Raw genomic sequence first — 230,686 nt, 5'->3', positions numbered from 1 at the left:
GTACCCATACAAGTTCTTCGGGTGAGACGCATGGGGGTTCCAGTGGATCATTTTAATTGACTGGCATGACATATAAAAATCCTGATCTTTTATATTATTTTATGGGATAACCATAAAATGACAGGAAAGATTGGGATTTTATTTTGCGTAAAATTACGGATACCGGTTGCAAGACATCAGAGAATATGATACAGTACAAGGTGGTTTGTTTTGTGTAGAGACAGTTGTCCGGCAAAAAGAAAATAAACTGCGAAGCGGATTGCAAATATCCGCCTGACGATAACAGATTTCTGCACAAAAGAATTATAAAATGAAATAAAAAACAGAAATAATGGAGAGGACATGAAAAAATACGTTGATAATTTTATGCAATACCGGTTTCTTCTGTCAGAACTGGTAAAAAAAGGGATTAAGCTGAAATACAGACGTTCTTATCTGGGAATGATATGGTCTATGCTGGAGCCGCTGCTTACCATGATTGTGCTTACAATTGTATTTGGTACTTTGTATGGAAATACAGACAGGACCTTTCCTGTATATATCCTGACCGGACGACTCCTGTACAGTTTCTTTTCACAGTCCACCAAGGCCGCTTTGAAATCTATACGTCAGAACTCGGCAATGATCAAAAAGGTATATGTACCCAAATATTTGTATCCGCTGTCCAGTGTGCTTTTTAACTATGTGATTTTTCTGATCTCACTGATCGTACTGGCAATGGTGAGTGTAATACTTGGTGTAAAGCCTACGTTCTATCTGCTTCAGGCACCAATCGCACTGATACTGATTCTTGTTATGTCATATGGATGCGGAATGATTCTGGCAACAATAGGTGTATTTTTCAGAGATATGGAATATCTCTGGTCTGTAGCACTTATGCTGGTTATGTATACATGTGCGATTTTCTATTATCCTGAAAAGCTTTTGAAGAGTGGATGGGCATGGATACTGAAATATAACCCATTGTATTGTGTGATTGATATTTTCAGATGTTCAGTATTTGGAAAAGCGATGAATATTCATTATTTTGCATATGCACTTATCTTTTCCGTTGTGGCAATGGTGATTGGATTATTCTGCTTCAAGAAGAAACAGGATGATTTTATTCTTTACATCTGAGAACTGAGACAGAAAGCTGCAGGGCAGCGGAACGAATTATTTTTGAAAAATAAGGAGAAAAAATGAGCAAACAACCAGCGATTATTGTTGATAATGTGAGTATGAAATTTAATCTCAGCAAAGAGAAAGTAGACAGTCTGAAAGATTATATTATCAAGTCAATTAAAAAAGAGATTAAATATAATGAATTCTGGGCTTTGCAGAATGTGAGCTTTACAGTGGAAAAAGGAGACAGGGTAGGAATCCTCGGACTAAATGGTGCAGGAAAGAGTACTCTTCTTAAGGTTATCGCAGGCGTTTTCAAACCAACAGAAGGTTCAGTTACAAAACATGGGAAGATGGTTCCGCTTCTGGAACTGGGTGCAGGATTTGATCAACAGTATACAGGAAAGGAAAATATTTATCTTTACGGAGCAATGCTTGGATATTCCAAAGAATTTATTGATGAGAAGTATGATGAGATCGTGAAATTTTCCGAATTGAAGGATTTTATTGATGTGCCGATCAAGAACTATTCATCAGGTATGAAATCCAGACTTGGATTTTCGATTGCTACAGTGGTTTCTCCCAAAATTCTGATATTGGACGAGGTATTATCTGTAGGTGATGCGAAATTCCGTAAGAAGAGTGAGAAGAAAGTACTCAGCATGTTTGATTCGGGTGTAACAGTGTTGTTTGTCTCTCATTCTCTGGCGCAGGTTCAGAGAATCTGTAATAAGGCGATGATCCTTGAAAAAGGAAAACTGATCGCTTACGGAGATATTGATACGATTTCTGAACAGTATGAGAAAATGACTAACTGACAGGGACAGACAGAGATATCTGTCTGACAGAGAAAAAATTTAAGAAGTCAGAAATATCCGGAGGAGTATATGACAAACGGATTAAAAAAAGAAGATTCAGCAGCTTTAAAAGGTCTTGCAGTGTTACTGCTGATCTTTCACCACTGCTACCGTCTTGCAGACAGAATCGAAAGATATCAGGTGGATCTGTGCGGGCTGACAACAGAACAGCTTGTTGCTATTGCGGAATGCTGTAAAATCTGCGTGGCAATATTTGCATTTGTATCCGGTTACGGGCTGATGTATGGATATTCGGCTAAAATGAAAAATAAAGAAAAGTATGCAGTATCAGAATGGATATCCGGACATCTTCTTTCCACTATGTCCGGATTCTGGTTTACTGCAGCTGTATCCTATCTTATTTACTTTGGACTTGGACTTAAGGATCCGAGCAAGTGGGGAGAAACCTTTTATGAAAGAGGATTCGCCGTATTTGCAGATATACTGGGAATCTCCAGACTTTTGGAGACTGAAAGTCTTAACGGGGCATGGTGGTATATGAGTGCTGCGTTTGTATTTATTATATTGCTTCCTCTGTTAGATGGGACGATTGAGAAATTTGGAGGCATATTCTGTATTGCAGTTATCTTTTTGCTTCCGAGAATTTTAGGTATTGGATTTCAGGGAGGCTCAAAGCCATATTCATTTCTTTTGATATTTGTGGCAGGAATGTTATGCTGTAAATATAATTTCTTTCAAAAATTGCATGAATACAGGCGGAAAAAATTAAAATTCATCTGTTTGTCTGCTTTACTGTGTGCCGGCCTTTTCCTGTACCATAAAATCGACCTGAAAATTTTCTGGGAATTCCGGTATGCACTTGTTCCATTCCTGCTGATTCTCTTTTGCGTTGAATATTTGTTCAGGATTACGCCTGTATCCTTGTTCCTTCAGTATCTGGGCAAGCATTCCATGAACATTTGGCTGGTACATACATTTGTGAGAGATTCTCTGGGAAAATATGTATTTGCATTAAAAAAATTCTGGCTGATTCCTGTTGCAGTTCTTGTGATTTCGCTGGGAATCAGTTACTGCCTGGATTTTCTTAAGAAGATTACAGGATATCAGAAACTGATACGGCTGTTAAAGAAAAAGGTGACGGAACATTATGCGGTACGGGAATGATTTTTCGAGAGAATCGCAATAGGATTCAGAGTGGACAATAGTGACGGATGGGAGAGCGTATCATGAAAATACTGCAGATTGGAATGGGAAATGTTGCCGGAGGTCTGGAAGCATTTGTGATGAATTACTATAGAGTTCTGGTGCATATGGATATACAGTTTGATTTTGTGTGTATGTATGATAAAATTGCATATGAAGAGGAAATCAGGAAACTGGGTGGAAGGATCTACTATATTCCAAATGTAAAAAAGAACTATCAGGGCTATATAAAAGAACTGAAAAAAATATTAAAAGAAACAAAATATGATGCAGTACATGTAAATATGCTTTCAGCTGCAAATATTGTTCCGTTACGTGTGGCTCATACAATGAAAGTGCCAAAGATAATTGCGCACAGCCACAGCTCTTCCTGTCCCGGACTGATCAGAAAAATCATGGACAACTGGAACAGACCAAAGATTGCAAAATATGCTACTGACAGGATTGCATGCGGAGAAATGGCGGGCAGGTGGCTGTTTGGAGATAAAGCTTTCCAAAGCGGTCAGGTTACGTTGATCAATAATGCCATTCAGGCAGAGAAGTTCAGTTTTTCAGAAAAAGACAGAGATTCACTCAGAAAGGAACTGGGATGGGAAAATAAAACAGTGATCGGTCATGTAGGAAGATTTGATATTCCGAAGAATCATGACAGAATGCTTGATATTTTCCAACAGATTGTTTCCGAAAAAAAAGATGTGATGCTGTGTCTGGTAGGTCCAAAGGAAGGTCTGTACAAAGAGATAAAAGAGAAAACAGTGCAGAAAGGACTGGAAGATAAGGTATATTTTGCCGGTAAACAGGAGAATATCCGCAGGTATTTATCTGCTATGGATGTTTTTCTGTTTCCGTCTGTTTTTGAGGGTGTGCCATTTGCGCTTATTGAAGCCCAGGCAAATGGACTTGCCTGCGTAATGTCAGAGGCGGTGTCTGAGGAGGCAGTTGTTTTTCCTGAGAGAGTCAGACGGCTGTCACTTGACAGAGATAATATACAGTGGGCGGCAGCAGTGATGGCAATGAGTTCTATGAACAGAGAAGCGGCTGATCTGATAAAGATGCGGCTGTCAGATGCGCATTTTAACATTGAGACAGAGGCAAAACGTTTGAAAGATTTATATTATCATACGAGGTAAATTACAGATGGACAAGATTGATTTTGTATTGCCATGGGTGGATGGATCAGACTCAGCCTGGATAAAGCAGAGAAATGAGTATCTGGGAATTAAAAATGACCAGACACAGGACAGCAGATTTCGGGACTGGGAAAATCTGCAGTACTGGTTCAGAGGTGTTGAAAAATTTGCTCCATGGGTGAATCATATATATTTTGTGACATGGGGGCATATCCCTTCCTGGCTGAATACAGATCATCCGAAACTGACAGTTGTAAAACACGAGGATTATATTCCGAAGCAGTATCTGCCCACATTCAGCAGTCATCCCATTGAACTGAATATGCATCGGATCCGAGGTTTATCCGAACAGTTTGTATATTTTAATGATGATACCTTCATCATAAATAAAATGGAACCGGAAGACTTTTTCAGAAATGGTCTTCCAAGAGACTATTGTATAGAAACAGCGTTGGTACAGGATGATATCAATAATCCGTTTGCCTGCATTCTTATGAACAATGCGGCACTTGTAAATATGCATTATTCAAAGAGAGAAGTGATTGGCAGAAACTGGAAAAAATGGTTTCATCCTGCATATGGAAAAATGGTATTCAGAAATATGCTGATGCTTCCGTACAGGGAGTTTTCCAGTTTTAAATATTCTCATATCTCAAGCTCTTTTTTGAAGAGTACCTTTGAAGAAGTGTGGAGGGAAGAAGGCGAAGTGCTGGACAGAGTATGCAGGACACGATTCCGTTCTCCGGGGGATGTAAATCAGTATGTGATGAAATACTGGCAGTATATGGAGGGAAAATATGAACCTCAATCACCAAAAATCGGGAAATTTTTTACCATAGGTCTTCACGACCGGCAGATACATGATGTACTCAGAAATCAGAAGTGTAAAATATTGTGTATAAATGATACGGAAAATATAGGAGATTTCAGACAACAGAAAAGAAATATCAAAGATTCTTTTGAGAGTATCCTTCCCGAAAAGTCTGCATTTGAATTATCTTACAAAGATTCCGGAGGCATGTATGACAAAAAGTGCGATTAAAAAATATACGGAAAGGCTGGGCTTTTTCGGAATGATCCTGCACTATATCGGTCGTTTTATGACAAAAACAGAGCAGCAGGTCATTGGAAAGCTGACTGTGCGTTTTGGAAAAGTAAAGAAAAACCGGCTTGTGTTTAAAAATCGGGAAATGATGGACTGCACAGATAATCCGGAAGCTTTTTATGAATATCTTATAAGTTCCGGGTATAATAAAAAATATGAGATCATCTGGCTGGTCTCTGAAAAAAGAAAATTCAGAAATCAGAATACCGGAAATGTAAAATTTGTAACTGCTGAAAATAAATATGGATGGAGCAGTCCGCTGGCATATTATTATGGTGCTACAGCCGGATTTTTCTTTTATTCTCATAACAGTGCAGGACTGAACAGGTATCGGTGTAAAGGACAGACAGTTGTAAATCTGTGGCATGGGTGCGGTTATAAAGATGCAGAGCAGGGAAAGAAAAAACAGAATATAAAGCCTGATTTTGACTATGCACTTGTTCCCGGACCGGTATTTGTGAAAACGAAATCCGGACTATGGAACTGCGAACCGGACAGGCTGTTAATGATGGGATATCCCAGATATGACTGGATGCTGCATCCGTCAATGAGTAAGGATGAAATTCTGGACAGTCTGTTCGGATGGAAAGGGAAAAAAGCTGTTCTGTGGATGCCGACTTTCAGAAAAAGTGATCTGGGAGGGTGTGCGGAAAATGAAATTGAGCTTCCCTGTCAGCTTCCGGCAATACAGGATATGAACGAGCTGAAAGAACTGGACAGTTATCTAAGGGAGCAGGAGATTATTCTGATCATAAAGAAGCATCCGCTTCAGACGGAATGGGATGAGAATGAACAGGAGTTTACCAATATACGTTATGTTGCGGAAGCCCTGTTGGAGAAAAAACAGATAAAACTTTATGAACTGATAGGGATCAGCGACGGTCTGCTCTCTGATTACTCGTCAGTGGCAGTAGATTATCTGCTGTTGGACAGACCGCTTGGATATGTGCTTGCGGATTACAATATATATAAAGAAAAAAGGGGATTTGTATTTGAAGATCCGCTGGAATATATGCCGGGTGAGAAAATCTATAATGCCTGTGATATCAGAAAATTTATGAAACATCTGACTGATGGAACAGACAGTTACCGGCAGGAGAGAGCAAAGAATCTGAAACAGATGCACAATAAAACAGAAAACTATTGCAAAAGGCTTGCAGATTATTTACAATTGTAGCTGTTATATGAATGCGAAGAGAACAGTTATCTATTAATGCAATAAAACAGGGAGAATGTAATGGAGAAAAAAATAGGATATACACAGGGAACCTTTGATATGTTTCATATAGGACATCTGAACCTGATCAGAAATGCAAAAAAACATTGCGATTATCTGATTGTCGGTGTGAATGCGGATGATCTGGTAGAGTCATATAAAAACAAAAGACCGATCGTTCCGCTGGAAGAAAGGGCAGAGATTGTACGGGCCATCAGATATGTTGATGAGGTGATCGTGACGACAACCCTGGACAAAAAGCAGGTATGGGAAAAAGTCCACTTTAATGAAATCTATATTGGAGATGACTGGAAGGGCAATGCACGTTGGGAGAAGACTGGAAAAGAAATGGAAGAACTGGGCGCTAAGCTGGTATTTCTGCCATATACCAAAGATACATCCTCAACGATGCTTCGTGAGAAATTAAAAGAATTCTAGGGAGCCAGATATGAAAAAAAGAATAAAAAAGAAAATAAAAAAACTGAAAAAATCCATTAACAAGATTAACAAGGTCAGAGTTCAAAAGGGAAGAAAAGCCATGTTGCAGGAGACATGGGCAACTGTGACCTATGGATTATATGATAATCGCAAGATCAGACGCCTTAAGAAATTCCCCCCTGCACTTGTAGAGAATAGAATGCTCTTTGAAACAAATGATGATTTTACGGATAATGGTCGTGCTTTGTTTGACTATCTTATTGAGAAAGGATACAACCAAAAGTATGAGATTGTATGGCTGGTCCATGAACCGTCTAAATATAAAGAATATCAGTTTGAAAATGTGAAATTTGTGCAGAACTTTAAGAAAGGTTCCACGATCCGAAGAGCAGAAGCATATAAATATGCACTGACATCAAAATATATTTTTTACACCCAGGCTTTTAACTGGATTGGTATGTCGAGAAGAAATCAGCTCTTTATCGATCTCTGGCATGGCTGTGGTTACAAGGCAAATAAGAACGGGCGTAAGGTTTTCTTTGATTATTGTCTGGTACCGGGGAACATTTTCATTAAGACCAAAATGGAATTTTTTGGATGTACTTCCAAAAAACTGCTCTCGTTTGGATATCCCCGTTATGATATGATGCTTAAGGGCAGTGAACGTGCAGATGAATATAAAAAGAAACTTCTGAAGGAAACAGACAGCGAGAAACTGATCCTGTGGATGCCAACCTACAGACATGCTTCCAGTGAGCGTCTGAACGAGGAAACCTTAAATAATGAATTCAATATTCCTATCATTGATGATGCAGATAAGCTTCTGGAACTGAATAAGTTCTGTAAGGAGAATCATATTCTTATTGTTATCAAGAAGCATTACCTTCAGGTACCTTATGATTTTGGTGAGAATGTCCTTACCAATATTGTTTATCTGGAGAACGGAGATCTTGCGGATAACGGACTGCAGCTTTATGAGTTTATCAACTGTTCGGATGCGCTGGTTTCTGACTATTCTTCTGTTGCGATTGATTATCTGCTGTTAGACAGACCGCTTGGATTCACACTGGATGATTATGAGGCTTATACGGAATCCAGAGGATGGGTGTTTGATGATCCGCTGGAATATATGCCTGGCGAACATATGTATAATATGCAGGATTTTGAGAATTTCATCCTGGATATTAAAAACGGAAAAGATAATTATAAAGAACAGCGTGCCAGTGTAAGAGCAAAAACACATAATGTGTGTGACAATTACTGCCAGCGTGTGTTGGATTATTTTAACATTACAATGTAATGATATTATAGCAATTCCATAAATCACTGCAAACAATCCAGTCCATCATAGCGTGAAGTCCTGCGTCAGATATCTTTGCCGTGCGTCAGCACGCCTGCAGATATCTTCCTTGTCCTTCACACTCTGCTGAACTGTCTTGATTGCATTATTTTATGGAATTGCTATAGGATACAGATATCAGAAAGTCATAACAGGAGAAAAAGATAAATGAAAATATGTATTTGGTGCACCAAGATATTTGATCTTGGCGGAACTAAGCGAGTTGTCACACTTCTTGCGAATGAACTTGTAAAAGAGCATGATGTGACGATCATGGTATATCAGGACAGATTTAAAGAAGACCGGAATATGTATCATATGAGTGAGGATATCAAGGTTGACTTTATTGATAATAATGAGTTTGTCAATCGACATCATACACCGGCTTTCTGCTGGCGTTATCTTGTTCAGAAACTGAATGCCAAATATGGGATTTTTAATAAAGAAAAATATAATGATATTCTGGCAGATGCGATTTTCCCGAAAAAGACCAGAGAAAAATGGGTAAAATATTTAAATGAGCAGAATTATGATATTATTATCACAACTGCAAGTTTAAGCCTTCGTCTGGGTATGCTGGCGCCGGAGCTGAATGCAAAGACAATCGGATGGCAGCATAACTGTTATGCCGGATATCTTGATGTTCCTAATGTCGTATTCTGGAAACAGGAATGTCTGCTCCAGGAATATCTGCCGAAGCTGGACAGATACATTGTTCTCAGTGACTATGATAAGCGCGATTACAAAAAATTTCTGGATATTGATACAGAAGTTAAAATTAATCCCCGAAGCTTCGTGAGTGAGAGAAAATGCGACCCAAAATCCAAGCGTTTCCTTATGGCTACACGATTTGTATATGCCAAGGGTCTTGATCTGATGATGGAATCTTTTGAAGAGTTCTGTAAGCAGGATGATGAATGGCAGCTGGATATTATCGGAGCCGGTGATCTCTGGAATCAGATTGTGGCGGATGCAAAGAGACGTGGTATTGAGGACAGAGTTAATTTTGTCGGTTATACAAATGAGCCGGAGAAGTATTATCTGAATTCTTCTGTTTTCCTTCTTCCGTCCAGGTGGGAAGGATGGCCGATGGTTATCATGGAAGCCTTTGAATTTGGTCTTCCTGTCATCGCATTCCATACAGGAGCGATGGATCTGATCATCGATGATGGAAAAACAGGATACCTGCCGGAAGCTTTTGATACAAAGAAATTTACAGATGCGATGCTGAAGCTGGCACATGATGAAGAACTCCGCAGAGAGATGTCCAGAAATGCAATCTGGAAATCTGAGGACTTTGCCATTGAGAAGGCAGTTAAAGAGTGGAATCGTCTTTTTAATCGTGTAATGGGAATCAAGACCTTTTATATGAAAAATGAAGAACAGATTCTGGAGTGCAGGGAGAAATATCCGCTTAGAACCAGCTATGCCGAGTTTGTAAAGGAATACCAGATAAGAGATAATACAATTCTTTATGAAGCTTTTGGCGGACGTGGTATGATCTGTAATCCTTATGCTCTGTTTTTGTATCTTCTTGAAAAAGAAGAGTATCAGGATTATACCCATATCTGGGTGCTTGAGGACTTCGAGGATAACAGAAAACAGATTGAAAAATACGAACAATACCCGAACGTGCGATTTGTAAAATATAAATCAAAGGAATACTGTAAGGAACTTGCGACAGTGAAATATCTGGTAAATAACGTAAGCTTTCCAAGCTATTTCCTTAAAAGAGAAGGTCAGGTACTGATCGATACCTGGCATGGAACTCCTCTGAAGAATATGGGATTTGATATTCCGGGAGCAAATATTTCTCAGGGAAATACAGCAAGAAATCTGCTCAGTGCAGATTATATAGTTTCCTCCGGACCTTATATGACAAAGACAGCATACAAAGATTCGTATAAAATGCAGAATCTGTATGAAGGCACAGTGCTGGAAGAGGGCTTCCCGCGTAATGATAAGCTTTTTGACAGTGACAGAGCAGAAGTGATACAGGAACTTAAGGATTGCGGAGTGGACGTAAAGGAAGATAAAAAGATTATTCTTTATGCACCGACATGGAGAGGCGAACAATACAGCCGTCCGGATACAGATTTGCAGGATGTCTATAAGCTGATCAATGTAATGGAGAACAGTATAGATACAAATGAATATCAGATATTTGTCAAGCTTCATCAGATCGTATATCACTATATGAAAGAGAATGCCATGGAACCTGGTGATGCGCAGACAAAATTTATTCCTGCAACAATGGATACAAATGAGATTTTGTCAGTGACAGATGTACTGATTTCTGATTATTCCAGTATTTTTTATGATTTCATGCTGACAGGAAAACCGATTCTGTTTTATGTGCCGGATGCGGAGAATTTTGAAGATTACAGAGGTCTGTACTTCGGATTTGACAAACTTCCGGGACCGGCAGTGTCTACCCCTGAGAAGCTTGGTGAACTTCTGAAGGATCTTCCGGGAGTGGCTGCTTCCTGTAAAGAGAAGTATGAAAAAGCAAGAGAACAGATATGTCCGAGAGATGATGGAAAAGCATGCAAACGTATAGCAGAAGTCCTGCTTGATGGAAAAGAACCGGTAAATCCGATATATCTGAATCAGACAGATAAAGTAAAACTTCTGGTATATGCAGGAGATTTCAGTGATACACAGGAGACAAAGGCATTCTATGAATTTCTGAACAAAGTGGATTATGAGCATTTTGATGTGACGTTGATCGGGAATGGTGCAAAAGAAGAGGAGTCTTCTGAGAAACTGGATAGTCTGCCAAAAGAAATCAGGGTTTTATACTGGAAGCGTTCCTACCCGGCTACGGACGAAGAATATGTATGTCATAAAAAGTTTATGAAATCTAAGAAAACAGAAGTGCCGGAGATGCTTCTGGATTTTTACAGGCGTGAGCTTCGCAGGATGATTGGAATGTCAAAGTTCGACTATGCTCTGGTATTTACTGATATGAAGAAGTTCTTTCCTGCAATGTCAGGGGCTCTGGATGTGAAGCAGATATTTAATATAGAAAACTGGCAGAATTTGTTGAAGTGTTAAAGTTTCATTAAAGCTTCACAGACGGATCAGAACCTCATTGGAAAGAGGCGGAAAACGGTATATTTTAAAAGATATGTAAGGCAGTCTGGCAGGTATTGGGCCAGGCTGCTTTTCTGAATACGGATCTTGAATTATCATTTTATGGACGCAGATAATTACGCATGGATTTCAGTGCATTTTTTTCGAGACGACTGACCTGTGCCTGGGAGATGCCGATTTCCTGAGCTACTTCCATCTGCGTCTTTCCTTCGTAGAAGCGCAGTTCTATAATATGCTTTTCGCGGCTATTTAGTCTCTGCATAGCTTCGCGGAGAGCAAGATTTTCAATCCAGCGTTCTTCTTTGTTTTTTTTGTCACTGATCTGATCCATGACATAAAGAGTATCACCGCCTTCTGTATAGACCGGTTCAAAGAGACTCACAGGATTTTGGATAGCATCAAGGGCATATACGATCATTTCTTTTTCGATACCAATTTCCTGTGCAATTTCGGTAACTGTAGGTTCTTTCAGGTGCTGCTTCATATAATTTTCGCGGGTATAGATTGCTTTGTATGCAATATCACGAAGAGAACGGCTGACACGGATACTGTTGTTATCCCTGAGATATCGCCTGATTTCGCCTATGATCATTGGAACTGCATAAGTGGAAAATTTTACCTGTAAAGTGGTATCAAAGTTGTCAATGGCCTTGATCAGACCAATACATCCGATCTGAAAAAGGTCATCGGCATTTTCGCTGCTGTTCTGAAATCGTCGTATTACGCTGAGAACAAGACGTAGATTTCCTTTAATGTACAATTCACGTGCCTGTTCATCGCCGTTTTTGATCCGTCTGAACAGTTCCGCTTTTTCTTCTGCTGTAAGAACAGGAAGTTTCGACGTATTGACTCCGCAGATTTCAACTTTGTTCAGTGCCATCTTATTGAATCCTCCTTATTATCTCTGGATGTAAACCGACTATTCGCAGATATGAGCCAGGATCCTCCGAAATCATTTCAGGAAATAAAAAAAGGACAGTGGCTGCCGAATAGTTGTCATATACTTCAGTAAGAATGATTCTCATATAGCAGTGGATTTATACTTTGACCGGGAAAATATAAAAAATATAGGTCCTTGACAATTCTCTGCGGTGAAATATCAGCCTTTATGGAAACATTTTTCTTCGTCTATTTTCACAAGGATGATATCGTCCCCGATCTGGCTGATACATTCCCAAGGAATGATATATTCATTATCACGTCCGAACAGGCAGCAGAATCTTCCGGGGCCTGGAAGTATAAGGGCAGTGAGTTGACTGCTTTTGCAGTCAAATTCCGCATCAATGGGACATCCGAGACTGCGGCAGGTACAGATATTAATTACTTCTTTTTGCTTTAATTCACAGATTTTCATAAATCAGATACAGTCCTTCCGGTTAAAATCAGACTGTCGTGCCAATGCTTTCAGAATCTGATATGCGTTTGATAACAATTTATGTATTTTTGCAAAAATTTATGCAAGTCCTTTTATTGACACCTTAAATAGAAATACAGTATAATAAAACTATATATAACTGTTTGTATTTGTGTTACTGAGAATGAAGTGAACAGTAACGTATTTGTAGCCGTTTAACCGAATCAAGTATATAGTACATAAGCAGAAAACAGTAATACGAATTAAAGGGGGACGTCATATGAAGTGTCCATTTTGTAATCAGGATAATACGAGAGTAGTTGATTCCAGACCGGTAGAAGATACCAATTCTATCCGTCGCCGTCGTTTGTGTGATGCCTGCGGAAGGAGATTTACCACATATGAAAAGGTGGAAAGTATTCCGCTTACTGTGATCAAAAAAGATCAGAACAGAGAACAGTATAATCGCAGTAAAATTCAGTCGGGAATTCTGAGAGCCTGCTATAAAAGACCAATATCCATAGATAAGATTGAAGAGATGATGGATGCCATAGAGGGAGAAATCTTTAATACCGAAGAGAAAGAGATTTCCAGCACCAGAATTGGTGAGATCGTTATGGAACATTTGAAAGATCTGGATGCAGTTGCTTATGTACGTTTTGCGTCTGTATACAGAGAATTTAAAGATGTCAGTACTTTTATGGACGAGCTGAAGAAGTTTATGAATTAAATAAGAGTTTTGTGTGAACAGTAATGTATGAATGCTCTGTGTGAAAGGATTTACGGGCAAATATAAAGAGCCGACGAGAATAATATCCCGCCGGCTCTTTATGTGTATTTTTATGGGGGTAATTAACTAAAATAAATTAAACAATACCCTGAGCGATCATAGCATCTACAACTTTCTCGAAGCCTGCGATATTAGCGCCTGCAACATAGTTGCCTTCCATATCATAACGCTTGGAAGCATCATCAACTTTATGGAAGATATCAACCATGATCTGATGAAGTTTTGTATCAACCTCTTCTGCTGTCCAGGAAAGTCTTGCAGAGTTCTGGCACATTTCAAGTGCGGAAGTAGCAACACCACCGGCATTAGCTGCTTTACCAGGCATAAATATTACACCGTTTGCCATAAGGTAATCAGTTGCCTCGCGGGTAGTAGGCATATTTGCACCTTCTGCAACATATTTGCATCCGTTTGCAATAAGGATCTTAACAGCATCAAGGTCAAGTTCATTCTGAGTTGCGCATGGAAGATAGATATCACATTTGATGTTCCAGATACCTTTTCCTTCTGTATAAGTAGCGCCTTCTACGCGATCTGCGTATTCTTTGATACGTCCACGTTTTACTTCTTTGATATCTTTAACTATGTCAAGTTTGATTCCTTCCGGATCATAGATATATCCGTTGGAGTCGCACATAGCAACAACTTTACCGCCAAGTTCGGCAGCTTTCTCTACTGCGTAGATGGCAACATTACCGGAACCTGTTACGATGAGAGTTTTACCGGAGATTGTGTCGTTTTTAGCTTTAACCATTTCGTTCAGCATATATACAAGACCATATCCTGTAGCCTGTGTACGGATCAAAGATCCACCGTAGGAAAGACCTTTACCTGTGAGAACACCCTCGTATAATCCGCGGTTTCTCTTGTACTGTCCGTACAGATAACCAATCTCACGTCCGCCTACACCGATATCACCTGCAGGAACGTCCATGTCAGCACCGATATATTTGGAAAGTTCTGTCATAAAGCTCTGGCAGAATGCCATAACTTCTCTGTCAGATTTTCCTTTAGGATCAAAGTTTGAACCACCTTTACCGCCACCGATCGGAAGACCTGTAAGGGAGTTCTTGAAAATCTGTTCGAAACCTAAAAATTTAAGGATTCCCTGGTTTACTGACGGATGGAATCTTAAACCACCTTTGTATGGTCCGATCGCACTGTTGAACTGTACACGATAACCTTTGTTTACCTGTACAACACCTTTATCGTCTACCCACGGAACTCGGAAAGAGATGATTCTTTCAGGCTCAACAAGACGTTCCAGAATGGAAAGCTTGCGGTATTTCTCTTCATTTTTGTCGATTACGACTTTAAGGGAGTCTAAAACTTCCTTTACTGCCTGATGGAATTCAGGCTCATTTGGATTCTGTGCTACGACTCTTTCGTATACTTCTTCAGTATAAGACATTATGATTTCCTCCTCGTCCATCGTATAATTATTTTTTAAATCGACGTTATTATACACTAAAGTGTTACAAATGGAAAGAGCCAAATGAAAATTTTTTTATGAAAATTTTTTGAACAAAATTTGTACTTGCGAAATGGCGCCAAGTATGAGAAAATGTTAAAAATCATCCATACAATTTATAGCAATTTCTAAAAAATACAGTATATTTATAAAAACTGCGTAAATTCGCACTGTACGTTTCGGTTCTTATATTGCCATGTATCCGTAAGAAACTGCAAATGGAAGTTAAAAAACGCTCGCAGGACAGTAGTGCGTGAACAGTAAGCGGTAATCTGATTTTTTCTATTCAGAAACAGAATATATAAGATGTAGACCGAAAGAGAAAAAAATGCTATAATATTTACAGAGATGTGCATCTACAAATTGTTGCGATGACAGAAACGAGGAGGGAATCATTATCGAGAGAATTGTGAAGAAAGGAGATTTATTACATGGCGGGATTTAAAACCAAAGTAACACCTGAAATTGAAAATCTGACGGAGGTTTGCAAGGAACATACAAGTCTGGATCTTTCTCTGTATGCAAAATATGATGTGAAGAGAGGTCTTCGTGATATTAATGGAAAAGGGGTTCTTGCAGGCCTGACTCAGGTTTCTAATGTGAAAGCCACAAAGATTGTTGATGGCAAAGAAGTTCCATGTGCTGGAAGTCTTTCCTACAGAGGATATGATATCAAAGATCTTACCAGGGGATTTATCGAAGATGACAGATATGGATTTGAAGAAGTTACCTATCTTTTATTATTTGGCAGTCTTCCGGATAAGAAACAGCTTGCAGATTTTACACAGCTTCTGGCAAATCAGCGGTCACTTCCTACAAATTTTGTGCGTGATGTTATAATGAAGGCTCCGAGCAAGGATATCATGAACGGGCTTTCCAGAAGTGTGCTTACTTTATATTCTTATGATACCAACCCTGACGATACATCATTGCCGAATGTGCTCAGACAGTGTCTGAATCTGATCAGTGTATTTCCGCTTTTATCTGTTTATGGATATCAGGCTTATAACCATTATATTAAAGATAAAAGTCTCTATATCCATAATCCGAAGAAAGAACTTACCACAGCAGAGAACATTCTGAGAATGCTTCGCCCGGATAAGAAGTATTCACATCTGGAGGCAAAGATCCTGGATATTGCGCTTATCCTTCATATGGAACATGGCGGAGGTAATAACTCTACATTCACAACTCATGTGGTTTCTTCATCAGGAACTGATACATATTCTGCGATTGCCGCAGCACTTGGCTCATTAAAGGGACCAAAGCATGGCGGTGCCAACATTAAAGTTGTCAGGATGTTTGATGATATGAAGAAGGAAGTTAAGGACTGGAAGGATGAAGACGAGGTCCGGACATATCTGAAGAGACTTCTTCATAAAGAGGCATTTGACCGGAAAGGACTGATCTATGGAATGGGACATGCGATTTATTCAGTGTCTGATCCGCGAGCTGAAGTTTTCAAGGCATATGTGGAAACTCTGGCAAGGGAAAAAGGCAGAATGAAAGATTATGCCCTGTATTCTATGGTGGAACGTCTGGCACCTGAAGTAATTGCAGAAGAGCGTCGTATTTATAAAGGTGTAAGCGCCAATGTAGACTTTTACAGCGGTTTTGTGTACAGTATGCTGGATCTGCCACTGGAATTATATACACCGATGTTTGCAGTTGCACGTATCGTAGGATGGAGTGCGCACCGTATGGAAGAGCTCATTAATGCAGATAAGATCATCCGTCCGGCATATAAGAATGTTCTGGAACCGGCAGTATATGTTCCTCTTAATGAACGCTGATCATAATGATTCAGTATTTCGGGGACAGCGTACTGTCAGACACTTATCGCTGATCTTGTTTTCAGAAAAATATAAATAAAGGAAATGACTACGGATGTTTAATTGCTTTTTTCCGGATGAATATCTGGATTCGACCTATGTGATAAACTTCGATGATCTGTATGCGCAGGGATACAGAGGACTTCTGTTTGATATAGATAATACTCTGGTACCTCATGGTGCACCGGCAGATGAGAGAGCATGTGCGCTGTTTGCACATTTGAAGGAACTTGGATTTAAATGCTGTTTTCTGTCAAACAACCAGTACGAGAGAGTTTCTTCTTTTAATGATGCGATAGGAGCGCAGTTTATCGAGAATGCACACAAGCCTTCAACAAAAAATTATATCAGGGCAATGGAACTTCTTGGGACAGACAGAAGTAATACAGTTTTTATAGGAGATCAGCTCTTTACTGATATATATGGTGCGAAACGCACAGGAATCCGGAATATTCTGGTGAAACCACTCAATCCGAAAGAAGAGATTCAGATCGTATTGAAACGATATCTTGAAAGAATTGTACTATATTTTTACCGCAAAGAGGAGGGGAATTCATGAACCATATTGTTATCATAGGATTTATGGGTTCAGGTAAGACAAGAGTAGGAAAACGGCTGGCAAAAGATTTCAATCTTCCTTTTGTAGACGTTGACCGCGTAGTATCAAAGAAGATGAACCTTACAATGAAAGAAATCTTTGACAGATTCGGAGAACCATTTTACAGAGCTCTTGAGACAACTGTGATCAAGGCACTGATCGATGATCCGGAGCAGAAGATCATTTCTCTTGGTTCCGGTCTTCCGATGCAGGAACAGAATGAAAAATATATTAAAAAACTGGGAACTGTAGTATATTTGAAGGGATCTTATGCAACATTGAAGAAGAGACTGGAAAATTCCAGCAGCAATCCTCTGATCGAGGGAGAAGACAGAGAAGATAAGATCAGGAAACTTCTTAAACAGCGTGATCCGGTTTATGCGAAGTTTGCAGATGTTGAGATGATCACAGGAGATAAGCCGTTTGAGGATCTGATTGCTCAGCTTGAAGAAAAATTAAAAACATGTGTAAAAAATAGTTGAAAAAAACAGCAGAATATTATAAAATTAAATAAGAGTGTGTCACAAAACTGAGAAAAGCATGAGAGGGACACACACTTTGAACGGCTGTTGTTGTCAAAAGACACAGCATTGCTGAACTGTACTATTAAGGAGGAAATATAACTATGATTTCAGCAGGTGATTTCAAAAACGGTATCACACTTGAAATTGACGGAAACGTATGTCAGATCGTTGAATTCCAGCACGTAAAACCAGGAAAGGGTGCTGCTTTCGTAAGAACAAAATACAAAAACATTATTACAGGAGCAGTTCTTGAGAAATCTTTCCGTCCAACAGAGAAATTCCCGGCTGCACGTATTGAGCGTGTAGATATGCAGTATCTGTATGATGATGGTGATCTGTACTACTTCATGAACGTAGAGACATACGATCAGGTTGGTCTTACAAAAGATCAGGTTGGAGATTCTCTTAAATTCGTTAAAGAGAACGAGATGGTTAAGATCTGTTCCCACAACGGAAATGTATTTGCTATTGAGCCTCCTCTGTTCGTAGAACTTGAAGTTACTGAGACAGAGCCGGGATTTGCCGGAAATACAGCACAGGGTGCTACAAAACCAGCTACTGTAGAAACAGGTGCACAGGTTCAGGTTCCGCTGTTCGTTAACCAGGGCGACAAACTGAAAATCGATACAAGAACAGGAGAATATCTTTCTCGAGTATAATCAGGATGAAACCAGTTGTTTGTTTTGTCTGATCGACAGATGTAAAGAGATAAAAACTGCCATCGGTAAGATCCGGTGGCAGTTTTTTATCTCTGATTGAAAATAGGAGAAAAAATATGGAATATGTAACGCTTGGAAAAACCGGTCTCAGGGTTTCCAGAATGGGCCTTGGCGGGATACCGATCCAGAAAATTGATGCGGAAGGAACAAAGACACTGCTGCATAAGCTGGCAGACCGGGGAGTAAATTATATTGATACAGCCAGAGGATATACGGTCAGTGAAGAATATCTGGGATATGCACTGGAAGGTATCAGGGACAGATTTATAATTGCCACAAAGTCCATGGCACGTACAAAGGAAGCCATGGCTGAAGATATTGAGAAGAGTCTTCATAATCTTCGTACAGATCATATTGAATTATACCAGGTGCATAATCCGAGTATGGAACAGCTTGATCAGGTGCAGGCGGCCGGTGGTGCCCTTGAAGCACTGCAGGAGGCAAGAGCAGCAGGAAAAATCGGACATATTGGTCTGACCGCTCATTCTGTTGAGGTTTTTGCCCGGGCTCTGGAGCTTGACTGGGTGGAAACTATTATGTTTCCATATAATATTGTAGAGAGTCAGGGGGAAGAGCTGATCTCAAAATGTGAGGAGAAAAACATCGGCTTTATTGATATGAAACCTCTGGCCGGTGGTGCAATTGAAAATGGAACGCTGGCATTGCGTTATGTCTGTTCGAATAAGAACGTTACTATTGTGATCCCGGGAATGGCGGAAGAGAAGGAAATCGAGGAGAATATAAAGGCCTGTCTTGATGATTCCCCGTTAAGCGAGAAAGAACTGGAGGAAGTTCAGACAGTACGGAATCAGCTTGGCACAAATTTCTGCCGCAGATGTAATTACTGTGCTCCATGCAGTGTGGGAATCGATATTTCGGGTGTGTTCCTGTTCGCAGGCTATCTTAACCGTTACGGGCTGGGAGACTGGGCAAGAAACCGTTACAGTTCTCTTGCGGTGAAGGCTTCCGCCTGTATAGAATGCGGCAAATGTGAAACCAGATGTCCGTACCATTTGCCAATCCGCGAAATGCTGAAAGAATGTGCACAACAGTTTGGTGAATAAAAAACATCCACAGGGAATTACCCTGTGGATGTTTTTTATGGACCTGGCGGGAATTGAACCCGCGTCCGAAAGCCTATTCATTAAGGCATCTCCCATCACAGTCGCTGTTTTAACATTCCCTTGGATGTACGCCCACCGACAGGCTTACAACCTTAGTAGCTTCATGATACATCTACCGGGGCAAAGCTTACCCGGCAAGGTTTCTCACATGGTCGACGTCAGATTCCTGAAGTGTGAGTGCATCAGGGCTGACGAGCAGCAATTAGGCTGCTAACGCGTACTGTTCGTCTGCGTTTATATTTAGTTTCCCGGTTGGTACGCAGTCTGGGAGTCTGCGGATGGCTTCCCCAACTTCAAAGCCCCCGTCGAAACCAGTACAAGCCCTGAAAATGAGTCTGCAACGCTGTTTTTTCATAAAACAGCACTGGTGATGAGACGAAAGCACTTTTTAATATTGATATATCATTCATTATATAAGATATATCGACTGATTAACAGTATAGAAATAAAAACAGAATTTGTCAAGAAGATTTTTATATTTGAGGCTATTTGGTGTTGTGAACAGCAATACTTATAATTTTCCTGTCATATGTTCACAAATCTTACATAAATCTCTGCTATAGTAACCATATGCAAGATAAAATCTGTTGCTGAGGGCGATTTTCCCGGATTTTGCGCTGTGGCTGTAAAGGCGCTGAACAGTCGTGGATTTTAACAATACTCGGAAAACAGTATAAATAAAAAGTAAAAACTGTTTCGGAAAATAATGAAGAAAAACGGAGGGGATCAAATGGATACATTAAAAATCCTGGTGGTGGATGATGAGAGCCGCATGAGAAAGCTGGTAAAGGATTTCCTGACAAAGAAGAATTTCCAGGTACTGGAAGCCGGTAATGGTGAAGAAGCCATGGATATCTTTTATGAGGAGAAGGACATCGCACTGATCATTCTAGATGTCATGATGCCGAAGATGGATGGATGGGAAGTTTGCCGTGAGATTCGCAAGAACTCAAAAGTTCCGATCATTATGCTGACTGCAAGAAGTGATGAGAGAGATGAGCTTCTTGGATTTGATCTGGGGGTAGATGAATACATCTCTAAACCATTCAGCCCGAAAATCCTTGTTGCAAGAGTGGAGGCAATTCTGAGACGTACAGGTCAGAATAATCCGGAAGATGTGATTTCAGCAGGCGGCATTGTTATAGATAAAGCAGCACATCTGGCTACTGTGGATGGTAAGCCTATGGAACTGAGCTTTAAGGAATTTGAACTTCTGACATATTTTCTGGAGAATCAGGGAATCGCACTTTCCAGAGAAAAGATCCTGAATTCTGTATGGAATTATGACTACTTTGGAGATGCCCGTACGATTGATACCCATGTTAAGAAGCTCAGAAGTAAAATGGGAGATAAAGGTGAATATATAAAGACTGTATGGGGTATGGGATACAAGTTTGAGGTAGACGAATGACAGGAAACGGAAAAACAGATAAAAAATTTCATACTCTGCAACATCAGATTTCAGTAGTGTTTATATGTCTGTTACTGCTTTCAATCTTTACCATTACTCTGATCAATGGTCTTTTTCTTGAAAAATATTATGTATCCAAAAAAGTAGAAGTGCTGGAGGAAGCAAAAGAAGTGTTGTCTCAGATGAATCTGGATGACATCCTGCAGTATGATACAGATATAGAAGAGGACAAAAAAGGGGCAACAGATGAGATTTCGGATGAGATTGAGAGGAGCAGTTCCAGAAATAACCTTACCTGGATCATAGTAAATGAGGAAAACAGCGGTTATTATTACTGGGGAGAGAATAATATGGCAAAAATGCTCCGCAGTAAGCTGTTTGGGTATATTAATAATCTGGATCAGGATATGCAGCACAGTCGTGTGCTCAAAAAGACAGATACCTGTACCATGTGGCAGGTGCATGATCGCTTTGCAGGCATGGAATATGTGGAATGCTGGGGACAGTTTGATAATGGTTACTATTTCCTGATCCGTTCTCCTCTGGAAAGTATTAAGGAAAGTGCATCTATTTCCAACAGTTTTTACTTCATTGTAGGAATAATCATAATTGTGGTCAGCGGTATTGTGATTCTTGTGATGACAAATCGTATTACCCGCCCGATCAGTGAACTGACCAAATTATCAGAGAAGATGTCTGATCTGGATTTTGATGCCAGATATCAAAGCAGGGCAGGTAATGAGATTGATGTACTTGGCGATAACTTTAACAAAATGTCCAGAAAACTTGAGAGCACGATCTCAGAGTTGAAATCGGCTAATAACAAGCTTCAGAAAGACATAGAAGATAAGATTAAAATTGATGAGATGCGTAAGGAATTTCTTGATAATGTTTCTCATGAGCTGAAAACTCCTATTGCATTGATCCAGGGATATGCAGAGGGGCTGAATGAAAATATTTCCGATGATCCGGAAAGCAGGGAATTTTACTGTGAAGTTATTATGGATGAAGCTTCAAAGATGAACAAGCTGGTCAAAAACCTGCTGACGCTGAATCAGCTGGAGTCCGGTAAAGATGCCCCGGTGATGGAAAGATTTGACATTGTATCTCTGATCAGGGGTGTACTTGGTTCTATGCATATTATGATCGAACAGAAAGAAGCAACTGTGATTTTTGAAGAAACAGAACCTGTATATGTATGGGCGGATGAGTTTAAGATTGAAGAGGTTGTGACCAATTATACAAGCAATGCACTGAACCATCTGGACGGAGAACGAAAAGTAGAAATTAAGGTTCTTCAGGAAGAGGACTGTGTGAAAGTAACCGTATTTAATACAGGTACTCCGATTCCGGAAGAGGATATCCCAAATCTCTGGAATAAATTCTACAAAGTAGATAAGGCCCGGACAAGAGAATATGGCGGAAGTGGTATCGGACTTTCAATTGTTAAGGCAATCATTGAGAGTATGAACCAGAAATATGGGGTATGCAATTATGATAATGGCGTGGAGTTCTGGTTCACTCTGGATTGCAGGCAGTGATAAGATATCCGGGTATTGTGAACGGAGTGAACAGTAACCGGTAGTATGACCGGAATAAAAACAGACAGAAGCAAAGAAAGCACTTTGCAACTGTCTGTTTTTGGGTTATACTGTATTGGAGCGTTTTGATCGGATATTTTATTCCGGTCTGACATGTGATCCGGAAAACCTTTGGATTACCATAATGAGGAAAACAGATAATGACATCAGGAGGATAACATGATTGCAATAATTGACTATGATGCCGGAAATATTAAAAGTGTAGAAAAAGCACTTCATTATCTTGGGGAAGAAACAACAGTAACCCGCGATCCGCAGACTTTGTTAAATGCGGATAAAGTAATCCTGCCGGGCGTGGGAAGCTTTGGACAGGCGATGGAGAATCTTCATACATACGGACTTGTACCTGTGATCCATGAGATTGTAGAGAAGAAGACGCCATTTCTTGGAATCTGTCTGGGACTTCAGCTCCTTTTTGAAAGCAGCGAGGAGACACCGGGTGTGGAAGGCCTTGGAATCCTGAAAGGGAAAATTGCTAAGATTCCGCCTGCGCCCGGGCTTAAGATTCCACATATGGGATGGAATTCCCTGCATTTTCAGAATAATGGCAGACTGTTTCAGGGAATCCCGGAACAGACCTATGTATATTTTGTGCATTCCTATTATCTGCAGGCAGAGGAGCCTGAGATTGTAAAGGCTACTACAGAATACAGCACCTGTATTCATGCTTCCGTAGAAAAGGACAATGTATTTGCCTGCCAGTTCCATCCGGAAAAGAGCAGCAAATGGGGACTGAAGATACTTGAAAATTTTGCTGCTGTGGGAAAAGACGGCAATACTGAGAAGGAGGGAAAATAAGATGTTTACAAAGAGAATTATTCCCTGCCTGGATGTAAATAACGGACGTGTGGTAAAGGGCGTAAATTTTGTGCAGCTTCGCGATGCGGGTGATCCGGTGGAGATTGCCAAAGCCTATGATGCAGCAGGAGCGGATGAACTGGTGTTTCTCGATATTACAGCATCCTGCGAACAGAGAGATACGGTAGTTGACATGGTAAGACGGGTTGCTGCCAATGTATTTATCCCGTTTACAGTAGGCGGCGGTATCCGTACTGTAGATGATTTCAAGAAACTGCTGAGAGAAGGAGCAGATAAGATTTCCGTAAATTCTGCAGCAATTGACAGACCGGAACTGATCAGTGAGGCGGCTGACAAGTTTGGAAGCCAGTGCGTAGTTGTGGCTATTGATGCCAAGCGCAGAGAAGACGGCGGATGGAATATTTACAAACATGGCGGAAGACTGGATACAGGGATTGATGCCATAGAGTGGGCAAAGAAAGTGGAAGCTTTGGGCGCAGGGGAAATTCTTCTCACAAGTATGGACTGTGACGGTACAAAAGCAGGATATGATCTGGCTCTTACCAGAGCAATCGCTGATGCTGTCTCCATTCCTGTGATCGCATCAGGCGGTGCAGGTACACTGGAGCATTTTTATGATGCACTGACCGAAGGGGGAGCAGATGCTGCACTGGCTGCGTCTTTGTTCCATTATAAAGAACTGGAGATTTCTCAGGTGAAGGATTATCTGTCTGACAGGGGAATTTCTGTCAGACGATGACCACGAAAAATATAAGAGGTGAAGGATAAGGTATGTCAGCAATTTCAGGTGACTGGCTGGAAGCCCTGAAGGGGGAGTTTCACCAGCCATATTATGCAAAATTATATAAAACGGTGATGACAGAATATCAGACCAGGAAGATTTTTCCTCCTGCGGATGATCTGTTTAATGCATTTCATTTTACACCGTTAAACGAAGTGAAGGTAGTGATTCTGGGTCAGGATCCCTATCATAATGACGGGCAGGCTCATGGGCTTTGTTTTTCCGTAAAGAGAGGAGTGGAGACGCCGCCGTCCCTGGTGAATATTTATCAGGAGCTTCATGATGACTGTGGATGCTATATCCCCAATAACGGCTATCTGGAGAAGTGGGCGAAGCAGGGGGTGCTTCTTCTGAACACAGTTCTGACTGTACGCGCCCATCAGGCAAATTCACACAGGGGGATTGGCTGGGAGCAGTTTACGGATGCTGCGATCCAGGTTCTGAATGAGCAGGACCGTCCTATTGTATTTCTGCTCTGGGGACGTCCGGCGCAGATGAAAAAATCCATGCTGAATAATCCGAAGCATCTGATTCTGGAGGCACCTCATCCAAGTCCTCTGTCTGCTTACAGGGGATTTTTCGGATGTAAACATTTCAGTAAAACAAACGAATTTCTTGTTGCCAATGGTCTGGAACCAATTGACTGGCAGATAGAAAATATATAAGAAAAGAGGTAATGTGTAGTCAGGTAAAAGACACACAGTGATAACATGAATCAGAAAAACAATTTAGTAAAAAATGCATCCTTTCTGATGATTGCAGCTATGATCTCCAAGGTGATCGGTCTTCTGTACAAGAGTCCCCTTTCCAATATTATCGGAAGCCTTGGAATGGGCTATACAAGTCTTGCACAGAATGCCTATATGATCCTTCTGATGATCGCATCCTTTAGTATTCCACAGGCGGTATCCAAGCTGATCTCCGAGCGTATTGCTCTGAAGGATTACAGAAATGCACATAAGTTCTTTAAGGGTGCCATGATCTATGCCATGGTGATTGGCGGAGTGGTTGGTTTATTCTGTCTCTTTGGAGCAGGGCTGATCATCCCTCAGAATCAGAAGGATGCAATTCCGGCACTTCAGATCCTGGCTCCGACGATTTTTTTGTCCGGTATTCTTGGGGTATTCAGAGGATATTTTCAGGCATACAGAAATATGATGCCAACATCTATCTCCCAGATCATTGAGCAGGTATTTAATGCGGCAGTCAGTCTTCTGGCAGCCTGGGGATTCATCAATGCATTCTCAGATGGAACAGAGAACAGCATTGCAAAATGGGGGGCAGCAGGTTCCACAGTAGGAACCGGAGCCGGAGTGGTGACTGCATTGGCATTCATGCTTCTGGTATATGGTGTAAACCGCAGAAAAATCCTGCACCGGGTAGAGAGAGATCACAGACATCAGGAAGAGTCCTACAAAGAGATTTTTCGTGTGATCATCCTGGTTGTTTCGCCGATCATTCTCAGCGCCTTTGTTTATAATGTAAATGCTTATATCAATGGGTATCTTTTCTCGGATATTCTGGGAAGAAGAGGTGGAGATGCGGCACAAATCGGTATTTTATATGCAGAGTATGCTACTTACTTTATGACAATTATCAATATTCCTCTGACACTGTCCAGTACGGCACCTACTTCCATGATTCCGGAAGTTTCCGCCCTGTATGCCACCGGAGACATTGAAGCGACCAGAGAGTGCATTGACCAGACCGTACAGCTTTCTATGGTAGTTTCCGCCCCATGTGCTATGGGACTGGCAGTGCTTGCACAGCCGATTGTATTTTTACTTTACGGAAATTCCACAGGACTGGCAGCCAACTTGTTGATCCTTGGTTCTTTTTCAATCCTGCTCAATGGAATGTCAAATATTTCCAATGGAGTTCTGCAGGCGATTGGACAACAGAGGATTCCGGTGATTACGGCTGCGATCGCGCTGGTTGTGGATATTGTGGTAGTGGTAGTGCTGCTGTTTACTACAAACCTTGGAGTTTATGCACTGCTGATCGCAATGGTGATCTATTCTGTGGTTGTGTGTGTGTTAAATGACAGAGCCATGAAGAAATATCTGCAGTATAAGAATCCATGGAAAGAAGGATATCTGTATCCTGTTCTTGCATCTGTTCCCATGGGAATTGTTGCAGGCTGTATCTGCTATGGACTGAACATTTTTGTAAAATCCAATTTCATTTGTCTGATCGTTTCCATTCCTGTTGCTGCGGTTGTTTATCTGTTTGCTTACCTGATCATCAGCAAGCCGTCAGAATCACAGCTTAGAAGAATTCCGGGTGGAAGCTATCTGATAAGGATTGCAGAGAAACTTCCGTTCTGGCAGAATAATTAAAAAACAGAAGTTATAAAAAATAAAAGAGTTATATTTCATGGTTTAAATGTATTTCTGAAATAGAAACACATTTAAAATTTCTGAAATATAACTCTTTTTTTGAGCGCGTTTGAAAAATGCTTTTCGCAAAGCAGGATATGTAGATTGCAGAAAGCCTTTTTCAGACACGCTCTAAGGCGGATATATTGCAAGGTAAAATACATTGCAATATATCCATTACGGTATTATTTATGCATTTTTTTCTTCTGCTTTTTTCAGGTTTTTCTGGGCTGTGGAGAGCATCAGTTTGATTCGGTTCAGCTGATTAACTTCACTTGCACCCGGGTCATAGTCGATGGCTACAATATTGGCTGTCGGATATTCTCTGCGGATCTCTTTGATAACACCCTTACCTACAATGTGGTTCGGCAGACATCCGAAAGGCTGGATACAAACAATATTCGGAACATCTCCATGGATCAGTTCCATCATCTCACCTGTCAGGAACCATCCCTCACCTGTCTGGTTTCCGGTGGAAACGATCGGAGATGCCATTTTTGCCAGATCTCTGATATCAGCAGGCGGTGCAAAATGGCGGCTCTGTGCAAGAGCTTCGCTTGCAGGCTTTCTCACCCATTCGATTGCTTTGATTCCCCAGTTTGCCATGGTTGCCTTGGACTTCTTGAATCCAAGATTTTCTACCTTAAAGTTCTGATTATAGAAGCAGTAGCACATGAAATCGATCAGATCCGGTACAACTGCCTCAGCGCCTTCAGATTCCAGAAGCTCTGCCAGATGATTATTTGCAGCAGGCAGGAACTTGACAAGGATCTCACCTACGATGCCGACACGAGGCTTTTTCACATCACTGATCGGAATGGTATCAAATTCGTGAACCATTTCGCGGCACATTTTCTTAAACTGGCTGTGGCTGATACTGCTTCCGCTTAAGAAAGAGATCACACGCTGTTCCCAGATTTTATGTTTCCTGTTTACGATTCCCTCTTCCAGTTCATAAGGACGCATACGATATACGCATTTCATCAGGATATCTCCGAATACGGCACCGTAAGCAACTTTCTTCACTAATGGAAGCGTAAGTTTGAATCCGGGATTGCTTTCCAGACCGCTTAAGTTAACAGAGATAACCGGAATCTGTTCCATACCGGCTTTCTTTAATGCGCGTCGTATAAATGCAATATAGTTGGAAGCACGACATCCGCCACCTGTCTGTGACATGACAACGGCCGTTTTGTTCAGGTCATATTTACCGGAAAGCAGAGCATCCATGATCTGTCCCACAACGATCAGAGACGGATAGCAGGCGTCATTGTTTACATACTTCAGACCAACATCCACTGCATGCTTATTGTCATTCGGAAGCACCTCCAGGTTGTATCCGCAGGAATTGAATGCTGCCTGCAGGAGACTGAAATGGAACGGTGACATCTGCGGGCAGAGGATGGTATAGTTCTTTCTCATTTCCTTTGTAAAGGATACTTTATCAATAGAAGCAGGTTTGACAGTACGTTTCTGTCCCTGTGCTTTCTTCGCACGGATCGCTGCGATCAGGGAACGGATACGGATTCTTGCAGCACCAAGGTTATTTACCTCGTCAATCTTTAAGCAGGTATAGATTTTGTCACTTCCGTCAAGGATTTCATAAACCTCATCTGTAGTAACTGCATCCAGACCACATCCGAAAGAGTTCAGCTGGATCAGATCCAGATCATCGCGTGTCTTTACATAGTTTGCGGCAGCATACAGTCTGGAGTGGTACATCCACTGGTCATTGACGCGGATCGGGCGTTCCACAGGTGCCAGATGAGAGATGGAATCCTCGGTAAGTACGGCAATACCATAGCTGTTGATCAGATCCGGGATACCATGATGGATTTCCGGGTCAATATGGTATGGGCGTCCTGCAAGGACAATACCATGGCGTCCTGTATCTTCCAGATATTTCAGGGTTTCTTCCCCTTTTTTCTGTACATCGCGGCGTGCAGCAGCCATTTCTTCCCAGCCCTTATGCACAGCAGCTTTGACTTCTCCTGCCGGGATATCCTTAAATTCCTCTACCAGACGATTTGCCAGAATTTCCTCAGAAGTAAATGCAAGGAAGGGATTGCGGAAGGTAATGGACGGATCATTTAATTCGTCTACGTTATTTTTGATATTTTCGGCATAAGAGGTAACGATCGGGCAGTTATAGTGATTGACTGCATCCGGGAACTCGTTACGTTCATATGGGATACATGGGTAGAAAATAAATTTCACACCATTGCGGATCAGCCAGGTTACATGGCCATGGGCAAGTTTGGCAGGATAGCATTCAGATTCACTTGGAATGGACTCAATACCCAGCTCATAAATCTTTCTGGTGGAAGTAGGAGAGAGCACAACCTCATACTTCAGTTCTGTAAAGAAAGTATACCAGAAAGGATAATTCTCAAACATGTTCAGAACACGGGGGATACCTACTTTACCTCGCGTTGCCTTATCAGCAGTAAGCGGTGCGTAGGAGAAAATACGCTTATATTTATATTCATAAAGATTCGGAATATGATCTTTGTTCTTTTCCTTACCAATACCACGCTCGCAGCGGTTACCGCTTACATACTGACGGCCTCCGGAGAATTTGTTGATAGTCAGACGGCAGTTATTGGTACATCCACGACAGTTTGCCATAGAAGTTGTATATTTCAGCTCGTTGATCTTATCAATGGAGAGCATAGTCGTTTCTGCGCCTTTCTGATGGCGTTCACGGGCAATCAGTGCGGCACCGAAGGCACCCATGATTCCGGCGATATCCGGACGGATGGCTTCGCAGCCTGCAATCTTTTCGAAGCTTCGAAGAACTGCATCATTGTAGAAAGTACCACCCTGTACAACAATGTGTCTGCCCAGTTCGGAAGCATCAGAAACCTTGATTACCTTATAGAGTGCATTTTTGATAACAGAGTAAGCAAGGCCTGCGGAAATATCAGAAACCTCAGCTCCCTCTTTCTGTGCCTGCTTTACCTTGGAATTCATGAAAACAGTACATCTGGTACCAAGATCAATAGGATGTTGTGCGAAAACAGCAGCTTTTGCGAAATCCTGTACTGTATAATTCAGGGATTTGGCAAAGGTTTCAATAAAGGAACCGCATCCGGAGGAGCATGCTTCATTTAACTGTACGCTGTCAACGGTCTTGTTGCGGATCTTGATACATTTCATATCCTGTCCGCCGATATCCAGGATACAGTCTACCTCTGGGTCAAAGAATGCAGCTGCATAGTAATGGGATACGGTCTCAACCTCGCCCTCATCCAGGAGCAGGGCCGCTTTGATCAGAGCCTCGCCGTAACCTGTAGAACAGGAATAAGCGATCTTTGCGTCTTTGGGAAGCAGTTCATAGATTTCTTTAATAGAACGGATGGTAGTTTTTAACGGGTTTCCGTTGTTACTGCTGTAAAAGGAATAGAGAAGTGTTCCATCTTCGCCTACCAGTGCAGTTTTGGTTGTGGTGGAACCTGCATCAATACCCAGATAGCAGTTTCCTTTATATGTAGCCAGATCTCCTGTTTTTACTTTGTAGGAACTCTGACGTTTTGCAAATGCATCGTATTCTTCCTGAGAAGCGAAAAGTGGTTCCATACGTTCTACTTCAAAATCCAGCTTAATGGAATTGCGGAGTCTGTCTTTCATTTCTGTCAGGGAAATGGAGTTGTCTTCTTTGGCATTTAATGCAGAACCGATGGCTGCAAAAAGATGGGAGTTCTCCGGAATGATGGTGTGTTCCTCATCCAGCTTCAAAGTACGGATAAAGGATTCTCTCAGTTCGGACAGGAAGTGAAGCGGACCACCCAGGAATGCAACATGTCCACGGATGGGTTTTCCACAGGCAAGACCGGAGATGGTCTGGTTTACAACTGCCTGAAAAATAGAAGCTGACAGATCCGGTTTGGTTGCACCGTCATTGATCAGTGGCTGGATATCCGTTTTGGCGAAAACACCGCAGCGGGCAGCAATCGGGTAGAGTGCCTTGTAATCTTTGGCATATTCATTCAGACCTGTGGCATCTGTCTGGAGAAGAGAAGCCATCTGGTCGATGAAAGAACCGGTACCGCCTGCACAGATACCGTTCATACGCTGTTCTACGTTTCCGTTTTCGAAATAAATGATCTTGGCATCCTCACCGCCAAGCTCGATGGCAACATCTGTCTTTGGTGCCAGCTTCTGCAGAGAAGTAGAAACTGCAATAACCTCCTGGGTAAAAGGAACGCCCAGATGGTTGGCAAGGGTCAGACCGCCGGAACCTGTGATCACAGGATGGAGAGTCATCTCGCCATACTGGTCAAAGGCTTCCTGAAGAAGGTCTGCAAGGGTTTCCTGAATGTTGGCGAAATGGCGCTTGTAATCTGCGAAAATAAGATTTTCATTCTCGTCCAGAATCGCGATTTTTACAGTAGTGGAACCAATGTCAATTCCAAGTGTTTTGTAATTCATAAAGTAAATTCAAGCCTCCTCTTTCTGTATAAAAGAAAAAATATTGAAGTAATTCTTTCCTATTAAAATATCTATTTCCAGATATGAATATTCCGTAATATTATACGCTAATGGTCTGGAAAAGACAATATGAAAGTTTACCAATGATTACCTTATTTGCAGTTGAAAATTCAGCTATTTCGGGATATAATAGAAAAAGTGATTTTTATCAAGAGGAGAGAAAAAATGGCAGAATATAAACTTCTTAAAACAGAAGGCCGTGCCAAGCGTGCAGAATTTCATACAGTGCATGGTACGATCCAGACTCCTGTTTTTATGAATGTGGGAACGATCGGTGCGATTAAAGGCGCTGTATCCACCATGGATTTACAGCAGATCGGAACACAGGTAGAATTATCAAATACTTATCATCTTCATGTGCGTCCGGGTGATAAAATAGTAAAGCAGTTAGGTGGCCTTCATAAATTTATGGTATGGGACAAACCAATCCTTACAGACTCAGGCGGATTCCAGGTATTTTCCCTTGCAAAGCTGAGAAAGATCAAAGAAGAGGGGGTTTATTTTAATTCCCATATTGACGGGCATAAGATCTTTATGGGACCGGAAGAGAGTATGCAGATCCAATCCAATCTTGCCTCCACCATTGCCATGGCATTTGATGAATGTCCCAGCAGTGTGGCTGACAGGGATTATGTGCAGAAATCTGTAGACAGGACCACAAGATGGCTTGCCCGCTGTAAAGCGGAAATGGCGAGACTGAACAGTCTGCCGGATACCATTAACAAAGAACAGCTTTTGTTTGGAATCAACCAGGGTGCTGTTTATGAAGATATCCGTATTGAGCATGCCAAAGCGATCTCTGAAATGGATCTGGATGGCTATGCTGTCGGCGGTCTGGCAGTTGGAGAAACCCATGAAGAGATGTACAGGATCCTGGATGCGGTAGTCCCCTATCTTCCTCAGAATAAACCTACTTACCTGATGGGTGTGGGAACACCGGCAAATATTCTGGAAGGTGTTGAACGTGGAATTGATTTCTTTGACTGCGTATATCCAAGCCGTAACGGCCGCCATGGACATGTATATACCAATCATGGAAAGATGAATCTGTTCAATGCAAAATATGAACTGGACACACGTCCTATCGAAGAAGGCTGTCAGTGTCCTGCATGCCAGCATTACAGCAGAGCCTATATCCGTCATCTTCTGAAAGCAAAGGAAATGCTGGGAATGCGTCTCTGTGTACTTCACAATCTGTATTTCTATAATCATATGATGGAAGAGATAAGAGATGCTCTTGATGCAGGAAACTTCGCAGAATATAAGAAAATGCGGCTGGAAGGCTTTGAAGAGGGCAAAATAAACTCGAAAAGATAATCTGTATATAAAATAATTATTAAATATGCCAAAAACTCTTGAAGTAAAGCGTTTTTTTGTGTATGATGTGTAGTGACGCTTTAATCAGATTGTTATGCATGAAAACAAGATTTCATACAGAAGGTAACGGAGATTATAAGTGGATTGCAAAGCAGCTCTTCAGTATGAGCAGCCGTCAGGACGGTCTGTGAATACATGATGGACTGCAAATATGCAGAATAACAGGAAAAGTTACAGGAGGAATCAAAATGAACGCATCAAGCGGAATGGGTATGGTTGGCGCTATTGTCTGGATGGTAGTACTGTTCGGAATTATGTACTTCTTAATGCTTCGCCCTCAGAAAAAAGAGCAGAAGAGACTTCAGGCAATGTTAAATGACATGGAGGTTGGCGACAGCATTGTTACTACCGGCGGCTTTTATGGAGTTGTCATTGATATGACAGAAGAAGACGTGATCGTAGAATTCGGTAATAACAAAAACTGCCGTATTCCTATGAGAAAACAGGCAATCGCTGAAGTTGAGAAAGCCGGAAGCGCTGCCGAATAATGAAAGAGATATGAAAAAAGCGGAACCTATAGTCAGTGATGGCTGTGGTTCTGTTTTTTTTATTTTTACAGTAAAATCTCCGGAAAACAGCACTTTTGTATTTTTTCACTTTAATAGGTTGAAATCTGTCGGAAAGTGCGTTATTATAATAACAATTACGCAATTAGAGTATTTTTGGAGGAAATTATTATGGATTATAAGATTGCATTGATCCCCGGCGACGGAATCGGACCGGAAATCGTAAGAGAAGCAAAGAAAGTACTGGACAAGGTATGCGAGAAATATGGACACAGCTTTTCCTATTCAGAAGTTCTGTTAGGCGGTGCATCCATCGATGTACACGGCGTACCCCTTACTGATGAGGCAATTGCCACTGCCAAATCATCAGACGCCGTACTGATGGGCTCTATTGGCGGAGATGCAAAAACTTCTCCATGGTATAAACTTGAGCCGTCCAAACGCCCGGAAGCAGGACTTCTTGCAATCCGTAAGGCATTAAATCTTTTTGCAAACTTAAGACCGGCTTACCTTTACAATGAGCTGAGAAAAGCCTGCCCTCTCCGCGATGAGATCATCGGAGACGGATTTGACATGATCATTGTACGTGAGCTTACAGGCGGTCTGTATTTCGGAGAACGTCAGACTATTGAAGAGAATGGTGTGAAGAAAGCAATTGATACACTTTCCTATAATGAAAACGAAATCCGCCGTATTGCCATCAAAGCATTTGAGATCGCACGTAAGAGAAGAAATAAAGTAACAAGCGTAGATAAGGCAAATGTTCTGGATTCTTCCAGACTCTGGAGAAAAGTGGTAGAGGAAGTTGCCAAAGACTATCCGGATGTTACCTTAGAGCATATGCTGGTTGACAACTGCGCAATGCAGCTTGTACGTGATCCAAAACAGTTCGATGTTATTCTTACAGAGAACATGTTCGGAGATATCCTTTCAGACGAGGCAAGTATGGTAACAGGCTCCATCGGAATGCTTTCATCTGCAAGCTTAAATGAAACAAAATTCGGTCTCTATGAGCCAAGCCATGGTTCAGCACCTGATATTGCAGGACAGGATAAGGCAAACCCCATCGCAACCATCCTTTCCGCAGCAATGATGCTTCGTTTCTCCCTTGATATGGATAAAGAAGCAGATGCAGTGGAAGCAGCAGTGCAGAAAGTCCTGACAGAGGGATACCGCACAGGTGATATTATGTCAGAGGGATGCAAACTTGTAGGAACAAAAGAGATGGGCGATCTGATCGCAGCAGCTCTGTAAGAATTGATATTAAGAGGATTCAGCCGGCACAGGCAGATTACGGAGTCAGGAATTTCGGTTGAATCATTAAAAATAAATAAAACAGTAAGAAAAGAGGAAATAAAACAATGAGAAGTGATGCAGTAAAAACAGGCACACAGCAGGCACCTCACCGTTCCCTGTTTAATGCTCTTGGAATGACAAAAGAAGAAATGGACAGACCTCTGGTAGGTATCGTAAGTTCTTACAATGAAATCGTACCGGGTCATATGAACCTTGACAAGATCACACAGGCAGTTAAGCTTGGTGTGGCAATGGCAGGGGGTACACCTGTTATGTTCCCGGCAATCGCAGTCTGCGACGGTATTGCAATGGGACACGTTGGAATGAAATATTCTCTGGTTACCAGAGACCTGATCGCAGATTCCACAGAAGCTATGGCAATGGCACATCAGTTTGATGCACTGGTAATGATTCCAAACTGTGACAAGAACGTACCCGGACTTCTGATGGCAGCAGCCAGACTGAATGTTCCTACTGTATTTGTAAGCGGCGGCCCAATGCTTGCCGGACATCTGAACGGACACAAGACAAGCCTTTCCAGTATGTTCGAGGCAGTAGGTGCTTACGCAGCAGGCAAGCTTGATGAAGACGGACTGACAGAATGTGAAATGAAAACATGTCCTACATGCGGATCCTGTTCCGGTATGTACACAGCAAACTCCATGAACTGTCTGACAGAGGTTCTTGGTATGGGTCTGAAAGGAAACGGAACCATCCCTGCTGTATATTCCGAGCGTATCCGTCTTGCAAAACATGCAGGTATGCAGGTTATGGAAATGTACAGAAAGAACATCCGTCCAAGAGATATCATGACAAAGGAAGCAATCCTCAATGCCCTGACAGTAGACATGGCACTCGGATGCTCCACAAACAGTATGCTTCACCTTCCGGCTATCGCTCATGAGATCGGAATGGACTTTGATATCAGCTTTGCAAATGAAATCAGTGCAAAGACTCCAAACCTCTGTCACCTTGCACCTGCAGGCCCTACATACATAGAAGACCTGAACGAAGCAGGCGGTGTATACGCAGTTATGAACGAACTGAATAAGAAGGGACTTCTTCATACTGAGTGCATGACAGTTACAGGCAAGACAGTAGGCGAGAACATCAAAGATTGTGTAAACTTAAATCCTGAAGTTATCAGACCGATTGACAATCCATACAGCCAGACAGGCGGACTTGCAGTTCTCAAGGGTAACCTTGCACCGGACGGTGGTGTTGTAAAACGTTCTGCAGTTGTAGAAGAGATGATGGTCCATGAAGGACCTGCAAGAGTCTTTGACTGCGAGGAAGACGCAATCGCAGCTATCAAAGGTGGCAAGATCGTTGAGGGTGATGTAGTTGTTATCCGTTATGAAGGACCGAAAGGCGGTCCTGGTATGAGAGAAATGCTGAATCCTACATCTGCAATCGCAGGTATGGGACTGGGATCTTCCGTAGCCCTGATCACAGACGGACGTTTCAGCGGTGCATCCAGAGGAGCATCCATCGGACACGTATCACCGGAAGCAGCAGTCGGCGGACCGATCGCACTTGTTGAAGAGGGCGATATCATCAGCATCAACATTCCGGAACTGAAACTGGAGATCAAGGTTTCTGATGAAGAAATGCAGGCAAGAAAAGCAAAATGGCAGCCTCGTGAGCCAAAGGTAACAACAGGATATCTTGCAAGATATGCTGCTATGGTAACTTCCGGAAACAGAGGAGCAATCCTTGAGGTACCAAAAGCAAAATAAAGATGAACAAGTACCCGGCGGGAATTGCAGCATAACCTGTGATTCCTGCCTGAAAAGTTAGGAGGATACGTAAAGATGCAGCTTACAGGTGCTGAAATCATCGTTGAATGTTTAAAAGAACAGGGCGTTGACACTGTATTCGGATATCCGGGCGGTGCCATCCTGAATGTATATGACGCCCTCTATGAATATAAAGACCAGATCACACATGTACTGACTTCTCATGAGCAGGGAGCATCCCATGCAGCAGACGGATACGCAAGAGCAACCGGTAAAGTCGGTGTGTGTCTTGCAACTTCTGGTCCCGGAGCTACCAATCTGGTAACAGGAATCGCTACCGCATACATGGATTCCGTACCAATGGTGGCAATCACATGTAACGTGGGAACACCGCTGCTCGGAAAGGATTCTTTCCAGGAGGTTGATATTACCGGAATTGTAATGCCTATTACAAAGCACAGCTTTATCGTAAAAGACATTACTACTCTGGCAGACACTGTACGCAGAGCATTCTATATTGCAAAGAGTGGACGTCCCGGTCCTGTGCTTGTAGATGTGACCAAGGATGTGACAGGTGCGAAATATGAATATACTGCCTGCGCTCCTGCTGAGATCACACCGAAAACAGACACCATCAAAGACGAAGACATTGCAACTGCAGTACAGATGATCAAAGAAGCGAAGAGACCATTTATTTTTACAGGCGGTGGCACGATTATCTCAGAGGCATCCAGAGAAGTGACAGAACTTGCTCACAGAATCGACGCTCCTGTATGTGACAGTCTTATGGGTAAGGGGGGATTTTCCGGAGAAGATCCTCTGTACACAGGAATGCTTGGAATGCATGGGACCAAAACTTCCAATCTCGGTGTCTCAGGCTGCGATCTCCTGATCGTGCTGGGAGCCAGATTCAGTGACCGTGTCACAGGAAACACGAAGACCTTTGCAAAGAATGCGAAGATTCTCCAGATTGACGTAGATGCTGCAGAAATTAACAAAAATATCGTAGTAGATGCAAGTGTGGTAGGAGATGAGAAAGAAGTTCTCAAACATATTCTGGCAGAGGTTCCGGAAATGAGACATCCGGAATGGACTGCACATATCAGTGAACTGAAGGAAAAATATCCGTTAAGATATGATCATTCCCAGCTTACAGGCCCATACATTATTGAAAAGCTGTACGAACTGACAAAAGGAGATGCCATCATCACAACAGAGGTTGGACAGAACCAGATGTGGGCAGCTCAGTATTTCAAATACAAAGAGCCAAGAACTTTCCTTTCTTCCGGTGGCCTGGGAACTATGGGATATGGACTTGGTGCAGCAATCGGTGCCAAGATGGGAAGACCGGACAAAACTGTAGTAAACATCGCAGGTGACGGATGTTTCCGTATGAATATGAATGAGATCGCAACAGCAGTCCGCTGTGGCAGACCTTTAATAGAAATCGTATTGAACAATCATGTACTGGGAATGGTACGTCAGTGGCAGACCTTGTTCTATGACCACAGATATTCCCATACAATTTTAAATGATGCAGTAGATTTTGTGAAGCTGGCAGAAGCCATGGGAGCAAAAGCAATCCGTATCACAAAGATGGAAGAGGTAGAGCCTGCATTAAAAGAGGCTCTGGCATGTCCGGGACCTATCGTACTTGACTGTATGATCGATCAGGATCTCAGCGTATTCCCGATGGTACCGGCAGGCGCAAGCATTGATGATATTTTTGATGAGGAGGATATGAAAAAATGAGCAGAGTGTATAATTTTTCCGCAGGACCGGCTGTACTGCCGGAAGAGGTACTGAAAGAAGTTGCAGAGGAGATGATGGACTATCAGGGAACTGGTATGTCTGTAATGGAAATGAGCCACAGAAGTGCTGATTTCCAGAAGATCATTGACGAGGCAGAGCAGGATCTCCGTGATCTGATGAAGATTCCGGATAATTATAAGGTATTATTCCTTCAGGGCGGAGCTTCCCAGCAGTTTGCAGCAATCCCTATGAACCTTATGAAGAACAAGGTAGCTGATTACATTGTAACAGGACAGTGGGCAAAGAAAGCATACCAGGAAGCACAGAAATATGGAAAAGCAAACAAGATCGCTTCTTCCGAGGATAAAACTTTCTCCTATATTCCTGACTGCAGCGACCTTCCGATCAGCCCGGATGCAGACTATGTATATATTTGTGAAAACAACACAATCTACGGAACAAAATTCAAGAAACTTCCCAACACAAAAGGAAAAACTCTGGTAGCAGATGTTTCCTCCTGCTTCTTATCTGAGCCTGTTGATGTATCCAAATATGGAATCATCTATGGCGGTGTACAGAAGAATATCGGACCAGCAGGTATGGTAATCTCCATCATCCGCGAAGATCTGATCACAGATGATGTTCTGGAAGGAACACCTACTATGCTGAAATTCAAAACACAGGCAGATGCAGGTTCTCTTTACAATACTCCAAACTGTTACTGCATCTATGTATGCGGTAAGGTCTTCAAATGGCTGAAGAAAATGGGCGGCCTGGAAGAAATGCAGAGACGTAACATTGAGAAAGCGAAAATCCTCTATGATTTCCTTGATCAGAGCAAGCTGTTCAAAGGAACTGTTGTACCGGAAGACCGTTCTCTTATGAATGTACCATTCGTAACGGGTGACAAGGACATGGATGCCAAATTTGTAAAAGAAGCAAAAGAGGCAGGACTTGTAAACTTAAAGGGACACCGTACAGTGGGCGGTATGCGTGCAAGTATCTACAACGCTATGCCAAAAGAAGGTGTGGAAGCACTGGTTGCTTTCATGAAGAAGTTTGAGGAGGAAAATGCATAATGTTTCAGTATCATTGCCTGAATCCCATTGCAGAAAAAGGTCTGGGATTATTTGATGAAGAATATAAGAAAAGCGAAGATCTGCAGGAGTGTGATGCAGTCCTTGTAAGAAGTGCAAAGATGCATGACATGGAGCTTCCTGAGAGCGTAAAAGTAATCGCACGTGCAGGTGCAGGTGTCAACAATATTCCGGTAAAGGACTGTGCAGAGAAAGGTGTGGTAGTATTTAACACACCGGGCGCCAATGCAAACGGTGTGAAGGAGCTTGTACTTGCAGGTATGCTCCTTGCTTCCCGTGATATCGTAGGCGGTATCGAATGGGTTGCCAAAGAGAAAGACCAGGAAGACATCGATAAACTCGCTGAGAAACAGAAGAAACAGTTTGCAGGATGCGAGATCATGGGCAAGAAGCTGGGTATCATCGGTCTTGGTGCCATCGGAGCAATGGTGGCAAACGCTGCTTCTGCACTTGGAATGGAAGTATACGGATATGACCCATACATTTCCATTGATGCTGCATGGAATCTTTCCCGCACCATCAAACATATCAAGAGCCTGGATGAGATTTATTCCCAGTGTAATTACATCACCATCCATGTACCTCTTCTTGACAGCACAAAAGAGATGATCAACAAAGAAGCATTAGACAAGATGAAAGACGGCGTAGTACTTCTGAACTTTGCCCGCGATCTTCTGGTTGATGAGGATGCTCTGATCGAAGCATTAGACAGCGGAAAAGTGAAGAAATATGTGACAGACTTTGCAAACCATACAGTAGCAGGACATAAGGGAATCCTGGTAACTCCACATCTTGGAGCTTCCACAGAGGAATCCGAAGAAAACTGTGCGGTAATGGCAGTAAAAGAAGTAAGAGATTTCCTTGAGAACGGAAATATCAAGAACTCTGTAAACTTCCCCAATTGTGATATGGGAACCTGCGTAGCAGTAGGACGTATTGCCATCTGCCACAAAAACATCCCGAACATGATCAGCCAGTTCACCAAGATCCTTGGTGCAGAAGGTCTGAACATCGCAGATATGACAAACAAGAGCAAAGGCGAATACGCTTATACTCTCATTGATCTGGAAAGCGTAGCATCCAGAGAAGCACTGGATGAACTGAAAGCAATTGAAGGTGTTTCCAGAGTACGTGTAGTAAAATAAGAAACATTGATCTGAAAAAGTAATAAAAAATCTCCTGTGATTCTGGTTGCAATCACAGGAGATTTTTTATTACTTTACTATAAACTATTTTTTGACTTTGAATTTTTTTATATCGGAATATGGACTGTAAACTCTGGATTTATTTTTGGATGTCTTATTCCAGGAACGTACTGTCACATACCAGGTGCCTTTCTTTACATTTGTAAAGGTTACAGTTACGGTATTTTTGCCTTCTGTACGTTTCACATATTTCTTAACCGGATATTTCTCACCTGCGGAGGTCTTGTATTTGTTTCCGAGCAGGATTTCGTAACCTGTGGCATTTTTGCATTTTGTGTAAGTAACAGTCACAGTGTTTCCTTCTACAGTAATATTCCTGATCTTTGGCTGCTGTGGTGTGACAACAGTGATCTTGATCTTCTTGATCTTTGTCCAGGAACCATAGACCTTATTGCCCTGTTCATCCAGAACCCAGCTTCGGGCTGCCACATACCAGGTACCTTTTGCCAGATATCTGAAAGATGCCTGTGGCTTGCCGGTTGAGGAAACTGTTTTGCTGAATTTACAGGTCTGAAGCATGTTTGATTTCTTACTGATCACGAAGTCATAACCCTGAGCACCTGCACATCCTTTGGAAAGTTTGACAGTTAATTTATTTCTGTCAATGGAGTGGCTGGAAATCTTTGTGTTGGCAGGACGCAGGTATGCACCGTTTTCATCTGTGATACTTCCGTCTGTGTGAATGACTCTGCCATTGAGAGATTCTGTACCAAATGCTATGAAATAATCCTGTCCTTTGGAAAGGGTAAAGTCAGCATATGGAATACTGCGCTCAAATGCACCGCCTACAGTTACAGTCTGGATACACTGCAGAACCCCATTCTCAACATCATACCAGAACAGATTTGCCATAAGTCCTGCACAGGAAGCATCTGCCTTTACAGAAAGCACAGCCGGGAAATCGAAAGCTCCGCTTCTTCCAAGATGGAAACCGAAATCATTCTGGTTTGTGGATATCAGGCTGTATAATGCTGCCGGGATATATTCTGCTGTGTTTGTAACAGAAAGATCTATATCCGCAGGTGTTTCTGCTGTAATGGAAGTACCGTTGATCTTCCAGATGAAACCATTCTCCATATCAAGGTTCAGGGAAATATCTTTACCTTTTATTTCGGATAAAACAGAAGCAGGAAGTGTCCTGGAACCGTTCAGGGTAATGGAAATGGTATCTTTTTCTTTGGAAGCCTTAATCAGATCATTGACAGCATCCCAGCCTTTCTTCTGGAAACTTCCCTCAATGTAAGGTTCTCCGTCACCAAGTTTACCGAGGGTTTTTGTATCCTGATGTTTGCACCGCTTACAGGTGTAAGTTATGATTCCGTCAGTTTCTGCAGTTGGTTCTGTAGTGATAACGCCACTGTCATAGTCATGGCCGTATGCGGAAATGGTGTATCCATAGGAAATTGTTTCATTACAGTCTTTACAGTAGGTATCTCCGCTATATCCGCTGGAAGTACAGGATGGAGAGGAGTAGTAACGTCCTGCGGTGTGTTCGTGTGTACATTTACTTCTCGTGATTGTGTAAGTAACAGTTTCTCTTTCATAATTGCCTTTGCCTGCATCAGAACCGTTATAAACTGCGATAACAGAATTACTTCCTAACTGTAAATACTTAGAAGAATCTTGCCAGTTCCAGTTTGTGGGTAAGTTAGTGGTTATATCTGCAACTTTCTTACAAGTCCATGGAACGAATATCTGGGGGTCCAAAGGAAGATTTGCTATCTTTGCTGGAGAGATTGTTGCTTGAATTTCACCAGAAAACCATGGCTCATAATTATCTTTGCTGATACGTATCCATACTTTTGTTTTTTTAGAATCAGATACGTTTTTTACTTTTGGACAGGTTGTATTCCAGTTAGGAGTTCCGGTTTCTGTTGAATATTCGACCTTACTGTCATCTGGATAGACTGAAACGTCATTTATAACTGGGTGCTCACTGCCATCATATGTTCCACTATATGCTGTAATTTTGATGGAATTTTCATTAAATGTTGCTGGTTTAATTGTAAGTTTTCCGGGAGTTGCATTTATAGTATAATTTTTAGTTGTATAATACATCGTGATTGGCCAAGTTGTGTTGGCGGCTGTATCTTTATTTGCCGTAGTTGTAAGCGTTATACCTAAAATGTCGGTAGTATCATTAGCAACTAGAGATGTATTTGGAGATATTAAATAGGTTAATTCAGGATTATTTTCTCCATATTTCCTTTCTATATCATTAATTGAAATATTAAGGTTTCGAGGCTTGATCGTGAAAGTCCAAGACTCATCTGCAAAAATGTTTCCTGCTATATTTGCCGTTACGGTATAAGTTCCTGCATTGATAGCCTCATCTGATTGCTGACCATCATCTTTATTATAATAGGACAGTTTAATTTCATCTTTTATATCTTCAATATTGCATTTTAAAGGGGCTTTTTGCGCTGTTCCATCATATGTTAAATTCGATGGCTTAGTAAATGTAAAGTTCCGATTTGTAATAGGCTTGAATTCATTATTATTATTATTTTTGTCAAAATAATAGGTTTGTGTTGTATTTCCGACAGAAATAGTATGCGTTTCACCGGTTAGCCATGCGTACAGCGGATCGACTGCTTGGTGATTCTTGGGTTCCCATGACGTAGGATTTCTATCAATTATTACAGCCTCAGATTTTGGATTTTCAATAGTACAACAGTAAACGTCGTCCCCTTGGGTGTTTTTGGGGGAGCTGGATACGGAAGAGGCTTTTACCGAGCCGCCATTAATAGTAATCTGGTTACTACTGATGCCTTTTTCCGTCTCATTCGCGGAAGATGCAGTTACCGAGCCGCCATTGATAGTAAGTGAACCACTTTCGATACCAGTTCCGAGTGTGGAAGAGGCTTTTACCGAGCCGTCTTCGATAGTAAGTGACTTACTTTTGATACCAGTTCCGGATGTGGAAGATGCAGTTACCGAGCCGCCCTTGATAGTAAGTGAACCACTTCCGATATCGATACCAGTTCCGGATGAGGAAGATGCAGTTACCGAGCCGCCCTTGATAGTAAGTGAACCACTTCCGATACGGATACCAGTTCCGGATGTGGAAGATACAGTTAAACTGCCACTATTGTTTTGGGAATATATTGTAGGAAGAGAAAATTCCATCTTCAAAGCTGATTCGTAACTATTAGAGTTTTGCGTTTCTAGGAAGTTGTTATTTTCTAAATATATATTGACGATGTTATAAGTTTGTATGTCCAGTGCTGGCACTAAGTCAGCAACAATATATACATTGTTCAGATAAATATTAGTTTCTCTAGACGTTCTAATGCGAATGGGGACTGTGGTTGGAGAATTAATGTTACCACTACCTTTAAATCTGTACGAACCGCCGCCGTTGATTTTGTCTATTTCCAATCTTCCAGTTTCAGCGTCATAATATTCAGAGTTAGTAGGATCAGTTAAATCAATGTCTATTGTAGATTCCGTTACATCAGTAGTAGCTGGTGCAATATTTGTTTCACTACTAAATTCAGGTACACTCTCCGAAGCAAAAACAGATAGTTCTTCTTCTGCTGACTCCTGATTGGTATCAGTAAAGACCTCGGATACTTCTTCCGGATTCCCGGAAGTAAATTCCTGCGCAAATATAGTCTGGGGGGGCATGTTTGTGGAACACAGTGCAAGTGCCATAACCCCGGCTAATAATTTCTTTCTCATAAAGATCGCCTCCCTGTTATAAAATATATGTTTATAGGGATATTATACATCATGGAATGAAATTATATAATGCCCGTTAGAAGGCAAAAAAGTGCCTTTTTGCCATTATTTATTTACAAATGGTTTCAGTTCTTCGCGTTTTTCTATACCCAACAGATGGAAAATGCGGGAAAGATAATGTTTGATCGTATTGGGGGACAGAGACAGTTGTTTTGCGATTTCCTGATTGGTCCAGCCTTTGCTTGCGAGCATGGCTATGGAGTATTCCATAGGCGTCAGTTTATCTGTAACAGAGGACTGAAGCTGTGGATTATGAATAGCCATCCAACCACGACTGAAAGCAATAACTGCCTGGGAAAGCTGTCTGTAACTTTCCGGTTCTGCAGGTTTGATGCAGGCTTCAATCTGTCCAAGCATCAATCCATGATGTTCGATAAACGGTTCCAGAAATCCATCCGGTTTTGCCATGTTCCATGCTTTTATCAGAGCTTCTCTGGCCTCATCCTGCTGCTTCAGGTTGATCAGACACATAATAATCACGCAGTAGAGATATTCCATGGCAACAGGATAACAGCCGTCAAGCATCAGAAAGACAGACTGGCATAATCCCAGCGCCCGTTTATATTCTTTGTGAAGATAAGCGTTATGAGCGAGGATATAAACAGCATAAGCGCGAAGCCCTGAGGGTAAAGATGGCAGAAAATCCTGAAGAGGAGGAAGTCCGTCTGTGGGAAGATGCATCAGTACCATGGCCAGATAGTTGGCAAAAACACAGGAGGCCATGATTCCTTTTGGTGCAGAACTGTCTTTTGCGAGAAGAAGACATTCCTGAATATTTCTGAATCCCATTCTGGAAGCAGATGGATTGCCCAGAGTAAGATTGGAAAAAGAATATAAAAGTGCTGCGGACAGGCGAAGACAGAGATCCTTGTCCTGGAGATAAAGTTCCGCAATACTTCTGCATTCTTCTGCACGTCCGGAGAAATAATATAATTCAGCCTGTGCAATCTGCCGTTGATCCGGATCCTGAAAATTATCCACAGTAGCCTGTGCCTGTCCGGGAGTAAAAGAACTGTTCATCAAGGGCATAAGACGGGAAAGAGCAGAATCCTGAAAATTATCTGATGAATTCATTATAAAAACACATCCTTATATAATAGTAACAAACCGGAACCGGTATCAGCGTAAACAGTCCGGTGTAAATATGAGAATTAAAAGGAAGCCCTGTCTGGCAGTGCAGCGGGCTTCATTATTATTGTCTGTTAAGGAAATAAAATTAACATCCTCTTGATTTCATAAAGTCAAGAACCTCTTCTTTGGTGGACATAACGCGAAGAGCACCCTTGCGTGTGGTGATCAGAGAAGCTGCCGCATTTGCGAATGTGAGCAGTTCTTTTAAGTTTTCTTCTGTCAGATTGTCCAGACCATGTTCCAGAACATAATTTAAGGAACTTGCGCAGAAGGTATCGCCTGCACCTGTTGTTTCGATAGTCTTTTCCTGAAGGAAAGGAGCAGCCTCTACTTTCATGTCTTTGTAGTAAGCGCGGCTTCCGTCTTTTCCAAGTGTGATAAGGATAAGCGGAATGTTATATTTCTCTTTCAGAAGTGCGGCGCCTTTGTCATAGTCTGTAGTTCCGAACAGGAATTCAACTTCGTTATCTGAGATTTTCAGAATATCGCATTTGCCAAGGCCGTATTCGATCTCTGCCTTTGCGTCATCCAGAGATTTCCATAATGGCGGACGAAGGTTCGGGTCGAAGCTGACGATACATCCGGCTTCTTTTGCAACATCGATGGCATAGCGGGTTGCTTCGCGTACTCCTTCGTGAGTGGAAGAAAGAGTTCCGAAGTGGAAGATTCTGGAATCTCTGATCAGGTCTTCCTGGATTTCGTCTTTGGTAAGCATCATATCTGCACCCGGGTTACGGTAGAAGGAGAAATCTCTGTCTCCGTCAGGATAAGTATGTACAAAGGCAAGTGTTGTGTGTACCTCGTTGTCGATCACAAGGTTGCGGGTGTCGATCCCTACTTCCTCTACGGCATTCTTAAGCTGGGTTCCGAACATGTCGTTTCCGACTTTGCCGATGAATGCAGTTTTTTTGCCAAGCTTCTCAAGCATTGCAAGCACGTTGCATGGAGCACCGCCCGGATTGGCTTCCAGCATTGGATTTCCCTGTGCGCTGTTTCCGTTTTCAGTAAAGTCAATCAATAATTCGCCTAATGCGGTTACGTCAAAGGCTTTGTTTCCCATTTTGTATCCTCCTTGTTGTGATGGAAAGAAGCATAGTATCCGGAACAAGATTCTTTCCATAGTTAATAACATAAATTTAGCGCAGGAAAGGGAATTTGTCAAACAATTTTCTTTATTTTTTTGTGCAAAGATGCTAAAATAAACATAACTTGATTTGTTATTGTTTACAGGTGACGTTTAATGTACCATAAATACGCTGCCGGTAAGGGTAACCGATCATCGTATTTCTGACAATCGGGGAGGTAACGCAGCTATGGACGAAAAAGTATACGGCTATATGGACTGGCCGAGGATTGAAGCTATTGTGTATGGAGAGGAAACTGCTCCCAGAGATGTGATGGGACCAAGGATCACACAGGACGGAGTTCTTATTCAGGGATTTTTTCCTGATGCAGAGGAAGTAAGTGTGATCAGCGGAAAGAAAACCTATGTCTGCGAGAAAGAGGATGAGGCCGGATATTTTGCAGTATTGCTTCCTGTACGCAAGGTGCCGGAATACAGATTTCTTATAAAAATGGGAGAGACAGAGACAGAATGTTATGATCCCTATGCTTTTCCATGCCAGATCACAGAGGAAGAGGAGAAGGCTTTCTGCGCAGGTGTTTATTATGAGGCATATAAGAAGCTGGGCGCTCATCCTGTGGAGATTAAAGGAGTGAAAGGTACTCTTTTTGCTGTCTGGGCTCCGAACGCAGTGAGCGTAAATATCGCAGGTGATTTTAATGGATGGATCGGACGTGCGACTATTATGCATCGTATGCCTATGTCCGGTATCTTTGAGCTGTTTGTACCCGGGGTAGAGGCAGGGACACATTATAAATATGAAATTAAAGTCAAAGGCGGCGAAGTTCTGTTAAAGGCTGATCCTTATGGGAACAGTGCAGACCATGATCCTGAGGGAGCATCTGTGGTAGCAGATGTAAGTGCTTTTCAGTGGAATGACGGAGACTGGATGAAAGAGCGTCACAGATTTGATGACAGGAAACAGCCGGTTTCTATATATGAAACATCTCTGGAGGAATGGAAATCCGCTGAGGAGCTGGTGGAATTTCTGGCAGAGGAAGATTTTACCCATGTGGAACTCCATCCTGTGATGGAATACCTGGATGATATTACAGGTGGTTATTCTACATATGCATATTATGCACCTACTTCCAGATTTGGAAGCGTGGCGGATTTTCAGAAGCTGGTAGATGAACTGCATCAGGCAGGAATCGGTGTGATCCTGGACTGGACACCTGCACAGTTCCCGCGTTATGCCTCCGGTCTGGAGAAATTTGACGGAACACCTCTTTATGAGAGACAGAATCCGGCAGAGGCCATTCATCCGTTCTGGGGAACATTGCTCTATAATTACGGAAGCCCGATGGTGAAGGACTTCCTGATTTCCAATGCCTGCTTCTGGGCTGAGGTCTACCATGCTGACGGTCTGCGTATGGACGATGTGGATGCCATGCTGTATCTGGATTATGGCAGAAATCCGGGAGAGTGGACACCTAATATTTACGGAACCAATGAAAATCTGGATGCTCTGGAATTTCTGAAGCATCTGAATTCTGTGATAAAGGAGAGAAATCCCGGATTGCTTTTAGTTGCTCAGGAGAACGGACTCTGGCCGGAGCTGACAGACAGTGTGGAGAATGATCATCTGGGATTTGACTATAAGTGGAGTGGCGGATGGACAAAAGATCTGCTTGAATATCTGAGCAAGGATCCTATTGAGAGAAAGAATTACCATGATCAGCTGACTATGTCCATGCTCTATGCATACTGCGAACATTATATTCTGACGCTTGGCAGCAGGGATGTTGGTACATTGAAGGATTTCGCGGATAAGCTGCCGGGAAGTGAAGAACAGAAGAATGCGCAGATCAGAGAGGCTTATGTTTATATGATGCTTCATCCGGGATGCAAGATGATGGCACCGGATAAAGATATGCCAAAGGAACTGGAAGTATTTGTCAAAGACCTCAATAATATGTATCTTGCTCATCCTGCACTTTATCAGCTGGATGATGAATATGATGGATTTGAATGGGTTCAGCTGATGAAGTATGAGGAGAATGTGCTCGCATTCATGAGAAAGACAGAGAAACCGGAAGAAACTGTTCTGGCTGTCTGCAATTTCGCGGCAATCCCATATGAAAACTACAATGTGGGAGTTCCTTTTGCTGGCAAATATAAAGAAATCTTTAACAGTGATGATAAAAAGTACGGTGGTAATGGTGTAGTAAATACGAGAGTTAAAGCAGCGAAGAAGGCTGAGTGTGATGAGAGAGAGTATTCCATCACATTGAAGCTTCCGGCACTTGGCGTGGCAGTCTTTACCTGCACTCCGGAAGAAACTGAGAAAAAGCCTGCTGCCGAGCACAGCCAGATCAAGAAATCCATCACCAAGACAAGAACTGTACGCAAGGCTGCCGGGAAAACAAAAGCAACTGTAAAAACTGCAGTGAAACCGGTGACGAAAAAGGTGACAAAAGAAGCACCCCAAATAGTGAATAAAACGGAGGAGAAAATACCGGTCAAAAAGGACTTGACAGAGAAGAAATAATATTATAAACTAAATGCTGTGGCTGTCAGAATTATCAATTTCTGCCAGATTACAGCATAAGCTGAAATAGCTCAGTCGGTAGAGCACTTCACTCGTAATGAAGGGGTCGTGAGTTCGAGTCTCATTTTCAGCTTGAAAGATATTGGGCAATTGTAATTTTATAGAAAATCCGCTATACTGAAAAGCAGAGTATAGTGGATTTTTTATGTTTTTATGGAGGTGCGTATGGTGAGTACCTTAAAATTACCGGTAGGAATTGAAATGATTGTAAAGAGAAATTTACGTTACTGTCCACACGCCACTATCCCGCGAGGTGTTTTGGCATGAATATGCAAAAATCCCGAGACATACAAGCCAAAATTCCATTGCCGCAGGCAATCTGGAATGAATTTTGGCTAAGTTACTGTGAACGGAGTGAACAGTAACAAATTTACTTGACAATCTCGGGCCTATCCTTTAATATAACTTTTGGATTATACCAAATAAATAATGACCGGGAATCTATCAAGAAGAATGGTTGATTTCCGGTTTTCTTATGTGGACATCATGGTCAGGAGTGCACGCAGACTGGATGGAACAGGACGGACCGGATATATCTATAATTGGAAAAATGGACATATACAGATGCGAAACCATGCAGAGACTGGCACTGTAACAGGCGTCAGCATTGGCATAAACCGATGTAGGGGCGAGAGCTTTTACGCGTGGTTTCGTATCTTTTTTAGTATAAAGAGGTATCTTTTTTACATGAAAGGAGCTGAGTATAATTGGCAGAGATTTCACTTGAACTGAAGGAGATAAAGAAAAGTTTTACAGAAGGCGAAGCAGTTCTGGATAATATCAGTCTTGAGATCAGTAAAGGGGAGTTTATTACTTTGCTGGGATCTTCGGGATGCGGCAAGACGACAACATTGCGAATCATTGCCGGTCTGGAACAGCCCGATGCAGGAAGTGTCTGGCTGGATGGCAGGGAGGTGACAGGTCTGGAGCCGAACCAGAGGGATGTGAATACGGTATTTCAGAATTATGCCCTCTTTCCGCATATGAATGTTGCGGAGAATATTGGCTATGGTCTGAAACTGAAAAAAGTTCCTAAGAGTGAGATCAGGAAAAAAGTTTCTCAGATGCTGGAACTGGTGCAGCTTGAAGGATATGAAAAAAGAAAGCCTTCCGAACTCTCGGGCGGTCAGAAACAGAGAGTTGCCATTGCGAGAGCACTGGTGAATAATCCCAAGGTACTGCTTCTGGATGAGCCGCTGGGAGCACTGGATCTGCAGCTTCGCCGTGCGATGCAGATAGAACTGAAGCATCTGCAGAAGAAACTGGGAATTACATTTATCTATATCACTCATGATCAGGAAGAAGCTATCAATATGTCTGACAGGATCGCGGTGATGAAGGACGGACGTATAGAGCAGATCGGAACACCGGATGAGATCTATAATCATCCAAAGACCAGTTATGTGGCAACATTTGTAGGAAATGCAAATATCCTGCATGGGGTTGCAGAGAGTATTCAGGGAGAGAATGCAATCGTAAAGATTGGAAATGACAGGGTAATTGTAAAGCTTGAAACAAGTCAGCAGGATACAGGGGATACAAGGGCAAAACAATACCTGGCAGCAGGAGAGAAAGTAACTCTGGCTGTGAGAAGCGAAAATATATTGTTGCAGGAAACTGCTGTAATCGGTGATACCGGTACAGATCACAGAGACACTGTTGATATAAGTGTGTCAGGCGGTGGTTTGGATGCACATAATAAGAATAGTGTATCAGGTTTACAGGCAACTGTTACAGAGAAGAACTTTGCAGGAGGTCAGCTTCGTGTAACTCTGAAGCTGAGTGATGGTACACAGTTGATCGCCAGCAGATACGGAATCGACGCATCCGTCGCAGAAGGCCAGACAGTAAGATGCAGTTTTCTGCCGACAGATGTAGTACTGGTAGACAGGGAGGACATTCATGAAGAAGCGTAGAAACCGTTCTGACAGTTCTGCATGGATGGCACTTCCACTGTACATTTTTACCATTGTGTTTGTGGTATGCCCCCTTATCTATATGGTGGCGCTGAGTTTTGCTACGCCGTCCAGAGGATTTGGGGTGACCTGGAAATTTACGCTGGACAATTACAGAAATATTCTGGAACCTGTATACCTGAATACATTTGTGGAATCACTGAACCTGGCATTTACCAGTACGATAGTGATCGCTTTGATCGGCTATCCGTTCGGGTATTTCATGGCGAGGCTGCCGGAGCACAGAAAGAAAAAGGCACAGCTTCTGTTGTCCACGCCGTTCTGGGTAAATTCCCTGATTCGTCTGTATGGTTGGATCATTATTCTGCAGAAAAAAGGACTTTTGAATTTTGTATTGATAAAACTCGGGATCATTGAGAAACCGCTGTCCATCCTGTACAGCTATCCGGCAATTGTGATCGGTATGATTTATGTGCTTCTCCCGTTTATGATCATGTCTGTATACTCCAGCGCAGAGAAGCTGGACTGGTCTTATGTGGAGGCTGCCAGAGATCTTGGGGCATCCAGACTGCAGGCATTTTTTACTATAACACTGAAGCTTACACTGCCTGGGCTGCTTTCAGGTGTGATCCTGACTTTTGTGCCATCCATGGGACTGTTTTTTATTGCAGATATTCTGGGCGGAAATAAAGTGGTACTTGTGGGAAGTCTGATCCAGGATCAGATGACAAGAGGAAGTAACTGGCCCTTTGCAGCAGCACTTGCTGTGGTGATGATGGTACTTACAACTGTACTGATCATGATTTACAGGAAAGTGACAAATGCCAGAGAACTGGAGGGAATCGGATGAAAAAGAATTCAAGATTTGCCGGATTTTATATGGGGCTGATTTTCTTCCTGATGTATCTCCCTATTGCAGTAGTGATCGTTTTCTCATTTAATGAATCCAAACTGCCAGTGAAATTTACAGGCTTTTCCCTGAAATGGTATCAGGAACTTTTCCATGACAGAGCAATGCTGGAAGCACTGGTGAACAGTCTGATCCTTGGGGTATTAAGCTGTCTGGTTAGTGCAGTGATCGGTACTCTGGGTGCAGTTGGGTTATCAAGGATTCACTGGAAGTCAAAAGGGGCGCTGGAATACATTTCCATATTGCCGTTAATGATACCGGAGATCATCCTTGGTATGGTGCTGATGGCGTTCTTTTATATGCTGAACCTGCCCTTTGGCATGCTGACACTGTTAATAGGTCATACGGTATTCTGTGTGCCTTATATTCTGATGGAAGTGAAGGCAAGACTGGCAGGCATGGATCCGGCGCTGGAAGAGGCAGCCAGAGATCTGGGGGCAGGACCTTTCCGGGCTTTCCGGGATATTACGCTGCCCTTAATTATGCCGGCGGTAATTTCAGGTTCGCTGCTTGCGTTTGCCATGTCTATGGATGATGTGGTAATAAGTATTTTTGTGAACGGACCGCGTTTGTCTACGCTGCCGATCAAGGTGTACACACAGCTGAAAACAGGAGTGACGCCGGAGATCAATGCGTTGTGTACCATTCTGCTGGCAGCTACACTGGTTATTTTTATTGTTTATTCACTGATAACAAAGAAGAAAAAATAAATGCTATAGCAACAAAAATAGAATACATTCAGAGGAAGGAAAAGATGATGAACAAACTGATTGAGTTAAAAAATCTGACCAAGAATTTTGATGATCAGCAGGTTTTGCGCGGCATCAATCTGGATATTTACGAAAAGGAATTCCTGACGCTTTTGGGACCCAGCGGATGTGGAAAGACAACCACTCTTCGAATCATTGCAGGCTTTGAAGAACCAAGTGACGGAGAAGTACTGTTTAACGGGATTGAGATTTCCAAGCTTCCCCCGTACAAGAGAGAGGTTAATACTGTGTTTCAGAAGTATGCTCTTTTTCCTCATTTAAATGTGGCGGAGAACATCGGTTTCGGGCTGAACCTGAAGAAGGTCGATAAAACTGTCATCGCCCAGAAGGTGGAGCGTATGCTGAAGATGGTTGGTCTGGAAGGCTTTGGGAAAAGAGATGTAACTCTGCTCTCCGGTGGACAGCAGCAGCGAGTGGCCATTGCCAGAGCTCTGGTAAATGAGCCGAAGGTTCTGCTTTTAGACGAGCCCCTGGGTGCACTGGATGCAAAGATCCGTAAACAGATGCAGGTAGAATTAAAGAAGATCCAGCAGGAAGTTGGTATCACTTTCATTTATGTTACCCATGACCAGGAAGAAGCCCTGTCCATGTCAGATACGGTTGTTGTTATGAATAACGGTGAGATTCAGCAGATCGGTTCGCCTACAGATATCTACAATGAGCCGGAAAACCGTTTTGTTGCAGGCTTTATCGGTGAATCCAATATTATCGAGGGAACCATGATCCGTGATTATCTGGTTGCTTTTGACGGATTTGAGTTTGAATGTGTGGATAAGGGATTTGAAGATAATGAAGAGATTGAAGTTGTATTAAGACCTGAGGATCTGGATATCGTAGATCCCGGTCAGGCGAAGATCAGGGGAATCGTGCGGAATATTACGTTCAAGGGTGTACATTATGAGATCCTTATTGAAACAAAACTTCGTACTTATATGGTTCATACCACAGATTATGCGGAAGTCGGAAGGGAAGTGGGACTGAAATTTGGGCCTGAAGACATCCATGTTATGTGTAAGATGGGAAGCTACTGATGAAACAGTACAGAAATCTTATCAAACCATATCTTGTGTGGGCATTTGTGGTCATTGTCATCCCGCTGATACTGATCGCATTATATGCATTTACAGAAGATGGAAATGAGGTGCTGACGTTCTCCTTTACCCTGGAGAATTTCCGCAAATTCCTGGAAGCAACGTATATGAGCGTTATTTTCAAGTCCTTTAAGCTTGGAATCCTGACGACGGTCATCTGTCTGGGACTTGGCTATCCGCTGGCATATATTATTTCCAAATGTCCGGAGAAATCCCAGAGTCTTCTGATCCTGCTGGTAACTATTCCGGAATGGATCAATATGCTTCTGCGTACTTATGCATGGATGAACCTGCTGTCGGACAATGGTATCATCAACCATTTGCTTGGATTACTGGGGATTTCCCCGGTGACAATGATGTATACAGACTTTTCCGTAGTGGTTGGTCTGGTCTGTAACTTTATGCCGTTTATGATCATCCCGATCCATACATCCCTGAGCAAAATGGATAAATCCTTTATCGAGGCTGCCTATGACCTGGGGGCAAATAAATTCCAGACCTTCACAAAGGTTATCTGGAAATTGTCCATCCCCGGCGTGCTCAATGGAATCATGATGGTATTCCTGCTGTCTATTTCCACATTCGTTATTCCGAAACTTCTCGGAGGCGGACAGTACATGCTGATCGGTAACCTGATCGAGTCTCAGTTTATCTCAGTTGGTGACTGGAACTTCGGAAGTGCGATTTCTCTGATTCTGGCTGTGCTCATTCTGATCTTTATGAGCCTGATGAAGAAGATGGATAAAGATGAATAAGGGAGGACGGCATGAAACGTAATAATAAATTTTTCTCAATGTTATATGTAGTACTCTGCCTTGCTTTCTTTTACCTGCCGATCCTGGTGACGATGATCTTTTCCTTTAACTCATCCAAGTCACTGACCAGATTTACAGGCTTTTCCCTGCGCTGGTATCAGGAACTTCTCGGTAACGGGGAAGTAATTAAGGCAGTTTATGTATCTGTTACCATTGCGATCATTGCGACCATTGTTTCTACAATACTTGGAACCATTACAGCGATCGGTTTATCCAAATCAAAGAAGGTAATCAAGGAACTGCTTTTGAATATTAATAATATCCCTATCCTGAATCCTGAGATCGTAACTGCCATCAGCCTGATGCTCTTGTTCTCTTCTCTGGGATTTCGAAAAGGGTATCTGACTATGCTGCTGGCACATATTGCATTCTGTACCCCGTATGTAATTACCAGCGTTTATCCGAAGGTAAGGGCTCTGGATCCAAATATGGCAAATGCTGCCATGGACCTTGGGGCAACACCTTTTCAGGCTCTGACAAAGGTTATCGTGCCGATGATCAAAGAGGGTATTTTCGCAGGCGCGCTGCTTGCATTTACCATGTCATTTGATGATTTCGTTATTTCCTATTTCGTATCAGGAAATGGTGTAAAGAATATCTCTATTGTTGTATATAATATGACAAAGCGTATCAATCCGACGATTAATGCTTTGTCAACCATCGTGATCGTAGTCATCATCGTGGTACTGCTTTTGTCCAATCTGCTTCCGAAGTTTAAGAATAAAGCCAGAAAGCTGAACAGGAAAGCAGTAAAAATTGTCTCTGCAGTTCTGGTTGTTGCCGTTACGGCAGGGCTGATCAAATGGGGATTCGTGGCGCAGTCCACTCATGTGCTGAAAGTTTACAATGCAGGAGAGTACATGGATCTTTCCCTGCTGGAGGATTTCGAAAAAGAATATGATTGTACCATCGTATACGAGACTTTTGAGTCAAATGAGATGATGTACACCAAGCTTTCAAGCGGTGAGACTTATGATGTACTGATCCCGTCTGATTACATGATTGAGAGACTGATCAAAGAAGAATATCTGCAGGCACTTGACTGGAAAGAAATTCCGAATAAGAAAAATCTGCTGAATGATGTCATGAACCAGAGCTATGATCCGGGCAACCGTTATTCCTGTCCGTATTTCTGGGGAACAGTAGGAATCCTTTATGATAAGACAGTAGTAGATGAGGCTGATCTGAAAGATGGCTGGAATCTTCTGTGTAATCCGAAATATAAAGGAAATATTTACATGTATGATTCTGAGAGAGATTCCTTTATGATAGCATTAAAAGCACTTGGGTATTCCATGAATACTACAAATGAGTCTGAGATCGAGGAGGCTTATCAGTGGCTGATCGATCAGCGTGACACTATGGATCCGATCTATGCAGGTGATGATGTGATCGACAACATGATTTCAGGAAACAAAGCGCTGGCAGTTGTGTACTCCGGAGATGCATCTTACATTATCAGTGAAAATCCGAATCTGGACTACTTTACACCGGAACAGGGAACCAACAGATGGTATGATGCAATGGTTATCACAAAGGACTGCAGCGAAGTACAGCTTGCCCATGAATTTATTGATTTTATGATCAGTGATAAATCTGCTCTTTCCAATACGGAAGAAGTAGGGTATACTTCTACAGTGAAGAGTGCTTTTGAAACCATGAAGGAGGGGGACTATGCCGGGATCAGTTCTTATATTCCGGATACAACCAACCCGAATAACGAAATCTTTGCTTATCAGCAGCCAAAGATCAAGCAGAAATTTGCGGAACTCTGGACAAAAGTAAAAGCAAAGTAAAAAAGGATAGCCGTTGTCTGCCGATACGGTGGAAGGTGGACAGTGACTGATACAGACAACAATGCAGAGCATAAGAAGGGAGATCATTTATGAAAAAAAGAGTACTTGCAGTAGTGATGTGTGCATTAATGGCAGGAACAGCATTCACCGGATTCAAGGATGCAGGAGATGATAAAGAACTTGTACTTTTTACATGGGAGGGAATGTTCCCGCAGGAAGTTCTGGATGATTTTGAAAAAGAGACAGGAGTTAAGGTTGTTTATTCAAACTTCGATACAGATGAAACCATGCTTGAGAAGCTTTCCATGGCAAAGGGCGGCGACTATGATATTGTAATCGCAGATGATTATATTCTGGAAACTGCGATCCAGGAAGGACTTGCAGAGAAGCTTGACAAGGATTCTCTGGAGAATATCGGAAATATCAACCCATTATATCAGGGACAGTTCTATGATCCAGACGATGAATACACAGTTCCTTACGGAGCAGGCATCCCGCTGATCGTTTATGATCCGGAACAGGTGGATATTGATATCAAAGGATATAAAGACCTCTGGGATCCGTCTCTTGAGGACAGCATTGCACTGACTGCAAACTATCGTGTGATCAATGGTATCACCCAGCTTTCCATGGGCGAGAGCATGAATGAAGAGGACGTTGACGTGATCAAGAAGACAGGAGAGAAGCTTCTGGAACTTGCTCCGAATGTACGTCTGATCCAGGATGACAATACACAGAATGCACTTCTCAACGGAGAAGCAAGTGTTGCATTTCTTTATACCTCTCAGGTAACAGCTGCTCTGGCTGAGAATCCTGATCTGAAGGTGGTATATCCGGAAGAAGGACTTGGATTTGGTATTATGGGTATGTTTATTCCAAGTGAAGCGCCGGATAAAGATGCGGCATATTCTTTCATGGATTACATCATGCAGCCGGAGGTTGCAGCGAAATGCACAGACTATATCGGCTATTACAGCACAAATAAAGCAGCAGATGAGCTGGTAAATCCGGATCTGGTAGTTCCGGATGACGTTACAAAGGGCGAGATCGTCCAGAATGTAAGCCAGGACGCAGACGCACAGTATCAGAAGAACTGGACTGAATTTAAGGCTGCCTGCGACTAAGGGGTTAATCAACTAAGGAGTTAATATGGATGTTTACAAGGGAACCGGTGCCTTTTCCGGAATTGCCATCGGTAAGATACTGTATTATCATAAAAGCGAATATCAGATGCGCCAGTACGAAATCACAGATGTGAAAACAGAGCTGAATATTTTCCGGCAGGCGCGCACCAGAGTCATGGAACAGCTGGAGGATTTATATGAAAAAAACTGCATAATTCAGGGAACCCAGGCAGAGATTTTTCTCAGACAAAAGAATCTGCTGGAGGGAAAAAGCTTTCAACGTGCCATTGAGAGTGTCATACAGAGTGAAAAAGTAAATTCTGCCTATGCGGTAATGACTACAAGGGATGAGATGCTTAAGACTTTCAGAACTCTGGAAGAGCCTGCGATTAAAGAACGGCTGGATAATATGCGGGAGATTTCCGACCGCCTGATCGGTGAACTGGGAGGTATCTCTCCCAGGATAGATCTTGGGGATGAGCCTGTGATCGTTGTGACGGAGAGTATTACGCCAACAGAACTGATGGAGATGGATAAGGATAAACTGATGGCTATTGTTACCCATCATGGTTCCGACATGTCTCATGCTGCCATTATGGCAAAAACAATGAATATACCGGCTCTGCTGGAAATTGACACAGATTCGGAGTGGGACGGACGGCAGGCTATTGTGGACGGATATACCGGAACTTTGTATATTGATCCGGATGAAGAGGTAAAAAAAGAATATGAGATCCGCAGGCAGGCTGATAAAGAAGAAAGAGAAGAGCTTCTGAAATTAAGGAGAGAACCGGATATCACAAAAGATGGCAGAAAAATTGAAATCTATGCCAATATCGGAAATATGGACGACCTGAACAGTGTGCTGTATTACGGAGCTGCCGGGATTGGTCTTCTGCGCAGTGAATTCCAGTATCTTGGAAGAGAAAATTATCCTCGTGAAAATGAGCTGTTTCTTGCATACAAAAAGATTGCGGAGACCATGGGAGAAAAGCTCACTGTGATCCGTACGGCAGATCTCGGAGCAGACAAGCAGGCAGAATATCTGAATATCCCGGACGAGACAAATCCGATCATGGGGAACAGAGGAATCCGTCTCTGCCTTGACAGAAAAAGAATGTTCAAGGCACAGCTTCGGGCAATTTTCAGGGCGAGTGCATATGGAAATCTGGCGCTGATGTATCCGATGATCAGCTCAGAAGAGGAAATGGATGAGATTGAAGAAATTATCCGGGAAGTAAAGATCGGGCTGGATGAAAAAGGAATTCCGTATAAACATATTAAGACAGGAATCATGATCGAGACTCCGGCAGCAGTCATGATTAGCCGGGAGCTTGCCAGAAGAGTGGATTTCCTGAGTCTTGGAACCAATGACCTGAGTCAGTATACACTGGCGATGGACAGACAGAATCCGCTTCTGCGCAAGAAATATAATGACCATCACCCGGCAGTGCTGCGTATGATTCAAATGGTGATCGAAGCGGGACATGCAGAAAACAGACGTGTCTGTATCTGCGGGGAACTTGCAGCAGACACTGCCCTGACAGAAGAATTTCTGAGGATGGGTGTGGACTGTCTCTCTGTAGTGCCGGCATGTATTTTGCCGGTAAGAAAAGCACTGAGACAGGTGGATCTGTCCGGAGATGATAAAGGTGCGTGAATTTGGTGAAAAGTAAAGTGGTATTACTTCCCTGCCGGGAATATGATGAAGAAAAAATCTATATGCTGCTGAAACAGGGGCTGGATTTTCTGGGTGGAGTGGAGACTCTGATTCCAAAGGATGCGAAGATCCTGCTGAAGCCGAATCTGCTGAAAAAAGCAGAGGTAGAGAAAGCAGTGATCACACATCCGGTTGTAGTAGGAGTTTTTGCGGGAATCCTGCGTGAAAGTGGGTATGAGAATATTGTGCTTGCAGATTCCTGCGGTCATGGAACCACTCAGGCAGTGATTCGCGGAACAGGAATGGATACTTATCTGGAGAAATATCATATTCCGGCTGTTGATTATTCTGAGGGCGTGAAAACTGCTTATCCGCAGGGAGTCCAGGCAAAGGAATTTATCCTGCCAAAAGAACTGTTGGAGCAGGACTGTGTGATTTCCCTGAGCAAGATGAAAACACATGCATTAGAACGTATCACCGGTGCGGTTAAGAACAGCTATGGGTTTGTATATGGATTCTATAAAGCGAAGGGGCACACGCAGTACCCGAGTGCAGACAGCTTTGCCAGAATGCTTATTGATCTGAATAAATGTGTGGCACCGAAGCTGTATGTGATGGATGGGATCGTGGCCATGGAGGGCAACGGACCGGGTTCGGGAGATCCGGTTCCTATGAATGTACTGCTGATGTCCACAGATCCGGTTGCACTGGACAGTGTATTCAGCCGTCTGGTTTATCTGAAACCGGAGATGGTTCCGACGAACTATCATGGCGAGAAAATGGGACTTGGTACATGGAAAGAAGAGGAGATTACCCTTCTGACACCAGACGGGGAGATTTCCATGGCAGAGGCAGTGAAAAAATACGGAAATCCGGCTTTTAATGTAGACCGCACAGAAGTGCGAAAGAATATCTGGACAAGAATGGCGGGAGCGTTAAACATTTTTCAGAAAAAACCATATATAGAAGCTGATAAATGTGTCCGCTGCGGGATCTGTGTGCAGAGCTGTCCGGTTCCGGGGAAAGCTGTGGATTTCAGAAAAGGCAAAGGAAAGCCGCCGGTATATGATTACAGAAAGTGTATCCGCTGTTTCTGCTGCCAGGAGATGTGCCCGAAAAAAGCAATCAAAGTGAAGTAGATGAAAAGCAGATAATAAAAAGCGCAACTGTTTATAGAATTGCCATGGTATTTTCGCAGGATCAGGACAGAGGAAAGCCGGACAATTACCAAAAAGCACATAACAGAGGATGAGAATATCTCGGATTGAGACAGATTCTATCCTAAGTTATGTGCTTTTTTGAGTCATATCCCTCTTTAACCGAATCAGGAAAGTTCCCTGCTTTGGCTGCGAATATTCGTTATTCGTCTGACTATGGCTGTCGAAGATACAAAATCTATCTTCCGAGGCTTCTGCTTATCTCGCGGATGAATTCCGGAGTAGTACCACAGCATCCTCCGACAACAGACGCACCATTTTCGATCAGAACCTTCATATGTTCTGCAAAGCTTTTGGCGTCCATACTGTAAATGGCATTTCCCTGATCATCAATCGTCGGCATACCGGCATTAGGTTTGGCGATGACAGGAATGGATACGTTCTCTTTGATATTGCGGACAACGGATACCAGCTGGTCAGGTCCTACAGAACAGTTGATCCCAACTGCCACAGCACCTGCACCCTCAAGGGCGATCGCAGCCTCCACAGCATTTCCTCCGCTGAAAATGCTTCCGTCAGCTTCTACGGTCATTGTACACATTACAGGAAGAGAACTTATGGATGCAGCAGCATCCAGTGCAGCAAGTGTTTCCTCGATATTGATCATGGTTTCCGCAGCGATCAGATCAACACCTGCATCTTCAAGAACCTTAATCTGTTCACAGTATGTTTCATATGCCATCTCATAGGTGAGATCACCGGCAGGCTCCATCATCTTTCCGGTTGTGGTAATATCACCGGCAACATAGACCTTATGTCCTACTGCCTCTCTGGAAATATTTACAAGTGCATGGTTCATTTCCGCAAGCTTATCCTGCAGTCCGTGAAGTCCGAGACTGTAACGGTTTCCGCCGAAAGTAGGTGCGTATACGATCTGGCTTCCTGCTTCAACATAAGCCTTTTGCAGATTCTGCAGAACTTCTTTGTGCTCCATGATCCATGCTTCTGTACAGATTCCTCTTGGCATTCCGGCGGCCATAAGATTGGAACCGGTAGCACCGTCGAGCAGTACAACATCCTGTGTCAGCTTCTGAAATTCTTCTCTAGTCATGGAAATTTCCTCCTGTGTTTTTCTATGAAAGTCCTGAGTGGCTGCCATGAATCAGTCATGTCTGCATGGGTAAATTCGTGGATACCGGACAGGATGACTTTCATATACTGTGACATTATAGCACAGCTTTCAGGATAAATGGAGAAAATTAATAAATTTTTATTTCATATGATGCAGTAAAAATTTCATCCTTGTCCAGAGTGTTGATATATTTCTTTTCCGGAAGCTCGCCCTTAAATCCAAAATCATCACAGCGTCCCATCCATGGTTCAAGACATACAAAAGGAGAACCCGGGACGGACCAGATGCCAAAGCTTGGAAATCCATGACAGATCAGTTCCACATAAGGAGTTCCGTCAGGGAAAGCGATGCCGGCCTTTTCAATCTGGTCATCAAAAATAAGGGCATCTTTGTCAAACATGTGAGCATCGATAAGGCAGGAACCATTCTCAAGCTCCAGTGTATAAGCTTTATCTGCGACCGCGGTGCCTGATGACATGTCAATCAGCAGATAGGAGAGGGAATCCTGGCCGTCAAAAGTAAGATGATATTGCTCCTGGGAGCCAATTCCTCCGGCAGGTACATTGAATGCAGGATGGCCGCCAATTGTAAAATACATGGTTTCATCATTAAGGCTGATCACTTCCCAGCATACACTGACCTGGTTCTTCTCCAGAACATGCTTGATCTTCAGCTCAAAATCATATGGATAATTTTCTCTTGTGGCATCAGAAGATTTCAGCCTATGGGTGATGGAATCAGCAGTCATATCCACGCAGGTAAATTCGCTGTCTCTGGCAAACCCATGCTGACTGGAGGGATATTCGACTCCATTAATACGATAGTGATCCTCAAAATGACGTCCCACATTAGGGAAAAGAACCGGTGCGTGGCGTTTCCAGTAAGCCGGATCTGCCTGCCAGATCACTTCTCTGTTATGTACTTTATCAAAAATGCTGCAAAGCTCAGCACCATGATCATCTACAGATACTCTAAGATAGTCGTTTTCAATTGTATGGATCATAAATGAATCCTCCTTGATCGATAAATATTGTGTAACTGTTCAGCTGGCAGTATTCTGCAAATCACCGAAGGTGATTTGAAATGCATTTTGGTTCGTAACTGCGAAGGTACCGAATAGTCACGGACATTGATGTCCGGCAATTTTCAAAAAGGTTTTGATTGCTATAAGTTGATGCCGGAATCAATCTGTCTATAAGTATAACACATGGGCTGGATTAATTATAGTTATAAATATACAAAAATAGATCTGAAATGTCGTGGTAAATTGAAAAATACACTGATATAGTGACGAAATACAGAAATCATATGTGTAAAAACCACAATAAATGATTGACGAATAAAAAAATATTTGTTACAATTTACCTCAACGAGTCCTGCGGGACCAGAGCGTGTCTGAAAAATTGTGACGCACATCTTGCGTAAAGCACTTTTCAGACACACTCTAAGACATAATGAACAAAACGTGAAAACAAGGAGGTCATTGCTATGGCGAAAAAAAGAAATATCATTGTTGGACAATCAGGAGGACCTACTGCAGTAATCAATTCCAGTCTTGCCGGAGTTTATAAGAATGCCATTGAACGAGGATTTGACAAAGTATACGGAATGCTTCACGGCATTCAGGGACTGTTGGATGAACAGTATATTGATCTGTCAACACAGATTCATTCAGAACTGGATATCGAATTACTCAAGAGAACACCATCTGCATTTTTAGGTTCCTGTCGTTACAAGCTTCCTGAGATTCACGAAGATAAAGCAATTTATGAGAAAATTTTTGAGATCTTAAATAAACTGGATATCTATGCGTTTATCTACATTGGCGGAAATGATTCCATGGATACGATCAAGAAACTGTCTGATTATGCGATTCTCACAGGACAGACTCAGAAGTTCCTTGGTGTTCCGAAAACAATCGACAATGACCTGGCGCTGACAGACCATACACCCGGATTCGGAAGTGCTGCAAAATATATCGGCGCATCCACAAAAGAAGTGATCCGCGATGCATTGGGACTTACTTATAAGAAAAATATGATTACGATCATGGAGATCATGGGACGTAATGCCGGATGGCTTACAGGTGCCACAGCACTGGCAAAATCTGAGGACTGCGACGGACCGGATTTGATCTATCTGCCGGAAGTGCCTTTTGATGTTGAGAAATTCCTTGCAAAAGTAAAAGATCTTCTGAATAAAAAAGCATCTATTGTAATCGCAGTTTCCGAGGGAATCAAGCTGGCAGACGGAAGATATGTATGTGAGCTTGGAAGCGTGGGAGACTATGTGGATGCATTTGGACACAAACAGCTTCAGGGAACAGCCACTTATCTGGCAAACTTCCTGGCAGCGGAGTGCGGATGCAAGACAAGAGCTGTTGAACTTTCCACATTACAGAGAAGTGCTTCCCATATGGCATCCAGAGTGGATATTGATGAAGCATTCATGGTAGGTGGTGCTGCAGTTAAAGCTGCAGATGAAGGTGACACAGGTAAGATGGTTGTTATCGACCGTGTTTCCGATGATCCCTACATGGCAGCTACAGGTATCTACGATGTACACAGAATCGCAAATGAGGAGAAACTTGTTCCGAGAGAATGGATGAATAAAGATGCTACAAACGTAACTAAGGATTTTGTAGACTATATTAAACCTCTGATCCAGGGAGATTATCAGCCTATTATGGTAAATGGTATGCCGAGACATCTGGTACTGAACATGAAAAAAGGCAGAAAGAAATAATTGATAAAAATTATAAACGGGCAGCCGGGCAGATCAACTTATCTGTTTTGCTTCCCGTTTTTTCCTGTTATATATGAGATGTGAGAGAAAAATGTAGATAAAGACCAGAATAAAGGACTGAGAAAACCTTAACAATAATAAGAATAATAAAATAAATCACATTATGCAGAATGTATAAAAATTTTAGCTAATTTTAGCAGAATAACCTTGACGAAATGACACAAATTCTATAAAATAATTATGTGCGTATAAGAAACATATATTTACTTATGTGCGAAAGGTGTGGCTGTTCAGTTACTTCACAACAGAATGCTGAATAGTTACAAAAGAACAATAATTTAGGAGGAAAATGTAAAATGGCAAAATGGGTTTACATGTTTACAGAAGGTAACGCTAATATGAGAAACCTTCTGGGTGGTAAAGGTGCCAACCTTGCTGAAATGACAAACCTTGGTCTTCCTGTACCTCAGGGCTTCACAATCACAACAGAAGCTTGTACTCAGTACTATGAAGACGGAAGACAGATCAATGATGAGATCATGGCTCAGATCATGGAAGCAATCACCAAAATGGAAGGAGTTACCGGAAAGAAATTCGGTGACAAAGAAAATCCTCTGCTTGTTTCCGTTCGTTCTGGTGCGAGAGCTTCTATGCCAGGTATGATGGATACTATCCTGAACCTTGGTTTAAATGAAGACGTTGTTAACGTACTTGCTGAAAAATCCGGCAATGCTCGTTGGGCATGGGACTGCTACAGAAGATTCATCCAGATGTACTCTGATGTAGTTATGGAAGTCGGAAAGAAATATTTCGAAGAACTTATCGATGAGATGAAAGCTAAAAGAGGTGTTAAGCAGGATGTTGAACTTACTGCAGAAGACCTTCATGAATTAGCTGAACAGTTCAAAGCTGAATATAAAGCAAAAATCGGTGCTGATTTCCCAACTGATCCTAAGGAACAGTTAATGGGTGCTATCAAAGCCGTATTCCGTTCCTGGGACAACCCACGTGCGAACGTATATCGTCGTGACAACGATATCCCGTATTCCTGGGGTACAGCAGTTAACGTACAGATGATGGCATTCGGTAACATGGGTGATGACTGTGGTACAGGTGTTGCCTTCACACGTGACCCTGCTACAGGAGCTAACGGTCTGTTTGGTGAATTCCTTACAAATGCTCAGGGTGAAGACGTTGTTGCCGGTGTTCGTACACCTATGCACATCTCCGAAATGGAACAGAAATTCCCGGAAGCATTCGTACAGTTCAAACAGGTTTGCGAAACACTTGAAAAACACTACAGAGACATGCAGGATATGGAGTTTACTGTAGAGCATGGTAAACTGTATATGCTTCAGACACGTAACGGTAAGAGAACAGCTCAGGCTGCTTTAAAGATCGCTTGTGACCTTGTTGATGAGGGAATGAGAACAGAAGAAGAAGCTGTAGCTATGATCGACCCACGTAACCTTGATACTCTTCTTCACCCACAGTTTGATGCTGCTGCTCTGAAAGCTGCTACACCAATGGGTAAAGGCCTTGGCGCTTCTCCTGGAGCTGCTTGCGGTAAGATCGTATTCACAGCTGATGACGCTGTTGAATGGGCTGAAAGAGGAGAGAAAGTTGTACTTGTACGTCTTGAGACATCTCCGGAAGACATCACAGGTATGAAATCTGCTCAGGGTATCCTGACAGTTCGTGGTGGTATGACATCTCACGCAGCAGTTGTTGCCCGTGGTATGGGTGAGTGCTGTGTATCCGGATGCGGTGATATCGCTATGGACGAAGAAAACAAGAAATTCACACTTGCTGGTAAAGAATTCCACGAAGGAGACTTCATCTCCATCGATGGTACAACCGGTAACATCTACGACGGAATCATCCCGACTGTAGACGCTACAATCGCTGGTGAGTTCGGACGCATCATGGCATGGGCTGACAAGTACAGAACAATGAAAGTTCGTACAAACGCAGATACTCCGGCTGATGCTAAGAAAGCTGTAGAGCTTGGTGCAGAAGGTATCGGTCTTTGCCGTACAGAGCATATGTTCTTCGGTGAGGGACGTATCGATGCATTCCGTGAAATGATCTGCTCCGAAACAGCAGAAGAGAGAGAAAAAGCTCTTGCAAAAGTTCTTCCATTCCAGCAGGATGACTTCAAAGGTCTCTTTGAAGCTCTGGAAGGTAACCCTGTTACTATCCGTTTCCTGGATCCGCCTCTTCATGAGTTCGTTCCTACAGATGAAGCTGACATCAAGAAACTTGCAGATGCTCAGGGCAAAACTGTAGAGCAGATCAAGACTATCATCGCTTCTCTTCATGAGTTCAACCCGATGATGGGACATCGTGGATGCCGTCTTGCTGTAACATATCCTGAAATCGCTAAGATGCAGACAACAGCAGTTATCCGCGCAGCAATCGAAGTTAAGAAAGCTCATCCGGACTGGACAATCAAACCGGAAATCATGATTCCACTTGTTGGCGATGTAAAAGAGCTTAAATATGTTAAGAAATTCGTAGTTGAGACAGCTGATGCTGAGATCAAAGCCGCTGGTTCTGACCTTCAGTATGAAGTTGGTACAATGATCGAGATCCCGAGAGCAGCTCTTACAGCTGATGAGATCGCTAAAGAAGCAGACTTCTTCTGCTTCGGTACAAACGACCTTACTCAGATGACATATGGCTTCTCCCGTGATGATGCAGGTAAATTCCTCAACGCATACTATGACGCTAAGATCTTCGAGAACGATCCATTTGCAAAACTGGATCAGGTTGGCGTTGGCAAGCTGATGAAGATGGCTATCGAACTCGGCAAACCAGTTAACCCGAACCTTCACGTAGGTATCTGCGGCGAGCATGGTGGAGATCCGTCTTCTGTAGAATTCTGCCACAAGATCGGTCTTAACTATGTATCCTGCTCACCATTCCGTGTACCGATCGCTCGTCTTGCAGCAGCACAGGCTGCTATTGCAAATAGGTAGGAGTTCTCTTTCCTTTGAATTGCCGCTTAGTTTCGAGCAGGCAGCAGCCTATCGAAAGGCTAACGGACAGTATGTAAGGAAAAATCAGTGGAGAGATACCACTGTAAGGGTATTCATAGACCTTGATTAACAGTTAAATACGATAAGCGTATCATTAGAAATAGTGGTACGCTTATTTTTTGTCCCTTTTTGCAGATTTGTCCTTTCCCCTACTTTCCAATATAATGAAGCTAAAGAAGTGGAGGTGTGCTTATGAGAGAGAAATTTAATCATCTGTATTTGGATAGCCACGAAAGAAAACTTTTGATACATAGCCTTGTAGAGTTAAAAAATCAGCTCATTCAGCAAGGCAGATATACGGATTGTGTTGACGAGCTTATTTTTAAGGTCATAAATGCACCGACCAAGAGAATGAAAATTGAATATGTCTAAGGCAAATTACAAAGCCGCTTATTCTTATTGATTTTAAGAGTAGGCGGCTTTTTTGCGTTCTCTGGTACTGTTTACATAGCCACCTTGACAAAGTGGCTAAATCTATGCGAAAGGAGGACGCATCTATGTCAAATTGCAAAGTGATTGCTCTGACTAACCAGAAAGGCGGTGTCGGAAAAACAACCACAGCGGTCAATCTGGGTGTAAGTCTGGTGCAGCAGGGTAAAAAAGTCCTGCTGATTGATGCCGATGCACAGGCAAATCTCACGATGGCTCTGGGTTATAACAGACCAGACGATATTCCCATAACGCTTTCTACTGTGATGCAGAACATCATAGACGATAAAACGCTTGATGTTTCACAGGGTATTATCCACCATAGCGAGGGCGTCGACCTGCTTCCGTCAAACATTGAGATGTCGGGCTTTGAAGTAAGGCTAATCAATGCAATGAGCCGTGAGCGTGTGCTGAAAACCTATGTCAATGAGGTTAAAAAGAATTACGACTATGTGCTTATTGATTGTATGCCGAGCTTAGGCATGATAACCATCAATGCTCTGGCGGCGGCTGACAGCGTGATTATCCCGACACAGCCCCACTATCTCTCGGCTAAAGGTCTGGAGCTTTTGCTTCGCTCCGTATCAATGGTCAAGCGGCAAATCAACCCAAAGCTGCGGATAGACGGTATCTTAATGACTATGGTAATGCCCCGTACCAACATTTCTAAGGAAATTACGGCAACGGTCAAAAGTGCATACGGTAAGAAAATCAAGGTATTTGATACCGAGATACCTCATTCTATCCGTGCGGTGGAAGCTACCGCAGAAGGCAAAAGTATTTTTGCTTACGACAAAAGCGGCAAGGTTGCCGCAGCCTATGAGCAGTTAGGAAAGGAGGTGGCAGAGATTGGCGAGAAGCAGAGAAACCAAAATCGAGCTGACCGCATACGATGACCTTTTTCAGACGGACGAAAGCCGTGAGGAAGCAAAGCTAAGCAAGATACGGGATATTCCCATATCGGAGATTGACGAGTTTCCAGACCACCCGTTCAAGGTTTTGATGGACGAAGATATGGAACAACTTGTTGAGAGTATCAAGCGAAACGGTGTAATGACCCCTGCGACAGTTCGCTTAAAAGAGGACGGACGGTATGAGCTTATCAGTGGTCACAGGCGAAAAAAGGCTTGTGAACTTGCAGGACTTGAAACGCTGAAATGCGAGGTCAAAGAGCTTACCCGTGATGAAGCCATTATTGTCATGGTGGAAAGTAATCTCCAACGCTCTGTTATTTTGCCGAGTGAGAAAGCGTTTGCGTATAAAATGCGGTTGGAAGCTATGAAACGACAGGCAGGCAGACCCCCAAAAGAAAATGCGTCGCCATTGGCGACTAATTTATCAAAAGGGCGTTCTGATGAGGAATTAGGAGAACTTGTTGGAGAAAGCAAAGACCAGATACGCCGCTATATCCGTCTAACGGAGCTTGTTCCCGAAATCCTGCAAATGGTAGATGAAAGGCAGATTGCTTTTCGTCCTGCGGTTGAAATTTCCTATCTGACCGAGGAACAGCAATACACCCTGCTTGAAGCAATGGAGTACAACGATGCTACCCCGTCATTGGCACAGGCTATCAAAATGAAGAAGTATAACCAAGACGGCAAGCTCACTTCCGAGGTTATCCAGTCCATTATGGAGGAAGAAAAGCCCAACCAGAAGGAAAAACCTGCTTTCCGTGACGAGAGGATAACCAAGCTCATTCCCAAGACTGTTCCCAGAGGGCAGGAAACGGATTTTGTTGTCAAGGCGTTAGAGTTTTATAACCGACACTTGCAGCGGAACAAGGCTCACGAGAGATAGCCACACATCGAGGGCGAGGTCTGCCCATTTGAGTGGATAGCCATTATTTCGGCTTCCCCCTCTCCACACCTCACCCCCTAACTACTGCCAGTAACTATCCGAGAAAAGAAATACTTTAGGCTGTCCATAACGGGCAGCTTTTTTCGGTCAGTAAGGCAAAATATTCAATCCAAATTACAGGAGGTAACTATGAAAATCCCTAAATTATTCAAAAAGGCTGCGGCTTTTGTAATGGCTGCGGTCACGGCATTATCCATAATGCCTGCGACGGCGTTTGCTGCGGGTGACATCGGGACGATTTTCTTTTCCCACACCTATGACAGCAACGGCAATGCGATGAGGTACAATTCCAGTGCGAATATCGGCGGCTATACCGCAGGCGGAACGGGAAATTATAAGTACCGTATGTTTGTGGACGGTGAGAATGCGTTTTGTATTCAGCCGGGAGTACCGCTGAAAACAGGAAACACCTTGAAAAAGGCTTCCTCTGATACTTGGAACGCCCTTTCAGCCAATCAGAAAAAGGCGGTTGGGCTTGCCCTGCTCTATGGGTATCAGGGCAACCGAAATAATCTGTCGGGAAGTGATGATGAAAAATGGCTTGCCACGCAGACCCTCGTATGGGAGTTTGTCACAGGCTGCCGTGAAGCCACAGGCTCATATAACCAGACAAGCACCACCGTTTACAGCCTGCACTTCGGTTCAAATTATGCCAACAGCGGAGCAAGGGCAGTGTATGACCAGATTGTTGCAATGCTGCGTGAGCATAACACCATTCCGAGCTTTATGTCGGGCGGTAAGAATGACATCACAAAGGAGCTTGCCTACAAGGACGGAAAGTACAGCATCACATTGACGGACAGCAACGGCGTCCTTTCCGATTACAGCTTTTCAAGCTCTGACAGCAATGTGAGTGTATCGAAGTCTGGAAATAAGCTGACAATCAGCTCCACCGTAGCTATCAGCGGTTCTGTCCGCATTACGGCAAAGAGGAACAATGTGCCGACTGTCAGCAGCAGTGCAAAGCTCATTGCCTATGGCGACCCGAACTTGCAGGATTTGGTAACAGGTGTGGAGAATGCTGATACCGTGTCTGCATATATCAATATCGAAACGCCGACAGGCACGATTGCCCTCAAAAAGACTTCTGAGGACGGAGTTGTGGAGGGCATCTCTTTTACAATCAAAGGTGATAACTTCAATAAAACAGTTAAGACAGGAAAGGACGGCTCTGTCTCCGTGGAGGGATTATTCCCTGGCACTTATACGGTCACAGAACAGTCTATTGACCGTTATGAGCCGCAGAAAACCCAGACCGTCACACTTATCGGAGGAAAAACCTCTACTGTGACCTTCAGCAATACTTTGAAGCGTGGCAGTCTGGAAATCGTCAAGACTTCCGAGGACAATCTGGTGGAGGGAATGAAATTCCACCTTTATGGCACATCTTTAAGCGGCTTGCCTGTTGACGAGTATGCCGTGACTGATAAAAACGGACTGGCTAAGTTTGAAAATGTCCTTATCAGTGGCGATACCCCGTATGTGGTTGAGGAAGTGGATACCGCAGTCCGCTATGTCGTTCCTGCTTCCCAGACAGCTCCGATTGAATGGAACAAGGTCACAAAACGCAGCTTCGACAATGTGTTGAAGAAATTCCAAGTGACTGTGACAAAGACCGATGCAGAAACAGGTTCTCCGCAGGGCGACGCTTCCCTTGCAGGTGCGGTTTACGGCATCTATAAAGGTGAGGAACTGATTGACACCTACACGACTGATGAAAACGGTCAGTTTACGACCAAGTATTATATCTGTGATAATGATTGGACTGTCCGTGAAATCAGCCCGTCCGAGGGGTATCTTCTGGATACCGCAATCCACAAGGTAGGTGCAGAACCAGAGCTATACACGGTAGAGCTGAACAGTACCGCAAACGATGTGAATGAACAGGTCATCAAAGGCAATATCGCACTCATCAAGCATACGGATAACGGGGAAACCCAGATTGAAACACCCGAAGAAGGTGCGGTATTTGAAGTGTTCCTCAAATCCGCAGGCAGCTATGAAAATGCAAAGGAAACCGAGCGTGATGTGCTGACCTGTGACGAGAACGGTTTTGCCCAGACAAAGGATATGCCGTATGGCATTTATACCGTCCGCCAGACCTTTGGTTGGGAGGGGCGTGAACTGATGAAAGACTTTGATGTGTTTATCAGCAAGGACGGTCAGACCTACCGCTACCTTATCAACAACGCTAACTTTGAGAGCTATATCAAAATCGTAAAGAAAGATGCAGAAACAGGCAATACAATCCCGTATGCAGGTGCAGGCTTCCAGATTTACGACCCGAATGGAAATCTTGTGACTATGACTTTCACTTATCCCGAAGTGACGACCATTGACACCTTCTATACTACGGCAGACGGCGACCTAATCACACCGCAGACATTGGAATACGGCAAAGGCTATTCCCTTGTGGAAGTACAAGCCCCCTATGGGTATGTCTTAAATTCCGAGCCTGTTTATTTTGATGTGGTGCAGGAAAATTCCGAGGAAGAAAGCGGCATTACCGTTATTGAGGTAGTACGCTCCAATATGGCACAGAAAGGTACAATTACAGTAGAAAAGTCTGGCGAGGTATTCAGCTCCGTGGCAGGCGATAAGGGATTGTATCAGCCGATTTTCTCTGTCAGCGGTCTTGAGGGTGCAGTCTATGAGATTACCGCAGCCGAGGATATTGTCACTCTGGACGGGACGGTCAGAGCAAACAAGGGCGAGGTTGTGGATACCGTTACGACAGGAAAAGACGGTACAGTAAAATCCAAAGAACTGTATCTCGGAAAATATGAGGTTAAGGAAATCACAGCTCCGTATGGAATGGTGCTGAACGAGAAAGTCCATTCTGTTGAGCTTGTGTATGCAGGACAGAATGTTGATGTAACGGAAACGGCTACTTCTTTCTATAATGAAAGACAGCGTGTTGAAATCGACCTCATCAAGAGCCTTGCCATTGATGAAGCCTACGGCATTGGCAAGAACGGGGAAATCTTTGATGTGACCTTTGGCTTGTATGCGGCGGAGGAACTCACAGCCGCAGATGGAAAGACCATTCCTGCGGACGGTCTGATTGAGGTCATTTCCCTTGATGAAAGCGGTCACGGGAAAGCAATCAGCGACCTGCCGATGGGCAGCTATTATGTGCAGGAAATCTCGACCAACTCCGCATATATTGTCAGCGATGCAAAATACCCTGTTACTTTTGAATACGCAGGACAGGATACCGAAACTGTCCGCATTACAGCCAACGAGGGCGAAGCTATCACAAATGACATTATTTACGGCTCTGTAAGCGGTAAGAAATCTGATGAGGACGGAAAAACTCTGGGCGGTGCAGTTATCGGTATCTTCAAGACAGGAACTACCGAGTTTACAAAGGAAAATGCGATTGCCGCTACCACATCAAAAGATGATGGTAGTTTTTCTTTTGCCAAAGTGCCGTATGGAACTTGGATAATCCGTGAAATCGAAAGCCCGAAGGGATATGTACTCTCCGAGGAAGAAATCGCCGTGACTATTGGCAAGGTGGACGAAGTTGTGGAAATCGAACTTGTCAACTACTTCATTAAGGGCAATATCGCTTTGACAAAGGTTGATGAGGATTATCCCGACAACAAGCTGTCTGGTGCGGTATTTGAGGTTTACTCCGATACCAATGGCGATGGGAAACTGGATAAAGACGATACGCTGCTTGGCGAAATGAAGGAACTTGACGGCGGCGTTTACCAGATGAGTGAACTCCGCTACGGCAAATATCTGGTAAAGGAAACCAAAGCTCCGACAGGCTTTGTGCTTGATGAAGATGTTTATGCCGTATCCATCGAGGAGAACGGAAAGACCTACACAGTGGAAAACAAGGCGGGTGTTGGCTTTATCAATGCAGCACAGAAAGGCTCTCTTAAAATCGTAAAGACTTCCTCTGACGGCAAGGTGGAGGGCTTCTCTTTCCGTGTGACAGGCGTGGACTATGACCAGACCTTTAAGACAGATAAGAACGGGGAAATCGTGATTGAGGGCTTGCGGATTGGCGACTATACCGTATCCGAAGTAAGCGACAAGGCTTCCGCAGGATATATCCTTCCTGCCGATAAACAGGCAACGGTAAAGGTGAACGCTACGGCTATCGTGCAGATGCACAATGAGTTCAGGGATACCCCGAAAACAGGCGATGACTTCAATCTGGGCTTATGGGTAAGCCTTGCGGCGTTGTCTGTTGTCGGTGCGGGCGTTCTCGGATTTGTCGGTTATAAGAACAGAAAGAAGAAAAAGGAGGACTAATTGATGGACGCTAAAACCATTATCGCAATCGTGCTTGTCGTGTTCATTGTGGGTGCGGCGGTATGGCTGAATATCCGTAACAGAAAGAATAAGTAAGTTGTTTGGGCGGCTGAAAGATGCCGCCCTTTCCTTTATGGAGGTAAAGATGAGAAACCTAAAAACCATTGAAAAGAAAGTCAGGGCTGTTCTGGAAAAGAATGAAGATGCCAGAAATGACGATATGGTACTGTATCTTGCACTTTGTAATGCCTGTTTGAAGGATGCAGGAGCAATGCCGCTTGCGGAGATAATGACGCAGCACAAATATCTCGGTCTGCCGAGCTTTGAGAGCGTCAGCAGGACACGCCGCAAGCTGCAGGCACGGTATCCAGAGCTTGTAGGGAGCCGCCCTGTTCAAAAAATGAGAGCCACGGGCGAGAAAGCCTATCGGCGTTATGCCAAAGAATAGAGAGGTGCTTATGGACGAAGAAAAACGCTCCAATCAGAACTATGAAATCATTGAGAGCTGTACTATCGGGAGTACAGAGCTTGTCATCGGTCACAATCCCAACTCACCCAACCCTTATGTGTGTTGGTACTGCAAGGGAGGCTCAAATTATTTCTGGGGTTATTACACGAATGAGCTTGATGATGCACGGCAAAAGCTGAATGAACGATACCAGTCAGAGTGCCGTATGCCCTATAATCAGCCTGCCCAGAAGCAGAAAAACGGTGATGACCGTGAGCGATAAAATAAAATATGACTGCACGACCTGTCCTTATCCCCGATATAAGGATGGGTCAGTTATTTTCTGCGATGTCTGTATTCGCAAGATTTTAGACGAGCAGAAAGAGAAAAAGGAAAGAAAGGAGCAGCCGAATGAGTAATGAAATAAAGACAAGACCTTTAACCCCGACAGAACAGAAATACACCTATGCCCAAAGTATGCAGCTTGAGGGGCAGACAGGCACTATCGGGCATCTGCGTGGTGACTTTGCCACGACGGGCTATGGCTTTTACACCACTTGGTTTGATACCAGACCACAATGGAAATCTGACGAATTTAAGGCAGACCTTGATACGGTCATCAATGCTTTACGGGAGGATAAAGGGCTTTTGCATAACCGCTATGATATGAGTGCGTTTGCAAGGCATTTTCCCGAAAGTGCTATCAAGGGTAACTATTGTACGGAGTACGGTTTCCGTGTGGATACGGAGAAACACGCTTTTCTGCTTCGGTGCAATCCCACCAAAGGCGACTATAATTTTTACTGCTATTGCTATGTGAAGGAATGGCTTAATAAGCATATCCAGAAAGCAGAACAAGGTATCCGATTTATTGACCCTCAATATAAAGAACTGTTCCGTATCCCCGACGGCGGAAAGGTCATTGTCACGACTTCTTGGGAAGAGAAACGGGAGTATCCCTGCCGCTTCATTGATGAATACCATACCGAAGTCGGCAGCAATCTGTACCACATCTGCGAGTTTGCCGAGCGTATGCAGAAAAACGGGGCGACCTATGAGCCGAAACCTGCGGAACAAACGCCGCAGAAAACACCGAAGCACAAGGATTTAGAACGATAAGGAGGATTTAGAATATGGCTGTTAATCAGAAAGCCGTCAAGGTCTTGAATAAGGTCTTGGAAGCAGGCTTTACCGATGAAAAAGCGATTGCCGCTATGACTATGGACGATATTCTTTCTATGCAGGGCATCACGGTTGGGGATATTACTCTCATCAATGACCTGCAAAAGAGCATTAAATCGAACAAGGTCATTTCTTTTCTTGGCGGTGGTGCTGAGTGAGTAAACAGAAATATTTGAAACAGAAACGATAAGGAGGTGTAGGTTGAATGGCTGCGAAGTATCAGCTAATCACAGAGCTGTATCGGCGTACAGGCATTGCGGTTGCAAAAAATCCGCAGGCGTGGCAGGGCTTTCTGTCCTCTGCCTGCCGCAACTATAAATGCCGTTTTGACGAACAGCTTTTAATATACGCCCAACGCCCCGATGCTGTCGCTGTTGCGAAGCTCGAAACTTGGAACAGGCAGTTCAAGCGTTGGGTCAATAAGGACAGCAAGGGTATTGCCGTATTTGACCCGAAAGGTCGCAGGAATACGCTGAAATACTATTTTGATGTGTCCGACACCCACGAGGGCTATTATGGCAGCCGCCCTGTTCCGATATGGCAGATGGATGAGCGATACGAGCAGGCTGTTATGGAAAGGCTCTCGGACAGGTTTGGAGATGTGGAAAGCACTGACCTTGCTTCTGACTTAATGGAAACGGCAAAGAACGCCGTGGAGGACAATCTGCAAGACTATTTTTCTCAGTTAAAGGACTGCACGAAAGACAGCTTTTTGGAAGAACTGGACGACTTTAATATAGAAGTCATTTACAGGCGGCTGGCAACAAACAGCGTTGCTTTTATGCTGATCAGCCGCTGCGGTCTGGATACGAATGAGTTTTTTGACCGAGAGGATTTTGCGGATATTGTAAATTTCAATACCCCTGCAACGATAAACGCCATCGGCGTTGCCACGAGCGATATTGCGGAAATGGCGTTACGGGAAATCTCACAGTCTATCCGAAATGTGCAAATAGCGGAAAAAGACCAGAATCGCACCTTTGCACAAAAAACGCAGGCTCAGTATGATAAAGGCAGACAACAACCCGAAAGGAGCGAATACAATGAGCGAAATCACTTACAGCAGACAGGGGGATTATCTTATTCCCGACCTAACATTACCGACAGAGCCAGAGCTTCCGCTTGGCAGGTACGCTTTGATGCACAGGGATTATCTGGAGAAGCACAAGCGAGTGACCTATCTCAATCTGCTGACATCGGGCAGGCTGAACGGGCATCTGCACGAGGTAGAGCAGACAGCACTCCAGAGGTTGGAGCTTCTGACGAAGCAGCTCTCAGCCGAGCAGGGCGTGACAGAGGAACTGAAAGAGAAAGCACCGATGCAGTGGGTCGGACTGATGAACAACATCCGCAGCCAAGCGGAGGAAGTGATACTGACCGAACTGATTTACAAGTAAGCGTTGCCAAAGAGGATGAGGTTAGGGTCAATCTTCCAACCGTAGATGAACAAATCGAAATGATAGCAAAAGCAGAGGACGAAAAAGCCTCTGCTTTTGCTATTTCCAAAGAAGATATTGACTCCGTACTTCAGAAAGGCAGCGGTGTTGCGGACGGAAAATACCGCATCTACCGCCAATTCCAAAAGGGCGTGGACAGACAGAAAAATATTGAGTTCCTTAAAAATGAGTATGGAACGGGCGGCGGTACGCACATCTTCCCCGATGGTTTCAGCGGTCATTCTTGGTATGACAGCAAAGGTCTTGCCATTGACCGAAACGGCACTTATACCAATCACGACCTTGTGTTAAAATGGTCACAGGTTGAAAAGCGTCTGCGTGAGCTGATTAAGGATAACCGCTATCTCAATCCGAAAGAAAAAGACCATTATGCCGATTATCTGGAGAGCGTGTCAGCCCCTCAATATGAGATTGACACCCAGAGGAAAATAGCAAGGCAGCGTTTTATCGACGCCCATCGTGACCTGCCGCCTGCCGACAAACGGGATACCCTTGCTTTGCGGCTATCTGACTTTATCCGTGACTTGGACAGGTACGAAAAAGACCTGTTATCTGTTGTGGAACGAAGCGACCTTGCAGATGTTACCGCCGAGCAAATGGAACAGCACTTATCCGACCCCTCAACCGTTCAACAGCTCATAGACTTTCTTGCACAGGTACAATGGAAAACGACCTCGGTTTTCAGCCGCAGTAATGGGTGGAAGTTTACCGAGGAATTAAGGGAGCTGCACCCACTTTGCTACCTCTACAATGAGGGCGATGTGGTGTATATCGGTGCGGATAAATATGAGATTGCAACACTTACCGAGGAAAAGGTCTATCTGCAAAATGCCGAGTTCCCTATCTTGGGGCAGGAATACAGCCGAGCCGACTTTGAAGAAAAGCTAACGGAAAATCCTGCAAATGACCATCTGAAAGTGGTCGTAACCGAGAAACAGAGGACAGAAGCACCGTCCGAGAAAAAGCAGGACGGAATACAGTTTTCTATCGGTTTTTCCGAACACCCTGCCTTTTATGACAGACAGCTTAATGACCGCTATACGGATTTGAGCTTTGCTCTGGGGAATAAGCTGCTTGGTATTTTGGACGAGAAACAGCACCGTGAGCGTGAGGGCGATAAAAATATCGGGTGGTATCACAAGACAGATTTTGTTATCAAGGCTGTTATCGGCGGCGAGGAATTTAACTATGAAGGGCGGTTTGATATTGGCGATGGTGAGGGCGATTTAATTGCCCATATTAAGAATTTTTACGATTATGCCTTATCGCCAAAGGGCGAACAGCTATATGGAGATGACCGAGAAAGCCTGCTCCGTGGCAGAGATGAGTTTATCCCATTCTTGGAACAGCACACCGAGCTGAAACCAGAGGACGAAAAACTGCTTGATGAGATTATGGCTACCGAAAGTGATTGGTACAGGACAGCCGAGGAAGCCGAAGAAAAACCACAGGCGAATGCCGATAAAGTGAATGGCTCAGAAGCTCCTGTCATTGAAATGGAGCAATCCACAGATGACCTCATAGGCAGGGAAATCATCATAGATAACCGTAAATATCTCATTGAGAGCATCGGGAAAATCAGCGGTGATGTGTCCCTGCGTGACATCACATTCCAGAACAATGTGGGCTTTCCGATAAACCGAGTGGAGAAAATCGGCTATATCCAAAAGCTATTGGAACAGGAAAAAACCGAATTACCACCCGAAGAAAAAACGGAAACTCTTGCCACAGACCGTCATAATTTCCGTATTACCGATGATGCCATCGGTATCGGCGGAGCAAAAGAAAAATTCCGTAACAATATGGCGGCAATCAACCTGCTGCACGAGCTTGAAATTGAAAACCGCCTTGCCACACCCGAAGAACAGGAAGTCCTGTCTCGGTATGTCGGTTGGGGCGGTCTTTCTATGGCATTTGATGAACACAATGCGGCGTGGGCGGAGGAGTTTAAGGAGCTATATGCCAGCCTTTCCCCAGAGGAATACCGTGCCGCTATGGAGTCAACGCTGACCGCTTTTTATACGCCGCCTGTTGTTATCAAGGCGATGTATGACGTACTTGACCGCCTGGGCTTTTCACAGGGCAATATCTTGGAGCCGTCCTGCGGCACAGGCAATTTCTTTGGTCTGCTTCCCGAAAGTATGCAAAACAGCAAGCTCCACGGCGTGGAAATCGACTCTCTCACAGGCAGGATTGCAAAGCAGCTCTACCAAAAAGCGAACATTGCCATTGAGGGCTTTGAGAAAACAAATCTCCCAGACGACCATTTTGATGTAGTCCTCGGTAATGTGCCTTTTGGGGAGATAAGGGTCAATGACAGCCGATACAACGCCCAGAAATTTCTCATACACGACTACTTTTTCGCAAAGGCTCTGGATAAAGTCCGTGCCGGCGGCGTTGTGATGTTCATTACCTCAAAGGGTACGATGGATAAAGCAAGTCCAGAGGTACGCAAGTATATTGCCCAGAGAGCCGAGCTTTTAGGTGCTATCCGTCTGCCAGACAACACCTTTAAGGCAAACGCAGGCACGGAGGTCACGAGCGATATTCTTATCCTGCAAAAGCGTGACCGAGTGATGGATATAGAGCCAGACTGGGTACACCTTGATACGGACGAAAACGGTGTTACGATGAACAGATATTTTGTCGAACACCCCGAAATGGTGTTGGGCGAGATAAAGATGGAAAACACACGCTTTGGTACTTTCGAGCCTGTCTGTAAAGCCCGTAAGGATATACCACTTTCCGAGCTTCTGTCCAATGCAGTTCAGAGGATAAACGGCGAAATCCCAGAGCTTGATAATAGGGTTGATGAAATCTCCGATGAGCAGGAGCTTTCCGTTCCTGCTGACCCGAATGTGCGTAACTTCTCTTTTACTCTGGTGGACGGCAGGGTTTACTTCCGAGAGAATGACCGTATGCAACCTGCTTCTGTGTCGATGACCGCAGAAAACCGTATTAAGGGACTTATCCAAATTCGTGACTGTGTGCGTAAGCTCATAGAGTATCAGACCGATGATTACCCAGAGGAAATGATACGCACCGAGCAGGAAAACCTCAACCGTCTGTATGATGTTTATACCGCAAAATACGGTCTAATCAACAGCCGAGGAAACTATCTTGCTTTTGCTTCAGATGAGAGCTACTTCCTTCTATGTTCTCTGGAGGTGCTTGATGATGAGGGCAACTTCAAACGGAAGGCAGATATGTTCACAAAGCGGACTATCAAACCCCACCGAGAAGTAACTTCGGTTGAAACTGCAAGCGAAGCCCTCGCCCTCTCTATCGGGGAGAAAGCCCGTGTTGATTTGCCTTATATGGAGCAGCTCACAGGCAAAACGCAGGCTGAGCTTGTGCAGGATTTACAAGGTGTTATCTTCAAAGTACCGAACTGTGAGCATGTTTCCTATGTAGCCGCAGACGAGTATCTGTCAGGAAATGTCCGAAACAAGCTGACGGTTGCGGATCTTGCTGCGAAGAATGACCCAGAGCTTGCAGTTAATGTGGAAGCCTTGGAAAAGGTCATTCCCAAAGACCTCTCGGCGGCGGAAATCTCTGTCCGTCTGGGTGCAACTTGGATACCGCAGGAAGATATACAGCGGTTTGTGATGGAGCTTTTAACTCCGTCAAGTTATGCCGCAGGCAGATTAAAGGTACGATACACCCCGATAAACGGAGACTGGTTCATAGAGAATAAAAGCTCCGATATGGGGAATGTAAAGGCGGACAGCACCTATGGTACGAAAAGAGCTTCCGCCTATCGTATTATTGAGGACACCTTAAACCTGCGTGACACCCGTATCTTTGATTATGTGTATGACGAACACGGCAATAAAAAAGCGGTGTTCAATGCAAAGGAAACCACGGCGGCACAGGCGAAGCAGGAAGTCATCAAGCAGGCGTTTCAGGATTGGATATGGAAAGACCCAGAACGGCGAAACCGCCTTGTCCGTTATTACAACGACACTTTTAACTCTGTGCGACCCCGTGAATATGACGGAAGCCATATCACTTTCGGAGGTATCAGTCCAGAAATCACACTAAGACCACATCAAGTCAACGCCATCGCCCATATCCTTTATGGCGGCAATACGCTTCTTGCCCATAAGGTGGGAGCAGGAAAAACCTTTGAAATGGTAGCCGCCGCACAGGAAAACAAACGGCTCGGCTTATGCCAGAAATCCATGTTTGTTGTGCCAAATCATCTTGTCGGTCAGTGGGCTTCCGAGTATCTGCGGCTCTATCCGAGTGCAAATATACTTGTGACAACAAAGCGGGATTTTGAAACGGGAAACCGCAAGAAGTTCTGCGGCAGGATTGCCACAGGCGACTATGACGCAGTCATTATCGGGCATTCGCAGTTTGAAAAAATCCCGATGAGCATAGGACGCCAGAGGGAGCAGTTGGAAAAGCAGCTTGATGATATTGAGCATGGCATTGACGATGTGCAGGCTTCCAAAGGCGAGCAGTTCACGGTCAAACAGCTAATGAAAACCCGAAAGGCAATCAAGACGAAGCTCGAAAAACTCAACGACACCAAGCGTAAGGATACGGTTATCGACTTTGAACAGCTCGGCGTTGACAGGCTTTTCATTGATGAGAGCCATTTTTATAAGAATTTGTACCTCTACACCAAGATGCGGAATGTAGGCGGTATCGCCCAGACCGAAGCCCAGAAATCAAGCGACCTCTTTATGAAATGCCGCTATCTGGACGAAATCACGGGCAACCGTGGCACGGTTTTCGCAACGGGTACGCCTGTTAGCAATTCAATGGTTGAGCTGTACTCCGTTCAGAGGTACTTGCAGTATGACACTCTTGCACAGAACGGTTTGCAGCATTTTGACAGTTGGGCTTCTACCTTTGGAGAAACGGTTACAGCTCTGGAATTAGCACCCGAAGGCACGAATTACCGAGCCAAGACAAGGTTTGCCAAGTTCTATAACCTGCCAGAGCTGATGCAGATGTTCCGTGAGGTGGCGGATATACAGACCGCCGATATGCTAAAGCTCCCTGTGCCAACGGTCAATTACCACAATATTAAGACTAAGCCGAGTGAGATACAGACCGAAATGGTAGCTTCCCTTGCGAAGCGGGCTGAGAAAGTCAGGGCAAGGCTTGTCGAGCCGAACATTGACAATATGCTCAAGATAACCAATGATGGAAGAAAACTGGCTCTTGACCAGAGAATGATTGACCCGATGCTGCCAGATGACCCAGAAAGTAAAGTCAATGCCTGCGTGGATAATGTGTACCGTATCTGGGAGGAACACGCCGATACCAAAGCGACACAGCTTGTGTTCTGCGACCTGTCCACCCCGAAAAATGACGGTACTTTCAATGTCTATGACGATATGAGGGAGAAGCTGATAGCCCGTGGTATCCCTGCGGAGCAGATACGCTTTATCCACGAAGCGACCACCGATGCACAGAAAAAAGAGTTGTTCGGCAAGGTAAGAAGCGGCGAAGTCCGTGTGCTGTTCGGCTCTACTCCTAAGATGGGAGCAGGTACGAATGTGCAGGACAGGCTCATAGCAATCCATAACCTTGATTGTCCGTGGCGTCCTTCCGACCTTGAACAAAGGCAGGGGCGTATTGAACGGCAGGGCAATATGTTTCCAGAGGTGGAGGTTTACCGATATGTGACCGAGCAGACTTTTGATGCTTATCTCTATCAGTTGGTGGAGAGCAAGCAGAAATTTATCAGCCAGATAATGACGAGCAAAAGCCCTGTACGCTCTGCCGAAGATGTGGACGAGGTTGCCCTGTCCTTTGCGGAGGTTAAAATGCTTGCCACAGGTGATGCCCGTTTTAAGGAAAAGATGGATTTGGATATACAGGTTTCCAAGCTCCGAGTGTTAAAGCAGAGTTATCTTTCCGAGCATTACGACCTTGAGGACAGAGTGCTGAAATACTATCCCCAGACCATTAAAGAGTATGAGGAACGCATTGCAGGCTATGAAAACGATGCGGCTCTTGTCGAGCAGCACAAGCCGCAGGGCGAGGATAAGTTCTGCCCGATGACCCTAAAAGGTATGACCTACACCGAAAAGGCAGACGCAGGCGAGATGCTCCTTGCAATCTGCAAGGATTATCCGATGTCCGCAGCTACCGAAATCGGCAGCTATCGAGGTTTCCGAATAGAGATTTATTATGATACCGTCAACGCCCATTATTGTATGAACCTTTGTGGAAAGGCAAAGCATAAGGTAGATTTAGGTGCTGATGCCCTCGGAAATCTGACCCGAATTGAAAACGAGCTGTCAAAGCTCCCCGCCAGACTGGAAGCTGCCAAGACCAAAAAGGCGGAAACTATCGCACAGCTTGAAACCGCAAAGGAGGAAATCAAGAAGCCCTTTGCCTTTGAAGATGAGCTGAAAGAAAAAACAGAACGGCTGAACGCTCTTAACATTGAGCTGAATCTGAATGAAAAAGATACTTCCGTTATGGATACCGAGCCAGAGCAGGCAGAAGAACAGCCCGAAAGAAAATGTGCAAGTCGGGAGAGATAATGCGGTTTGCATATTTGTATTGCTGATTTCTGGGAAGTATAATAGGTGTAGATTTATAGAATATCGGAGGTGAAAGGTGTGCTTGATAATTTCAGATTTGAAACCTTTGTTGATGTGCATAGCAACATCTTTGCTGAATATCTAAGCTCCGTTATCGCAAAGCTGCCCAAAGAAAATCCAGAATACCGTTCCACAGAGGAAAGGATAGAGGAACTCTACAAGGAGTATCCCAAAGTGATGGCAGTTTTGGATACGGAAAAGCCGAGTGATTTATCCGAGCAGGAGTGTAAGGCTTTGATAGAAGTTTTGGAGCTTCGGAACAGGCTCAGCGATATGCAGCAGGAAGCAATCTATTTCAGAGGGTGCTATGACAGCGTTGGGTATCTCAAAAAGGCAGGAATTTTATAACCGAGAACGGCGGCATTGGCGTGGAGCTGATGCCGCTTTTACATAGCCGCAGAGGTGGAAAAATTCATAAAAATGTGGTATGATTTTTAAATCAGTAAGGAGGTGACAGTTTGTGAGTGTTATCTTTGGAATAAAAGAAAATAACCGTATAATTATTGCAGGCGATAAGCGAGGGTCAAGTATTGACGGGAAAACTTTGTCAGATGATTTAGACAAAGTCCTTATGATAAATGACCATTTAGCTTTTTCAAGTGCAGGTAACGCAGCTATTGAAAAGGCTATTTCAATAGATTTGAACAAGGCGACAAATAAAGATTGCCTAACTACCGATGATTTACTTGATATTATAAAAGCATTTTATAAGCGAGTAGCCGATACAAATTGTGATGCTATATTAGCCTTGCCGTTCTATTTTCTCATAGCAGGTAAAGGGCGTGACGGTAATGCAAGCCTAATATCGGGAGGTAATATCAAGGGTCGTTTAGATGCAAAAGATGTTCCAATGGCTCTTTTTCCACCTGCCGATGCAAAAATGCAGGAGTGCTGCGATTGCTTTGCAAAAAATTATAAGTTGCATAATTCAGAGTTTGTAGAAAAAACAATTAAGGAAATTGCGAATATTAGTAATTTGGTAAGCCCTACGGGTAACAAATGGATTTATAATATCGCAACAGAAAAAGGGATGCTTTTTTCATTCTAAAAGAACTATATTTTACATAGCCGAGAGGTTTTCATTTAACGAAATCCCCTCGGCTTTTTCTATTTCTGGAGGTGATTTTATCCATTGAGAACTAACCGACCCTACGTGCAGATTGACCCAGATGTGCTTGAACGGGTACGCCAGATTGACCTGTTATCCTATCTGCGTGAGTTTGAGCCGAGCAATCTCGTTAAGGTCAAAGGCACAAGCAATGTGTACTGTACAGCAGAACACGACAGCTTAAAGATTTCCAACGGCAAATGGTATTGGTGGTCGAGAGGTTTCGGCGGCTATTCTGCCCTCGACTATCTCATCAAGGTCAAGGAATATGACTTCGTAGAAGCCGTGGAAATTCTCACGGGACAGACGATGGCGGACTGGAAGCCACCCCCTGCTCCCAAGAAAGATAAACCGAAAGTCCTGCTCCTGCCGCCAAAAAATAAGGATTGTAACCGAGTGATACAGTATCTTTTCGGGCGTGGTATTGACTATCAGCTCATACAGGAGTGTATCTCAGACGGCACGCTTTATGAGAGTGCCGATTATCACAATGCTGTTTTTATCGGCAAAGATGAAAGCGGAACACCGAAATATGCTGCCCTGCGAGGCACTCTCGGCAGCACTTTCAAGCAGGACGCATCGGGCAGCGACAAGCAGTATTCGTTCCGACTTCTGGCAAAGAAGCCTGCGGATACCGTGCATTTATTTGAAGCCGCCATTGATTTACTGTCCTACGCCACCTATCTAAAGTGTGAGGGAAAGGACTATAAATCGGAAAATCTGCTTTCTTTATCGGGCGTGTATCAGCCAAAGAAAGAGATGAAGGACAGCAAAATCCCCATAGCTCTCACAACTTTTTTGAGTGCCAATCCACAAATTAAGACCATAGTTCTGCATCTGGATAATGATAAGGTAGGCAGGCTTTGTACCGCTACTTTGAAGGAACTGTTGCAGAAAGACTACAAAATCGTTGATGATCCTCCGCCTGTCGGCAAGGACTTCAACGATTTTTTGTTGTCCTATCTGAAAATTGCAAGACCAAAGCTTAAGCGTGAAAGGAGTGATGTCCGTTGATTGTGTAGCAGTTTTTGCCCAGAAAGACACCGAAACCAAATCAAAATTTAATGCTGAAAGCGAGGAATGAACTATTGAAAAAGTATGATGTAACCCTTACTGCCCATTACCGAAAGACCGTTTCCGTCTATGCGGAAAGCCCCGAACAGGCAAAGGAAAAGACAAAAATTATCCTGTTCGATACCGACCTTATCAACTTTACCGATGATGGTTTTGTCTGCGGCGAAGCCGATATTACCGAGCAGAGCGAGGACGGTCTTGACGGTGCGGGCGAGAATACACTACAGGAAAATACGGATTGTTCGGACTGTCCGTACTTCTGCCCCGTGTGCGGTGAGTGTATGTATGAGGAGGACTGCGAAGAATGAGATGTCTTACCAAGCACTGAATTTGGTTAGCCAAATTCGCTTGTTAGGGGTCAGCCCCTAATACCCCGTGAGAACAGAAAGGAGTTTAAAAATGAGTGAGTTCTTATTTTTCATTATTGGCACAATGCTCGGCGGTCTGTTCGGTGTTGCGTGTATGTGTTGCTTGCAGATAAGCAGACTTTCCGAGAGAAAGGAAGTGGACAATGCGAAAAAGAAATGTGCAGATACTTTTCCGTCTGACTGAGGAGGAAGCCGAACACCTTAATGAGCTTGTGCGGAAATCGGGTCGCCCAAAAGAAGCCTTTTTAAGAGAAATGGTAAGGGGCTATCAGCTCTGCGAAAAGCCCGACCCAGAGTTCTATAAAATGATGCGTGAGCTGTCCGCCATTGGCAACCGTATCAATCAGCTTGCGGTTAAGGCAAACGCCCTCGGCTTTGTGGATACCCCGATGCTCCGTGAGGAAGCAAGGAAATGGCACGAGTTTCAGATTGACATTCGCAAAAGGTATCTGCTTCCACGCAGGTCATCGTAATGGCGGTCTGCGAGATATGGGATGTGCGTGGCAGGCTCGACCATCCAATCGACTATGCCGAAAATCCCGAAAAGACCGCCAACCCCAAATACACCGAAGACGACCTGCAGGCGATGGTCGATGTAATGGAGTACGCTACTAATAAGGATAAGACCGAGCAGCGTTTCTTTGTCACAGGTGTAAATTGTGACCCGACCACCGCCAGAGATGAAATGATGATTACCAAAGCGGGATGGAGCGACACGAGTGAGATTGTCTGCTATCACGGCTTCCAGAGCTTCAAGCACGGTGAGGTTACGCCAGAGCAGGCTCACGAGGTCGGCGTTAAACTTGCCGAGCGAATGTGGGGCGACAGATTTCAAGTCATCGTTGCCACTCACCTAAATACCGATTGCCTGCATAATCACTTTGTCGTGAACTCTGTTTCTTTTGCGGACGGTATGCACTACCACGACAACAAAGCAAATCTGCGGCTGCTCCGTCAGCGTTCCGATGAGCTTTGCCGTGAGTATGCTCTGTCTGTCATCGAACACCCAAGCGGTAAGAAAAAGCCCTACGCCCTTTACCAAGCCGAAAAGCAGGGGCGACCCACGAGGGATAATGTTGCCAGACAGGCGGTGGATGAAGCTATCAGCAAATCATTTACGCTGAAAGACTTTGACCGCCAGTTGGCAGAAATGGGCTATCGCATAAACTTTGACCCCAACCGCAAGTATTGGACGATTATAGGCAAGGGCTGGCAAAGACCCAAGCGGCTTTATAAGCTCGGAGAGGAATACACCAATGACAGGATTATGGAGCGTATCAGCGAAAATTCCTATGCTGTCAAATTCCAGAGCTTCTCAGAGCCACAGGTCAAGGTCTATCGGGTCAAAGGCTCATTGAAGAATGCCAGGAAAATCGGCGGCTTGCGTGGGCTGTATCTCCATTACTGCTACAAGCTCGGTATCCTGCCAAAAGGCAGAAAACAAAATTATGCACGGCTTCATTATCTCTTAAAGGACGACCTTATGAAGATGGAAGCCATCACACAGGAAACAAGGCTGCTTTGCCGCAATCACATTGATACGGCGGAGCAGCTTTGTTCATATAAAGGCTCTCTGGAAACGGAGATGTCTGCCCTGCTTCAGAAGCGAAAGGAGCTTTACTCCAAATCCCGCAGGACAAGCGGCGAAGAAAAGGAAGCGGTCAAGGCAGAGCTTTCCGATATTTCGGGGCGGCTGAAAATTATCCGAAAGGAGGTCAGACTGTGCGAGGGCATCGCCGCCCGTAGTGATACCCTCAAGGAAAAATTGCAGACGATACGGGCAGACGAACACGAACAGCAAAGAAAGGAGCTGATGAAGAATGAACACAGGCGGCGAAGCGGCAGAACAAATCGTCCGAATGAGCTTGGAGGGCTTTGAGGTCGCTGCCAAAATTACAGGTGCAGGTGCGAAGAACATCGCTATCCTGTTGTATTCCATTCTCAAAGAAGAAAAGAAAACCAAAGGCAAAGCAAGGCTGACGAGTATGCTCCGTTCTGGTAAGGAGCTGAAAGTCTTTACCGTCAAAAACGGCGACTTAAAGAAGTTCACGCAGGAAGCGAAAAAATACGGTGTGCTTTACTGTGTCCTCACGGACAGGAAAAACAAAGACCCCAATGCGGAGGTCGATGTCATCGCCCGTGCCGAGGACGCATCGAAAATCAGTCGTATCGTGGAACGCTTTAATCTTGCTTCGGTGGATACCGCTTCTATTGTGACGGAAGCCGAGAAATCCAAAGATGCAAAGGACGGTCAGCCAGAGCCAGATATTGGTGTGCAGGAAAAGGCGGAGAAAGACAAGCTGCTTGACGAGCTTATGGGCAAGCCTGTCCAGAAGGAGGAAAACGCCCCAAACCCCTCGGTGGCAAAGACAGAAAAATCCCCTCAGTCCGAGCCTACCTTAGAGCAGCCAAAGAAGTCCGCAGAGGGGGCTACTATGACTAAGGAGAAACCTTCTGTCAGAGAGGAACTGCGGAAAATCAAGGAGAGCCGCAAGGAGCAGGAAGCAGAGATTGGCACTTCCGACCTGGACAAAAGCGGTGCTTCCGACAGGGCGAAAAGTGCTAACAGGAAAACGGAGCATAAACAGCCCACAAGAAAGAAAAAGAAACCAAAATCCAAAGAAACGAGGTAAACAGCTATGAGTATTTACGATGTATTCAGCGGCGGCAACAGACCTTTTGATAAAGAGGAATGGGCTGCCGCAAAGCAGGCACAGCGGAAAGAAGCCTATGAGCTGATTGACAATACCTGCTCTGAAATGGTGGCAAGCGGCGACAGCTTCCGTCAGTATCTTGATGTGCAGGGTCGCTTTGACCGTTACTCCGTGGCTAACGCTATTCTGGTATCAGCACAGATGCCCGAAGCAACGCAGCTTAAAGAGTACAGCAAATGGAAAGCGAACCGTGTCTATGTGAACAAGGACGCACAGAAAATCATTATCCTTGAGCCGAGCAAGGAATACACCCGTGAGGACGGGACAAAGGGCGTCTCTTACAATGCCAAAGTGGTTTATGATATTTCCGAAACCTCGGCAAAGGACAGGCAGCAGGAACAGGAGCCGAAATCCATGCGTGAGCTTGTGTCGGCTCTGATTGATGCAAGCCCTGTACCCTGTGTTCCTGTCGGTGAGCTTGAACTGCCTGCCTATTATGACAGCTCTCAGCAGACCATTTTTGTCAAGAAGGGGCTTTCCGAGGAAGTGCTGTTCGTGAGTATGGCAAAAGAAGTGTCGGCGGCGGTCTATGACTTTAAGCACAACGAGAGCCGTGATGCTTCCGATTTCAAATCCTTCTGCGTTGCCTATATGGTAAGCTCCCGTTATGGCGTGGATACCAGAGGTTTTGACTTTTCCAGACTTCCCAGAGAGTATGCGGAAATGGATACACAGGCATTCAAAGGAGAGCTTGGCACGATGCGTGATGTTCTGGGCGAAATCCAGAGCGATATGTATAAGAGTATGGAGAAGAACAAGCCTGCAAAGAACAAAGAGCAGGAACGCTAATCGGAGGTGCAGACTATGAGAGAGAAACGATACCATATCGCACTTGATAAGTACGATAAGAATATCGTCATCAACGCCTTAAACACCCTGCGTACAAGGCAGTTACAGGAGGAACGCCCCACCGAGCCTGTTGACGAGCTGATAAGCAAGGTGGCACACGCTCCGACAAAAAAGGTTAAGGTCGTGCATTGCAGGTGCAATGAGGAACGATGACCAGAAAACGAGCCTAATCCTTTCTGTCTGCGGCATACTTCCTGTCGTATGGCTTGCCCTGCTGACAGCACCCTATGTCAGCGGTGGTCTTGTAGAGATTATCCGAGGTCTGCCTGTGGCGATGGGCAATCCGTTTGAAATAATGGTATGTGAGGACAGCGTAAAGACTGTCCTCATTTTTTTACTTGCCTACGCTATGGGCATCGGCGTTTATTTCTCTACACGCAGGAATTACCGCAGGCGTGAGGAACACGGCTCTGCGAAATGGGGCAACGCAGGTGCTTTGAATAAGAAGTACCGAGATAAAGACCCGTCAGCTAATAAGCTTTTGACCCAGAATGTCCGTATCGGGTTGGACGGGAAAAAGCACCGCAGGAATCTGAATATTTTAGTCTGCGGCGGTTCTGGTGCGGGAAAAACGAGGTTTTTCTGCAAGCCAAATGCTATGCAGTGCAACACATCTTTTGTAATACTCGACCCAAAGGGCGAAATCGTCCGTGACATCGGCGGTCTGTTGGAAAACAAAGGCTATGAGGTGCGTGTGCTTGACCTTATCAATATGCACCGCAGCCATTGTTACAATCCCTTTGTCTATCTGCGGAACGATAACGATGTTCAGAGGTTGGTAACAAACTTGTTTAAGGCGACCACGCCGAAAGGCTCACAGTCGCAAGACCCGTTCTGGGATACGGCGGCGAGTATGCTGCTTCTGGCTCTGGTGTTCTATCTGAAATATGAAGCACCGCCAGACGAACAGAATTTCCCGATGGTTATGGAGCTGCTCCGTGCAGGCGAAGTCCGAGAGGACGATGACAGCTATGTAAGCCCTCTAGACGAGCTGTTTGACCGTCTGGAAATGGTAAACCCAGAGCATATCGCCCTCAAGTATTACAGGGATTACCACTCTGGTAGTGCAAAGACCTTAAAGAGTATCCAGATAACTCTTGCCGCAAGGCTTGAAAAATTCAATCTGGAGAGCCTTGCAGGGCTTACTGCCACCGATGAGCTTAACCTGCCAAGTCTGGGCGAAAAGAAGGTCGCTCTGTTCGCTCTGATACCAGACAACGACACGAGTTTTAACTTCCTTGTCAGTATCCTTTATACCCAACTCTTTCAGCAGCTTTTTTATCTAGCAGACCACAAGTACGGCGGAAGCCTGCCTGTGCATTGCCATTTCATAATGGACGAATTTGCGAATGTTTCATTGCCCGACGACTTTGATAAAATCCTGTCTGTTATGCGTTCCAGAGGGGTATCGGTATCCATTATCCTGCAAAATCTGGCACAGCTCAAAGCCCTTTTTGAAAAGCAATGGGAAAGCATTGTCGGCAACTGCGATGAGTTTCTGTATCTGGGCGGCAACGAGCAAAGCACCCACAAATATGTGTCAGAGCTTTTGGGCAAGGAAACCATTGATACCAACACCTACGGGAAAAGCTCTGGGCGGAGTGGTAACTATTCAACAAATTATCAGATTTCGGGGCGTGAGCTGATGACCCCAGACGAAGTGCGTATGCTTGATAACCGTTACGCACTTCTTTTTGTGCGTGGAGAACGCCCCGTTATGGACTTCAAGTATGACATTTTGAAGCACCCGAATGTGAAGCTGACGGCTGACGGAGGGCAACCGCCGTATATCCACGGAGAGCCTACGCAGGCTGTCGCAACCCTTGTGTTTGACAGTGATATTCCAGATAACGCCGTGAGCGTGAAAGCTGTCAGCACTTCCTATGAGCTTCTGTCCGATGAGGACTTGGAAGAAATATTCAATTTATAAGGAGGATTTACCCTATGAAACTTTTTAAGAAGAACGAGAACAAGAAAACCACGAAGCTGCCGATGACTAAAAAGGTTAAGAAAGGCTTCCGCTATTACTGTATGGCTGTTATGGCAATGACCTTTGTGCTTGGTACTTCCGTAACCGCCTTTGCTGCCAATGACCCCATTCAGGTAGTCAACAATCTGTCCGATTTCATTTTCGGTCTGGTGAGGGCTGTTGGTATGATTATGCTCGGCTTTGGTATCGTGCAGATTGGTCTTTCCCTCAAATCCCATGACCCGTCCCAGAGAGCTAACGGATTTTTGACCCTTGCAGGCGGCGTTGTCATTACCTTCGCAAAAGAAATCTTGACTCTTATCACAGGCTAAGATAACAGACTGACACAAAAAGATAACGGGAGCAGATCCGCCGAGTGCGGAACTGCTCCCGTTATCTAATATCATCAAGGAGGTGGTCAAATGTCTGATAACTGGGTGGTACAGAATTTAGAGAACGCCCTAAACACTTGGAATGAGAAATTAGCCGAGATATGGCAGCTCATTACCCAATCCCCAGAGAACTTTAAGGGAGGCACGATATGGAATGTCATCGTGGATATTCACGGTGCGGTGCAGGCTATTGGACTTGCCCTGCTCGTGCTGTTCTTTGTTGTGGGTGTGATGCGTACCTGCGGAAATTTTGCAGAAGTCAAGCGACCAGAGCAGGCTTTGAAGCTGTTTATCCGCTTTGCCATTGCCAAAGGTGCAGTGACCTACGGATTAGAACTGATGATGGCACTGTTTAAGATTGTGCAGGGTATGATTTCCACGATTATGAATGCCGCAGGATTTGGCTCGGCACAGCAGACGGTGTTGCCGCAGGAAATCGTGACAGCCGTTGAAGATTGCGGATTTTTTGAGAGTATCCCGCTATGGGCGGTCACGCTGATAGGCGGACTGTTTATTACGGTGCTGTCATTCATAATGATTATGTCGGTATATGGCAGGTTTTTCAAGCTGTATATCTATACTGCCATAGCACCCGTACCCCTTTCCGCTTTTGCGGGAGAGCCGAGCCAAAGCGTCGGCAAGAGCTTCATTAAGAGCTATGCCGCTGTATGCCTTGAAGGTGCGGTTATCGTGCTTGCCTGCATTATCTTTTCCCTATTTGCTTCTTCTCCGCCTGTGGTCAATCCCGATGCGGCGGCGGTTACAATGGTATGGAGCTATATCGGGGAACTTGTGTTCAATATGCTCGTCCTTGTCGGTGCGGTCAAAATGGCAGACCGTGTTGTAAGAGAAATGATGGGCTTGTAAGGGAGGTGCTATGATTGGAAGTAAAGATAAATAAGGAAATCCGTAATTATACGGAGAGTATGTTTTTTGGACTGTCACTCAGACAGTTCATTTTTTCTGTCCTTGCCTGCGGCGTGGCGATGGGTTTGTATTTTCTTCTCCGTCCACGGTTTGGAACGGAAACCCTCAGTTGGGTTTGTATCTTAGGTGCATTCCCCTTTGCGGCTATGGGCTTTATCAAATACAACGGTATGACCGCAGAGCAGTTTGTCTGGGCGTGGCTTAAATCAGAATTTCTGATGCCGAAAAAGCTGATGTTCCTGCCAGATAATCTTTATTATGAAACGGTGAAGCCAACCATTGAAGCCTATGAAAAAGGGTTGACGACAGTACGGAAAAAGCAGAAAGGCAGGACACCAAAACCAAAGAAATCGAAAAAGAAAAAAGCGAAATGCAGCAAGGAGGTAAACAATGCTGAGAACTCTTAAAAATCTGTTCAAGCAGGACAGGGAAAAGTTTGTTGTGCCGAAGTCGGTACAAAATGTTATCCCGATTAAGACAATCTGGGAGGACGGCATATTTCTTGTAGGCAGGAACAAGTACGCAAAGACCTTTAAGTTTGAGGATATAAACTATGCCGTGGCAAGCCGTGAGGATAAGGAAGCAATGTTCCTTGAATACTCGGAGCTTCTTAATTCCCTTGACAGCGGTGCGACCACGAAAATCACTATCAACAACCGTCGCTTGAACAAAGCTGATTTTGAACAGACCATTTTAATCCCAATGGCTGATGACGGTCTGGATAAGTACCGCAAGGAATACAACAAAATGCTTTTGGATAAGGCGACAGGGGCTAATTCCATCGTACAGGATAAGTATGTAACCGTATCTGTCTGCAAGAAGAATATCGAGGAAGCCCGAAACTACTTTGCCCGTGTGGGTGCTGACCTTATCGCCCACTTTAACCGTCTGGGGTCGAAGTGTGTGGAACTGGACGCAGGCGACAAGCTGCGTATCTTCCACGACTTCTACCGTACAGGAGAAGAAACAGCGTTCCACTTCGATATTACCCAGACGATGCGGAAAGGTCACGATTTCAAGGATTTTATCTGCCCTGATACCTTTGAATTTGAGAGCGACTGCTTCAGAATGGGGGACAGATATGGGCGTGTGATTTTTCTCAGAGAGTATGCGGCATATATCAAGGACAGTATGGTGGCGGAGCTTTGTGAGTTGAACAGGAATATGATGCTGTCCGTTGACATTATCCCCGTTCCCACAGATGAAGCCGTGCAGGAGGTGGAAAACCGTCTGCTTGGTGTGGAAACTAACATTACGAATTGGCAGAGGAAGCAGAACCAGAACAACAATTTTTCAGCCGTTATCCCCTATGATTTGGAACAGCAGCGAAAGGAAAGTAAGGAATTTCTGGACGATTTGACAACCCGTGACCAGAGAATGATGTTTGCCGTGCTGACGATGGTGCATACGGCTGACACCAAAGAGCAGCTCGACAATGATACAGAAGCTCTCTTGACTACCGCAAGAAAGCACTTGTGCCAGTTTGCGGTGCTGAAATATCAACAGATGGACGGATTAAATACAGCTCTGCCATTTGGTGTACGGAAGATAGATGCCCTGCGTACCCTCACAACAGAGAGCCTTGCAGTGTTTATACCGTTCCGTGTGCAGGAAATTTACCACGAAAACGGTGTGTATTACGGTCAGAATGTCATCAGCAAAAATATGATTATTGCCAACCGCAGGCAGCTCCTTAACGGCAATTCCTTTATTCTCGGTGTGTCAGGTGCAGGAAAATCTTTTACCGCAAAGGAAGAAATGACGAATATCATTCTGACCGACCCTAATGCCGATATAATCATCATTGACCCAGAGCGTGAATATTCCCCGCTTGTTAAAGCAATGCAGGGAGAGGTTATTCATATCTCTGCGACAAGTGAAAATCACATCAATGCTATGGATATGAACTCCGATTACGGTGACGGTGCAAACCCTGTCATTCTGAAATCGGAGTTTATTTTATCCCTTTGCGAACAGCTCATCGGCGGCACGAACTTGGGAGCAAAGCAGAAATCCATTATTGACCGATGTACGGCAAGCGTGTACCGCTACTATCAGCAGGGCAACTATATGGGAACGCCGCCAACCTTGCAGGACTTCCGTGAGGAACTTCTTAAACAGAACGAACCAGAAGCACAGGAAATCGCCCTTGCTATCGAATTATTTACAGATGGCTCTCTCAACACCTTTGCCAAGCATACCAATGTGGATACCCACAGCCGCCTTATCTGCTATGACATTCTGGATTTGGGTAAGCAGTTACAGCCTATCGGTATGCTTGTGGTGCTTGACAGTATCTTAAACCGTATCACGCAGAACAGAGCCAAAGGCAGAAATACCTTTATTTTCATTGATGAAATCTATTTGCTCTTTCAGCACGAATACTCTGCAAACTTCCTCTTTACCCTCTGGAAGCGTGTGCGTAAATACGGTGCGTACTGTACGGGTATTACGCAGAATGTAGACGACCTTTTGCAGAGCCATACGGCAAGGACGATGCTTGCTAACAGCGAATTTATCATTATGCTTAACCAAGCATCTACGGACAGACTTGAGCTTGCCAAGCTCCTTAATATCTCCGACCTTCAGATGAGTTATATCACGAATGTCGGTGCAGGACAGGGATTACTCAAAGTTGGCAGCTCCCTTGTGCCGTTTGTAAACAAGTTCCCACGCAATACCGAGCTTTACAAGTTGATGACGACCAAGTTCGGTGAGGTCTAAGAAAGGAGGTCTTTTATGGCTGATATTAAATTCCGTGATACGGCTCACCGTGATTTCTTTCTGGAAAATATGATGAAATGCAGAGTGAACGACTGTTATCACAGGGCATTTTTCTATGTGATGGGTATCGCTTCGGAAACGAGGGCGAACATCAACCAGATGTTCAATTTCAAGGAGGACTGCATCGAGCCAGAGGGTATGCACGGCGGCTGGCAGACAAGCGGAACAGTCAAGGTCTGCCATCTTGCTTTTAACCTTTGGAACGGGTATGCAGAGGAAGGGCGGGAACGGTATTTCACGCCAGAGGAGTTGTTTTGCTGTGAGTTTGCTCCCTACTTTATGGAGGGTATCAAGGTCAGATACCCCGAATATTGCAGGGAGCTTCCTGCTCCCAGAAAACAGACGGAAATTTCAAGATAAGAAAGGAAAAGCCTATGAAGAATTATAAATCTATTATCTGTGTTGTAGCCGCCGTGTGCCTGTTAGGTACGGCGGCTTTTTGCGGCTTCCGCATTTATCATTACTATGCAGAGGTGGACGAGCAGACGGAAGCCTTTGAGGAGATTGCCGAGATGGTAGAGCAGGCTCCCACGGATGAAACCGTGCCAGACGATGCCCCTGTCAGCGAGGGGGAAGATGTGCTTGCCAAGTATCAGGAATTGTATTTACAGAATGAGGATATGGTCGGTTGGATTTCCATTGCCGGCACGACAATCAATTATCCTGTGATGCAGAGTGGGAACAATCCGAATTTTTATCTGAAGCACAATTTTGAAAAAGAGTACAGCGATTTAGGAACGCCTTATGTGCAGGAGAATTGCGATATTGCTGAAAGTGACAATCTGGTTATCTACGGTCATCACATTAAGGGCGGCAAGATGTTTGGAGCGTTGGAGGATTACAAGTCCAAGAGCTTTTATGAGGAACACAAGAATATTCAGTTTGATACCCTCACAGAGCAGGCAGAGTATGAAATCGTCGCTGTGTTTAAGACTGTGGCGTACAGTTCTGAGGGATTCCGATACTACGACTTTGTTGATGCGGAGAATGAGGAAGATTTTAATTCCTATGTCGGGAAGTGCAAGGAGCTTGCTTTGTATGATACAGGTGTGACCGCTGAATACGGCGACAGGCTCATTACCCTTTCCACCTGCGAATACTCCGCACGGAACGGCAGGCTCGTTGTAGTGGCAAAAATGGTCGGCTGATTTGAACGCAAATTCTCTGGGAAAGGAGGTTTTCTATGGCTGATATAAAAACCAGAGATGCGGTCAAAGGCACAATAAAGACCATAGATAAAGCCGCCATAGCCAGTGAGCGTATGAAGTCTGCCTATGTGGAGATAAAGGAAAGGGCAGAACAGGGATACTACGCTGACGAAAACTCTGCCACAGAATATGCTGCGGATAGGATTTCTTATGCGGCAGACCGTGTAAAGGACGAAGGTATCCACCAGTTCAATAAGCAGGGGCAAAAGGCAGTTAAGACAACGCAGGAGAATATCGGTAAGGCAAAAGATAAAATAAGCGATTTCAAGCAAAGTCGGGCTGTCAAAGCCGCAGAACAGAAAGCAATACAGAATATGTCAGAACAACACGGCTTGCAGATCCGTCACGGGGTTGCAAGCCGTTCCACTGCATCCGATGTTTCCCAGACAGCAAAATCGCAGTTGATAAAGACCCGACAGCAGGGGCGAAAAATGATTAAGACCACAGCCCGAAATGCAGAAAAAGCGGTGAAATCAACTGCTAAGGGAACGGTCAAGACTACCGAAAAGGGAATTAAAACCGCACAGGCAACTTCTAAGGCGGCAATCAAAACGACGGAAACCTCGGTAAAAACGGCACAGGCAGTGGCAAAGGCGTCTGCGAAAACTGCTCAAAAGGCAGCACAGGCGGCAAAAGCCACCGCAAAGGCAACCGCTGAAGCAACAAAAGCTACGGTCAGAGCCACCATAGCTGCGGTCAAGGCGATTATTGCAGGAACAAAAGCTCTGATTTCCGCTTTAATTGCAGGTGGTTGGATTGCAGTTGTGATTATTCTCATTGTTGTCCTGCTCGGCTGTGCTGTTTCCCTGTTTGGTGGCGGAAGCGGGAGCAACGCCTATACGCCTGTCAGTGCGGAGGTGGAAGCCTACACGCCGCTGATACAGAAGTATGCGAAGCAGTACGGCATCCCCGAATATGTGGAGCTTATCAAGGCGGTGATGATGCAGGAAAGCGGCGGGCGTGGGCTTGACCCCATGCAGGCGGCGGAGGGTAGCTTTAACACAAGGTATCCCCACGAGCCGAACGGGATACAAGACCCAGAATATTCGATTGAGTGCGGTGTACAGGAATTAAAGGCTGCCCTTATCTCTGCCGAGGTAGAAAACCCGATTGATATGGAGCATATCAAACTTGCCTTGCAGGGTTACAATTTCGGCAACGGCTATATCTCGTGGGCTAAGACCAACTATGGCGGCTATTCCTATGCCAATGCGGTAGAGTTCTCCACCATGCAGGCGGCACGGTTAGGTTGGGACAGCTATGGCGACACGCAATATCCCGCCCATGTGCTGCTGTATTATCCATACGGGAGGGCGTTCACAAGCGGCGGTAACCAGGCGATTGTGGAGGTCGCTTTGACACAGCTCGGAAATGAGGGCGGTCAGCCTTATTGGAGTTGGTATGGCTTTGATGGGCGTGTGGAATGGTGTGCCTGCTTCGTATCGTGGTGTGCCGACCAGTGTAGTTATATCGAAAGCGGGATTATCCCAAAATTCGCAGGCTGCGTGGACGGTGCAAATTGGTTTAAGGGTAACGGACAATGGAAAGACCGAAGCTATGAGCCGTCGACAGGCGATATTATCTTTTTTGATTGGGAAGGCGACGGAGAAACCGACCATGTAGGCATTGTGGAGAAATGCGAAAACGGTGTCGTTTACACCGTGGAGGGTAACTCTGGCGACGCTTGCAGGCAAAAGCAATATACGGTTGGAAGCAGCTCCATCTATGGCTACGGCGTTCCTGCCTATTAAGAATGGGCAAAAGAAAAACCAGAGGTTTATTCCTCTGGCTCTTTTGCCTTACATAGTCCGATAACAGTTGCTTCTATAACGGACAGTTCTTTATCGTCTAAATTGTCGAGCTGTGCGTCTAAGCGTCTGCGGACGGAACTTTTCTTGACCTCATTATCTGGGAATATGTACTCGTCAACCGACACATCGAACATCGTAATAAGTTGGATAAATAGCTCGATACTTGGATACTGCCCCTCGTTTTCGATAGACTGAATATGTCTGGGAGCATAGCCGATTATTCCAGATAGTTGCTCCCTTGTCATCCCTCTGGCTTCACGGGCTTTTTTGATAGCCTGTCCTATCGGAGTAAAATCGAAGTCAAAATTATTGTTCCTTTCGTCCATTAGCTCACCACCTATTCTCTGAAAATTTTACTCTTATATTTTACAGAGATGCGGCTTCCAGTTAAACGATGTGAAATCTCTTGGTATAGGAAGTTTAATCTCTTGTAACAAGAGATTAAAGCACGCTTGACATACTTGAAACTAATTTTTTATTCGGATAAACTATAGATAAGTTTACAAAAGCGGACATGAAAAGCGAGGAAAATATGCTCGTATTCTTGTATGCTTATATATGAGGAGGTAAGTAAATGGAATGGTTGAAAAGACTTGGAGCAGCCATTGATTACATAGAGGAAAACTTAGACAAGGAAATATCCTATGATGAAGCAGCTCATATAGCTTGTTGTTCAACATATTATTTTCAACGGATTTTTTCTTATGTATCAGGAGTGTCACTATCAGAGTACATACGCCGCCGTAAAATGACACAGGCTGCATTTGAGTTACAAAGAACAGATAATAAGGTTATTGATGTTGCTCACAAATACGGGTATTCATCTCCAACATCCTTTAACCGTGCTTTTCAAAGCGTACACGGGATAGCACCTATAGCGGCAAAAAGTATGGGATGTACCTTGTGTGCATATCCATCAATCCAATTTTCTATAATAGTTTTGGGAGGCAGTGCAATGGCATATCACATTGAAGAAAAGAAAAGTATTCGCATTATAGGAATTAGAATACCTCTTGTTGAAGATGCAGAGGAAAATATGCGGAATGTTCCTGCGTTCTGGAAAAAGGCAGTATTGGATGGCAGTATCTCCAAATTAGCAGAGCTATCAAACAAAAATCCAGACGGCATTTTAGGAGTCAGCGTTTATAATAATCCAGAGGATATATATTATTATATCGCTGTTTCGAGCAACATTCCCGTGCCAGAGGGAATGGTAGAATACATGATACCAGAGGGTATGTGGGTTGTTTTTGAAAACGACGGAGTATTTAAGGAAGATGTGCAGAGTGTTTTTCGCAGATTTTTGACAGAATTTCTACCGTTTTCTGGTTATGAATATGCAGGACTTCCAGATGTTGAAATATATCCAGTCTGCAAAGGACAGCCATCCAAAGGACATTCCGAGGTGTGGATTGCAATCAAAAAAGCAAAGGAGATTTAAGTATGTATCATTTAAGATTAAAAGGCGACCATTATCAGATGGGCGTAAAAAGAGGAAACATATTTCAAAAAGCTCATATTTCCTTTCCACTCCAGTTGGATAATTTTCAATTGGAACACGGGAAACAAAGCGAAGAAATTTTAAGAAAGTTTTTCCCAGAGATATGTGAGGAAGTAAGAGGCGTAAGTGACGCCATTGGCACAGATTATCTACACTTCATTTCTTGGATGTTGTGTATGGGCTGCTGTATGTATAACTTGGAGAACAACATCCCCGTTGAGGTTAGGGGCTGTACTGCTTTTGCATATTCAAGCAATGGCAGAACAATATACGGTAGAAATAATGACTTACCACCTTATCTGCGTGAAGGAAGCAAAAGTGAAATCTATGCACCGAAAAATGGAAACAGGTTCAATATCACTACTTCCTCTTTCATTAACGGCGAAGAAGGAGTGAATGAACACGGATTTGCTGTAGCAATGACTTTTGTAATGACCGACCTTGAAAAGATAAAAGCAGGTTTCAATTCTTGCTTTATTGTAAGATATTTGCTTGAAAAGGCAGATAATACCGAACAGGCGGTTTCCCTTCTTATGGGCTTGCCAGTATCTTCTAACTGCAATATTTTACTTGCAGATAAAAAAGGCAATATGGTAGTGGTTGAATGTACGCCAATTCTCAAAAAAGTTCGGGCGGCAGAAATTTTTGAAAATGGCAGTATTGTTTGTACTGTTAATAGTTTTACATCTGATGAGATGAAACCATATGACGATGCAAAAGGAAATGATTATGACTCGCACAGGCGTTACAGGACAGTATTAGACAGCTTTTCTTCGGAACGCATAAAAGATGAATACATTGAAACTACCGAACATCTCTTAAAAGGTGATTATGGGTTTATGTGCCAATATGATGATGAGCCAGATTTTGAAACAGTTTGGAGTTCAATATTTGATTTAGACAGCTTAGTAATCTATCGTGCAGAGGGTGACCCCAGAAAAAAGAAATTTGTTACAGATAATCGGTTACATGACCTTATAAGGCGAGGATAATATGCTGAGTATAAATTCCCAATGGATTTTATGTCCTCTTTGTGGGAACAAAACCCGAAACAAAATCAGAGAAGACACAGTTTTGAAAAACTATCCTCTTTACTGCCCGAAATGTAGACAGGAAACTTTAATTGAAGTCGAGAATTTACAAGTAACCGTCATCAAAGAGCCAGACGCACAGACGCAGAGCCGATGAACTTGAGAAAGCTTTCACAGTTCATCGGCTCTGTTACTACTTTTATGCTTGATTTTATTGCCTGTCACAGGGGATAGAAGCTGTTATCTTCATTTTCTGTTCGGCAACAGCTAAACTTCTATGCAAAGGGATTGCCATAAATACTGTAATAAGTGCAGAGAGAACATCGGCAATCGGCTGTGCATATAAAATACCGTTTAATCCCCATATAAATGGAAAAATTAAGATAACGGGAATGAAGCAGATACCTTGTCGGCAAGCTCCAAGAATAAACCCTTCTTTTCCTTTTCCAAGAGCAAGGAATAAAGAGGAATATACCGTGTAGTATCCAAACAGCATAAATGTAATACCGTTTACTCTTAAAGAGGAAGCTCCAATGTGAATCATTTCTGTGTTTCCAGTTGTAAACTGTGAAACAATGGTCGTAGAAAACAGACTGAATAATAAACCTACGATCACACAAAAAATAGTTGACCATAAGATGGAAATTTTGATTGCAGTACGCAGACGATCAAATTTTTTCGCCCCATAACTGTAACCTGCAATCGGTTGAAAACCTTTGATAAAACCAAATACTGTTAAGCTGCCCATAGATATAAGACGGGTAACAACGCCCATTCCCGCTATGGCTGAATCGCCGTAATTACCAGCGGCATTGTTTATTAGAGAGATAGAAATACTTGTTAATAATTGAAATACAAGTGTCGGAACGCCAATTTTGAAAATTTCAGATAGAATTTCTTTAGAAAAGGTACAGTCCTTTATTCTAAACTGAAAAGCACTTTTTTGTCTGAAAATATAAAACAGATACACAAGAGTAGATACTACCTGAGAAATTGCTGTGGCAATAGCAGCTCCTGCAACACCAAAATTAAAAGTGTATATAAATAATGGATCTAACCCGATATTGAGGACTGCACCTAACAACAAGGCACACATTGTAGTTTTTGCTGCTCCTTCACTTGTCACGATATTGTTCATTGTGACATTAAAAACATTGAAAATGCAAGAAACAATGTAAATACCGGCATAGGTAGCCGCATAAGGAAGGACACTTTCTGTTGCACCTAAAAGTCTTAGAATGGGGTTCAAAAAGAGGATTGATAAAACAATCATAATTGCACCGACAACAAGACTGCTATATAGTGCAGTGCTTGCCACTTTGTTTGCCTGATCCTTATTTCTTTGTCCTAACAGTCGAGAAATGTAGGATGCTGCCCCATTGCCAAAAAGTAATCCTAAGCCGACGACTACTTGACCGAGAGGATACACAACCGAGATGGCAGCCATTTGACTTTCGCCTAAGCCACCTACAAAATAGGCATCAACAAGATTGTACAAGGCGTTGATGAGCATACCAATCATTGTTGGAATACCCATAGCTAAAAGGGCTTTTGGAATTGGAGCATTGCCCAATAACTCCAATTTTCTGTTTTGATTGTCCATAGTGTTCTTTCTCCTTTCACTTGACAAATAGAATAAAATATACTACTATAAATTATAGCAGTTGAAACGCAAGTGGTATTCTACTATAATTTATAGTAGTTGTCAAGAGAGTAAAGGAGGAAATTGATATGGCGACCATTGACTTAATTGTTTTGGGAATGTTAAAGAAAGAACCTCTGAGTGCGTATGACCTTCAAAAGTTGGTAGAGTACCGCAATATTTCAAAATGGGTAAAAATTAGTACCCCGTCTATTTATAAAAAGGTTATCCAGTTGGAGGAAAAAGGATATATTTCAAGTCATATAGAAAAAGAGGGTAAAATGCCAGAAAAATCAGTGTATTCTTTAACTGAAAAAGGGAAACAGCAGTTTGAAAAATTGATGCTTGAAATATCCTGTAAGCCGATAAACATTTTTTTGGATTTTAATGCTGTCATTGTAAATCTGGACAGTATGTCCAGAGAAAGACAGCAAGAATGTCTGGATAATATTGAGAGCAGTATGGAGGTATTGAAAAAATATCTGGAAGAAAATATTGCTTTGAAAAAGAGTAAAGAAGATATTCCTGTTACGGGTATGGCAGTTTTACGGCAACAATACACATTGGCAGAGGCAATAGAGGAGTGGATTGCTTCATTAAAAAAAGAAATCAATTCGTAAAAGTGCATGGTAGGAACAAAAGAAATGCTGTTATTTTTTAGTTTGGATTGTAATGAGATTGTAAGAAGTGGTTGCTATACTGAATTTACAAAATAAAAACAGAAATTTGGAGGTTTTAATATGGCAATACTTGAAACAAAAGATTTACGAAAGATATACGGAAGCGGAGAAAACGAAGTCCATGCTTTGGATGGGGTATCCATTTCCGTAGAGGAAGGCGAATTTGTTGCTGTTATCGGTACATCGGGCAGCGGTAAATCTACACTACTCAACATGATTGGTGGGTTAGACCGTCCTACTTCTGGTAGTGTTACTATCCGAGGAAAAGAACTGTTGAAAATGAAAGACGAGGAACTGACGATTTTTAGGCGTCGAAACATTGGCTTTGTTTTTCAGAATTATAATCTGCTTCCTGTTCTTAATGTGTATGAGAACATTGTGTACCCTATTGAGATCGATGGTGGCAAGACCGATACAAGATTTGTAAAAGAGATTATCCATACTCTTGGCTTGGAACAAAAGCTTAAGAATATGCCGAATAATCTTTCAGGTGGTCAGCAGCAGAGGGTTGCGATTGCCCGTGCCCTTGCGACAAAGCCTGCCATTATCCTTGCCGATGAGCCGACTGGAAATTTGGACTCAAAAACAAGTATGGATGTTATTTTGCTGATGCAGTCGATTAGCCGTCAGTTCCACCAAACCACCATTATGATCACGCACAATGAGGAAATCGCTCAAATGGCAGACCGCACAATCCGCATTGAGGATGGCAAGGTTGTTTCGGGAGGTGTCAGATATGCACGCTAACCGAAATAAAAAAGCAGTTAAGCGAGTAGAAAAGGGAATGATGAAAGCAAACCGTATTCGTAACCTGTTTGCGGTGTTTGCGATCGTTCTCACTACATTTATGATTACTACCGTGTTTAGTTTGGGCATTAACTATATGGAAAATATGAAGTTAATGCAGGTGCGTACCGCAGGCACGACCGCTAATGCTTCCCTTGCGATGCCGACAGAAAAGCAGGAACAGCAGATTAAGAATTTGGAATATGTTAAAACCGTCGGTACGCAGTATATGGTCGGCTCGGTTGCCGAGAAGAACGATGAGGGGCGTGATCTTTCTATCGCACTTTCGTATTACGACACTACTGAATGGGATAAACACTATAAAGAAACAATCAAAGATATAGAAGGGAAATATCCCTCAAATGAAAATGAAATTATGCTGTCAAAGGATGCTCTTTCACAGCTTGGAATGAAAGAGCCGAAGCTGAATATGGAAATCCCTCTGTCCTATTATGATAAAAACGGTCAGCAGGAAAAAAATTTCACTTTAAGCGGATGGTTTCATTCCTATACAGGCACGGGAATGGGCTTTGTTTCCGAAGCGTATTGCAAAAATGCAGGCTATACAATGGCAGAGGACGGCGTTCTTTCTTTGTCGTTGAATAAAATGCCTGATGATTTTTATCGTATTCAAAAAGATGTGGAGCTTAACGAAAATCAATCTTTCGGCGGTGCGGTTTCCATGAAATCATCAAGCGGTTCAGTGATTGCAATGGTAATCCTATTGGTATTCTTTATTATTGGCAGCGGGTATCTCCTTATTTACAATGTTTTGTATATATCCATTTCAAATGATACCCGTTTTTACGGTTTGATGAAAACGCTTGGAACAACGCAAAAACAGATTAAATCACTGGTAAAAAATCAGGCAGTTAAGTTTGCTTGCATTGGTATCCCGATTGGTATTTTGTTAGCCACCGCTGTTTCCTTTGGAATTGTTCCATTTGTGTTGAACGAGGGTTTTGAACAGGGCAAGTCGATGATGGATGCCGAAGTGTTTTTCCATCCATCTATCTATATTTTGTCCGTAATCTTTTCAGCAGTAACCGTTTGGATTGCCTGCAATGCTCCTGCAAAAGCGGCTGCAAAAATTTCGCCAATAGAAGCATTGAAGTTTCAGAATTTTGCACCGAAGAAAACAAAAAGCAGAAATTCCACCAATGGTGGCAAGCTGCATGTGATGGCATTTCATAATGTATTCCGTGACAAAAAGCGTGCTGCCCTTGTGTTTATGTCCTTGTTTATGGGAATTACTATGATTTTAGGCGTAAATGGGGTTATAAGCAGTATGTCGGCTGAGAACTTTATTAAGGAATATATGGACTATAACTTTGAATACACTGATATTCAGTTTGAGCAGTATGAACAGCTCAATAAAGAAGTACCGCAGTTTGACGAACACTTTGTAGAACAAATCAAGCAGCTTGACGGTATTAAAAATATAGATGTTCAAAAAACAGTCTGGGCAGGTATTGACTTTAATGAAAACGATTTAGAAGGCTTTATGAAAATCAAATATGAGGACAGCAAATATAAAGCAAAGGGGCAGTCCTATGAACAGACGATAGAAACACTGAAAGGGTACGCTGAATCTGGTGACTATGGCTGCTATATTACAACGCTTCCAGACGACAGGGTACTGGAAGAATACAATGCAGAGCATCCTGATACGCCTATTGACATGGAAGCATTTAAGCGTGGCGAAACAGCGATTGCAGGAAAAGATACCGAATATAACGCTCCTAATACCGCTTTAGTGGGTGAAACATTGACACTAACTGCCGACAGTACAGACGGCAAGGCAACTGATTTCAAAATTGGCGGAGCTTTTTACTATGACGATTATGATAATACTCTTTCAGAAGGTATTGGCAGACGCAAAGAAATAAATATGGTGCCAGATGTTATCTTTGTCAGCGAAGCGGGTATGGAACGCCTGACAAAAGAACCAATAATTTCCGCAATCGGCGTTGACATTAAGAATTTCAACGATTTAGAGCGAATTGACAGCGAATTACAGGCGATCAACAGTACCTTGACCACATCGGAGTGGCAGCTGAAATCTTCCGTGAATCAGAAAGAACTATATAACCAGATGAACTACTCTTTGAGCTTGCTGGGAAACGGTGCTGCAATTCTGCTCATTGTCATCGGCTTGATTAACTTTGTAAATGTTATGTTGACGGGTGTGGTGGCAAGGAAAAATGAATTTGCCATTATGGAAAGTATCGGAACAACGAAAAAGCAGATCAGGAAGATATTGACCTTAGAAGGCGGTATTTATGCTCTGATTTCTACTCTGCTGATTATGACTTTTGGTAATGCGTTCCTAATGTTGGTGGCAGATGCAGTTCCGCATATGGCAAACTATGCAGTATTTAAATACCCTGTTGCACTTGTCATCGGTTTGATCGCAGCAATCTTTGTAATTTGCTTAAGCGTTCCTGCCATTGTTTACAAGGCAACTTCTGATGAAACGGTCATTGAAAGACTGCACAATTTTGATAGTTAAATGAGGTTGTGGGACGGACGCAGCATTGCTGCGTCTGTTCCTGCAATTTTGTATATTGAGGAAGGTGGTGCGTTTTGCGGCTATGGCAAATATTTTTCTACTTGAAGATGACAAAATTCTGAGCAAGGGTATTTCTATCGCCCTAAAAAAAGACGAGCATATGGTCACAGCAGTCTATGGGTATTTGGAAGCATTGAAGCAATACCAAAAACAAAAGTATGATTTGTTTCTGCTTGATATTAACCTGCCTGACGGCAATGGTTTGGAATTTTGTGAAAAAATTCGTGAAACATCGGAAACACCCGTATTATTTCTAACTGCTAATGATACGGAAGAAGATATGTTGGAAGGGTTTGGCGTGGGTTGTGATGATTATATATCAAAGCCTTTTTCTATCGAAGTTTTACGGAAAAAAGTATTGGCAGTTCTAAAACGAAGTGGCGTAGGAAAATTTCGTATGAAATACAGAGATTTAGAGTTAGATAAAGAAAAGTGTCTTGTTTTGATGAAGGGACAGGAAATACATTTGACCTCAACAGAATACAAATTGCTCCTTTATCTAATGGAAAACAGGGGAAGGGTTGTTACAAAGGCAATGCTTTTGGAACAGCTTTGGGATATAGATGGAAACTTTGTTGATGATAATACCGTGCGTGTGAATATTAAGCGGCTAAGGCAGAAACTGAATGATGAAAAGCAGGAATACATTGTAACAGTTTTTGGCATGGGCTACTCTTTTGGAGAATGACGATGAAGCATTTTGTGATTTATAGAAAACTGATTTTAATTATAGGTACTGCTACGGCGGTGGTATCTGTTGGTGTGTTCTTTTTTATGGAGGACATCCTTTTCCGTACGCTTTTTATCTCTTTTGCATTTGTATTTTTTGGGGGTCTGTTGTTCCTGCTGGACTTTCTGCACAACCGCTATAATGATAATCTGTTAGAGGAGATTACGCTGCTCATTGAAGCATTGGTAGAACAGCAGGAACGGACGGTCTTTTCAGAAGCTGAGGATACCCTGACCGCACGGCTGCAGCATCAACTTCTAAAACTCCGCAATATTTTAAAGGCACAGAATCAAATGCTGACACAGGAGAAAGAACAGATTAAAACTTTAATCTCCGATATTTCGCATCAAATTAAAACGCCCGTAGCAGCGGCAAACACCTTTGCACAGTTATTAGGTGATACAGGGTTATCCGATGAGGAGAGAAGGGAATATATTGCCACCTTGCAGATGTCCCTTGAAAAGCTGACTTTTTTGACAAACAGTTTGATTAAAATGTCCCGTTTGGAAAGTGGCATTATCCGATTAAAACCTGAACAAAGCAGTTTAAATGATATTGTTATGCAAGCGGTAAAAACGGTTTATGCCAAAGCAAGGGATAAAAATATTACGATTACCTTTGATTGTGGGCAGACCTTTGAAGCCCTGCTTGATTTTAACTGGACGGCAGAAGCTGTTACCAATGTACTTGACAATGCTGTGAAATATACACCAAGCGGAGGAGTTGTGGACTTGAAAATCACCGAATATCCATCGTATTTGCGATTGGATGTATCCGATAACGGAATTGGCATTCCTGAAGAAGAACAGGCAAAAATCTTCGGCAGATTTTACCGTGGAAAGCAGTCAGCAGGAGTTGACGGTGTAGGGATCGGTTTATATCTTACCCGTGATATTGTGAATAAGCAGAACGGGTATATCAAGGTGGCATCCGATGAAAAAGGTACGATATTTTCTTTATTCTTGAAAAAAGTTTAGAGAATAATAGTAATTCCAGATAAGTGTACGATATGAATTTGTCAAGATAGTAAATATAAAATAGAAAGATTAAATAAAACATGATAAATGGAGATGGATAATTTATGATTTCAGAATGGATAATTTGCCCGATTTGTGGCAACAAAACCCGTGATAGAGTTAGAGAAGATACTGTTTTAAAGAATTATCCTCTTTACTGTCCGAAATGTAAGAAAGAAACTTTAATAAATGCAAAGAAATTACATATAACCGTCATCAAAGAGCCAGACGCATAGACGCAGAGCCGATGAACTTGTGAGATAACCTCATAAGTCATCGGCTCTTTTTTTACATGAATATAGAATTTGACAAGTCCGCCAAATAAAAAAAACGGTGTTTTGGTGGGCAATTTTGTCATGCTCAGATGGCTATTTTATCCCTCCAGACCTGTTTCAAGTTTGGAGGGATTTCTTATGTGTTGGTCTGATAACACTGTGCTGCTGATTTTAAGCAGCAGTTATTTACATACCGTTCGATAGAGATGAGAATAATCTGTTAAAAAAATTCTTATCTCCATTTGGGGAAATTATGTTCCAAAAGTAGATGTTAAATATCTATATAATAGAATTGTTATTTCTTATAACCGTAAGGGTTTGACAGCCTTTGCGGTTTTTCTTTTGTCGTTTTTTGTTGAATTAAGTCGTAAGCCTGTTTGTGGCGTAGGGTGTCGTTCACCGCCGATCAATCTGAAATTTCAAAAATTCAGATTGATTGGAGGAACAAAGAATGAATGAAAAACATCCTAACCGAAAAAAGGACAAGCATAACCCTTATACGCTGATGATTGTAGAGGGCAGATATTACCTCTCTTTTAAAGATGGGCGGGGTGTTATGCAAAATATTGAAATAGAGAAAGTGCTGTATGACCTGTTTAACCGTTTTGAGCTTGAGGATATTTCCTATCTTAATCGGGTGAGCAGGCACATTGAACACTCCGAGTTGACAGAAAACTCCTTGAATGACCGAGTTTTTTATAAGGAAGAAAGTCTTGAGGAAACCGTTTCAAGGTGCATCGAATACGAACTGCTACATAAGGCAATATCAAAACTGCCCGAAACACAAAGACGCAGGCTGCTGTTGTACTTTTTCGGAGAGTTGTCCTATGAGCAGATTGCCAAGTTGGAGGGATGCACCAAAATGGCGGTTAAAGGAAGCGTTGACATTGCACTAAAGAAGTTAAAAAAACTTTTTGAAAAATTTTAATTTTAGCCTATACGAAACCGCTTTTAAGTGAGCAAACAGGTGAGAGGGATTAAATTCCTTCCACCTGTTTTGCTTTGTGTGGCGAAAACGGGAGTGATCCTTGACAACCGAATATCCATTCGCCAAATACTTCCTCTTTGTGATTGTGATGAGCATAAGCGTGTGCAGCGGTACGCCAAGACCTGTTAAGAAGCAGCGAGCGATGAAAGGGGGTGATCTCATTCATTACCGACTGAAAATATCGGATTGCTTCCGATTTCGCCATAACCCACAAAGAGAATAATGGTACTCCCGTCCAGTCACAGTCCGAGCGTGATAAAACCGTCGCAGGCAATGAGGGCGGCTCTGGCAGACCGTCAGAGGGGTGGAACTCCCGTGGTGTCAGTTCGCTACTGACCGTTTGGCGACTTCCCATAGCATTTCGGGGTGTCGAGGACAAATTGAAATGCTCCTATCATAAAGCCAGATAAAAGGTAGTCATAGGAACAGAGATTTTGCTTATACTCTCCCGACCTTAAATACTTCCTTTTGTTTGGCTGCCTACATAGGCAGAACATACCTGCCTAAATAAATCTGGGAGGTCAAACATAATGGAAAGAAAAATCAAGCGTGGAGATATTTACTACGCAAATCTAAATCCTGTTATCGGCTCGGAGCAAGGCGGAACAAGACCTGTACTTATCATTTCAAACGATGTCGGCAATAAGCATAGCCCTACGGTCATTGTCGCACCCATCACAAGCCGAATACACACTAAAGCAAAATTGCCGACACACACTTTAATCAATGATTTTGAAGGTTTGGATAAGAACTCAATTATCCTGTTTGAACAAATCCGCACCATAGACAAACAACGCCTGCGTAAATATGTTGGTATGCTATCCACAGTCATAATGGCAAGAGCCGATAAAGCTCTTGCCATTAGTATTTCTTTGAGGGAGGTCAATAATGAATGAAATTAAGGTAGATAAAAATGTAGCGGCTCTGAAACTCATTGAGATACTTCTTGAAAAAGGAATGATAAATCAAGCCACATATACAAATATCGTGAAACACGCAAATTCGCACATTTCACAGGCGGCTTGATAATCAGTACAATATATTCAGAAAAATGAATTGGAGGTATGCTTAATGAACACAGCAGTAAATGAATATAATTACAGATTTAAGCTCACAGATTATTCTCTGTTTGACAGAAACAGAGCCAGAAAAGTTGCTATTTATGGTCGTGTTTCAACAGAACACGAAGCACAGTTATCTGCATTGGAAAATCAGTTACAATGGTATGATGACCAAGTAAAATATCATCCGAACTGGACGGTCTGTGAACGATATATTGATGAAGGTATCACGGGAACACAGGCAAAAAAACGCCCTGCCTTTTTGAAAATGATTGAAGATGCCAAGCAAGGTAAATTTGATTTAATTGTTACCAGAGAGGTATGCCGTTTTGCACGAAATGTTGTGGATACCCTTGTTGTTACAAGAGAGTTAAAAGGCATAGGCGTTGAGGTGTTTTTTATCGACGATAATATTTGGACAATGGACGGAGATGGAGAACTGCGGCTATCTCTTATGGCAACATTGGCACAGGAAGAAAGTCGCAAGACTTCCGAGCGTGTAAAAGCAGGTCAGAAAATCAGCCGTGATAATGGTGTTCTCTATGGAAACGGTAATATTTTAGGTTATGACCGTGTTGGAGATACCTATGTTATCAATGAGGAACAGGCAGAAACGGTCAGAATGATATATGATTTGTATCTGCAAGGTTATGGCTCGATGAAAATCGCAAAGATTTTGACGGAGCGAAAAAGGAAAACAGCTTCTGGACTTATAAAGTGGAGCGTTTCAAATATTATGAGAGCGATTAAAAATGCCACTTACACAGGAACAAAGTGTTACAACAAATCCAGAAGCAATAACTTTTTAGAGCAGAAGCGAATAAACAATCTTGATATGTCCACTTATGAATATGTTGAGGGTGATTTCCCTTCTATTATTTCTCAAGAGATATGGAATAAAGCACAGGCGATAAGGGAAAGTAGAGTAAAACCTGTATGTGTATCGGCAGGGAAAAACACACATAGTAAGCGTGATTCACGAGATATATGGGTCAATAAGCTACGTTGTTCCTGCGGCTCATCATACCGTAAAAATAAATGGCATACGAAATTGGACGGAAAAACCTCTTACGGTTATCAATGCTACAATCAGCTTAACAACGGAATTAAACGGAAAAGAGCTGAAATCGGTTTAGATACTGAGGGATATTGTGACAGCAGAATGATAACCGATTGGAAACTCGATTTTATGGCAAAAGCTTTGTTAGAGCATCTCTGGACGGAGAGAAAAGAGTCTGTACTGATTGCGTTAGACCTTATTAAGTATTATTATAAGGAAGAAAAATCTAACGAAACTCAATCCGATACGGTAACGATACAGGCGAAATTGGATAAGGCAAATAGCAGACTGACTAACTTGATTGCTATGAGAGCTGATGGAGAGATTTCCAAGGACGAGTATCAAGCAATGAGAAGTCCTGTCGATGAAGAAATCAAGAAACTTCAAAAAGCACTTGATGAAATTCCACAGGAAAAAAGCAATCCGAAAGGATTGGATATAGAGGGTATCCGTTCCACTCTGAACAGCTTTATTGATTTTAGTGGTAGCACTATCAGCCACGATGTTGTCAATCAGTTTGTATATCTGATAACACCGACATCGGATACTACATTTGATTGGTATGTTAATCTGAATGGGACAGCAGATGTGAAAGCAACCTTTACAGCGGAAGGCAGAAAGAAAAACTGCATTATCAAATTGGAGGAAATCGAAAAGATTTCCTCGGTACATAGGGAAAAGAATGAGGACAATGCTCATTTCATTAAAAACCCCCATATTTTTACCTATCTGCACAGGCAGCTATCGCTGAGAAGAATGCATAATTAGCATATTGTTATGGGGCAAAGCGAAATATCCTCTAAAGAGGTAAAATAGCCAACCAGCCCTAAAGTGTCCAAACGTAAAATTTGACCTTGGAGAATTGTAGAAATACAGTTCTTCAGGGTCTTTTTTGTTACATTACACAGCGGTATTCTTTTGTTTAACAACCGTAGCAAGAATTCCCTCACCTCTATAGGAAGGCCACTGAAAAAGTCCTTTTTGCGTATAAATTAACACAAAATAAAGTACATCAATCAACTTTGAGACACTGTATATAGTATGAAAAAACAGTTTTTCAGCGGCGTCCTATAGGTGATGGGATGAATTGCACATTCGAGCATGTCTGCTCAAATTTATAAAAAATCACAAAACACTTGTTCTGACACAATAAATATATTATAATAGAGAAAAGAACAATATGCTCTTGGAATTTGGACGGTCGAAATAAGCAATAAGTGAGTGTACATAATGAGTTTAGATAATAATTCTCATTCAGTGTTTTTGTTTGATCATAGTTATGAAATATAGCAGAAAGATGCTGGACGATAAGATGTCAGAGAGAACAAAAGAAATCTTTGAAATATAGCACCTGTTGAAACAATCCATCAGTATATAGAGAGTCAGGGTGAGAAAGATAAACCGGGCAGTAAAAATAAGGATCTATCCAAATAAAGAACAGATAACCCAGATAGAGAAGACGATCGGCTGCAGTCGTTTTCTCTATAACCGGATGCTTGCGGATAAGATCCGCCATTATCAGGAAGAAAAAAGATGCTGAAAAATACGCCGGCCGGATATAAAAAAGAATATCCATGGCTGAAAGAGGTGGATTCTCTTGCGGCGAATGTACAGTTAAATCTGGAAGGGGCTTTCCGGAAATTTTTCCGGGAACCGGGAGTGGGATTTCCGCATTATAAATCAAAAAAACATTCGCGGAAATCCTATACAACGAATATGGTAAATGGGAATATCCGTCTGCAGGACAGGTTCCTGAAACTGCCAAAGATGCAGCCGGTAAAAATAAAACTCCACCGTATGATCCCGGAGGGATGGAAGCTGAAATCAGTGACTGTGAGCAGGGAACCGTCCGGAAAATATTTTGCCAGCCTGCTGTTCGACTGTGAAAACCAAACAGCGGAGAAAAGACAGGCGGAAAAATTTCTGGGGATGGATTTTGCCATGCATGGGATGTGTGTATTTTCTACCGGTGAAAGAGCCGGATATCCCATGTTTTACCGGAATGCAGAGAAAAAACTTGCCCGGGAACAGAGAAAACTTTCCAGATGTGAAAAGGGCAGCCGTAACTATCAGAAACAGAAGAAAAAGGTTGCTTTATATCATGAAAAGATAAAGAACCAGAGGAAGGATTTCCAGCATAAGCTCAGCTACAGCCTTGCAGAAGACTATGACGCAGTATGTGTGGAGGATCTGAACCTGAAGGGGATAGCCGGAGGCCTGCATTTCGGAAAAGGGATACAGGATAACGGATACGGTCAGTTCCTTTCCATGCTTGGATATAAGCTGGAAGAACGTGGAAAATATCTGATAAAAGTAGACAGATATTTTGCATCCAGTAAGATATGCAGCGTATGCGGACATAAAAAGAAAGAGTCACTTGCATTATCAGAACGGATATACCTATGCGAATGTGGAAACCGGATGGACCGGGATGTGAATGCGGCGGTCAATATTCTGAAAGAAGGAAAAAGAATATATAAAAAATGTGCATAATAGCACAGAAAAGATCCGTAACCGGATAAAAAAAGAACCGCGGGACACGCGGGGATAGCCTGTTTTAGCTTTGCCCTGAAGGGCAATTGAGCAGGAAGCTCCCACTTCAAAATCTGTAAGATTTAAGTGGCGAGAGCATGTCACGTATGATATACTGACCATAAAAGAAAAGCTTTTTGGAGAGGATGGAACCATTTTGATGAATAAAAAAGATACAAAGATCAACCGAAATGATATGCTGGAATTAACCCGCAGGATGACATTATCCAGAAACTGCTTTGTGCGTGCAGCAGGAGCATATATAGATGATGAGGGATACATAGATAATACCTTCAATGTAAGCTTCAAAAATATGAGCAAACATGATCAGCAGGTAAATCTGGATCTTGCGAAAACCATTCCTTTTTCCAAAACAAATGAACAGTTAAAATGTTATAAATTCCCTGAAGGGGATATGGCATATGACAGCATCCATAAACTACTGATGGCATTATCACAATACGGATTAAAAGATGATCTTCTGGTTCAGACTCTCTGTGAACAGCTTGCGGAGGGAATCTGCAGTACAAGAGATTCATCAAATAGAACAAACCGTCTGCAGGGACAGGAGTTTGGAATTTATATTTATCATGGAATATATGATATTCCCAAGAAAGGCTCAGACCACAGCGAACAGTGGGAGTCAGAAGAAATATACAGTTTCCTGATCTGTGTGGTGGCTCCGGTAGATAAAGATTACAATGCCGGAACTCCAAAATGCGGCTTTATTTTCCCTGCCTTTGAAGACCGTTCCGCAGAACCTGGAAAAATAGATGTATTCTTTGAAATACCGGAGCATCTGGACGAAGGATTTCTGAAAAGTCTGATTGTATATCAAAAGATTTGAAAAAACGTGGTATGAAGTTCGTGGGGACAACGGTCATCTATGCCTATTTACAGGCAGTAGGAGTTCTCTGTTCTCATGAGCAGGGCTGCTTTTTGGCAAATCAGAAAGCTGAGCATTATAATAGTTATTCATAAGACTGTTATTTCCTGATTTTTATCCATCCTGCATGAAGCAGATATACGCCTGCCGGAATCAGGGAAAGCATGTGTATATTTGTGCAGCTGCCTGTTTCTGCATATGTCGGCAGAATGAGTGTATGAAATGCAAGATAAAGGTATGCACCTGCAGCAATGAGATTACACAGAAAAAAACTCCAGCCGAAGATACCGGAAATAGAAGCTGTAAGAATGATGACCAGCGTCAGGGTATCAGGAACAAAGGGAAGATGAATAAAATCAAATTCAGGTTTCAGGGAGAGAAATGCGAGCACTGCGTAAAGAAAAAGAACTGCATTTAATAAACTTATGATTTTAAACGGTAAACTGTAAAAGGGTGTAACAGGGCAGTTGGGCCATAGTTCAACATCCAGTTTCTGTGCAAGCTGGGTTGCTGACTTTGTAAAGGTTATATTTGTCATTACAACAGCTTTATCGCAGTCGTAGAAGTTTGCACCTGCATAGGCTTCCTGAACGGCTTTATTTCCAACAGGATGGGTGTAATATTTACATTGTATCCCGTATTTTTTTCGATGTTTGAAAGCAATGATATCGATTCCCTGGTCTCCGGAGCTTTGGGTTACTTTTATTTTAGAAAAATGCTTTCGCTTTAGTATCTTTGCACATTGATATTCAAATTCATATCCATCCATGTGTTGAGTCTCCTGTATTATATAAAATTGTATAGCAGTCCTCGTAAATGATACATTTAAGAGGATTGCTATAGATGTAGTGCATATTTGCAATATATTATATCTGCAACATACCATTTATAGAAATTCAGGAAAATACTGTAAGTAATGAAATGGCTGGTGTTACGGTATTTTCCTGAATTACGATAACAGTCTGCAGCAAAATAAGAATACCATGTTTGATGATAAAGAACAAGTGTTTTGCGAAGAAAAGAAGAATGGGTTATTGTTTACTGGCTGGTTTACTGGTTGCGTTACTGAGACGTTACCGAGAATGGAATAAACGTTACTGTTCACACACCACTATCCCGCGAGGTGTTTTGGCATGAATATGCCAAAATCCCGAGACATACAAGCCAAAATTCCATTGCCGCAGGCAATCTGGAATGAATTTTGGCTACGTTACTGTGAACGGAGTGAACAGTAACGAATAAACAGTAACGAGAATGGTTACTCTTTGCGGGAATTGTGTTATAATAGTCTTTGATTTATTGCTGCTGAAAAAAGTGGACAGTTTATAGCGAGCCTATTAAATGCACTATTTACGAGGATTGCTATAGTAATTATACAAAACCGTAAGAGGGGGAGAAACATTTGAAAAATTTTGAAGAAATTATGTCGGAACGAAAAAACCGTATAGAAGCCAGAAAGGACGAGCTGATCCGCAGGAGTCTGCTGTCTGAAGAATTTCTGGAAATGATCCAGAAAAATAAAAGGCCCTTTGATCTGCTGATGTCTTACTATCAGTGTGCTGTCATGGAGATTGAGACAAAATTCAGAGTGCTGAATCAGGAGTATTCCCTGGAATATGATAAAAATCCTATCGAGGGTATTAAAACCAGAATTAAATCTTATGACAGCATTGTGCGGAAAATACGCAGAAAAAATATTCCCATGTCTTTAACTGCTATAGAAGAAAATATCAAGGATATCGCAGGTGTCCGGGTAATCTGTTCTTTTCCGGAGGATATCTATGAGCTGGCAGACAGCTTTCTGCGTCAGGATGATATTGTACTGATCGAGAAAAAAGATTATATAAAAAATCCAAAACCCAGTGGTTACAGAAGCCTGCATCTGATCGTGCAGGTGCCTATCTTTCTGCAGAAAAACAAAAAAATGGTAAATGTGGAAGTCCAGTTTCGAACTATTGCCATGGATTTCTGGGCAAGTCTGGAACATAAGCTTCGCTATAAAAAAGATATCCCGGCAGATCAGGCACAGCAATTGCAGGAGGAGCTTCTGGCGTGTGCCACCCAGAGTGCTCAGTTGGATAACCGGATGCAGGAAATTCGTAATCAACTGGTCAGCAGAGCTGATAAGGGGAATCAATCCTGAGAAAGTTCCTTATTTCAGGAACTTCCTCAATAATTTTTCATAAATTTTTCTATATGGCTGGTATCTCATTGGCAGATCCAGCCATGTTTTTTTGTCTACAATACTCTTATAGTGGGAGAAGGTATGAAAACCGTCTTTGCCATGGTAGGAACCCATTCCGCTTTCACCAAAGCCGCCAAATCCCATTTCACTGGTTGCCAGGTGGATGATGGTGTCATTGACACATCCGCCTCCGAATCCACAGCGGGAAGTAACTTTTTCCGCAGCTTCTTTGTCGGAGGTGAAGATATATAGTGCCAGAGGATGTGCCATGGAGTTGACCTTTTCGATGGCCTCATCCAGGGAATCATAGGTCAGCACAGGAAGCACAGGACCGAAGATTTCCTCCTGCATTATTGCATCCCCGAAGGTTACATTATCCATAACAGTAGGAGCAATCTGAAGAGCTCCCGGATTGTTGTCACCGCCGCAGACTACCTTGCTGGGATCAATCAGATTGCAGATACGAGTAAAGTGCTTTTCATTAATAATTTTCCCATAATTCTTATTATTCAGAGGTGTGGAACCAAACTGTTTCCTGATCTGTTTCTGGATCTGTCGGATCAGTTCATCCTTGATTTCTCTGTCGCAGTAAATATAATCAGGTGCTACACAGGTCTGACCACAGTTGAGATATTTTCCAAATACAATTCTTCTGGCTGCAAGTTTCAGGTTGGCACTTTTCTCTACAATGCAGGGGCTTTTACCGCCCAGCTCCAGGGTAACCGGGGTCAGATGTACAGATGCTTTTGCCATTACTTCCCTGCCAACATGCTGGCTTCCTGTAAAGAAAATATAGTCAAAATGTTCATTGAGAAGAGTGTTATTTTCCGCACGTCCGCCGTTTACCACAGCCACATACTGGGAATCAAAACATTCGGTGATAATGGTTTCAATCACCCGGCTGGTGTGAGGAGAGTAGGCGCTTGGTTTCAGTACAACTGTATTTCCGGCTGCAATCGCATCGATCAGCGGATCAATGGTGAGCAGGAAAGGATAATTCCATGGGCTCATAACCAGGACAACACCATAAGGAGATGGCTTCTTATAGCTTCTGGAAGCGAACTGGGCAAGGGGAGTCAGTACTGTTTTTTCTTTTGCATAGGAAGGTGTATGGCGGATCATGTAGCTGAGTTCTGAGAGCACAAGTCCCACTTCACACATATAGGATTCAAAGTTACTTTTTCCAAGGTCACGTTTCAGTGCTTCATTGATCAGTGGTTCATATTTCTGAATACAGGTCTTTAATTTTTTTAAGGCATCCAGCCTTTTTTCTACCGGTAAAGTGACACCTGTGTAAAAATAGCTGCGTTGTTTCTGAACGATTTCTTTAATTTCTGTTTCTGTCATAATACATTATTTCCTTATATAATATAGATATCAGGTAACTATTGAGAGTCTGCAGGTTCCTGTATTTTGATATTTTTATAAAAAACGCTTTGCAGGATAGAAGAATATTAACAGTTACTTCTCAGCTTCTGAGGTATTTTCCTTGGAAGTCAGAGACATCAGCATGTAATAAAATTTCTCCAGTTCGGAGGCATCCATAAGCTTCGGCACAGGATACAGAGGATTGGCCTCTTTATCTGCATAATGGGCAAGCTTGAGGATATCTGTTTCCTGAATTTCTTTTACAATATTTACGATTCCAAATCGCTCTTTCATCTCTTCAATTGCCCGGATAAAAAGCTCTGCTGCTTCATGGTCCGGCGTATTTTTGTCTGCAAGTCCTGCTGCAATGGCAAGTCTGTGGAGCTTTTTGTCAATGCAGGAGCCATATTCCCGAAGTACCAGCGGCAGCAGAATGGCATTGGCAAGTCCATGGGGAACGTTGTACTGTCCACCCAGAGAGTGAGCGACTGCATGAACATATCCTACATAGGATTTGGTAAAAGCACAGCCTGCGTAGAAGGAGGCGTGGAGCATATTTCGTCTTGCCTGAATATTATCGCCATGCTCATAGGCAATGTCTATATTTTCAAAAATCAGTTTTATCGCTTTTAATGCATCCCTGCGTGTATCAATGGTGGTGGAATTGCCAATGTATGCCTCCACTGCATGAGTCAGGGCATCCATACCTGTAGTTGCGGTGATAAATGGGGGCAGGCTTAAGGTAACCTTGGGATCCAGCACTGCATAGCGGGGAATCAGCGGGAAATCGTTGATGGCGTATTTATATCTGGTGTCTGCATCTGTGATCACAGCGGCGAGAGTGGTCTCACTTCCTGTTCCGGCAGTGGTTGGAACTGCCATGAGAAGGGGAAGTTTCTTATGCACCTTCAGGATTCCTTTCATCTGGGCCAGAGACTGATTGGGTTTAACCGCACAGGCACCGACTGCCTTGGCACAGTCCATGCTGGAACCGCCGCCGAAACCGATGATGGCATCACAGCCCTCTTTATGGTAAAGCTCCAGGGCTTCGCGGACATTGACAGTAGTAGGGTTGGCAACTGTTTTATCATAAATGGTATAGGGGATGCCGGCCTCCTTTAAAGCTTTTTCCAGTCTTCTGGTAAGTCCAAGCTTCATGATACCGCCATCTGTAATGATCAGTACATGAGTACATTTGTGGCGCATGATGATTTCAGGGAGTTCCTTGACGCTTCCTGCGATTTTGGGTTTTCTGTAAGGTAAAAAGGGAATTGCAATGTGAAAAGCTTTCTGAAAAGCCCTGCAATATATTTTTCTGAGAGTGTTCATGGATAATTCCTTTCCTGGGGCAGCCTGCTACTTTGCAGACTGCCGGACAGCAGTTACTTCAGAAAAAATATAACAAGGTAAAAAAGAAAAGTCAATATATTTTGATGTTCAAAATTTATCTTTGGTAAAAGAGCTTATTCCGAGACATACGAGCCAAAATTCCATTGCCGCAGGCAATCTGGAATGAATTTTGGCTACGTTACTGTGAACGGAGTGAACAGTAACGAACATATCCATAAAATTTTACAAAACTACGAAAATCAGTTGACAATGGAGTAAGTTTATACTAACCTGAAGTTAGCGAAGTATAACAATATTGTAAAACAGCAGTGTTATTATATTAAAGAATTAAAGAAATTTGCTCCACAGGAAGTGGATATGAGGGAGGAATGAAAAAATGTTTCTGCAGATACAGGGAATTCAGAAGTCTTTTGGTGCAGGGGACAGCCGGGTGGATGTGCTTAAAGGGCTGGATCTTGACATTGAGAGAGGAGAGTTTTGTGTGCTTCTGGGGCCGTCTGGTTCCGGTAAGTCTACGCTTCTGAATATTATCGGTGGGATTGACAGTGCAGACGAGGGAAATCTGGTCATAGACGGGGAGCGTCTGGCAGATATGTCGGAGAAGAATCTGTCTTTGTACAGGCGTAAGCATCTGGGATATATTTTTCAGATGTATAATCTGATCCCCAATCTTACAGTGCGGGAGAATATAGAGGTGGGAGCCTATCTCAGTGATAAGCCTCTGGATGTAGATGAACTGCTCCATACGCTGGGAATCTATGAGCACCAGAGAAAGCTTCCCAATCAGCTTTCCGGCGGTCAGCAGCAAAGGACTGCCATTGGCAGAGCCATTGTAAAGAATCCGGATATTCTTCTTTGCGATGAGCCTACAGGAGCCCTGGATTATAATACCTCCAAGGAAATCCTGAAGCTGATCGAGACGGTAAACCAGAAATACGGCAACACCATCGTCATGGTAACGCATAACGATGCCATCAAAGATATGGCTGACCGGGTGGTGAAGCTTCGCGATGGGATGATCCGCAAAAATTACCTCAATGAGCATAAGATCCCGGCAGCAGAGCTTGACTGGTAAGGAGGCATATGATGAAAAATCCTTTACGCAAACGTCTGCCCAGAGAACTGAAGGGAGAACTGGGCAAGTATCTGGTTGTATTTATCCTGATGGTTGCATCCATTGGATTTGTGTCAGGCTTTCTAGTTGCAGATAACAGTATGCTTATTGCTTACAATGAAGGTTTTGAGAAGTACAACATAGAAGACGGAAACTTTCGCACAGCAGAGCAAGTCCACAAAACCCAGAGAGAAGAAATAGAGGCGCTGGGTGTGAAGCTGTATGATAATTATTATGTGGAGGAACCTCTGGATAATGGAAGCACCATGCGTTTTTTTAAAAACAGGCAGCAGGTGGACAAGGTCTGCCTGATGAAGGGAGAGCTGCCTGCCGGGACAGGAGAGATTGCCATTGACAGAATGTATGCAGACAACAACAATCTGTCTGTGGGAGATACGCTCCGGAGCGGAAAAAGAACCTGGAAGATTACCGGCCTGGTGGCACTTTCCGACTACAGCTGCCTGTTTCAGAATAACAACGATTCCATGTTTGATGCTGTGAAATTTGGGGTTTCTGTTGTGACCGAGGAGGAGTTTGATTCTTTGGATCAGGAAAAACTGCAATACAATTATTCCTGGATCTATGACGAAAAACCGAAGACAGAAAAGGAAGAGAAAGAAGTTTCCGAGGATCTGATGGAGGATATGGGAAAGATTGTCACACTGGAGGCTTTTGTACCCCGGTATCTGAATCAGGCCATTACTTTTACAGGGGATGATATGGGTGGAGACAAGGCTATGATGATCATGCTTCTTTATATTATTATGGTGATCATGGCCTTTGTATTCGGAATTACCATCAGCAATACGATACGGAAAGAAGCCGGTGTTATCGGTACCTTACGTGCGTCCGGATATACCAGACAGGAACTGATTCTTCACTATATGACACTTCCGGTGCTGGTTACTTTTGTGGGTGCACTGATCGGAAATATCCTTGGATACACTGTATTAAAGGATGTATGTGCAGATATGTATTATGGAAGCTATAGTCTTCCGACTTATGTGACCGTATGGAATGGGGAGGCATTTGGGCTTACAACTCTGGTTCCGGTAGTTATTATGCTGGTGGTAAATTACGGAGTGCTCAGACATAAGCTGAAGCTGTCACCGTTAAAATTCCTGCGCAGGGATCTGTCGGGAAGAAAGCAGAAGAGGGCAATTTATCTGAGTCCGAAGATGAAAATCTTTTCCAGATTCCGGCTTCGGGTGATTTTTCAGAATATGAGTAATTATATGGTTCTGTTTATCGGGATCCTGTTTGCAAATCTGCTGCTGATGTTCGGATTGCTGCTTCCTTCGGCACTGTCCCATTACCAGGTGGAAATCCAGAACAATATGCTGGCAAAATACCAGTATATGCTTCAGGTTCCGGTCAGCGCAGTAAGTGGAAATAAATTTGACGGTCTGATCTCTCTGCTGGAGTTTTATATGGATTCCAGAACAGACAATGAAGATGCAGAGGAATTTTCTGCTTATTCCCTGAATACACTGCCAGGAAAATATAAGAGTGAGGAAGTACTGCTTTACGGGATCGAACCGGACAGCAGGTATGTAACGATAGATTTTAATAATACAAAAGATAAAAAAGATGAAGCGGGGAATAAAGAAAAAGCAGATAACAAGAATACGGCAAATGCAGAAAAAGAAAGCGCAGCAGTTTATATTTCGAGCGCATATGCGGATAAATTCCTGCTTCATGTGGGGGATACCATCACTCTGAAAGAAAAATACGAAAAAGAGAAATATTCGTTTAAAATAGCAGGAGTTTATGATTATACGGCTGCCTTGTGTGTGTTTATGCCCCGCAGTGAACTGAATGATATTTTTGATTTGGGAGAGGATTATTACAGTGGGTATTTCTCAGATACAGAGCTTACAGATATCAAGAGCCAGTATATAGGATCTGTAGTTGACCTTGATGCACTGACAAAGATCTCCAGACAGCTGGATGTATCCATGGGAAGTATGATGGGTATGGTAAACGGATTTGCCATTATGATCTATATGGTACTGGTCTATCTTCTTTCCAAGATCATTATCGAAAAAAATGCCCAGTCTATTTCAATGGTAAAAATCCTGGGCTATACAAATGGCGAGATCAGCAAGCTATATATTATGTCCACGTCTTTGGTGGTGGTGTTCTGTCTGCTTTTGAGTCTGCCGCTAGAAACAGTAATCATGAAAGTTCTGTTCCGGGAGATGATGCTGTCCAGTATTTCCGGATGGATTACGCTCTGGATCGACCCGATGATCTATGTGCAGATGTTTGCAGCAGGAATCATTACATACGGAATCGTGGCCTTGCTGGAATTTCGGAGAGTGAAGAAGGTTCCTATGGATGAAGCCTTAAAAAATGTTGAGTAGGACAAAATTTGATAAAAATTTGACATTATCTGGAATTTGTGATACGGTTACACAGGAAACTGTTAGAGCGACACGCTCTAGACCAATCAGTTGGAATAGGAGATTATTATGAGAAAAAGAACAACTTCAAGAGCAAAGGAAACTATTAAAGAAGCAACAACAAAGGCTACAGAAGCAGTCAAAGAGACAGTTGAGAAAACAACTGTAAAGGCTTCAGAAGTAATTGAAGAAGCAAAAGACGCTGCAGCTGATATTGCGAAGGCTCCGGTTGTAGAAGAAGCAAAAGAAACTGTAAAGAAAGCAGTAAAAGAAGTGGCTAAAAATATCGACATCAAAAAATTCGCAGAAACAACTATCGAATTACCTGGTTTTGCAGTTACAATGAGCTCCATCGAGGAAGCAATCAAAAAAGACATCAAAGACAAAGGCATCGAAGGAAAAGAAATCAGCGTTTATGTAAATGTTGAGCAGAAAGCCGCTTACTACACAGTAGACGGACAGGGCTCTGACGATTACAGAATCGACCTGAATACATTATAATCTGTAAGCATTTTTTATAAACCGAAAATGGATGTCTGCAGGGATCCGGAAAGAAAATCTGCAGACATAAAAACAGCAGGATTGTTCATAGAATGAACAGACCTGCTGTTTTGCTTATTTATGATAGAACCACACTGCGGCGGATATGGATGATATCTCAGGAAGCTTTCTGCTCAAACAGATCCTCCCTTGTAATATTCTGTGCCCATTTCCCCTGGCGGTAATGATGGAATACCCATGGCCATTTCACAAACTCATCTGTACAGAGCAGGAAGTAGACCCACAATACCGGAAGCTTCAGGACAAAGGCCGCAAAAAATCCCAGAGGTACCGCATATACCCACATATCAATGGTATCGCAGATCAGTCCGAACTTCGTATCACCGCCTGCGCGGAATACCCCGGCGATCAAGGCTGTGTTTACCGCAGAACCCATAATATAATAGGTATTGATAAGCAGCATGTACTTCAAATAATGCATTGCCCCGTCACTTAAGGATGCAAATCTCAGGACCAGAGGCGTGATGGCAAATACGATCACACCGCCAATGGCACCGGCTATAATGGTCATCTTCAGCATTCTGGAAGCATACACCTTCGATTTCTCCAGATCCCCTTTTCCCATTACATTTCCAAGAAGAATCGTTCCCGCACTGGCAATTGCAAAGCAGAACACAGAACCGATATTGCGGACAACCGTAACCAGAGAGTTGGCTGCAACGGCATCTGTTCCGAGATGTCCCAGGATCACAGAGTACATGGAGAAAGCAACACTCCAGGAAACGTCATTTCCAAGAGCGGGAAGTGACAGCCGGACGAAGTCGCCAAACAGCACCTTACTGCGGATAAACATAAAGGTCAGGTTCAATTTAACATCTTTGCTCAGGAAAGAAACGATCACGCATGCTGCCAGTTCGATCAGTCTGGAAGCAGCAGTTGCAATGGCAACACCTGTAGCCCCCAGCTTCGGTGCGCCGAAAAGCCCGAAGATAAAAGTGGCATTCAGGATAATATTCAATATAAAAGCCAGCATATTCAATGCCATACTGATCGTTACACGTCCGATGCTGCGCAAAATCGCCAGATAAACCTCTGTAATTCCCCAACAGAGATATGTAATTCCCATAATCCTAAGATAAGAAGAACCGATAGAGATCAGTTTCTGATCAGAAGTAAAAATCTTCATCATAAGCTGAGGAGCAGTAAATGCGATTAGTGCTACGATTCCCGAGATTATGATGGAAAAGCGGAGAGCAATTCCCTCGATCGCATGAATAGCCTGCATATTATTTTTTCCGAAATACTGCGCACACAGAAGAGATGCGCCTGTACCAAGTCCATAATATACCATAAACAGGATATTGGAGTAATTGGCAGCCAGAGACACCGCAGAAATCGCAGACTGTCCCACATAATTAAGCATAATTACATCTGCGGAGTTAACCGCTGCACTGAGCAGATTCTGGATAATGATCGGAATCGTCAGTTTAAGCATCTGCCGGTAAAAATTATCCTTATCGGCCGATAATGTGTTTATCATATTTACCCCCCGTAATAAGTATTTGCCCGATCAGGCAGTTTTATTAGTCTGCTTTCAGCATAATCCTTCCGGCAGAAAAACGCTATCGGTATTTTGACTGATTTCTACGTTATTTTGACTTTTGAGTCCTTAAACAAATCAACTTTGCTTATAATACCTTGCACAAAAGAAGTCGGACTGATATAATTCGTATGTATTTTGAGAGGAATACATACTGTGACTGATAAAAAATATAATGGGAGAAGTTTATGGCGACATTACAGCAATTAGATATGAATATTTTACTGTGGATCCAGGAACATTTAAGGGTGGATGCCCTGACTCCGTTCTGGAGAGCAGTCACCTTCCTCGGAAACGGAGGATGGTTCTGGATCGTATTATGTGTGCTTCTGATCTGTTTCGGGAAAACACGCAAAACAGGAGTGACAGCGGCACTCTCGCTGCTGTCAGGGTTTCTGATCACAAATCTGCTGATAAAAAATGCAGTAGCCCGTCCAAGACCTTTTGATACTTATACACAGATCATTCCGCTGATCACCAGACCGAAAGACTATTCATTTCCATCCGGCCATACCTGCGCTTCCTTTGCCGTTGCACTGGTCTGTCTGCGGATGCTGCCCGGGAAATGGGGGATTTTACCTGTTGTTCTGGCCGGAATGATTGCTTTTTCCAGACTCTATCTGGGCGTACATTATCCGGGGGATGTTCTGGCAGGATTTCTGGTGGCATTGCTCACAAGTACAGTGGCATGCAGGCTGATGCGGAGAACATTTTCACCTCAGAAAAGCTGACCGATTCAGAAGAAAACTTCCGGGGGGGGGAAAATACAAAAAAGATATGCAAAAATCAGCAGAAAAATATTCGAATGTAAAGTGTAAAGGATAATCTTGTAATGAACAAAAATGAAATCTATATAAAGAGCGGAACCAATTACAAAGAAATGACAAAGGAACTGCTGGCACAGTGCGGCCTGGCATCTGTAATTTCAGATAAAAAGATGCAGATTGGTATCAAGCCTAATCTTGTATCACCTTCCGAGGCTTCATGGGGAGCTACCACACATCCGGAAATTGTGGCGGGAATTATTGAGTATCTGCAGGAAAACGGATATGGAAATATTGCCATTCTGGAAGGCTCCTGGGTGGGAGATAAGACCATAGAAGCATACGAAGTGTGCGGATATCGTGAACTAACGGAAAAATATCAGGTGCCTTTTTGGGATATGCAGAAAGACAAGGGGATTGAAAGAGATTGCAGGGGGATGAAACTGAATGTCTGTGAACGTGCGGCAAATATCGATTTTCTGATCAATGTTCCGGTATTGAAAGGCCATTGTCAGACAAAGATCACATGTGCATTGAAAAATATGAAAGGATTGATCCCCAATACAGAGAAGCGTCATTTTCATGCGATGGGACTGCATGAACCGATTGCACATCTGAATGCGGGGCTCCATCAGGATTTTGTCGTGGTTGATAACATTTGCGGAGATCTGGATTTCGAGGATGGCGGAAATCCGGTAGTGATGAACCGTATCTGGGCGGGGACGGATCCGGTACTGATCGATTCTTATGTATGTCAGATCATGCATTATACAACGAAAGATGTACCGTATATTGAACTGGCAGAGAAGCTTGGGGTTGGAAGTACTGATCTGAAAAATTCCCGCATCATATACTGTGAGGAAAATGCCCGCAAAGAACTTCCGAAATCAAGAAAAGTGGTAGAACTTCAGGATGCAGTAGAAGAAGTAGAATCCTGCAGTGCCTGCTATGGTTATCTCATCCCGGCTCTGGAAATGCTTAAAAATGACGGCCTTTTCGAGAAACTGGACACGAAAATCTGCATCGGCCAGGGATACCGCGGAAAAACAGGAAAACTGGGTGTAGGTGCATGCACCTGTAAATTTGAACATAACGTAAAGGGATGTCCTCCAACAGAGAATCAGATTTATGATTTCCTGAAGCAGTATATTCTGGGAGAAAATAAATAATATGATATCAGGGTCCTAGAGCGTGTCTGAAAAAGGCTTTCTGCAGGATGTGCGTCACAATTTGTGGGATATTTTGCCCGGATGAGGGCGCCGTAGTGGGCTACGGCAACTGAATTCGGGTGAAATATCCCGCAAAATGGGGCGTGCAGATTGCGGGAATGATTTTTCAGACACGCTCTAGTACATCGTTTTCGAAATAACTATACCACTCACTTGTCTGCGAATCCGATTGCACAGGTCTAAAAGCCTCAGCGTAGCCCGCTACGCCTGCGTTTTTATACCAGCACACTCGAATCCGCATCCTACACGATTGGTATAGTTATTTACGAAACGATGTACTAGGTTCAAAAAGTCGTTCGTGCCTGCATGATAAGACTTTTGAATCTGGAACCCTGTTTGATTTTACAATGCCATCTTTATCATCTGTATAATTTTATCCTGCTCAAATTTACTGCTGTCAAATGCCAGATGATACTGGGAAATATCTTTCCATTTCTTATCTGTAAAGTACTCATAATAAGTACGCCGTTCTTTATCCACTTTCTTAACCAGCTTCTGTGCACTTTTTTCTTCCCGTCCCGTACGCTCGATGACAGTCTGTACACGATACTCAAATGGTGCATGGATAAATACGCTCAGGCATTTATTGTCGAGGATGTGATTGGCGCATCGGCCAACGATCACACAATCTTCTTTCTCAGCAGCATCCAGAATAATTTTTCGCTGAAGATCAAAGAGCACATCATTCATGGGAACAAAGTGAAAATCGCTGTCCATTTGAAGTTCATGGTCAATGGGAAAACGCCACTGGCTGCCACGTTTCTCATCAACCTTGGCAAGCAAATCAAAAGGAATATTCTCTTTCTGAGCTGCAATATCGATCAGCTCTTTGTCATAAAAAGCAAATCCAAGCTCTTCTGCCAGAGCTTTACCAATCAGGCGGCCATTACTGCCGAGCATCCTGTTTATTGTAATCACGCGTTTACTCATAATCAAACCCTCCTTTATGACATCTCTGTTATTGAACGATATAGATTCAGGCGGATATTCGCAAATTGTACCTGTTATCTGCAATTAACAGTGATAAGTCTTTTATTTGTGAACATTATAACATTGATACTTGAAAAAATCCAGTAAAATATATAAAAAACCAAATATATTACGAAAATATTTAGGTACAGTGCACAAAAACGATTCGCAATGAAACAAATGATACAGTTAATCCGATAATATTTTGAAAAGTGTTTTTTTGGATAGTTTTATCAATAGACACTTTTGGCTGTCATATGCTAGAATTAGAGTAATATTTACAGCAAGCAGCAAAGCGGATGATATTGTCCGCCTGACCAGGATTACTGCCGAGACATACAAGCCAAAATTCCATTGCCGCAGGCAATCTGGAATGAATTTTGGCTACGTTACTGAGAACGGAGTGAACAGTAACAAAAATTTATTTATGAAATAGAGGATATTTATAGATTTTTTCTTTAAGCTATGGTATTATATTAAATTGGCTGTCTGACGACAGATCCGAGTCAAAATATTACAAGAGATATGAAAAGTATGTAAGAAAGGGATACGATACATAATGCTGAAAATCAAAAGCTATGTAAAGGTAAACAGTCTGGCGGAAGCTTATGAACTGAACCAGAAGAAAACAGCCCGTATTCTTGGGGGAATGGTCTGGATGAAAATGGGCAACAGAGCAATATCCACAGCGATTGATCTTTCCGGTCTGGGGATGGATGCGATTTCGGAGAATGATGACGAATTTGTCATCGGATGTATGACTCCGCTTCATGACCTGGAGACAAATGAAGCTCTGAATACCTACACACATGGAGCTATGAAAGAAAGCCTTTGCCACATTGTAGGCGTACAGTTCAGAAACTGTGCCACTGTGGGAGGAAGCATTTATGGAAGATATGGTTTCTCAGATGTTCTGACCATGTTCCTGGGAATGGATACATGGGTAGAATTATATGATGCAGGCCGTATTCCACTGACTGAATTTGTAAATATGAAGAAGGACAATGACATCCTTGTAAATATCATCGTGCGAAAAGAGCCACTTCTTACCTGTTACTTAAGTCAGAGAAACATAAAAACAGATTTCCCGGTGCTGACCTGTGCAGCTTCTGTGATCGGAAATGAGGCAAGGACTGTGATAGGTGCCAGACCTGCACGTGCCATGATCGTGGAAGATAAGAAGCAGATCCTGAAGAATTTCCGGAACATGACAAAAAAGCAGAAGGAAGAGGCGATCGAAGCCTTTGCAGAATATGCGGCAGAGAACGTTCCTACTGCAGGCAATATGCGAGGATCAAAGGAATACAGAACCCTTCTTGTAAAAGTATTGACAAGAAGAGCCTGGGAAGCAGTAGGAGGGATGAAAAATGAATATTAATTTCTGGCTTAACGGAGTGAACCGCCACGCAGAGATCTCCCCGGATACACTGCTGATCGATTTCTTAAGAAAACAGGGCTGTTTCAGCGTGAAAAGAGGCTGCGAAACTGCGAACTGTGGTCTTTGCACAGTTCTTATGGACGGTCGTCCGGTGCTTTCCTGCAGTACACTTGCAGCACGCATTGAGGGAAAGAAAATCGTTACATTGGAAGGAATGCAGAGAGAAGCGCAGGAGTTTGGAAGCTTTCTGGCGAATGAAGGTGCGGAACAGTGCGGTTTCTGCAATCCGGGATTTATCATGAATGTATTTGCGATGCTCAACGAGATCAAAGATCCCACAGAGGAGCAGATCAAAGAATATCTTGCGGGAAATCTGTGCAGATGTTCCGGTTTTGTTTCCCAGACAAGGAGTATCCTGAAGTTCCTGAAATATAAGAAAGCACAGGAGGAAGCATAAAGATGAAATATGTAAATCAACCTGTACGTAAAACAGATGCAATGTCACTGGTAACCGGAAAGCCTGTCTATACAGATGATCTGGCACCAAGGGACTGCCTGATCGTGAAGATACTGAGAAGTCCCCACGCCAACGCCTGGGTGGAAGATATTAAAACAGGTACTGCCGAGAAGGTGGCCGGAATTGCATGTATCCTTACCTATAAAGATGTGCCTCAGAAACGTTTTACCCTTGCCGGCCAGACTGCACCGGAGATGAGTCCGGATGACAGACTGATCCTTGACCGTCATGTACGTTTTGTGGGAGATGCAGTTGCCATTGTTGCGGGTGAGACAGAAGAGGCGGTAGATAAAGCATTGAAGAGAATCCGCGTAGATTACCGCGTGGAGACACCGGTTCTGGATATCCACAAGGCAAAAGATAATCCGATCCTGGTCCATCCGGAGGATGACTGGAAGCTGAAAATTCCTCTTGGCGGAGACAACAAAAGAAACTTATGTGCATCCGCAGTGGAAGAACATGGAAATGTAGATGAAGTTCTGGCAAAGTGTAAATATACTGTAGAGCGCACTTATCATACAAGAGCAAACCAGCAGACTATGATGGAGACTTTCCGCACAGCCTGCTATATGGATCATTTCGGCAGACTGATCGTTCTGTCCTCAACACAGATCCCATTCCATGTGCGAAGGATCGTTGGAAGGGCACTGGACATTCCTGCTTCCAAAGTACGTGTGATCAAGCCAAGGATCGGTGGCGGCTTTGGTGCAAAGCAGACCTCTGTCAGTGAGATCTATCCGGCGATCGTGACCTGGAAAACAGGCCGCCCGTCCAAGATGATCTTCTCCAGATATGAGTCCATGATCTGCTCTTCACCGCGCCATGAGATGGAGATCACAGTACGCGCAGGTGCAGATGAAAATGGTATCATCAAGGCAATTGATCTTTATACTTTGTCCAACACTGGGGCATACGGAGAACACAGTTCTACAACAGTAGGACTCAGCGGTCATAAATCAATCGCTCTTTACAGACATACAGAAGCCTACAGGTTTGCTTTTGATGTTGTCTATACAAATGTGCAGGCTGCAGGTGCCTATCGTGGTTATGGTGCAACCCAGGGTATTTTTGCAGTGGAATCTGCAGTAAATGAGCTGGCACATAAGATGGGAATGGATCCTGTTAAGGTAAAAGAAATGAATATGCCTGTAGAGGGCGGTCCTCTTCCGGGATATCCGGATGTTCCTTATGCACAGAGCTGTTCCATGGACCGCTGTATGGCGCGCGCCAAAGAGATGATGGACTGGGATTCCAAATATCCATGCAGGGATATGGGAAATGGAAAGGTCCGCGGAGTCGGTGTTGCCATGGCTATGCAGGGATCCTCTATTGCAGGAGTTGACGTAGGCGGCGCAGATATTAAGCTGAATGAAGATGGTTCTTATACACTGGCACTTGGATGTACGGATATGGGAACAGGCTGTGATACCGTTATGGCGCAGATTGCGGCTGACTGTCTGAATACGCCTATGGATAACATAGTAGTATTCAGTGTGGATACGGATATTTCTCCTTATGATTCCGGTTCCTATGCTTCCGCCACAACCTATACCACCGGTGTAGCGGTTATGAAGGCCTGTGAGGAGCTGAAGAAAAAAATCTGTAAGCTTGGCGCAGAGATGATGGAAGTAGATGAGGGAAAAGTTGATTTCGACGGATCCTGTGTATTCTATGATGAGACACTTGAGATAAGCGATGGGGCAGACGGAAATGCAGCAGGTCATATGACAGATGCAGAAGAGGGCTATAGTGTTGATATGGATGCCATCAGTTCTGAAAATGCCCAGAAGAAAGTTTCATTGGAAGATATTGCATTAAAGAGCACTTTCTTTAACAATATCGAGCTTCAGGTTGTGAAACAGCATTCTTCACCGATCTCGCCGCCGCCGTTTATGGTAGGTATGGCAGAAGTAGAGGTGGATACAGAGACAGGCAGTGTGGATGTTCTGGATTATGTGGCGGTTGTTGACTGCGGTACACCGATCAATCCGAATCTTGCACGTGTACAGACGGAGGGCGGTATTGCACAGGGAATTGGCATGGCTCTCTGGGAAGATGTACAATATACAGATAAAGGTAAGATCCGCAACAACTCTTTTATGCAGTATAAGATCCCAACCAGACAGGATATCGGAAATATCCGCGTGGATTTCGAGTGCAGTTACGAAAAGAGCGGTCCTTTTGGTGCCAAATCCATTGGTGAGCTTGTAATTGATACTCCATGTCCGGCACTGGCTGAGGCAATTTATAATGCAACAGGTGTGCGTCTGACAGAGCTTCCGATGACTCCTGAGAAGATTGCCATGGAGATTTTGAAAAACCGCGAATCCATCCGGTCAGGGTCAAAGGTGGAAGAATGAGAGAATTATGCCTTGCCTGTGCAGGTTTTGCCCTGGAGTTTATAGTTTTTTATGCAGCAGGCATTGTTCTGGTCCGGATATTGAAAGTAAAAGGGGATTGTTCCCTGACTTTCATACTGGGATATCTGGTTTACTTTGCAGTGTTTGAACTGGTGATCGTACCGATGACACTGAAATGGGTATCCCTGACAGCTGCGGCTTATATATGGGCAGGAATCATGGCTCTGGTTATTTGCGCAGCTGTGATCTGCACAATAAAAAAACAACGGAGAATACGTGCCGGACAAACGGAAACATGTAGTGGGATTTTTGGAAGCATTTCTGAAATATGGAAAAATCACTCTGTGATGATTATCCTTGCAGGTGCCGTAGTATTGCTGCAGTGTCTGATTGTGATCTTTTACGAGGATACAACAGTAGATGCGGCGTATTATGTAGGTACAGTGAGTACTTCTGTATACACAGATACTCTTGGCAGATATAATCCCTTTAACGGAGCGATCCAGAAGGCATTTCAGGCCAGATATGTTTTTTCCGCATATCCGATGCATAATGCAGTGTGGTGCAGACTTCTGGGAATCCATCCCATTGTGCAGGCAAAGCAGGTAATGTCATGTATGAATGTAGTGACTGCCAATCTGATCATTTATCAGATCGGTAAGAGATTGTTTGACGGAAACAGGAAGAAAGCAGATCTGATGCTTGTCTTTGTCTGTGTTTTACAGCTGTTTTGCGGTACGATTTATTCCTCCGGAACTTTTTTCTTTACCAGAAGCTACGAGGGAAAAGCCATCCTTGCCAACATTGCCATCCCTGCAGTTCTTATGTGTGCCGTCTGGTATCTGCAGGAGAAAAACAGCAGGAATGTCTGGATCATATTGTTTGTCACAGCGGTCAGTGCGCTGACATTTTCCGGTTCTGCTATCATCTTTCCTATCGTGATCGCAGCGGGAATGGCTCCGGCGGCAGTTATGAATAAGAGATTTTCGGGGCTGGTATATTGTGCAGTGTGTATGCTTCCGTCGGCATTATATGCAGCTGTATTTTTTGCATGCAGAATCGGTCTGCTGACGCTGGCTGCATCATAATACAGAAAGGAGAAAAAAATGGCAGGTGTAACAATTCAGGAACTGGGACTGCGCTTTGTTGATGCATGTATGAAGCTGTACTGGGGTTCCTGCTGGTATCCTCTTCTGTTTGCTGTAGGACTGATCTGCACACTGGTCCTGGGGAGAAAAAGAAAGTCCGGGATATTTATCGGCTATACAGTATTTCTGCTGCTGACAGTATATAATCCGCTGGTTGTAAAATATCTTATCGCAAAGGCGAAGTTTGAGAATGAATATTACCGGTTTATCTGGATTCTTCCTGTGATCCCGGCGGTTGCCTACTATGGAGTCAGACTTGTGACCGCTTTTAGAAAGACCTGGATAAAAGTTCTTATGGCTGCAGCTGTGCTGACAGGTTTTGTGATCCTGGGAAATCCGCTGGACGGGGTAGTGACCAATTTTGCAATGGCAGAGAATATTTATAAGGTGCCCAATGATCTGCGTGCAGTCTGCGACGTGATCCACCAGAACCAGGAGAATGATTTTCCAAGGGTTGTTTTTGACGGCAGTCTTAACAGTATTGTGCGACAGTATGATGCGGGGATCGCCACTGTAATAAGCAGAAATGCAAGTATCTACAGATCAGGCAGTACAGTGGCGGGAAACTATGATGAGAACAGCAGTTTCTATAAAAGACAGAAAGCATTGCTGGATGTGATCGATTATCATATCTATGAAGATAAAGAAGGGTTTCAGGCTGCGTTGAAGAAATCAAAGACAGATTTCGTAGTAACACAGATCGGGCTGGTTGACCATGATTTTCTGACAGAGTGTGGTTGTGAACTGATCGCACAGACGGAATCCTGCTACATTTACAGATTTGATTATAGTAATCCTCGTAAATAATGCATATTGATCCGGCTCATCAGAGCGTGAAATTCTGCCAAGCTGTTTCAAATGCATTAATTAAGAGGCGTGCTATGATCGAAATATCATATATCTTACAAGAGAAGGAGAAAAGAAATGAAAAGTAACATAAAAAGACTTTCGCTCTGCCTTTCAGCACTGATGCTGCTGATACTGGCAAGTCCGCTGACTGTACTTGCAGCAGAGGAAGAGGTGGCTGCATCTGCGAAATTTTACGGCACATTCTGGTCGTTGGTTCCGCCGCTTGTTGCCATTGCACTGGCACTGATCACCAAAGAAGTATACAGTTCACTGTTTGTAGGAATACTGGTTGGTGCACTGTTCTACTCTAATTTTAATTTCGAAGGAACAATCCTTCATATTTTTGAAGGCGGAATGATCAGCGTTCTGACAGATTCTTATAATATGGGTATCCTGATCTTCCTTGTTATTCTGGGAACCATGGTATGTCTGATGAACAGGGCAGGCGGTTCCGCAGCATTCGGACGCTGGGCCAGTAAGAGGATTAAAAGCAGAGTTGGTGCGGAACTCTCAACCATCATTCTTGGTGTACTGATCTTTATTGACGATTATTTTAACTGTCTGACAGTAGGAAGCGTTATGCGTCCTGTGACAGATAAGCACAATGTGTCCCGCGCAAAGCTGGCGTACCTGATCGATGCCACAGCAGCACCGGTATGTATCATTGCACCGATTTCTTCATGGGCTGCGGCAGTCAGCGGATTTGTAGAAGGAGAGGATGGAATTACCCTGTTTGTACATGCAATTCCCTATAACTTCTACGCACTGCTTACGATCTTCATGATGGTGGCAATGGTTCTTATGAAAGTAGAATTCGGAACAATGGGTGTTCATGAGACAAATGCTTTAAAAGGTGATATCTACACAACACCTGCACGTCCTTATGCAAACGCGGCTGAAGATGAGAAAAGTAATCCGCGTGGCAAGGTGATCGATCTTCTGATCCCGATTGTAAGCCTTGTAATATGCTGCGTAATCGGTATGATCTATACAGGTGGTTTCTTTAGCGGAACTGATTTTGTAACTGCATTTTCACAGAGTGATGCATCTGTGGGACTGGTGCTTGGAAGCTTCTTCGGACTGGTTATCACGATTGTTTTATATCTGATACGTCGTGTTATGAATTTCAGAGACTGTATGGCGTGTATTCCGGACGGATTCAAGGCAATGGTACCTGCGATCCTGATCCTTACTTTTGCCTGGACATTGAAGGCCATGACAGACAGCCTTGGTGCATCTGTATTTGTATCTGCAATTGTTAAAAGCTCTGCAGGTGGGCTGATGAATTTCCTTCCTGCAATTATCTTTGTGATCGGGGCTGTTATCGCATTTGCGACAGGTACTTCATGGGGAACCTTTGGTATCCTGATCCCGATTGTTGTTAATGTATTCTCAGGAACAAATCATGAACTGATGATCATCTCTATTTCTGCATGTATGGCAGGTGCTGTATGTGGAGATCACTGTTCGCCGATTTCCGATACAACCATCATGGCATCAGCAGGTGCACAGTGTGAACATGTAAATCATGTCAGCACACAGCTTCCCTATGCAATGGTTGCAGCAGCAGTATCTTTCCTGACTTATATTATCGCAGGATTTGTACAGACAGCATGGATCGCACTTCCGGCAGGAATCATTCTTATGGCGATCACTCTGGTGATCATCCGATTAAAATTCGACGATCTGAAAATGTAAATAAAACCGGGCAGTCAGCACAATGCATGACTGCCCATAATTTTTGACTTGTAACAAAATAATGCATCTTTTGTAACAAAATAAAAAACTTTACTTTTTTCGGTAATTATGATAATATAGACCTTGTATTAAATAAATTATATAAATCCTTTGAAAATCAGATTTTCAAGATACGCGCCTGTAGCTCAGTGGATAGAGCAGTGGTTTCCGGTACCATGTGCGGGGGTTCGATTCCCTTCAGGCGTGCTGCCTGGGACGTATGTACAGTTCCGGTGCGTTGTATCACAGGAGTTATCAGAATCGGGAACTGTCAGAAATCGTATGGCGGCAGTGAACGGAGCAAACGGTAACTCATAAGGAGGACAAGAACTTGGATGATTTTAGAGAATGGTTATCAGATAATCTCCGGTATTTTATGCTGGGTGGAGCTATTCTGATAATTGTGGTTGTCCTGTTTTGCGGCATTCGTGCCTGTTCCGGAAGTAATAAGGGGAATTCCGGAGATGAACAGAAAACCACATCCGAAGACCAGGGAAATGTTCCTTCTTCTCCGATAAGTGAAGGGGAGTCTGACGAGAAGAAAGAAGACGCCAATCCCATGGAAACAGCAGATGCAGACGTTACTGCATTGATCACGAGCTATTATCAGGCTCTGGGGGAAAAAGATATTGCAACGCTGAAGACTCTGGAAGATGATTTCACACCGTCTGATGAGTCAAAAGTCACAAATTTGAAAGATTATATCGAAGGGTATGAAGTAGGCGATGTGTACACGAAGAAAGGTATGACAGATGATTCTTACGTGGTTTACGCCTGTTTCTCGTATATCTGTCAGGGCGTTGAGACCAAGGCCCCTGCACTGACTCAGTTCTATGTATATAAGAACAGCGAAGGAAACTGGATGATCAATAACGGAGCTTTACAGGATTCTGAGATTTCCGCATATATGGAAAAACAGTTATCAGACAGTGATGTTTCAGCTCTTATAAAGAAGGTGCAGAATGAACTGGATCAGGCACAGCAATCTGATCCGTCTCTTGAAGAATTCCTGAATGGTCTTGGGGAGGAAGCAGGTGTGTCAACAGAGGCAGAAGATGGCACGATGCTTACTGCTTCGGAGGAATGTAATGTACGCGCAGAAGCCAGCACAGATGCTGATATCCTTGGCGTGATCTCAGCAGGTGATCAGGTTCAGAAGACAGGTACTGATGGTGAATGGGTTCAGATCGACTACGACGGTCAGACCGGATACATCAGAGGAGATTTACTTGAATAAAATTGAATATGGAACGTAAAAAATACAGGCGGTTATCCTTGTGGTAACTGCCTGTATTTTTACGTTCCGTTTTTCTGACATTGTTTTTGTCAGCTTCTGCCGGAGATTTTGCTGTTCTTATTACTTTTCGCAACTTCCGCAAGGGACTTACTTGATTTGATTAAATTCACCGTATGTAACTCCTGTCGATAATTCTGTCTGATGCAGGGAAGCCAGTTCGTGCACTGTTACAAGCTGATAGCCTTCTTCGATAAGCTGCGGGATCAGGATCTCGGCTGCATCTACAGAGGTGCTGAAAATGTCATGCATCAGAATAATGGAACCATCTTTTACGTTATTCATGACTTCCTCAACCGTAGATTCCACATCCTGCGTTTTCCAGTCCAGAGTGTCAATGGACCACAGAATCATCGGGGTTCCCACAGTTGATTTTACCGTATCATTAACAGATCCATATGGCGGGCGGACCACCGAAGCTCCCTCACCTGTAAGATTTACAAGCTGTTCATCCACTCTTGCAATTTCTGAACTGATCTCATCCGAAGAAAGAGTCGCCAGATCCTTATGGTCATAAGTGTGGTTTCCAAGTTCACAGCCCAGTTTCTTCATGCGTTTTACTTCGTCCGGAAAACTGGCAATCTCAGTACCCACCATAAAGAAAGTTGCCTTTGCATTATTTTCTTCCAGACAGTCCATAAGACGGCCTGTAAAAGAGCTGGGACCATCATCAAAAGTAAGGGCAACCGACTTCTTTGCCGTAGATGTACCGGACTTGTCAGAGGTAGCTGACTTATCTGAAGATTTCTTCTTCGAGGATTTTTTCTTTGGCGTATAACCTTTCAGAGAACCATCTGTATCCAGTTCATAAGTTTTCTTATCTATTATCACAGTCCCTGTCTGCAGAATACCATCCATATCAAAATAATACCGCTTCTTTCCGATATCTGTCCAGCCTGTCTGCATAATACCGGTCTCATCCATATAGTACTGTTTCCCGTCTGTATCTGTGAACCATCCTGTGTATGGCTTATCATCTACCAAAAACATCCAGTTACTTCCACTGGAAGCCCAGCTGCCCTCTGATGCCTCAGGCGAGATATCAGTGCTTAATGCAGGACCGCCCGTAGAAGCTTCAGATGAATCTGAAGAAGTGCGTCCAAACAGTTTCCCGGAAGAAGAATCCGTAAAATTATCATTGCTATCAGTCAATGTTTCCTCAGAAGTAAACTCCGCAGAATCCTGATCTTCTGACACGAAAGCTCCGGCATCGCTGATGGCATCTGCCTGTGAAGTCACAGCGGAAGAACGGGTGAAAATTCCTCCAAGTATCAGACACAGAATAACAGAAAGTGCGATCAGCCACCGGTTTGTACGTGGTAAATGATCTGACATGAAAGCCTCCTTTTTGATAAAATCAGTGACAAAAAAGATATCCTGTCATTCGATATCATACAATAAAATCTGACAAAATACAAGGCGATTCCCCATTCCTGCCCTTTTGAAAAAAATTCCAGAAAAATTTCATCGTTGATAAGATGTACAAAAAATTATATAATAGAACAATGGACGAAAAAATCAGAATAAACAAATATTTAAGCGAGGCAGGCATATGCTCCAGACGGGAAGCCGACCGGATGATCGAAGAGGGAAGGATTACGGTAAACGGAAAAAAAGCAGAAAGCGGTCAGAAAGTCAGCCTGGAAGATGAGGTCTGTGCAGACAATATACCTGTCCATAAAAATGAAAAAAAAGTACTGCTTCTTTTTAACAAACCCAGAGGGATCGTGTGCAGTACAAAGCAGCAGTTTGATGAGACGACGGTAACAGATTATCTGGATTATCCTCTGCGTGTTTATCCTGTGGGCAGACTGGATAAAGAATCACAGGGCCTTCTCCTTCTGACAAATGAAGGAGATCTGGTCAATAAGATCATGCGCGCCGGAAACTATCATGAGAAAGAATATTTTGTGACAGTGAATAAGCCGGTGGACAGTGAATTTGTCCGAAGGATGAGCAAGGGAGTCCCTGTTCTTGATACGGTGACCAGACCATGCAGAGTGGTGCAGACAGGAGAATGCAGTTTTCGGATCATTCTGACACAGGGACTGAACCGGCAGATCCGCAGAATGTGCCGGTATCTGGGATATGAGGTACAGAAGCTGAAAAGGATCAGGATCATGAATCTGACTCTGGACGGGATCAGAGAAGGCGAATACAGAGAGATCACAGCACAGGAATGGGAAGAACTGAACCATTTACTGGAATCTTCCACAAGTGAAACAGTGATCAGAACAGGAGAACAGAATGGAAACAGCAGCGATCATGCGAATGAAAGAGCTGGTGCAAAAGCTGGACAGGGCAGCAAAGGCGTATTACCAGCAGGATACAGAGATCATAAGCAACAGAGAGTACGATCAGATGTACGACGAGCTTCAGGCTCTGGAGAAAGAGACAGGCACTGTTCTGGCAAACAGCCCAACCGTAAGCGTAGGGTACGAGGCAGTTGACCAGCTTCCAAAAGAAGAACACGAATCCCCCATGCTGTCTCTGGACAAGACTAAGGACAGAGAAGTTCTGAGGGAATTTATCGGGGAACACAAAACGCTTCTGTCATGGAAGCTGGACGGACTGACGATCGTTCTTACCTACGAGAATGGAGGACTTGCCAAAGCAGTTACACGTGGAAACGGTGTGACAGGAGAGGTTGTCACCAATAATGCCAGAGTATTTAAGAACGTTCCTCTTAAAATCCCGTATCAGGGAAGACTGGTGTTGCGTGGGGAAGCGATCATTACTTATTCGGACTTTGAACGGATCAATGAATCCATAGAAGACGTTGATGCGAAATACAAGAATCCGAGAAACTTATGCAGCGGTTCTGTCCGCCAGTTAAACAATGAGATCACAGCCCGCAGGAATGTGCGTTTCTACGCATTTACGCTGGTAAGCGCCGACGGGGTTGATTTCCATAATTCAAGAGCCCGGCAGTTTGAATGGCTGAAAGAACAGGGATTTGATGTAGTGGAATACAGGACAGTCACAGCTTCAACGCTGGATGAAGCCATGGAATATTTTTCAACTGCGATCACTGAGAATGATTTTCCGTCGGACGGACTGGTTGCTCTTTATGATGATATTGCATACGGAGATTCCCTTGGAAGAACAGCGAAATTTCCCAGAAATGCTTTTGCATTCAAATGGGCAGATGAGATCAGAGAAACCCATCTTCTGGAGATCGAATGGAGCCCGTCAAGAACAGGGCTGATCAATCCGGTGGCTGTTTTTGAACCGGTTGAGCTGGAGGGAACCACTGTGAGCCGCGCCAGCGTACACAATGTGAGCATTCTAAAAGAATTGCAGCTTGGTATCGGGGATACGATCACTGTATATAAAGCAAATATGATCATTCCGCAGATTGCAGAAAACCTCACACGCAGCAGTAAACTGGAAATTCCGGATACTTGCCCTGCATGTGGCCATGGAACACAGATACAGAAGGTAAATGATGTGGAGGCACTTTACTGTACAAATCCTGACTGTGCCGCAAAGAAGATCAAATCCTTTGCACTTTTTGCAAGCAGGGATGCCATGAACATTGACGGACTGTCAGAAGCAACACTGGAGAAATTCATTGCAAGAGGCTTTATTCATGATTTCGGAGATATTTTTGAGATTGGGAAGCATCGTGATGAGATCGTGGAGATGGACGGATTCGGGGAGAAATCCTTTGAGAACCTGATGACCAGCCTTGATAAAGCTAAGGAGACTACTCTTGCGAAGGTGATCTACAGCCTTGGAATCGCCAATATCGGTCTTGCCAATGCAAAAGTGATCTGCAGGCATTTTGATGATGATCTGGAGAAGATCCGTCATGCAGATAAAGAGGAGATCAGCTCTATTGATACCATCGGACCGGTAATTGCCGGAAGTCTGACTGATTATTTTTCAAACGAGGATAATAACAGAAAACTGGATCATCTGATGAGCCATCTGACTGTTAAGAAAGAAGAAAAGACAGGTGAGCAGATTTTCCGGAACATGAATTTCGTTATCACAGGAAGTGTGGAGCACTTTGCAAACAGAGCACAGGCAAAGGAATTTATTGAGTCTCTGGGAGGCAAGGTGACCGGATCAGTAACATCGAAGACGAACTACCTGATCAATAATGACACAACTTCCAATTCTTCAAAGAATAAAAAAGCCAAAGAACTGGGAATTCCGATCCTTTCTGAAGAAGATTTCCTGAAGATGGCACAACAATAAAATAATAAGAACAGGAGATAAGATAATGCCAATTAAAATACAGAGCGATCTGCCCGTAAAAGAGATTCTGGAAAAAGAAAATATTTTCGTGATGGATGAGTCACGTGCATCCCATCAGGATATCCGCCCCATTCAGATCCTCATTCTGAACCTGATGCCTCTGAAAGAGGAGACAGAGCTTCAGCTTCTGCGTTCCCTTTCCAACACACCGCTGCAGGTAGATGTCACCTTTATGGCAGTACAGAGCCATGAAGCGAAGAATACATCTGTGAGTCATCTGAATAAATTTTATCAGACATTTCCGGAACTGAAAAATAACAAATATGATGGAATGATCATCACAGGTGCTCCTGTAGAGCAGATGGAATTCGAAGAGGTAGACTACTGGAAGGAACTGGTAGAGATCATGGACTGGACAAACACCCATGTTACCTCCACCATTTATCTGTGCTGGGCTGCACAGGCAGGACTCTACCACCACTATGGACTGAAAAAACGCAAACTTGATAAGAAGATGTTTGGTCTTTTCTGGCATAAAGTGATGAACCGTAAGATTCCGCTGGTACGCGGATTCGACGATATGTTCCTTGCACCTCATTCCAGACATACGGAAGTTCCCATCGAGGATATCCATAACTGTAAAGAGCTGACAGTGCTTGCTGAATCCGATGAAGCAGGGCTTTTCCTTGCAATGGCAGACGGCGGCCGCAAGATCTTTGTAATGGGACATCCGGAATATGATCGTGTGACTCTTGACGGTGAGTACAAACGTGATGTCAGCAAAAACCTGCCCATCGAAATCCCGGAGAATTATTACAAAGACAACAACCCGGAAAACAGACCGCTCCTTATGTGGAGAGCACATGCGAACAACCTGTATACAAACTGGCTGAATTACTATGTCTACCAGTCAACTCCGTTCGACCTGTATGGAACACCGGATTTCAGCGAGATCTAAAGGGTTTGCGAGAAGTTCAATTTCACTATCTTACCGTATTTTTACGCATCTTTATGAAAAATGGTGTCAAACCTGTGAGAAAATGGTGTCAAACCTGTGAGAAAATGGTGTCAAAACTGAACAGTAACCGGATATCTATATTCGTTTTGTCAGAATCAAAAACAGGTTGCTGAACAGACATAACCTATATTATAATGTACATATAACCAAACTCACTTGGAGGTGATAATATGCCATTACTTGAAGAGGAATATAGAAAAGAAGAGAAGATTAATGGTGTAATCTATGATATGTCACCATCACCAAATTATCAGCATGGGCTTGTAGATGGTAATATTTATCGAATCATATCAACTGGTTTACAGGGAACACTGTGTTTAGCATTCATGGAGAATCTGGATTATAAATATCATGCACAGGAGAATAATGATTATGTGATACCAGATGTGATGATTATATGTGACCGTAAGCATTTGAAAGGTGGTTCCTATACTGGTACACCCAGATTTATTGTGGAAACTCTTAGCCCGGCAACAGCATTAAGAGATATGACTGTGAAGAAAGAAATTTACCAGGCAGCAGGTGTAGAAGAGTATTGGATCATCTCACCGAAAGAAAGAGCAGTACAGATTTATTATCTTGAGGATGGTAAATATGATTTGAAGTATAGCTATATCTTGCAGGATGATCCAGAAGAAGAACATTATAATGCAGATACAGTGGTGACACTGAAAGATTTTCCGAAAATCTCCATGACATTGGCAGAGATGTTTGAGAATGTAGAATAATATGAGCAGCATGAAAGCCCTCGGGAGTTAATCCTGGGGGGCTTTTGGTATAGCCAAATCCGTTGAAGTATGTTATTATATGCATCAGTTCTCAGAATCGGGAATATTCAGCTGAGATAAGAAAGGACACAACAATCATATGAACATAGGAAATATCATGAAGATCACAGGCGCATGGAACACCTTTAAGAGCAATCATCCCAAGTTCCCGGCATTCTGTCAGGCAGTTTCACGCAAAGGACTTAAAGAAGGAAGCATTATTGAAATTGCGATCACCACTCCTGAGGGAGAGAAGATAGAGACAAACCTGAAAGTAAAGGACAGTGACCTGGAATTACTGAAACAGTTGTCTGACCTGAAAATGTGAAAAAGTTTACAAAAATTTTATTTGAATAACAGGTATAAATCTGCTATAGTATTCTATGTTGGTTAAGTTGATTATTATTCGTTCCCATATATAAGAATGATAGGTTCTCAAAAGAAAGAAGAGGAAGAAAATTGCGTAAAAAATCACATATTTTATTAGCAAGATACCTTGCGGATCAGATGCAGACCACAGCAAGCCTGCAGTCTCACAGAAAGGCTTTCTGCCTGGGCAGCATTCTGCCGGATATCAAACCGTCCTTTATCACCAGAAGACACGAGTTCTACGGAACATTTGAAGATGTCAAGAACCGGATGAAAGAACTGGCAGATATCAGACCGGATGAGAGTAACCAGAGAGTTTACTGGCGGCGGTTCGGCGAAGTGATCCACTATATGGCGGATTATTTTACCTTTCCTCATAATAAAACATATACAGGAAGCTTCAGCCAGCATAATCATTATGAGAAAGTACTTAAGAACAGACTGAAAGAATGTATACAGCAGGGAGAAGCATATGCATATCTGGAACCGGCCATCCGCTTCGCAGATTTCTCCACCCTGATCGATTATATCGAAGCTACTCATGAGAAATACCTCAACAAGCTCCGCAGCGTGGAAGAGGATATCCGCTTTATCCTGAATATGTGTTTTCAGGTAGTGCAGGGACTGATACAGATCTGCATTGGTAATAAGAACTTTGCAGGAGCCATTCAGGCAGCCTGACAGAGATACGCTAAGAATACAGGAAGGCTGTGTGGAAATCATATCCGCACAGCCTTCCTGCATTCTGAAATATATCTTTCTCACTGCTTGAGTCGGTTAAAATGTGACAAAAAAATGAATTTTGGTCAAATCTGGAATTTACCTGCCCTGAGCTGTTGATTTCAAAAAATGATTATGCTAGAATAAAACAGGTTAATATTTCGGGATAATTCACTTATGAAATAACATAATAATGTGAAAAGTAATTTAGACAGTATGCCCTTATAAACAGGGGGTAAGGACATGCTCACAGTAAGAAGGGAGCAATTTAGATATATGAAAAACAAGTATCTTACCAGATTCTTATGTCTGACATTGATGTCAGGAATGGTATTATCCGGTCCTGCGTCCGTACTTGCAGCAGAGGATACTGCTGCGTATACAGCAGACGGTTCTGATTTCAGCGATTCCGGTGATTTTGATTCAGGATCAGAGGATCCGGCGCCGGCAGATCCGACTCCTGCAGAGCCAACACCTGCGCCGGTAGATCCGACACCTGCAGACCCCACACCTGCACCGGTAGATCCGACACCAACAGATCCGACACCAACACCTGCACCGGCAGATCCGACTCCGACACCAACAGATCCGACTCCGACACCTGCGAATCCTACACCAACACCGTCTTCACAGATTACGAAGGCAGCCCAGGATGTGATCGACAGAATCAAAGAGTTGAACGCACAGACCATCACGCTGGAGAAGAAAGCCACTGTTCAGAGCATCCGCACTGCATATAATGCCTTGTCTGATACAGAGAAGGCACAGGTTTCTAATTATAATCTGCTGGTTCAGGCAGAAGCGACTATTGCTCAGCTGGAAGCGCAGAAGAACAATGCGAATACGAATAATCCATTTACGAGTAATACCAGTGCTGCACAGACCGGAACTCCGGTATATTATGCGTCCAATATCCACGCAGGTAAGGATTTCTATCTGGACAGCCTGAAGAATAACTACAATCTGACCTTCTCAGATGATTTCGCTTCTGTTATGGATGAGATCGAGAAGGAATATAAAGAGAAGAACAAAGTGGCAGATGCCAGCGATGTAAACGGCAGCAAGACCACCACATCTGCAGACAGTCTTCTGGTAAGAAACTGGCAGGATATCCTTGCAGTCTATGTATATCAGCAGAGCCAGGATGGAAAAACAGAATTTACCCTGGATTCTTCCTGCAAGAAAGACCTTGCGAAAATCTTTGCAGAGATGAACCCGATCGTAAGGGACAAGCAGGATATCACTCACGTTACATACGCTAATCGTAAAATCAACTACTATATTAAGAAAAATAAAATCGCAAAAAAGGATCGTACGATCCTTAAGAAATATGTGGAGACAGACTGCAAACTCCTCTGCGCGGTAGTAACAGCTGCCAACGGTTTTGTCCGCGAGAGCGTAGGAGATGATGTTTCCGAGGAAAGAGTAAATGTTATCTCCGCAGCCTATTCACTGGTTGGTAAAGTCGGTTACTTCTGGGGCGGCAAATCCACAGTGATCGGTGAAGATCCAGGTTGGGGAACCAGCGAGAAGGTATCAGCCGAGGGAAGCAAGAGCACCGGAACCATCCGCGCATACGGACTGGACTGCAGTGGTTTTGTCACCTGGGCCGTGATCAACGGATATCAGGATAAAGCAATGCAGGGAGCTGTAGGCGACGGAACTTCCGATCAGTGGGAGAAAGCAAACGTGGTAACTGAGGCAGATGCACAGCCCGGAGATCTGGTGTTCCAGAAAGGACCGGAAGCAGGAAGCGATAATCATGTAGGTATTCTCTGCGGTAAAACAGACGCAGGTGACTGGATCGCAGTACACTGCTCCTCCGGCAAGAATGGAGTAACAGTAGGCGAAGCATACAGTGCAAGCTTCCGTTACATCCGCCAGCCATCCTTCTACCCGACACAGGAACAGGTTCAGGAAATGCAGAGCAGCAGTACGGTAACAACAGGTGATGCAGCAGCTTCCACAGGAACAGATATCTTTTCTGCAAATGTGACAGTAAGCAATACTCTGCAGGATGCGATGAAGTCAAATACTTCCGACTCAACAGGATTCACAACATCAGGATCCACTGAGAAGACTTCCATCCTTCCGGATAAGATTGATCTGTCAAAAGAGAAAGTCGCTGTATTTAAGGCAAAATAAAATGGATAAAAGAAGGGAGAAAGTCATACAAAAAAGTCTGGCTATCCCTTCTTTTTTCGTGTGTAAACTTTTTTATCTGTTAACTTAAACGCTCAAGCAAAAACTGACGAATTTGCTTATTGGTCTGCGGAATATGCTTCAAAAACGAAAAAAATATTCGAAAATATGGAAACAAAAATTGACAAAGTGTACGAAATATGTTAACTTTAAATCAATAATATAATGTCAGATAAAAAAAGGAGAAATTCCTTCTTTTTTGTTGCTGATATTACAGTAAAATCTGAAGATGAAACACCAACAGATGATTTGTTCTGTAAACAGTGAACACACTGTTGTGTTCGGAAAAGAGATACACAGATGGCATTAAGACGTGAGAGAATGAGGCTTGGTGACATGCTCATCAGGCAGAATGTACTGACTGAAGATGAATTAAAGAAAGCCCTGGAATTGCAGAAGGGAAGCGGCAAGAAGATCGGTGAAGTTTTGGTAGATAATGGCTTTATCACTGAGGATATGATCGTTCGTGCCCTCCAGATGCAGCTGGGGCTTAAAGTCGTTCAGCTGACAGGCGTGACGATCCCGAAAGAAGTCAGAAATCTGGTCAGCGTGGACCTTCTCAAGAAATATACCTGCATTCCATTTGAACTGGATCCCTACAACGCAAATATCCTTCATCTGGCAATGGCAGATCCGATGGATATGGCTGCAATCGATGACATCTCTATCGTGACAAACCTGCAGATAGAGCCTTACATTGCTACAACCAGAGATATTCTTGCGGCAATCGACAGATGCTACGGCGCATCAGAGACACTGGATGCAGCCAGACGATTTACTCAGGAGAGAGCACAGCTTCGTGGAGGAGCAGCAGACGACGATACAGACACAGACGTAAGTGATGCACCTATTGTACAGCTGGTGCGTTCCCTTATTGAACAGGCGATCCGCCAGAGGGCCAGTGATATCCATATCGAAGCTCTGGAGAACAAAGTCCGCATCCGTTACAGGATCGACGGTGCACTCTATGAGCGTATGGTATATGATAACAGCCTTCTTCCTGCGATTTCCACCCGTATCAAGATCCTTGGAGGCATGGATATCTCAGAGAAAAGGAAACCTCAGGACGGACGTATGTCCATTATGGTAGACAGACAGGATTATGATATCCGAATTTCCTCTCTGCCTACTGTACACGGAGAGAAGATCGTAATGCGACTCTCTTCAAAACTGAACCTGACACGTAACAAGAAAGATCTGGGACTTCCACCCGATGAGATGGAACGTTTCAACCATATGCTGGCTAGTCCTTTCGGGATCATTCTTGTAACAGGACCTACAGGAAGCGGTAAATCCACTACCCTGTATACCGCATTAAGCGAATTAAATAAAGAAGCAGTCAATATCGTAACAGTAGAGGATCCTGTAGAGGCAGATATTGAGGGTATCAATCAGGTACAGGTCAACAATAAGGTAGACCTGAATTTTGCGTCAGCCCTTCGTTCTATTCTCCGTCAGGACCCGGACATTATTATGATCGGTGAGATTCGAGACAGGGAGACTGCTGCTATTGCAGTACAGGCATCCATAACAGGACATCTGGTTGTTTCTACATTGCATACAAATAATGCAGTAGGTACTCTGAACCGTATGGCGGACATGGGAGTGGAGAGATATCTGATCGCAGATTCTGTTGTAGGAGTTATCGCTCAGCGCCTTGTGCGTAAGCTGTGCAGCCATTGCAAGAAGATGCGCCCTGCAACCTCTGAGGAGAAGAGAATTCTGAGAATGAATACACAGGAGGAAGTAAATGTCTACGAACCCTGTGGCTGTGATTTCTGCAGCCATACAGGATATTACGGGCGTATCGGTGTGTTCGAAATCATGGAGGTCAATGACGAGATCCGTGATCTGATTGCAGAGAATGGCACAACAGAGGAACTGGAACGTGCAGCCAGAAACAGCGGTATGCGCACACTGAGAGAGAATGGTATCAACTATGTGCTGAACGGTACCACCTCTGTGGAAGAGATGCTTAAGGCATCTTATGAATGATTGAGACTTATAGATTATTAATTTTACGACTATAATATAGAAGGAATTCCTGCGGAACCGGAGTTCTCCGGAGATTCTCAGGGAGTTACGAGGCAGATTAGGAAATATGTATAATTTAGACGAAATACTGATACAGTCAGTGAAGGTAAAGGCTTCCGATATCCATCTGACAACCGGTCGGCCGCCAAGCTACAGGATCGATGGCGTACTGACCCCCATAGAGGGAGAACGCCTTACCCCGCAGATGCTTGAAGACATTCTCATGCCCCTGATGGATGTCCGTCACAGAGAAGAATTACAGAACAATGGACAGACGGACTTCGCATATGCCATCTCAGGTGTGGGACGTTTTCGCGTAAATGTGTTTAAACAGAGAGGAACACTTGCTTCCGTTATGCGAAGCCTTCCTTTCAATATCCCGGAACCTGAGGAGCTTGGTATTCCTGCAGAGGTAGTGGAGATGACCACGCGGAAAAGAGGTCTTATTTTGGTAACAGGGCCGACAGGAAGCGGGAAATCAACTACATTGGCTTCATTGATCCATGTGATTAACAGGACGTATCCGTATCATATCATTACGCTGGAGGACCCGATTGAATATCTGCACAGACATGATAAATCAATCGTAAACCAGAGAGAGATCGGAAGCGACTCAACAAATTATGCGCAGGCGTTAAGGGCTGCACTTCGAGAGGATCCGGATGTTATCCTGGTAGGAGAGATGCGAGATCTGGAAACGATTTCTACTGCGATCACTGCGGCGGAGACCGGACATTTGGTATTTTCTACTTTGCATACGATTGGAGCAGATAAGACCATCGACCGAATCATCGATGTATTCCCTCCAAATCAGCAGCAGCAGATTCGTATCCAGCTTGCTTCGGTGTTGGAGTGTGTGGTATCACAGCAGCTTCTTAAGAAAGCAGACGGAAGCGGCCGTGTGGCGGCACTGGAAGTACTTTTTGCAAATAATGCGGTGCGGAATCTGATTCGTGAGAGTAAGACCTACCAGATCGCATCTATTATGCAGACCAATAAAAGAGCTGGTATGCAGACAATGGATGATGCGCTGTATGACTTATATATGAGAAAGCTTATCGATGCGGATAATGCAGTGACTTATGCGCAGGATCCGGTGAGCATGAATAAAAAAGTCAACTTTGATTTCTAACAGAAAAAGAATCTGGCGGACGACCTGAGTTTGACTGGACAGAAAGAAGTGATAAGATGCCAGGTTTTACCTACGTGGCAGTAGATAAGAAGGGAAAAGAGAAGAGAGGAAATATCGACGCGGACTCCAGGGAGAAAGTCGTAGAGATTCTGAAAAACGACGGGTTTATTCCTGTTTCTATCAAGGAACAGGGTGCTTTGAATAAAGAGATTGATTTCTCCATAGGTAAGAAAGTAAAGCCCAGAGACTTAAGTGTATTCTGCCGTCAGTTCGTCAGTATCACGCAGGCGGGTGTTCCTATGAAGGAAGCCTTGCAGATGCTTTCAGAGCAGACAGAGAATAAATGGCTCAAGCGTGCGATTTCTGAAGTTTTGCTTAGTGTGGAAAAAGGTAATACACTGGCGGATTCCATGAGAGGCCAGCAGGATGTATTTCCGCCGATGCTCATCAATATGGTAGAAGCTGGTGAGAACTCGGGTAGTCTGGAGATGGCCTTCACGCGAATGGCAGTACAGTTTGAGAAGGAAGCCAAGCTGAAAGCTACTATTAAGAAGGCTACGATTTATCCGATTATTCTGGTTATTGCGGCAATCGGTGTTGTGGCGGTAATGATGTTATTCGTTATCCCGATTTTCATTGATATGTTCGCTGATCTGGATGTGGAGATGCCGGCGATCACGATGTGGGTTATGAATACCAGTAAATGGGTGACTGCGAACTGGTATATTATTCTGGCAGTAATCATTCTGGTGGTTGTGGCGTATAAGCTGATTTACAGGACAGAACAGGGCAGACTTACGATTGATAAGATTAAGATGAAGATGCCGTTGTTTGGTAAGTTGACTGTGAAGACTGCGTGTGCGCAGTTTGCCAGGACGATGAGTACGTTGTTGTCGTCTGGTATTTCTACGATTGATGCACTGGAGACTGTGGCGAAGATTGTTAATAATATTCATTATACAAATGCGCTGATGAAAGCCAGAGAGGAAGTTATGAAAGGTATTCCGCTCTCGGAGCCGCTGGTGACTTCGGGGATCTTTCCACCGATGGTTTGTCATATGACGGGGATTGGTGAGGAGACCGGTAATATCGAGGATATGCTGGAGAAGCTGGCGGATTATTATGATGAAGAGGTGGAGATGACTACGCAGAGTGTATTGGCGGCTATGGAACCGTTGATTATTGTGTTTATAGCGCTTGTGGTTGGTACGCTGGTTATCGCGGTTATTTCGCCGATTAAGGCTATGTATAATGGACTTGATAATCTGTAATAAAAGTCCCTGATTGCGGCGATGTGACCGTTGTGCTTGCGCATAAGGGCATATTGACCTAAGACGGGCTAGCCCTCATGAGCAGGTAGCGTAGCGGATTGCGGATGTGGACGGCGATTATGGAGTGACGTAGTTACGGAATAATCGACTTTTATGGACATACACGCGATTGGGAACCGCGTTAAAAGTTTCCGAATTGTTTGGGATGTTTCATGGCTAGCATAGGGGCTGTGTTCATCATAGAATCATGTAAATGTCGTGTTTTCTTTGAATGACATGGAAGGGGGCGCATGGAAAAAACGAGATTTAAATGATTAATGGATAGAAAGAAAATTTTAAGATATTGTCGGGTGGACGCTCCGAAATGTAAATAGATTTATCTACGGCTTCGGAGCCAGTCATGCTAGGCATTCTAAAATCTGCTAAAAGCATTTCGCGAAAACCTCAGGACTCGCTTTGCTCAGATAGTGAGTTTTTTCGCGGAATAACGCAGATTTCCGAATACCAAGTATGACTAAGACTCCTGTAGATGTAGATAAATCTATTTACATTTCGGAGCTGGTATGACGATAATGTGTAACAATAAAAGATTTTCTTGATCCTGACAAATTTGTAACAGGAAAACTAAATAACGAGTTTATAAACATAACTCCCTCCCTCCTGGAAAAGAGATTTTTACAGGGGGGGGGGTGGAGAGCCTGTAGTGGGTTCTCGCTCGTTGAATCAATCATCGGATAGTGACATTCGTGATGAAAGCAACAGGAGAGTTATGTATTCATCGAAAAGTTGAATATGTTATCTGGCATATATGATGCTGCTCTTGTATCTTTCGACACGATATGACTCTATCCGGATTGAAGTGAAATTAATTATTTTGAAGGAGAATGAGTTATGTTTAAATTTCCGAAAGACAGAAAAAAGAAAGATAACAAGGGATTTACTCTTGTTGAGTTAGTAATCGTAGTTGCTATCCTTGCAATTTTAGTTGGATTACTTGCACCACAGTATACTAAATATGTTGAAAAATCAAGAAAATCTGCTGACGCAAGTAATCTTGAAAATATGGTTAAGGCAGTAGAAATTGCAGCTGCAGATGCTAGTGAGAGTATTCCAGCTGGTGAGTATACAATAAAAATTACTCAAAAAGCAGCTGAAAATTCAACAGGAACAGTTGTTACAGAGAAAAGTAATAAATCCACAGAAGCAGTAGATAAAGCTTTAAAAGAGTTTATAAATGATACATATACATCTACAGTAACTAAATCTAAAAAATGGTCAGAAGCAGGAGGAAACGCAGATGGAAGCATAAGTGCTACAATTACTGTTGATCCTAATGGTGCAACAAAAGTAGTTTATGTTCCAACCACAATAAAAGATTTAAGTTCTCAGAAGTAGATTTAATTTTTCGATGAATGCATAATAATCCGTTGTATGTTGTGTATGAGCGATGTTGCTATCTCGATATAACGAAAGTTAAGGAGAGATAGTAATATGTTAAAATTATTTAACAGAAAGAAAAAAGATAACAAAGGTTTTACATTAGTAGAACTTGTAATTGTAGTTGCTATTCTTGCAATTTTGGTCGGTATTCTTGCACCACAGTATACAAAGTATGTTGAAAAATCAAGACAGTCTGCAGACGTAAGTAATCTTGAAAATATTGTTAAGGGATTTAAAGTTGCAGCAGCAGATACCGATTATAATATTATTCCGAATGGAACAACTAGTGCAGTATTTACAATAAAAATGGAAGCTTCTGGCACAACTATTACTGCAACAGGTGCTCCAACAAAAGGAACTAATGACACTAATTTATATTGGCAAGATGCAATAAAAGAATATACAGGATATGATTTTCCTTCAAAGGTTGAAGATTTGAAACTTAAATCAAAAAAATGGCGTACTACACCTGCACAGGGATCTACAGCAGAGACTGCTATTGAAGCAACAGTTACTGTTAAATCGGATGGATCAGTTACTGTTGAATATAATCCTGCAAGTGTGAAAGACGGTACAGCAGGTCCTACGGCATAATAAATATTTATTATTGGAAAGGAAATACCCCTATGCTCTTTTTCCTAGACGCAATCCCCTACATAATAATTTTCATATTCGGAATCACCATCGGCAGTTTCCTGAATGTCTGCATCTATCGAATCCCTCACGGGGAGTCGATTGTGACGGCCCCTTCGCATTGTATGACTTGCGGGAGGAAGCTTCGGTGGTATGATATGGTTCCGGTTTTTAGCTGGTTGGTTTTAGGGGGTAAGTGTCGTAACTGTAAATCGAAAATTTCAGTTCAGTATCCGATCATAGAGGGTGTCAATGGCATCCTCTATGTGGTGATATGTGTGGTGAATGGACTGGTTTGGAACAGTGTGGTTTACTGCTTTATGGCGTCGGCTCTTCTGGTTTTGAGTGTGATTGACTGGCGGACGTATGAGATTCCGTTTTGTCTGAATGTATTTTTGTTTGTCCTTGGTGTGGCGGCTGTGGTGCTTGACAGGGGGAATCTGGTGGATCATTTGATTGGAATGGTTTGTGTCAGTGGTTTGCTGGAGGTGCTTTATCTGGTGAGTGGCGGCAGAGCAATTGGCGGGGGAGACATTAAGCTGATGTTTGCCTGCGGGCTGATTCTTGGATGGGAGCGGATTATTCTGGCTTTTCTTCTGGGATGTGTTATTGGCTCAGTGGTTCATACTGTAAGAATCAAGGTGAGCAAGGCGGGACGTATGCTTGCTATGGGTCCTTATCTGTCGGCTGGTGTTTTGCTGGCGGCTTTGTGGGGAAATGCATGGATTAACTGGTATTTGTCATTACTTGGACTGTGATTTTTATGACTGTCTGCCGACATTATTCTGTAAGGTGTTTGTCGGGGAGGCAGAGAAACAGAAATATCTTTAACTGGAAATCGAAAGATTTTTTCAGTTAGAAAAATGTGTTTCAGTTAATAAGAGTAAGTGGTCAGAGTGGATTGAAAAATATCTGCCTGAACTGAAATGTATTTTTCTAACTGAAAAGTTGCCGGGCATATGGTCACGGTAATCTGAAAGTATACGGAGGAACGCACAATGGCGAAAATTTTAAGCATAGAAGTTGAGGCATCTCAGGTCAGAGTTGCGGAAATCGAGGTACGTGGTAAGAAGGGCAGAATTTATAACTGTTTCTGTATCCCGGCGCCTCAGGGAGCGGTGGAGGATGGTCAGATCCGTGATACGAAGAGTCTGGGAGAAGTGCTGAAGGAAGAACTTTCCCAGAGAAAGATTAAAACAAAGAAGGTTTATTTTGCGACGGGTTCTACGAGGATTGCGAGCAGGGAGGTTCGTATCCCGTTTGTTAAGGCGAACAGGATTCAGAGTATCATTGAGGCAAATGCTACGGATTATTTTCCGATTGATGTCAGTAAGTATGTTCTTTCTTACAGTGTAATTGATGTGGAGTCTCAGAAGGCTGAGGGTGAGAAAGAGGAGACGAAGCAGTATCATCTGATGGTTTATGCGGCACCGAAAGCTATTTCTGCGGCTTATGCAGAGTTTGCAGAGAATGCAGGACTGACGATGACCGGGATTACTTATACTGGTGACAGTATTTATCATTCTGTCAGAGGAGAATACGCCAAGGGTACACATATTCTGGTAAAGATTGAATTGAAAGGTACAAGCATTACGATTATTCGTGATGGAGAGCTCGCTTTGCAACGTAATATTAATTATGGTGTGGATAGTGCAGTTGAGACTGTGAGGGCTTTTCCGGAGTTTGGTGACAGATTGGATGTAAATGAGGCTCTGGAGGTGCTTTGCAGCAGAAAATGTATCAATTCTGCTCTTGATATGGAACCTGCAGAGGAGGCGGTTTCTGATGAAGCGAGGATGATGGAGACTGCCAGGGCGGAAGTAACAGAGAGTCTGAGATATCTGATTGGAAATATTTCCCGTATCATGGACTATTTTATTTCACGCCATACCGATGCTATGTTTGAATCGATTGACTGCTGTGGACTTGGAGCAGAGGTAAAAGGGTTGATGCAGCTTCTTTCCAATGAACTTGGCCAACAGGTAAATGTGCTTGATAAGCTGGAGAATTTTGCCCTGCCTGTCAGCGCACAGGATGAGGACGCTTATCTGTATGCAGCGGTTCTGGCACCTGGTACATCAGGCGTAAACCTGATGGAGAAGATTAGTAGAAAGAAGAAAGAAAAGAAGGATACCTTAAGCGGTGCCATTATTATCTTTGCGGTTGGAACTGTGGCGGGCGTTGTTCTGACCGCTGCGGGATATGCAAACCGTATTTATCAGCAGCATGAGCAGGACCGGCTGAATCAGCGAATCACGGAAGAGAGTTCGATTGAGGATATTTATAATGCCTATAACAATGCGAAGTCTCAGTATGATAATTATGAAAATATGTATCAGTATACCAATACTCCGAATGAGGGACTTAAGAATTTCATTGAAGAGATGGAAGAGAAGATGCCATCAGACATTACAGTGGAGAGCTTTAGTTCAACCGGAACACAGGTTAGCTTTTCCATGCGTGTGACCAGTAAGTCAGCAGCGGCAAATGCCATTATGCAACTTCGGACTTTTGAGAGTCTGGCGACTGTGACGACTACTGGAATTGATGAATCAGAGGATGGAACTGTGTCATTGAGTGTACTTTGTACGTACTCAGATCCGGCACCGCTGGATACAAGCGCAGAATAAGGAGGCAGAAAAATCAAAATGGACATGAATATTTCTATGCGCGATAAAAAAATACTGCTGATGTTCTTGGGCGTAGGTATCTTTGCTGCCGGATATTTCTTCGGATATCGTCCGCAGATGGAGGAGGCTGAGAGTATTCAGGCTTCTAACGCACCTTTACAGGAACGATTAAATGATTTGATAAAACTGGCTGAGAATAAAGATTTCTATCTGGAAGAGACAGATTCTATCAATGCAAAGATTGACGAATATACATCAGAGTTTCCGGCAGATATCCGTTCAGAGGACGGAATTGTGCTTTCTATGAATATGGAAAGTTCTTTGGATATGGAGATTTCCAATGTAGGGCTCGGAACCAGGGAGTTTATTGCGGCTCTTGATGGAAGTACAGAGGACCCGTTGCTCAATATGCCTGATGAAACTTTGTCAGAGCAGGCAAATGCCCAGACACAGGAGCAGCTTGATGAGATCGAAGGTACGGATGTGCAGGGCGACAAGGAACGCCAGAACGCTTCGGATGAAGAGGTGGCGAATCTGAATCAGACGCTTGCGACTCCGGTGCTTTACCGCACACAGGACAGTATGCAGTTTACCGGTACGTATGCAAGCCTTAAGGATATGGTAGATTATCTCGCAGATCATAGTGGCAGAATGACACTTGACAATGTAAATGCTTCTTTTGACTCATCTACTGGTAATCTCACGGGAAGTATTACCGTAAATCTGTTCTCTATGGCAGGAACCGGTAAGACTTATACAGAGCCGGATGCAGGAAGTGTAGCATACGGAACTGACAATATCTTTGGAACTATCGAGTCAGGCAAGAGCAAGAAAAGTAAAAAGAGCAAGAAGAAAGCCGCAGATACAATAGACGCACAGAGTGCAGACGCTGCAACAGAACAGGCGGTTTCCGATACTGGTGCTGACGGCCAGAGCACTAACAGTCAGGAAGGAGAAAATATGCAGGATGCAGCAGCCCCTGCTGATAGCGCCGCACAGGCACAATAAGGAAAGTATGTTAGAGGGGAGAGATATAAGGCCCCTCTAACTGTGTTTTATGAGGAAAAGAGTATTTTGATTATAAATTATGACAGAAGAGAAGGGAGCATACAGTTGGACAGAAAAAAGAAAAAAAATTCAAACGCAGGTATGACACTGCTAGAAGTAATCATCGCAGTGAGTATTTTCTCAATATCTGCAATTGTGCTCCTGCAGAGCTTTGTGACTTCGAGCCGGATCAATAAGAAGTCTAATACATATCTGGAAGCTACCAGTACAGCACAGAATGTGATGGAGGAAATAAAAGCAAAGAGATTTCAGGAGGTCGCACTTGCGTTTAATTATCCAGTTGACCTTACTACTAATAGCAGCAGATTTACATTTCTGGACTCACAGCTTTCTGAAATTAAGGATAATACTCTGGAGATTAAAGAAATTGCCAAGGACGATGATGGGAATTATATAAACGTACGAAAATATAATAAAGCAGATGGTGATGATGATTCAAAAGTTACTGCATCCGTAATTTCTCATGATAGTGGAAAAACCTACAAGTTTAATGCAAATGACAGTGGAAAATATTATTATTCTATGTCTAATGTGAAGAATCTCAATGAAACTTTTGATGTGCTGGTTGAATTTGACGGGGGAGATGATACAGAATACAGAAAAAAAACGATTTCCAATAATGAATATGGAAAGAATGACTATCTGTCACCAAACATTGCGAAACTTGACACGAAAAAAAACGCGTTTCTTATTATGGAGAAAGACTGGTGTTCAAGAACAACAATAGAAGAACAAATGATTAAACCGCAACATGATGCAGCATGTAAAAAGTGGCAAGACGATCTTGATGCATGGAAAGAACAGAATACTTTCGAAGAGAGTTTAGAAGATGGGACTAAGAGATATCATCCTACAGCGGAAGAGATTTTGAATTATAAACAAGAAAATCCTGAACCATCAGAATTGGATTATGAAGATGTTTATGCACATACAAGGCGTATTTTGAAAATTAAGCTGGAAAAAAGTGGTGGCGGAGGTATTATTGTAAAAGCAAGATATATTTTATGTGCGTATGATTACACAAAGGCTAATGCCAAAGTATCTGAATATGCAACAATGTCGTTTTGCCCATGTGGAGGCGAGAGTGCAAATCTTAAAGATGGTGAAGAAAAGCGAGCTGACTGTTTCTGCACAGTATATAATGATTACACGACTTTTTACAGTTCTGAGAATGAAGATGATTTGCAGAACATATATATATTCTATTATCCAAATTATAATTCCCAGAATATTGTTAAGCCATTAGATGAAATATATTTTGATAATACAGATATTAAGGTAAAAGAAGGAAATTATCCGGTTAATCTTTATGTTACAAAACAGCGTGATGAGAAGAATAATGAGCCAACTTCAGCACAGGAAATGCAGTACAAAATGTCTCTTACTATACAGGAAAGTTCTACAAAACCATGGAGTGCGAATATGGGATTGTATAAGGCGTCCACCACATTGCTGACAAATCTTGATTATGATATCAGTAATATTAAGGAAATTCCGAAACGTATTAATGCAAATCAGATGAAGCTAACTTATACAGATACGAGTAACCATAAAACGTCCGGATATAGTGCCAAGAACATTTTGTCATATAATGGTCTTGATAACCGGCAGGCGGAAGACCGCATTTATAATGCCGTTGTAAAGGTATACAAGCAGGGAGCGGCACAAAATAATTTCCCGGAAAGGGATATGATTGTCAGTCTTGACGGGGCAAAAGAAAACTAACAGTCAGGAGGAATAAAGGTAAAATATGAATCAAATTTCAAAAAGAAAAAAGAATCAGGGTTTTTCCTTACTGACAGTAATTGTAGCTGTTGCATTTATTGGAATTCTGGGAATGCTCATTTTATACATTGCAATGGCGAATTTTCAAATGAAGATCACAGATTTAAAAGGAAAAGACAGCTTTTATACAGCAGAGAAAGCGCTGGAGGAAGTCAGGACAGGTTTGCAGGAGGATGTTGGAGAGGCAATGTCTACTGCGTATATCAAGGTCCTCGAGACTTATTCCCAAGACTCAGATGTGTCTTCTGCAGATGCTACACTGGACGAATTAAGGCAGGCAAGTTTCAAGGAGTTATTTGTTAAAGAGCTGACCGAACGTTTGAAAAAAGGGACAGATACTTCTCAGTATGACTTGCAAAAAATTAACGGGTATCTGGATCTTACAAATGAGACTGAATTTGACGATACCAAAGAGACGGTGATTGTTACAAATCCAACAGGCAAATCACCTTCTATGGTAAAAGATGTAAAAGATGGAATTCTTCTTAAGAATCTGAAGGCTATTTATGTAGATGCGCAGGGAAGGGCTTCGATTATTGAGACAGATATTCGTCTTGGTATTCCGAAAATTCAGTTTCCTACCCCATCTACACTTCCAGATTTGATGAATATGATTGTTGTTGCAAATAAGGGAATTGTATGTGAGGGGACAGACATTACTCAGGAGACAGTGATTCAGGGAAGTGTATATGCAGGTCTGCTGGAGGATAAACAGTCTGATCAGATGATAGCAGATGGCTCAGATAAGGTCAGCGTTGAAATTACACCTGGTGCAAAATTGTCTGTTTCATCAGGAGATAAATTTGTCTGCCAGGGAAATATCAATGTAGGCGACGGAGGCAGATTTTCCAGTGGCTCTATTGTATCTGTCTGGGCTCAGGGGATAAATCTTACATCCGCAACAGTTGAACTTTTGGGAAAAACTTATCTGGCAGATGACTTGACAGTAAATACTGGAAAGAACAGTAATGTGAAGATAGATGGAGAATATTATGGATTTGGCGCGGCGGATTCTGCTAAAACATCCAAAATGTATCATAATAATGACGATGAAGAGGGAGTCACACCTGTTTATGATTACGAGGGACGTTCAGATTCTTCATTAAGCAGTGCCATTGTTATTAATGGAAAGAATACAACAATGGACCTGTCAGGTGCACAGAGAATTATGCTTGCCGGAAAAAATTATATAGCAAGTACGAAAATTCCGTCTGAAAGAGGAAATAAATCAGATATCATGACAGGAGAGAGTCTTACTGTAAAGGGGACTCAGCTTGCATATCTGATACCTGCTGAATTGATTGGTGATGGAACACAGACAAATCCTATGACGTATGATCAGTATGTGACGCTAACAGCAAATGATAAAAAAATAGTGATTAATGACAGTGTTCCTGTGACTCAGTGGGGAAATCAGACGCTGAAACAGATAGGTGTAGATGAATCAAAACCCGTACAGGAAGTTTTTTATAATGATAATGCTGCCGGAGGAGGATTTGTATATTTTTATTTAAATTTCACAGACAGTACAAAAGCGGCTGCATTTATGCAGACATATTATGCTGTTGAGAATATAAAGACAAATATGGACGAGTACTTAAACTTTTATTTTGGTGAAAATGCCGGTGTAAAGGTAAATGATCCGCAGGCATATTTACGATATATTACGAATGGAAATGTTCTAAGTTCTGTTCCGGATGCTGATGGAAAGACACAGAACGGACATCTGTATGAGGCAACAGATACAAAGTCTGGAAAACTGCTTAGTGAGGAACAGGTGAAATACCAAAATATGTGGTATACCTTAAACAGAAAGATGATATCAAGTTATGATCTGCTGAAGAAAGATGTTAAAGATGCAGAGGGAAATTCTCATGATGAGAGACAAAGCAACAGGACTGTGTTTGATAATCTGGTAAATAAAGACGGAATGCGTACCTTTATTAATGAGAAAGGAAAGGCATCTTCTGATGGATATAAGGAATATCAATTTAATACTGAAAAAGATAATTCAGGTTTGACAGCTATTATGGCTGATAATGAGAATAAAGATACACTGACAATCAATTCAGAAACAGCAAAAAAACTGCGTCTGGTGGTATGTACCGGAGATGTAAAGATTGATTCTGGAGTAACTTTCAATGGCATTATCATGGCACAGGGAAAAATCACTTTAGGTCCCGGCGCAAAACTTATTTCGTCTCCGCTGGAAGCTGCGAAAGTATTTCAGGCACAGATGGATGCAGAAGCAGGAGAAAAAGTATCTCCTAAAAATTTCTTTTGGGAGGGTGATCAGTATGTTCTTGGCAATTCCACAGCGACAGGAACTACATCAGGTAACAATCTTGCTGATAATACATACGATCTGGCACAATGTGTAACTTATGAAAACTGGAAGAAGAAATAGGCGGTATTTATGAAGAATAAGAACAAAGGTTTTACATTAGTTGAATTAGTGATTGTGGTAGCGATATTTACCATTCTTCTGGGAATTTTAGAGCCGTCTGTTAATTCGATTTTCGGATTCCGTGTACAGAGGGCTGCCAACAGTATTGGTGCGGCGCTGGATAAGACAAAAACAGAAGCTATGAACCGGCTGGTAGGTGAGATGAAACTGGAAAAACAGGATGACGGATATTACATCAGCTATTATCTTGACAGAGGAAAAGCCAGTGAAGGAAGAGTGAAACAGGACCAGCCAGAAAAAATTGCCCCGGCCGGTACAAAGATTAAAATCTATACAACGGATAATGAGGCAGGCAAAGAAATGGAATCAGGAGATTCTATTATCATTACTTATGACCGGGAGAGTGGAGGTTTCCGCCCGTTGCAACAGGATGTTATGACACAGGAACAAATCAACAGTTATCTTGAACAATGTGCAGATATTCCTTTTTTGGATAATGGAAAAAATTATTGCACAAAGATAGAAGTAAGAGGCGGATATAGAATCAGAAACCTTGAGTTAAATAAGGATACCGGCACTTATACGATAACAGCCGGCTGATAGAGGGGACAGTCACATGAAAAAAAAGAACAAAGGTTTTACATTAATAGAATTGATCGTAACGGTAGCTATTATAGCGATTTTTTCCGGAGTAGTACTGTCTGTGATAGGTACAGGTGCGAATAGTTATATAAAGACTTCAAACACTGCCAAATCACAGATGGAAGCTCAGGATGTTATGGATCAGATGGAGAATATGATCATTGATGTAAACCGTAGCGTATATTATGCGTATGGAAAAGGTATCAATGATGGATACGGGAATGAAATCCGTAATGATATTGATTCTTCGGACAGTTCTCAGTCGAAGACCTTCTTTGCGTGCAGTGCAGAAGAAAAAGATGCGGTGCAGAAAAAATATGCATACTCATGTGACATAATCGAATGGGACAGTGATGAACAAAAGCTGTATTACGGATGTAGAGTTTGGGAAGGAGTGGAAACAGAAACTACAGATAATTCTGCTGCTGACGGAACAGAAAATGGAAATACTGGAACTGATACACAGAGTATTACGGATAATAATGCGATGGTGGCAGGAATTTCTGATGATAGCGCAGACAATACAAATGAGAATACAGAAGATAATATTATTGTAAAATCTAGGCGAACCACAGAGGTTACAACAAAAGTAGAGAAAACTTTGATAGCAGAGGATATTACAAATTTTTGCGTAGATGTGTCCAAAGCACAGACAGACCGCATTGTACGATTTCAGTTTACAACCAATAAAAAAGGAAACGAAATCACAACCATTCATACTGTAAACCTGAGAAATCAGGTACAGATAGGAAAACCGGGAGACGGTTATGGTACGGCTGAAAATGGAAATGCATGGATTAATATTGTGGATTATCCAAAAGAAATCAATCCGGGAGAGAAACTTTCGGGATTTAGTAAGCGTATGAATGGAAATATTGACCCAAGTACAGTAGAATGGATTGTAGAAACAGCAAATGGCTCTTTTAGCGGTACAGATAATATAAATCTTGCGCTGACAGCGGCAGATTCTGCAACAGGAGAAATTCGAATCTATGTTCAGGCAAGCACAACAGATGGCAGGCAGATTAAGTCCCAGACAGTAGGGATTAAGGTAAATTCAAAAATACCGGCTGGTCTGGAGCCAGTGGCAGGAACCAATGAACTCCTGCTGGCAGTAGGACAGAATTATTCATTAGCTAATATGATACAGTGGAGAATAAAATACAGTGACGGAACCACCGGCGAGTCATTAAATGCGGTTGAGTGGACTACAACTTCAAATATAGGAGTTAGCCTTGGAAATGACGGAGAACTTATTATACCGGAAAGTTTGGGAAATACTACTTCTGATTCTTTCTTTAAAATTTCTGTATCTTATACAGATAGTGCAACTACTAAAACTCTGTCAGGAGAAATCTCAATAAAACTGGCACGTTTAGATCTCTCTCAGCCGGAAACATTATATGTAGGAGATACTATGCCATTTGCTTATGAATACAAAGAGGGCGGAAATGTAGTAACGAATCTTTCTGATGAACAGATTACGAAAAGTGTTATTCCTCAGACTAATAAAGCAGCTCCGGGAAAAATAGGAGAATTACTGACTGACCAGGATGTAGGAAAGTGGACTGCGAAAGCAGAAATGGAACTTGGTAATAGAGGAGGGTATGGAAATTTAAAGGCAGAAAGTTCGTTTAATGTCAAACAAAAAGTAGAAAATGGAACAATAGAAATAGGAAGGACTGAAGAAAATAATGACACAGTAGTTGCTGGTGCTACATATTACTGTTCATATTATAATTCTCAAGGTTTTCATGTGAAGGAGGTAAGTGATTTTTCTTGGAACTACAAAATAGAGTGGTTTATTGAAGGAGGAACAGATTCTTACTTCATGAATGCCAATAATATAAGCAGTGGAGAGAATGATGCACAATTATATATTGGTGAAAATGAACATGGATTTATATTATCAGCAATAATGACAATTTATTCAGGATACAGTCAAAATGAGAATGAAATTAAACATCGTTACGAGGCTCAAATAAATGTAAAGGTAATAACTGATATAGAAATTGTGGAACCGCCAACGCCAATGCTTATAGGAAAAACTTATACTCTTAGGGCTGACGCTACTGTATGGAGTATAAATGATTCAGGACAACATGTGTCTGAAAAGAAAAAAGTTCCACGAAAAGAGACAGACTGGAAAACAAATACTGGTCATACTATAAAAGATGAATCTTGGAAGATTGAAAAAGGACAGCAATCGGGAGAATTAATCGCAGATTGTTGGGGTATGCCAAATGTATTTTTTGGAAATGAAATTAATGATTCGAAAAAGAAAGTTCATCTTATTGATTCAAGATGGACAGACGTAAGAAAGAGTGCGGAAATAATTATAAAAGATAATAAGACATCAATATTTCCGGGTGACACAACCCAGCTATGGCTAAAATTACAAAATGAACATGGACAGATAACAGGAAATGTTAGCTGGAAAAGCAGTGATGATAGAGTTAAAATAAGTCCGGATAGACAGAACTCTGTATATGAAAATGGGACAGCAATACCTGTTACAGTAACTGCTGATTCTGATATTACTCAAACGGTTACCTGTAAGATAACTGCAAATTATACAAATGCAGATGGTGAAACTGGAACAGAATCCGTTGATATTTTTGTTACGCCTTTAATGATGAGTCTGACACATTCAAATGATCAGTTATTTTTTGAGGACAGGCAGGTGACTGAACAAATAACTGCATATATACAAGATGCATCTAATGATACTGATGTTACAAAGGATTATGATATTACATGGACAGTAAGCCCGGAAGATCAAACTGTTTATACATATAATTCTGATAATAATAAACTCAATTTTGTGGTCGTTGCAAAGCCATCGTCAGAAAGAATTGTTACGATCAAGGCAATTGCCAGAAAGAAAAATTCAGATAACATTGCGTGTACGGCATCAACTCAGATTACTGTGAACAGTAAAATAACTAAAACGCGAATATATAATTGTACTCAAGGTCAGTCACAGTCTTTGGAATTTGATGAAGATGACATGAATCTGATAACAAAGAGCATTAAGGCCAAGTATGTATTGAATGCAGAAAACAGTCAGATAGAATGCAATCGAAATAATATTCCTACGCTCAAATTAGAGGGAGATAGACCGGAAAATCTGGTAATTAAAATGAACGCTTCGACGACTGATTTTACACAATATAGATATATCTTGATATCTGTTGATTTGAGAAGCGTGCTGTACAATTTTTATATTTACCCAATAGAGAATAATGTATATGATACAGAGTATTCAGAAAATGCTGGTAAACCTTATACTTATGTTCCAGGAGATTTAGAGTCAATCAAGAAAATGGCAACTTTGGAGAGTGACGGATATACGTATAAATTTAAGGACAGCAAGGGAGAAATATGTGAATTACGTTTAAGTATTCACAGAAAGACTGGAACGGGCTCATTTTCTGGTTCAATTGCTGGCTCTTCGGCAGGCAAATGGTTTATGCAACGTGGCAATGTCTATTATAAATATATAAATAATGGATGGTATATATTTAATAATGGAACAGCATACAGTTGGGATTGGTATGATAGGGCTCAGTGTACAAGATATTATTGGAACTTAAATGATAAGATTAGACTGTTGGATGATTTAAGTGGAATATCTAATAAAACATTCTGGCAGAGGTGGAATTAAACCAGATCATCATTAAACAAAGGAGGACGAAACCGCATGAGACTTAAACATAAAAAATTCTTCATATCTGGCATAGCGGTAACCGTAGCAGGGGTGCTTGGCGTTGGGGCACTGCTCCAGACAAGTGTTTCTGTCCAGGCTTCTTCTGCTATGATGCCTGGAGTGGAGCAGATTGTAAATGATGCTACGGCAGATAAACCATTTAGAATTCTCGAAATCGTAGATAAAACAAACGAGGCGGAAATCGGATATTATGTGTCTGGTCAGGAACCTTATATTAAACTTTATAATTATACATATACTTACAAAGATGAGAATGGTGAAGAGCATCAGAAAACGATTCCTATTAACACTTTGGAAGAAGGTTTGAAAAAAATAGCGTCTGCCAGTCAGCGTAAAGAATTTGCTACAAATACAAAAGAAGATGGAAGCGATACAGGTATAAAAAATATACAGAACATCAGCTATCAGAATGACAGCAGCGGTGAAGAGAAGGATTACCCACTTTCCTATACGCCATATGAAGAAAGATATTTTCTTACTTCCGAACAGGAAAATTCCAAAGAATGGACCCCAATAACTTTCGAAGATGCAGAAACGGAAGCAGGCAGAACCGATACAGTTAAGGTTAAAGGTAAGTATCAGCCAAATTCAGACGGCACAGGTGATTACACGAAGCAGGAACAAACTTATTATCCTATTCGCAGGGACTCTGAGACAGATAAGACCAGTACAGAGAAATACCGCGAAAATATTCAGAATTTCTTTTTCTCAGATAATGGTGAAGCAAATGAACCATATTTTCTGGAATTTGAAGAGGTAGATAATAGCAGTGTGAATGAAGCCTTTGATGAGAACAATAACAAGAAAAATGGAAATGCCATTTTACAGGAATATGATTATACAAAAGGCGGCTATGGTTATTATGAAAATGTTTATGGTAATCTGACAGAAGAAATTGTAAATAATATAAGCAATGGGAGCTATCTTTTTCCGGGAGAAACACCCCAAATAGATATGACGCATGCGGTTAAAGTTCCTGTTGAATCTGGAAATCAGACAACGAATGCGAAATCTTTTACTGATGGAACAGATGATTTTTCTACTATTGACGAAGCAGATACAGCAACTCAGGAAACCGGACAGCCAGGCATATCAGCAGATTCAGATCAGTTCGGATCTGCGGCTGAGAATGCTTTTTCATCAGGAGATTTTTCAGATGGAGATACTGGAAATGTATCAGATACAGGAAATGCGGACGGTGCGCAGATGCAGGATCCGGATAGCGCAGCAGATGCTGATACAGGCATTGATTCAGGAATAGCAACGGAAGCAGACTCTGGTCAAACTACAGTGATAGAAAATGATAAGATACAGCCGCTTATTTCGTATACGCAGGAGATAAAGGGAGACACAACTAAAATTGATTCTTCTGTGGGAACATCTAAGAATCCGAAAGTATATTTCGGAATAACGACAGATCAGTATCCATACTATGAATATACCTTACTTAGTGACATGAAAAAAATAGTTGCCTGTGCAAAGCGAAATAAAGCAGAGGTAGAAAATGGAACATATACGCCGGATGTCTCAGACAAAGAACATAATATAACATTTCAGGATGATCAATATTGGTATTGGACAATAGACCAGCAGGGAAATATTACAAAAAATCCGATTTTTGTTGTTACCTGTCGTCAGCCGGTTTCATATGATAATGTTCAAAAACTTCCTGAAACATTACAGTATAATTATTATTATAAAGTAAAACAGGCTTACTTCTGTTGCAAAACAGATGAAAATGATTCGGAGAATGAACATGCATACAAGTATTTTGGATGGTATTCTCCAGGTTACCCGAAAGATGAAGATGTTTACGTTTCAGTTAAAGACGGGGAAACTGCGACACATTATATTTCGGCTGCAGAATATAAACTGACTCCGGAAGTTGGAGATTATGATTTTGTTCCAGATGATAATGAGGAAGAGACGACAGTAGAAGTTAATCATATGTATTATCGTGGTGGATATACAAATCATGACTGGTTTAAACGTTATGTGTTCCATATTAATTTAGATGATGAAAAGGAAAAGGAGAAATACGCTTCATTCAATATTGAGGTTAAAACGATTACTTCGGCGAAATTTAATGAAATGTATGGTACGGCGGCAGCCACAGAAGGTTTAAATGATACGGATACTCAACAGACAGACGCATCAACGGAGAATGCTGCTTTTTCGGATGAGCCAGATACGGAATTTACGGATGATGAAAGTGCTGATACATTTTCTGCCGGAGAAATAAAGAATAGTACAGATAGCTCAGATTTATCAAAATATGATTTGGTCTATATGAATGGAAGTGATTTAAATGAAGCATCTTTTAAGGCACTGGCATCATTAGCTTCAAAAAATAAATTTCCATGTATTGTTAATCAGCCCCAATTAGCTGCAAACACTGATTTTGTAAACGCATTTGGCAGTTTTATAAATAATGAGGATGCAGACCAGCATTATGTGACAAAATCTGTATATTTCTTTAGGAATACATTTGCTAATCAGGATCCTTCGAGCCTTCTAAGCGGGGTATTTCATACAAATTTTAACCTTGGTTCAGACAGTGACATTTCAGATGGAATGCAGGGAGAAACTCAGGGCTTTGAAGAAATATTAGAATATATTGCAAATGAAAATAAATATCGTCAGCTGGGAAAATCAAGTGAAGATAATATTACAGATGATAGTCAACAGATATCAGCTCCTGATTCGCCAGAGGAACTTCTTAATACAGAACTGTCACATGCGAGAGCAATAGAGTATATTATCAATTACAAATTGAAAAGAGCTCAGGTTACAAAGGATAAAATAAACGTACTTGAACTTCAGCCGGCCAGAAGTAGTGGCGAAATTACAAAGTCTGAGATTATGGGCTGGCTGGGTTACATGACAGTTACGACCTGCTGTAATAATAAAGATAGCGGTAATCTATTGCCAAAAGATGACAGTGTATGGATATCGGATGAGACAATAGACCATGTGCATTATGTTCAATTTGATTTTGCAAAAGAAGTAGATATTGATGGTTTTATTTATACGACCCGGAAAAATATCGGTGAAACAAAAAAGGGCGTACTGGATGAATATAAGGTGGAGTTATGTGGTGAAGATGGAAATATAATCTTTGAAAAAGAAGGCTCTACACATTACAATTGGTACAATATTGATACGGGAGAAAAGATATTTAAATTTGATCAGACAGTAAGATCTGTGAAAAGAATGAAAATTTATTTTACAAATACATTTGGTGATTATGACGGACAACAGAAGTTTTGGGCAAGTGCCTCCAGAATGCTTCCAATTGTGAATGAAAACGATTCAACGATAGACATTACAACTATGACAACATCAGAATTTGTCGGTCATATTGAAGATATAAATACAAAATACGATATGATTTATTTGGGAGATGATGATACCGATCTTAATTATGATGCGAACTTCCGGCCGGATAATACGATTTTGTATTATCACATTGGTGGAAGTAAAAAGGCTTTATATGAGTTACAGGGTCTGATGAATCATGATTATATCCGTCAAAATGGAACGATTTTGGCAAACACAGTAGGAGAAACAGATTCAGAAACTGGGACAATGATAGGTTCAGTCCGCGGGTCTGGAAATGATCTTACAGAAAATATTAAAAATAAATTGGTAGATTTTGTAAAAAGTGGGTATCCGGTGGTAGTAGCAGGCAATATTTATAATCCGGAGAAACAAGAAATCTCTACAGAATTAATTGACAGTTCATCCTATGTTTATGATTTTTTAAATGAGGTAAAGACATATAGTAATGTATATCGTGAGTCTGAAATAGGGACTGAATCAGGTGTGGACTTTTTTGCGTCTCTTCCTAAGCCTAAGATAAAATTTGCTGATGGAGATTCATTTCCACCATCAGTAATTGGGGATGAAAATGGTCCTGCCAATAATTATCTTGCTGGAGATAATATGACTTTTAGGTTCCAGATAATAGATGAAGCTCAGGCTTCACCGGCAAATGCTGACTATAATTGTGAATTGTATATTGATTTGAATTGTGATGGAAATTATTCAGCTTCGGAGAAATTAAATGATATTGTTGTTCTTCAGAATGGGTCAGCTTTAAAAAGTGATAAGGAAGGAAAGTACCATCTTTCTCTGAAAACAGAATATACAGTGTCTAGAGAGATTCCACAGGAATATATTAAACTGATGCCATGGAAATTGGTTGTTACAAGTAATAGTAATAGTGAAATAAGAACATCAGAAATTGGGTATACAAAGAGAAGAAAAAGTGATGCCGTTAATAATACAATTAAGGTTCTCCAGATTCAACCGGATCGTTATTGTACATGGGATCTTCCAAAGGATGAAAATTTTAAAGCATTATTTAATGCAGTAAAGCAAGATTTTGATGTTAAAATTGATGGTGTTACTGTATCAAAATATGAGGAGAACTATAAAAATAATTCTGCATATTTAGATCAATATCATATGTTAATAGTAGGATTCTGTGATGGAGAAGGTTATGGTGGAAGAGGCCCCGACTATACCGGATACAATGGAAACTTTACTGAACAGGGAGTGCAGGGAATTCTTGATTTCGCAAATACAGGAAAGAGTGTTATTTTAGCTCATGATAATACTTCGTCCTCAAATTATGATGATGATGCCTCTAAAAATAAATTAAATGATAATGGAGGAGGTGGTATCTGGAAAGGATGGGCATATTATTTTAACAAAAAACTTCGTTCAGTTTCCGGAATGGATCGTTATGGGATTACAGCAACAGAAACTTCGGATATTTTAAAACAGGCGCGAAATTTAACAATAACAGACTCGGTCTGGAATACTATTTTGAGTAATTCTGATGATATGGCATATCGATTGAATAGTCAGAAAATGCAAACGTATTCTGAAACACAGGGTTTTACTAATGGCAAACTTAGGATTGCAGTAAGGGATAGAAAGCAACTAGCAAAAACAGATCCCTATTATGAAGCAGAGGATGAAACACATAATCCAACAACAACGGAAGCATCTCAGGTAAATCAGGGAGCAATCAGTGAGTATCCATATAAAATCAATCAGACGATTCCTGTAGCTGAAACACATTTTCAGTATTATCAGCTTGCAATGGAAGAAGACTCAGATAATGATGGAAATGGAGATATTGTGGTATGGTACTGCCTTGGAAATGAGGATAATACAGAGGGCAATTTTTATTATGATCATACACCAAATGATGTAAGAAATAATTATTATATTTATAGTTATAAAAATATTATTTATACTGGGGTAGGCCATAGTAATGTTAATAATGATGATGATATGGAGAAAAAGCTTTTTGTAAATACAATTATTGCAGCATATAATGCGCAGGCAGTTAAACCAAATCTTTCGTTTGTAAAACAGTCCGACTGGAATGCAGAAGAGGCAAAGAATGTCTATTATATATTAGATTATACAAATGATAATCAGTCTCAGGAACTGGTGAAAGATATTCAGGATTTTCATCTGAAAGTTACGGATTCAAACCTTGTAGGTACATCCTTTTCAGGAACAAATACAAAAGATCTTAAACTGGAACTGTTTATTGAATCTGACGATGAAGATACGCAGAATATCGAAGGCATTGACAAAAAGGTAAAAGAGGTTAAACTTCCCATTTATACTTCAGGAACAAATTCGCAGGTACCTGCTGATACAAATGGAGACATTTATGTACATAGTGGAAAAGTATATGACTTTACACTGGGAGACTTGCAGAAATATTTAAGAAATAATGCCAATGAATACAGAGGAAAAACAACCTTATATGCCAGAATTTCCTGCAGGTATTTGTATTACGGTGTAGAAAAAGAAGCACAGTCAATTGCAAAGATAGACATATGCCAGCGTCAGCTCTTTGATTTGGATTGATTTATATTTAAGAAAAAATGGTTTCATGGTATTAAGAAATAATAATACTGTGAAACCATTTTGGTAAAAGTTGGATAATCTGCTTGTTTACAGAATTTCTTTAATATGGTACGATATCAAAAAGAAATTTGACAAACATTTTTCTGAACAATTTATCCTTTGATATAATGCGGAAAGGAGGGTGAGTAATAATAGTAAAAAGAAATATCAGGAAGCGTAAAAATGGAGGATTTACATTAATAGAATTAGTAATAGTAGTGGCGATTCTTGCAATTCTTGTTGGAATAATTGCACCGCAATATACGAAATATGTAGAAAAATCCAGAAAGGCAGCAGATGCCAGTAATATGGAAGAACTGGTGAAGGCAGTTGAGATTTATATAATAGATGGGCATTCGTTAACGGATAATTTTATTGAAATTAGAATTGGAATTGGAACCGGTACATCGGGAAATGCGTTTAATTCTATGGATACTGCTTTAAAAGCGGCATTTAATGAAGAATTTCCCAATTTTTCTAATTTACATATGAAATCTAAGAAATGGGGAGGGGAATATATAAATGCAGAAATAACAGTTAAAACCGATGGAACATTGTCTGTTAAATATTCACCAGACAGTTTTGAAAAATATATGGCTGGAGGAGAATCATAGGAGAATTCTCTAGGTATCCTTGTCATACAATAAAAAAATTAAAACACTTATTTCTGCGACCGGTTGGGGTCGCACCCCAATGTGGTCAACTTAAGCCCAGAATGCTGAAAATTCAACGATTCTGGGCTTATATTCTGGATTTTTTTATATAAATATCTTGACATATCCTCCTAAATATGTGGTTTATAGATTAAGCAATATTACGTTACCGGCGAAATATTTATCTATTCCAATACGTAGGAGGTATGCCATATGAATCGAACTAATATTTGTAAAAATATCGTCCAATCCATTAAAGATTATATCACAGATCAAGTTAAACTGGAACCCCATCGGGTGGAAAAACATTTTGTACGGCGAAGAAAACTTTCACTTTTGCAAGTTATTATTTATCTGTTCTTCTCTTCAAAAGCTTCCATGTTCCAGAATCTTTCACAGATCAGAGAAGAACTGGGCACGCTTTCTTTTCCGGATGTTTCAAAACAGGCACTTTCCAAAGCCAGACAGTTCATTAATCCTTCACTGTTCAAGGAACTTTATTATCTTTCTGTTGATCTGTTTTACAGCCAGATCCCTTCAAGAAAGCTGTGGCAGGGTTATCATCTTTTTGCAGTAGATGGTTCCAGGATCGAACTTCCGAATTCAAAATCAACTTTTGATTTCTTTGGCGAAATGTCCAGCTATCCTGATCCAAACCGACGTTATACCATGGGACTGGCTTGCATAATTTATGATGTTCTGGATGATTATATCCTTCATGCATCTATCCATAAATTTCTTTCCTCTGAACGGGCAGCTGCATTAGAACATCTTAAAGTTCTTGAAGATATGGGACTATATAACAACAGTATTATTATTTTTGACAGAGGTTATTATTCAGAAGATATGTTCCGCTACTGTGTAGAGCATGGGCATCTCTGTGTTATGAGACTGAAAGAGGGAATCAATTTATCTAAAAAATGCAATGGTGATATGATTTCCATTCTTCAGGGAACTTCAAAAGAAGGTACTTCCGATGTACCTATACGTGTCCTTGAGATTCCGCTTGATGATGGCACAAAAGAATATCTTGCAACAAACCTGTTTGATCCTGCTGTTACAAAAGATATGTTCCGGGAACTTTACTTCTACAGATGGCCTGTAGAACTTAAGTACAAAGAACTAAAAAGCCGCTTTGCCATGGAAGAGTTTTCCGGTGCTACTGCAGTGTCTATACAGCAGGAATTTTATATAAATATGCTTTTATCGAATCTGGCCTCTCTTATAAAAAATGAAGCAGATGAAGAAATACAGATTTCTGCCAAAAGCACAAATAAGTTCCGTTATCAGGCCAATCGTGCATTTATCATTGGACGGATCAAAAGTATTGTTCCCAAAATACTCTGCGGACTGTTTGAGCTTTCAATTATTGAACAGTTATATACAGATGCTGTACGCTGCAGATCACAGCTCCTGCCCGGCAGGTCGTTTCCAAGGAAGAAATTGAAATCCAAGGGACGTTCACATTTCCGAAATAAAAAAGCTTCTTTTTAAAATAGAGCCAGCATTCATCAATAGGCTTATTTAAGTGCGGCAATTTTTATGAATCTTCTGGTTTCCAACAAAACAGCAACTGTTTTCTGTCATAAACCGATTAATTTTGTAGTTTGCATTAGAGGATATTCGCTAATATGCCCCTAAGTTGACGCTAGGTTGACCACATTGGGGTCGCACCCCCTGTCGAAGGACCACATTGGGGTCGCACCCTCTGTTGGGAAAATAAAGAAACGAAATTTGTTTAAAAAGTTTTCTAAAGAAAGTATAAAATTCAACTAAGTCACAGACTGGCACCCATCCAGCCTGCGGCTTTTTCACCCACTATTTTTGAGTTGACTTTTTGGCACATTGCGCATATACTAACAGTAGCTAGGGAATGTGGTGAGATTCCTTGAAGCAAAACAAAAGCCCTCAGAGTGCCAGCTCTGGGGGCTTTCTTGCTCGTTACGGTGAACTATTCCGTTTAGACTGTTGCTGTCTATCGTCTGCTGTCCAGCCATTTGCATATGTAGTAGCTAACTACGCCTGCTATAACAGAGACAAGAAATGTGGTGAGAATTTCTTCCATTACTGGCGGGGTCGTGATATTGTGGTCGCACCCCTCAAGGACTGTTTTTGAGGCGCTCCCTTTATGAAATTAAGAAATTAGGAAAAAATATTATTGTTGTACTGCATGATGAGTAAGTGGTATAATAATACAAGTTTATATTGCAGAAAAAAGCTGTTGTTCGTGAGAGGCTGGGAATAATGATTGAGTGGAAACAAATGACGATGCAGGAAGCAGAGAATAAAATGGAGGTGCTTCGGGAGATTTTTGATGTAGTCCGTCTCCTGAAAGGGAGTGATCTGCAGGCTGCCGGAATGGAAAGTAAGCTTGCAGGAAGAGAAAATCTTTGCCAGTGTTATGCTTTCTGGAATAAAGATAAAAGATGTGAGAATTGTATTTCCCTTAAAGCACTGGAGGAGAAGAAACAGACATCCAAAATTGAATTTCTCGATTCTGATATGTATCAGGTATTTGCAAGGTATCTGGAGATTGATGATGAGCCCTATGTAATGGAAATGCTGAAAAAGCTGGACGAGAACACGCTGACAGATGAGAAAGGATATGAAAAACTGACGGAAAAGCTGACTGTATATAGCGAAAAGCTGTATAAGGATGTGCTGACAGGGGCGTATAATCGCAGATATTTTGAGGAAAAAGTCAAAAATATGTCTTTGAATGCCGGAGTTGCAGTTATCGATCTGGATGATTTCAAATTGTTCAATGACACTTATGGTCATGATGGAGGAGACCTGGTACTGACAACCGTAGTGAATGTAATTCGGCATTATATCCGTCGTACGGATATTCTGGTGCGCTATGGAGGAGATGAATTTCTGCTGATCCTGCCCGGAATTGAGAAGGAAGTCTTTTCACAGAAGCTCCGTATGATCCAGGAGAAGATCCATGCGACGCATATTCCGGGTTTTAATCGTCGGAAGCTTTCAGTGAGCATTGGTGGAGCTATGTTTACCCATGGCAGATTGGAGGAAGCAATCACCAAAGCAGACAGACTTATGTATATGGCCAAGGGACATAAAAATATAGTAGTGACCCGGTGGGAGCAGAAGCAAAATACAGACAAGATGGAAAAAAGAAACCTGCCTCAGCTTCTGGTTGTTGATGATTCTGAAATGAACCGTGAGATACTTAAGGAAATTCTGGGAAAAGAATACCGGATACTGGAGGCCTGTGACGGGGAAGAGGCTCTGAAGATGCTGGAGCAGTATGGACCTGAAATCTCATTGGTTCTGTTGGATATTATTATGCCAAAAATGGATGGATTTGAAGTACTCGCCTATATGAACAGAGATAAATGGATCGAGGATATACCGGTGATCATGATTTCCAGTGAAGGATCAGAGAGTTATATCCGCCGTGCCTACGAACTGGGGGCTTCGGATTATATAAGCAGACCATTTGATGCTAAGGTGGTATATCAGCGGGTTATCAATATGATCAAGCTTTATGCCAAGCAAAGGCGTCTGATCCATTTGGTAACAGATCAGATTTATGAAAAAGAGAAAAACAACCGTATGATGACCGGGATTCTCAGTCAGATTGTAGAGTTCCGAAATGGTGAAAGCGGGCTTCATGTGTTGCATATTAATATTCTGACTCAGCTTTTGCTGGAGAAATTGATGCGAAAATCAGAGAATTACGATCTTTCCTGGTCTCAGCAGCATATGATCGCCACAGCTTCCGCACTTCATGATATCGGTAAGATTGGAATTGATGAAAAAATTCTGAATAAACCCGGAAAGCTTACAAAGGAAGAATTTGAAGCCATGAAACAGCACACGATCATAGGTGCCCGGATGCTTGACAGGCTGGAAATGTATCATGATGAAGAGATGATGAAATATGCCGCTGGCATCATGAACGTTATGATGGAAAAGGATATCCGGATGGTTTGAAGGGAGAAGAAATCCCCATATCTGCACAGGTGGTATCACTGGCAGATGTGTATGATGCCCTGGTAAGTGACCGGGTATATAAGAAAGCATATTCTCATGAAAAGGCAATGGAAATGATCCTGAATGGAGAATGCGGAATGTTTAATCCTCTTCTTTTGGAATGTCTGGTGGAAATTCAGGATAAAGTGTGCAAGGAACTTGGTATTAAAGGTGTGAATGAATGTCTGGAATATCTGGAAGAGAGAAACTGATAAAATCCCCCTGAAAAGAGCTTAAACTCAGCGATGGGGTGTACATTTCTGTAGATCTGAATGAATTAAAATGGGAAGACAGAGTGATCAAGTTGAACGTGCAGCCTGCAGCAGTGGGAAATCAATAAATTTCTATCAGATCAGAAGGATGCAGAGAATGTTGCGGCTTTGAAAAATAATAAATGGTCATTACAGAGATTGATTCATAAAATGCAAAAATATTTTGTAAAAAATTTTCCTGAGTATCTTGACAGGGAATAAATAATCCTTTATAGTATAGCACAGATTTGGTGTGTTACTGGACAGGCAGGCATTAACCGGTCATAAATGTTATTTTTTAATGTTTATGGGGGTTAGTGCCTTTTTTTGATGTATTTTATGTGGTAAAACGCGGAATAATCATATGTCAGAAGGTTTTAATCTCCCGGAAACAAGACGGTTTATTCGCACGAATAAGGAAAAGGAGACAAAAAAACATGAAAGACAAGATTTTTGGAGTTTTGCAGCGTGTGGGAAGATCCTTTATGCTTCCGATCGCAATTCTCCCTGTTGCAGGTTTGCTGCTTGGTATCGGCAGTTCCTTCACAAATGAAACAACTATCGCTACCTATGGATTGCAGAAGATCCTGGGAAGTGGAACATTACTTAATTCTCTTCTAATCATTATGAACAAGGTCGGAAGTGCTGTATTTGACAATCTGCCGCTGATCTTTGCTGTTGGTGTTGCCATTGGTATGGCAAAGAAAGAGAAAGAGGTTGCTGCTCTTTCTGCGCTGATTGCATATTTCGTTATGAATGTGGCTGTCAGTGCCATGCTTCTTATCAACAATGAAATCACAGCAGACGGTCAGATAGCAGCAGATGTACTGGATGGAACCATTACTTCTGTATGCGGGATCCAGTCTCTGCAGATGGGTGTATTCGGCGGTATTATCGTAGGTCTTGGTGTTGCGGCACTTCATAACCGTTTCCACAAAATTGTGCTTCCGAATGCGCTGTCATTCTTTGGCGGCTCAAGATTTATACCGATCATTTCCACAATCGTATATATGTTTGTGGGAATCCTGATGTATTTTGTATGGCCGGTAGTTCAGAACGGTATTTATGCTCTGGGCGGTCTGGTAACAGGCAGTGGATATCTGGGAACTCTGATTTTTGGTATTATTAAACGAGCACTGATCCCCTTTGGGTTGCATCATGTATTTTATATGCCATTCTGGCAGACAGCAGTGGGCGGAACTATGGAAGTTGCAGGACAGGTGGTACAGGGCGGACAGAATATCTTCTTTGCGCAGCTTGCTGATTCTGCAAATATAGCACATTTCAGTGCGGATGCAACCAGATATTTCTCTGGTGAGTTTATCTTTATGATTTTTGGTCTTCCGGGAGCAGCGCTGGCTATGTATCGCTGTGCAAAACCTGAGAAGAAAAAAGCGGCAGGCGGACTTCTTCTTTCCGCAGCGCTGGCATGTATGTTTACTGGTATCACTGAACCGCTGGAATTCTCATTCCTGTTTGTAGCTCCGGCACTGTTCGTAGTTCAGGTGATCCTGGCAGGTGCGGCCTATATGATCGCACATATGTTGAATATTGCAGTAGGACTTACTTTCTCAGGCGGTTTCCTTGACCTGTTCCTCTTTGGTATCCTGCAGGGAAATGCAAAAACAAGCTGGCTGAGAATCATCCCGGTTGGTATTATTTATTTCGTCCTGTATTATGTGATCTTTACATTTATGATCAGGAAATTTAATTTCAAGACTCCGGGACGTGAAGATGATGATACAGAGACAAAGCTTTATACAAAAGCTGATGTAAATGCAAGAAAAGAAGCCGGAAAGACAGCTGGTGCAGTTGCAGCAATCTCCGGTGATCCGGTAAGTGAACTGATCACCAGAGGCCTTGGCGGAAAGAAAAATATCGTAGATGTTGACTGTTGTGCGACCAGACTTCGTATCACAGTTGCAGAGCCTGAGAGAGTTCGCGATGAACTTCTGAAACAGACAGATTCCAGAGGAATCGTGAAAAAAGGACAGGGCGTACAGGTTATCTATGGACCTCATGTAACTGTTATCAAGGCGAAGCTGGAAGAATATCTGGAGACTGCTCCCAAAGAATTCGCGGATGAGACACCGGATAAGGTACAGGTACAGGAAAATGCTGCAGCAGGAAATGCAGATGGACAGAACAGTGCAGAGGTTGAGGACAAAAATGCAGGTACAGCACAGGCCTTGACACCTGTAAAAGAAGAAAAAATCAGAAAAACAGCAATCATTTACAGCCCTGTAGACGGAATCGCAGCAGATCTTTCTACTGCACCGGATGAAGGATTTGCAGGAAAAATGATGGGTGACGGTGCAGTGGTGACACCAACAGAAGGTACTGTATATGCACCTGCAGACGGAGAAGTTGAGTTTATTTTTGATACAAAACATGCCATAGGTTTCCAGACAGATTCCGGTATCCCTATGCTTCTTCATATGGGAATCGACACTGTAAAACTGGAAGGAAAAGGCTTCGAAATCCTGGTAACAGAGGGTCAGAAAGTGAAAAAAGGCGATCCGATGATGAAACTGGATTTGGAGTTCTTAACTGCCAATGCTCCGTCCATCACTTCCCCTATCCTTGATACTGAACCGGAAGACAACCAGAGGATCAGACTTCTGGCAAACGGTGAAATCAAGGCCGGTGAACCGTTGTTTGCGGTGGAAACGCTGGAATAATATTGTTATAATATAGAAATAACGAAGTTAAACATGTTAAAAAACAGTTGGATGATCAAAAGAGATGATATCTTGATTATCTGGCTGTTTTTTTATGCATGTGAATTAAAAAGGATGACTTTTGGCAGGAGAAATCCGGGAATCAAAAATGTAACAAATTTGTGTGACGGGTAGGATTCTTATTCAAAATATGGTAAACTATATCAAACATGCTTTAATGTCAAAGGGAAAATTGTTATAATGGCAATAAATTTTTACAGAGGGGATTACGACAGAGATGTACAGAGTTAGCAAGGTATTAAATAATAATGGTGTTATAGCCATTGATATGGATGAAAACAAGGAGTATGTGATTCTTGGCAAGGGTGTTGGCTTTGGGAAAAAGGTCAGCCAGCGTTTTGATAAGCCGGAGGGATGCACTACATATCGTCTGGAACAGGAGACAGAGCGTGGATCTGCGAAGGAACTGGTAAAGGGAATAGAGCCGGAGTATCTGGAGATTGCAGATGCAATTCTGACAGAGTCACAGAAAGTGTTTGGAGATTCCATAGACAGAGGAATTCTTTTTCCACTTGCTGACCATATTTCTTTTGCAGTCGCCAGAATCCGCAGAAATGAGCAGATCAGCAATCCGCTGACAGAGGATATCAAGGTTCTTTTCTACAGTGAATTTAAAGTTGCGGAAACACTGAAAACAATTCTGAGAGAAAGACTTCAGATAGAGATTGATGATCATGAGGTTGGATATGTGGCATTGCATATTCATTCTGCAATTGGTGACGAGAAGGTATCTGTTGCCATGCAGACTGCGAGAGCAGTGAGAGAGTGTATAGATATGATCGAGAAAGCAACAGGTAAGCCAATCGATGTACTGTCACTGTCCTATAATCGTCTGATGAACCATATGAAGTATATGGTAGCGCGTGCATCTACAGGAGAGAAGCTGAATCTGGACATGAATGAATATATGTTGGATCAGTATCCCCAGGCCTATAAGGTTGCCACTGACATCTGTAAAAACCTGGAAGGATGTATTGGACATAAGCTGGATGAAACAGAGACAGGATATCTGGCAATGCATATTCAGAGAGTGTATAAGGATGCGGTATGATAATCAGTGAAGAAAGAAATTCCCTGCCCGACCGGAAATATTTTATTTCTGGTCTGAACAGGGAATTTTTTATAATTCCGGCAGAGTATCCTTATATTGCGCATATTTACCTTCAGTAAGTAACTTTTCATATGCATCGTAAGCGTCCTGCAAAGTATCGTACGGTTGACCTTTGCTAAGAATATTATGAAAGTCCTTGTTGGTGAGGTGATCTGAAATTGCGACATATTCATTTGTTTTATTGCCAGGGTTGCGACCACGACTACAAGTTCAACCAGGGTAAAGCCTTTATCTTTTCTTTGCATATATTATACCTGTAAATAAAATAATAGTTATGCCAGGGGTAAAATATACACTACTTTACCCCTTAAGCTTTTTAGAATGATAGCACAGAATCTGTTACTGTGCAATATTTACAGAAAATATTTTTTTACAGATATAGGGCAATCGTATGGATCATTTTTTTTACATCCAGTGGTTTGGCCAGATGTGCGTTCATGCCACAGTCCAGTGCGTGGCGGACATCTTCTGCAAAAGCATTGGCGGTCAGTGCGATGATGGGAATGGAAGAAGCATCCGTCCTGTCAAGCTTCCGGATCTGGCGTGTGGCTTCGTATCCATCCATCAGAGGCATCATAATATCCATAAGTATCACATCAAATGTCCCCTCAGGGTGACGGGAGAAAAATTTCACAGCTTCCCTGCCATTGGATACTGCAGTTACCACAGCACCCTCCTCTTCAAGGAGTACCTGTGCCACCTCTCTGTTTATCTCATTATCCTCCGCCAGCAGGATCTTTATGCCCTGAATGGAGTTTCGCTCAGCTTCCGTCTCAGAAGAGATATCCCTTTCTTCTGCCTCTTCAAATGGCAGTGTGATCACAAAAGTACTTCCGATACCCGGAGTACTGGTAATCTCAATGGTACCGCCCATCTGCTCAAATAATGCTTTGGCAATGCTCATACCCAGTCCGGTGCCATGGTATACACTCCGGGCATCCACGTTCTCCTGAGTAAAGGGTTCAAAGATCTTTTCCAGATATTCGCTGCTGATGCCGATTCCCGTATCAGAGATCGTCCATCTGCAGATCAGTTTATGATCATGGGAAGGGAGAGCATCAACCTCCGTATGGATTGCCCCATTCTCTCTGTTGTATTTGATACAGTTACTGTAAATATTCATCATGGCACGACGGAGGTGCAGAGGGCTTCCGTATACAAAGGGATGTTCGTATATCTCCGGTGCGATATGAACGGTGAAATCAATGCCGTTTTTCTGTGCCTGCATATCAATCAGCATCTGTGTCTCTTTTTCATATCTGATCAGATCAAAAGGTTCATGGTTGAGTACAAGTCCGCCTTCCTCGATCTTGGACATATCCAGCACATCATTGATGAGAGAGAGCAGATGACTGGCTGAAATGAATGCTTTTTCACGATTATTTTTAAGGAATTTAACATCATTTTCATGTTTTTTATCAATTTCCAGCAGACCAATGATCCCATTCAGCGGCGTACGCATATCGTGTGACATGCGGGAAAGAAAATTGGACTTCTCTGCGTTGGCTCGTTCGGCAGTGTCAAGAGCTTCTTTAAGGAGCTTCTGGTGCCGGATCTCTGATTCCACCACATCGTCTACATTCAGAAATCCCAGAACAATGATACCGGAGTCTTCGTTTTTGATAAAGCGGAACTGATAGTAGTGGATACCATCCCTGTCATTTATCCGGTAATTTCCCTTGTATTCGGACTGACCGGACAAAACACCCATTACATTGCCCAGGTCCAGGGATTCTTCCAGCATTGTACGGTCATCAGGATGTACACGCTGCCGGATATAGTCTGAGAGGAAAAGATCATAGGGGTATGTATCCTTGTGTTTTTTGTCCTGATCAGGGACATCATGGTCTTCCTGCTTGATCACAGAGAGAGTTTTTTCTCTGGGGTTGATCAGGTATACGTTCAGGTAGTTGCTGCTCAGTGTCTGGACAATACTTACCTGTGTCTCATAGGCTTCCTGTGTTCTGGTGACATCTTCACCGTAGAGGATTGCTTCCAGATGGTTGTTGGAAGGATTGAGCAGCAGTCTCGCCACATATTTGGAAATTCTGATTATATCGTCATCGTAGAGGCAGCGGGAAACCCTGGTGACCTCCACCTGACCGTCCTCGTAGCTTTTCATCAGGGAACTGCGACAAAATGCGTTGATGAAATCATTTCTGTCCTTTAATACCGGGATGAAAACAGAAGTCTCTGCGATAAAATGGTCAATAGAAGCGTCGGCATCCATCTTATAGGCCAGGGCAGAGGTGCCTCCGATCTTCAGAATCTTATCATCTGTAAGGTCGAGATGAAAGTAGCCGGCAGCATGGGTAATGGATGCCAGGAGAGAGTGGAGCTGATTTTCATAAATCTTGCGTGCTGTCACATCATTGTCTTCACAGGCCACTGCAATCACAAAATCCCGATAGTCGTCGGCATTTCCGTTTCTGGCAATGAGCAGATAATAGTAATGGACAGTATCTGTGACAAGCCTGAAATGGAATTTGAAAGAGGCTTCCTGAGAGAGTCTTTCCAGCAGGGTTTCATAATTCAGGTGTCTGGACACATAGGAACGCTCATCCGGATGAACATATTTCTGAATGAGAAAATCAAATGACAGTTTATAATCTGAATTATCTTTAATATCGAGATCCGCAAAAGCATCAGTAAATCTGGAACGATATACGGAGATTTTCCCGGTTTCCCGGTTTACGCCATAAACAGACATATAGTCAGAAGCAAGCAGGTTGATGGCACCCAGCAGACGGAGAGAGTTCTCACCTGTGGGAATAGACTTTGACAGGCTTTCTCCCTCGGCTACTGTGCTGAATACAAGTGCATGTCCTCTGCTGCCATCGGGCTGTACAGTCTCTACTGCATCAACTGTTTCATAAATATGACGGATCGGATCCAGGTAAGTCTTTGGTCCCTGTATCCCCAGTGCTACAGGGCAGGGCGGGCATGGGGAATCAAGCCCCATAAGTGCCTTATAGCATTTTACTCCCGGCTGGAGATTGGGGTACAGCTGTTTGGCAGTGTCGTTATAGCTTAGGATATTATAGTCTTTGTCTATGCTGTAATATCCGGATGAGTGTGTGTTCATAATTTTGTACTCCTGATGTTTAGTATTTCAAAGTATACTCTTTTTACCAAAAAATAGCAATGATAATGGGGAAATTTATAAAAATTGTACAATGTTTCTGATGCCTGCACACGATTCCCAGGTTGACATCCCATCTGCCGTTTGCTACACTAAAACCACATATCTGACAAAGGAACGGGAAATATGAAGAAGAAAAAAATTATAATTTTATCTATTATGATAATTGTGGTTGCCTTACTCCTTGAAGCGAGCATTCTAAAATATGTTAATGACAGAAATGCCCATAGAACATCAAAGGTACTTCTTGATCGTGTGATTACTGTGCTTGATAAAAATGATGAGAGCAGGAACGAGCTGATCGAATCGTTAAAGGACGATTATATTGTAAGGGCTAAAGCTGTGTCATATATGATTGATGCTGATCCGGCGGTAGAATATGATGTGAATGAGCTGCAGAAAATAGCAAAATTAATGGCCGTTGATGAGATACATCTGTTTGATGATCAGGGAACTATTTACAGTGGTTCTGCGCCCAATTATTTTGGCTATAATTTTGATTCCGGTGCGCAGATGGAGTATTTTAAGCCTATGCTTAAGGATAAATCGCTGACCATGTGCCAGGATGTTACTCCCAATACTGCAGAGGGAAAGAAAATGATGTATGCCATCACCTGGAACGAAGACGGAACTAAGATGCTCCAGGTGGGAATTGAGCCAAAGAGACTTCTCAATGAAATAAAGCAGAATAACATTTCCAATGTAGTTGCCGGAATGCCGGTATATAAAGCCATGGAAATTATGGTTGCAGATGGGGATACACAGGTAATAGAAGGAGCCACGGACAGTAGCAAATTAGGGGAAAAACTGGAAGATGTGGGGATATCAGTGGATCATGTCAGTGCTGACGGTGCGACTGTAACACGGATCAGAATGGATGGAAAGCACTGCAGATGCATGATGCACCAGAATGATAACTATATTGTTATTGTAACTGTAGAGGATTCGTTTTACCAGCAGGGTGGCATGATTGCTATTTTTATAGTAGGTGCATATTTGGTACTGGCATCCTGCTGTATAACCTATATGTTTTCCAAAGTGATGAAAGAAAGACTGGAAAAAGAAAAACTGATATACACCTCAAATACGGATGAGCTTACCAGGTGTTTAAACAGGCATGCCTATGAAAATGATATGAAAAAGCTTAATCTTAGTGAGGAATGGGTATACATTTCTGTAGATCTGAACGGATTAAAACGGGCAAATGATTCTTATGGCCATATGGCAGGAGACGAGCTTATATGCGCAGCGGCAGATTGCATGAGAGACAGCTTTCATGAGTATGGAAAGGTATACAGAATCGGTGGAGATGAATTTGCTGTTATCATTACAGAGAATACAAGCCAGGTGGAAGAACTGATACATGGCTTCGACTCCAATGTGGCAAACTGGCATGGAAAGTTTGTTGATTCAATGACTGTTTCGTACGGATGGGTTTTCAGCACAGAGAGAAACTGGGGTAGTGCATATGAAATTTCAAAAGCTGCAGATGCAAGAATGTATCAGAGCAAGGAACGCTACTATAAGGAAAGCGGTGCAGACAGAAGATAGGCAGGTTACAAAAAAGGAGCTGTCGGTAAATAAGCAAAATGCAGATGGCACATATACTTATAAAAACAATTGTAAAGTATATGCAAAAGTATCCAGTACAGTTTATCTTTATAGCAAACCAAATACACGAACTGTCTGGAACTCCGTTGACCTGAAACAGCGCCAGCTCTTTGATCTGGACTAATGCGTAATAATTTTACAAACTATAGTCAAATTAAATTCTATAAAAATGTCTTGAAACTACTGAAGAAGCATGCTAGTATAAAACCAAAGCATATTTCTCTTAAGTTTCAGGGCATTTTGCCGTCTTATATTCTAAATTCATTTCAGAAATCCATGCTTTTAATTCCAATTAAATTAGAAAAGCAGGAGTTCTGAACAATTCGGAAAAGAGCAGTATGTTCTTGCACTCCTGCTGACACAGGAGGTATTGTCTATGACAAAAAGAAAGAGCAAAAAAGTCACTGCAAACCGCAATTACAAGGATACAGTATTCCGAAAACTGTTTTCTGACAGGAAAAATCTGTTATCTCTGTATAATGCAATCAATGGAACAGCGTATACAGATGAAATGAAGCTGGAGATTGTTACACTGGAGAATGCAATCTATATGGGGATGAAGAATGATCTGGCGTTTATCATTGATACGAATCTTTTTCTGTATGAACACCAGTCAACCTACAATCCTAATATGCCATTGAGGGATTTGTTTTATATATCCAGCGAATATCAGAAATTAGTGGACAGAAAATCCCTGTATTCATCAATACTGCTGAAATTACCGGCACCGAATTTTATTGTATTCTATAATGGAAAGCGGAAAATGCCGGACAGATGGACGAACTGTCTGTCAGAATCTTACGAAAACCAGCAGGGAGAGCCTAATCTGGAGTTAAAGGTAGTTACGATCAATATCAACAGGGACTGCAACAGGAAATTGATGGAGCAGTGCAGGATTCTTGGAGAATATGCGCAATATGTAGAAAAAGTACGTGAAAATGCGGAGACTATGAGCTTGGATTCCGCTGTAAAAGAAGCAGTGGATGAATGTATTCAGAAAGGAATTCTGGCGGATTTTCTCAGAGTCAACCGCGCGGAGGTTATTGCGATGAGTATATTTGAGTATGACAAAGAGGAAGAGGAACAGAAACTGCAGGCAATTTATGAAAAGCAGGGTGAATTAAGAAAGGCAAAAAGCATAGCCATCTCGCTTGCGCAGGAAGGAGAATCCATAGAAAGAATAGCAAGAATCCTTGGTGAAACGGAAAAAACGATTAAAGAATGGCTGGCTGAAACGCATTAAAATTGGTTCCGCAGTATCATCAATTGAATGTTACTGTGGAACCTTTTTATATTCATCTGCTATTTTAGCCGGGTAAGTCGGATTTTATCTGCGTATCCCTGACAGTTCGTCTTCTATCCACTTATCTGTGTTGAAGTTACTGTCAAAGAACCTGACGATCACGCCGTAAGGTTCTGTATCACTGTTGAATGCGTTGGCTTCATCAGTGTCTACGTGCATTGCCAGGTGATAATTTCTGTGGACTCTGACTACTACATCTGCGTAGATAAGTGCACGTCCGTAGCTTTTGGTCAGGACGAAGACTTCGTCATTGTCTTTGATATGCAGGGCAAGTGCTTCATCCGGAGTCATGTGGATGTGGCGTTTGGCTACGATGACCCCTCTGGGGATTTCGATATCACCGCATGGACCAGATAAAATACAGCCGGGAGTTCCTTCGATATCACCGGACTGGCGTATTACACTTGGAATCCCCAGTTTTCTGGTGTCTGTAAGGGACATTTCTACCTGCGTGTCGCTGCGGAAAGGACCGAGAAGTGCCATGTTTTCGAAAGTACCTTTCGGTCCTTTGACAGTTACTCGTTCCCGGCACAGATATTGTCCGGGCTGGCTTAATTCTTTGATAAAATGTGGTTTGCTTCCTTCTCCGAATAATTTTTCAAAATCTTCCTGCGAGATATGCAGATGTCTGGCAGAAGTTTCTATAGGTATTTTGATGCTCATTTATTACAATACTCCCTCAATATGTTACTTGTATATGTCTGTCCGACATCCTGTTGCCTGATGGGATACAGAGCAGTTATACTTACTTTTTAGTGTATCTCTTTAATTGGAAATATGCAATGTTTATCTTGTAAGAAGGACAATTTTTATTATAAAAACACAATAAAAATCTGATTATCCGCTAAAACACAGTATCTATCAGCATTTTCAAGGAAACAAACACATCAATTTACTACTTATTTACTACTAACGAATGAGCCTTGATACGCAAGTTTTCCTAGATATGCAAAGATATGGTACAACACATCAGTATTGAAACAAGAAAAAATTGAATAACTTATAGACTATGGAACGCCTAACATGACGTTCCTTTTCTATTTCCAGCCGTTCTTATTGGACGGCTATTTTATTACCCAAAATGAAAGGAGCATTAGATTTATGAAAAAGATGTTAAAACGATTGTGTACTGGCTTCTTAGCTCTTGCAACTGTCGTTACTACTTTACCGACGACACCCGTTCATGCAGAAAGCAAGCAATACTGGACGGAGTCAAAAGAGCGTGTCGGTATCGTTGAAAAAGTAATGAATGACGGTTCGATTGGTTCTACTTTTAACGAGGGACATTTGACCGTCGAGGGCGAGGACGCTTACTGTATCGACATTAACACAGATTTTAGGAATGGCTACAAGACCAGAATTGACGCAAGCACCCGTATGAGTGCCGACCAGATAAGCGACGTTGCCTTATCTATCGAATATGTGAAACAGTACACAGACAGCCACAGCGGAATAAGCAACAATCACGCCTACCTTTTAAGACAGCTTGTTGTCTGGCAGAGATTGAGCGTACATCTTGGCTGGCAATGCGACAACGTGAGAGCTTCTTATGATGAAATTCCAAAGGCAACGCAGGACGAAGTTTTCTCTGGTGCAAGAGCCTTTGTCAAAGAAAATAAAGGACGTTATGAATGTGGCGGTTATATCTACTCTGGCGAGGGGCAGGAATTGGGGCAATTCTGGGCGAAGTTAAATATCGGAAATGCGAAACTTAAAAAGGCTACCAGTAATACCAGCATTACAGACGGTAACGGGAATTACTCAATCGCTGGTGCAACATACGGTGTCTTTTCTGATAAGGACTGCACAAAACAGCTTGCCACCCTTACGACTGATGAAAATGGAAATACAGATGTTATAGAGGTAACGGCTGGCACAGTCTATATCAAGGAATTATCCGCACCAGCAGGATATAATGTGGATAAAACTGTCTATCCATTGACAATCAAAGCTGGCGAAACAGCAACCTTAAAAGTATCAGATACGCCAAAAGTAACGGACACTTTGATTGAGCTTTTCAAGATTGACATGGAAACACAGAAAGACAATCCGCAGGGGAACGCTTCTCTAGCAGGTGCGGAATTTACATGGAAGTATTATGCAGGCTTCTATAATAAAGACAATCTCCCTGCCGAAGCTACTCGTACATGGGTTACAAAGACAATCGCTGAAACTGACAGCGACGGGATAACCCACTACATCACAAAATTAGCGGACGCATACAAGGTATCTGGCGACAGTTTCTATATGCAGGATGGTAAAGCCGTTCTTCCTTTAGGAACACTAACCGTAGAGGAAACGAAAGCTCCAAACGGCTACTTGTTAGACGGTGCATATATGCAGACTGGCGATAAGTCCGAACAGATTAAGGGCTTATATGTAACACAGATTACCGGGGACGGCGACCTTGCCGTACTATCTGGAAGTAACCAGTTTTCTGTATCAGACAAGGTTATCCGTGGCGGTGTGAAAATTCAGAAACGAGATTTAGAAACGGGCGATACGAAGCCACAAGGAAGTGCCACTTTGAAAGATACTGCTTTTGACATCATTTCCTTAAATGATAATTCTGTCTTGGTTGAGGGCAAGCTATACAAGAAAAATGAAGTGGTAAAGACAATTCGTACAGATATTGAGGGTATCGCTTCTACTTCTGCTGACCTCTTGCCTTATGGAAAATTCCGTATCGTTGAAAGTGAAGCTCCCAACGGTTACTTAACTGACGGTGCAAAACCGATTGATTTTGTAATCACAGAAAATGGAAAAATCGTGGACTTAACCGACGAAGCCCATTCTATCTACAATCAGATTAAGCGTGGAGATATTGAGGGCGTGAAAATCGGTGCAGGCACACATAAGCGTCTTGCTGATGTTCCCTTTAGGATCACAAGCAAGACGACGGGCGAAAGTCATGTTGTGGTAACTGATGATAACGGGCAATTCTCCACTTCTGCTGACTGGGCTTCCCATAAGCACAATACCAACGCAGGCAAGACCAGCGAGGACGGTGTGTGGTTTGGAACTTCTGAACCAGACGACAGCAAGGGTGCATTACCTTATGATACCTACATCATTGAAGAAATGCGTTGCGACAGTAACAAAGGCTTTGAACTTATCCCACCTTTTGAAATCGTGGTATCAAGAAATAACCTTGTGATTGATTTAGGAACGTTGACTGATGAATACGAAAAAGAAATCTCTATCCATACCACAGCGACCAGCAAGGACGGCGAAAAAACTATCCTTGCAGGAAAAGAGGTAACAATCGTTGATACTGTCAAATTAAACGGACTTACAAAAGGCACAAAGTATCAGTTGAAAGGTTGGCAGATGTTAAAGGAAGAAAACGCCGAGCTTATCATTGACGGGAAACGTGTAGAAAACGATTATACCTTTGTCGCTGATGATGAAGAAATGAAAGTGGAAATTTCCTATATATTCAATGCGTCTGCTTTAGGTGGCAAGAACCTTGTTACCTTTGAAGAATTGTATGATTTCAGCAATCCAGACGAACCCGTGAAAGTTGCGGAGCATAAAGACATTGAGGACGACGGGCAGACCGTACTTATCACAGAGCGTATCATCAAAATTCATACGACTGCTACCGATAAGGACGGCAACAAAGAGCTTGAAGCTGGAAAAGAGGTAACAATCATTGATACCGTAACCTTAGAGGGCTTAGAAGTCGGTACACAGTACAAACTGGTGGGCTGGCAGATGTTGAAAAAAGAAAATGCCGAGCTTCTTATCAATGGGAAACGTGTGGAAAGTGATTACACTTTTACTGCTGACAGCGAAACTATGAAAGTGGAAGTTGCCTTTACCCTTGACGCTACTTCCCTTGACGGCAAACAGCTTGTAACTTTTGAAGAATTGTACGATTTAAGCAATCCAGACGATCCGAAGAAAGTTACCGAGCATAAGGATATTGAGGATAAGGGACAGACGATTACCTTTAAGGAAAAGCCAAAAGAACCAGAGAAACCCGAAACACCACCGACACCAGAAAAGCCAAACAGACCGAGCGACAGTCCCAAAACGGGCGATAACACAAACCTTTACGGACTGCTTGCACTTCTTTTGACCTCTGGTGCTGGACTGGCAGGTATCTTCTTCTACAAACGCCGTAAAATGAAAAAATCATAAGGCGGTAACGGTATGAGAAAAGAAAAATCACGCTCTCCGCCGAAGTTGTCAAACGGCAGACTTCCGCTTATTCTGGCTTGTCTGCCAACAACCTGCAAGAACACGGATAGTCAAGGGTGCGTAAGCATTGATTTTACCCTTTACTATCTGTGGGATTGCTGGTACTTCCCAAACCGCCAGAATAAGAAATCACAATCAATTTATCAAAAATAGAAAGAAACGAGGTAAAACAATATGGAAATGAAATATGTCGTGCCAGATATGGTACAGTCTTTTGGAACTCTTGAATTTGCAGGCGAAAGTGAGCCAGTCTTTGAAAGAGATAAAAATAACCGCAGGGTCTTAGCAAGACGAAGCTATAACCTTTATTCTGACGTACAGAAAGGCGAAAATGTTGTGGTAGAAATTCCCGTGCAGGCTGGCGAAAAAAAGTTCAAGTATGAACAGAAAGTAAAACTTGTCAATCCGAAGTTATACGGCAGAGGTTATGCAATCGGGGATATGGGACATACCGATTATGTGTTAGTTGCTGATGATATTGTAGCAGTTGAAGAAAAGTAAAGGAGTGAAGAATTTATGAGATTATCAAACGGGTTTGTTATTGACAAAGAGAAAACATTTGGAGAATTAAAATTTACAGCGGTGCGTGATGTGTTCTTACAGAATGAGGACGGGACACCGAGTACCCAGCTTAAAAAGCGTATCTATGATTTGAAGTGCAGTTTGCATGGTGGAATTATCCCCGTGTCTGTACCGCCAGAAGTACCGTTAAGAGAATTTCCGTACAATGCAGTTGTGGAGCTTGTCAATCCAGTAGCCGATACGGTATCAAGAAAGACCTATACGGGTGCAGATGTGGACTGGTATGTAAAGGCAGAGGATATTGTATTGAAGAATAAAGGCAATCAAAACGTAGGCAGTCCACAGAACCATACACCGCAGGGACAGCCGAAAAAATAGGCTTGCTGAATAGATTTTCGTTGTAGCGGATATATAAAACTGTTATAATATGGGTATGAAAAATTTAATTATAAGGAGTGCTGTTTATGATAAGAGCTATTATATTTGCTGTATTTGTTGTCCCTATTATATCTCTCGTATTAGATAAGACACAAAAAGCAACTAAAAAAGAAAAATTCACAAATACTGTTTTTGTATCACACGCCTATCAAACAGTATGTCATATTTGTTCATTGATAATGGTAGGAATTGCAATAGCTTTAGGATTGTTCATGGGATTTGATAATACGGTGGGACACTCTGTTGTTTTTGCTATTTTTGTTCTATTGATTGAATTTTGTGCGTGGGCATTAAAAAGACATAAGGTAGTAATTGACGGAAATAATTTGCGTATTACTCCTGCTGTTGGAAGAACAAGAGAAATTTCATTTAATGATATTTCCCGTTGCACAGAAAAAGAGCAAATAGGATTGAAAATATTTGTAGGAAACAAAAAAATTTGTACAGTTTCTTGCGACTGTGTTGGATATAAAGAATTTCTTGAAATGTTAAAAGAGAAAAATTTACTCTAATACGTTTCGCCCAAATAAACAGTTATATTATTTTAGCAGTTAGTCTTAGGATTGACTGCTTTTTTCATACCCAGAAAGGAGTGATTGATTTATGCAAAAGATTTTTAACAAAGGACACCGTATCAGAGCCAGCGACAAGCACCTTGTCTACTACTTTTCCATAGGAACGCTTCTGTTTGTATTCGTGGCGGTTCTCCTGCTACTGAATATCAAACAGCTCATGCGTACTGATTGGGAACATTTCAGCTTGTTAGAGAACGGCTTGACGCTTTCCCCTTACAACTTCATAACTATACTGATAGCGACTGGTGTTTGTGCATTGGTCGTTTTTCTGTATTACCACTTCTGTTACGATAGTTTCAAGAAGCTCCTGCACCGTCAAAAGCTGGCAAGAATGGTACTGGAAAATAAGTGGTATGAAGCCGATACCGTACAAGACAGCGGTTTTTTTACTGACCTGCAAAGCAGATCAAGGGAAAAAATCGTCTGGTTTCCAAAGATTTATTATCAAATGGAAAAGGGACTGCTTCATATCCGCTGTGAAATTACGCTGGGAAAATATCAAGACCAGCTTTTACGGTTAGAGGATAAATTGGAAAGTGGCTTATATTGTGAGCTGACCGACAAGACCCTGCATGACGGCTATATTGAATATACTCTGCTTTATGATATGATAGCGAACCGCATTACCATTGATGAAGTACGGGCAGAAAACGGCTGTCTGAAACTGATGAAAAATCTTGTCTGGGAATATGACGCACTCCCTCACGCTCTGATTGCTGGTGGAACGGGTGGCGGTAAAACTTATTTTCTGCTGACGCTTATTGAAGCCTTACTGCATACCAACGCTGTCCTTTACATCTTAGACCCGAAGAACGCTGACCTTGCAGACTTAGGGACAGTTATGGGAAATGTGTATCACACCAAAGAAGAAATGATTGATTGTGTCAATGCCTTTTATGAGGGAATGGTACAGCGAAGTGAGGAAATGAAGCAACACCCGAACTATAAGACGGGCGAAAACTACGCCTATCTGGGACTGCCACCCTGCTTTCTTATCTTTGATGAATATGTGGCATTTTTTGAAATGCTGGGGACAAAGGAAAGCGTGGGCTTGCTTAGCCAGTTAAAGAAAATCGTTATGTTAGGACGACAAGCAGGTTATTTCCTTATCGTTGCCTGCCAGCGTCCAGACGCAAAGTATTTCTCTGACGGTATCAGAGATAACTTCAATTTCCGTGTGGGACTTGGGCGTATCAGCGAATTAGGTTACGGTATGCTGTTCGGTTCAGATGTGAAAAAGCAGTTTTTCCAGAAGCGTATCAAGGGGCGTGGCTATTGTGATATGGGAACAAGCGTGATAAGCGAATTTTACACGCCTTTAGTCCCCAAAGGACATGATTTTTTACAAACAATCGGCAGGCTTGCACAAGAAAGACAAGTCATGCCAGAACAACAAGGAAAGGAAGATGTGATTGAATAAGGACACATTAAATGTTTATCACGCACCCACAGAGAAAAACTACCTCTGTTTGTGCTTGAATACAGATATTTTTACAACGGATTGCAGGAAATATATGTTAGATTGTTTTTTAGATTATTCTGTCAATCCAAATCTGCGATTTCATTCAAGGATAGATAAAATCATTGATGATGTTATTCGTGAAAAAATCAACATTCCTCATAAGTTTAGAATGAGGTTGGAAAGTAGACATTGCGTTGAAAGCAGGATAATCTATTTTCGATTTCGAGTTTTAGATAAGGCTTGTCTGCAATGTAATGTATTTCTTAAAGGGCTGTCTGAAGAAATGAAAGAAGCACTTTCAGATGAAAGAATAGATTTTGCGGTTATCTATGAGGGCATACAAGGTTCACAGCAGGACACAGACACGGACGACAAGGACGGGTTTTGCGGTTCTCAACCGCAAGTTCCGTTCTTGGCGGACGGGGCTTGTCCCGTCCGCTGATAAAACCCCTCGGTATCTAACAGAGGGGTACGTTTGCAAATAAACAATAGACAAAAAACATAGGAAACATAAGGCTTCTGACATGGTTTCCTAGTAAAAATCGGCTGTGAAGTCGCCTTAAAAAACTTCACACTTTACAGATTGGGGGTATGGTTCTGAATGAAGAACAATGGATAAAAGAATTACGGGAGAAACGGATTGCTTATGGTATCTCACAAGGCAGGCTGGCGTTGGCTTCTGGTATCACAAGGGAATATCTCAACAAGATAGAAAGTGGAAAAATGAAGCCGTCAAAAGAACTTCTGGAAACTCTGCATAAAGAACTGGCAAGGTTCAATCCAGAAGCACCGCTTACCATGCTGTTTGATTATGTGAAAATCCGTTTTCCCACGCTGGATATACAGCACATCATCAAAGACATATTAAAACTGAATATCAACTATATGCTCCATGAAGATTACGGGCGTTACAGTTATACGGAGCATTATTCTTTAGGGGACATCTTTATCTATACGTCGGCTGACGAAGAAAAAGGTGTCCTTTTAGAGTTAAAGGGGCGTGGGTGCAGGCAGTTTGAAAGTTACCTGCTGGCACAGCAAAGAAGCTGGTATGACTTTCTCATGGACGCACTCGTAGACGGTGGCGTGATGAAGCGTATCGACCTTGCTATCAACGACCATACGGGCATTTTGGATATTCCAGAGCTTGCGGAAAAATGCAGGAAACGGGAATATATCGGAAAGTCCAGAAGCTATAAGTTTTACCAGTCGGGCGAGCTTATCAAGCACAGAGAGGACGACAGAGAATATATGGGACGTACCCTTTATCTTGGTTCGCTGAAATCAGATGTGTATTTCTGTATCTATGAAAAGGACTATGAGCAGTACGTCAAGCTGGGGACACCTCTGGAAGAAGCCGACATTATCAACCGTTTTGAGATACGGCTTCGGAATGAACGAGCCTATTATGCAGTACGAGATTTGCTGACCTATTATGACGCAGAGCAGACCGCCTTTTCTATCATCAACCAGTATGTGCGGTTTGTTGATGAAGAACCAGACAAGCGAAAAAATGACTGGAAACTCAATGACCGCTGGGCGTGGTTTATCGGCGATAACAGACAGAGCTTGAAGCTGACGACAAAGCCAGAGCCTTATACCTTAGACCGTACATTGCGGTGGGTACAAAGGCAGGTAGCACCAACCTTGAAAATGCTGAAAAAGATTGATAAGGGAAACGGTACAGACTACATGGAAACAATCGAACAGCAGGCAAAGCTCACAGAAAAGCATGAAATGATAATCAAACAGCAGACGACCCCTGCAAAAGATTTAGTAGAAAGTTAGGAGTGATAAAAATGTGGGTATTATTAAAAGACTTCCTGCTGGTATCTATGGGAATGGGTATCGGTGTAGTCTTGATGTGTATTTTGAATATCGGCAAAGAAGCTGACTATGAAATGAAACAATTAGAAGAAAGCGAGGACAATTAAATGAATTTCGGACAAAATTTGTATCAATGGTTTTTATCAAACGCACAGAGCTTAGTGCTTATGGCGATTGTGGTTATCGGTATCTACTTAGGGTTTAAACGTGAGTTTTCAAAACTTATTGGCTTCTTGGTAGTTGCCTTGATTGCTGTCGGTTTGGTATTCAATGCTGGCGGTGTGAAAGATGTACTGTTAGAGCTGTTCAATAAGATTATTGGTGCATAAAATTTTATTGTGGTACTGATATGCGAATGATATAATCGGGGTGTGAAAAAAGATAAAATAGATTAGGAGTTAAGCTATGGATTATATTATACGAGAAATAAAAAAGGAAGAATATGATTTACTCAATGACTTTTTGTATAATGCAATTTATATTCCAGACGGTGTTGAGCCACCACCTAAATCAATCATTAACTGCCCAGAATTGCAAGAATATGTTTTTGAATTCGGAAAGCGAAAAGATGATAGGGCTTTAGTTGCGGAAGTTCAAGGAAATGTTGTTGGTGCTATTTGGGTACGAATAATGAACGATTACGGACACATTGACAATGATACACCGTCCCTTGCTATGTCTGTTTTTCAAAAGTATAGAGGACAAGGGATTGGAACTTCATTATTGCAACAGTTATTGTTGGTGGAAAAAACTTCTGGATATTCAAAACTTTCCTTATCTGTTCAAAAAAATAATTATGCAGTAAAGATGTATAAGAAAGCAGGTTTTCTTGTTGTTGATGAAAATAGCGAAGAATATATTATGACTGTAAATCTATAACAGATAATCTAGTTTACAATTTCATATCCATACACACAAAGCAGTTAGTCTTAGGATTGACTGCTTTTTTCTTACCTAAATTTCAGATTGGAGTGATGAAATGAGCGATATTTTTAAGGATATGCAGGTAAAGGTTGGCTGTGAATATATTTCCGACCAGCCCTCTTACAAGCGTAAGGTGTGGCAGGAAATGAAACGGCTGAACCTTGCCGACTATGAAGAAAGACAGTTAGAAGATTTTTCAAAGTATGTGTTTGGTATGCCGTACCAGACCTTAAAAGATGTGATGAAACAACAGAAAGGACGTGAGGAACAATGCAGGAAACAAGGGTGCTGGTGGAAACGAGAGGAACAACTGGCGAAGAAACAATATCATACTGGTTCGACCTGCCGATAGATGTTGCCGAGTTTGAAGAAAAGTTAGGTGTCGGTGCAGAAAGTGGGGATTACCGCATTATTGAAAAGGTGTTGGCTTTTGCTAATGAAGTTCACGAACATACCAGCGTGTATCAGCTCAACGAATTAGATTTTATGTACCGCCAGCTTTCAAGCGATATGCAGGAAGAATATGTATCACTTCTTACGGTGTTTGAGAATTTAGAAGCACTTTATATTTGCAGGAACGTGATTACGGTTTATCCCGACTGCAAAAGCATGATAGATGTTGCAAGGCAAAAGCTGATGAACGACCCGACGTTCAAACATTTATCCGAGGACTGTCAAGAATATTACTTTGACTTTGAAGCCTACGCTTCTCACTTGCAGGAACACGGGAAATTTTTAGTAACGGAACACGGTATCTTTGAACTGCCAGAGTAGGAAATGAGGTGGTGCTTATGATTGATGATATGGCGGTTTATATTGCTAATCTTGGCAAATACAACGAGGGCTATTTAGTCGGTGCGTGGTTCACGTTCCCCATTGACGAGGAAGATGTGAAAGAAAAAATCGGCTTGAATGAACAGTATGAGGAATACGCAATCCATGATACCGATAACTTTCCCATTGCGATTGGCGAGTATGTTTCCATTGAAGAACTGAACTCTATGTATGAAATGATAGAGGAACTTCCCGACTATATCGTAGAGTGTCTGGACGAATTTATCAGCCACTACGGGACGCTGGAAGAAGTCGTGGAACACAAGGACGATATTTATTATTATCCAGACTGTGAAACCATGACAGACGTTGCCTACTACTACATAGACGAATTGCAGGCACTTGGCGACATTCCACCCAGCTTACAGAACTACATTGACTATGAAGCCTACGGGCGAGATTTGGATATGGGCGGTTGCTTCATTGAAACAAGCCGAGGTATGTGCGAGATACCATATTAACGCTGGAAGATCAGCGACAAGCATTGTTGCTACTGACAGCGTATTTCTCTTTTAAGGGACAGTCTGAAACATGGCTGTCCTTTTCTATAGGTAATTGCGAAACAAGTTCGCAATCCTAACTAAAAAGCGGTAAGAATCTTGCAACGCAGGATTCTTAAGATGAAAAATAGGTACTTCTAAATTTGAACATGACTAAAAGACTTCCCAGATAAACTGCGAAGAAAAGATTGTATGCATATTAATAATCAGGCAATCAAAGGCTTCAAACTCCGGATGTATTGGTATTGATGAATCTTATCAGCGACAAGCACAGTAACAAGCTGGGTAATTCCTGCAAGCAGTAAATCAGCATGAAGTGTTTTCTCATTCTGTGTTTTACGATCTGCAATGCAGAAACTATCTTTGAAATGGTTGATTGACTTTTCAACATTTACACGGATCTTGTAAGTATCCTCCCATTCCTGTGAGCCGCGTTCTACACCAGGATAGGCACGAAGGTTCTTTTCAGGATAAATGTAGATCATTCGTCCGCAGGAAGAAGATGTACATGGATTGTCACAATGACATACGCGATGTTTTGACTTGTCGGCAGGATTGTATTCCCATTTCATTTTTGGACATACAAACTTCATGGTAGGAAGTTTGCTCCGCAAATGGGATCTGCTTCCTTCACGCCGCATCGGAAGTGATGGATCGTGAGGACAGCAGGGAATACCGTTTTCATTGACAGTATAGTCGGTTCCTTCCACAGAAAGCTTTGTTTTTAAAGGGATAAAAGCTTTTTGAAAGCCAATTTCTTCAAAGAGGGATTTGTAAATGTTAATGGCATCAAACGCAGCATCTCCAAGAAACGTCTTTGAATTTATTAAAGGATGTTTCTGGAAAAAGTCAATTAAAACTGGAAGAAGTGCTTTCGAATCGGCAAGGGATTTATCCTCATCCGGTGAATCTGATTTCTTCCCTACAACGATATCAGGATGTTTTTTTAGAAAGTCCTTGTTGTAGAAAGTGATGTCACGAACAATACCAAGCCCGTTCGTAATAATACCAAATTTATAGGCGTAACAGAAATGTCCATTGATGTACATCTGCTGGATTGCCTGATTGGAAGCCGCATGAGTTGGCATAGAGCCATAAGCAGCTTTATAAGGATCATAGGAATCATCAAGGTTATGGGACTTTTTGAAAGCCTTTAGCTGCTTGATAATACGGTTGGCATATTTTGGGTTATTTTCTGTAACCCATGCTTCAATGCCAGAGGTATCAAAGATTGTCATGGAAGCAAGGGCAGGATCAAGACTTTGGCAGATCGGTTCGGTCAGATCAACAAGATGATCGAACATAGATTGTAAGTCCGATAAAAAATCCTGTTTGAAACGTGTAAATTTGGAACCATCCGGAACAACATCAAAACCGCAGAAATCACGCAGTTCCTGGGAAAATTTCAAAAATACGATCAGGAGTGTGTCCGTCGGGATTGAGAAAATACGCTGGATAAGAAGTGCCTTAAGCATTGGATAAAGCTGATGTTTGCGAGGTCTTCCGGTACTGGCGTAAAAATGAGAAATAAAAGAAACAGGAATAATTTCATCAAGGTCAATGGCTTCATCAAGAAGCGAAAGGAACTGATATTTGTCGTTGTCGAATTTATTTTGACAATCTTCAAAAATTTCTGCCAAAGTGAGCTGTTTATATGTTATCATGTAGGTATATCTCCTTTAGGTGGATTGGTTAATTAGTTTCTAGGCAATTCTATTTTACCATAAACCTTGAGGAGATATTTTATTTTAACAACAAAAAAATGCCGTATTTATGCGGCTTTTGGCGTTTCGCAAACGCCTAGTCCTTTTCTATTTTGAAAGGAGCTGAAAGAACTTGAAAAAGATTAAATCTTATACGGGTATCTGGAACGTGGAAAAAGTCTTGTATGCAATTAATGACTTTAACTTGCCCTTTCCCGTTACCTTTACGCAGATTACATGGTTTGTGATTACAGAATTTATCATCATTCTGTTTGGGGATATTCCCCCACTTTCCATGATTGAGGGAGCATTTCTCAAATACTTCGGTATTCCCGTTGCTCTCACTTGGTTTATGTCGCAGAAAACTTTTGACGGAAAGAAGCCGTACAGCTTTTTGAAATCACAGATAACCTATGCCCTGCGACCAAAAATCACTTATGCAGGAAAAGCCGTAAAACTGCATAAGCAGATACTCAATGAAACAATCACGGCAGTAAGGAGTGTGAACTATGTTCCCGATAAAATATATTGACAATAACCTTGTCTGGAACAAGGACAATGAGGTGTTTGCCTATTATGAGCTGATACCGTACAACTATTCTTTCTTATCCGCAGAGCAGAAATTTATCGTGCATGACAGCTTTCGCCAGCTTATCGCACAGTCCCGTGAGGGTAAAATTCATGCGTTGCAGATTGCCACAGAAAGCTCAATCCGAAGTATGCAGGAGCAGTCAAAAAAGCTGGTAACTGGAAAATTAAAGGAAGTTGCCTATCAGAAGATAGACGAACAGACCGAAGCGTTAGTATCTATGATTGGGGATAATCAAGTGGACTACCGCTTTTTTCTTGGCTTTAAGCTCATGGTTACGGAAGAACAGCTCAATCTGAAGAACATCAAAAAATCGGCGTGGCTGACGTTCACGGAATTTCTCCATGAAGTGAACCACACGCTGATGAACGACTTTGTTTCCATGCCGAATGATGAAATCAACCGCTACATGAAAATGGAAAAGTTACTGGAAAACAAAATATCCCGTCGTTTCAAGGTGCGACGCTTGGAAACAAACGACTTCGGGTATCTCATAGAACATCTTTACGGTAGGGACGGTGTCGCTTATGAAGATTATGAGTATCAGTTACCAAAGAAGAAATTGAGGAGAGAAACGCAGATAAAATACTACGACCTTATTCGTCCGACAAGATGTGTGATTGAGGAAAGCCAAAGGTATTTACGATTGGAACATGAGGACAAGGAAAGCTATGTGTCCTACTTTACCGTCAATGCGATTGTGGGCGAGCTGGATTTTCCGTCCAGTGAAATCTTCTATTTCCAGCAACAGCAATTCACATTCCCCGTTGATACTTCTATGAATGTAGAAATCGTGGAAAATCGGAAAGCATTAACGACAGTCCGCAACAAGAAAAAGGAATTGAAAGACCTTGACAATCACGCTTATCAAGCAGGAAGTGAAACCAGCTCAAATGTGGTGGACGCATTAGATAGCGTGGACGAGCTGGAAACGGACTTAGACCAGAGCAAAGAAAGTATGTATAAGTTAAGCTACGTCATACGGGTGTCTGCACCCGATCTTGACGAGCTGAAACGCCGTTGTGATGAAGTCAAGGACTTTTACGACGACCTCAATGTAAAACTGGTGCGTCCTGCTGGGGATATGCTGGGGCTTCATTCAGAATTTCTTCCTGCCAGCAAGCGATATATCAATGATTATGTGCAGTATGTAAAATCAGATTTTCTAGCAGGGCTTGGTTTTGGTGCTACCCAGCAGTTAGGAGAAACTACGGGTATCTATATGGGCTATTCTGTTGATACGGGAAGAAATGTGTACCTGCAACCGTCCCTTGCCAGTCAAGGTGTAAAAGGTACAGTTACCAACGCTTTAGCGTCTGCTTTTGTCGGTTCGCTTGGCGGTGGGAAATCGTTCTGTAACAATCTTCTGGTGTATTATTCGGTGCTGTTTGGCGGTCAAGCACTTCTGTTAGACCCTAAAAGTGAGCGTGGCAACTGGAAAGAAACGCTCCCAGAAATCGCCCATGAAATCAATATCGTAAACCTAACAAGCGACAAGGACAATGCAGGACTTCTTGACCCATTCGTGATTATGAAGAATGTTAAGGACGCTGAAAGTCTGGCAATCGACATCTTAACATTCCTTACGGGTATTTCCTCTAGGGACGGCGAAAAATTTCCCGTGTTACGAAAAGCGGTACGTTCTGTTACCCAGAGCGACAGTCGGGGCTTGCTCCATGTGATAGACGAGTTACGCCGTGAAGATACGCCAGTATCAAGAAATATCGCAGACCATATCGACAGCTTCACGGACTACGACTTTGCACACCTGCTGTTTTCAGACGGTACGGTGGAAAATGCTATCAGTCTGGATAATCAGCTCAATATCATTCAAGTAGCTGACCTTGTGTTGCCAGATAAGGACACAACTTTTGAGGAATACACGACCATTGAATTATTGTCGGTGTCTATGCTGATTGTGATTAGTACCTTTGCCCTTGATTTTATCCATTCTGACAGAAGTATTTTTAAGATTGTAGACCTTGACGAAGCGTGGGCGTTCTTAAATGTGGCACAAGGCGAAACCTTATCAAACAAGCTGGTTCGTGCTGGACGAGCTATGCAGGCAGGCGTTTATTTCGTTACACAATCTTCTGGGGACGTGGCAAAGGAAAGTCTGAAAAACAATATCGGCTTGAAGTTTGCCTTTCGTTCTACTGACATCAACGAGATAAAGCAGACCTTAGAATTTTTCGGCATTGACAAGGACGACGAAAATAACCAGAAACGCTTGCGTGATTTGGAGAACGGACAATGTTTATTACAGGATTTATACGGGCGTGTCGGTGTGGTGCAGATACACCCCGTTTTTGAAGAACTGCTACACGCCTTTGATACAAGACCGCCCGTACAGAGAAATGAGGTGGAGTGATGAAAGAAAGGATAAAAGGTGCGTTCACAAAAAAGAAGATTTTCCACTTTCTTAAAATGGCTCTGTTCGTGGTGGCACTCTCCCTTATCCTGCTTTCACTTTTGGGGACGGTGGCTCATGCGACGGGGCTTGTGGACGATACCATAAACGCAGAAAATCTTTACTCAAAATATCCCCTTTCCAACTACCAGCTTGATTTTTATGTGGATAATAGCTGGTCGTGGCTTCCGTGGAACTGGCTGGACGGTATCGGAAAATCGGTGCAGTACGGGCTTTACTGCATTACCAACTTTGTCTGGACGATAAGCCTATATTTAAGCAATGCTACGGGCTATGTGGTGCAGGAAGCCTACAAACTTGATTTTATTAACGATATGGCAGACAGTATCGGAAAAAGCATACAGACCCTTGCAGGTGTTACGGCAAACGGTTTTTCCAGCTCTGGCTTCTATGTTGGTTTCCTGCTTCTCATTATCTTAGTGGTGGGACTTTATGTTGCATATACGGGACTTATCAAACGGGAAACCAGTAAAGCACTTCATGCCGTTATCAACTTTGTGGTGGTGTTCGTGCTGTCCGCTTCGTTTATTGCCTATGCTCCCGACTACATCAAGAAGATAAATGAGTTTTCATCAGACATCAGTACCGCTTCACTTGACTTGGGAACAAAAATCATGCTCCCAAACTCTGACAGCGAGGGCAAGGACAGCGTAGACTTGATACGGGACAGTCTATTTTCTATTCAAGTGGAACAGCCGTGGTTACTCTTACAATTCGGGAACAGCAACGCAGAAGAAATCGGGGCAGACCGTGTAGAAGCTCTTGTATCGGCAAGCCCAGAGGACGAGGACGGAAAGACCAGAGAGGAAGTCGTGAAAACAGAAATCGAGGATAACGACAACAACAATCTGACGATACCGCAGGTGGTAAACCGCTTGGGTATGGTGTTCTTCCTATTCATTTTTAATATAGGTATCACAATCTTTGTATTCTTACTGATGGGGATAATGATGTTAAGCCAGATACTTTTTATTATCTTTGCAATGTTTTTGCCTATCAGTTTTCTTCTTTCCATGATACCTAGTCAAGAAAATCTGGCAAAGCAGGCAATCGTGAGGGTGTTTAATACCATAATGACACGGGCAGGAATAACGCTCATTGTAACGGTGGCGTTCAGTATTTCCAGTATGTTTTATAACATCTCCAAAGATTACCCGTTTTTTATGGTGGCGTTCTTACAGATAGTGTGTTTCGCAGGTATCTTTATCAAGTTAGGCGACTTAATGAATATGTTCTCTTTGAACGCTGGCGACAGTCAAAATATGGGACGCAGGATATTCCGCAGACCGTATCTGTTTATGCGACATAGAGCTAGGCGTATGGAACACCGTATTGCAAGGGCAGTAAGTGCTGGCGGTATTTCGGGTGGTGTGGCTGGTGCGGTGGCTGGAAGTGCCGTTGCTGGCAAACGAGCGGAAAGAAAAAATACAGCTTCTAAAGAAAATCGGGGCAATACCACTTCCAGCATGGGACAGCGAGCAGGCTCAAAGGTGGGTGCTGTCTTAGATACGAAAAATAAAGTGAAAGACAAGGCAAACGCTGTCAAAGAAAACATCAAGGATATGCCGACACAGACCGCTTATGCGGTATATTCCGCAAAGGAAAAGGCAAAGTCCAGCGTATCAGATTTCAAGCGTGGCATGGTGCAGGAACAGCAGTCCAGACAGACGGGACGATTGGAAAAGCAGGAGCAACGCAGGCAGAATATCGCTGACAAGCGTATGGAGCTTCAAAAAGCACAAGAAGCAAGGCAGGCACAGCGAAAGGCTGACGGATCAGCGACAACGGGAGCTACCCGTCCCCATGAGCGACCAGCCACAGCTTCGACCATTCCAAAGCCGAGTGTGGAAAAAATGCAGGAAGTCAAACGCCCTGCCACAGCGACCACTTCAAAGATAAGTGAGCCAGTCAAGACAAGTGTTATCAAAGAGCGTCCGTTATCTTCTGGTGCTTCTGATAGAAAAGCGTCCCAGCCTATACAGCCAGCACATAGGCAGAATGTAGAAAAAGTGGTATCGCAGGAAACACACCAGAATTACAAAGCAGAGCGTACCACAAAGGCACAGACCTTTGAACAATCAAAGCGTACAACGGAACATACCGAAAAGAACCGTAACCTTGTAATGAAGAAAGGACAGAAGAAAAAATGAAACTGAAACATATCGCTCTTATTGGCAGTCTGTTTCCTATCCTCTTTTCTCTGGTGCTGTTCTTTGGTGTCCTCATTAGTGCGGACAGCGACGACGAAAACAGCAACTTTTCTTCTGGCATTACGGTTATGAATTTATCCGCAGAAGTTTTGAAACATCAGCCTATGGTGGAAAAATACGCCAGAGAAAACGGTATCTCCGAGTATGTCAATGTGCTACTTGCTATTATTCAAGTAGAAAGTGGCGGTACGGCAGAAGATGTTATGCAGAGTTCGGAAAGTTTGGGACTACCACCCAACTCTTTAGATAGCGAAAGTTCAATCAAGCAGGGGTGTAAATATTTTGCGTCCCTGCTTTCTTCCTGCCAAAATCAAGGTATCGACGACTTGAATGTAGCGATACAGTCCTATAATTATGGCGGTGGTTATGTGGGATATGTGGCAGGAAAAGGAAAGAAATATACCTTTAATCTTGCAGAGAGCTTCGCCCGTGAGAAATCGGGTGGAAAGAAAGTAACCTACACCAACCCGATAGCCGTTGCAAAGAACGGGGGCTGGCGGTATGGCTATGGAAATATGTTCTATGTGGAATTAGTCAATCAGTATTTAACTGTTCCGCAGGTATCGGGAGAGCTGGCACAAAAGGTAATGAATGAAGCGTTGAAATATCAAGGCTGGAAGTATGTGTATGGCGGTAGCAATCCCAACACTTCCTTTGACTGCTCGGGACTGATGCAATGGTGTTATGGAAAAGCTGGTATCTCCTTACCGAGAACAGCACAAGCACAATATGACGCTACCCAACATCTTCCGCTTTCGCAGGCAAAGGCTGGGGACTTGGTATTTTTCCATTCCACCTATAACGCTGGTTCGTATGTAACCCACGTCGGCATTTATGTAGGAAATAACCAGATGTACCATGCGGGCGACCCGATAGGATATGCAGACCTAAGTAATAGTTACTGGCAACAGCACTTAATCGGTGCAGGACGAGTAAAACAATAGAAAGGACTTGAAAAATATGTTTAAGAAGAATAAGAAACAGACAGAAACTATCAAAGAACCAAAAGAAAAAAAGGTGCGTACTGTTAAGGTAGGCACACATAAGAAAACCGTGATTGCGTTGTGGGTGGTGCTTATCGCAAGCGTGAGCTTTGGAGTGTATAAGAATTTTACTGCTATCGACCAGCACACGACCCATGAAAAAGAAATCATTGAACTTTGCTTGCAGGACACCAACGGGATAGAAAATTTCGTGAAGAATTTTGCGAAGTCCTACTACACATGGAATAACAGCAAAGAAGCTATCGAAGCAAGGACGCAGGCAATCAGCGGTTATCTGACAAAGGAATTGCAGGACTTGAATGTTGATACAATCAGAACGGATATACCGACCAGCTCCACAGCTACAAATGTGATTGTATGGAGTATCGAACAATCGGGAACGAACACTTTTTCTGCTACCTACGAAGTAGATCAGCAGATAAAAGAGGGAGAAAAGACAAGCAATGTGAAAGCAACCTATACCGTAAAAGTCCATATAGACGCTGACGGGGATATGGTAATCGTTCAGAACCCTACCCTTGCACCAGCAATCGAAAAATCAGACTATGAGCCTAAGACACCAGAAGCAGACGCAAGTGTAGACGCTGATACTGTAAACGACGCTACCGCATTTCTGGAAACATTCTTTAAGCTGTACCCAACAGCCACAGAAAAAGAACTTGCCTATTATGTATCTGGTAATGTACTTGAACCTATCGGCAGAGATTACCTTTATTCTGAACTGATAAACCCTATCTTTACAAAGGACGGGGAGAATGTGAAAGTCAAGGTTGCTGTGAAATTCCTTGATAATCAGACAAAGGCAACGCAGGTATCGCAATATGAGCTTGTGCTACATAAGGATAGCAACTGGAAGATTATAGGATAAGTATTAAGGGGTTATCAAAAAAAGATAGCCCCCTTTACCCTAAAAGCAGAAAACGTTGCTCACGTTTCAGATATATGTTAATATTAAAATTAGAATAGATTAACAAAAAGAGATGATTGGTATGGATAATAGATTTAATAAATCTTGGTATGGAGATAAAGCACAATTAGTCGATAGTGATAATGATTGTGTTATTATAGATTATGGCTGTAAAGGAAAAGGTATTATTACAAGTTATAATCTTTATGACGGTATCACACTTTGTTTTCTTGATTTTTATACAGATGAAATTATGCCCTCACAAAAATTTAATCCTGATATAATTTCTATTGTCCATTGTCAAGCGGGGCGTTATGAATGTGAATTTTCTAATCATCAGATGTTTTATTTGTCAGAAGGATATTTCAGTATTATGGGGACTAAACATTTGCCTATATCTTTTTCCTTTCCCCTAAAAAAATGTTACGCATTTAGCTTAGTCATAGATAAACACGCCCTTAGTGCAGATACACAAAAAATTCTAAATGATTTTTGCTTAGATATGGACAAAATAAGTGAAAGATTAAAGTTAAATAAAAATGGATATTTAAGTCATGCAGACTTTGAGTTAGGACATCTTTTTGAAGAATTTTATAATGCTAAAGATAAGGAAAGTATTACCTATTTTCGTGTTAAAGCAATCGAATTTTTATATTTCATCAACAAACTGTCGGGCAATGAAGAAACTGAATTTCGATATTTCAACAAAAAATATATACAAATAACAAAAGATGTTTGCAAATATATGACAGAACATTTAGAAGAAAAAGTATCTCTGGAACAATTAGCTTATGAAAAAGGAATTAACTTGTCGTTACTGTATAAAGTCTTTGCACAAGTATATGGAGATACTCCTTATTCTTACATAAAAAAATACAAGATGAATATAGCGTCTAATGAATTAAGAAATTCAAAGCGTAAAATAAATGATATTGCGTTAAGTCTTGGATATAGTAATGCAAGTAAATTTTCTATTGCATTTCAATCGGTATATGGTATTTTACCTAAAGATTATCGAAAGGCAGAAAATTAACACTTTTGGGCTATTTTTTGGATAGATATATAGCTATGGAGTAGAAGCAAATAAATATAAAAAGTAAAATGATGTATGTTAGCAAGAGCTAACTACATCATTTTTTAGTTAGGAGGATTTATTATGGCAAAGAAAACGCCAAAACAGGTAAAGCCTAAAACTGGCTTGGCACGATGTATGGAACTGGCTTCAAATAAGAAAGGACTGATTTTTATATCCGCTATTCTTTCTTCCTTAGCGTCGATTGCTTCATTTATTCCTTATATTGCAGTTTACTTCATCATTCGTTCTATTCTTCAAGTTTATCCAAATTTGAATAGCTTAGATGTCAATGAAGTAATAGGGTATGGCTGGTTGGCTCTGGGTGGAATTATCGCAAATATTTTGTTGTATTTTTTGGCGATATTTTGTTCTCATCTTGCGGCTTTTGGAACATTGTATGAATTAAAGGTTAAATTTGCAGAACATATTACCAAAATACCTTTAGGTTATCATTTGACGATTGGAAGTGGACGGTTAAGAAAAATCATGGACGAAAATATAGAAAGTGTTGAGGGTTTCATTGCACATCAATTTCCTGATTTTGTGGCTTCCGTAACTGCTCCGATTGTTATGGTTATTTTATTATTTGCTATTGATTGGAGATTCGGCATTGCTTCTCTTGTTGGTATTATTTTAGCTTTTATTGTTCAGTTTATGGGTTATGGAAGTGGGGCAATGAAAGAAAATATGGGGAAATATCAAATTGCTCTTGAAGATATGAATAATGCGTCTGTTGAATATGTACGAGGTATGCCAGTCGTTAAGGCTTTTAATCAGACAGCTAATTCATTTGAACAGTTAAAACATGCAATCTCTCAATATACAGAATGGGTATTGAAATTTTCATTAGGTTGGCAAAATTGTATGCCTGCATTTACAACGATAATTAACAATATTTATCTTGTGCTTATACCCGTAGGTATTTTAATTGGTACTAATGCAGTAAACCAGAAAGAATTTCTGATGACTTTCATCTTCTATTTGCTCTTTGTTCCAGCAGTAGCGGGTATACTTAACAAAATTATGTATGTTTCAGAATCGTTTATGCAAATCAATGGAAATGTTGCAAGAATGGACGAAATATTTAATATTCCAGTCTTAAAAGATACACAAATATCAAAGACTTTTGATAATGACAATGTTACATTCGATAATGTTAGTTTTTCTTATACTGGAAAAGAGAATGAACTGGCAATAAAAAATGTTTCTTTTGAAGCAAAGCAAGGGGAAATAACAGCGATCGTCGGCTTATCTGGTGGTGGAAAAAGTACGATTGCTAATTTGATTTCTCGTTTTTGGGACGTAACCTCTGGAAGCATTAAAATAGGAAATGTTGATGTTCGTGAAGTTGGAACTAATGACTTAATGAAACATATTAGCTTTGTGTTTCAAGATATATTTCTTTTTAAGCAAAGTATTTTCGATAATATTCGCATGGGAAATCCAAACGCAACAAAAGAGCAAGTCATATCAGCTTCTAAAGCGGCACAGTGTCATGATTTTATTTCTAAATTACCAAACGGATATGATACAGTAGTCGGAACACAAGGTATACATCTTTCAGGTGGAGAACGACAGAGAATTGCTATCGCAAGAGCTATTATTAAAGACGCCCCTATCATTGTATTAGATGAAGCAACTGCATTTAGCGACCCTGAAAATGAATATTTGATACAAAAGGCTTTTGAGAAACTTATGCAAGACAAAACTGTCATTATGATTGCACACCGTCTTTCTACAATTCGTAATGCAAATAAAATTATTGTTATGGAAAATGGTCGCTTAATTGAAAGTGGAAAACATAATGATTTAATACAGAAAAATGGACGTTATGCTGAAATGTGGAAACATTATACAGAGGCGATTGATTGGAAAGTTCAAACAAAGGTGGTGCAGTAAAATGAAAAAATTAAAAGAAATATTATTTTTATCAGATAAAGGCTATACTGATTTGAAAAAAGCAATCATTGCTTGTACGATTACAAATTTAGCAATGTTACTTCCGTTTTGTATTACAGTTATGGTTTTTAGTGAGCTATTAAATCCTTTTTTAGGGCAAGAGTTAGATTGGCAAAATATCTGGTTGCTTTGGGGAGCAGGTATTATTTCAGCAATCATTGTTTTCTTAGCTTCCAAAAATGATTATCGCAAGACTTATATTGCTTCTTATAAAGAGTCAAATGTTACTAGATTGCGTATTGCTGAACATCTGCGTAAACTTCCTATGAGTTTCTTCAACACAAAGGATTTATCAGAACTTACAACAAATATGATGTCGGATTGTAGTAGTATGGAGTCAATGTTAAGTAGTACTATTCCGCCTCTAATTGCAAATGGAATTTCTGTAACTTTAACCTGTGTTCTTCTTGCACTATTTGATTGGCGTTTAGCATTATGCGTTTTCATTACATTACCGATTGCTTTCTTAGTTATTTGGTGTAGCAGGAAATATCAGATAAAATTATTTGAAAAGCAAGTGGAAACAAAATTAAATGCGTCCAGTCAAGTACAAGAATATTTAGAGGGAATAAAAATCATTAAATCATGTAATTTAAGCGGCGTTCACTTTAGGACTTTGAACAGAGCGTTATTGGAAATGAAAAAAATTGCTGTTAAAGTTGAAATGGTTGTCGGTATTTTTATGTCCAGTGCAAGCATGATTTTACAAGCAGGAATAGGAATAACTATATTTGTAGGGACAATCTTATTAGTCAATGGACAAATTGAGCTATTACCTCTTCTTATGTTTTTCTTGATTGTAACAAAGATATATGGACCGATATTAGCTATTTTATCTCAATTAACTACATTATTAAATCTTAATGTCGTTACAGAAAGAATGAAAACATTATTGACTACTCCTGCTATGAGTGGGAAAGAAGAAACACCTCAAACTTATAATATTAAGTTAAATTATGTATCTTTTGCTTATAACAATGAAGATGTTATTCACAATGTTTCATGCACAATACCACAGGGAAGCATAACAGCGTTAGTTGGTCCGTCTGGAAGCGGAAAAAGTACAATCGCAAAATTGATTGCCAGATTTTGGGATATACAAAGCGGTTCAATAACGATTGGTAATAAAAACATTAAAACAATCAATCCTGAAAATTTAATGGAAAAGATGTCCTTTGTCTTTCAAGATGTTACATTGTTTAATGATACAGTTTTTAATAATATTCAAATGGGAAATCCTAATGCTACAAAAGAACAAGTATATAAAGCTGCCAAAGTAGCTTACTGTGATGAATTTGTTCGTAATCTGCCAAATGGATATGATACTATTTTAGGAGAAAACGGAAGTACATTGTCAGGTGGAGAACGTCAAAGAATTTCTATTGCAAGAGCTTTATTAAAAGACTCTCCGATTATTCTTTTAGACGAGGCAACCGCCTCTCTTGACCCAGAAAATGAAGTTTTCGTACAAAAAGCACTTGCACATCTGATAAAAGGTAAAACAGTTATTATGATTGCACACCGTCTAAGGACTGTGGTAGATGCAGACCAGATATTAGTAATGGAAAATGGAAAAATAGTTGAACATGGAACACATAATGAGCTTATGGAAAGAAAAGGGCTATATCACAAATTATATTCTATTCAACAAGAAAGTCTGGGGTGGTCTGTATAATCGTATAGAAAAACTGATATAGAATAGAAAAATAGTATTATAAGAGCAGAAACATTAAATTTTCAATGATTTACAATATCATAACTTGCTTTTCAAGATGTTTATGCTTAAAGGAGAAACACACATATGATTGGTCTGAAAAAACGAGATATTAAAAAAGCATTGAAAGCTGGGGCAAAAGCTGGCGGTGTATCATTGTCTGATGTTCGGGCGGATATTGAAGCAACGATTGATGAAGCTATGAACAGCACCGACCCAGAGGTGCAGGCAAATTTTAAAAAGTATTTTGGAAATAAACGCCCTACATCAGAAGAATATATTTACAAGATTACCCAAAAGACAAAAGTGTAATACAAAACAAGTGCTGTAAGGGGGATTGTATTATGGAACATTTTAAGCGAAATTCTATACAATCATACACTACCTAATAGCATTTTATTAAAAACTGAATATTTTACAGCTTTAATAGCTCGTATAAAACTATATGTTTTGTGCGGGCTTTTTTTGTACCCGAAAAAATTTTTTCAATTTTTTTCAAATTCCTGCAACAAATCACACCTTGCCGTACAGATATGGTGCGGAAAGAGGGATAAACACTTTTCACGTCATAACGGAAAGGGGGTGTGATGATATGAAACCGTCGAACTTCCAAAGAACGATACAATGTCAATTCGATTGCAAGCTCAAACGTGTAGTAAAGGGCATTGTCCGTAATTACCGCAAAGAATTAAAGCGACGAAGAAATAAGGAAATTTCCTATTGTGAACTTCCAGAAATCGTCGTGGAAAAGCTGGCTGTCTGGGACGAATATGAAAGCGATTATACCGCCTTTGATGTATGCGGTATTGAGGTTCGTGTCCTTGATGATGATTTAGCAGAAGCGATTAAGTATCTGTCTGAAAAGGACAGAGAAATCTTGTTGATGTACTTCTTCTTAGGCATGAGCGATACAGAAATCGGCGACAGATTAAAGATTAACCGTTCAACGTCGTTCCGCAGTAGGAAGAACTCACTTGAAGAAATCAAGAAAAAGTTAAAGGAGAACATGAATGATGAATAACACACGCCCGTCATTTTACCTTATCTCGTCGGCTGTGGACGGCAACGTAAATTCGATTGAAAAGATACTGGCATTTTATGACCCGTACATATCAAAATGTTGTTTACGTCCATTCTATGACAGATATGGTAATGTCTGCATAGTCGTAGACATGGAATTAAAGGGACGTATCAGAGAAGCACTTATCAAAATGATGTTGGACTTTGATATTCCTTTAGAAACCGAAGAATAAGAAGCAGTAACCGCAGAGCATGATTTGTTCAATCCCCTCTTTCCTGCTCTGCTCCTGCTTTTACATGAAAGCAACACGCTTTCGCCACAGCTCTTTGACAACTGAATAAAGCAGACAGATACGTTTGTGAGATAGCGAGCCACGGGGACTGTACGCCACGACCTTTTCAAAAAGAAAGCGAGCGACCCACGCAGTGATCCGAGAGCGACTGTTGGAAAAGTCGTTTTGCCACGACCTATCCTCACAGAATAATGATACGTCCGCATGGTGCGGTTCTGCCCACAAGAATGGGAATAGTTGAGATACTAACGGAGCTTTCCAAAGCCGTCTGCCTGCTTGTAAAAAACGACACACAGTAAAGGGGGTGTATAGATTATGAACAATACTGATGTGCCTATCTGGGAAAAATATACGCTGACGATTGAAGAAGCGTCTAAATACTTCCGTATTGGCGAAAAGAAATTGCGTAAATTAGCCGAAGAAAATCTTGACGCTGGCTGGGTTATCGTGAACGGTAATCGTATTCAGATTAAGCGAAAACAATTTGAAAAAATCATAGATACATTGGACGAAATCTAATGTCATTGAGCCGTAGATATGGTATAATAAGGTATAGCGTATCACGGCTCATTCCATGACGGAAAGGAGCTTTACACTATGTCTAATGTGAAACGAAAAGACAGTAAAAATCGCAATTTGCGTAATGGAGAGAGCCAGCGAAAAGACGGAAGATACGTTTATAAATATACCGATATATACGGAAAGCCACAATTTATCTATTCTTGGAAACTTGTACCGACAGACAAGACACCTGCTGGAAAGCGTGATGATATATCGTTGAGGGAAAAAGAAGCACAGATAAAAAAAGACCTTAACGACGGTATCGACACAGTCGGCGGTAAAATGACAGTCTGCCAGCTCTACGACAAGAAGAACAGCCAAAGAAAGAACATCAAAAGGGCTACTGAAAAAGGACGACAGTATCTTATGAACGCTCTGAAAAATGACCCATTGGGTATGAGGGCGATTGATACGGTTAAGCAGTCGGACGCTAAAGAATGGGCTATTAGAATGAGTGAAAAAGGATATGCCTATAAAACGATTGATAACTATAAGCGTTCCTTGAAAGCGTCATTTTACATGGCGATACAAGACGACTGTATCAGAAAGAACCCATTTGAATTTAAGCTAAGTGATGTTCTGGAAGATGATACCGAACAGAAAGTTATCCTTACACCAGAGCAGGAAGAACGCCTGCTTGCCTTTATGGAAAAGGACAAAATTTATAGTAAGTATTATGATGAGGTTGTGCTTCTGCTGGAAACGGGACTTCGTATTTCTGAATTTTGCGGACTGACGATGCATATTGATATGCAGAACAGAGTACTCAATATAGACCACCAGTTATTGAAAGATAGCGAAATGGGTTACTATATTGAAACGCCAAAGACCAAAAACGGAAAACGGGAACTTCCATTGACAGAACGGGCTTATCAAGCAATCCAAAGAATACTAAAGAACAGAGGAAAGGCACAACCGCTGATTGTAGGTGGTTACAGCAATTTCCTATTCCTAAATCGTGAGGGCTTGCCTAAAGTTGCAGGAAACTATGAGGGCATGGTGCGAGGACTGATTAAGAAGTATAACAAGTATCACACGGACAAGTTACCGAACATCACGCCACATTCATTCAGACATACTTATTGTACGAATATGGCAAACAGAGGAATGAACCCAAACACTCTGCAATACCTCATGGGACACGCTAACATAACCATGACACTTGGCTATTACGCACACGGTACATTTCAATCTGCAAAAGCAGAACTGGAAAGACTGGCTTGTTAATATCGGAGCTTATATTTACTACTCATTTACTACTTTTGGTTGCATTTTCATGCTGGTAAATGCCAGCTTATGCAAGGTATCTTCCGAAAAGAAAATACCGATAAAGCCCTAAAATACGGGATATATCGGCATTTACCAACTTATGAAAAGATAATCAGAAATTTAGTAAGTTTTTGCCTATAAAATAGTGTTAACTTATTTTTATCGGTTTACAAGGAGAAGTGTTCTGGGCTATAATAAGATACATTAGAATAACAGTTACTGTGAGCGGAGTGAACAGTAACGAATAATAATTCTAAATGTGACAAAACAGAATGAAATAGTAATGTAATATCAGACTTATAGAATAATAACCAAGAAGGATTATTGAATGAGCAAAAAGAGATTTTCCGGGCTGCGTCTGATTCTTATGGTGCCTGTGGTGGTGCTTCTGGCCGGTGGACTGATCATCGGCGGAAGAGCTTTGCAGGAACCGGGGGAAGTAAGGACTCTTAAAAAGCAGGAGGTAGCGCAGACGGATGAAGGACATCAGGAGTATTATTTCGGCCTTCTTAATGAGAATGAACAGAGAGGCTACCGCGAGATCCTGGAGGGGATCAGAAGCTTTGAGGATAAATTTTATCTGTCTCTCTCAGGAGATAATGAGATAGACAGAGTGTATCATGCAGTGCTGAAGGATCATCCGGAGCTGTTCTGGGTACATAACCGGGAGAAAGTTTATAAGACGACTTATTCGGGCAGGGATTACTGTCAGTTTTCTCCGGGATATACTTATACAGAGGAGCAGAGACAGGAGATCACGCAGGCCATGGAGAATGCATATCAGGAGGTGGTGTCGCAGATTCCGGATGGTGCTGATGATTATACCAGGGTAATGACTGTTTATACATATGTCATAGACAATACAGAATATGTGATCTCTGATGATGACCAGAGTATAGCCGGAGCTTTCTGGAAGAAACAGGCGGTATGTGCGGGCTATGCGGGAGCAGTACAGTATCTGTTGGAGCGTCTGGATATTCCCTGTATTTATGTGGAGGGTGATGCTGCAAACAGTACCCAGGGACATGCCTGGAATATTGTAGAGCTGAACGGACAGTATTATTATGTGGATGCCACCAATGGGGACCAGCCGGACTTTCTGGAGGGTGATGCCACGCTGCTGGCAGAGCATAAGACAACGATTTATGATTATCTGTGTCCGTTCCCACAGGAGTACGAGGAGAATTATAAGGCCTCTGATGAGTTTCCTGTTCCTGCGTGTACAGCGACTGACATGAATTTTTATGTGAGAAACGGCGCCTGCTTTGATACCTATGACTGGAACAGTGTATATGACCTGTGCAGACTGCGTATTGACAGTGATGCTGCGGTGGTACGCTTTAAGTTTGGCAGCCAGGCGGCTTATGATGAGGCATATATGGATCTGATCGACAGTAATCATATCCAGGATATCGCAAAATATTATATGGAAGTCCATGGGCTGTCACAGATTTCCTACCATTACGGCGTGATCGACAATATGAAGACCTTATACTTCATGTTCTGACAGGTTTAGCTCAGATGTGTCAGTTGATGATAAGGAACGCTATAAATATATAACTAAAAGGAGTGACTGAAAATTATGGTTAATATGACAGATATATTTGGAAATGCGCTGAGTATTGCCGGAAGTTTTATGGATTCAGATCTGGTGAATCGTTTTATGATGGTAATATTTGCAGTGATCCTTGTGTTTGGAGTGCTGAACTGTATTCTGGGATACAGGCTTCTGCGTTTCTGGATGATGCTGGGAGGTTTTCTGGTAGGCGGCGGCCTTGCGCTGGTGGTTGTACATACAATGGGAATACAGGAGAAATCAACAATGCTGATCGCAGCACTGGCGGCAGGAGTTGTGTTCGCAGTGATTGCATTTCTGATCTATAAGGCAGGTGTGTTTATCCTGGCAGCAGGTATCGGCTGGGCGGCCAGTATTTATTTCCTGCATCCTACCAGCTCCGCAGTATTTTTTGCATGTATTCTGATCGGCGTAGCTCTTGGTTCCATGGCAGTGAAATACTGCAGGGAAGTGCTGATCGTGGCTACAAGTCTGATCGGTGGTATTATGGCAGGGGTTTCCCTTGCACAGCTTGGAAATCTGGCAGATATTCCCTATGGTCTGGGAATGAGTGTAGGGTTTGCAGTTCTGGGTATGCTGATCCAGTTTGCTATCAACAAACCGGTTTCTGATGAAGAGGATGAAGAAACGGTTGATGAAGAAAGCACTGAGCAGATTTACAGGCGAAATCAGGAACTGAGACAAGACCAGAGTTTTGAGCAGTCTCAGGATAGAGACATGGAGGAATCAATATATGCCAGAGGACAGAAAGGACAGGCGAGAAAAAATGGCAAAAGAAGCTAAGACAAATGCAATGAGAATGCTGGACAGACAGAAGGTTAAATATGAGGCGTTCTCCTATGAATGTGATGAATTTATTGACGGGATCCACAGTGCGGATAAGATTGGTGCTCCCTATGACCAGTCTTTTAAGACTCTGGTAATGGAAGGAAAGAGCGGCGGTTATTTCGTTTTTGTAGTTCCGATTGAAAAGGAAGTTGACCGTAAGGCGGCTGCAAAGGCTGTCGGTGAGAAGACAGTGGACATGATCCATGTGAAGGATATCACAAAGATTACCGGATATGTGAGAGGCGGCTGTAGCCCGCTGGGAATGAAGAAACCTTATCCTGTTGTGTTTGATGCATCTGCAGGAGAATTTGAGGAGATTTATGTGAGTGGCGGCCGTATCGGACTGACACTGAAGGTTCCCCTTGCTGATCTGCTTAAGGTGACAGGCGGAAAGCTGGCGGATATTATCATGAAGACAGAATAAAATAACAGGGTACGGCTAAGCCGTACCCTGTATTTTATTCTTTAGTTATCGGAAGCGTCCTCTTCATTGATCTCGAATACGTGACGTTTCTTAGCCATCTCATCACTTGCCAGATATTCATCGTAAGTAGTGATCTTGTCGATCATAGTTCCATTTGGAAGGATTTCCATGATACGGTTGGCTGTTGTCTGTACGAACTGATGGTCATGTGAGGTGAAAAGGATAACACCCGGGAATTTAATCAGACCGTTATTCAGTGCTGTGATGCTCTCCATGTCGAGGTGGTTGGTTGGCTCATCAAGGATGAGAATGTTTGCACCGGAGATCATCATCTTGGAAAGAAGACAGCGGACTTTCTCACCACCGGAAAGAACGCGTACACGTTTGATGCCGTCTTCACCGGGGAAGAGCATACGTCCGAGGAATCCACGAACATAAGTAGCATCCTTGATCTCGGAATACTGTGTCAGCCAGTCTGTAATAGTAAGGTCATTATCGAACTCTGCAGTGTTGTCCTTAGGGAAATATGCCTGGGAAGTGGTAACACCCCATTTATAATTTCCTTCATCCGGTTCCATTTCACCAACTAAGATCTTGAACAGAGTAGTGATTGCCTGTTCGTTGGCACCGACGAAAGCTACCTTGTCATCATGTCCGAGTGTGAAAGAAATGTTATCCAGAACTTTTACACCGTCGATGGTCTTGGAAAGGTTCTCCACCATAAGGACTTCGTTACCGATCTCGCGGTTTGGACGGAAGTCGATGTATGGGTATTTACGGCTGGACGGACGCATATCGTCAAGCTGGATCTTTTCCAGGGCACGTTTACGGGAAGTCGCCTGTTTGGACTTGGAAGCGTTGGCACTGAATCGGGAAATAAACTCTTGAAGTTCTTTGATCTTTTCTTCTTTCTTCTTGTTGGCTTCCTTCATCTGTTTGATGAGGAGCTGGCTGGACTCAAACCAGAAGTCATAGTTTCCGGCATAGAGCTGAATCTTGCCGTAGTCGATGTCTGCTGTATGAGTACATACTTTATTTAAGAAGTAACGGTCATGGGATACAACGATGACAGTGTTGTCAAAGTTGATCAGGAATTCTTCGAGCCATTCAATAGCAGGCAGGTCAAGGTGGTTGGTAGGCTCATCCAGAAGAAGAATGTCCGGATTACCAAACAGTGCCTGCGCCAGAAGAACTTTGACCTTCTGGCTTCCTGTAAGGTCAGCCATCTGGGAATAGTGGAGATCGGTTTCAATTCCAAGACCATTCAGAAGAGTAGCAGCATCAGATTCTGCTTCCCATCCGTTCATCTCTGCAAATTCACCTTCCAGTTCGCTGGCACGGATACCGTCTTCATCAGTGAAGTCCGCTTTTGCATAGATAGCATCTTTTTCTTTCATGATCTCATACAGTCTCTTGTTACCCATGATAACAGTATCCAGAACTGTATATGCATCATATTTGAAGTGATCCTGCTGCAGGAAAGAAAGACGCTGGCCCGGAGTGATAACAACGTCACCGTTGGTAGGCTCTAACTGTCCGGAAAGGATTTTAAGGAATGTGGACTTACCGGCACCGTTTGCACCGATGAGACCGTAGCAGTTGCCCTCAGTAAATTTGATATTTACATCTTCGAAGAGGGCCTTTTTACCTACGCGCAATGTAATATTGTTTGCTGAAATCATATCATACCTCTTTTTCGTGAAATTATTGTTTTGCAGTAACTGTCCGGCAGATTGTTTATGGAAAACGTATCTTTCGCAGGAAACAGTTACATTATTTCCTATTATATAAGTTACAACCGCTTATCATTGTACCGTAAATTGGGAAATTTGCAACTGTTTTTTGCTTTTTTGGGTTCTTTTATTTACAAAAAAAAGAAGCACTGTTATAATATAGAATAAATATAGCCTCTTGACAGACAGAAATATGAGGCATTGATATGACAGAAATAACGATTACTGTTTCCATTGTTTTATGCAAAACAGCGATGTGGACAGTAAAGGATAATTAATTTTAGAGAGGTTGCAAAGACTATGTTTATTACAAGAGAGTGCGATTATGCAGTTCGAGTGGTACGTGCGCTTTGGGGAGAGAGCAGACTGAGCGTATCCGATATCTGTGAGAAAGAAGCAATCACAGCTCCTTTTGCCTATAAGATCCTGAAGAAACTTCAGAAGGCAGAGATCGTGAAGGGATACAGAGGCGTACATGGTGGTTATTCTCTGAACAGGGGACTGGATGAGCTGACTTTATATGAGGTTTATTCAGCGATTGATCCGGATATGTTTATCATCGAATGTCTGGATCCGAAATATAACTGTGTCAGAGACGGACAGGATGGATTACCATGTCTGGTACATAGAGAATTGTTATCTGTACAGGATGAACTGATAAGTCTCCTTAAGAGAAAAACAATACAGCAGATCATGGAGGAGGCGTAGAGCCTCCTTTTTTTACTTTTATCTGCCTGATTTGTCCGAAATTTGGCATATCTGCATAATGTTAGTTATATGTAACTCGAAAAATGCACATATTTGCTACTGAAATAACAGAAAATCCCTGCTTTGTACCTCAGAAGATACAAAATATGTCAAAACAAATTGGACACAGGCAGAAGATTATGTTATAATCTACAATGAAATTTGAGGTATATTTTACTTATGCCTTGAAATAAATAATTAATTTTCATCAACCTTTAAGGAGGAAAAACAAACTATGGCAAGAAAGATGAAAACCATGGATGGTAACCATGCAGCTGCTCATGCTTCATATGCATACTCAGATGTAGCCGCTATTTACCCGATCACTCCTTCATCTGTTATGGCGGAAGCAACAGATGAATGGGCAACCCAGGGAAGAAAGAACATTTTCGGACAGGAAGTTCAGGTAACTGAAATGCAGTCTGAGGCTGGTGCAGCAGGTGCTGTACACGGATCTCTGGCAGCAGGTGCTTTAACAACAACATATACAGCATCTCAGGGTCTGTTACTTATGATCCCAAACCTTTACAAAATCGCTGGTGAGCAGTTACCTGCAGTATTCAACGTATCTGCACGTGCACTTGCTTCTCATGCACTTTCAATTTTTGGAGATCATTCAGACGTTATGGCCTGTCGTCAGACCGGATGTGCAATGCTCTGCGAATCTTCTGTACAGGAAGTTATGGACTTAACACCTGTTGCTCACCTTTCAGCAATCAAAGGTAAAGTTCCGTTCATCAACTTCTTCGATGGATTCCGTACATCTCACGAGATCCAGAAGATCGAGACATGGGATTATGAAGATCTTAAGGATATGGCAGATCTGGAAGCAATCGCTGAATTCCGTAACCATGCCCTGAATCCAAATCACCCATGCCAGAGAGGTTCCGCTCAGAACCCTGATATCTTCTTCCAGGCAAGAGAAGCATGTAACCCATACTACGATGCTCTTCCGGCAGTAGTTCAGGAATACATGGACAAAGTTAACGCTAAGATCGGTACAGATTACAAATTATTCAACTACTACGGAGCTGCTGATGCAGAACACGTAATCGTTGCTATGGGATCTGTAAACGATACAATCGAGGAGACAATCGACTACCTTGCAGCAGCAGGAAAGAAAGTCGGTGTTGTCAAAGTTCGTCTTTACAGACCATTCTGCGCACAGGCACTCATTGATGCAATTCCGGAATCTGTAAAACAGATCACAGTTCTTGACAGAACTAAAGAGCCGGGTGCACTTGGCGAGCCACTGTACCTTGACGTTGTAGCAGCATTAAAAGACAGCAAATTCGGCGGCGTAAAAGTATTCTCCGGACGTTATGGTTTAGGTTCCAAAGATACTACACCTGCACAGATCGTAGCTGTTTATGAAAACACTGCAAAAGAGAAATTCACAATCGGTATCGTTGATGATGTTACTAACCTTTCCCTTGAGACAGGTGCTCCGATCGTAACAACTCCTGAAGGAACAACAAACTGTAAATTCTGGGGTCTGGGAGCTGATGGTACAGTAGGTGCCAACAAGAACTCCATCAAGATCATCGGTGATAACACAGACATGTACGCACAGGCTTACTTTGATTATGACTCCAAGAAGTCCGGTGGTGTTACAATGTCCCACTTACGTTTCGGTAAGAAACCGATCAAATCCACATACCTGATCCACAAAGCAAACTTCGTAGCATGTCATAATCCATCCTACGTAAACAAATACAACATGGTTCAGGAACTTGTTGACGGTGGTACATTCCTCCTTAACTGTGCATGGGATATGGAAGGTCTTGAGAAACATTTACCAGGACAGGTAAAAGCTTTCATCGCTAACCACAATATCAAATTCTACACAATCGACGGTGTTAAGATCGGTATTGAAACTGGCATGGGACCAACACGTATCAACACAATCCTTCAGTCTGCATTCTTCAAACTGACAGGAATCATTCCGGAAGATCAGGCAATCGACCTTATGAAAGCTGCTGCCAAGGCAACATACGGACGTAAAGGTGATGATGTCGTACAGAAGAACTGGGCAGCTATCGACGCTGGTGCTAAACAGGTTGTAGAGATCCAGGTTCCGGAAAGCTGGAAGAACGCTGAGGACGAAGGTCTTCATATGACTCATGCAACAGAAGGACGTCAGGATGTTATCGATTTCGTTAACAATATCCAGGCTAAAGTTAATGCTCAGGAAGGTAACTCCTTACCTGTATCTGCATTCAAGGATTATGTAGATGGTACAACACCATCCGGTTCTGCTGCATATGAAAAACGTGGTATCGCAGTTAACGTTCCTGTATGGAATCCGGAAAACTGTATCCAGTGTAACAGATGTGCTTATGTCTGCCCGCACGCAGTTATCCGTCCTGTAGCTCTGACAGCTGAAGAAGCAGCTAATGCTCCTGAAGGCATGAAGACATTAGACCTTACAGGTATGAAAGAATATAAATTCACAATGTCCGTATCCGCACTTGACTGTACAGGATGTGGTTCTTGTGTAAACGTTTGCCCAGGTAAGAAGGGTGCGAAAGCACTTGCTATGGAAAACCTTGAAGCAAGCGCAGACGAGCAGAAATACTTTGACTACACAGTTAAACTGCCGGTTAAAGAAGATGTTATCGCTAAATTTAAAGAAGCAACTGTTAAAGGCAGCCAGTTCAAACAGCCTCTGCTTGAGTTCTCTGGAGCTTGTGCAGGATGTGGTGAAACACCATACGCTAAACTGATCACTCAGCTGTTCGGTGACAGAATGTACATCGCAAACGCAACAGGATGTTCTTCTATCTGGGGTAACTCCTCACCATCTACACCATACACAGTAAACGCTAAGGGACAGGGTCCTGCATGGTCCAACTCTCTGTTCGAAGATAACGCTGAGTTTGGTTATGGTATGCTTCTTGCTCAGAGAGCTATCCGCGATGGCTTAAAAGCAAAAGTTGAAGACGTTGTTGCTAACGGAACAAACGAAGACGTTAAGGCAGCTGGTCAGGAATGGCTGGATACATTTGCTGTAGGTGCTACAAACGGCGCTGCTACAGACAAACTTGTTGCTGCTCTTGAAGCTTGCGGATGTGACAAAGCAAAAGAAATCCTTGCTCAGAAAGATTTCCTGGCTAAGAAATCCCAGTGGATCTTCGGTGGTGACGGATGGGCTTACGATATTGGATTCGGTGGTGTTGACCATGTTCTCGCTAGTGGACGTGACATCAACGTTATGGTATTCGATACAGAGGTTTATTCTAACACAGGTGGACAGTCTTCCAAGTCTACACCTACAGGTGCTATCGCTCAGTTCGCTGCAGGCGGTAAAGAGACTAAGAAGAAAGATATGGCTTCCATCGCTATGAGCTATGGCTATGTATACGTTGCTCAGATTTCCATGGGTGCTGACTTCAACCAGACTGTAAAAGCTATTGCAGAGGCTGAGGCTTATCCGGGACCATCTCTGATCATCGCTTATGCTCCATGTATCAACCATGGTATTAAGAAAGGTATGGCAAAAGCTCAGACAGAGGAAGAATTAGCAGTTAAGGTTGGATACTGGCATAACTTCAGATTCAATCCTGCAGCTGAAGGAAACAAGTTCTCTCTTGATTCCAAGGCTCCGAGCATGGAAGATTATCAGGCATTCCTTGACGGTGAGGTTCGTTACAACTCTCTGAAACGTCAGAATCCTGAGAAGGCTGCAAGACTGTTTGCTAAGAATGAGGCTGAGGCTAAGGCTAGATTTGAATATCTGCAGAAGCTGATCGCTCTTCATAGTGCTGAATAATCTTTTCGGTTTTTGAACGACTGTAAACAAGTTTATAAATCATTAAAAAATAAATAGATAGAGCTATTTATAGTGTCCAGACGATATATGTGGGCCGCGGTACTTTTTGTATCGCGGTCCTTTTATGTATTGCTTAAAAAGGGGACGCCGGGGAATGGCAGAACATCTGAGGCTCAGTCTCGGAACCATGTAATTTCTTAGTATTTGAAAAACCGCTAAAAACATTCAGAAATTGCTCAAACTCGCTTCGCTCAAACAGTGAGCAATTTCTGAATAACGCGGCTTTCCAAATACTAAGAAATTACATGAACCCTCGAGATTCGCCTCAGATGTTCTGTCATTCCCCGGCTGGTTGTTGGCTGATTTAAATACTTTCGTCGTTCTTAAACAATGAAATAATGTTGGCTATAAATTTGACAAGTATTGGATATTTGTCTATAATCAGTAAGAACTTTATAACTCGGTTTAGAATGATAGAATATAAAGGAGCGGTTATGAGGAGATTTGTGAGCAGGGATAGTAAGAAGGATTTCTACTTATTATATACGCTTGTATTTGGGGTTATTTCTTTTTTTATCTATTATCAGTTTGCGGGGAATGGGAAGTCTTTGGTGTGGAGTCATGACGGGATTCCACAGCATTTAAATTCTCTGGCGTATTATGGGCGGTATCTGAGGGAGGTTCTGCATACGATTTTTGTAGAGCATAAGCTGGAATTGCCTATGTGGGATATGAATATCGGGTATGGTTCGGATATTCTTACAACTTTGCATTATTATGTGATCGGGGATCCGCTGACTTTGTTGTCTGTGTTTGTGCCGGAGAATAAGACGGAGGTTTTGTATGAGGTTCTGATTTTTCTGAGGATTTATCTGGCGGGGATTTCTTTTAGTGTTTTTTGTTTTTATCATAAGAATCCGAAGCAGGCGACGTTTATGGGAACGTTGATCTATATTTTTGCGGGATGGACGATTTATGCGGCTATGAAGCATCCGTATTTTTCCAATCCTATGATTTATCTGCCGTTGGTTCTGATGGGGATTGATAAGATTTATAAGAGGGAGAAGCCATGGCTGTTTATCTGGGCGACTGCGGTTTCGGCTATGTCGAATTTCTATTTCTTTTATATGATCTGTATTTTTATGTTTATTTATGCGGCTTTCCGATATTTTGGGATTTTCAGTGAGAGAAGTGTGAAGGATGTTCTGGGATGGCTGGTGAAGTTTATCGGCTATTATGCGGTGGCTTTGATGATCGCGGCGGTTATTTTTATTCCGGTGGTCATGACGATTTTTGGTACGGACAGGTTTCAGGCTGAGAATTATGTGCCTCTTTTATATGATAAAATTTATTATGAGAAGTATCTGGGTGATCTGATCGGGGAGAATATGATCCAGTGGGGGGTTGCCGGGTATTCTGCTGTTGCTATGGCGGGTGTGTTTGTGCTTTTTTCCAGGAAGAAGAAGTATCTGGATCTAAAATTGGGATTTGGGCTGTTGAATCTGTTTTTGCTGGTGCCTTTTGCAGGGCATGTGCTCAATGGTTTCTCTTATGTGTCCAACAGGTGGATCTGGGCTTATGGGATGATGATCGCGTACATTTTCGTGAAGGCATATCCTGAGCTGTTTACTCTGACTGTGAGGGAAAAGAAGAAGATTTTTGTCATGACGGTGGCGTATTGTGTGCTGGCTCTGTTTGCGAAAGCTGCCAGAACGCAGAGAAATATGGCAGGTGTGCTGGTTCTGGTATTGGCTGTGTTTACGGTTACTTCTTTTGGAAATATTTTTCTGCAGGGGAAGTATATGTGTGGGCTTCTCAGTGCTTTGCTTGTGGTGAGCATTATGTTGAATGTTTCTTATCAGTATTCTTATGAGAAGGATTATCTGTCAGAGTTTGCAGCCGAAGAGGAGTCGCTGGATAAGCTGGAGTCGAATACGGATAAGGCGGTTCTTGCTGCCGGGGATTCAGGTGTCTATCGTTATGACCAGTATGGGGCATTGCCCTATGATAATACTTCTATGTATATGGGTACGAACAGTACTGCTTATTATTTCAGTCTTGCAAACAGCAGTATCAGTGATTTTTTCAGTGAAATGTATCTGAATACGCCATGGGAGCAGCATTATGAGAACCTGGACGGAAGGACGATTCTGGACAGGCTGGCTTCTGTGAAGTATTTTGTGATAAGTGGTGATAATTTCCGCTATCTTTCCTATGGATATAATAAAGAGAAGGGCTCTGCAGGAAAGGGAAAAAGTGAGTGCAGGGCTTATGAGAATGAGAATGCACTGCCTCTGGGTTATACTTATGACAGTTATATTCCTGAATCGGAATATGAGAAAATGGATGTGGTAAAAAAGCAGCAGGCTTTGATGGACGGTGTGGTGCTTGAGGAGAGTACACTGCCTGAGGCATCTGTTGATGCTGATAATGAGAATATCCAGTATCGTATGGAGACAGGGGATGGTTGTGCTCTGTCTAAGGGAGCAATCAGGGTGACGAAGGAAGGGGCGCAGCTGAAGCTTGTGTTCCATGGTCTTACGGACAGTGAGAATTACCTGATCGCAGATAATCTGGATTATGACAGTCTTTCACCAAGAGAACTGATTGGTAACAGTCAGTGGAAGAAGATGTCTGAGTATGACCAAAATAAGGTTCTTGATGAGGACAGCCGGTGGCGATACTGGAAGGAATCAAAGGAAGCGGCTATGACAGTCAGCTCCAATGATGTGACCAAGACCATAAAGATTTTTACGGATAAGTATAATGCCTACAGTGGACGGCATGATTTTCTCTGCAATATGGGATATTCCAGATCAGGGGTTCGTACTATGACGATCACCTTTGCCAATACGGGTGTTTATACCTATGATAAATTAAGGGTTGTGAGTCAGCCGGTGCAGGGGATTGAGGAAAAAACTGTGAAGCTGGGTGAAGAAGCTCTCGAGAATGTAAAAATGGGAACGAATGAGATTACAGGGGATATCAGTGTTTCCGAAAAGAAAGCTCTTGTGTTGTCTGTTCCGTACAGTAAGGGATTTACGGCTTATGTGGACGGGAAAGAAACGAAGCTTCAGAAGGCGAATACCATGTTTATGGCTCTGGAACTGGAACCTGGTTCACATGAGATACGCCTTACATATTGCACACCTTATCTGAAAGCGGGAATGCTTCTTTCTGTTCTGGGGCTGGTTATATATGTAATGTTGGTGTTCAGGAAGAAAAAGTAATCCAAATTCCATTGCTTCAGGAAAGTCTGGAATGAATTTGAGTCTCGTTACTGAGAACGAAGAGAACAGTAATATACGTGCTACTATCCTGTGAAGTGTTTGACACACTGGAGTATGCAGATTGTTGGAATGGACATTTCTGTAAATTTGTGTATAATAAAGTAGAAATAAGAATTGCAGGAGCTGTAAAGTGCTTAGGAGCAAAATACCTTTTGCCCCTGACATTATAGAAAATATTTATAGGAATAACAGACAGTGAATGAGAAATTGGTCTGTTGTAAATGAATGAAATAAAATGAGGAATGACATCATGAGTAAATTATCAGTGGTACTTCCGGCATATAATGAGGAGCTGATGGTTGGGAAAACCTGTCGGGTGCTGGCGGAAGTTCTTACAGAAGCGAAGATTCCCTATGAGCTGGTGGTTGTAAACGATGGTTCCGGCGACCGGACATGGGAAGAAATTCAGAAGGCAGGAGAGAGGGATGCGAATGTGACAGGCGTTCTTTTTTCCAGAAATTTCGGAAAGGAAGCAGCGATTTTCGCAGGACTGGCGCAGGCCTGTGGAGATGTGGTGGCTGTCATGGACTGTGACCTGCAGCATCCGCCGCAGACACTTCTTGAGATGTACAGGCTGTGGCAGGAAGGCTATGAAGTGATCGAGGGTGTGAAGGCAGACAGAGGAAAAGAGGGCTTTTTACATAAAGAATGTGCCGGATTTTTCTATGATATCATGTCTAAGGCAACTAAGGTAAATATGAAGGATGCCTCGGATTTTAAGATGATGGACAGGAAGGCTGTGGACAGTATTCTGTCTATGCCTGAGAGGAATATGTTCTTTCGGGCTACTTCTTCCTGGGTGGGATATAAGACTACCAGTGTGGAATTTGAGGTGCAGGAGAGAGAGGCCGGCGTTTCCAAGTGGTCTCCGTGGTCTTTGGTGAAATATGCGTTCACAAATATAGTGGCATTTACTACTTTTCCGCTGCAGTTTGTTACGATCACAGGAGCGATATGTTTTGTCTGTTCGCTGGTCCTTATGGTCTATTCGCTTGTGCAGTATTTTACAGGTTCTGCAGTGGAAGGTTATACCACCCTGCTGATGGTGCTGCTTCTGGTGGGAAGTGCCATGATGATCAGTCTTGGGATCATTGGATATTATATTTCCAAGATTTATGAAGAAGTAAAGCGCAGACCGAGATATATTATTTCAAAAGTAATTAAGAATGGAAATATACAGGACTGAGAGGATATATTTTATGAAGCAATGGATCAGAAAAATGTATGAAAGTTCCGTTATCCGCTATATTTTCTTTGGCGGATGTACCACTATGGTAAATCTGGTCAGCTTTTTCATTCTCAGAAAGCTGAAGGTGGAGCTGAATATCGCCAATATTATTTCGATCATCCTGGCGATCCTGTTTGCCTATGTGGTAAATTCGAAGTATGTTTTTCAGGATAAATGCGAGACATTGAAGGATCATGTTCAGCCATTCTGCAAATTTGTCAGTGCCAGACTGGTCACTATGGTGATAGAGGTTGGCGGTGTATGGCTGCTTGTGTCAGTGATGGGGCTTAATGATATGATCGGGAAATTCCTGACACAGTTTATTGTGTTGATACTGAATTATGTATTCAGTAAATTTTTTGTGTTTACAACAGGGAAATCAAAATAATGAAGGAAAAGAGAGGGAAAACTCATGACTCTGGAAGAAGCTATTGCAAAGATTAAGCCATTAGATCACAATGCCATGGAAATTGCACAGAAAAGATGGGACAGTATTGCGAAACCACTGCATTCTCTTGGAAAACTGGAGACTCTTTTGATCCAGATCGCGGGAATTACAGGAAACGCAGAGGTGGATCTTTCCAGGAGAGGTCTGATCGCCATGTGCGCGGATAATGGCGTGGTAGAAGAGGGTGTGACACAGACCGGACAGGAAGTTACTGCCATCGTTGCCGAGAATTTTCTGAAATATGACACATCTGTCGGTGTGATGTGTAAGCAGAACCATGCGGAGATTTTTCCGGTGGATATGGGGATGGTGACGGACACAAAAGTCCGCACAGACCATAAAATTGCCTATGGTACACAGAATATGACCAAGGGTCCTGCCATGACAAGAGAACAGGCTGTAAAGGGGCTTGAAGCAGGCATTGACATGGTAAGGGAACTGAATGATAAGGGCTACCGGATTCTGGCAACAGGGGAAATGGGAATCGGAAATACAACCACCAGCAGTGCAGTTGCTTCTGTGTTATTGAAACAGCCGGTGGAAGAGATGACAGGGCGCGGCGCAGGTCTGACCAGCGAGGGACTTGTGCGCAAGATCAATGCGATCAAAAAAGCCATTACATTAAATAAACCGGATCCTGAGGATGCCATTGATGTTCTGGCAAAGGTAGGCGGTCTTGATATCGCTGGAATGGCAGGTGTCTTTCTGGGAGGTGCGGTTTATGGTATTCCTGTAGTCATGGACGGATTTATTTCCTGTGTTTCTGCGCTGATTGCCATGCGTATCTGCCCGGCTGCGAGGGATTATATTCTTGCATCCCATGTATCAAAAGAGCCTGCTGCCCATCTGATCCTTGAGAATATGGGGAAAGAGGCAATCATTCATGCGGATATGTGTCTGGGCGAGGGAACCGGAGCAGTAGCTTTATTCCCGATCCTTGATCTGGCAGCAGCGGTTTATCATTCTATGAGTACTTTTGACGATATCCACGTGGAACAGTATGAGGAGTTGAAATAATGCTGACGCTTGTGACAGGGGGAAGCGGGAGCGGAAAATCCGCTTTTGCGGAAGACAGGGTGCTTTCTTTCGGAGATGCACAGAGGATTTATATAGCGACCATGCACCCTTTTGATGAAGAGAGCCATAAAAGGATCGAGAGACACCAAAAGATGCGTGCAGGAAAAGGTTTCGAGACAGTTGAGTGCTATACAGGGCTTAAAAATGTGAAACTGCCTGCCGGATGTGTGGTGCTTCTGGAATGTATGTCGAATCTGGTGGCAAATGAAATGTTTGAAGAGCAGGGAGCCCATGACCGGACAGTTTCGGAAGTTACAAAAGGGATTGAGAATCTGCTGGAACAGGCTGCTCATGTGGTAATCGTTACAAATGAGATTTTTTCAGATGCGGTTGTGTTTGATGGAGATATGGATTCTTATCTGGAATATCTGGGAAAAATCAATCAGGCTGCTGCGCAGAGAGCTGATGAAGTGGTGGAAGTTATATATGGGATACCAGTCTTTCACAAATCCACAGATACCTGCAGCAATCTTTGCAAATAATCTATTTGACAGGATTGCCATACTATGAAAAAGAGGAATTGATCAATGAAATCTTTATGGAATAATTTTAAGGTGGCATTTGCCATGTTTTCTAAGATTCCCATGCCACGCGCTGACTGGACAAAGGAAAACATGAAGTATATGTTCTGTTTTTTTCCGTTTATCGGAACTGTGATCGGCGGGCTGACTATGCTGGTGGCGTATCTGGGACTTCGGTTTGGGTATCAGCCTGGATTCGTGACAGCAGTGTTGGTGCTGGTACCTGTATTTGTGACAGGCGGGATCCATGT

The 230,686-nt window shown here is 42.4% G+C and carries 182 protein-coding genes, 2 tRNA genes, 1 other RNA gene and 6 pseudogenes (2 of these 191 cut by a window edge); 167 read left to right on the top strand and 24 right to left on the bottom strand.

The window, feature by feature from the left end:
* The 10 genes from NQ550_RS11880 to NQ550_RS11835 all read left to right on the top strand — a co-directional run.
* Window positions 1-56: the final stretch of a TPM domain-containing protein gene (locus tag NQ550_RS11880; RefSeq protein ID WP_025577097.1), read on the top strand. 787 nt of this gene lie to the left of the window's left edge; the window shows 56 of its 843 coding nt (coding positions 788-843); its start codon lies off the left edge, out of view; its stop codon occupies window positions 54-56.
* Between the two features lie 286 nt (window positions 57-342).
* On the top strand, window positions 343-1,119 hold the full coding sequence (locus tag NQ550_RS11875; RefSeq protein WP_025577096.1) for an ABC transporter permease: 777 nt from the start codon (window positions 343-345) through the stop codon (window positions 1,117-1,119).
* Between the two features lie 62 nt (window positions 1,120-1,181).
* Entirely contained in the window at window positions 1,182-1,922 is a 741-nt protein-coding gene (locus NQ550_RS11870) for an ABC transporter ATP-binding protein (RefSeq protein ID WP_008703540.1), read from the top strand.
* Window positions 1,923-1,991: 69 nt separating this feature from the next.
* Window positions 1,992-3,086, top strand: coding sequence for an acyltransferase family protein (locus NQ550_RS11865; RefSeq protein ID WP_025577095.1), 1,095 nt, complete (start codon window positions 1,992-1,994; stop codon window positions 3,084-3,086).
* A 62-nt stretch (window positions 3,087-3,148) separates the two neighbouring features.
* Complete coding sequence (locus tag NQ550_RS11860) at window positions 3,149-4,255, top strand: glycosyltransferase family 1 protein (RefSeq protein WP_008703536.1); 1,107 nt, start codon at window positions 3,149-3,151, stop codon at window positions 4,253-4,255.
* A 7-nt stretch (window positions 4,256-4,262) separates the two neighbouring features.
* Entirely contained in the window at window positions 4,263-5,297 is a 1,035-nt protein-coding gene (locus tag NQ550_RS11855; RefSeq protein ID WP_025577094.1) for a Stealth CR1 domain-containing protein, read from the top strand.
* Window positions 5,278-6,537 carry a CDP-glycerol glycerophosphotransferase family protein gene (locus tag NQ550_RS11850; RefSeq protein WP_025577093.1) on the top strand — a complete coding sequence of 420 codons (1,260 nt, stop codon included), beginning with the start codon at window positions 5,278-5,280 and terminating at the stop codon, window positions 6,535-6,537. Before NQ550_RS11855 ends, NQ550_RS11850 begins: the two co-directional genes overlap by 20 nt.
* 60 nt (window positions 6,538-6,597) lie before the next feature.
* Entirely contained in the window at window positions 6,598-7,014 is a 417-nt protein-coding gene (locus NQ550_RS11845; RefSeq protein ID WP_008703533.1) for an FAD synthase family protein, read from the top strand.
* 10 nt (window positions 7,015-7,024) lie between these two features.
* Window positions 7,025-8,314, top strand: a complete 1,290-nt coding sequence (locus NQ550_RS11840) for a CDP-glycerol glycerophosphotransferase family protein (protein ID WP_025577092.1) — start codon at window positions 7,025-7,027, stop codon at window positions 8,312-8,314.
* 207 nt (window positions 8,315-8,521) lie between these two features.
* A complete protein-coding gene (locus NQ550_RS11835) occupies window positions 8,522-11,410 on the top strand; it encodes a CDP-glycerol glycerophosphotransferase family protein (protein WP_025577091.1) in 2,889 nt (962 codons plus the stop codon).
* Window positions 11,411-11,549: 139 nt separating this feature from the next.
* Here NQ550_RS11835 and sigG read toward each other — a convergent pair whose 3' ends face one another.
* Together sigG and NQ550_RS11825 are read right to left on the bottom strand one after the other, a co-directional pair.
* Window positions 11,550-12,329, bottom strand: coding sequence for an RNA polymerase sporulation sigma factor SigG (gene sigG, locus NQ550_RS11830; protein ID WP_008703529.1), 780 nt, complete (start codon window positions 12,327-12,329; stop codon window positions 11,550-11,552).
* A gap of 219 nt (window positions 12,330-12,548) precedes the next feature.
* Window positions 12,549-12,803, bottom strand: coding sequence for a YlmC/YmxH family sporulation protein (locus NQ550_RS11825; RefSeq protein WP_008703528.1), 255 nt, complete (start codon window positions 12,801-12,803; stop codon window positions 12,549-12,551).
* 280 nt (window positions 12,804-13,083) lie between these two features.
* On the opposite strand from NQ550_RS11825, the gene nrdR reads away from it, so the two are divergent.
* Complete coding sequence (nrdR, locus tag NQ550_RS11820) at window positions 13,084-13,533, top strand: transcriptional regulator NrdR (protein WP_008703527.1); 450 nt, start codon at window positions 13,084-13,086, stop codon at window positions 13,531-13,533.
* Window positions 13,534-13,669: 136 nt separating this feature from the next.
* On the opposite strand, the gene gdhA is transcribed toward nrdR, so the two are convergent.
* Window positions 13,670-15,004 (bottom strand): NADP-specific glutamate dehydrogenase, encoded by a 1,335-nt coding sequence (gdhA, locus tag NQ550_RS11815; protein WP_025577090.1) that lies wholly within the window; start codon window positions 15,002-15,004, stop codon window positions 13,670-13,672.
* A 491-nt stretch (window positions 15,005-15,495) separates the two neighbouring features.
* On the opposite strand from gdhA, the gene NQ550_RS11810 reads away from it, so the two are divergent.
* The 5 genes from NQ550_RS11810 to NQ550_RS11790 all read left to right on the top strand — a co-directional run bounded on the left by NQ550_RS11810 (window position 15,496) and on the right by NQ550_RS11790 (window position 19,801).
* Window positions 15,496-16,857, top strand: a complete 1,362-nt coding sequence (locus tag NQ550_RS11810; protein WP_008703524.1) for a citrate/2-methylcitrate synthase — start codon at window positions 15,496-15,498, stop codon at window positions 16,855-16,857.
* Between the two features lie 94 nt (window positions 16,858-16,951).
* Window positions 16,952-17,455: a YqeG family HAD IIIA-type phosphatase gene (locus NQ550_RS11805; RefSeq protein ID WP_008703523.1), complete on the top strand. Its 504-nt coding sequence runs from the start codon at window positions 16,952-16,954 to the stop codon at window positions 17,453-17,455.
* Window positions 17,452-17,976, top strand: a complete 525-nt coding sequence (locus NQ550_RS11800) for a shikimate kinase (protein WP_025577089.1) — start codon at window positions 17,452-17,454, stop codon at window positions 17,974-17,976. The genes NQ550_RS11805 and NQ550_RS11800 overlap by 4 nt, the downstream gene beginning before the upstream one ends.
* A 143-nt stretch (window positions 17,977-18,119) precedes the next feature.
* Window positions 18,120-18,677, top strand: a complete 558-nt coding sequence (gene efp, locus NQ550_RS11795) for an elongation factor P (RefSeq protein WP_008703519.1) — start codon at window positions 18,120-18,122, stop codon at window positions 18,675-18,677.
* Window positions 18,678-18,793: 116 nt separating this feature from the next.
* Window positions 18,794-19,801, top strand: a complete 1,008-nt coding sequence (locus tag NQ550_RS11790) for an aldo/keto reductase (RefSeq protein WP_025577088.1) — start codon at window positions 18,794-18,796, stop codon at window positions 19,799-19,801.
* Window positions 19,802-19,836: 35 nt separating this feature from the next.
* Here NQ550_RS11790 and ssrA read toward each other — a convergent pair.
* Window positions 19,837-20,185, bottom strand: a transfer-messenger RNA (tmRNA) gene (ssrA, locus tag NQ550_RS11785).
* Between the two features lie 406 nt (window positions 20,186-20,591).
* Between ssrA and NQ550_RS11780 the strand changes: the two genes are divergently transcribed.
* The 6 genes from NQ550_RS11780 (at window position 20,592) to NQ550_RS11755 (ending at window position 26,812) form a co-directional block, all read left to right on the top strand.
* Window positions 20,592-21,272, top strand: a complete 681-nt coding sequence (locus NQ550_RS11780; RefSeq protein WP_020993968.1) for a response regulator transcription factor — start codon at window positions 20,592-20,594, stop codon at window positions 21,270-21,272.
* Window positions 21,269-22,813 carry a sensor histidine kinase gene (locus tag NQ550_RS11775; RefSeq protein WP_020993967.1) on the top strand — a complete coding sequence of 515 codons (1,545 nt, stop codon included), beginning with the start codon at window positions 21,269-21,271 and terminating at the stop codon, window positions 22,811-22,813. Before NQ550_RS11780 ends, NQ550_RS11775 begins: the two co-directional genes overlap by 4 nt.
* Before the next feature lie 219 nt (window positions 22,814-23,032).
* Entirely contained in the window at window positions 23,033-23,671 is a 639-nt protein-coding gene (gene hisH / locus NQ550_RS11770) for an imidazole glycerol phosphate synthase subunit HisH (protein WP_025577085.1), read from the top strand.
* A 1-nt stretch (window position 23,672) separates the two neighbouring features.
* Window positions 23,673-24,431: an imidazole glycerol phosphate synthase subunit HisF gene (gene hisF, locus NQ550_RS11765; RefSeq protein ID WP_008703500.1), complete on the top strand. Its 759-nt coding sequence runs from the start codon at window positions 23,673-23,675 to the stop codon at window positions 24,429-24,431.
* A gap of 32 nt (window positions 24,432-24,463) precedes the next feature.
* Entirely contained in the window at window positions 24,464-25,138 is a 675-nt protein-coding gene (gene ung, locus NQ550_RS11760; RefSeq protein ID WP_008703498.1) for a uracil-DNA glycosylase, read from the top strand.
* A gap of 45 nt (window positions 25,139-25,183) precedes the next feature.
* Window positions 25,184-26,812, top strand: a complete 1,629-nt coding sequence (locus NQ550_RS11755) for a putative polysaccharide biosynthesis protein (RefSeq protein WP_022381210.1) — start codon at window positions 25,184-25,186, stop codon at window positions 26,810-26,812.
* 228 nt (window positions 26,813-27,040) lie between these two features.
* Here the strand turns inward: NQ550_RS11755 and NQ550_RS11750 are convergent, their stop codons facing one another.
* Complete coding sequence (locus tag NQ550_RS11750; protein WP_025577084.1) at window positions 27,041-31,282, bottom strand: 2-hydroxyacyl-CoA dehydratase; 4,242 nt, start codon at window positions 31,280-31,282, stop codon at window positions 27,041-27,043.
* A gap of 225 nt (window positions 31,283-31,507) precedes the next feature.
* Here NQ550_RS11750 and tgt point away from each other — a divergent pair, with 225 nt between their 5' ends.
* From tgt to NQ550_RS11715, 7 genes are all read left to right on the top strand, one after another.
* Complete coding sequence (tgt, locus tag NQ550_RS11745; protein WP_008703492.1) at window positions 31,508-32,659, top strand: tRNA guanosine(34) transglycosylase Tgt; 1,152 nt, start codon at window positions 31,508-31,510, stop codon at window positions 32,657-32,659.
* Window positions 32,660-32,907: 248 nt separating this feature from the next.
* Entirely contained in the window at window positions 32,908-33,207 is a 300-nt protein-coding gene (gene yajC, locus NQ550_RS11740; RefSeq protein WP_008703490.1) for a preprotein translocase subunit YajC, read from the top strand.
* A 189-nt stretch (window positions 33,208-33,396) separates the two neighbouring features.
* Window positions 33,397-34,479 (top strand): 3-isopropylmalate dehydrogenase, encoded by a 1,083-nt coding sequence (gene leuB / locus NQ550_RS11735; RefSeq protein WP_008703487.1) that lies wholly within the window; start codon window positions 33,397-33,399, stop codon window positions 34,477-34,479.
* A gap of 107 nt (window positions 34,480-34,586) precedes the next feature.
* Window positions 34,587-36,260, top strand: coding sequence for a dihydroxy-acid dehydratase (gene ilvD, locus NQ550_RS11730; RefSeq protein WP_022380362.1), 1,674 nt, complete (start codon window positions 34,587-34,589; stop codon window positions 36,258-36,260).
* A 75-nt stretch (window positions 36,261-36,335) separates the two neighbouring features.
* Window positions 36,336-38,012: a biosynthetic-type acetolactate synthase large subunit gene (gene ilvB, locus NQ550_RS11725; RefSeq protein ID WP_025577083.1), complete on the top strand. Its 1,677-nt coding sequence runs from the start codon at window positions 36,336-36,338 to the stop codon at window positions 38,010-38,012.
* On the top strand, window positions 38,009-39,091 hold the full coding sequence (serC, locus tag NQ550_RS11720) for a 3-phosphoserine/phosphohydroxythreonine transaminase (protein WP_025577082.1): 1,083 nt from the start codon (window positions 38,009-38,011) through the stop codon (window positions 39,089-39,091). The genes ilvB and serC overlap by 4 nt, the downstream gene beginning before the upstream one ends.
* Window positions 39,091-40,254, top strand: a complete 1,164-nt coding sequence (locus tag NQ550_RS11715) for a phosphoglycerate dehydrogenase (RefSeq protein WP_025577081.1) — start codon at window positions 39,091-39,093, stop codon at window positions 40,252-40,254. Before serC ends, NQ550_RS11715 begins: the two co-directional genes overlap by 1 nt.
* 84 nt (window positions 40,255-40,338) lie before the next feature.
* On the opposite strand, the gene NQ550_RS11710 is transcribed toward NQ550_RS11715, so the two are convergent.
* The 3 genes from NQ550_RS11710 to NQ550_RS11700 form a co-directional block, all read right to left on the bottom strand.
* Entirely contained in the window at window positions 40,339-43,998 is a 3,660-nt protein-coding gene (locus tag NQ550_RS11710) for an MBG domain-containing protein (protein WP_259837280.1), read from the bottom strand.
* 105 nt (window positions 43,999-44,103) lie between these two features.
* The gene (locus NQ550_RS11705) at window positions 44,104-45,132 is read right to left on the bottom strand and encodes a helix-turn-helix domain-containing protein (protein WP_025577611.1); all 1,029 of its coding nucleotides are present in this window, start codon (window positions 45,130-45,132) and stop codon (window positions 44,104-44,106) included.
* A 142-nt stretch (window positions 45,133-45,274) separates the two neighbouring features.
* Window positions 45,275-46,249 carry a carbohydrate kinase family protein gene (locus NQ550_RS11700; RefSeq protein ID WP_025577613.1) on the bottom strand — a complete coding sequence of 325 codons (975 nt, stop codon included), beginning with the start codon at window positions 46,247-46,249 and terminating at the stop codon, window positions 45,275-45,277.
* Between the two features lie 253 nt (window positions 46,250-46,502).
* On the opposite strand from NQ550_RS11700, the gene glgB reads away from it, so the two are divergent.
* From glgB to NQ550_RS11640, 12 genes are all read left to right on the top strand, one after another.
* The gene (glgB, locus tag NQ550_RS11695; protein ID WP_025577615.1) at window positions 46,503-48,803 is read left to right on the top strand and encodes a 1,4-alpha-glucan branching enzyme; all 2,301 of its coding nucleotides are present in this window, start codon (window positions 46,503-46,505) and stop codon (window positions 48,801-48,803) included.
* A 60-nt stretch (window positions 48,804-48,863) separates the two neighbouring features.
* Window positions 48,864-48,936, top strand: a tRNA-Thr gene (locus NQ550_RS11690).
* Window positions 48,937-49,570: 634 nt separating this feature from the next.
* The gene (locus tag NQ550_RS11685; protein ID WP_025577617.1) at window positions 49,571-50,779 is read left to right on the top strand and encodes an ABC transporter ATP-binding protein; all 1,209 of its coding nucleotides are present in this window, start codon (window positions 49,571-49,573) and stop codon (window positions 50,777-50,779) included.
* Complete coding sequence (locus NQ550_RS11680; RefSeq protein ID WP_025577618.1) at window positions 50,766-51,629, top strand: ABC transporter permease; 864 nt, start codon at window positions 50,766-50,768, stop codon at window positions 51,627-51,629. Before NQ550_RS11685 ends, NQ550_RS11680 begins: the two co-directional genes overlap by 14 nt.
* Window positions 51,626-52,399, top strand: a complete 774-nt coding sequence (locus tag NQ550_RS11675; RefSeq protein WP_025577620.1) for an ABC transporter permease — start codon at window positions 51,626-51,628, stop codon at window positions 52,397-52,399. The genes NQ550_RS11680 and NQ550_RS11675 overlap by 4 nt, the downstream gene beginning before the upstream one ends.
* Window positions 52,400-52,443: 44 nt before the next feature.
* On the top strand, window positions 52,444-53,490 hold the full coding sequence (gene potA, locus NQ550_RS11670) for a spermidine/putrescine ABC transporter ATP-binding protein (protein WP_330366383.1): 1,047 nt from the start codon (window positions 52,444-52,446) through the stop codon (window positions 53,488-53,490).
* The gene (locus NQ550_RS11665) at window positions 53,490-54,305 is read left to right on the top strand and encodes an ABC transporter permease (RefSeq protein ID WP_022381260.1); all 816 of its coding nucleotides are present in this window, start codon (window positions 53,490-53,492) and stop codon (window positions 54,303-54,305) included. Before potA ends, NQ550_RS11665 begins: the two co-directional genes overlap by 1 nt.
* An 11-nt stretch (window positions 54,306-54,316) precedes the next feature.
* The gene (locus NQ550_RS11660) at window positions 54,317-56,161 is read left to right on the top strand and encodes an extracellular solute-binding protein (protein ID WP_025577624.1); all 1,845 of its coding nucleotides are present in this window, start codon (window positions 54,317-54,319) and stop codon (window positions 56,159-56,161) included.
* A gap of 89 nt (window positions 56,162-56,250) precedes the next feature.
* Window positions 56,251-57,285 (top strand): polyamine ABC transporter substrate-binding protein, encoded by a 1,035-nt coding sequence (locus NQ550_RS11655; protein ID WP_025577627.1) that lies wholly within the window; start codon window positions 56,251-56,253, stop codon window positions 57,283-57,285.
* Between the two features lie 25 nt (window positions 57,286-57,310).
* The gene (gene ptsP, locus NQ550_RS11650; RefSeq protein ID WP_025577630.1) at window positions 57,311-58,945 is read left to right on the top strand and encodes a phosphoenolpyruvate--protein phosphotransferase; all 1,635 of its coding nucleotides are present in this window, start codon (window positions 57,311-57,313) and stop codon (window positions 58,943-58,945) included.
* The gene (locus NQ550_RS11645) at window positions 58,942-60,084 is read left to right on the top strand and encodes a DUF362 domain-containing protein (RefSeq protein ID WP_025577632.1); all 1,143 of its coding nucleotides are present in this window, start codon (window positions 58,942-58,944) and stop codon (window positions 60,082-60,084) included. The genes ptsP and NQ550_RS11645 overlap by 4 nt, the downstream gene beginning before the upstream one ends.
* Window positions 60,054-60,197 carry a hypothetical protein gene (locus NQ550_RS11640; protein WP_182437484.1) on the top strand — a complete coding sequence of 48 codons (144 nt, stop codon included), beginning with the start codon at window positions 60,054-60,056 and terminating at the stop codon, window positions 60,195-60,197. Before NQ550_RS11645 ends, NQ550_RS11640 begins: the two co-directional genes overlap by 31 nt.
* Window positions 60,198-60,340: 143 nt before the next feature.
* Here NQ550_RS11640 and NQ550_RS11635 read toward each other — a convergent pair whose 3' ends face one another.
* On the bottom strand, window positions 60,341-61,213 hold the full coding sequence (locus NQ550_RS11635) for a homocysteine S-methyltransferase family protein (protein WP_025577633.1): 873 nt from the start codon (window positions 61,211-61,213) through the stop codon (window positions 60,341-60,343).
* 148 nt (window positions 61,214-61,361) lie between these two features.
* Window positions 61,362-62,237, bottom strand: a complete 876-nt coding sequence (locus tag NQ550_RS11630) for an aldose 1-epimerase family protein (RefSeq protein WP_025577636.1) — start codon at window positions 62,235-62,237, stop codon at window positions 61,362-61,364.
* A gap of 485 nt (window positions 62,238-62,722) precedes the next feature.
* Between NQ550_RS11630 and NQ550_RS11625 the strand changes: the two genes are divergently transcribed.
* The 29 genes from NQ550_RS11625 (at window position 62,723) to NQ550_RS11480 (ending at window position 98,381) form a co-directional block, all read left to right on the top strand.
* Complete coding sequence (locus NQ550_RS11625) at window positions 62,723-63,979, top strand: 6-phosphofructokinase (RefSeq protein WP_008703460.1); 1,257 nt, start codon at window positions 62,723-62,725, stop codon at window positions 63,977-63,979.
* Window positions 63,980-64,335: 356 nt separating this feature from the next.
* Window positions 64,336-66,960 carry a pyruvate, phosphate dikinase gene (gene ppdK, locus NQ550_RS11620; RefSeq protein ID WP_025577638.1) on the top strand — a complete coding sequence of 875 codons (2,625 nt, stop codon included), beginning with the start codon at window positions 64,336-64,338 and terminating at the stop codon, window positions 66,958-66,960.
* Between the two features lie 252 nt (window positions 66,961-67,212).
* Window positions 67,213-67,392, top strand: a complete 180-nt coding sequence (locus tag NQ550_RS11615; protein ID WP_025577639.1) for a hypothetical protein — start codon at window positions 67,213-67,215, stop codon at window positions 67,390-67,392.
* A gap of 125 nt (window positions 67,393-67,517) precedes the next feature.
* A complete protein-coding gene (locus NQ550_RS11610; protein ID WP_025577641.1) occupies window positions 67,518-68,345 on the top strand; it encodes a ParA family protein in 828 nt (275 codons plus the stop codon).
* Window positions 68,299-69,246, top strand: coding sequence for a ParB/RepB/Spo0J family partition protein (locus tag NQ550_RS11605; RefSeq protein ID WP_025577642.1), 948 nt, complete (start codon window positions 68,299-68,301; stop codon window positions 69,244-69,246). The genes NQ550_RS11610 and NQ550_RS11605 overlap by 47 nt, the downstream gene beginning before the upstream one ends.
* A gap of 189 nt (window positions 69,247-69,435) precedes the next feature.
* Window positions 69,436-73,578 carry a SpaA isopeptide-forming pilin-related protein gene (locus NQ550_RS11600; RefSeq protein ID WP_025577644.1) on the top strand — a complete coding sequence of 1,381 codons (4,143 nt, stop codon included), beginning with the start codon at window positions 69,436-69,438 and terminating at the stop codon, window positions 73,576-73,578.
* A gap of 145 nt (window positions 73,579-73,723) precedes the next feature.
* Complete coding sequence (locus tag NQ550_RS11595) at window positions 73,724-74,026, top strand: hypothetical protein (protein WP_025577646.1); 303 nt, start codon at window positions 73,724-73,726, stop codon at window positions 74,024-74,026.
* Entirely contained in the window at window positions 74,013-74,309 is a 297-nt protein-coding gene (locus NQ550_RS11590; protein WP_330575006.1) for a hypothetical protein, read from the top strand. Before NQ550_RS11595 ends, NQ550_RS11590 begins: the two co-directional genes overlap by 14 nt.
* Window positions 74,310-74,437: 128 nt before the next feature.
* Window positions 74,438-75,145 carry a hypothetical protein gene (locus tag NQ550_RS11585; protein WP_044996211.1) on the top strand — a complete coding sequence of 236 codons (708 nt, stop codon included), beginning with the start codon at window positions 74,438-74,440 and terminating at the stop codon, window positions 75,143-75,145.
* A gap of 14 nt (window positions 75,146-75,159) precedes the next feature.
* Entirely contained in the window at window positions 75,160-75,366 is a 207-nt protein-coding gene (locus tag NQ550_RS11580; RefSeq protein WP_025577652.1) for a hypothetical protein, read from the top strand.
* Between the two features lie 47 nt (window positions 75,367-75,413).
* Window positions 75,414-83,177, top strand: a complete 7,764-nt coding sequence (locus NQ550_RS11570; protein ID WP_025577654.1) for an LPD25 domain-containing protein — start codon at window positions 75,414-75,416, stop codon at window positions 83,175-83,177.
* A gap of 78 nt (window positions 83,178-83,255) precedes the next feature.
* Window positions 83,256-83,585 (top strand): DUF6664 family protein, encoded by a 330-nt coding sequence (locus tag NQ550_RS11565; RefSeq protein ID WP_025577656.1) that lies wholly within the window; start codon window positions 83,256-83,258, stop codon window positions 83,583-83,585.
* A 112-nt stretch (window positions 83,586-83,697) separates the two neighbouring features.
* Entirely contained in the window at window positions 83,698-84,285 is a 588-nt protein-coding gene (locus NQ550_RS11560; RefSeq protein WP_015560128.1) for an Ntn hydrolase family protein, read from the top strand.
* 84 nt (window positions 84,286-84,369) lie between these two features.
* On the top strand, window positions 84,370-85,359 hold the full coding sequence (locus tag NQ550_RS11555) for a DUF3991 and TOPRIM domain-containing protein (RefSeq protein ID WP_025577659.1): 990 nt from the start codon (window positions 84,370-84,372) through the stop codon (window positions 85,357-85,359).
* A gap of 50 nt (window positions 85,360-85,409) precedes the next feature.
* Complete coding sequence (locus NQ550_RS11550; RefSeq protein ID WP_197724764.1) at window positions 85,410-85,727, top strand: hypothetical protein; 318 nt, start codon at window positions 85,410-85,412, stop codon at window positions 85,725-85,727.
* 91 nt (window positions 85,728-85,818) lie between these two features.
* Window positions 85,819-85,971 carry a DUF3789 domain-containing protein gene (locus NQ550_RS11545; protein ID WP_081703190.1) on the top strand — a complete coding sequence of 51 codons (153 nt, stop codon included), beginning with the start codon at window positions 85,819-85,821 and terminating at the stop codon, window positions 85,969-85,971.
* Window positions 85,931-86,260, top strand: a complete 330-nt coding sequence (locus NQ550_RS11540) for a plasmid mobilization protein (RefSeq protein WP_025577663.1) — start codon at window positions 85,931-85,933, stop codon at window positions 86,258-86,260. Before NQ550_RS11545 ends, NQ550_RS11540 begins: the two co-directional genes overlap by 41 nt.
* On the top strand, window positions 86,260-87,666 hold the full coding sequence (locus NQ550_RS11535) for a relaxase/mobilization nuclease domain-containing protein (RefSeq protein ID WP_025577665.1): 1,407 nt from the start codon (window positions 86,260-86,262) through the stop codon (window positions 87,664-87,666). The genes NQ550_RS11540 and NQ550_RS11535 overlap by 1 nt, the downstream gene beginning before the upstream one ends.
* Complete coding sequence (locus tag NQ550_RS11530) at window positions 87,608-88,420, top strand: PcfB family protein (protein WP_029676847.1); 813 nt, start codon at window positions 87,608-87,610, stop codon at window positions 88,418-88,420. Before NQ550_RS11535 ends, NQ550_RS11530 begins: the two co-directional genes overlap by 59 nt.
* A 6-nt stretch (window positions 88,421-88,426) precedes the next feature.
* A complete protein-coding gene (locus NQ550_RS11525; RefSeq protein ID WP_025577671.1) occupies window positions 88,427-89,290 on the top strand; it encodes a hypothetical protein in 864 nt (287 codons plus the stop codon).
* Between the two features lie 15 nt (window positions 89,291-89,305).
* Entirely contained in the window at window positions 89,306-89,503 is a 198-nt protein-coding gene (locus NQ550_RS11520) for a hypothetical protein (RefSeq protein WP_025577673.1), read from the top strand.
* On the top strand, window positions 89,490-91,280 hold the full coding sequence (locus NQ550_RS11515; protein WP_025577674.1) for a VirD4-like conjugal transfer protein, CD1115 family: 1,791 nt from the start codon (window positions 89,490-89,492) through the stop codon (window positions 91,278-91,280). The genes NQ550_RS11520 and NQ550_RS11515 overlap by 14 nt, the downstream gene beginning before the upstream one ends.
* Window positions 91,281-91,294: 14 nt before the next feature.
* On the top strand, window positions 91,295-91,651 hold the full coding sequence (locus tag NQ550_RS11510; protein WP_008703428.1) for a glutamyl-tRNA amidotransferase subunit A: 357 nt from the start codon (window positions 91,295-91,297) through the stop codon (window positions 91,649-91,651).
* Between the two features lie 90 nt (window positions 91,652-91,741).
* On the top strand, window positions 91,742-92,578 hold the full coding sequence (locus NQ550_RS11505) for a VirB6/TrbL-like conjugal transfer protein, CD1112 family (RefSeq protein ID WP_008703427.1): 837 nt from the start codon (window positions 91,742-91,744) through the stop codon (window positions 92,576-92,578).
* 14 nt (window positions 92,579-92,592) lie between these two features.
* Window positions 92,593-93,045 (top strand): PrgI family protein, encoded by a 453-nt coding sequence (locus tag NQ550_RS11500; RefSeq protein WP_025577679.1) that lies wholly within the window; start codon window positions 92,593-92,595, stop codon window positions 93,043-93,045.
* Window positions 93,029-95,362 (top strand): VirB4-like conjugal transfer ATPase, CD1110 family, encoded by a 2,334-nt coding sequence (locus NQ550_RS11495; protein ID WP_025577680.1) that lies wholly within the window; start codon window positions 93,029-93,031, stop codon window positions 95,360-95,362. Before NQ550_RS11500 ends, NQ550_RS11495 begins: the two co-directional genes overlap by 17 nt.
* Window positions 95,363-95,377: 15 nt before the next feature.
* Window positions 95,378-95,782 carry a DUF6075 family protein gene (locus tag NQ550_RS11490; protein WP_015560136.1) on the top strand — a complete coding sequence of 135 codons (405 nt, stop codon included), beginning with the start codon at window positions 95,378-95,380 and terminating at the stop codon, window positions 95,780-95,782.
* A gap of 14 nt (window positions 95,783-95,796) precedes the next feature.
* Window positions 95,797-96,570 carry a class B sortase gene (gene srtB / locus NQ550_RS11485; RefSeq protein WP_025577682.1) on the top strand — a complete coding sequence of 258 codons (774 nt, stop codon included), beginning with the start codon at window positions 95,797-95,799 and terminating at the stop codon, window positions 96,568-96,570.
* A 35-nt stretch (window positions 96,571-96,605) separates the two neighbouring features.
* Complete coding sequence (locus NQ550_RS11480) at window positions 96,606-98,381, top strand: lysozyme family protein (RefSeq protein ID WP_025577684.1); 1,776 nt, start codon at window positions 96,606-96,608, stop codon at window positions 98,379-98,381.
* A 26-nt stretch (window positions 98,382-98,407) separates the two neighbouring features.
* Here the strand turns inward: NQ550_RS11480 and NQ550_RS11475 are convergent, their stop codons facing one another.
* Window positions 98,408-98,767, bottom strand: coding sequence for a helix-turn-helix transcriptional regulator (locus NQ550_RS11475; protein WP_025577685.1), 360 nt, complete (start codon window positions 98,765-98,767; stop codon window positions 98,408-98,410).
* A 248-nt stretch (window positions 98,768-99,015) separates the two neighbouring features.
* Between NQ550_RS11475 and NQ550_RS11470 the strand changes: the two genes are divergently transcribed.
* From NQ550_RS11470 to NQ550_RS11460, 3 genes are read left to right on the top strand one after another with little or no spacing between them, the layout of a single operon-like run.
* The gene (locus tag NQ550_RS11470) at window positions 99,016-99,882 is read left to right on the top strand and encodes an AraC family transcriptional regulator (protein ID WP_025577687.1); all 867 of its coding nucleotides are present in this window, start codon (window positions 99,016-99,018) and stop codon (window positions 99,880-99,882) included.
* 2 nt (window positions 99,883-99,884) lie between these two features.
* The gene (locus tag NQ550_RS11465; protein ID WP_025577688.1) at window positions 99,885-100,934 is read left to right on the top strand and encodes an acyl-CoA--6-aminopenicillanic acid acyl-transferase; all 1,050 of its coding nucleotides are present in this window, start codon (window positions 99,885-99,887) and stop codon (window positions 100,932-100,934) included.
* 1 nt (window position 100,935) lies between these two features.
* Window positions 100,936-101,130 carry a cysteine-rich KTR domain-containing protein gene (locus NQ550_RS11460; protein ID WP_081703188.1) on the top strand — a complete coding sequence of 65 codons (195 nt, stop codon included), beginning with the start codon at window positions 100,936-100,938 and terminating at the stop codon, window positions 101,128-101,130.
* Between the two features lie 54 nt (window positions 101,131-101,184).
* On the opposite strand, the gene NQ550_RS11455 is transcribed toward NQ550_RS11460, so the two are convergent.
* On the bottom strand, window positions 101,185-102,576 hold the full coding sequence (locus tag NQ550_RS11455) for an MATE family efflux transporter (RefSeq protein ID WP_025577690.1): 1,392 nt from the start codon (window positions 102,574-102,576) through the stop codon (window positions 101,185-101,187).
* A 128-nt stretch (window positions 102,577-102,704) separates the two neighbouring features.
* Here NQ550_RS11455 and NQ550_RS11450 point away from each other — a divergent pair, with 128 nt between their 5' ends.
* The 14 genes and pseudogenes from NQ550_RS11450 to NQ550_RS11390 all read left to right on the top strand — a co-directional run.
* Window positions 102,705-103,235, top strand: a complete 531-nt coding sequence (locus NQ550_RS11450; RefSeq protein WP_009320282.1) for a PadR family transcriptional regulator — start codon at window positions 102,705-102,707, stop codon at window positions 103,233-103,235.
* Window positions 103,236-103,355: 120 nt separating this feature from the next.
* On the top strand, window positions 103,356-104,042 hold the full coding sequence (locus NQ550_RS11445; protein WP_009243486.1) for an ABC transporter ATP-binding protein: 687 nt from the start codon (window positions 103,356-103,358) through the stop codon (window positions 104,040-104,042).
* Window positions 104,032-106,593, top strand: a complete 2,562-nt coding sequence (locus NQ550_RS11440; protein ID WP_025577694.1) for an ABC transporter permease — start codon at window positions 104,032-104,034, stop codon at window positions 106,591-106,593. Before NQ550_RS11445 ends, NQ550_RS11440 begins: the two co-directional genes overlap by 11 nt.
* An 82-nt stretch (window positions 106,594-106,675) precedes the next feature.
* Window positions 106,676-107,341 carry a response regulator transcription factor gene (locus NQ550_RS11435; RefSeq protein WP_025577695.1) on the top strand — a complete coding sequence of 222 codons (666 nt, stop codon included), beginning with the start codon at window positions 106,676-106,678 and terminating at the stop codon, window positions 107,339-107,341.
* Between the two features lie 2 nt (window positions 107,342-107,343).
* Window positions 107,344-108,360, top strand: a complete 1,017-nt coding sequence (locus NQ550_RS11430) for a sensor histidine kinase (RefSeq protein WP_025577697.1) — start codon at window positions 107,344-107,346, stop codon at window positions 108,358-108,360.
* 104 nt (window positions 108,361-108,464) lie between these two features.
* Window positions 108,465-108,635: a cysteine-rich KTR domain-containing protein gene (locus tag NQ550_RS11425; RefSeq protein WP_011527997.1), complete on the top strand. Its 171-nt coding sequence runs from the start codon at window positions 108,465-108,467 to the stop codon at window positions 108,633-108,635.
* Window positions 108,636-109,125: 490 nt separating this feature from the next.
* Entirely contained in the window at window positions 109,126-109,602 is a 477-nt protein-coding gene (locus NQ550_RS11420; RefSeq protein WP_025577699.1) for an RNA polymerase sigma factor, read from the top strand.
* A gap of 590 nt (window positions 109,603-110,192) precedes the next feature.
* Window positions 110,193-110,558, top strand: a complete 366-nt coding sequence (locus NQ550_RS11415; RefSeq protein ID WP_025577701.1) for a type II toxin-antitoxin system PemK/MazF family toxin — start codon at window positions 110,193-110,195, stop codon at window positions 110,556-110,558.
* Complete coding sequence (locus NQ550_RS11410; RefSeq protein ID WP_158563395.1) at window positions 110,551-110,688, top strand: hypothetical protein; 138 nt, start codon at window positions 110,551-110,553, stop codon at window positions 110,686-110,688. Before NQ550_RS11415 ends, NQ550_RS11410 begins: the two co-directional genes overlap by 8 nt.
* Window positions 110,689-110,733: 45 nt before the next feature.
* Window positions 110,734-112,551, top strand: a complete 1,818-nt coding sequence (locus tag NQ550_RS11405; protein WP_025577702.1) for a recombinase family protein — start codon at window positions 110,734-110,736, stop codon at window positions 112,549-112,551.
* 619 nt (window positions 112,552-113,170) lie between these two features.
* Complete coding sequence (locus NQ550_RS22110; RefSeq protein ID WP_173742053.1) at window positions 113,171-113,323, top strand: helix-turn-helix domain-containing protein; 153 nt, start codon at window positions 113,171-113,173, stop codon at window positions 113,321-113,323.
* Window positions 113,317-114,276, top strand: coding sequence for an RNA-guided endonuclease InsQ/TnpB family protein (locus NQ550_RS11400; protein ID WP_326929040.1), 960 nt, complete (start codon window positions 113,317-113,319; stop codon window positions 114,274-114,276). The genes NQ550_RS22110 and NQ550_RS11400 overlap by 7 nt, the downstream gene beginning before the upstream one ends.
* Window positions 114,277-114,475: 199 nt before the next feature.
* Window positions 114,476-115,162 carry a DUF4317 family protein gene (locus NQ550_RS11395; protein WP_029676911.1) on the top strand — a complete coding sequence of 229 codons (687 nt, stop codon included), beginning with the start codon at window positions 114,476-114,478 and terminating at the stop codon, window positions 115,160-115,162.
* Window positions 115,114-115,296 (top strand): annotated as a pseudogene (locus tag NQ550_RS11390) (DNA-3-methyladenine glycosylase I); the annotation flags it as partial. The gene NQ550_RS11395 and the pseudogene NQ550_RS11390, both read left to right, overlap by 49 nt.
* A 5-nt stretch (window positions 115,297-115,301) precedes the next feature.
* Here the strand turns inward: NQ550_RS11390 and NQ550_RS11385 are convergent.
* Window positions 115,302-115,970 carry a restriction endonuclease gene (locus NQ550_RS11385; protein ID WP_025578247.1) on the bottom strand — a complete coding sequence of 223 codons (669 nt, stop codon included), beginning with the start codon at window positions 115,968-115,970 and terminating at the stop codon, window positions 115,302-115,304.
* Window positions 115,971-116,624: 654 nt separating this feature from the next.
* On the opposite strand from NQ550_RS11385, the gene NQ550_RS11380 reads away from it, so the two are divergent.
* On the top strand, window positions 116,625-117,344 hold the full coding sequence (locus tag NQ550_RS11380; RefSeq protein WP_025578246.1) for a GTP pyrophosphokinase: 720 nt from the start codon (window positions 116,625-116,627) through the stop codon (window positions 117,342-117,344).
* Between the two features lie 9 nt (window positions 117,345-117,353).
* On the opposite strand, the gene NQ550_RS11375 is transcribed toward NQ550_RS11380, so the two are convergent.
* Window positions 117,354-118,733, bottom strand: a complete 1,380-nt coding sequence (locus NQ550_RS11375; protein ID WP_025578244.1) for an aldehyde dehydrogenase — start codon at window positions 118,731-118,733, stop codon at window positions 117,354-117,356.
* A gap of 114 nt (window positions 118,734-118,847) precedes the next feature.
* Complete coding sequence (locus NQ550_RS11370) at window positions 118,848-120,083, bottom strand: iron-containing alcohol dehydrogenase (RefSeq protein ID WP_025578242.1); 1,236 nt, start codon at window positions 120,081-120,083, stop codon at window positions 118,848-118,850.
* Window positions 120,084-120,480: 397 nt separating this feature from the next.
* Here NQ550_RS11370 and NQ550_RS11365 point away from each other — a divergent pair, with 397 nt between their 5' ends.
* The 3 genes from NQ550_RS11365 (at window position 120,481) to NQ550_RS11355 (ending at window position 124,124) form a co-directional block, all read left to right on the top strand.
* On the top strand, window positions 120,481-121,179 hold the full coding sequence (locus NQ550_RS11365) for an ABC transporter ATP-binding protein (protein ID WP_008703350.1): 699 nt from the start codon (window positions 120,481-120,483) through the stop codon (window positions 121,177-121,179).
* 11 nt (window positions 121,180-121,190) lie between these two features.
* Window positions 121,191-123,584 (top strand): ABC transporter permease, encoded by a 2,394-nt coding sequence (locus NQ550_RS11360; RefSeq protein WP_025578240.1) that lies wholly within the window; start codon window positions 121,191-121,193, stop codon window positions 123,582-123,584.
* A gap of 108 nt (window positions 123,585-123,692) precedes the next feature.
* Window positions 123,693-124,124 carry a DUF6465 family protein gene (locus tag NQ550_RS11355; RefSeq protein ID WP_008703348.1) on the top strand — a complete coding sequence of 144 codons (432 nt, stop codon included), beginning with the start codon at window positions 123,693-123,695 and terminating at the stop codon, window positions 124,122-124,124.
* A gap of 157 nt (window positions 124,125-124,281) precedes the next feature.
* On the opposite strand, the gene NQ550_RS11350 is transcribed toward NQ550_RS11355, so the two are convergent.
* A complete protein-coding gene (locus tag NQ550_RS11350; protein WP_025578238.1) occupies window positions 124,282-125,664 on the bottom strand; it encodes an MATE family efflux transporter in 1,383 nt (460 codons plus the stop codon).
* A 248-nt stretch (window positions 125,665-125,912) separates the two neighbouring features.
* On the opposite strand from NQ550_RS11350, the gene NQ550_RS11345 reads away from it, so the two are divergent.
* Both NQ550_RS11345 and NQ550_RS11340 read left to right on the top strand, forming a co-directional pair.
* Window positions 125,913-126,455: a phosphatase PAP2 family protein gene (locus NQ550_RS11345; protein WP_008703344.1), complete on the top strand. Its 543-nt coding sequence runs from the start codon at window positions 125,913-125,915 to the stop codon at window positions 126,453-126,455.
* Window positions 126,456-126,556: 101 nt separating this feature from the next.
* Complete coding sequence (locus NQ550_RS11340) at window positions 126,557-127,657, top strand: DUF362 domain-containing protein (protein WP_008703342.1); 1,101 nt, start codon at window positions 126,557-126,559, stop codon at window positions 127,655-127,657.
* Window positions 127,658-127,725: 68 nt separating this feature from the next.
* On the opposite strand, the pseudogene NQ550_RS22875 reads toward NQ550_RS11340, so the two are convergent.
* Window positions 127,726-127,785, bottom strand: a pseudogene (locus NQ550_RS22875) (DUF6783 domain-containing protein); the annotation flags it as partial.
* Here NQ550_RS22875 and NQ550_RS22870 point away from each other — a divergent pair.
* On the top strand, window positions 127,777-127,857 hold the full coding sequence (locus NQ550_RS22870; protein ID WP_390388394.1) for a DUF6783 domain-containing protein: 81 nt from the start codon (window positions 127,777-127,779) through the stop codon (window positions 127,855-127,857). The pseudogene NQ550_RS22875 and the gene NQ550_RS22870 sit on opposite strands and share 9 nt — an antisense overlap.
* 202 nt (window positions 127,858-128,059) lie before the next feature.
* On the opposite strand, the gene NQ550_RS11335 is transcribed toward NQ550_RS22870, so the two are convergent.
* Window positions 128,060-128,647 carry a cytidylate kinase-like family protein gene (locus tag NQ550_RS11335; protein WP_020993942.1) on the bottom strand — a complete coding sequence of 196 codons (588 nt, stop codon included), beginning with the start codon at window positions 128,645-128,647 and terminating at the stop codon, window positions 128,060-128,062.
* 598 nt (window positions 128,648-129,245) lie between these two features.
* On the opposite strand from NQ550_RS11335, the gene NQ550_RS11330 reads away from it, so the two are divergent.
* The 8 genes from NQ550_RS11330 to NQ550_RS11295 all read left to right on the top strand — a co-directional run bounded on the left by NQ550_RS11330 (window position 129,246) and on the right by NQ550_RS11295 (window position 137,912).
* Window positions 129,246-130,064: an FAD binding domain-containing protein gene (locus tag NQ550_RS11330; protein WP_025578234.1), complete on the top strand. Its 819-nt coding sequence runs from the start codon at window positions 129,246-129,248 to the stop codon at window positions 130,062-130,064.
* Window positions 130,054-130,521, top strand: coding sequence for a (2Fe-2S)-binding protein (locus tag NQ550_RS11325; RefSeq protein ID WP_008703339.1), 468 nt, complete (start codon window positions 130,054-130,056; stop codon window positions 130,519-130,521). The genes NQ550_RS11330 and NQ550_RS11325 overlap by 11 nt, the downstream gene beginning before the upstream one ends.
* A 2-nt stretch (window positions 130,522-130,523) precedes the next feature.
* The gene (locus NQ550_RS11320) at window positions 130,524-132,941 is read left to right on the top strand and encodes a xanthine dehydrogenase family protein molybdopterin-binding subunit (protein ID WP_025578231.1); all 2,418 of its coding nucleotides are present in this window, start codon (window positions 130,524-130,526) and stop codon (window positions 132,939-132,941) included.
* Window positions 132,938-134,029: a DUF6077 domain-containing protein gene (locus tag NQ550_RS11315; RefSeq protein ID WP_025578230.1), complete on the top strand. Its 1,092-nt coding sequence runs from the start codon at window positions 132,938-132,940 to the stop codon at window positions 134,027-134,029. Before NQ550_RS11320 ends, NQ550_RS11315 begins: the two co-directional genes overlap by 4 nt.
* Window positions 134,030-134,047: 18 nt before the next feature.
* A complete protein-coding gene (locus NQ550_RS11310; RefSeq protein ID WP_025578228.1) occupies window positions 134,048-134,896 on the top strand; it encodes a hypothetical protein in 849 nt (282 codons plus the stop codon).
* Window positions 134,897-135,058: 162 nt separating this feature from the next.
* The gene (locus NQ550_RS11305) at window positions 135,059-136,636 is read left to right on the top strand and encodes a Na+/H+ antiporter NhaC family protein (protein WP_416386314.1); all 1,578 of its coding nucleotides are present in this window, start codon (window positions 135,059-135,061) and stop codon (window positions 136,634-136,636) included.
* Between the two features lie 174 nt (window positions 136,637-136,810).
* A tRNA-Arg gene (locus NQ550_RS11300) sits at window positions 136,811-136,882 on the top strand.
* A 124-nt stretch (window positions 136,883-137,006) separates the two neighbouring features.
* Complete coding sequence (locus tag NQ550_RS11295) at window positions 137,007-137,912, top strand: SH3 domain-containing protein (protein ID WP_025578224.1); 906 nt, start codon at window positions 137,007-137,009, stop codon at window positions 137,910-137,912.
* A gap of 147 nt (window positions 137,913-138,059) precedes the next feature.
* On the opposite strand, the gene NQ550_RS11290 is transcribed toward NQ550_RS11295, so the two are convergent.
* Window positions 138,060-139,304: a polysaccharide deacetylase family protein gene (locus NQ550_RS11290; RefSeq protein ID WP_025578222.1), complete on the bottom strand. Its 1,245-nt coding sequence runs from the start codon at window positions 139,302-139,304 to the stop codon at window positions 138,060-138,062.
* A gap of 143 nt (window positions 139,305-139,447) precedes the next feature.
* On the opposite strand from NQ550_RS11290, the pseudogene NQ550_RS11285 reads away from it, so the two are divergent.
* The 26 genes and pseudogenes from NQ550_RS11285 to NQ550_RS11165 form a co-directional block, all read left to right on the top strand.
* A pseudogene (locus NQ550_RS11285) lies at window positions 139,448-140,080 on the top strand (pseudouridine synthase); the annotation flags it as partial.
* A 136-nt stretch (window positions 140,081-140,216) separates the two neighbouring features.
* Window positions 140,217-142,175, top strand: coding sequence for an NAD-dependent DNA ligase LigA (gene ligA / locus NQ550_RS11280; protein ID WP_020993939.1), 1,959 nt, complete (start codon window positions 140,217-140,219; stop codon window positions 142,173-142,175).
* Window positions 142,176-142,200: 25 nt separating this feature from the next.
* Window positions 142,201-143,133 carry a homoserine O-acetyltransferase MetA gene (gene metA, locus NQ550_RS11275; RefSeq protein WP_022381035.1) on the top strand — a complete coding sequence of 311 codons (933 nt, stop codon included), beginning with the start codon at window positions 142,201-142,203 and terminating at the stop codon, window positions 143,131-143,133.
* A 230-nt stretch (window positions 143,134-143,363) separates the two neighbouring features.
* Window positions 143,364-143,921 (top strand): Uma2 family endonuclease, encoded by a 558-nt coding sequence (locus tag NQ550_RS11270; RefSeq protein WP_008703326.1) that lies wholly within the window; start codon window positions 143,364-143,366, stop codon window positions 143,919-143,921.
* 139 nt (window positions 143,922-144,060) lie between these two features.
* On the top strand, window positions 144,061-144,288 hold the full coding sequence (locus NQ550_RS11265; protein WP_025578219.1) for a hypothetical protein: 228 nt from the start codon (window positions 144,061-144,063) through the stop codon (window positions 144,286-144,288).
* Window positions 144,289-144,419: 131 nt separating this feature from the next.
* Window positions 144,420-145,010, top strand: a complete 591-nt coding sequence (locus NQ550_RS11260; protein WP_022381034.1) for a zinc dependent phospholipase C family protein — start codon at window positions 144,420-144,422, stop codon at window positions 145,008-145,010.
* Between the two features lie 315 nt (window positions 145,011-145,325).
* Entirely contained in the window at window positions 145,326-147,194 is a 1,869-nt protein-coding gene (locus NQ550_RS11255) for a C40 family peptidase (protein WP_242833558.1), read from the top strand.
* Between the two features lie 357 nt (window positions 147,195-147,551).
* On the top strand, window positions 147,552-149,246 hold the full coding sequence (locus tag NQ550_RS11250) for a GspE/PulE family protein (protein WP_025578215.1): 1,695 nt from the start codon (window positions 147,552-147,554) through the stop codon (window positions 149,244-149,246).
* A gap of 106 nt (window positions 149,247-149,352) precedes the next feature.
* Complete coding sequence (locus tag NQ550_RS11245; protein ID WP_025578213.1) at window positions 149,353-150,417, top strand: type IV pilus twitching motility protein PilT; 1,065 nt, start codon at window positions 149,353-149,355, stop codon at window positions 150,415-150,417.
* Window positions 150,418-150,473: 56 nt separating this feature from the next.
* Entirely contained in the window at window positions 150,474-151,688 is a 1,215-nt protein-coding gene (locus NQ550_RS11240) for a type II secretion system F family protein (protein WP_025578212.1), read from the top strand.
* Window positions 151,689-152,579: 891 nt separating this feature from the next.
* A complete protein-coding gene (locus NQ550_RS11235) occupies window positions 152,580-153,083 on the top strand; it encodes a type IV pilin protein (RefSeq protein WP_025578210.1) in 504 nt (167 codons plus the stop codon).
* A 96-nt stretch (window positions 153,084-153,179) separates the two neighbouring features.
* Window positions 153,180-153,722, top strand: a complete 543-nt coding sequence (locus tag NQ550_RS11230) for a type IV pilin protein (RefSeq protein WP_025578208.1) — start codon at window positions 153,180-153,182, stop codon at window positions 153,720-153,722.
* A gap of 32 nt (window positions 153,723-153,754) precedes the next feature.
* Window positions 153,755-154,519, top strand: coding sequence for a prepilin peptidase (locus tag NQ550_RS11225; protein ID WP_025578206.1), 765 nt, complete (start codon window positions 153,755-153,757; stop codon window positions 154,517-154,519).
* A 240-nt stretch (window positions 154,520-154,759) separates the two neighbouring features.
* Window positions 154,760-156,391 carry a pilus assembly protein PilM gene (gene pilM, locus NQ550_RS11220; RefSeq protein ID WP_025578204.1) on the top strand — a complete coding sequence of 544 codons (1,632 nt, stop codon included), beginning with the start codon at window positions 154,760-154,762 and terminating at the stop codon, window positions 156,389-156,391.
* Between the two features lie 18 nt (window positions 156,392-156,409).
* The gene (locus NQ550_RS11215) at window positions 156,410-157,399 is read left to right on the top strand and encodes a hypothetical protein (RefSeq protein ID WP_025578202.1); all 990 of its coding nucleotides are present in this window, start codon (window positions 156,410-156,412) and stop codon (window positions 157,397-157,399) included.
* A gap of 141 nt (window positions 157,400-157,540) precedes the next feature.
* On the top strand, window positions 157,541-159,184 hold the full coding sequence (locus NQ550_RS11210; protein WP_259837177.1) for a type IV pilus modification PilV family protein: 1,644 nt from the start codon (window positions 157,541-157,543) through the stop codon (window positions 159,182-159,184).
* 25 nt (window positions 159,185-159,209) lie between these two features.
* Window positions 159,210-161,651, top strand: coding sequence for a type II secretion system protein (locus tag NQ550_RS11205; protein ID WP_025578198.1), 2,442 nt, complete (start codon window positions 159,210-159,212; stop codon window positions 161,649-161,651).
* A gap of 9 nt (window positions 161,652-161,660) precedes the next feature.
* Window positions 161,661-162,251 carry a prepilin-type N-terminal cleavage/methylation domain-containing protein gene (locus tag NQ550_RS11200; RefSeq protein ID WP_025578196.1) on the top strand — a complete coding sequence of 197 codons (591 nt, stop codon included), beginning with the start codon at window positions 161,661-161,663 and terminating at the stop codon, window positions 162,249-162,251.
* Window positions 162,252-162,267: 16 nt separating this feature from the next.
* Window positions 162,268-162,321 (top strand): annotated as a pseudogene (locus NQ550_RS22865) (prepilin-type N-terminal cleavage/methylation domain-containing protein); the annotation flags it as partial.
* A gap of 108 nt (window positions 162,322-162,429) precedes the next feature.
* Window positions 162,430-165,960, top strand: coding sequence for a hypothetical protein (locus tag NQ550_RS11195; RefSeq protein WP_259837174.1), 3,531 nt, complete (start codon window positions 162,430-162,432; stop codon window positions 165,958-165,960).
* Between the two features lie 36 nt (window positions 165,961-165,996).
* Complete coding sequence (locus NQ550_RS11190) at window positions 165,997-171,921, top strand: DUF5057 domain-containing protein (RefSeq protein WP_025578192.1); 5,925 nt, start codon at window positions 165,997-165,999, stop codon at window positions 171,919-171,921.
* Between the two features lie 188 nt (window positions 171,922-172,109).
* Window positions 172,110-172,574, top strand: a complete 465-nt coding sequence (locus NQ550_RS22095) for a type IV pilin protein (RefSeq protein WP_029676908.1) — start codon at window positions 172,110-172,112, stop codon at window positions 172,572-172,574.
* A gap of 252 nt (window positions 172,575-172,826) precedes the next feature.
* Window positions 172,827-174,107, top strand: a complete 1,281-nt coding sequence (locus NQ550_RS11180) for an IS4 family transposase (RefSeq protein WP_259837168.1) — start codon at window positions 172,827-172,829, stop codon at window positions 174,105-174,107.
* A gap of 750 nt (window positions 174,108-174,857) precedes the next feature.
* Window positions 174,858-176,821, top strand: a pseudogene (locus NQ550_RS11175) (diguanylate cyclase domain-containing protein).
* 476 nt (window positions 176,822-177,297) lie between these two features.
* Window positions 177,298-179,541, top strand: coding sequence for a PTS sugar transporter subunit IIABC (locus NQ550_RS11170; protein WP_025580120.1), 2,244 nt, complete (start codon window positions 177,298-177,300; stop codon window positions 179,539-179,541).
* A gap of 277 nt (window positions 179,542-179,818) precedes the next feature.
* Entirely contained in the window at window positions 179,819-180,652 is an 834-nt protein-coding gene (locus NQ550_RS11165; RefSeq protein ID WP_025580122.1) for a PRD domain-containing protein, read from the top strand.
* On the opposite strand, the gene NQ550_RS22860 is transcribed toward NQ550_RS11165, so the two are convergent.
* Both NQ550_RS22860 and NQ550_RS11160 read right to left on the bottom strand, forming a co-directional pair.
* The gene (locus NQ550_RS22860) at window positions 180,625-180,957 is read right to left on the bottom strand and encodes a prepilin-type N-terminal cleavage/methylation domain-containing protein (protein ID WP_081703283.1); all 333 of its coding nucleotides are present in this window, start codon (window positions 180,955-180,957) and stop codon (window positions 180,625-180,627) included. The two genes, NQ550_RS11165 and NQ550_RS22860, sit on opposite strands and share 28 nt — an antisense overlap.
* Before the next feature lie 125 nt (window positions 180,958-181,082).
* Window positions 181,083-183,797: a response regulator gene (locus NQ550_RS11160; RefSeq protein WP_025580123.1), complete on the bottom strand. Its 2,715-nt coding sequence runs from the start codon at window positions 183,795-183,797 to the stop codon at window positions 181,083-181,085.
* Window positions 183,798-183,980: 183 nt separating this feature from the next.
* On the opposite strand from NQ550_RS11160, the gene NQ550_RS11155 reads away from it, so the two are divergent.
* Window positions 183,981-185,405 carry a GGDEF domain-containing protein gene (locus tag NQ550_RS11155; RefSeq protein WP_025580124.1) on the top strand — a complete coding sequence of 475 codons (1,425 nt, stop codon included), beginning with the start codon at window positions 183,981-183,983 and terminating at the stop codon, window positions 185,403-185,405.
* Window positions 185,406-185,841: 436 nt separating this feature from the next.
* Window positions 185,842-186,708, top strand: coding sequence for an RpnC/YadD family protein (locus NQ550_RS11150; RefSeq protein WP_025580127.1), 867 nt, complete (start codon window positions 185,842-185,844; stop codon window positions 186,706-186,708).
* A gap of 84 nt (window positions 186,709-186,792) precedes the next feature.
* Here NQ550_RS11150 and pduL read toward each other — a convergent pair whose 3' ends face one another.
* Window positions 186,793-187,431, bottom strand: a complete 639-nt coding sequence (gene pduL / locus NQ550_RS11145) for a phosphate propanoyltransferase (RefSeq protein ID WP_025580128.1) — start codon at window positions 187,429-187,431, stop codon at window positions 186,793-186,795.
* Between the two features lie 438 nt (window positions 187,432-187,869).
* Here pduL and NQ550_RS11140 point away from each other — a divergent pair, with 438 nt between their 5' ends.
* The 13 genes from NQ550_RS11140 to NQ550_RS11080 all read left to right on the top strand — a co-directional run bounded on the left by NQ550_RS11140 (window position 187,870) and on the right by NQ550_RS11080 (window position 198,017).
* Window positions 187,870-190,914, top strand: a complete 3,045-nt coding sequence (locus NQ550_RS11140) for an SrtB-anchored collagen-binding adhesin (RefSeq protein ID WP_025580129.1) — start codon at window positions 187,870-187,872, stop codon at window positions 190,912-190,914.
* A 234-nt stretch (window positions 190,915-191,148) separates the two neighbouring features.
* Window positions 191,149-191,475, top strand: a complete 327-nt coding sequence (locus tag NQ550_RS11135) for a YdcP family protein (RefSeq protein WP_004843348.1) — start codon at window positions 191,149-191,151, stop codon at window positions 191,473-191,475.
* Window positions 191,476-191,490: 15 nt separating this feature from the next.
* The gene (locus NQ550_RS11130) at window positions 191,491-191,874 is read left to right on the top strand and encodes a YdcP family protein (RefSeq protein WP_004843349.1); all 384 of its coding nucleotides are present in this window, start codon (window positions 191,491-191,493) and stop codon (window positions 191,872-191,874) included.
* 86 nt (window positions 191,875-191,960) lie between these two features.
* Window positions 191,961-192,446 (top strand): DUF6560 family protein, encoded by a 486-nt coding sequence (locus NQ550_RS11125; RefSeq protein ID WP_004843350.1) that lies wholly within the window; start codon window positions 191,961-191,963, stop codon window positions 192,444-192,446.
* A 91-nt stretch (window positions 192,447-192,537) separates the two neighbouring features.
* Entirely contained in the window at window positions 192,538-193,929 is a 1,392-nt protein-coding gene (locus tag NQ550_RS11120; protein WP_025580130.1) for an FtsK/SpoIIIE domain-containing protein, read from the top strand.
* Window positions 193,922-194,413, top strand: coding sequence for a hypothetical protein (locus tag NQ550_RS11115; protein ID WP_009905022.1), 492 nt, complete (start codon window positions 193,922-193,924; stop codon window positions 194,411-194,413). The genes NQ550_RS11120 and NQ550_RS11115 overlap by 8 nt, the downstream gene beginning before the upstream one ends.
* 149 nt (window positions 194,414-194,562) lie before the next feature.
* Window positions 194,563-195,759, top strand: coding sequence for a MobT family relaxase (gene mobT, locus NQ550_RS11110; RefSeq protein ID WP_003417612.1), 1,197 nt, complete (start codon window positions 194,563-194,565; stop codon window positions 195,757-195,759).
* An 11-nt stretch (window positions 195,760-195,770) separates the two neighbouring features.
* Window positions 195,771-195,905, top strand: coding sequence for a DUF3789 domain-containing protein (locus tag NQ550_RS11105; RefSeq protein ID WP_003417615.1), 135 nt, complete (start codon window positions 195,771-195,773; stop codon window positions 195,903-195,905).
* Window positions 195,906-196,127: a hypothetical protein gene (locus NQ550_RS11100; RefSeq protein WP_002323342.1), complete on the top strand. Its 222-nt coding sequence runs from the start codon at window positions 195,906-195,908 to the stop codon at window positions 196,125-196,127.
* 76 nt (window positions 196,128-196,203) lie between these two features.
* Complete coding sequence (locus tag NQ550_RS11095) at window positions 196,204-196,677, top strand: GNAT family N-acetyltransferase (protein ID WP_003417620.1); 474 nt, start codon at window positions 196,204-196,206, stop codon at window positions 196,675-196,677.
* A gap of 100 nt (window positions 196,678-196,777) precedes the next feature.
* Window positions 196,778-197,074, top strand: a complete 297-nt coding sequence (locus NQ550_RS11090) for a hypothetical protein (protein ID WP_010774377.1) — start codon at window positions 196,778-196,780, stop codon at window positions 197,072-197,074.
* Window positions 196,993-197,496 (top strand): antirestriction protein ArdA, encoded by a 504-nt coding sequence (locus NQ550_RS11085; RefSeq protein ID WP_003417621.1) that lies wholly within the window; start codon window positions 196,993-196,995, stop codon window positions 197,494-197,496. Before NQ550_RS11090 ends, NQ550_RS11085 begins: the two co-directional genes overlap by 82 nt.
* A gap of 17 nt (window positions 197,497-197,513) precedes the next feature.
* Window positions 197,514-198,017: an antirestriction protein ArdA gene (locus tag NQ550_RS11080; RefSeq protein WP_003417623.1), complete on the top strand. Its 504-nt coding sequence runs from the start codon at window positions 197,514-197,516 to the stop codon at window positions 198,015-198,017.
* A 340-nt stretch (window positions 198,018-198,357) separates the two neighbouring features.
* On the opposite strand, the pseudogene NQ550_RS11075 reads toward NQ550_RS11080, so the two are convergent.
* Window positions 198,358-199,720, bottom strand: a pseudogene (locus NQ550_RS11075) (transposase); the annotation flags it as partial.
* Between the two features lie 172 nt (window positions 199,721-199,892).
* Between NQ550_RS11075 and NQ550_RS11070 the strand changes: the two are divergent.
* From NQ550_RS11070 to ybaK, 16 genes are all read left to right on the top strand, one after another.
* Window positions 199,893-200,291 carry a conjugal transfer protein gene (locus NQ550_RS11070; protein WP_003061368.1) on the top strand — a complete coding sequence of 133 codons (399 nt, stop codon included), beginning with the start codon at window positions 199,893-199,895 and terminating at the stop codon, window positions 200,289-200,291.
* Window positions 200,269-202,719: a conjugal transfer ATPase TcpF gene (tcpF, locus tag NQ550_RS11065; RefSeq protein WP_003417628.1), complete on the top strand. Its 2,451-nt coding sequence runs from the start codon at window positions 200,269-200,271 to the stop codon at window positions 202,717-202,719. Before NQ550_RS11070 ends, tcpF begins: the two co-directional genes overlap by 23 nt.
* Complete coding sequence (locus tag NQ550_RS11060; protein ID WP_003417629.1) at window positions 202,719-204,929, top strand: CD3337/EF1877 family mobilome membrane protein; 2,211 nt, start codon at window positions 202,719-202,721, stop codon at window positions 204,927-204,929. The genes tcpF and NQ550_RS11060 overlap by 1 nt, the downstream gene beginning before the upstream one ends.
* Window positions 204,926-205,933: a C40 family peptidase gene (locus NQ550_RS11055; RefSeq protein ID WP_025578655.1), complete on the top strand. Its 1,008-nt coding sequence runs from the start codon at window positions 204,926-204,928 to the stop codon at window positions 205,931-205,933. Before NQ550_RS11060 ends, NQ550_RS11055 begins: the two co-directional genes overlap by 4 nt.
* Before the next feature lie 16 nt (window positions 205,934-205,949).
* A complete protein-coding gene (locus tag NQ550_RS11050) occupies window positions 205,950-206,861 on the top strand; it encodes a conjugal transfer protein (RefSeq protein ID WP_000473997.1) in 912 nt (303 codons plus the stop codon).
* A 121-nt stretch (window positions 206,862-206,982) separates the two neighbouring features.
* Window positions 206,983-207,933 (top strand): helix-turn-helix domain-containing protein, encoded by a 951-nt coding sequence (locus NQ550_RS11045; RefSeq protein WP_000370299.1) that lies wholly within the window; start codon window positions 206,983-206,985, stop codon window positions 207,931-207,933.
* Between the two features lie 123 nt (window positions 207,934-208,056).
* Complete coding sequence (locus NQ550_RS11040) at window positions 208,057-209,874, top strand: ABC transporter ATP-binding protein (protein ID WP_025578659.1); 1,818 nt, start codon at window positions 208,057-208,059, stop codon at window positions 209,872-209,874.
* Window position 209,875: 1 nt separating this feature from the next.
* Entirely contained in the window at window positions 209,876-211,609 is a 1,734-nt protein-coding gene (locus NQ550_RS11035; RefSeq protein ID WP_025578661.1) for an ABC transporter ATP-binding protein, read from the top strand.
* Between the two features lie 126 nt (window positions 211,610-211,735).
* Entirely contained in the window at window positions 211,736-211,960 is a 225-nt protein-coding gene (locus NQ550_RS11030; protein WP_003417802.1) for a hypothetical protein, read from the top strand.
* Window positions 211,961-212,240: 280 nt separating this feature from the next.
* Window positions 212,241-212,669, top strand: coding sequence for an RNA polymerase sigma factor (locus tag NQ550_RS11025; protein WP_009896527.1), 429 nt, complete (start codon window positions 212,241-212,243; stop codon window positions 212,667-212,669).
* Window positions 212,662-212,901: a helix-turn-helix domain-containing protein gene (locus tag NQ550_RS11020; protein ID WP_009896525.1), complete on the top strand. Its 240-nt coding sequence runs from the start codon at window positions 212,662-212,664 to the stop codon at window positions 212,899-212,901. The genes NQ550_RS11025 and NQ550_RS11020 overlap by 8 nt, the downstream gene beginning before the upstream one ends.
* Window positions 212,902-213,276: 375 nt before the next feature.
* Window positions 213,277-213,480, top strand: coding sequence for an excisionase (locus NQ550_RS11015; protein WP_002347229.1), 204 nt, complete (start codon window positions 213,277-213,279; stop codon window positions 213,478-213,480).
* A gap of 78 nt (window positions 213,481-213,558) precedes the next feature.
* Window positions 213,559-214,749, top strand: a complete 1,191-nt coding sequence (locus NQ550_RS11010; RefSeq protein WP_025578667.1) for a tyrosine-type recombinase/integrase — start codon at window positions 213,559-213,561, stop codon at window positions 214,747-214,749.
* A 370-nt stretch (window positions 214,750-215,119) separates the two neighbouring features.
* On the top strand, window positions 215,120-216,298 hold the full coding sequence (locus NQ550_RS11005; RefSeq protein ID WP_025578668.1) for a transglutaminase domain-containing protein: 1,179 nt from the start codon (window positions 215,120-215,122) through the stop codon (window positions 216,296-216,298).
* A gap of 75 nt (window positions 216,299-216,373) precedes the next feature.
* Complete coding sequence (locus NQ550_RS11000) at window positions 216,374-217,150, top strand: TM7S3/TM198-like domain-containing protein (protein WP_025578669.1); 777 nt, start codon at window positions 216,374-216,376, stop codon at window positions 217,148-217,150.
* Window positions 217,134-217,619 (top strand): Cys-tRNA(Pro) deacylase, encoded by a 486-nt coding sequence (gene ybaK / locus NQ550_RS10995; protein WP_008703300.1) that lies wholly within the window; start codon window positions 217,134-217,136, stop codon window positions 217,617-217,619. The genes NQ550_RS11000 and ybaK overlap by 17 nt, the downstream gene beginning before the upstream one ends.
* A 41-nt stretch (window positions 217,620-217,660) precedes the next feature.
* On the opposite strand, the gene NQ550_RS10990 is transcribed toward ybaK, so the two are convergent.
* A complete protein-coding gene (locus NQ550_RS10990; RefSeq protein ID WP_008703297.1) occupies window positions 217,661-219,301 on the bottom strand; it encodes an ABC-F family ATP-binding cassette domain-containing protein in 1,641 nt (546 codons plus the stop codon).
* Window positions 219,302-219,652: 351 nt separating this feature from the next.
* On the opposite strand from NQ550_RS10990, the gene NQ550_RS10985 reads away from it, so the two are divergent.
* The 8 genes from NQ550_RS10985 to NQ550_RS10950 form a co-directional block, all read left to right on the top strand.
* Window positions 219,653-220,060 carry an RrF2 family transcriptional regulator gene (locus NQ550_RS10985; RefSeq protein ID WP_008703296.1) on the top strand — a complete coding sequence of 136 codons (408 nt, stop codon included), beginning with the start codon at window positions 219,653-219,655 and terminating at the stop codon, window positions 220,058-220,060.
* A 274-nt stretch (window positions 220,061-220,334) separates the two neighbouring features.
* Window positions 220,335-223,871: a pyruvate:ferredoxin (flavodoxin) oxidoreductase gene (gene nifJ / locus NQ550_RS10980; protein ID WP_025578671.1), complete on the top strand. Its 3,537-nt coding sequence runs from the start codon at window positions 220,335-220,337 to the stop codon at window positions 223,869-223,871.
* A 494-nt stretch (window positions 223,872-224,365) separates the two neighbouring features.
* Window positions 224,366-227,101, top strand: coding sequence for a YfhO family protein (locus NQ550_RS10975; protein ID WP_025578672.1), 2,736 nt, complete (start codon window positions 224,366-224,368; stop codon window positions 227,099-227,101).
* Window positions 227,102-227,411: 310 nt separating this feature from the next.
* Complete coding sequence (locus NQ550_RS10970; protein WP_025578673.1) at window positions 227,412-228,347, top strand: glycosyltransferase family 2 protein; 936 nt, start codon at window positions 227,412-227,414, stop codon at window positions 228,345-228,347.
* Window positions 228,348-228,360: 13 nt separating this feature from the next.
* Entirely contained in the window at window positions 228,361-228,777 is a 417-nt protein-coding gene (locus NQ550_RS10965) for a GtrA family protein (RefSeq protein WP_008703288.1), read from the top strand.
* Window positions 228,778-228,801: 24 nt separating this feature from the next.
* Window positions 228,802-229,854, top strand: coding sequence for a nicotinate-nucleotide--dimethylbenzimidazole phosphoribosyltransferase (gene cobT, locus NQ550_RS10960; RefSeq protein WP_025578674.1), 1,053 nt, complete (start codon window positions 228,802-228,804; stop codon window positions 229,852-229,854).
* On the top strand, window positions 229,854-230,396 hold the full coding sequence (locus tag NQ550_RS10955) for a bifunctional adenosylcobinamide kinase/adenosylcobinamide-phosphate guanylyltransferase (protein WP_025578676.1): 543 nt from the start codon (window positions 229,854-229,856) through the stop codon (window positions 230,394-230,396). The genes cobT and NQ550_RS10955 overlap by 1 nt, the downstream gene beginning before the upstream one ends.
* Before the next feature lie 45 nt (window positions 230,397-230,441).
* On the top strand, window positions 230,442-230,686 hold the 5' portion of the coding sequence (locus tag NQ550_RS10950; protein ID WP_008703284.1) for an adenosylcobinamide-GDP ribazoletransferase. It continues 532 nt past the right edge of the window; the window shows 245 of its 777 coding nt (coding positions 1-245); it begins with the start codon at window positions 230,442-230,444; its stop codon lies off the right edge, out of view.

The sequence above is a fragment of the Blautia wexlerae DSM 19850 genome, assembly GCF_025148125.1.
GTDB classification, from domain to species: domain Bacteria; phylum Bacillota; class Clostridia; order Lachnospirales; family Lachnospiraceae; genus Blautia_A; species Blautia_A wexlerae.
This window is presented reverse-complemented; position numbering and strand designations above follow the sequence as displayed.

Bases quoted from the DNA above. Each gene is read 5' to 3' on its own strand.
- NQ550_RS11870 (WP_008703540.1), top strand. From the start codon at position 1,182: ATGAGCAAACAACCAGCGATTATTGTTGATAATGTGAGTATGAAATTT.
- NQ550_RS11810 (WP_008703524.1), top strand. From the start codon at position 15,496: ATGGCGGGATTTAAAACCAAAGTAACACCTGAAATTGAAAATCTGACG.
- ung (WP_008703498.1), top strand. From the start codon at position 24,464: ATGTCAGCAATTTCAGGTGACTGGCTGGAAGCCCTGAAGGGGGAGTTT.
- nrdR (WP_008703527.1), top strand. From the start codon at position 13,084: ATGAAGTGTCCATTTTGTAATCAGGATAATACGAGAGTAGTTGATTCC.
- NQ550_RS11435 (WP_025577695.1), top strand. From the start codon at position 106,676: ATGGCAAATATTTTTCTACTTGAAGATGACAAAATTCTGAGCAAGGGT.
- NQ550_RS11085 (WP_003417621.1), top strand. From the start codon at position 196,993: ATGCAGGAAACAAGGGTGCTGGTGGAAACGAGAGGAACAACTGGCGAA.
- NQ550_RS11845 (WP_008703533.1), top strand. From the start codon at position 6,598: ATGGAGAAAAAAATAGGATATACACAGGGAACCTTTGATATGTTTCAT.
- cobT (WP_025578674.1), top strand. From the start codon at position 228,802: ATGACTCTGGAAGAAGCTATTGCAAAGATTAAGCCATTAGATCACAAT.
- nifJ (WP_025578671.1), top strand. From the start codon at position 220,335: ATGGCAAGAAAGATGAAAACCATGGATGGTAACCATGCAGCTGCTCAT.
- NQ550_RS11675 (WP_025577620.1), top strand. From the start codon at position 51,626: ATGAAAAAGAATTCAAGATTTGCCGGATTTTATATGGGGCTGATTTTC.
- NQ550_RS11325 (WP_008703339.1), top strand. From the start codon at position 130,054: ATGAATATTAATTTCTGGCTTAACGGAGTGAACCGCCACGCAGAGATC.
- NQ550_RS11655 (WP_025577627.1), top strand. From the start codon at position 56,251: ATGAAAAAAAGAGTACTTGCAGTAGTGATGTGTGCATTAATGGCAGGA.
- NQ550_RS11680 (WP_025577618.1), top strand. From the start codon at position 50,766: ATGAAGAAGCGTAGAAACCGTTCTGACAGTTCTGCATGGATGGCACTT.
- NQ550_RS11455 (WP_025577690.1), bottom strand. From the start codon at position 102,576: ATGGACAATCAAAACAGAAAATTGGAGTTATTGGGCAATGCTCCAATT.
- NQ550_RS11195 (WP_259837174.1), top strand. From the start codon at position 162,430: ATGGATCAGATGGAGAATATGATCATTGATGTAAACCGTAGCGTATAT.
- NQ550_RS11495 (WP_025577680.1), top strand. From the start codon at position 93,029: ATGCTGAGAACTCTTAAAAATCTGTTCAAGCAGGACAGGGAAAAGTTT.
- NQ550_RS11375 (WP_025578244.1), bottom strand. From the start codon at position 118,733: ATGACAGAAACAGAAATTAAAGAAATCGTTCAGAAACAACGCAGCTAT.
- NQ550_RS11635 (WP_025577633.1), bottom strand. From the start codon at position 61,213: ATGACTAGAGAAGAATTTCAGAAGCTGACACAGGATGTTGTACTGCTC.
- pduL (WP_025580128.1), bottom strand. From the start codon at position 187,431: ATGAGCATCAAAATACCTATAGAAACTTCTGCCAGACATCTGCATATC.
- mobT (WP_003417612.1), top strand. From the start codon at position 194,563: ATGGTTCTGAATGAAGAACAATGGATAAAAGAATTACGGGAGAAACGG.
- NQ550_RS11570 (WP_025577654.1), top strand. From the start codon at position 75,414: ATGGCTGCGAAGTATCAGCTAATCACAGAGCTGTATCGGCGTACAGGC.
- serC (WP_025577082.1), top strand. From the start codon at position 38,009: ATGAGCAGAGTGTATAATTTTTCCGCAGGACCGGCTGTACTGCCGGAA.
- NQ550_RS11400 (WP_326929040.1), top strand. From the start codon at position 113,317: ATGCTGAAAAATACGCCGGCCGGATATAAAAAAGAATATCCATGGCTG.
- potA (WP_330366383.1), top strand. From the start codon at position 52,444: ATGATGAACAAACTGATTGAGTTAAAAAATCTGACCAAGAATTTTGAT.
- ybaK (WP_008703300.1), top strand. From the start codon at position 217,134: ATGGCAAAAGAAGCTAAGACAAATGCAATGAGAATGCTGGACAGACAG.
- NQ550_RS11505 (WP_008703427.1), top strand. From the start codon at position 91,742: ATGTCTGATAACTGGGTGGTACAGAATTTAGAGAACGCCCTAAACACT.
- NQ550_RS11610 (WP_025577641.1), top strand. From the start codon at position 67,518: ATGTCAAATTGCAAAGTGATTGCTCTGACTAACCAGAAAGGCGGTGTC.
- NQ550_RS11515 (WP_025577674.1), top strand. From the start codon at position 89,490: ATGAGGAACGATGACCAGAAAACGAGCCTAATCCTTTCTGTCTGCGGC.
- NQ550_RS11170 (WP_025580120.1), top strand. From the start codon at position 177,298: ATGAAAGACAAGATTTTTGGAGTTTTGCAGCGTGTGGGAAGATCCTTT.
- NQ550_RS11315 (WP_025578230.1), top strand. From the start codon at position 132,938: ATGAGAGAATTATGCCTTGCCTGTGCAGGTTTTGCCCTGGAGTTTATA.
- NQ550_RS11660 (WP_025577624.1), top strand. From the start codon at position 54,317: ATGAAACGTAATAATAAATTTTTCTCAATGTTATATGTAGTACTCTGC.
- NQ550_RS11205 (WP_025578198.1), top strand. From the start codon at position 159,210: ATGAATCAAATTTCAAAAAGAAAAAAGAATCAGGGTTTTTCCTTACTG.
- NQ550_RS11350 (WP_025578238.1), bottom strand. From the start codon at position 125,664: ATGATAAACACATTATCGGCCGATAAGGATAATTTTTACCGGCAGATG.
- NQ550_RS11150 (WP_025580127.1), top strand. From the start codon at position 185,842: ATGACAAAAAGAAAGAGCAAAAAAGTCACTGCAAACCGCAATTACAAG.
- NQ550_RS11265 (WP_025578219.1), top strand. From the start codon at position 144,061: ATGAACATAGGAAATATCATGAAGATCACAGGCGCATGGAACACCTTT.
- NQ550_RS11750 (WP_025577084.1), bottom strand. From the start codon at position 31,282: ATGAATTACAAAACACTTGGAATTGACATTGGTTCCACTACTGTAAAA.
- glgB (WP_025577615.1), top strand. From the start codon at position 46,503: ATGGACGAAAAAGTATACGGCTATATGGACTGGCCGAGGATTGAAGCT.
- NQ550_RS11130 (WP_004843349.1), top strand. From the start codon at position 191,491: ATGAGATTATCAAACGGGTTTGTTATTGACAAAGAGAAAACATTTGGA.
- gdhA (WP_025577090.1), bottom strand. From the start codon at position 15,004: ATGTCTTATACTGAAGAAGTATACGAAAGAGTCGTAGCACAGAATCCA.
- NQ550_RS11420 (WP_025577699.1), top strand. From the start codon at position 109,126: ATGAATGAAAAACATCCTAACCGAAAAAAGGACAAGCATAACCCTTAT.
- NQ550_RS11235 (WP_025578210.1), top strand. From the start codon at position 152,580: ATGTTTAAATTTCCGAAAGACAGAAAAAAGAAAGATAACAAGGGATTT.
- NQ550_RS11140 (WP_025580129.1), top strand. From the start codon at position 187,870: ATGAAAAAGATGTTAAAACGATTGTGTACTGGCTTCTTAGCTCTTGCA.
- NQ550_RS11630 (WP_025577636.1), bottom strand. From the start codon at position 62,237: ATGATCCATACAATTGAAAACGACTATCTTAGAGTATCTGTAGATGAT.
- NQ550_RS11050 (WP_000473997.1), top strand. From the start codon at position 205,950: ATGTTTAAGAAGAATAAGAAACAGACAGAAACTATCAAAGAACCAAAA.
- NQ550_RS11135 (WP_004843348.1), top strand. From the start codon at position 191,149: ATGGAAATGAAATATGTCGTGCCAGATATGGTACAGTCTTTTGGAACT.
- NQ550_RS10965 (WP_008703288.1), top strand. From the start codon at position 228,361: ATGAAGCAATGGATCAGAAAAATGTATGAAAGTTCCGTTATCCGCTAT.
- NQ550_RS11710 (WP_259837280.1), bottom strand. From the start codon at position 43,998: ATGAGAAAGAAATTATTAGCCGGGGTTATGGCACTTGCACTGTGTTCC.
- yajC (WP_008703490.1), top strand. From the start codon at position 32,908: ATGAACGCATCAAGCGGAATGGGTATGGTTGGCGCTATTGTCTGGATG.
- NQ550_RS11190 (WP_025578192.1), top strand. From the start codon at position 165,997: ATGAGACTTAAACATAAAAAATTCTTCATATCTGGCATAGCGGTAACC.
- NQ550_RS11090 (WP_010774377.1), top strand. From the start codon at position 196,778: ATGAGCGATATTTTTAAGGATATGCAGGTAAAGGTTGGCTGTGAATAT.
- NQ550_RS10975 (WP_025578672.1), top strand. From the start codon at position 224,366: ATGAGGAGATTTGTGAGCAGGGATAGTAAGAAGGATTTCTACTTATTA.
- NQ550_RS11775 (WP_020993967.1), top strand. From the start codon at position 21,269: ATGACAGGAAACGGAAAAACAGATAAAAAATTTCATACTCTGCAACAT.
- NQ550_RS11080 (WP_003417623.1), top strand. From the start codon at position 197,514: ATGATTGATGATATGGCGGTTTATATTGCTAATCTTGGCAAATACAAC.
- NQ550_RS11385 (WP_025578247.1), bottom strand. From the start codon at position 115,970: ATGGATGGATATGAATTTGAATATCAATGTGCAAAGATACTAAAGCGA.
- hisF (WP_008703500.1), top strand. From the start codon at position 23,673: ATGTTTACAAAGAGAATTATTCCCTGCCTGGATGTAAATAACGGACGT.
- NQ550_RS11405 (WP_025577702.1), top strand. From the start codon at position 110,734: ATGAACACAGCAGTAAATGAATATAATTACAGATTTAAGCTCACAGAT.
- NQ550_RS11060 (WP_003417629.1), top strand. From the start codon at position 202,719: ATGAAAGAAAGGATAAAAGGTGCGTTCACAAAAAAGAAGATTTTCCAC.
- hisH (WP_025577085.1), top strand. From the start codon at position 23,033: ATGATTGCAATAATTGACTATGATGCCGGAAATATTAAAAGTGTAGAA.
- NQ550_RS11215 (WP_025578202.1), top strand. From the start codon at position 156,410: ATGGACATGAATATTTCTATGCGCGATAAAAAAATACTGCTGATGTTC.
- NQ550_RS11460 (WP_081703188.1), top strand. From the start codon at position 100,936: ATGCTGAGTATAAATTCCCAATGGATTTTATGTCCTCTTTGTGGGAAC.
- NQ550_RS11665 (WP_022381260.1), top strand. From the start codon at position 53,490: ATGAAACAGTACAGAAATCTTATCAAACCATATCTTGTGTGGGCATTT.
- NQ550_RS11365 (WP_008703350.1), top strand. From the start codon at position 120,481: ATGTTTCTGCAGATACAGGGAATTCAGAAGTCTTTTGGTGCAGGGGAC.
- NQ550_RS11580 (WP_025577652.1), top strand. From the start codon at position 75,160: ATGGCTGTTAATCAGAAAGCCGTCAAGGTCTTGAATAAGGTCTTGGAA.
- NQ550_RS11430 (WP_025577697.1), top strand. From the start codon at position 107,344: ATGAAGCATTTTGTGATTTATAGAAAACTGATTTTAATTATAGGTACT.
- NQ550_RS11010 (WP_025578667.1), top strand. From the start codon at position 213,559: ATGTCTAATGTGAAACGAAAAGACAGTAAAAATCGCAATTTGCGTAAT.
- NQ550_RS11040 (WP_025578659.1), top strand. From the start codon at position 208,057: ATGGCAAAGAAAACGCCAAAACAGGTAAAGCCTAAAACTGGCTTGGCA.
- NQ550_RS11425 (WP_011527997.1), top strand. From the start codon at position 108,465: ATGATTTCAGAATGGATAATTTGCCCGATTTGTGGCAACAAAACCCGT.
- NQ550_RS11615 (WP_025577639.1), top strand. From the start codon at position 67,213: ATGAGAGAGAAATTTAATCATCTGTATTTGGATAGCCACGAAAGAAAA.
- NQ550_RS11020 (WP_009896525.1), top strand. From the start codon at position 212,662: ATGAATAACACACGCCCGTCATTTTACCTTATCTCGTCGGCTGTGGAC.
- NQ550_RS11480 (WP_025577684.1), top strand. From the start codon at position 96,606: ATGGCTGATATAAAAACCAGAGATGCGGTCAAAGGCACAATAAAGACC.
- NQ550_RS11595 (WP_025577646.1), top strand. From the start codon at position 73,724: ATGAGAAACCTAAAAACCATTGAAAAGAAAGTCAGGGCTGTTCTGGAA.
- NQ550_RS11550 (WP_197724764.1), top strand. From the start codon at position 85,410: ATGCTGAAAGCGAGGAATGAACTATTGAAAAAGTATGATGTAACCCTT.
- NQ550_RS11320 (WP_025578231.1), top strand. From the start codon at position 130,524: ATGAAATATGTAAATCAACCTGTACGTAAAACAGATGCAATGTCACTG.
- sigG (WP_008703529.1), bottom strand. From the start codon at position 12,329: ATGGCACTGAACAAAGTTGAAATCTGCGGAGTCAATACGTCGAAACTT.
- ligA (WP_020993939.1), top strand. From the start codon at position 140,217: ATGGAAACAGCAGCGATCATGCGAATGAAAGAGCTGGTGCAAAAGCTG.
- NQ550_RS11805 (WP_008703523.1), top strand. From the start codon at position 16,952: ATGTTTAATTGCTTTTTTCCGGATGAATATCTGGATTCGACCTATGTG.
- metA (WP_022381035.1), top strand. From the start codon at position 142,201: ATGCCAATTAAAATACAGAGCGATCTGCCCGTAAAAGAGATTCTGGAA.
- NQ550_RS11200 (WP_025578196.1), top strand. From the start codon at position 161,661: ATGAAGAATAAGAACAAAGGTTTTACATTAGTTGAATTAGTGATTGTG.
- NQ550_RS11380 (WP_025578246.1), top strand. From the start codon at position 116,625: ATGTCGGAACGAAAAAACCGTATAGAAGCCAGAAAGGACGAGCTGATC.
- NQ550_RS11475 (WP_025577685.1), bottom strand. From the start codon at position 98,767: ATGGACGAAAGGAACAATAATTTTGACTTCGATTTTACTCCGATAGGA.
- NQ550_RS11155 (WP_025580124.1), top strand. From the start codon at position 183,981: ATGAAGAAGAAAAAAATTATAATTTTATCTATTATGATAATTGTGGTT.
- NQ550_RS11800 (WP_025577089.1), top strand. From the start codon at position 17,452: ATGAACCATATTGTTATCATAGGATTTATGGGTTCAGGTAAGACAAGA.
- NQ550_RS11105 (WP_003417615.1), top strand. From the start codon at position 195,771: ATGTGGGTATTATTAAAAGACTTCCTGCTGGTATCTATGGGAATGGGT.
- NQ550_RS11230 (WP_025578208.1), top strand. From the start codon at position 153,180: ATGTTAAAATTATTTAACAGAAAGAAAAAAGATAACAAAGGTTTTACA.
- NQ550_RS11490 (WP_015560136.1), top strand. From the start codon at position 95,378: ATGGCTGATATTAAATTCCGTGATACGGCTCACCGTGATTTCTTTCTG.
- NQ550_RS11100 (WP_002323342.1), top strand. From the start codon at position 195,906: ATGAATTTCGGACAAAATTTGTATCAATGGTTTTTATCAAACGCACAG.
- NQ550_RS11415 (WP_025577701.1), top strand. From the start codon at position 110,193: ATGGAAAGAAAAATCAAGCGTGGAGATATTTACTACGCAAATCTAAAT.
- NQ550_RS11585 (WP_044996211.1), top strand. From the start codon at position 74,438: ATGAGTAATGAAATAAAGACAAGACCTTTAACCCCGACAGAACAGAAA.
- NQ550_RS11510 (WP_008703428.1), top strand. From the start codon at position 91,295: ATGAAACTTTTTAAGAAGAACGAGAACAAGAAAACCACGAAGCTGCCG.
- NQ550_RS11165 (WP_025580122.1), top strand. From the start codon at position 179,819: ATGTACAGAGTTAGCAAGGTATTAAATAATAATGGTGTTATAGCCATT.
- NQ550_RS11245 (WP_025578213.1), top strand. From the start codon at position 149,353: ATGTATAATTTAGACGAAATACTGATACAGTCAGTGAAGGTAAAGGCT.
- NQ550_RS10955 (WP_025578676.1), top strand. From the start codon at position 229,854: ATGCTGACGCTTGTGACAGGGGGAAGCGGGAGCGGAAAATCCGCTTTT.
- NQ550_RS11240 (WP_025578212.1), top strand. From the start codon at position 150,474: ATGCCAGGTTTTACCTACGTGGCAGTAGATAAGAAGGGAAAAGAGAAG.
- NQ550_RS11445 (WP_009243486.1), top strand. From the start codon at position 103,356: ATGGCAATACTTGAAACAAAAGATTTACGAAAGATATACGGAAGCGGA.
- NQ550_RS11860 (WP_008703536.1), top strand. From the start codon at position 3,149: ATGAAAATACTGCAGATTGGAATGGGAAATGTTGCCGGAGGTCTGGAA.
- NQ550_RS11015 (WP_002347229.1), top strand. From the start codon at position 213,277: ATGAACAATACTGATGTGCCTATCTGGGAAAAATATACGCTGACGATT.
- NQ550_RS11000 (WP_025578669.1), top strand. From the start codon at position 216,374: ATGGTTAATATGACAGATATATTTGGAAATGCGCTGAGTATTGCCGGA.
- NQ550_RS11700 (WP_025577613.1), bottom strand. From the start codon at position 46,249: ATGGGAAACAAAGCCTTTGACGTAACCGCATTAGGCGAATTATTGATT.
- NQ550_RS11095 (WP_003417620.1), top strand. From the start codon at position 196,204: ATGGATTATATTATACGAGAAATAAAAAAGGAAGAATATGATTTACTC.
- NQ550_RS11590 (WP_330575006.1), top strand. From the start codon at position 74,013: ATGCCAAAGAATAGAGAGGTGCTTATGGACGAAGAAAAACGCTCCAAT.
- NQ550_RS11840 (WP_025577092.1), top strand. From the start codon at position 7,025: ATGAAAAAAAGAATAAAAAAGAAAATAAAAAAACTGAAAAAATCCATT.
- NQ550_RS11330 (WP_025578234.1), top strand. From the start codon at position 129,246: ATGCTGAAAATCAAAAGCTATGTAAAGGTAAACAGTCTGGCGGAAGCT.
- NQ550_RS11005 (WP_025578668.1), top strand. From the start codon at position 215,120: ATGAGCAAAAAGAGATTTTCCGGGCTGCGTCTGATTCTTATGGTGCCT.
- NQ550_RS11250 (WP_025578215.1), top strand. From the start codon at position 147,552: ATGGCATTAAGACGTGAGAGAATGAGGCTTGGTGACATGCTCATCAGG.
- ptsP (WP_025577630.1), top strand. From the start codon at position 57,311: ATGGATGTTTACAAGGGAACCGGTGCCTTTTCCGGAATTGCCATCGGT.
- NQ550_RS11335 (WP_020993942.1), bottom strand. From the start codon at position 128,647: ATGAGTAAACGCGTGATTACAATAAACAGGATGCTCGGCAGTAATGGC.
- NQ550_RS11520 (WP_025577673.1), top strand. From the start codon at position 89,306: ATGAGAGAGAAACGATACCATATCGCACTTGATAAGTACGATAAGAAT.
- NQ550_RS11225 (WP_025578206.1), top strand. From the start codon at position 153,755: ATGCTCTTTTTCCTAGACGCAATCCCCTACATAATAATTTTCATATTC.
- NQ550_RS11045 (WP_000370299.1), top strand. From the start codon at position 206,983: ATGGATAATAGATTTAATAAATCTTGGTATGGAGATAAAGCACAATTA.
- NQ550_RS11125 (WP_004843350.1), top strand. From the start codon at position 191,961: ATGATAAGAGCTATTATATTTGCTGTATTTGTTGTCCCTATTATATCT.
- NQ550_RS11440 (WP_025577694.1), top strand. From the start codon at position 104,032: ATGCACGCTAACCGAAATAAAAAAGCAGTTAAGCGAGTAGAAAAGGGA.
- NQ550_RS10990 (WP_008703297.1), bottom strand. From the start codon at position 219,301: ATGATTTCAGCAAACAATATTACATTGCGCGTAGGTAAAAAGGCCCTC.
- NQ550_RS11755 (WP_022381210.1), top strand. From the start codon at position 25,184: ATGAATCAGAAAAACAATTTAGTAAAAAATGCATCCTTTCTGATGATT.
- NQ550_RS11160 (WP_025580123.1), bottom strand. From the start codon at position 183,797: ATGAACACACACTCATCCGGATATTACAGCATAGACAAAGACTATAAT.
- NQ550_RS11825 (WP_008703528.1), bottom strand. From the start codon at position 12,803: ATGAAAATCTGTGAATTAAAGCAAAAAGAAGTAATTAATATCTGTACC.
- NQ550_RS11465 (WP_025577688.1), top strand. From the start codon at position 99,885: ATGTATCATTTAAGATTAAAAGGCGACCATTATCAGATGGGCGTAAAA.
- tgt (WP_008703492.1), top strand. From the start codon at position 31,508: ATGGCAGAATATAAACTTCTTAAAACAGAAGGCCGTGCCAAGCGTGCA.
- NQ550_RS11030 (WP_003417802.1), top strand. From the start codon at position 211,736: ATGATTGGTCTGAAAAAACGAGATATTAAAAAAGCATTGAAAGCTGGG.
- NQ550_RS11305 (WP_416386314.1), top strand. From the start codon at position 135,059: ATGCTGCTGATACTGGCAAGTCCGCTGACTGTACTTGCAGCAGAGGAA.
- NQ550_RS11525 (WP_025577671.1), top strand. From the start codon at position 88,427: ATGAGTATTTACGATGTATTCAGCGGCGGCAACAGACCTTTTGATAAA.
- NQ550_RS11875 (WP_025577096.1), top strand. From the start codon at position 343: ATGAAAAAATACGTTGATAATTTTATGCAATACCGGTTTCTTCTGTCA.
- NQ550_RS11790 (WP_025577088.1), top strand. From the start codon at position 18,794: ATGGAATATGTAACGCTTGGAAAAACCGGTCTCAGGGTTTCCAGAATG.
- NQ550_RS11865 (WP_025577095.1), top strand. From the start codon at position 1,992: ATGACAAACGGATTAAAAAAAGAAGATTCAGCAGCTTTAAAAGGTCTT.
- NQ550_RS11835 (WP_025577091.1), top strand. From the start codon at position 8,522: ATGAAAATATGTATTTGGTGCACCAAGATATTTGATCTTGGCGGAACT.
- NQ550_RS11035 (WP_025578661.1), top strand. From the start codon at position 209,876: ATGAAAAAATTAAAAGAAATATTATTTTTATCAGATAAAGGCTATACT.
- leuB (WP_008703487.1), top strand. From the start codon at position 33,397: ATGGATTATAAGATTGCATTGATCCCCGGCGACGGAATCGGACCGGAA.
- NQ550_RS22860 (WP_081703283.1), bottom strand. From the start codon at position 180,957: ATGCAAAGAAAAGATAAAGGCTTTACCCTGGTTGAACTTGTAGTCGTG.
- ilvB (WP_025577083.1), top strand. From the start codon at position 36,336: ATGCAGCTTACAGGTGCTGAAATCATCGTTGAATGTTTAAAAGAACAG.
- NQ550_RS10970 (WP_025578673.1), top strand. From the start codon at position 227,412: ATGAGTAAATTATCAGTGGTACTTCCGGCATATAATGAGGAGCTGATG.
- tcpF (WP_003417628.1), top strand. From the start codon at position 200,269: ATGTTCCCGATAAAATATATTGACAATAACCTTGTCTGGAACAAGGAC.
- NQ550_RS11715 (WP_025577081.1), top strand. From the start codon at position 39,091: ATGTTTCAGTATCATTGCCTGAATCCCATTGCAGAAAAAGGTCTGGGA.
- NQ550_RS11290 (WP_025578222.1), bottom strand. From the start codon at position 139,304: ATGTCAGATCATTTACCACGTACAAACCGGTGGCTGATCGCACTTTCT.
- NQ550_RS11055 (WP_025578655.1), top strand. From the start codon at position 204,926: ATGAAACTGAAACATATCGCTCTTATTGGCAGTCTGTTTCCTATCCTC.
- NQ550_RS11310 (WP_025578228.1), top strand. From the start codon at position 134,048: ATGGCAGGTGTAACAATTCAGGAACTGGGACTGCGCTTTGTTGATGCA.
- NQ550_RS11255 (WP_242833558.1), top strand. From the start codon at position 145,326: ATGAAAAACAAGTATCTTACCAGATTCTTATGTCTGACATTGATGTCA.
- NQ550_RS11120 (WP_025580130.1), top strand. From the start codon at position 192,538: ATGCAAAAGATTTTTAACAAAGGACACCGTATCAGAGCCAGCGACAAG.
- ilvD (WP_022380362.1), top strand. From the start codon at position 34,587: ATGAGAAGTGATGCAGTAAAAACAGGCACACAGCAGGCACCTCACCGT.
- NQ550_RS11360 (WP_025578240.1), top strand. From the start codon at position 121,191: ATGAAAAATCCTTTACGCAAACGTCTGCCCAGAGAACTGAAGGGAGAA.
- srtB (WP_025577682.1), top strand. From the start codon at position 95,797: ATGAAGAATTATAAATCTATTATCTGTGTTGTAGCCGCCGTGTGCCTG.
- NQ550_RS11340 (WP_008703342.1), top strand. From the start codon at position 126,557: ATGAACAAAAATGAAATCTATATAAAGAGCGGAACCAATTACAAAGAA.
- NQ550_RS11270 (WP_008703326.1), top strand. From the start codon at position 143,364: ATGCCATTACTTGAAGAGGAATATAGAAAAGAAGAGAAGATTAATGGT.
- NQ550_RS11025 (WP_009896527.1), top strand. From the start codon at position 212,241: ATGAAACCGTCGAACTTCCAAAGAACGATACAATGTCAATTCGATTGC.
- NQ550_RS11540 (WP_025577663.1), top strand. From the start codon at position 85,931: ATGCGAAAAAGAAATGTGCAGATACTTTTCCGTCTGACTGAGGAGGAA.
- NQ550_RS11180 (WP_259837168.1), top strand. From the start codon at position 172,827: ATGAATCGAACTAATATTTGTAAAAATATCGTCCAATCCATTAAAGAT.
- NQ550_RS11450 (WP_009320282.1), top strand. From the start codon at position 102,705: ATGGCGACCATTGACTTAATTGTTTTGGGAATGTTAAAGAAAGAACCT.
- NQ550_RS11855 (WP_025577094.1), top strand. From the start codon at position 4,263: ATGGACAAGATTGATTTTGTATTGCCATGGGTGGATGGATCAGACTCA.
- efp (WP_008703519.1), top strand. From the start codon at position 18,120: ATGATTTCAGCAGGTGATTTCAAAAACGGTATCACACTTGAAATTGAC.
- NQ550_RS11370 (WP_025578242.1), bottom strand. From the start codon at position 120,083: ATGAACACTCTCAGAAAAATATATTGCAGGGCTTTTCAGAAAGCTTTT.
- NQ550_RS11850 (WP_025577093.1), top strand. From the start codon at position 5,278: ATGACAAAAAGTGCGATTAAAAAATATACGGAAAGGCTGGGCTTTTTC.
- pilM (WP_025578204.1), top strand. From the start codon at position 154,760: ATGGCGAAAATTTTAAGCATAGAAGTTGAGGCATCTCAGGTCAGAGTT.
- NQ550_RS11210 (WP_259837177.1), top strand. From the start codon at position 157,541: ATGACACTGCTAGAAGTAATCATCGCAGTGAGTATTTTCTCAATATCT.
- NQ550_RS11625 (WP_008703460.1), top strand. From the start codon at position 62,723: ATGGCGAAAAAAAGAAATATCATTGTTGGACAATCAGGAGGACCTACT.
- NQ550_RS10985 (WP_008703296.1), top strand. From the start codon at position 219,653: ATGTTTATTACAAGAGAGTGCGATTATGCAGTTCGAGTGGTACGTGCG.
- NQ550_RS11535 (WP_025577665.1), top strand. From the start codon at position 86,260: ATGGCGGTCTGCGAGATATGGGATGTGCGTGGCAGGCTCGACCATCCA.
- ppdK (WP_025577638.1), top strand. From the start codon at position 64,336: ATGGCAAAATGGGTTTACATGTTTACAGAAGGTAACGCTAATATGAGA.
- NQ550_RS11545 (WP_081703190.1), top strand. From the start codon at position 85,819: ATGAGTGAGTTCTTATTTTTCATTATTGGCACAATGCTCGGCGGTCTG.
- NQ550_RS11355 (WP_008703348.1), top strand. From the start codon at position 123,693: ATGAGAAAAAGAACAACTTCAAGAGCAAAGGAAACTATTAAAGAAGCA.
- NQ550_RS11395 (WP_029676911.1), top strand. From the start codon at position 114,476: ATGAATAAAAAAGATACAAAGATCAACCGAAATGATATGCTGGAATTA.
- NQ550_RS11780 (WP_020993968.1), top strand. From the start codon at position 20,592: ATGGATACATTAAAAATCCTGGTGGTGGATGATGAGAGCCGCATGAGA.
- NQ550_RS11470 (WP_025577687.1), top strand. From the start codon at position 99,016: ATGGAATGGTTGAAAAGACTTGGAGCAGCCATTGATTACATAGAGGAA.
- NQ550_RS11600 (WP_025577644.1), top strand. From the start codon at position 69,436: ATGAAAATCCCTAAATTATTCAAAAAGGCTGCGGCTTTTGTAATGGCT.
- NQ550_RS11705 (WP_025577611.1), bottom strand. From the start codon at position 45,132: ATGAATTCATCAGATAATTTTCAGGATTCTGCTCTTTCCCGTCTTATG.
- NQ550_RS11345 (WP_008703344.1), top strand. From the start codon at position 125,913: ATGGCGACATTACAGCAATTAGATATGAATATTTTACTGTGGATCCAG.
- NQ550_RS11530 (WP_029676847.1), top strand. From the start codon at position 87,608: ATGAACACAGGCGGCGAAGCGGCAGAACAAATCGTCCGAATGAGCTTG.
- NQ550_RS11410 (WP_158563395.1), top strand. From the start codon at position 110,551: ATGAATGAAATTAAGGTAGATAAAAATGTAGCGGCTCTGAAACTCATT.